Below are 189,892 nucleotides of genomic sequence, written 5' to 3' on the forward strand. Positions count from 1 at the left end.
TCGGCATGTCGTTCAGCGTGACGGCATCCGCGCCGAGCAATCGGGCGAAGGCCGCGTTCATGTCGACGACGCGCCCCTCGACGACGACGGCGAGGCCTTCGAAGGCGGCATCGCCGATGGCGGTCAGGCGTTCGGCCTCGCGCGTTCGCTGCCGCAGCGCCTCGTGATCGCGCCGGGCCATCTCCGAGTTTTCGAGTTCGTCGAGAAAGCCGTTGAAGAGGCGGGTGACCCGCTCGGCCTCGTCGCCGATCTCGACGGGAAGACGGTGGCTGAGGTCGATCGTGCCGGAGATGAAGCCGCCCAGCGCCGCTTCGACATTGCCGGTGCCGAGGACGGTATCGTGCTCGGAATGGTTGAGGCCGCGCTCCTCGTCCGCCGGGCTGACCCGGATCGGCTCGATCCGGTCGGCGAGCTTGAAGAACAGATAGGCGATCGGGAACGCCCAGATGAAATTGACGCCGGCGCCTGCCGCCTGGATGCCGAGCTGGGCGAGCCGGCTGCCGTCGACCAGCGCTTCGCTCGGGGCGAGGAGGGCGAGGCCGAGGGTTCCGGCGATGCCGGCAAAGCCGTGGCAGCCGATGGCGCCGACCGCGTCGTCGACGCGGCAGCGGGCGACGATGTCATTGCCGATGATGGCGGCCAGCCCGCCGACGAGACCGATCGCCATGGCGCCGAGACCGTCGAGGATGTGGCACCCGGCGGTGACGGCGACGAGGCCGCCGATCAGGCCGCAGATCGGCATCTCCGGCCGGGCGATGCCGTCCTTCCAGAGCCCGTAGACATAGCCTGCCGTGCCGCCGATCCCTGCCGCCAGCACGGTGTTGGCGATGATCCCGGCGATCGCCGGCGTCGCCCTGATGGTCGAGCCGCCGTTGAAGCCGATCCAGCCGACGAAGATGATCATCGCCCCGACCGTCGCCAGGACGGCGCTGTGGCCCTGGATGCGGCGTGGCGTGCCGTCGGGAGCGAAGCGGCCGATCCGCGGCCCGAGCACGATGCAGGCGGCGAGCGAGACCCAGGCGCCGGTCGAATGGACGACCGTCGATCCGGCGAAGTCGATGAAGCCCATATTGGCGAGGAAGGCCGATTGGCTGTGATGGAGCGCGTTGCCCCAGGCCCAATGGGTGAAGACCGGATAGATGAAGGCGGCGATGAGCAACGAGACGACGCCGTAGACGGCCAGCCGAAGACGCTCGGCGGCAGCGCCCGAGACGATGGTGGCGGAGGTGCCGCAGAACATCACCTGAAAGGCGAAGAAGGCGTGTTCGGCCGGCGTCAGGTCGCGCAGGAAGGCGAAGCGCTCTTCATGGCCGAAGCCGTAGCCGCTGTCTGCCCCGAAGGCGATCATGAAGCCGATGGCCGCAAAGGCGACGATCGACAGGAGCAGGTCGAGCAGGTTCTTCTGCGCCACGTTGATCGAGTTCTTCGACCGCACGAGACCGGCTTCGAGCATGAGGAAGCCGATCTGCATCAACAGCACCAGCCCGGCGGAGATCAGCACCCAGACATGGGCGTCGTCGTTCGGCTGGGGAACGGAGCCCGCCGCTTCGGTTGCGAAGGCGGCGTGGCCGGTGAGCAGGACGAGAACGACGACCGCGACGATAGACCGCATGACCAAACCGAGCCAATTGTGATAACGGCCGATGAGAGTCGAATTTTTGTTAAGTTAACCTGAATTTCGCCCTGGGTCCGACGATCGGGGGCGCAAATTTTTGCGGTGCACGCCGATGTGGTGCTGCCGATGTGCGTGAACCGTCGCCGTGGGCCGGCAGTTCGGGCTCGCCTGGGCCTCTCTCTTTTAGCGGTCGAGGCCTCCCGGTTCGTCTCATTCACGATCTTCGGCCGTGGCGGTCGATCACCTGCCGCATGGCCGCGACATGGGCGGGCTCCGCCCCGCAGCAGCCACCGAGAATGGTGGCTCCGCGCTCGATCGCCGCCTTCGCGAACCGCGCCATCGAGCCGGGCCCTTCCGGATGCACCGCATCTTCGCCGACGCTCCGGGGCAGGCCGCAATTCGGCTTTACCGCGAGACGGACGCCCGGCAGGCGTTCCATCGCGGCAGCGCAGGCGAGCGTCGTGTCCGGCCCCTCGCAGCAATTCGTGCCGATGGCGAGCGGGGCGACCTCCAGTCCCTCGAAGACAGCGGCGAACTGAGGCGCAGACAGGCCGGCCGGCGTCGTCCCGCCGGCGCCGAAGCTCGCGGTGGCGACGTAGGGAAGGCCGACCGAAATCGCGGCCCTTGCGGCTGCTCTCGCTTCTGCAGCCGACACCATGGTTTCGAGCCAGACGAAATCGATCCCGCCGGCCTTCAGTCCGGCGATCTGCTCGGCGAAGACCCCGACGGCCTCGTCCTCGGCCGACGCGTACCCCGACACCGCGTCCCGCCAGGTCGGCCCGACGGACCCGGCGACCAGGACCGGCCGCGATGCGCGCTCTACCGCCCGACGCGCCAGATCCGCGGCGAGGCGGTTCAGCTCGCGCGTTCGCATGGCGGCGCCCCACAAAGCGAGGCGAGGGGCATTCGCGCCGAAGGAGCAGGTCAGGACGACGTCCGATCCGGCTGCCACGAAGGCGTGGTGGAGCGCGGCGATCGCCTCCGGTCGTTCGGTCAGCCATCGTTCCGGCGCCACGCCGGCGGGAAGACCCGCCGCAAGAAGGTTCGTTCCCATCGCCCCATCGGCGAGGAGGACCGAATCGTCATCGAGGCGGCTAAAGGGGGAAACGATCATCGTCATTGCTGCCATTGCGATCGATACCTTCCATCCGGCCGCTTTTCGGCAGTTTCATGCCGAAGTCCCCAAGCTTCGGGTCAGCTTTGCGTGCTCAGGTCGATCGACCGCCAGGTTCGGATCCGCAGTCGCTCCTGCCGCCGACGACCCGGCCGATGAGGGGGACACGACCACCATGTATGAGCGCTCCGTCCGACGTCTCGAAGAACCCGAACTCGTCAGCGCGCTCGTCGGCGCGCTTCTCAAGGCCGGATATTCCCGCGATACCATCGAACGGGCGCTGATCCGTCAGGCGCCGGTCGATCTCGACGTTTTCTCCGAATGCTACAGGCAGCTGACGGAAGCCAGCGCCGCCCTGCACGGCACGACGGACGTTCGCCGAAAATCCGGCGTCCGGCAGGCGGCCTGACCATCCGGCTCCGCCCCGACCGTCCCGGTCGATCCATCCGACCGCGGGCTTGCGGACATCTGCCACTTAAGAACGATTGAACGGCTCCGCGGGCCGCTATATTGCATTGCACAAATCATCGTGACTCGATCTCCTCGGAGATCGGTGTTTCGCCGCGGTCCGGGCCGACGTCCGCCGACCCGGTCGCCGGACACGCGGAACGTCGCGCACCTTGGGAGATGCCTCTTGCCGAACGGCCACCATCCCCCCACCGCACTCTCTTCGACGATCGAACCGGTCGATCGCCGTGGCAGCGGAGCCGAACTGCCGGACCGCTCGGCGGAGGATTCTCTTTCCGCGCTGTTGGCTCTCGTCTACGGCGTGCCGCGCGTTCTGTGCCTGCGGATCCCGCGGCTGGTCGACGAGATCGCGATCTATTCGCCGTTCGAACGGACCGAAACCCGCCTCGCGATCACCGAAAAGTCCGGCGCCTTCCTCGAGGGGCTGGCGGCTGCGCAGGCCGCCACGGTGGTCGCCTGCCTGACGTTGCAGGCCGAAACGCTGAGCGGCCGGTGGATGCCGTGGCGGGTGATCGACGTGGTCGACGCGATCGTCGCGGCCGGTCTCGCCCCGAGCGTCCTGCGTCTGGAAGCGAACGACACGCGGCTGTCCTCCGACGGCTGATCGGTGGCGACTGGCCGCCTGCGCGCTGTCTCGGTGCCGTTCCCCGCGAAGGGCCGGGCAAAGATTTTCGGGTCGCCGGTCCCGAGTAAAGGGAACGGTAACCGCCTCCCAGTAGAACTGACGTCGACACCGGATGTCGTTGGCTTCGAAGAAGGTTCCGCGTATCGGAGCGCCACATCCGGTGTCTCTTCTCCATCCATCGCGAAGCTTCGACCGCGCGGCTCCATGAGGGTCGCGAACGTCGAAACCACGTCGATACTCGCGCGCCGAAGAAACGTGCGCGCAGATTACATCGCGCTGCTTGGCGACACCGGCCGGGCCCTGGGCGGTACGCTGCTGGCGGCGACCGGCCGTTGATGCCGAGAGGCAACGATCGTCTCGGACTTCGATCCGTTCGAGCCGCGCATGGGTCGGCACCCTTGTCCGCGCGGGAGGAGGTCGCTCGAAAGGGCCTGCCCCACGTTCGGCAGGCTTCATGGCGGGGAGCGATCGAAAGCGCGGCGGTGGCGGAACGGAGGGGAGGGATTGCGGGCCTCGGGAGATCCTGTCATCTCCACGGCCATGCGGACTTCGGTTCGTCGCGCGGCTTGCCGCAGCTTTGCCGCGCTCCCGAAAGGTCCCCGGAAAAGGAATGCGATCGATGCGAAACGGCGGCCAGCTACTCGTCGAATGTCTGTTGGCGCTGGGCGCCACCAAGAGCTTCGGCGTGCCGGGCGAGAGCTATCTGGCGGTGCTCGACGCGCTCTACGATACCAAGGGCCGGCTCGACTACGTGCTGTGCCGGCAGGAGGGCGGGGCCGCCTTCATGGCGGCGGCCTACGGCAAGCTGACCGGCAGCCCCGGCATCTGCATGGTGACGAGAGGTCCGGGCGCCACCAATGCATCGATCGGCGTTCACACCGCCATGCAGGACTCGGCGCCGATGATTCTCCTCGTCGGCCAGGTCGGCACCGACATGAAGGGCCGCGAGGCCTTTCAGGAACTCGATTACCCGGCGGTCTTCGGCACCATGGCGAAATGGGCCGTCGAGATCGACCAGGTCGAGCGCATTCCCGAAATCCTTTCCAAGGCATGGATCACCGCCACCACCGGCCGGCCCGGTCCGGTGGTGATCGCGCTGCCCGAGGACATGCTGACGGCGACGACCGACGTTGCCCCCCTGTCGGCCCGGACGGAGATCTTCGAGCCCGCGCCGCCGGCTGCGGCGATGACGCGCCTCGGCGAGATCCTCGGCGAGGCCGAGCGACCGCTGATCCTCTATGGCGGCTGCAACTGGCGGGAAGGCTCGGCTGCCAAACTCCAGACCTTCGCCGAGGCTGCCGACATCCCGGTCGTGTCGGTCTTCCGCTATCAGGACCAGTACGACAACTTCTCCCCGACCTTCTGCGGCGAAGCGGGGGTCGGCATGGCGCCGGCCATCAAGAAGCTCCTCGCCGAGGCCGACGTCATCCTCGCCGTCAACGTCCGCTTCGGCGAGAACTCGACCGACGGCTACAGGCTCTTCGACGTTCCCGAGGCGGCGCAGCGGATCGTCCACGTCCACGGCTCGGATCGCGAGATCGGCAAGGTCTACCGTCCGGCTCTCGGCGTCCATGCCGGGCCGAACGCCTTTGCCGATGCGCTGGGTGAGATGAAGCCCGTTTCGGGCAACTGGGCGGGATGGCGATCGGCCGCCCGCGCGGCCTACGAAGCCGGCTTCGACCTGCCCGACCTTCCCTCGCCCGTCGACATGGGCAAGGTGACGGCGCATCTGCGCGAGGTGTTGCCCGACGACGTGATTCTCGCCAACGGCGCCGGCAATTTCGCCGTCTGGCCGAACAAATTCTTCAAGTTCGGGCCGAAGGCGCGGCTGCTGGCACCGCAGGCCGGCGCCATGGGCTACGGCGTTCCGGCGGCAATCGCCGCCAAGGTCGTGCATCCCGAACGCACCGTCGTCTGCTTTGCCGGCGACGGAGACTTCCAGATGACCTCGCAGGAACTCGCCACCGCCAGGCAGGCCGGCGCCCAGCCGATCGTCCTCGTCCTCAACAACGGCATCTACGGCACGATCCGCGCCCATCAGGAGCGCCATTATCCGGCGCGGGTCTCGGGCACCGACATGAAGAGCCCGGACTTCGTCATGCTGGCGAAAGCCTACGGCTTTCACGGCGAGCGGGTGGAGCGGACGGAGGATTTCGCCGCCGCCTTCGAACGGGCGCTCGCCTCGCCGACCGGCGCCGTCCTCGATCTGGTGATCTCGCCCGAGGCGCTGACGCCGCGCCAGACGCTCAGCCAGATGCGCGACGCGGCGCTCTCGGCGGCAAGCCGCAAGGGGTGAGGCCGCAAGGCGCTTCGGTCATCGTCGGGCGGGCGCCACGGTGTCCTCGCCCGTCGGTCCGAGGCTGGGCGCGGAAGCCTCGTCGGCGCGCATCGCCCGGCGCGTCACTTCTTTTCGAGAAGCAGCGTGCCCTCTTTCTGCAGCTTGCCCTTCAGCTTGCCGGCGATCGAGGCGAGGAAGCCCGGCAGGTCGATCTCGACATGGACGTTGTCGTCGAGGACGTCGAGGCGGCCGGTGACGGTCTGGCCCATGACGCGGGCGCGAAAATCGAGATGGTCTCCGTCCCAGCTGTCCTCGAACTTCACCATGCCGCCGAGCATGTCCTGGCGCAGGCTCGCAAAGCCGCCCTCGATGCGGCCTCTCGCCGCCTCGCGGGTGAGCTTGTGGGGGATGTCGACCTTCACCGTCTCGGCCATCGCCGTCTCCTAACGTTCAACCTGCATGGGATATGGCGATCTGGCGCCCGTCGCGCAACGTCGTGCTGCGGAACGGGCGGGACGGCGTCCGAGCGTCGCGCCCCGCGCCGGAGCTGTAGCCGGTAATTCGCGCGGTGCCCCCTCGCCGAGCAAGAGGCGAAACATCACCGCCTCGTCATCCCGGGCTTGACCCGGGAACCATTCCAAATCGGTGACGACATCTCGCGCGCCCTTGCCAAGGCACTGTTTTTTCTGCAGCGAACTGCAAAATCGACGCAGAGGAGTGGATCCCGGCTCGGAGGCCGGGATGACGAAGGGTCCGGCTTTGCGGCGAATCCGCCACGCGGATCTCGCGTCTTTCGGGGGACGGCCAACGGCGTCGGACACGATGGGTCAATACAACGTGGATGACCGTGCGGATCGAAACACCGATCCTTCGACGCGCCGCATCCCAATGACGAAAAAAGAGCGCGGAGTTTCCCCCGCGCTCCGCTCTTCATTCGTGACTGCCTGGCGTCAGGCGCCGGCGACGGCCCGGCGCTGTCCGCCGCCACCGCTGCGCCGGCGACGGTTGCCGCCGGGCTTGTCCTGTCTGCGGTTCTCGCCGCCACCGGCATTGCGCGGCGCGCCCTGTCCGCCGTTGCCGCGGCGCTGCTGCTGGCCGTTGCGGCCCCGCGGCGATCGGGCGTCGCGTGCCGGGCGGTCGTCGACGTCGTTCGTCGCGCCTTCCGGCACGACGAAGTCGGTCTTCTGCGGCTCGAGGCTCTGGCCCGTCAGCCGGGCGATCGCCTTGAGCTTGGCGCGCTCTGACGGATCGATCAGCGAGATCGCGATACCGGAATGGCCGGCCCGCGCCGTGCGGCCGATGCGGTGGACGTAGCTCTCCGGCTCTTCCGGCAGATCGAAGTTCACCACATGGCTGATCTCGTCGACATGGATGCCGCGGGCGACGATGTCGGTCGCGACGAGAACCCGCGCCGAGCCGTGCTGGAAGGCGGCGAGCGCCTTTTGCCGGGCCGCCTGGCTCTTGTTGCCGTGGATCGCCAGCGCCGGGATGCCGGCCTTTTCGAGATCGCCGGCCAGCCGGTTGGCGCCATGCTTGGTGCGGGTGAAGATCACCACCTTGGCAAGGCTCTGATCCGACAGCCGGTCGATCAGCCAGTGCTTCTTGGCCTTCTGGGGAACGAGGAAGACGCTCTGGTCGATCTTCTCGACGGTCACGACTTCCGGCGTCACCTCGACGCGAACCGGCTTGGTCAGGATCTTGGCGGCGAGGTCGCCGATCGAGCGCGGCATCGTGGCCGAGAAGAGCAGCGACTGGCGCTCGGCGGGCAGCTTGGCGACGATCTTCATGACGTCGCGCACGAAGCCCATGTCGAGCATCCGGTCGGCCTCGTCGAGGACGACGTGCTCGACCGCCGAAAGGTCGATGGCGCGCTGGTTCATCAGGTCGAGCAGCCGGCCGGGCGTCGCGATGACGATGTCGACGCCGCGCTGAAGCGTGGCGATCTGCGGACGGATCGAGACGCCGCCGAAGACGGTGGTGTGGCTGATCTTGGTGCCGACGGTGTAGGACTTGACGTTGCCGGCGATCTGCGAGGCGAGCTCGCGGGTCGGCGTCAGGATCAGCACCTTCGTCTGCCTCGGCGCCGCACGGCCGCCCTTCTTCAGGAGGGCGTGGATGACGGGAAGCGAGAAGGCCGCGGTCTTGCCGGTGCCGGTCTGGGCGATGCCGAGAACGTCGCGGCCGGCCATGACGGCGGGAATCGCCTGGGACTGGATCGGCGTCGGCTCGGTGATGGAGAGTTGCGCAAGCGCGTTGAGAAGCGTGTCGGCAAGGCCGAACGCCTGGAAATTCTGAGAGGTCAAAGCATGCCTTTGGATGCATGCGGCCCGGTGTTTTCGGGGCCGCTGAAAGTGCCGACCGTCTTCGCGCGGGCGGACGGGTCGGCGGGCCGTGTCGGGCTGGCCGATGGCAGGAGCCAAAAGGCCGATCCGATTTCGCCGCATGCTTCCAAATTCAAGGATGAGCTTTGAAGAACGACGATCGCGCGATCACGGCGTGATGCCCGTCATATCGACGTTTTGCTGCGCCGCGTCAAGCGCAATCGCTCAGCCATGTGTCGCGCGCATGCCTCGGATCAGGGACGTCAGTCGGAGAGCGGAGCGGGCACCGAAGCCGGGGCGGGGGCGAACTGATCGGCGATCGTTCCGGCGATGCGCGAGAAGACGTTCGCCCGGGATACGCTTTCGGCGGCGAACAGCGGCACTTCGCGAAGAGTCTCGTCGCCGCGGGTGAACAGCGCCCAGCCGGCCCGCTGGCCTTTCGCGACCGGGGCGGGGATGGGGCCGTTGCCGACGATCTGGCGCGTCACGCCCGACAGGCTGCCGCGCGGCACCAGCACCGCCAGGTCCTGTCGTGCCACCAGCGCCACGGTGCGCGCCGCGCCGCCCGCGACCTCGGCCGCGCCCAGCGGTTCGCCGGCCTTAACCAGCGTCACCTCCTCGAAGTCCTGCAGGCCGAAATCCATCAGGCGCTTCGCCTCGCGGGCGCGCTCTTCGGCCGACGTCATGCCGGACATGGCGAGGACGATGCGCCGGCCGTCCTTCGTGGCGGACGCAACGAGGCCGTAGCCCGAGGCCGCCGTATGGCCGGTCTTCAGCCCGTCGGCGCCGAGCGCGAGGAGGGGATTGCGGTTCTTCTGGGTGATGCCGTTGAAGCGGAAGCTCTCTTCGGAAAACAGCGGATACTCCGCCGGGAAGGTCTTGATCAGATATTCGGCGAGGACGGCGAGATCGCGCATCGTCACCTGCTGGCCTTCCGCCGGCAGGCCGTGCGGATTGACGAAATGCGAGTGCGAGAGGCCGATCGCCTTGGCCTCGGCGTTCATCTTCTCGGCAAATTGCGGGACGCTTCCGGCCAGCCCCTCGGCGATCACGATCGCGGCGTCGTTGCCCGACTGGATGATCAGGCCTTTGATCAGGTCGCCGAGCGCGACCTCTCTGTGGACCGGCAGGAACATCGTCGAGCCGCCGGAATTGGCGCCGCCCTCGCGCCAGGCCTTTTCGGAGACCTCGAACGTATCCTCCTTCGAGGCTTCGCCCTTCCTGATCATGTCGAAGACGACGGCGGCGGTCATCAGCTTGGCGAGGCTCGCCGGCGGGATCGGGTCGTCAGCGTTCTTCTCGTAGAGAACGCGTCCCGTGCCGACGTCGAGAAGGATCGCCGTCGGCGCTTTGGTGTCGAAGGCCGCAGCCGGCGCGGCGCCGAGCGCGAGGACGATGAGGACGGCGAAGAGGCGGGCGAGGGCGCGATATGACGTCATGGGCAAGGCGTAGCCGCAGGTCGCCGGCGCTTCAAGCGCTTCACGGAAGTTTGCCGCGGTTTGACGGACGGTCAGTCGCACGCGTCGCGACGCTGTCGCTACGCTTCGATCTCCTCCGGGCGCCGGCCTGGAGGAAAGTCGTCTGGCCCGCACCGGGCGGATGACAGTCGCCCGGTTCTCTGCCACAAGCTCGGACATGCGCGCCTTTCGGCTGTTCCTCCGTGACAGATCCTCGGCGGCGGCCATCGCCGCCGTCCTCGTCCAGCTCATGCTGCTGCAGGCGGTCGCCGCGGGGCAGGCGTGCCTCGACGTGGCGTTCGCCGACGGGCCGCAGATCCTCTGTTCGGGGGCGCCGGCTCCGGTGGATTGGCGAGGAGCCGACGCGCCCGCTGGCGGCGGCTCGGGACACTGCCCCGACTGCGCCTGCGCGACGCTCTGCGGGGCGTCCGGGCCGCTTCCGGCGACGCTCGGCTCCGACGTTGCGCCGGTCATTTTCACCGATCCGGATACGGCCGCGCAGCTTCGTTTCGAGAGCAGCCGAAATTTCTCCAGACCGCTGCCGCGCGGCGAACTCCGCCAGCGCGGCCCGCCGGTTCTCTCCGCCTGAACCGTCCGACACTTCAATTCGCCGCAGCCCAAGGAGCGGCGCGGCCGATTCATCCGGAGACCTCTCATGCGTGTCACCCTCGCGGCAACCGCCCTTGCCGCCGCCATCGCCATCGTGACGACGGCCTACGCCCATTCCTACAAGCTCGGCGATCTGCAGATCGGACATCCCTGGAGCCGCGCGACGCTGCCCAACGCGCCGGTCGCCGGCGGCTACATGACCATCGAGAACACCGGAACGTCCGACGACACGCTTCTCGGCGGCTCGACGCCGGCGGCCGGCAAGGTCGAGATCCATCAGATGAAGATGGACGGCGACGTCATGACCATGCGCCCGGTCGAGAACGGTTTGGTCATACCCGCGGGCCAGACGGTCACACTGGAACCCGGCGGCTATCATCTGATGCTGGTGAAGCCCCAGAGGCCCTTCAAGGAGGGCGAGCGGGTTCCGCTGACGCTGAAGTTCGAGAAAGCCGGCGAGGTCGACGTCGAACTCGCCGTCGACAAGCCGAACGCCACTGGCAAGACCGATCACGCCGGCCATGGCGGGATGGGGGCCATGCAAACGCAATAGGCGGTCGGGCTGCCTTGCGGCGGTATTGGCGGCGGGATCGTCTCGCCGCCAGTCCCGGCGCGATCCGCCGGGACGTTTCCGGGCGATCCCCGCCGGCCCCGGCTATCCGGTCGAGAGCGCATCCCGGGCCGGCTCCGCAGGCGACGCGTCACGCCCCGGCGGCGGTGAACAGCGGGGGGAACCTCACCACGATTGTTTGGTGGGGGCCTCGTCCACCTCGATCCGCACGGCGTCCCTGTCGAAGGCGACGTAGCCGGCGATCTCCTTCACGCCTTCGTGCGGCGTTTCGTAGGACCATGCGCCGTTTTCGCCGGCGCGGCCCATCGCCGAGATCGTCCAGTAGCGCGCTTCGCCCTTGTGGGGGCAGGTGGTGCGCTTGTCGGTCTCTTCGAAATAGGCCATTTCGACCCGGTCGCGCGGAATGTAGTAGACCGGGTCGTAGCCCGTCTCCTCGAGCTTCAGCGCCTCCTTGGTCGAAGCGACCACGACGTCGTTGAAATAGACCGTCACCGGTTGCGGCTCTGGCGTGATGCGGATCCGTTCGCGGGTCTCTTCGAGGCTTGCCATGTCCGTCTCCCATGTTTGGTGGTTGCACCGTAAACTTCGCCGAACGGCATTCGATCCGCTCTCGCCGGCGCGATTTGGATGGCTGCGCGAGGAGACCGACGGCAGAAGGGAGTTGGCGTCCCCCCTCATCGGCCGATATGGAGGCCGGAACGCCGCGCCCCGTACCGCGACCGAGCAACCAGGAGACCCCCATGCGAGCCCAGCCCAAAGCCTCCCATTACGTCGGTGGCACCTATGCCGAGGACGAGGCGGGGGAGGCCTTCGAAAGCCTTTATCCGGCGACGGGTGAGACGCTCGCGACCCTCCATGCGGCCACGCCGGGGATGCTGGAACGGGCGATCGAGGCGGCAAGGCGCGGGCAGGCCGAATGGGCGGCGATGAGCGGTGCCGAGCGCTCGCGGATCCTGCGCCGTGCCGCCGCTCTGATGGGCGAGAAGAACGAGGAACTCAGCCAGCTCGAGACCCTCGACACCGGCAAGGCGATTCAGGAGACGCGCGTCGCCGACGCGGCCTCCGGCGCCGACTGCATCGAATATTTCGCGTCTCTCGCCGCCGACATGCGCGGCGCCCACATCGAGCTTCCCAACGGCTTCGCCTATACCCGCCACGAGCCGCTCGGCATCTGTGCCGGCATCGGCGCCTGGAACTATCCGATCCAGATCGCCTCGTGGAAGAGCGCGCCGGCGCTCGCCTGCGGCAATGCGATGATCTTCAAGCCCTCGGAAGTGACGCCGCTCTCGGCCCTGAAGCTCGCCGAGATCTACACCGAGGCGGGCCTGCCGGACGGCGTCTTCAACGTCCTGCAGGGCAAGGGCGAACTGGGCGCGGCGCTGTCGTCGCATCCCGCCATCGCCAAGGTCTCGGTCACCGGCTCGGTCGGCACCGGCGCGCGGGTCATGGGCGCTGCCTCGCAGACGGCGAAGCACGTCACGCTCGAGCTCGGCGGAAAGTCGCCGATCCTCGTCTTCGCCGATGCCGATCTCGACGCGGCGGTGTCCGGCGCGATCCTCGGCAATTTCTATTCGACCGGCCAGATCTGCTCCAACGGCACCCGCGTCTTCGTCGAGAGAAGCGTTCGCGCCGCCTTCGTCGAGAAGCTCGTCGAGCGCACGAAGGCGATCCGCCTCGGCAATCCGATGGATCCCGAGACCCATCTCGGCCCGCTCGTCTCCAAGGCGCAGTTCGACAAGGTTCTCTCCTACATGAAGGCCGGCCAGGAGGAAGGCGCGACGCTGGCCTGTGGCGGCGGTGCGGCCCGCGTCGCGGGCTTCGAGGAAGGCTGGTTCGTCGAACCGACGGTGTTCACCGACGTGACGGACGGCATGAAGATCGCCGGCGAGGAGATCTTCGGACCGGTGATGTGCGTCCTCGACTTCGCCGGCGAGGACGAGGTCGTCGCCAGAGCCAACGCCACCGATTTCGGCCTCGCCGCCGGCGTCTACACCCGCGATCTCGCGCGCGCCCATCGTGTCGCGGCGCGGGTCCAGGCCGGCACCGTCTGGGTCAACGCCTACAATCTGACGCCGGTGGAAATGCCGTTTGGCGGCGTCAAGCGCTCCGGGATCGGACGCGAGAACGGTCGCGAGGCGCTGCAGCACTACAGCCAGGTCAAATCGGTGTATGTTGCCACGGGACCGGAAGAGGCTCCCTACTGAGCCGCTTCTTCGCCGCGCGATCCGGTGTCGTCCGGCGTTGACAATCAGGCGTCGAACCTGTTTGCCACTGGTTCAGTGGGCGGAAGGCCCGGCGTATCGCGTGGGAGGTGCGTTTTTGCAGCCGGATCAGGGGCGGGCGGTGCTCGTCGGAATCATGGGGCGTCTCGCCGTCGGAGAGCAGGACGCGCTGGGGGAGCTTTATCAACGAACCTCGGCGAAGCTATTCGGTGTGTGCCTACGTATATTGAACGACCGCGAGGAAGCCGAGGACGTCCTCCAGGACGTCTATCTGACGGTCTGGCGGCGGGCAGACCGGTTCGATTCCGAGCGGGCGAGCCCGATCACCTGGCTGGCCACGATCGCCCGCAACCGGTCGATCGACCGGCTGCGCCAGATCGGCCGGCGGGGCGGCGAGCGGCCGATGGAAGCGGCCGCGGACGTCGCCGATGCCGGGCCGGACGCATTCGAGCTGATGGCCGCAAGCGACGACGGCCGCCGGCTCCGCGAATGCCTCGGGGCGCTCGACGCGCCGACGCAGACTTCGATCGCCTCCGCATTTTACGGCGGCATCACGTATGAGCAACTCGCCGAACGGCTGCGCGTGCCGCTCGGCACGATCAAGAGCCGCATCAGGCGCGGGCTGATCAAACTGAGGGAGTGCCTGGCGCAATGAGCGATCTGCGCAGCGAAGAGGTGGGAGAGGCCGATCGGGCCGCCGAGTACGTGCTCGGCGTCCTCGGTGGGGCCGAACGCCGCGCTGCCGAGCGGCAGATCGAGCGCGACCCGGTCTTCGCCCGCGCGGTGGATGGTTGGAACGCCCGCCTGGCGCCGTTCTACGAGGCGATCGAACCGGTCGAGCCGCCGGCCGGAGTCTGGCCGCGGATCGCGGAGGAACTCGCCCGCATGCGACGGCTGGAGCGCCCCGGCGTTTCGCCGGCAAAGCCGAAGGGTCGCCGGGTGTCGGGGATCTGGCAGTGGATCGGCCTGTCCGGCATGGGGCTTGCGGCCGCCAGCCTCGCGGCCCTCATCGTCGTCGCCGGCAATCTCACCGATCTCGGCGGCATGGGAGGCGAACAGGCGACACCCGCCGACTTCATCCTCGCCGGGACGCTGGCGAGCGACAACGGCCAGCCGCTCTTCACCGTCGTCTTCTACAGCGAGGACGATCACGACGTGGCGACGCTGATCCCGGTCGCCAGTCCCGCCGACGGCGGACGCGTTCCGGAGCTTTGGGTGGTCCCGCCGGACGGCGCTGCGCCCCGTTCGCTGGGGCTGCTCCATGCGTCCCAGCCGGTCGTCCTCGACGTCTCGAACCGTCAGGTGGTCGAGCCCGATGCCGCGCTCGCAGTCTCGATGGAGCCGGCGGGCGGCTCGCCGACGGGCCTGCCGACCGGCCCGGTCGTCGCCCATGGCGCGTTGCGGACGCCCTGATCGGAGCCCGTTTGCATTGACCAGCGGCAACCGGTTTCTGTCTTTGCCGCCGATGCTGTACGGCGATCGGCCATGAACAAGCTTTTCTCGCTGCTCTTCATTCTCCTCATGGGCGCCCATCTGGTGCGTCCGTTCGGCCTGCCGGGCCTGCGCAAGCGGGGCGACTTCTGGAAGATCGCCCTCGTCGCCCTGGTGGTTTTCGGCATCACCGTCCTGATCCGGCCGGAGTGAGGCGGGGGGCGCGTCGGGACCGGGCCTCTGTGGAGACCGCCTGACGGCGCTTTCCACCGTATACGTTGCGGTGCAAAAGCTTGCATTCCGCAACGAGATCGCCGCTCGACATCGGGCCTCTCGACGCGAATTTCAGGTGATCGCTCGGGTCTTCACACTCCCCTGTTGCACTCGGGCGAGGAAGCAGACAGTATGCCGCCAAGGAATACGCCGGGGGGAGGCGCGGATGGCATCAGTGACGTTCAAGGACGTCCGCAAGGCTTTCGGAACCGTGGAGGTACTGCACGGGGTTTCGATCGACATAGAGGAGGGGGAGTTCGTCGTTCTGGTCGGCCCGTCCGGCTGCGGCAAGTCGACGCTGCTCAGGATGCTGGCCGGGCTGGAGCACGTCTCCGCCGGCGAGATCTGGATCGGCGACCGGGTGGTCAACCAACTGCCGCCCAAGGAGCGGGACATCGCCATGGTGTTCCAGAACTATGCGCTCTATCCCCACATCACCGTCGCCGAGAACATGGGCTTCTCGCTGTCGCTGAAGGGGGTGAAGAAGGCCGAGATCGCCGAGCGCGTGCGCCCTGCCGCCGAAATCCTCGGCCTGTCGCATCTCCTCGACCGCTATCCGCGGCAGTTGTCCGGCGGCCAGCGCCAGCGCGTCGCCATGGGCCGGGCGATCGTGCGCGAGCCGCAGGTGTTTCTGTTCGACGAGCCGTTGTCCAACCTCGACGCCAAGCTCCGCGTGTCGATGCGCTCGGAGATGAAGAATCTCCACCAGCGGCTGAAGACCACGACGGTCTACGTCACGCACGACCAGATCGAAGCGATGACCATGGCCGACAAGATCGTCGTCATGCATGACGGCCGGGTCGCCCAGGTAGGCACGCCGCTCGATCTCTACGACAAGCCGGACAATCTTTTCGTCGCCGGCTTCATCGGCTCGCCGGCGATGAACTTCCTGACCGGCAGCGTCGAGGCGAACGACCGCCAGCGCTTTCTAACCGGCGACGCCATCCGTCTGCCCATCGACAAGCCCGGCACGGCGGAGGCCGGCCGGGAACTCGTCTACGGCGTCCGGCCGGAGAGCTTCCATCTCGGCGGCGATGTTCCGCTGACGGTCGACGTGGTCGAGCCGACCGGCTCGGAGACCCACGTCCTCGCGCGGCTCGGCGAGAGCCCGGTGACCTGCGTGTTCCGCGAGCGGATCTCGGCCCGTCCGGGCGAGGAGATCCGGGTCGGCGTCGATGCCGCGAGCGTCCACGTGTTCGACGCCAAGTCGGGAGAGCGGGTTTCGGCATGACGTGACGAGTTTGCGGCGACCTCGGGCGCAAAGGCGCCAAGCCGCAGCGCCCCGGCCGCAGGCCGGAGGAGAGGAGAGGTCGAATTGGGTCCGGCTCGTGAGGCCGGATCGGGATCGAGACAGACGAATCAGTTGTGACAGGGAGGAAACGTCATGGCCATCAATCGCAGAACCGTGCTGCAGGGCGCGGCCGGGCTCGCCGCTGGTGCGGCGCTCGGCAGTCCGTTCGGCGCCGGCCGGGCCTTCGCGCAGGGCACGATGCCGGAGTTCAAGCCGGAGGAGGGCGCTTCGCTTCGCCTGCTTCGCTGGGTGCCCTTCGTCGGCGGTGAGGAGGAAGCCTTCAACGCCAATACCAAGGCCTTTACCGAAGCGACCGGCGTCGAGGTCCGGATCGATCAGGAAAGCTGGGAGGACGTTCGTCCCAAGGCCGCCGTCGCCGCCAATGTCGGCTCCGGGCCGGACATGGTGATGAGCTGGTTCGACGATCCGTTCCAGTATCCCGACAAGCTCGTCGACGTCACCGATCTCGGCAACGCCCTCGGCGAGGCCTATGGCGGCTGGTACGATGGTCTCAAGGGCTATGCCACCACCACGGACGGCAAGTTCATCGCCATTCCGCTCTGCGCCATCGGCAACGCCATCTGCTACCGCGACAGCCACGTGAAGGCGGCCGGCTTCGATGAATTCCCCCAGGACACCGACGGCTTCCTGAAGCTCTGCCAGGCGATGAAGGACAAGGGCACCCCTGCCGGTTTCCCGCACGGCAAGGCCGTCGGCGACGGCAACAACTACGCCCACTGGCTGCTCTGGAGTCATGGCGGCAAGACCGTGGACGAGAACGGCGAGGTGGCGATCAACAGCCCCGAGACCAAGGCTGCGATCGAATATGCCAAGGCCCTCTACGCGACCTTCATCCCCGGCACCGAAAGCTGGCTCGACATCAACAACAACCGCGCCTTCCTGGCCGGCCAGGTGTCGCTGACGGCGAACGGCGTGTCGCTGTACTATGCGGCCAGGAAGGATCCGGCGATGGCCGAGATCGCCGAGGACATCCGCACCACCAACATGCCGATCGGCCCGGTCGGCAAGTCGGTCGAACTGCACCAGACGTCCACGATCAACGTCTTCAAGCACACCAAATATCCCGAGGCCGCCAAGGCCTGGATCGCCTTCATGTTCCAGCCGGAACGGTTCAATGCCTGGCTGGAAGGCGCCAGCGCCTATTGCTGCCAGCCTCTGAAGCAGTTCGCCGACAATCCGGTCTGGACCTCGAACCCGGTCCACGAGGCCTATGCGAATGCCTCGGCGAGCCTTCGCCCGAACGGCTATGCCGGCCCGCTCGGGCCGTCCTCGGCCGGCGTCATGGCCGACTACGTCCTCGTCGACATGTTCGCCGAGGCGGTCACCGGCCAGCGCTCGACCGAAGACGCCATCGCCAACGCCGAACGCCGGATCGCGCGGTATTACCGGTAAGTGGAGAGAGGCGGTGCGGCGCCTGCCGCCCGCCTCTGCAGCGCGGCGCCATGGGGCGAGGGCTGCGGCCGTTCTTCGTTGGCCGCAGGTGAACGGGTCGGCAGCGCCTTTCGCGTCGTCATCCTCGGGCTTGTCCCGAGGATCTACCGCCGCCACGCAAAGGGCGGACCGGTCGGCTCTTCCTGCGACGCTTCTGTGGCGTTGATGGCAGGAGATCCTCGGGACAAGCCCGAGGATGACGGCGCGTCCGGGATGTGTCGGTTACTGACGAGCGGGGTATCTGCGAGGAAGGGCGGCCGACCGAGGTTTAGGCGTCGTCATTCTCGGGCCCCGTCCCGAGAATCCAGGGGCGGTTCCCGCGGCATCAGCCACCGCCGCCTGACGGAGCTGAAGCCCTTTGTGCCCGAGGATCTCTGGATTCTCGGGACGGGGCCCGAGAATGACGATGCGTTGATGCTGTCGCCCTGTCGGGCGGCCTTCTTAAACCAGAATCGCATGCCCGTTTGTTTCGACGGGCTGAAAGCATCCCACGGAGCCTTTGCGGATGGCCACCATAGACACCACCGGATCGCGCGGGAGAAGCGACGCCGTCGCCCGCCCGAATGCGTTGCGCCGCTTCGTCGAAAGCCGCAACGGGCTCGGTCTCCTGTTCATGCTGCCGGCGGCGGTGTTCCTGCTCTGCTTCCTGACCTATCCGCTCGGCCTCGGCGTCTGGCTCGGCTTCACCGACACGACCATCGGCCGGAACGGCCAGTGGATCGGCTTCGAGAACTACACCTGGCTGTTCGACGATCCGGTGTTCTGGCTGTCGGTCTACAACACCATCCTCTATACCTTCGTCGCCTCGGTCGCGAAATTCGCCCTCGGCCTTTGGCTGGCGCTGATCCTCAACGAGCATCTGCCGTTCAAGACCTTCTTCCGGGCGATCATCCTCCTGCCCTGGGTGGTGCCGACGGTGTTGTCGGCGCTGGCCTTCTGGTGGATCTACGATTCGCAGTTCTCGATCATCTCCTGGGTGCTGATGCAGTGGGGCTGGATCGACGCGCCGATCAACTTCCTCGGCGATCCGAACAATGCGAGAGCCGCCGTCATCGCCGCCAATGTCTGGCGCGGCATTCCCTTCGTGGCGATCTCGCTGCTCGCCGGCCTGCAGACCATCCCGCAGTCGCTCAACGAAGCCGCGGCGCTCGACGGCGCAACCTCGTGGCAGCGCTTCACCAGAATCACCCTGCCGCTGCTGACGCCGATTATCGCCGTCGTCATGACCTTCTCGGTGCTGTTCACCTTCACCGACTTCCAGCTGATCTACGTTCTGACCCGCGGCGGTCCGGTCAATGCGACGCACCTCATGGCGACGCTGTCCTTCCAGCGGGCGATCCCCGGCGGCCAGCTCGGCGAGGGCGCAGCCATCGCCGTGGCGATGATCCCGTTCCTCCTTGCCGCGATCCTGTTCTCCTTCTTCGGTCTGCAGCGCCGCAAATGGCAGCAGGGCGGAAACGACTGAGGAAAGCCATCCGATGAGCCGACAGACGCTTCCCGCAAACCATGCCGCACTCCAGGACGATTCGGAGGGCATGGACCAGTTCAACACGCTGCCGCGGCGGATCTTCGTCGTCTACCTGCCGCTCGCCTGCTTCGTCTTCGTGCTGCTCTTCCCGTTCTACTGGATGGCGATCACCGCGGTGAAGCCCGACGCGCAGCTGACCAACTACACGGACTACAGCCCGTTCTGGGTGGTCTCGCCGACTCTCGAGCACATCCAGTACCTCCTGTTCGAGACCTCCTATCCGGGCTGGCTGTGGAACACGATGCTGGTCGCGATCGCCTCGACGGCGATCTCGCTCTTCGCCTCGGTCTTCGCCGCCTATGCGATCGAGCGCATCCGCTTCACCGGCGCGCGCACGACCGGGCTGATGATCTTCCTCGCCTATCTCGTGCCGCCGTCGATCCTGTTCATTCCGCTCGCCTTCATCGTCTTCCAGGTCGGCATCTTCGATTCGCGGCTGGCGCTGATCCTCACTTATCCGACCTTCCTCATTCCCTTCTGCACCTGGCTCCTGATGGGCTATTTCCGCACGATCCCCTTCGAACTGGAGGAATCGGCGCTGGTCGACGGGGCGACGCGCTGGCAGATCCTGACCAAGGTGGTCCTGCCGCTCGCGGTGCCCGGGCTGATCTCGGCGGGCATCTTCGCCTTCACCCTGTCGTGGAACGAGTTCATCTACGCGCTGACCTTCATCTCATCCTCGGAGAACAAGACGGTGCCGGTCGGCGTCCTGACGGAGCTCGTCCGGGGCGACATCTACGAATGGGGAGCCCTGATGTCCGGGGCGCTGCTCGGCTCCCTGCCGGTGGTGATCCTCTACTCCTTCTTCGTCGACTACTACGTCTCCTCGATGACCGGCGCGGTGAAGGAGTAGGCTCTCGCAGCCGGTCATGCCGCTTGCGGAACAAGGCGCAGGTGCTGCGACTTTGTGCAGCGCAAGCTTGACAGCTTGGCCGGCAGCCCTCATTGCCCACGCCACTTCGCAGTTGAGATGGCATTACGGAGCGAAACGATGACGCTGGCGCTGGTCTTTCCCGGGCAAGGTAGCCAGGCCGTCGGAATGGGGCGGTCGCTGAGCGAGGCCTATGCCGAGAGCCGGGCGGTGTTCGAGGAAGTCGACGAGGCGCTGGGGGAAAAGCTCTCGGGGCTGATCTTCGAGGGGCCCGAAGACGTTTTGACCCTGACCGAAAACGCCCAGCCCGCCTTGATGGCCGTGTCGCTCGCTGCGGTGCGGGCGCTTCAGGTCGAAGGCTTCGACGTTGCCGAGGCGAGCTACGTCGCCGGCCACTCGCTCGGCGAGTATTCGGCGCTTGCCGCCGCCGGCGCCTTTGAGATCGGCGCAGCCGCAAGGCTGCTGCGCCTCCGCGGCCAGGCCATGCAGGCGGCGGTGGCGCCGGGCGAGGGCGCCATGGCGGCGATCCTCGGTCTCGATGCGGCGAGCGTCGCCGATCTCTGCGTCCGGGCGGCGGAGGGCGAGGTCCTGTCGCCGGCCAACGACAATGGCGGCGGCCAGATCGTCGTTTCCGGTGCGGCTGCGGCCGTTGCGCGGGCGGTGGCGCTTGCCCCGGAACTCGGGGCGAAGCGTGCGATCCCGCTGACCGTCTCCGCGCCGTTTCATTGCAGCCTGATGGCGCCGGCCGCCGAAAAGATGGCCGAGGCGCTGCGGACCGTTTCGATCGCCACGCCGGTCGTGCCGCTGGTCGCGAACGTGACGGCAGCGCCGACCAGCGACCCGGAGGCGATCCGCGACCAGCTCGTGCGGCAGGTCACCGGCGAGGTCCGGTGGCGCGAGAGCATGGAGTATCTCGCCGGCGCCGGCATCACCGACATCGTCGAAATCGGCAGCGGCAAGGTCCTGAGCGGTCTCGCCAAGCGAATCGACAAGCGGCTCTCGGCCCAGGCGATCGGAACCGCGGAGGCGGTCAGGGCCTTCGCAGAGAGTCGCCGGTCCGCCTGACGCGAGCCTGCGGCGCGCCAGGGAGTTCGCGCGAGGAAACGACCCGAGGAAACGACCATGTTCGACTTGACCGGCCGCAAGGCCCTGATCACCGGTGCCACCGGCGGGATCGGCGAGGCCATCGCCAGGGCGCTGCATGCGCAAGGGGCGACGGTGGGGTTGCACGGCACCCGGCGCGAGAAGCTCGACGAGCTGGCATCCGCACTGGGCGACCGCTGTGCGGTGCTGCCGGCCAATCTCGCCGAGCGCGAGGGCCAGACGAAGCTCGCCGAAACCGCGATCGAGGCGCTGGGCGGCGTCGACATCCTGGTCAACAATGCCGGCATCACCAAGGACGGCCTGTTCGTGCGGATGTCCGACGCCGACTGGGACACCGTCCTCGAAATCGATCTCACAGCGGCGTTCCGGCTGACCCGCGAGCTGACCCATCCGATGATGCGCAAGCGCTTCGGGCGGATCATCAACGTCACGTCGGTCGTCGGCGTGACGGGAAATCCCGGCCAGGCCAACTACTGCGCGGCCAAGGCGGGGATGGTGGGCTTTTCGAAGTCGCTCGCGCAGGAGATCGCCACGCGGGGCGTGACCGTGAACTGCATCGCCCCCGGCTTCATTTCCAGCGCCATGACGGATAAGCTGAACGACAAGCAGCGGGAGACGATCCTCGCGATGATTCCGACGAAGCGCATGGGGAACGCCGCCGACATCGCCAGCGCGGCCGTCTATCTCGCGTCCGAAGAGGCCGGCTACGTCACGGGGCAGACCATTCACGTCAATGGCGGAATGGCGATGATCTGAACGGAGCAGGGATCTGTCCGAATCTTTTCCTTGCTGGGCCCGAATGAGACGTTCGGCGGGCGCGTCGGCCGGACGGGACGGCACCATTGGCGAGACCGGGAGAAGGTGCTAACGAGCCGCCCCATTGATTTTTCGGGGTGAACTTCATGGTGCGGCCGGCAAATCGGGACGCGCCGCTTGATAAAAGGCCGTCTCGCGTCTAACGAACGGCAAACGTCATCACAGCAGAGGAATGACAATGAGCGATACCGCCGAGCGAGTGAAGAAGATCGTCGTCGAACATCTGGGCGTCGAGCAGGAAAAGGTCACCGAGAACGCCAGCTTCATCGACGATCTCGGGGCGGACAGCCTCGACACGGTCGAGCTCGTGATGGCGTTCGAAGAGGAGTTCGGCGTCGAGATTCCCGACGATGCGGCCGAAACGATCCTCACGGTCGGCGACGCCGTCAAGTTCATCGAGAAGAATCAGGCCTGATCGGCCGACGATCCCGTTCCGGGCTTCTCGCCCTGTCGCCTGCCGGCGGCCGGCGGTTGCCGGAACGATTGAAACGCTCGCGTTTCATCGGTTCTGGCGGAGCTTTTCGGTTCAGCCATTCGGCTCCCCGGCAATGAGAGCCGGGGATCGGACGACCGGGGATCGATTGTCGGATCGGCTCCACGAAAGTCGGCCCGTCTTTCTGGCAAAAGAGCGGATATGAGACGAGTAGTCATCACCGGCGTCGGGATGGTCACACCCCTTGGCGCTGGCGCATCGGTCACCTGGAAGCGGCTTCTGGCCGGAGAGAGCGGCGCGGCGCGGATCGAGTCCTTCGAGGTCGCCGATCTGCCGTGCCAGATCGCCTGCCAGATCCCGCGCGGCGACGGCCACGACGGCACCTTCAATCCCGATCAGTGGATGGAGCCGAAGGAGCAGCGCAAGGTCGACGATTTCATCGTCTATGCCGTGGCTGCCGCGGCGGAGGCGCTCGACGATGCCGACTGGCATCCGGAGACCTACGAAGACCAGATCACCACGGGCGTCCTCATCGGCTCCGGCATCGGCGGCCTGAGAGGTATCGAGAAGACCTCGCTGATCCTCGCCGAAAAAGGGCCGCGCCGGGTCTCGCCCTTCTTCATCCCGGGCAGCCTGATCAATCTCGCCTCCGGTCACGTGTCGATCCGAAACGGTCTCAAGGGGCCGAACCATTCGGTCGTCACCGCCTGCTCGACCGGCGCCCACGCCATCGGTGACGCCAGCCGCCTGATCGCCCTCGGCGATGCCGAAGTCATGGTCGCCGGCGGTGCCGAATCGCCGGTCGGCCGCCTGTCGCTCGCCGGCTTTTCGGCCTGCAAGGCCTTGTCGACCCACTTCAACGACGACCCGAAGCGCGGCTCCAGGCCCTACGACCGGGACCGCGACGGCTTCGTCATGGGCGAGGGGGCCGGCGTCGTCGTGCTCGAAGAGCTCGAGCACGCCAAGGCCCGGGGCGCGCGCATCTATGCCGAGGTGATCGGCTACGGCATGTCGGGCGACGCCTATCACATCACCGCCCCGGCCGAGGACGGCGACGGCGCCTTCCGCTGCATGTCGGCGGCGCTGAAGCGGGCCGGCATCACCGCGGCCGATCTCGACTACGTCAACGCTCACGGCACCTCGACGCCGATGGGCGACGAGATCGAACTCAGAGCCTTCGAGCGGCTCGTCGGCGAATCGGCGTCCGAGACCACCATGTCCTCGACCAAGTCGGCGATCGGCCATCTTCTCGGGGCCGCCGGTTCCGTCGAGGCGATCTTCTCGGTGCTGGCGATCCGCGACAACGTCGCGCCGCCGACCCTCAATCTCGACAATCCGTCCGTCGAGACGGCGATCGACCTCGTGCCGCACAAGAAGAAGGAGAAGAAGATCGACACCGTTCTGTCGAACTCCTTCGGCTTCGGCGGCACCAACGCCTCGCTGGTCCTGCGGCGCTTCGCCGAGTAGGACGAGGCCTGGCGGCAGAGTTTCACGGGGCGGATGGTCATGGCGATCATCCGCCCCTCTTTCGTTGAGGGCGTGCCCGGGGGAGGGCCGCCCGCCCGCAGCCCGCAGTCTGGAGGAGATTTTTCGATGGCCCGCATGAAGCTCTTCTACGCGCCCGGCGCCTGTTCGCTCGCCTCGCACATCGCGCTGGAGGAGGCGGGTGCCGACTTCGAGGCCGTGCGGATCGATACCGCCGGCGGTCAGCAGCGTTCGCCGGACTATCTGAAGATCAATCCGAAGGGCCGCGTGCCGGCGCTCGCCGACGGCGACTTCGTCGTCACCGAGAACCCGGCGATCCTGCGCTACGTCGCGGTGACCCATCCGGAGGCGAGCCTCTGGCCCGCCGATCCGCATGGCGAGGCGCGCTGCGCCGAGTGGCTGGCCTTTCTCTCCTCCGGCGTTCATCCGAGCTACGCCCACATCCGCCGGGCCGAGCGCTATGCGACGACGGACGAGGGGCGCCGCGACGTCGTCGAGACCGGCAAGCGGGCGACGCGCGAGATCTACCGGATGGTCGAGGACAAGCTTTCGGCCGCCGGCGACGACTGGACGGCGGGCGAAAATTATTCGGTGGCCGATCCCTATCTCCTGGTGTTCTGGAGCTGGGGCAACGGGTCCTTCCTCGGCTACGACATGGCCGGCGATTTTCCGGCATGGACGGCCCATGCCCGCCGGATGATGGCGCGTCCGGCGGTGCGGGCGGCCTTCGAGCGTGAGGGCCTGAAGCTCCCCGCGTTCGGCGCCTGAGACGAGGCGGACTGCCCGAAGCCGGCGACGTTGCCGGCTTCCGCAGGGCGTAACATTTTTGCAACGATTGTTGCCGCCGCCTCTTCCGGCGTGGTTTCTCCGCTCCCATATCTGTCGCGGGCGGCTCGCCGATCGCGGGAGCCGGACTCCGGGAACGGCGCCGTGTGCCTTTGAAGAGGGCGCGGCGCAGAGAGGAGAGATCCATGAATCTGGAAAAATACACCGAGCGCGTCCGCGGTTTCATCCAGGCGGCGCAGACGGCGGCGGTTTCCGCCGACCACCAGCAGTTTTCCCCCGAGCACCTTCTGAAGGTCCTGATCGACGACGAGGAGGGACTTGCCGCGGGCCTGATCGAGAAGGCCGGCGGCCGGCCGCAGGAAGTGCGCCTCGCCGTCGAGGCGGCGCTGAAGGCGATGCCGAAGGTCACCGGCGGTGCGGGCCAGATGTATCTCGCCCAGCCGCTCGCCAAGGTCTTCGCCACCGCCGAGGAGATCGCCAAGAAGGCCGGCGACAGCTACGTCTCTGTCGAGCGGCTGCTGCTCGCGCTGGCCATCGAGAAGAGCGCCAAGACCGCCGACATGCTGAAGAAGGCGGGCGTCACGCCGGCCGGCCTCAACGAGGCGATCAACGACCTGCGCAAGGGCCGCACCGCCGACACTGCGTCTGCGGAATCGGGCTACGACGCCCTGAAGAAATACGCCCGCGATTTGACGGCGGCGGCGCGCGAGGGCAAGCTCGACCCGGTCATCGGCCGTGACGACGAGATCCGCCGAACCATCCAGGTCCTGTCCCGGCGCACCAAGAACAACCCGGTGCTGATCGGCGAACCCGGCGTCGGCAAGACCGCGATCGCCGAAGGTCTAGCGCTCAGGATCGTCAACGGCGACGTGCCGGAGAGCCTGCGCGACAAGCAGCTGATGGCGCTCGACATGGGCGCGCTCATCGCCGGCGCGAAATATCGCGGCGAGTTCGAGGAGCGCCTGAAGTCGGTCCTGTCGGAAATCTCGGCGGCGGCCGGCGGCGTCATCCTGTTCATCGACGAGATGCACACCCTCGTCGGCGCCGGCAAGGCGGACGGGGCGATGGATGCCTCCAACCTCCTGAAGCCGGCGCTCGCGAGAGGCGAACTCCACTGCATCGGCGCGACCACTCTCGACGAATACAGAAAGCACGTCGAGAAGGATCCGGCGCTCGCCCGGCGTTTCCAGCCGGTCTTCGTCTCCGAGCCGACGGTCGAGGACACGATCTCGATCCTGCGCGGCCTGAAGGAGAAATACGAGCAGCACCATCAGGTGCGCATCTCCGACTCGGCCCTCGTCGCCGCCGCGCAGCTGTCCAACCGCTACATCACCGACCGCTTCCTGCCCGACAAGGCGATCGATCTCGTGGACGAGGGCGCGGCCCGGCTGCGCATGCAGGTGGACTCCAAGCCCGAAGCCCTCGACGAGATCGACCGGCGCGTGATGCAGCTGAAGATCGAGCGCGAGGCGCTGAAGAAGGAGACCGACGACGCCTCGAAGGACAGGCTGGAACGGCTGGAAGGCGAACTCGCCAATCTGGAGGAAGAGTCCGACCGGATCACCCAGGCGTGGCAGGCGGAAAAATCCAAGCTCGGCCAGGCGGCAGACCTCAAGCGCCAGCTCGACGAAGCGCGCAACGAACTCGCCATCGCCCAGCGGCGCGGCGAATTCCAGCGGGCGGGCGAACTCGCCTATGGCGAGATCCCGAGGCTCGAGGCCGCGCTGAAGGAGGCCGAGGCGCACGACGGGGCGAAGTCCGGTACGATGGTCGAGGAGACCGTGACGGCCGATCACGTCGCCCAGGTCGTCTCGCGCTGGACCGGCATCCCGGTCGACCGCATGCTGGAAGGCGAGCGCGACAAGCTCTTGCGGATGGAAGACTCGCTGCAGAAGCGGGTCGTCGGCCAGGGCGAAGCGGTGCAGGCGGTCTCCCGGGCGGTCCGCCGGGCACGCGCGGGGCTTCAGGATCCGAACCGGCCGATCGGCTCGTTCATGTTCCTCGGGCCGACGGGCGTCGGCAAGACCGAGCTGACCAAGGCGCTGGCGCATTTCCTCTTCGACGACGAGGCGGCGATGGTGCGCATCGACATGTCGGAATACATGGAGAAGCATTCCGTCGCCCGGCTGATCGGCGCGCCTCCGGGCTATGTCGGCTATGAGGAAGGCGGCGCGCTCACCGAAGCGGTCCGTCGCAGGCCCTATCAGGTGATCCTGTTCGACGAGATCGAGAAGGCGCATCCGGACGTCTTCAATGTCCTCCTGCAAGTGCTCGACGACGGGCGGCTGACGGACGGGCAGGGGCGGACGGTCGACTTCCGCAACACGCTGATCATCATGACCTCCAATCTCGGTTCGGAGTTCCTGGTGGCGCTCGGCGAGGACGAGAACGCGGAAGCCGCGCGCGAGCAGGTGATGGCGGTGGTCCGGGCGTCGTTCCGGCCGGAGTTCCTCAACCGCGTCGACGACGTCATCCTGTTCCACCGGCTGCATCGCTCGGAGATGGGCGCCATCGTCGACATCCAGATGGCCCGGCTCGAAAAGCTGCTCACCGATCGCAAGATCGCCATCCAGCTCGACGAAACGGGGCGCGAATGGCTCGCCCAGAAGGGCTACGACCCCGCCTATGGCGCGCGCCCCCTGAAGCGCGTCATCCAGCGCGAGGTGCAGGATCCGCTCGCCGAGAAGATCCTGATGGGCCAGATCCGCGACGAATCGACGGTGAAGATCTCCGCCGGCTCCGACCGGCTGAACTTCTACGTCGTCGGCTCGAAGGCGCATGTCGAGGGCGAGCGCGTGGAGGCGTAAACCTCCGGCGCCATCGCTGAAACGAATGAACGGCGTGGTCCCGACGGGGCCGCGCCGTTACGTTTGAGCTCAACTCATCGGAAGGGGCTTGCGAATCAAATAAGTTTTCACTTATCTATTGGCCATGAACGACGACGACATCTTCCGCGCCCTCGGCGATCCGACCCGACGGGCGATCTTCGAAAAGCTCGCCACCGGCGCGATGAACGCCAGTGCCTTGCGGGAGGGCATGGCCATATCGCAGCCGGCGATGTCCCAGCATCTCGCCGTTCTGCGCAATGCCAATCTCGTGCGCGAGGAGAGGCAGGGCCGCTTCGTCAATTACGAGGTCGATCCGGATGGCTTGGCGCTGATCGCCGGCTGGCTGGCGAAATATCGCGCCTACTGGCCGGCGCGCATCGACGCTTTGAAGGATCTGTTGAAGGACATGGACCAATGACCCAGGAGACGGATCGTGAGCCCGAGGCGGGACTGACGCTCGAATACGTCCTCGACGCCGCGCCCGAAAAGGTCTGGCGAGCCCTGACGATCGGCGCTCTGCGGGAGAGATGGCTGTCTGCAGGAGCGACCGTCGACCCGGTCCCGCTCGCATCGATCGAAGGGGAGGAGGTGCGCTACCGCATGCGGGACGACATGCCGCCGTTTCTGGAAAGCGAGGTGACCTTCCAGCTCCGGCCCGACGAGGCGGGCGGTACGCGTTTGACCATCGTCCATACTCTGACCGACGTCCGGCTCGTCTCGGCACCCAAGCCGGCCAACGCCAACCGGCCGCCTCTCATGCGCGCCGCCTGACGCGCCGAGACAGTCCTGAGATTCGAACGGAAGGAGGTCGCCGATGCGCGACACGATGCAACTCGTCCCGATGGTGGTCGAGCAGTCCAGCCGGGGCGAGCGCTCCTTCGACATCTATTCGCGGCTTTTGCGCGAGCGGATCATCTTCCTGAACGGCGAGGTGAACGACACCTTGTCCGGGCTCGTCTGCGCCCAGCTTCTCTTCCTGGAAGCGGAAAGTCCCAAGCGGCCGATCCATCTCTACATCAACTCGCCGGGCGGCGTCGTCACCGCCGGCCTCGCGATGTACGACACCATGCGCTACATCTCCTCGCCGGTGCATACGCTCTGCATGGGCACCGCCCGCTCCATGGGCTCGTTCCTTCTGATGGCCGGCCAGCCGGGTGAGCGCGCCGCGCTGCCGAATGCCAGCCTGCACGTCCACCAACCGCTCGGCGGCTTCCAGGGGCAGGCCTCGGATATCGCCATCCATGCGGAGGAGATGCTGAAGGTGAAGCGGCGGATGATTCGGCTCTATGCCGAGCATTGCGGCCGCACGATCGAGGAGGTGGAGAAAACCCTCGACCGGGACCGCTTCATGAGCGCCGAGGAGGCCTTGGAATGGGGGCTGATCGACAGGATCCTTTCCGGACGCGACGTCGGGCCCCGCTGAGCGACGGCCCACCGACCGGTTAGAGCATGATCCCGAAAAGTGGGAACCGGTTTTCGGAAAAGATCATGCGCAAACAGAAAGATGGAGCGGGAGGATTGAGCGAAGCTCATTTCATCCCGCTCTAGTGACCGACCAGCCCGTACCGCTCCCGCCTGACATAGCGCCAGTTCATCATCACCGCCGCGGCCGCGAGCCCCGAGGCGAGGCCCCACCAGATGCCGGGGCCACCGAGGCCGAGCGGGAAGGCGAGGATATAGGCGACCGGCATGCCGACCAGCCAGTAGCTGATCAGGGCGATGATCATCGGCACGCGCGTGTCCTTCATGCCCCTGAGGACGCCGGCGCCGACCGCTTGCATGGCATCGGCGAGCTGGAACACCGCGGCGACGAGGAGGAGCGGCACGGCGGTTGCGAGGACGTCGGCCGAATTCGGATTGGCCCCGTCGAGATAGAGCCCGATCAGCCGTTCGGGCATCGTCCAGAACAGCGTCGCGGCGAGAAAGGCGATCGTCCCGCCGATGACGACCGCGACGGCGCCGGCGCGCCCGAGCGCGATCCTGTCCTGCCGCCCGAAGGCGAGGCCCACCCGCACCGTCGCGGCGCTGGCGAGCCCCAGCGGGATCATGAAGGAGATCGAGGCGATCTGCAGCGCGATGCCGTGGGCGGCGAGCGGCACCGTGCCGAGCCAGCCCATCATGATCGAGGAGGTGGCGAACAGCCCGACCTCGGCGATGATCGTCGCCGAGATCGGCAGGCCGAGCCGGACCACCTCGAAGAAGGCCGGCCAGTCGGGCCGCCAGGCCCGCGCATAGAGCTCGTAGCGCCGCAGCCCCGGCGCGAACACGGTGTAGCCGACGAGGAGCCCGGCCATCAGCGTGTTGGACAGGAGCGTCGCGACGGCCGCGCCGGCGACGCCCATCGCCGGCGCGCCGAGATGGCCGAAGATGAAGATCCAGTTGAACCCGGCATTGGCCAGCGCCCCGCAGACGATCACCGCGAGCATCAGATAGGCCCGGTTCACCACCGTCAGATAGGCCCTGAGGCTGAGGATCGTCAGCGCCGGGAACATAGACCACTGGCCGATGGCCATGTACTCGCCGGCGAGACGCGCGGTGTCCGGTTCCTGGTTGAGGGCGAGGAGGATCGGTTCCAGGACGGTCAGCGGAATCAGGGTGAGCGCCCCGTATAGCACGAGCACCCAGACGCTCATGCGGATCGAGCGGCGGACGCCGCGCGTGTCGCCGCGCCCCTCGGCCCCGGCGGCAAGGGGGATCGCCGCATGGGCAAAGCCCGAGCCGAAGATGAAGAACAGGAAGAAGGCCTGGGTCGCCAGCACCGTTGCGGCGAGTTCGGCGGCGCCGAGCCAGCCGACCATCACCGTGTCGGTGACGTTCATCGTCACCTGGGCGAGCTGCACGCCGATGAGCGGCAGAGCGAGATTGACCGTCGCGCCGGCATGGCCGAGCCAGCTCTCGGTGACGGGCGCCCGGCCGGCCACCGCCTCTTCGTTTCGCTCGCCCTGCCGCATCGTCCGCATCCTTTCGGCGCGGCTGTATCCTCTCACGGCCATGAAAGCCAATGCGAATCCGCGATGCGGCCGATCGCTTCAGTCGATGGGCTCATGGCGCCACGGCAGCCGTCCGCCGCATGGCGCTGCCCCGCCGACTTCGACGGTGCATCCGTGCGGCGAGATTTCGCCGCTGCCGCCGGGGCCGACCCCATTGCGGCACCATGGCACGGCGCGTTATGCCGCAAGGGCCGCCCGAAGATCCCGCCTTCATGCCTCAAGGAAAACCGCTCCATGGCCCGCCCGAACTTCCTCGTCATCATGGTCGATCAGGCGAACGGAACGCTGTTTCCGGACGGGCCGGCGGATTTTCTCCACATGCCGCATCTGAAAGCGCTGGCGGCGCGCTCGACGCGGTTCGAGAACGGCTATACGGCGAGCCCGCTCTGCGCGCCGGCGCGGGCCTCCTTCATGTCCGGCCAGCTGCCCTCGCGAACGAAGGTCTACGACAACGCCGCAGAGTTCCAGTCGGCGATCCCGACCTATGCCCATCATCTGCGCCGCGCCGGCTATCACACCTGCCTGTCGGGCAAGATGCACTTCGTCGGGCCCGACCAGCTGCACGGCTTCGAACAGCGGCTGACGACCGACGTCTACCCGGCCGATTTCGGCTGGACGCCGGACTATCGCAAGCCCGGCGAGCGGATCGACTGGTGGTATCACAATCTGGGTTCGGTGACCGGCGCGGGCGTCGCCGAGATCACCAACCAGATGGAATATGACGACGAGGTCGCCTTCTTCGCCGAGCAGAAGCTGTTCGACCTGTCGCGCGGCCACGACCGGCGGCCCTGGGCGCTGACGGTGTCCTTCACCCATCCGCACGACCCTTACGTCGCGCGCCGGAAGTTCTGGGACCTCTACGAGGGCTGTGCCCATCTCGACCCCGAGGTCGGCCCGATCCCGCTCGACGAGCAGGACGCCCATTCGAAGCGCCTCTACGCCGCCAACGACGCGGCGAAGTCCGAGATCACGCCCGAGAACGTGCGGCGGGCGCGGCGCGGCTATTTCGCCAATCTCTCCTATGTCGACGAGAAGATCGGCTCGCTGCTCGACGTCTTGAAGCGCACGCGCATGGAGGACGACACGATCGTCGTCTTCGTCTCCGACCATGGCGACATGCTGGGCGAGCGCGGCATGTGGTTCAAGATGAGCTTCTTCGAGGGATCGGCCCGCGTGCCGCTGATGATCGCCGCGCCCGGCCTCGACGCCAAGCGCGTCGCCGAGCCGGTTTCGACCATCGACCTGACCCCGACCCTCTGCGACCTCGCCGGCATCGACATGAGCGGCATCATGCCCTGGACCGACGGCCACTCGCTGGTGCCGATGGTCAACGGCGAAAAGCGCCCCGAACCGGTCTTCATGGAATATGCCGCCGAGGGCTCCTACGCGCCGCTGGTCTCGATCCGCGAGGGCAAATGGAAGTTCAATCACTGCGAGATCGACGCGCCGCAGCTCTTCGACCTCGAAGCCGACCCCAAGGAACTGACCAACCTCGCCGGCGATCCGGCCCATGCGAAGACCTTGATGGCCTTCGAGGAAAAGATGCGGGCGCAATGGGACATGGCCCGCTTCGACGCCGAGGTCCGCGAGAGCCAGGCGCGGCGCTGGATCGTCTACGAAGCGCTCAGGAACGGCGCCTACTACCCCTGGGACCACCAGCCGCTGCAGAAGGCCTCGGAGCGCTACATGCGCAACCACATGGACTTGAACGTGGTGGAGGAGAATGCGCGGTTCCCACGGGGGGAGTGAGGCGAAATCCGCTGCCTGTGAGGATGGTGAGAACCTGCGACTGATCCGGCGTGGCGACGACTATGCGGACAGTCGTACCCAAGGGTGATATCGCCCCCAGCCTCAAAATTCCTCCCAGCCGTCGACCTCCTGCGTCGCCCTCGGCTGTGCGGCCGCTGCCGCTGCGCCGCCGGAGCGGGCGGCAGGGCGGCGGGTCGGCGGGGCGTTCCACAGGACGGTGTCATCGTCGCTGTCGTCCGCCGGCACTTCGCCGATAGAGGCGGATCTTGCGGGCTGGCGCGAATGGGCGGACCGCTCGGCCTTGCGGGAGCCGCCACCCTTCGCCCCGACGAAATTGCGGATGAGCACGGCCAGCGTCTCGTTCTCGGTTTTCAACTGCTGGGCGGCGGCCGTCGTCTCCTCGACCATGGCGGCGTTCTGCTGGGTGGCCTTGTCCATCTGGTCGGCGGCGCTGGAGACTTCCCTGAGGTTCGCCGCCTGATCCTGGGCGCGCTTGGCGATCTCCGCGACGAGGCCGCTGACCTCGGCCACCGTGGCGACGATCGCCTCCAGCGACTTGCCCGAGGCGGTGACGAGCGACACGCCTTCCTTCACCTGGCCGTTAGAGGCGTTGATCAGCGCCTTGATCTCCTTCGCCGCGTCGGCCGAGCGCTGGGCGAGGCCGCGCACCTCCTGGGCGACGACGGCGAAGCCGCGGCCGGCCTCCCCCGCCCGTGCCGCCTCGACGCCGGCATTGAGGGCGAGAAGATTGGTCTGGAAGGCGATCTCGTCGATGACGCCGATGATCTTGACGATCTTCTGGGACGACTGGTCGATCGCCGACATGGCGCCGATCGCCTTGCCGACGATGGAGCCGCCTTCGCCGGCGGTGTCTCTGGCGGTCGCCGCGGCGCGCTCCGCCTGCCGTGCGCCCTCGGCCGTCTCGGCGACGGCGTTGGAGACGTCGCCGAGCGATGCGACGGTCTGTTCGAGATTGGCCGCCTGCTGCTCGGTGCGCCGGGCGAGGTCGTCGGTCGCGACGAAGATCTCCGAAAGACCGGTGGAGAGCGAGGCGTTGGCGATGTGGAGCGACGAGAAGGTCTGCTCGAGATTGACCGCCAGCCGGTCGAACCGCTGGCCGACATGGGGAACGGTCTGCAGCGCTTCGGAAATTCGCGTCGTCAGCTCGCCGTCCGCCAGCCGGTCGAGGCCGGAGGCGAGGATGTCGAGATCGGCGTCGATCCTGCCGCGTTCGGCCGCGAGCGCAGCGGTCGCATGGGCGAGTTTTTCGCTCTCCTCGCTCTGACGAAGCTGCGTGGAGGCCGCTGCCGCGGCGTCTTGGTCGCGGCTCCGTGCCTCGATCGCGATCACCGCCCGGGCGATGTCGCCGATCTCGCCCTTCAGCTCCGCCTGGGCGAGCGCCTCGGCCGTCGCGTCTTCGCTTCTTTCCTTGAGCGCGACCGTGAGGCCGGCGAGCGGCGCGGCGGTCCGGCGGGCGGCGACGAGGCCGCTCGCGAGGGCGACGAGCGCGATCAGCAGGCCGCCGGCGAGCGCCATCCGGCCATGCGACGGCAGCAGCGAGGCTGTCGCGGCGTCCGTCGCCTCGCCTCGGTCGTCGGTCTCGGCCTCGGCGGCGGCATTCGCCCCTGCGGCCGGCGTCACGTCCCGGATCGGCATGGGCGTGCTCGCGGCAGGGCGAAGCCTGGAGACGCTCTCGGCGACCTGTCGCGGCGCGCTGACGAGCAGGCCGGAGCGCAGGCTCCGCATCTTGGCCGCGAGATCCCGGGTGGCGGCGAGCTTCTCGCCATAGGCCTTCATCAGCGAGAGGGACTCGCGGGCCCGTTCGAGCTGCGCCGGATCGGTCATCAGCTTGGTCATCGCGGCGTGGCGGCCGACGGCCTCGTTCAGCTTCGACTGAGCGACGTCGAAGGCGGCGCGTTCGTCGGTGCGCAGGAAGCGCTCGGCCGAAACGAGGCTGGCATTCAGCGACTCGAAGGTCGCGGTCGCCTGATAGAGCGCTTCGATGTCGAAGGCCCGCCAGGCGAGCTTGATCACGTCGGACATGGCACCGACCGCCAACGGCCCGGCCTCGGCGACGGCCGCCGTCGCACTGCTTTCACCCTGCCGCAGGCCGTAATAGGTGTCGATCGCCGAGCGCCAGGAGGCGAGGTCGGTTTCGAGCCGCTTCCAGGCCGCGCCGCGCGCCGCGTCGGCCTCGACCAGCGTCCGGTCCGCCGGATCGAGATCGGCGAGCGCGCTCGCGGCCGTCTGAAAGCGGTCATAGCTCTCCTTGGCGCCGTCCTCGACATGATCGACGGCGGCGAGGCGCAGGCGTTCGAGATCCGCCGCCGCGCGATCGGCGAAGGTGCGGATCGCCGCCGATCCGTCGGTCGCGTCGGGACGCGCGAACGGTTCGGTGGAGGGAGCCGGAGCGGCGGCGACCGGGCGGGGCGCTTCGACCATCATGAAATCGGCGGCAAGGCCCAGCGCGACCGCGAGAAATGCGACCGGCAGGAATGCGGCGATGATCTTGGCTTTGATGCCCACGCTCGTCTGATCTCTTCTCGCACGTCGCGGAAACCCGGCGATTGCCGCCGACGGAGGCCTCGTCGCCTGCAGCTTCGCTCCGCTCGGCTTTTCATCCGGAGCGACGTTCCAGGACGAGCTTTACGCCGGGGAGATGGACTGACGCTTGCCATGCCGATGCCGTCGCGCAGCCGGAAGGCGCGAGTCGGCTGCATGGCAGCCATGCGAAAATTGAAGGTTATGTCGTCATTGTCGGGCAAGGTGTCCGGCGTTACAGTCGACGTCATCGACGAATACGGGAGAGACCGGCCTTCGAGGCCGGCGCCGAAGGAGCAACCGCCCCGGAAACTCTCAGGCAAAAGGGACCGTTTCGTCCAGAAAAGTCCGAAGAGTGGCGGCCCGGTTCGGGTCGTCCGCCGAAGGAGAAAGCCGCGCCGGAATTCTTCCGTGCGCGGTGAAGCTCTCAGGCTCATGACGGGAGGGGCAAGCACGGATCTCCGCGACAACGCGGAAGAAAGGCTCGTCATGACCTCCATCGCCGTCATCGGCGCCGGGATCACCGGCATCACCACCGCCTACAAGCTCCTCGCCCGCGGGTTCGACGTCACGGTCTTCGATCGCCAGCCCTATGCCGCGATGGAAACCTCCTTCGCCAACGGCGGCCAGTTGTCGGCCTCCAACGCCGAAGTGTGGAACCAACCGTCGACCTTCCTCAAGGGCATCAAGTGGATGCTGACCAAGGACGCGCCGCTGCTGGTCGATCCCAAGCCCTCCTGGCACAAGCTGTCCTGGATGGCCGAATTCGTGCTGGCGGCGCGCAACTACGAACAGAACACCATCGCGACGACGAAGCTCGCCATCCAGGCGCGCGAGCATCTTCTCGGCATGGCCGAGCGCGAGGGCTTCACCTTCGACGTCGAAAAGCGCGGCATTCTCCACGTCTATGAGGAAAAGAACGAACTCGCCCACGCCGCCAGGGTGAACGGGCTGCTGGCGAAGGGCGGCCTGAAGCGCGTCGCCGTCGGCCCGGAGGAGATCGCCGCGATCGAGCCGACCATCCGCGGCAACTTCGTCGGCGGCTTCTTCACCGAATCCGACTTCACCGGCGACATCCACAAATACACCCGCAACCTCGCCGAGGCCTGCCGCCGCCACGGCACGCGGCTGAGGTTTTCCGCCGACGTGACGCGGCTCGCCTCCCGCGGTGAAAGCGGCGTCGACGTTTTCTCGCGCCGGGTGGGATCCAAGGACGCATCGAGCCCGGAGCGCTTCGACGCGATCGTCGTCTGCGCCGGTGTCGCCAGCCGGAAATTCGCCCGCGATCTGGGCGACCGGGTCAACGTCTATCCGGTCAAGGGCTATTCGATCACCGTCAATCTCACCGACGAGGAGAGCCGCGCGGGCGCCCCGATGGTGAGCCTCCTCGACGACCACGCCAAGATCGTCACCTCGCGGCTCGGCGCCGACCGGCTGCGGATCGCCGGCACGGCGGAGTTCGCCGGCGAGAACCGCGACATCAAGGATGCGCGCATCCGCCCGCTCACCGAGTGGTGCCGCAAGCGCTTCCCCGCCGTTTCGACCTCCTCGGTCGTTCCCTGGGCCGGCCTGCGCCCGATGATGCCGAACATGATGCCGAAGGTCGGCCGTGGGCGGCAGGCCAACGTTTTCTACAACACCGGCCACGGCCATCTCGGCTGGACGCTGTCGGCGATCACCGCCGAGATGGTCGCCGGCGAAGTCGCCGCCGCAAAAGCCCGCCAGCCGCAGCGTGCCGCTCCGGAAGCGCAGGGAACGCTGGCGGCGCACGGAGCCTGAGGCGGCTGTCGAGAGGGCGGGTGGCCTGAAGCGCAGTTGCTCCCGTTGAGGCAGGACGCGCCCTTTCGGGCCACATCGGTGCCGAGGCACCCCCCCTCTGGCTTGCCAGCCATCTCCCCCGCAAGGGGGGAGATCAGGCGTTCGATCGTCGTGCACCGATTTACGACGTTCGGCAGGCGCTTCTTCCACCTTTGGGCAGGGCGTGTCGTCGCAAAGCTTGCGAGGCATCAGAGCGAGGTCGATCTCCCCCCTTGCGGGGGAGATGTCCGGCAGGACAGAGGGGGGTAAGGCCGCCGCAACCTTGCCGGATGAACCTGCCGGCCGAACGCGCCGATGCGGGGCGCTACGCCGGACCGTACCGCCGGATGCCGTTGTCTTCGAGATAAGCCAGGATCAGCCGGGCGGCCTCTTCCGGCTCGGGGCCGACATGAAGGTTCGCCCCGCCGCTCGCGGTGCCGGCCGTGCGCATCAGCTTCGGCCGGGCCCGGTGCGGGCGCTCCCCGGCAAGGGTGCCGGCTGCCGGCGCATCGGCGGCCGGGGCCGGATGGCGCCGAACCTCGCCCCGCCGCATTCGGCCGAAGGCGAAGGGCAGCGGTGGGGGCGCCAGCGGATGGACCGTGACGATCGCCGGCAGGCGGACGGTGATCCTGCGCCGGGCGCCCTTCGCCATCGCCTGATCGACGACGAGCGTTTCCGGCGCCTCGCCCGGCCGGATCGCCACGGCGTCGGCGAGGATCGGCAGGCCCAGCATCTCGGCCAGAAGATAGGGCACGAGGCCTGTTTCGAGCCCGCCTTCGCCGCGCCGGCCGCAGAGAATCAGAGCCGGCGGCGCGTCGCCCGCGAAAGCCCGTCTCAGAAAGGCGGACAGTGCCGGCAGCGGATCGTCGCCGGCGGGCGTCTCCACGACGTCGAGGCCGCCGAGACCATGGCCGAGGCCGGCGGCGACGCCTTCTTCGCTCGACCCGGCATGAAGGCCCTGCGGAGCTTCGTCGAGACCTGCCGCGAGGCCGATCGCCTGAGCTTCGAGCCGCGACGGCTGCTGCCGGCCGGAGACCGGATTCTTCGCCTCGGAGAGCAGCACGATCGTCTTCATGCTTCGCGCTCCTTCAGGAGGTTCAAGAGGGCCGGCATGACGAGCTGGGCGTCCTGGACGATGGCAAGGCCCGCGCGCTCGATCATCGCGGCATGGAGGTCGGTGTTGACGGCGATGACGTGCTCGCAGCCGGCAATGCCCTGCAGATGCTGCGGCGCGCCCGAAATGCCGAGCGCCAGATAGCAGTCGGCGGCGAGCACCGTCCCCGACGCGCCCACCTGGGCCTGCCGCGGCATCAGCCCGGCGTCGCAGACGACGCGGCTGGCGCCGGGCGTTCCCTTCATCGCGGCGGCGAGGTCGCGAAAGGCGCCGAAATCGCTGACGCCGTTGCCGGCGGAGACGACGAAATCGGTCTCGCTCAAGGCGAGCTTCGCCGGGTCGCCGGGGATGATCTCGACCGAAAGGATCGCCGGATCGGGCGAGGCGATTTCCCCCCCGCCTTCGATCTCCCGCGCCTCGCAGGGCACGTCTTCGTAGGGTCTGGCGCGGTCCTCGCCGAGGGTCATCAGCCGCGGCGGGGCAAGGCCGATTTCCGCGCCGGCGTTGCGGATGGCGCGCACGGCCTGGCGCGCCGTCAGATGCTCGACGTCGGGAAACAGCGGCTCGCCCAGCGCCACCGAAAGGCGCCGGGCGCAGTCGGCACTGTCTCCCTCTTCTGCAAAAAGAACGTGGCGCGGCGACAGTGCGTCGACCGCGGCCTTCAGCACCTCGGCGCGCTCCCTCTGCGTCGAAGCGCGGGGCATGACGACGAGGCGGTCGGCGCCCGCCTCGCCGAGCCCTTCGATGCTTTCCGCCGCGATCGCGACGACGGCGCCGCCGCCTTCGCCGGCATCCGCCAGGAGCCTCGCGCCGCCGAGCACCTGCCGGTCGAAGCGCGAGAGCCTGCCACCCGCCGCCGCGACGACCGCAAAGACCAGGAAGGCCGGTTCGTCGATCACCCGCAAGGCCGGTTGTCCGGGACTGACGTCGACGGCATCCAGCCCGTCGCGGGTTCGGGCGAAATGCGCCGCCTCGACGCGGTTCATCTGTCGCTGCGAGCGGTCGTAGCGCTTGCGCCCGTTGCCGGTGTCGCTCTCGCCCGCAAGGCTCGCAGCCCATTCCCGCCAAGGGTCGCGGCGCGGACGGCCGGAGGCCGGCCCTGCCTCGCGCCGCCCGAGGTCGAGGCGCGGGCGCCGCCCGGTCTCGCTCAGCGTCCTGGCGACGCGCTCGGCCCGCGGATCTTTCCGGACTCGGCTCATGCGGGTTGAAGCTCCCGCGCCGGCGCCGCGCCGGCGGGCGTCCTGCGGCCCGCCTCGACGGCCTCCCACAGAAGCTCGGCGACGTCCTTCACCTCGGCCCGATCGCCGGTGACGCCTTCGAGCATCGCCGTGCATTGCGGGCAGGCGACCGCCACCGTCTTCGCGCCGGTCTCCTTCACCTGGCCCATGCGGATGTCGGGAATGCGCGTGTCTCCGGGGATGTCGGCGGACGGCGCGCCGCCGCCGCCGCCGCAACACATCGAGCGCTTGCCGGAGCGCGCCATTTCGCGCCGTTCGAGGCCGAGGGCGTCGAGCAGCGCGCGCGGGGCTTCGACCTCGCCATTGTAGCGGCCGAGATAGCAGGGGTCGTGATAGGTGATTGCCCGGCCGGCGAGCGAGGCGGGCGCGAGGCGGCCGCTCTCGACCAGTTCGGCGAGGAAGGCGGTGTGATGCACGACGTCGTAGCTGCCGCCGAAGGCCGGATATTCGTTGCGGATGACGTGCAGCGCGTGCGGATCGGCGGTGAGGATGCGGGCGAAGCGGTAGCGCGACAGGGTCTCGACATTCGCCCGCGCCAGCCGCTGGAACGTCGCCTCGTCGCCGAGGCGGCGGGCGAGATCGCCGCAGTCGCGCTCCTGCCCGCCGAGCACGGCGAAATCGACGCCGGCGGAATTCAGTGTCTGGATCAGGGCTTTGAGCGTCCTTTGGCCGCGCAGGTCGTAGGCCGCCTGACCAAGCCAGAGCAGCACCTCCGCCTCGCCCTTCTCGACGATCCGGGGCAAGGACATGCCGGCGGCGAAATCCGTCCGCTCGAACAGCGGCCGCCCGTTCGGCTCGTCGCAGCCGCGCGAGTGGGCGAGCGGCTCTTCGGCCTTCATCGGGACGGCGCCGAGTTCCAGCGTCTGGAAGCGCCGGAGGTCGACGATGGCGTCGACGTGCTCGATCATCATCGGGCATTCCTCGACGCAGGCCCGGCAGGTGGTGCAGGACCACAGCGTATCCGGGTGGACGAGGCCTTCCGGCGAGACGATCGGCGCGTCGAGCCCCGCCGCGCCGCCGACCGCCCGCTCGTTCGGATAGGGCATGCCGGCATAGGGCCGGGCGTGGCCGCCGCCGGCCGCTGCCGCGAGATCGGCGATCAGATGCTTCGGGCTGAGCGGCTGGCCGGCGGCAAAGGCCGGGCAGGCGGCCTCGCAGCGGCCGCACTGGACGCAGGCGTCGAAGGCGAGGAGACGGTTCCAGGCGAAATCCGCCGGCGTTTCGGCGCCGAGCTTCTCCGCATCGAGGTCGAGCGGACGCAGCCCCGTCGCCTCGCCCTTCTGCGAGGCCGGATCGAAGCGTCTCGGCCGGGGATGGGCGACGAGGTGGGTGGCGCCGGCCAGCGCATGGCGCATCGGCCCGGTTCCCGCCGTGCCGGCGAGGGCGAGGCCGGCCGCCGCGGCGGCGAGGAAGGTGACGAAGGACAGCGCCGGCAGCGGATTTCCGAGCGCCGCCAAAAGGGCGGTGAGAAGGCCGCCGGCGGCGAAGACGCCGAGATGGACGGGCAGACGTTGCCATCTTCCGAGCGACAGCCGCGGCAGGGCGCGCGGATAACGCCGGCGGACTTCGAGGACGACGCCTGCGCCCATGACGAGAAAGGCGAGGGCGACGAACGCCCAGTAAACCCGCGAGGCGGCGAGGGCGGGTACGAGGCCAAGGACGAGAAGGCCGGATGCGAGGACGAGACCGCCGGCGGTCGGCACGTGCATGCGCGAGGCGGACTTGTCGCGGTCGACGACGTGATGGACGTCGACGAGATAGCGCCGCGGCAGGGCCTTCAGCCCGGCGAGCCAGTCGACGCGGGCGGTCTTGCCTGCCCGCCAGAGCATGACGCGCCGGCCGATCTGGACGGCCGCGACGAGGACCATCGCGACGATCAGCCAGGGGAGGAAGGCCGCGGCGGTCATGGCCGGCACCCATTCCCGCGGCGCCGTGCGGGGGTACCACCGCCTCGACCTTCCGGGCGAGCAGATGCCAGTCGGCGCGGCGCCCGAGAGTCAGGCCCCCGGGCACAGCTTTCCGATCGCGCCCCGCCCATCCTCAGAGATCCTTGCACAGGCGCAGCGCGTCGTAGATGGCGGCGTGGATGTTGCGGCCGGCGACGGCGTCGCCGATGCGGTAGAGGGTGTAGCCCTGCCCGGACGCGGCGCCGTTGATTTCGAAGGGCTGCGGCTCGCCGGCGACGATGGCGTGGTCGTCGGTCAGCCCCCTGTTTTTCGCCTTGTCCTTCAGGGCAAAGTGCAGGTCGTCCACCGGCAGGGTGCCGTAGTCCACGACGACCGCGTCGACCACCCGCTCTTCCTCGGCATCGGTCATGGTGTTGCGGATCGCCGCGATCAGCCGGTTGCCTTCCGGATAGATTTCGATCAGCTCGGAATTCGGCGTCATCAGCACGCCGAGCTTGTAGAGTTCGCGCAAGTGGACCGGCTGATTGGTCGGGCCGATCTCCTCGCCGATCATCCGGTCGTGGGTGACGAGTTCGACGAGGCAGCCCATCTTCGCCAGCACCTCGGCGGTGGAGGCGGCGTTGTGGCCGCCGATCTCGTCGTAGAGGAGCACCGTGCCCGAGGGCTGCGAGCGGCCCTCCAGCACGTCCCAGGTGGTCACCGCGTGCTCGAAGCCCTTGGCTTCGCCCTTCTGCGGCAGGCCGCCGGTGGCGACGATGACGATGTCCGGCGACAGGGCGGCGATCGCGGCCTCGTCCGCCTCCGTGTTGAGGCGGATGTCGACGCCGAGCTTCTGCAACTGGGAGACCAGCCAGCGCGGAATTCCGGAAAGCGCCTCGCGCCAGGTGGCCCTCGAAGCGACGTTGATCTGGCCGCCGAGGCGATCGGACTTTTCGAACAGGGTCACGGCGTGGCCGCGCTCGGCGAGCACGCGCGCCGCCTCCAGCCCGCCGACGCCGCCGCCGACGACGACCGCCGTCTTCCGGGTGGCGGCCTTGTCGATGACGTGCGGCATCGTCGCCTCGCGGCCGGTCGCGGCGTTCTGGATGCAGAGCGCGTCGCCGCCGACATAGATGCGGTCGATGCAGTAACCGGCGCCGACGCATTGGCGGATGTCGTCGGCCCGGCCTTCGGAAAGCTTCTTGACGAGATGCGGATCGGCGATGTGGGCCCGCGTCATCGCGATCATGTCGACATGGCCCTCGGCGACGGCGCGCGCGCCGGTGGCGAGGTCGGTCACCCGCTGGGCGTGGAAGATCGGCACGTCCACCTCGCGCTTGATCGCCGAGGGCAGCGACAGGAAGGGCGCGACCGGGAACGACATGTTCGGCAGCGAGATCGCATGGGCGATGTGGTCGCGCGCCTGGCCGCCGATGACGTTGAGGAAGTCGACGAGACCGCGGGAGGTGTATTCCGCCGCGATGGCGACGCAGTCCTCGTGGCTGAGTCCGCCCTTCAGCATCTCGTCGCCGGACATGCGCATGCCGATGACGTAGTCGTCGCCGACGGCCTCGCGCATGGCCGACAGCACCTCGATGCCGAAACGCATCCGGTTTTCCAGACTGCCGCCGTATTTGTCGGTGCGATGGTTGGAGTGCGGCGACCAGAACTGATCGACCAGATGGCCGTGGGCGGCGGAAATCTCGCAGCCGTCGAGCCCGCCCTCCTTGCAGCGCCGCGCGGCGGCGGCGAAGTCGGCGACGATGCGATCGATCTCTTCCTGTTCGAGGGCTTTCGCGATCGCCCGCGACGCCGGTTCGCGCGTCGCCGAGGCGGATTTCACCGGCAGCCAGTGCTCGGTGTCCCACTTGGTCCGCCGGCCCATATGGGTCAGCTGGATCATCAGCCTCGCCCCATGCCGGTGGATGCGCTCGGAGAACTCCCGGAAGAACGGCACGACCGAATCGTCCGCGACGGAGATCTGGTTCCACGGCGCCGCCGGACTGTCCATCGACACAGAGGACGAACCGCCGAACATCGTCAGGCCGATGCCACCCTTGGCCTTTTCCTCGTGATAGAGCTGATAGCGCTGCTGCGGCTTGCCGTCCTTGCCGTAGGACGGCGCATGGCTCGTCGACATCACCCGGTTGCGGATGGTCAGCCCCTTGATGGTCAGGGGCTTCAGGAGAGCTTCGGCATTGGCGATCATGATGGAGAGCCCTCCTGCGTCATAGTGGGTGCGATCCGATGGCGTTGCAGTAGCGGGGTTTCTGCTCGTGCGGTTTCTTCGTCCGCCCAAGCGCCGTTGCCGAGAAGGGCAAACACCGACCGATGGTGCCCGTCCGCCCCTGGATTCTCGGGACGGGGCCCGAGAATGACGAAGTTTCGGTGGCAGTGCCTGTCCTGCAGCGTCCGCGGCAGGCCCGACACTGCCGGAAAAAGCGCCGATCCTCTCATCCCGGTCGTCATTCTCGGGCCCCGTCCCGAGAATCCAGGGGATCGACGGGCTCCGGCGGCAATTTCCTCGAACGAACGGACGAAGGACGGCCGGAACGGATTATCCTCGTCCGAAAACCGATCGAATAAATCCAGCCACTGCGGGTTCAGCTCTTCGATCAGCCTGAGCTTCCAGGCCCGCCGGTAGCGCTTGATCGACGTCTCGCGTTGGATGGCGGATTCGATGTCGTCATGCCGCTCTTGCCACACCAGCGTCTTGCAGCCGTAGCGCGCGATGAACCCGCCGAGATCGCCTTCGCAATGTTCGAGGACGCGGCGGTGGAGGTCGGACGTCACGCCGACATAGAGCGTACCGTTCCGTCCCGACGCCATGATGTACACCCAGCCGCCCATCGTGTCCTACGCCTTCGGCTGACGGTCACAGGGCGGTGACGCTGCCCTGGATTCTCGGGACGGGGCCCGAGAATGACGAAGCGTGGGTGGCGGTGCCCATTCTGAAACGTCTGTGGCAGTCTCGACGCTGCCAATAAAGGCGGCCATCCCCCCATCCCGGTCGTCATTCTCGGGCCCCGTCCCGAGAACCCAGGGGAGCGTAGAGCGACGAGGACCGCGTCCTGCGGCAGCCAAGCCGGCCATGAGCACCGCCCCGATCACCGCTCGATCACCAGATCCGTCTTCGGCTTCGAGCAGCACAAAAGCGCCATGCCGGCGTCGATCTCCCGTTGGCGAATGCCGCCGCCGTGTTTCATCTCGACGGATCCCGAAGTCAGTTTCGACTTGCAGGTGCCGCAGAGACCCTTGGAGCAGGAGGAGGGCAGCCGCATGCCGGCGCGGCGGGCGGCCTCCAGCACCGTCATGCCTTCCGGGCATTCGATGGTGCGGCCGGTCTTGGTGAATTCGAGCTGAAAGACCTTGACCCCGGAATCGATCTCCTCGGTCGCTTCGGAGATCTGTTCCTGCGCTTCCTCGGTGAAGTCGTCGAAGTTGAAGCTCTCCTGATGGTAGCGGCTCATGTCGAAGCCGGCTGCCTGCAGCGTCGTCTTCACCGCCTTCATGAACGGCGCCGGGCCGCAGACGAAGACGGTTCGGTCGCGGAAATCCGGGCAGATCATCGCGAGCTTCGTCCCGTCGATGCGGCCGCGATGGCCGCTCCAGGTGTGAAGAGCGGCGTCGTCCTCGACGATGAAGGTCGGGCGGATCGAGCGGTTGCGCCTCGCCATGTAGTCGAGCTCGTCGCGGAAGACGATGTCGGCCGGCGAGCGTGCGGCATGGACGAAGGCGATGTCGGAGATCAGCGCCAGGTCGTAGGACGCCCGGGTCATCGACATCATCGGGGTGATGCCGGATCCGCCGGAGATGAAGAGATATTTCGTCGCCTGCATGCCCGACCAGGAGAACACGCCCATCGGCACGGTCGCCTTCAGCATCATGCCCGGCTGGAACTCGTCGTGCAGCCAGTTCGACACCGGCCCGCCGGGCACGCGCTTGACCGTGATCGAGACGGTGTCCGGCCGGGTCGGCGGCGAGGAAATCGTATAACAACGATGGATGATCTCGCCGCCGATCTCGAATTCGAAGGTCAGGAACTGGCCCGAGACGAACTCGAACTGCCGCTTGTGCCGCGGCGCGAAGACGAAGGTCTTGACGTCATGGGTCTCCTCGCGCACCGCGCGGCAGATCAGGACGTCGTCCTCCTCCGGCTCCCAGCGGTAGTAGCCGGTGGGCACGGGACCGACGGTGAGGTTTTTCGGGGCGGGAGCATCCATGGCGGCGAGCCCCTTCAGGCGACGGCGCGGGTCTCGGCGAGATGCGACAGCATCCGGCCGACATACCAGTTGATGAACTTCTCGACGAGCATCTCGGTGTGCGGCGAATAGGGGCCGGGCTCGTAGCCCTCCATCGCGACGCCCTCCTGGCAGTAGCCGACGAGATCGGAATCCTGCTGGTTGGTGGCCATCCACACGCCGATGAGGTTTTGCAGATCGTAGTCGACGCCCTCGACCGCGTCCTTGTGGACCAGCCACTTGGTGCGCAGCAGCGAGCGCTCGGCGTCGAGCGGCAGAACCGAGAAGACCACCGCATGGTCGCCCATGAAATGGTGCCAGGAATTCGGCTGGGTCCAGAAATGCAGGCCACCGGCCTTGGCGTTCGACAGGTCGCCCATCAGCTTCCTGCAGGCGCGCTTGGTGTCGATCGTGTGGCTCTCGCCGTCGCCGGCGAGCGGCAGGCGCTCGGTGCGGAAGCCCGTCACCATGTCGTCGAGCCGGTCGACCTCGCGCGACGGCAGGCCCGCGGCCTCCCAGTCGCGGTGGTTGTCGTTGAGCATGCAGGCATACTGCTCCGCATGCTCGCGCTCGGTCTCGTCGAGTTCCTCGGGCGCGAAGCCGAAACCGTAGGCGAAGAGCGGCACGGTCAGCTCGGGATGGTTCGCCCCGCAGTGATAGCACTCGCGGTTGTTCTCCATCGTCAGCTTCCAGTTGCCCGGCTCGATCAGGTCGTGTTGGTAGGCGACCTTCGTTTCCCGCAGGTTGTGCGGCGCCAGATAGGGCGCCATCACCCGCTCGAGTTCGTCGAAATCCTGCGGCGGGTTGTCGGCAAGGCAGATGAACAGCAGGCCCTCGAGCGAACGGATGTGCACCGGCTTCAGCCCGTGGCAGGACTTGTCGAAGTTCTCGCCCATGTGCTCGGCATGGATGAGCTGACCCGTGGTGTCGTAGACCCAGGAGTGATAGCGGCAGACGAGATTGCCGACCGTCGACTTCTCCTCGTGGACGAGGCGGGCGCCGCGATGGCGGCAGACGTTGTGGAAGGCGCGGACCTCGCCGTCGTCGTCGCGGACGATGGCGATGGAGTTCTTGCCGATGTCGACGACCATCACGTCGCCGGGCTCCGGCACGTCGGGCTCGACGCCGACGAACAGCCAGTGCCGGCCGAAGATCACCTCCATGTCGACGTCGAAAATGTCCTTGTCCGTATAGAAGGGCGCTTCGAGCGTGTATCCCTTCTTGCGGTGGGTCAGGCGGGCGACGAGGTCGTTCATCATCATGCTGCACCCTATCGGGGCCGGGAGAGCGGGCGCCGGCCGCGCCCCTGTTGATCGATCGATTTCCTTTCCGGCCCGCGTCGGGTCGGCGACTTTCAAGCTTCAGTGCGTGTCTTCGAAGCGGGCTCTATCGTCCGCCCCGATGTTTCGGATCGCCATGATCCGATCGGAGAACCGATGCTCCCCGATCATGCTCGCGTCGCTTCGACCAGGAATCCCTGGACGTATGGTGCGAAGGAGCGCCAGGTGGTCACCGTGAAGCGATCGGCTGCGAGGCGCTGCAGCACGATCTCGGCCTTGCCGAGAATGGTGCGGGTGGCCGAGCCGGCCGGGAAGGCCTTCACCGACAGGTCGATCGGGCAACCCGAATTGACGACGGCGTCGGCGCCCGGGCCCTCGACCGAAAAGCTGACGTCCCGGTGGGAGACGTCGACCAGCGAGTGCGCGACGCCGGAAAGGGCGGCCGAAATCGCCTCGCACCGCTCGTCCACCTCGTCGGCCGCGGTGATCAGCATCCATTCGTCCGGGCCGAGGCGAAGGGCCGTCCGCATGCCGGAGCCTTCCCCGGACGCCGTCCGCGAGTTGATGGAGCCGGAGAGGCCGAAACCGTCGACGGTTTCGCGCCCGGCCAGCGCCGCCGGCTTGATCCGGAAGGCGAGGCGGCCCTGCGGATCGAGCGGCGTCACGCTCACGCTGGATTGGGAGGCGAGCGGCGAAACCGTCGGCGCCCGGCGGGCGAGATTGCGCTCAAGCATCGGCGGTTTCTCCCTTCACGTCGTAGAACACCGCGTTCGAAATGACCGCCTCGGTGAAGCCGGCCGGCGTCGTCACGAACACCGTTTCGCCGATCCTCTCGCGCCCCGCCTCGATCATCGCCATGGCGATCGACCGGCCGCAGTTCGACGAGGCGTAGCTGGAGGTGACGTGGCCGATCATCTTCATCGGGATCGGCTGGGCCGGATCGTCCACGACCTGCGCGCCCTCGTCGAGCACTTCCTCCGGATTCTTCGTCAAGAGCCCGACGAGCTGGCGGCGGCCGGCGGCGACCATGTCCGGCCGGGAAAGCGAACGCTTGCCGACGAAGTCGGGCTTCACCTTGGAGACGAGGCCGGAAAGGCCGAGATCGTCCGGCGTCACGGTGCCGTCGGTCTCCTGGCCGACGACGACGTAGCCGACCTCGGCTCTGAGCACGTGCATCGCCTCGGTGCCGTAGGGGGTGATGCCGTGCTTCCGGCCCTCCTCGTAAAGCGCCGTCCAGACCGCCTCGCCGTAGTCGGCGGGAACGTTCACCTCGAAGCCGAGCTCGCCGGTGAAGGAGACGCGGAACAGCCGGCTGGGGACGCCGCAGACATAGCCGGTCTTCACGGTCATGTGCGGGAAGGCGGCCTCGGACAGGTCGATGTCGGTGACGAAGGGCTCCAGCACCTTGCGGGCGTTCGGACCCTGGAGGGCGATCACCGCCCACTGCTCGGTGATCGAGGTCAGGAACACGTCGAGATCGGGCCACTCGGTCTGGAGATAGTCTTCCATGTGGCGCATCACCCGCGGCGCGCCGCCGGTGGTGGTGGTGACGTGGAAGCGGTCTGCGGCGAGGCGCGCGACCACGCCGTCGTCATAGACGAAGCCGTCGTCGCGCAGCATCAGCCCGTAGCGGCAGCCGCCGGTCTTCAGCTTGGTCCAGGCATTGGTGTAGATGCGGTTCATGAACTCGGCCGCATCCGGCCCGGCCACCTCGATCTTGCCGAGCGTCGAGGCGTCGAAGATGCCGACATGCGTGCGCACCGCTTTCGTCTCGCGGGCGACGGCGGCATGCATGTCCTCGCCGGCCTTCGGGAAATACTTCGCCCGGCGCCACAGGGCGACCGGCTCGAACACCGCGCCGTTCCTTTCGGCCCAGGGGTCGATCGGCGTCTTGCGGACGGGATCGAACAGCTCGTCCCGGGCCGGGCCGATGAGGGCGCCGAAGGAAACGGGCGTATAGGGCGGCCGGAAGGTCGTGGTGCCGACGGCCGGCAGCGGCCGGTCGAGAATGCCGGCGACGAGGCCGAGCGCGTTCATGTTCGACGTCTTGCCCTGGTCGGTCGCCATGCCGGTCGTCGTATAGCGCTTGACGTGCTCGATCGACTCGAAGCCCTCGCGCACCGCGAGCTTGATGTCCTTGGCGGTGACGTCGTTCTGGAAGTCGACGAAGGCCTTGACCTTGGATGCATCGGCGTCGGTCGGCAGCACGCGGACCGGCTGGAAGCCGGTGAAGGAGGCGGTTGCTTCCGGTGCCGAGGCTCCGCCGCCGGCCCCCGAGCCACCGGCTTTCAGGCCGTCGGCAATGACCGCGGCGAGATCATAGACGCCGCGGCAGGCGCCGGCGGAACGCTCGGCCTGGGTGGAGGTGCCGGGCACGAAGGCGTCGAGTTCGCCGTCGAAGGAGAGCTTGCCGCGCGACTGGGAGAAGAGGTGGACGGAGGGTGTCCAGCCGCCGGACATGGCGACGCAGTCGCAGGCGAGCGTCGTCTTCTCGCCGATCGCGCCGTTTGTGCCGATCGGAGCGACGACGAGGCCGGCGACGCGCTTGCCGCCGAGGGCGCGGATGACGGTGTGGCCGGTTCGCACGGTGATGCCGGCGTCCTGCGCGGCCGTCAGTTCCGGCCCGCAGTCGGCCTCCAGGCGGATGTCGACGATCGACACCCGCATCCCGGCAGCCTTGGCATCGAGCGCGGTCCGGTAGGCCGAGGCCGAAGAGGTCGCGACGACCAGATCGTTACCCGGCAGGACGGCCCAGCGATTGACGAAGGCCCGCACGCTCTCGGCCAGCATGATGCCGGGCCGGTCGTTGTTTTCGAACACCAGCGGTCGCTCGTGGCTGCCGGTTGCGAGCACGACCTCGCCGGCCCGCACCTGCCACAGCCGCTCGCGGGCGAGGCCCTCCGGCGCGTCGGCGCGATGGTCGGAGACGCGCTCGACCATGCAGACGTGGTTGTGATTGTAATAGCCGAAGGCCGTCGTACGCGGCAGGATCACGACGTTTTCGCGGGCGTCGAGCGTCGCGACGCTCTCCACCACCCATTCCATCGCCGGCTTGCCGTCGATCGTGGAAGTGGCGTCGTTGAGCAGCGCGCCCCCCGGCTCGGCGCCCTCGTCGGCGAGGATGACGCGCTTTTCGCCATCGGCCGAGGCCGCGAGAGCGGCCGCGAAACCGGCCGGGCCGGCGCCGACCACGAGCACGTCGCAATGGGCGTGGCGGTTGGAATAGCGGTCGGCGTCCTTCACCTCGGGCGCCTCGCCGAGACCGGCCGCCCGGCGGATCACCGGCTCGTAGACCTTGTCCCAGAACTTCCGCGGCCACATGAAGGTCTTGTAGTAGAAGCCGGCGACGAAGATCGGCGACAACAGGTCGTTCACCGCGCCGACGTCGGTTTCCAGCGACGGCCAGTGGTTCTGGGTGTTTACCACCAGCCCGTCACGCGCCTCGACCACCGAAGCGCGGTTGTTCGGATCGCGGTAGCCGGCGCCGCGGTCGGCCCGCCAGTCGACCGAGAGGAGAGCGCTCGGCTCGTCCGAGCCGTGCGAGAGAATGCCGCGCGGCCGGTGATATTTGAACGAGCGGCCGGCAAGATGCTGGCCCGAGGCAATCAGCATCGAGGCGACGGTGTCGCCGGCGAAGCCTTCGAGCCGCTTGCCGTTGAAGCTGACGGAAAGCGGGCGGGTCCGGTCGATGCGGCCGCCGGAGGGGCGGCGAAAGGGCTGGCTCATGATGGCCCCGTTCAGGCGTTCGAGGAAGTTGAGGCGGCGGTGGCGTCACGGTCCGGCCGTGGCTTGCCCATCTCGTAGGTGGCGACGAAGGCGTCGCTCACCGTATCGCGCAGCGCGTTGAACCAGCGCCCGCAGCCGTGGCCGTGCAGCCAGCGCTCGGCGTGGAGACCCTTGGGATTGGTCCGGTAGTAGAGGAACGAGCCCCAGTCGGCGTCCTCCACGGCGGTCGGCGTCTCGGGCCGGGCGATATGCGCTTCGCCGCCGCAGTGGAACTCCACCTCGGGGCGCTTGCCGCAATAGGGACAGTCGATCAGGAGCATCAGCGTCACTCCGGGGAGACGAAAATGGTTAGTGTGCCACGGCCGCGGCGGCGGCTTCGTCGATCAGACGGCCGGTGCGGAACCGGTCGAGGCTGAAGGGCGCGTTGATCCGGTGCGGTTCGCCGGTCGCCAGCGTGTGGGCGAAGACGTGGCCGGAGCCGGGCGTCGCCTTGAAGCCGCCGGTGCCCCAGCCGCAATTGACGAAGAGGCCCGGGATCGGCGTCTTGCCGAGGATCGGCGAGCGGTCAGGCGTGACGTCGACGATGCCGCCCCAGGACCGCAGCATGCGCATGCGCCCGAACTGCGGGAAGAGCTCGCAGATCGCATCCAGCGTGTGGTTGATGATCTGGATGCCGCCCTGCTGCGAGTAGGAGACGTACTGGTCGGTGCCCGCGCCGATGACCAGCTCGCCCTTGTCGGACTGGGAGATGTAGGCGTGGACGGCGTTCGACATGACGACGCAGGGGAAGACCGGCTTGACCGGCTCCGAAACCAGCGCCTGGAGCGGCACGCTCTCGACCGGCATCCTCAGGCCGAAGCGGCCCATGACGACGCCGGTGTGGCCCGCGGCGACGACGCCGACGCGCTTCGCCCCGATCGTGCCGCGGCTCGTCTCGACCCCGGCGACAGAGCCGTCGGGATGGCGCTTCAGGCCGAGGACCTCGCAGTTCTGGATGATGTCGACGCCGCGGGCGTCGGCGCCTCGAGCGTAGCCCCAGGCGACGGCGTCGTGGCGCGCCGTGCCGCCGCGGCGCTGCAAGGCGCCGCCGAGGACCGGATAGCGGATGTCCGGCGAGATCGTCAGCGGCGGGCAGTAGGCCTTGCATTCTTCCGGCGAGAGCCACTCGTTGTCGATGCCGTTCAGCCGGTTGGCGTAGACGTGGCGCTTGAAGGAGATGACGTCGTGATGGTTGTGCGCCAGCATGAGCACGCCGCGCTGGGAGAACATCACGTTGTAGTTCAGCTCCTGGGACAGGCCCTCCCAGAGCTTCATCGCATGTTCGTAGAGCCCGGCCGATTCGTCGAAGAGGTAGTTCGAGCGGACGATCGTCGTGTTGCGGCCGGTGTTGCCGCCGCCGATCCAGCCCCGTTCGAGCACCGCGACGTTGGTCACGCCGTGGACGGTCGCGAGATAGTAGGCGGTCGCCAGCCCGTGGCCGCCGCCGCCGACGATGACGACGTCGTATTCCTTCTTCGGCTCCGGCGCGCGCCACTGGCGCTCCCAGCCCTGATGGCCGGAGGCGGCTTCCTGAAGGAGGCTTTTCAGTGAAAAACGGCGCATGTCTCGAACCCCGCTGACCTTGGCCGACAAATCGCAGAGTGACGGTTTCTTGACTAACTCAAAAGCGAAGTGGAACGCTTCAAAAGCGACATCGATGACAAAAGTTTTGCCGTGCCGCAAAATCCATCACCGCGGTGCAAAAAGTCTTTGCATGCAATGACTTGGACGAAGAGATCCGCGACGTCCCGGCCGATCGGCTCTCCGGGAAGGCACGGAGGCGGCAGGTTCGAGAGCGCGAGAACCGTCGCTGCCGCGACGCCGAACGGCGCTGCGGCTCACCTCGAAAGCGACGGCCGGGGGCCCCGTCGATCGGCTCCGGGGGATCGCCGAACCTGTCGCGGAGACGTTTGCGAGGCTTCCCATCGGGCGGTGAAACGGTCTAGGTCGTTGCCCGACCCATCGGACCGGATCCTGCGGCCACCTTTCCACGAACGCGACCATGTCCTCACGACCCACCACCCTGGCGCTCAACGGCTTCGGCCGGATCGGCCGGACCATTCTGAGGATTCTGGCGAAGGCCGGCAACGACGACCTGCGGCTCGTCCTGATCAACGACATCGAGCCGCTGGAATCCTGCGCCTATCTGTTCGAATACGATTCGGTCTTCGGGCCGTTTGCCGGACGCGTCGAGACGCGGCCGGGCGTATTGATCGTCGACGGCCGGGACATCCCGTTTCATTCCGTGCGCGACATCTCGGCGCTCGACCTTTCGGGCGTCGACGTCGTCCTCGAATGCACCGGCCACAACGACGACCGCGCGACGATCGAGCGCGGCCTTCGGGCAGGGGCGGGCGCCGTCCTGATCTCCGGGCCTTCGAAGGTCGCCGACGCCACCGTGGTGATCGGCGCCAACGAGAAACGACTCGGGGCGGAGCGCGTCGTCTCCAATGCCTCCTGCACGACCAACGCGCTGGCCCCGCTGCTGAAGCTGCTGGACGAAGCTTTCGGCGTCGTCTCTGGCCAGATGACCACCGTCCACTGCTACACCGGCAGCCAGCCGACGGTCGACAAGCCGCGCGGCGATCCGGCCCGGAGCCGGGCGGCGGCGCTCTCCATGGTGCCGACGACGACCAGCGCCGGCCGATTGATCGGCGCGGTGCTGCCCGAACTCGCGGGCCGCGTCGAGGCGCGGGCGATCCGCGTGCCAACCGCCAGCGTCTCGGCCATCGACCTGACAGTCTCGACTCGGCTGCCGGCGACCGTCGAGGCCGTCAACGCCTTGTTGCGGGAGAGGGCCGGGACCTCGCCGGTCTTCGGCTGGACCGACAGGCCGCTGGTCTCCGCCGATCTGAGGGCCCGGCCGGAGTCGATCGTCGTCGCCGGGCCCGAAACATCGCTTGCCGGCGGCCTTCTGAGAGTGTTCGGTTGGTATGACAACGAATGGGGCTTTTCGTGCAGAATGCTGGAAATGGCACGCATGATCGGCCAGCGAGACAATCAGGGAAGAGAGACGCCGCATGTCGAACGATGACGCCAAGCCCTTGTCGAAACGCCAGGAGGCGCTCGACTATCACGAGTTTCCAAGGCCCGGAAAACTGGAGATCCGCGCCACCAAGCCGATGACGACGGGCCGCGACCTCTCCAACGCCTATTCGCCGGGCGTCGCCGAGGCGTGCCTGGAAATCCAGAAGAACCTCGCCGACGCCGCCCGCTACACCGCCAAGGGCAATCTCGTCGCGGTCGTCTCCAACGGCACGGCCGTGCTCGGCCTCGGCAACATCGGCGCCCAGGCGTCGAAGCCGGTGATGGAGGGCAAGGCGGTCCTGTTCAAGAAGTTCGCCGGCGTCGACTGCTTCGACATCGAGGTGAACGAGACCGACCCCGAAAAACTCGCCGAGATCGTCGCCAGCCTCGAGCCGACCTTCGGCGCGGTCAATCTGGAGGACATCAAGGCGCCCGACTGCTTCGTCGTCGAGCGGCTGTGCCGGGAGAAGATGTCGATCCCGGTCTTCCACGACGACCAGCACGGCACCGCCATCGTCGCTTCGGCTGCGGCGGTGAACGCGCTGAAGGTCGCCAGGAAGGACATCGCCGACATCAGGATCGTCGCCCTCGGGGCGGGCGCGGCCGGCATCGCCTGCCTGAAGATGTTCCTGGTGATGGGGGCGAAGCGCGAAAACATCACCATGCTCGATTCCAAGGGCGTCGTGCATACGCTGCGCAACGACCTGTCGCCGGAAAAGGCCGAGTTCGCCCGCGAAACGGAGATGCGCACCACCCTCGACGCCATGGAAGGGGCCGACCTGTTCCTCGGCGTCTCCGGCCCGGGGCTCCTCACCAAGGAGATGGTCGGGCGGATGGCGGACAACCCGATCATCTTCGCGCTGGCCAATCCGACGCCGGAGATCATGCCCGAGGAGGCGCGCGAGGCCTCGCCGGGCGCGCTGATCGCGACGGGCCGGTCGGACTATGCGAACCAGGTCAACAACGTCCTCTGCTTCCCCTTCATCTTCCGCGGCGCGCTCGACGTCGGCGCGACGGAGATCAACGACCAGATGAAGCTCGCCTGCGTCGAGGCGATCGCCGGGCTCGCCCGCGAGACGGCGTCGGCCGAGGTCGGCCATGCCTATCGCGGCGAGCGCCTGACCTTCGGGCCGGACTATCTGATCCCGAAGCCCTTCGATCCGCGACTTCTGCCGACCATCGCCCATGCCGTCGCCAAGGCGGCGATGGAATCGGGCGTCGCGACGCGGCCGGTCGACCTCGAAGCCTACAGCGCCCGGCTGAACGCCCAGGTCTATCGCTCCTATTCGGTGATGCGCCGGGTGTTCGACGCCGCGCGCGCGTCGAGCCGGCGGATCGTCTTCGCCGAGGGCGAGGACGACAGGGTGCTGCGCACCGCCCAGGCGATGGTCGAGGAGACCCAGGACCGGCCGATCCTCATCGGCCGGCCGGACGTCGTCAACGCCCGGCTGGAGCGCGAGGGCCTGAAGATCCGCGCCGGCGAGGATTTCGAGATCGTCAATCCGGAGGACGATCCGCGCTATCGCGACTATTGGGGGACGTATTACGAGCAGATGCGCCGGCGCGGCGTCTCGCCCGATCTCGCCCGCGCGGTGATGCGCACCAACACGACGGCGATCGCCGCCGTCATGGTCCATCGCGGCGAGGCCGACAGCATGATCTGCGGCACCTTCGGCGAGTATCGCTGGCATCTCGGCCATCTCACCCAGATCCTCGCGACGGAGGAGTTGCACCCGGTCGCCGCGCTGTCGCTGATCATCCTCGATAGGGGGCCGCTGTTCATCGCCGACACCCACGTCCACATCACGCCGGACGCCGCCCAGGTCGCCGAAACGGTGATCGCCGCGGCGCGCCACGTGCGCCGCTTCGGCGTCGAGCCGAAGATCGCCCTGTGTTCGAGCTCGCAGTTCGGAAATCTCGACAACGAATCCGGCCGGGTGATGCGCGGCGCGCTGAAGATCCTCGACGAGAAACGCCTCGACTTCGCCTATGAGGGCGAGATGACCACCGACACGGCGCTCGACGACGAGCTGCGCGACCGGCTGTTTCCTGGCGGGCGGCTGGAGGGCCGGGCGAACGTCCTCGTCTACGCCAATTCCGACGCCGCCGGCGCGGTGCGCAACATCCTGAAATCGATCGCCGGCGGTCTCGAGGTCGGCCCGATCCTGATGGGCATGGGCAATCGCGCCCATATCGTCACGCCGGGCGTCACCGTGCGCGGGCTGCTGAACACGGCGGCGCTCGCCGGTTCGGCGGTGTCGAGCTACGGCTGAGGAGAAACGCGGCGGCGGTTTCTCACCCGAGGGAGCGCCGCCGCCGTTGCGGGTTCACGGCTACGTCGGTGCCGCCACCAGATGGCCGGCGCCGACGTCGACGAGCCGCACCCGGCGCGGCGGATCGCCCACCCGGCGCACCGGGCTGGGGATCTCGCTGACGGATCGCTCGAAGGCCGGGCGCCGGCGTGCCGGGTCGGGCTGCGGCACGGCGGCGATCAGACGCCTTGTATAGGGGTGCCTCGGATCGGCGAAGATCTGGTCGCGGGTGCCGGCTTCGACGATCTGGCCGAGATACATCACCGCCACCCGGTCGGAGACGTTTTCCACCACCGCCATGTCGTGGGAGATGAACAGATAGGCGATGCCGAACTCGGACTGGAGTTCGCGCAGGAGCCGCAGCACCCGCGCCTGGACCGAGACGTCGAGGGCCGAGACGCTCTCGTCGGCGATGATCAGTTTCGGCCGGAGCGCCAGCGCCCGGGCGATGCAGATGCGCTGGCGCTGGCCGCCGGAAAATTCGTGCGGATAGCGGTCCATCTGGTCGGGCGAAAGGCCCACCCGCTCGAACAGGCCGGCGACGCGCTGGCGGCGTTCCTCGCGCCCGGCGATGGCATGGATGACCATCGGCTCGGCGACGAGATCGCCGACCCGCATGCGCGGATCGAGCGAAGCGAAGGGATCCTGGAAGATCATCTGCACGTCGCGGCGCAGCGCCTTGGTCTCGGCGCCGGTGTGCCCGGCCATGTTGCTCCCGCCGACGAGGATGTCGCCGCGATAGGGCACGAGGCCGGCCAGAGCCTTGGCCGTCGTCGACTTGCCGCAGCCGCTCTCGCCGACGAGCGACAGGGTTTCGCCCGGCATGATCTGGAAGGACACGCCGGCGACGGCGTGGACATGCGCCTCGACCTTCGAGAGAAAGCCGCCCTTGACGTCGAACGTCACGTCGAGGCCGTCGACTTCGACGACGGGAACGGCACGGCCGCGGCTCATCGGCGCCCTGGTCCCGACGCGACCGTCGCCGCCGCCGATGCGCGGCACGGCGGCCAGAAGCTCCCGCGTATAGGCGTTCTTGGGGGCGGAGAAGATGTCGCCGACCGGCCCTTTTTCGACCATGCGCCCGTGCCGCATGACGATGACGCGGTCCGCCATCTCGGCGACGACGCCCATGTCGTGGGTGATCAGGATCAGCGCCGTGCCGAGTTCCTTCTGGAGGTCGCGCAGGAGTTCCAGCACCTCGCCCTGGACGGTCCCGTCGAGGGCCGTGGTCGGCTCGTCGGCGATCAGGACGTCGGGGCGAAGCGCGATCGCCATGGCGATCATCACCCTCTGGCGCATGCCGCCGGAGAGTTCGTGCGGATATTGCTTCAACCGGCCTTCGGCATCCGGGATGCGCACGGCCTGCAGCGCGTCGAGGGCCCGACGCTTCGCCTCGGCCCGGCCGATGCTCTCATGCGCCATGATCGCCTCGCCGAGCTGGCGACCGATGGAGAGCACCGGATTGAGCGAGGTCATCGGCTCCTGGAAGATCATCGCGATGCGGTTGCCGCGCACCCGGCGCATCTCGCCTTCCGACATCGCGGTCAGTTCGCTCTCGCCGAGCCGCACCGAGCCGCCGGCGACCCTGGCGCCCGGCTTCGGCAGGAGCCCCATGATCGCCAGCGAGGTCATCGACTTGCCGGAGCCGGATTCCCCCGCGATCGACAACGTCTCGCCGCGCTTCAGCGCGAAGGAGAGGTTCGAGACGACCGGGCGAGGGCCGTCCTCGCCGGCGACGACGACGGTCAGGCCCTCGACGGCGAGAACCACGTCGCTGCGGACGGCCGGAGGATGCCGGCGTTCGCTCGTCATGGTCGGAATGAGGCTCATCGGATCGTCGGACATCCTGCGTCCGTCTTTGACACCGCGACGGCGGCGCGGAGAGACGGGAGGCCTTCACTGACGACGTCGAGCCGTGTTCCAAAGCCGGCGCCGCGACCCCCCTCTGCCTTCCTGAGCCATCGTCGAAGGGCGGGCATCTCCCCCGCAAGGGGGGAGATCGGCTGGCTGCAGGCTGTAGCGCCTGCCCTCCACGCTGCAGAATCGGCACTGTCATCGACGCGCCTGATCTCCGCCCTTGCGGGGGAGATGGGCGGCAGCCCAGAGGGGGGTACCTCGCGCCGGCGCACGATCGGATTACGCGTTCCAGTCATTCGAAGACGCAACGCGGGAAGTAGAACGACACGACCCAATTAGGCATGTCGACGATCTCGGAAATCCTGAGGTCGCCGCAGGTCGAGACCAGCATGTAGGCGTCGACCGGATCCATCTGGTAGCGCCCGGCGAGAAGGTCGACCATCTGGGAGACCGCCGCTTTCGCGCCCTCCATCAGGTCCGGGCCGACGCCGGTGGTCACCTCGTAGCCCTTGGCGTCGAGATGGCGGGTCACCGGGCCTGGCGTCGTGAAGCGCGGCATCTTCAGCCTTGCGTCCTTGACGAGGTCGAGGGTCATGACCGTGTTCATCGGGCTCTCGATCGCCGTGCCGCAGACCTCGCCGTCGCCCTGCGCCGCATGGGTGTCGCCGACCGAGAAGAGGGCGCCCGCGACTTCGACCGGCAGGTAGAGCACCGTTCCCGCCGAAAGATCGCGGATGTCGAGATTGCCGCCGACCCGGCGGGGCGGGACGACCGAATGGTGGCCGGGCTCCGCCGGGGCGCAGCCGATCGTCCCGGCGAAGGGCTTCAGCGGCACGCGCCCGTTCTTGCCGAACAGGGCCGGCTCGAGCGTGTCGGGGTCATATTTCCAGATGGTGAGCGCCGGCTCCTTGAAGTCGTCGGCAAGGAGCCCGAAGCCGGGGATGTTCGCCGTCCAGCCGAAGCCCGAGGGCTTGAAGCTCTCGATGGTGATCTTCAGGGCATCGCCCGGCTCCGCCCCTTCGACGAAGATCGGCCCGGTGACAGGGTTGATCTTGCCGAAGTCGACGGTCTTCACGTCCTCGACGGTACTCTCCGGCGAGAACTGCCCGCCGGAGGAATCGAGGCACTCGAACTCGATGGTCGAGCCGGGGGCGACGCGTGCCGCCGGCTCGAACGCGTTGTCCCAGCCGAAATGATGCTGGTGGCGATGGATCGTATAGTCGCAGTTGGTGCACATTATTTCACGTAGACGTAGTCGTAGTTGATCGGGATGTGGACCGGATCGACATAGAGATCGTCGGCGCCACCCATGCGCGGCGACTTCATGGTGAAGCGCTGTTCGTTGAACACCGGCACCCACGGCGCGTCGGCCATCACCTTGCCGTAGATGTCGCTCCACATCGCGTCGCGCTCGTCCTTCTTCGCCGGATCGACGATCGAGTCCGCCTCGGCGGCCTCCTTGTCGAGATCCTCGTTGCAGTACCAGGACCAGTTCCAGCCGCCGGGCACCGCACCCGCGCAGCCGAGGATCGGCCCGTAGAAGTTCGACGGATCGGGGAAGTCGGCGATCCAGGCCATGCCGCCCGACCAGATCATCGGCGCCTGGTCCTTGGCGCCGCCGGCGGCGATGACGTTGGCCTGGGCGAGCGACTGGATGTCCGCCTTGATGCCGATCTGCGAAAGATCCTGCTGGATCGCCTGGGCGATGCGCGGGTTCGGATCGGTGTTCATGACGTAGAGTTCCGTCTCGAACCCGTCCGGGAAGCCGGCCTCGGCCAGCATCGCCTTGGCCCTCTCCGGGTCGTGGGGATAGCCCTTGAAGCTCTCGTCGTAGCCCGGCATCGAGGGCGGCAGCGGCTGGTTGGCCGGGATCGCCCGATTGTTGATCATCTGGACGATGCGGTCCTTGTCGATCGCCATGTTGACCGCCTCGCGCACTTCCTTCTTGTCGAAGGGCGGCATGGTGACGTTCATGGTGATGTAGCCGGTCTGCAACTGGCCGCCCTCGACGACGCGGGCCTTCTGCTCGGGATCGGCCATCACCTCCTGGAACTTCGCCGGCGGGATGCCGTCGCCGGGAATGTCGACCTCGCCCTTCTGCAGGCGCAAGAGGGCGACGATCGGCTCCTGGCCGATCTCGAAGGTGATCTGGTCGAGATAGGGAACGCCGTCGCGCCAGTAGTCCGCGTTCTTTTCGAACACCAGCTTCTGGCCGATCGTCCAGTCGGCCAGCTTGAAGGCGCCGGTGCCGACCGGGTGGTGGCCGAAATCAGCGCCGTATTCCTCGACCGCCTCCTGCGGCACGACGGAGGCGAAGTTCAGCGCCATCACGTGCAGGAAGGTTGCATCCGGCCGCGACAGGGTGATCTTCACGGTCTGCGGGTCGACGACTTCGACGCCGGAGAGGCCGTCGGCCGTGCCGGCGGCAACCTCCTCATAGCCCTTGATCGAGCCGAAGAAGCCGGCGCCCGGCGACTGGGTCTTCGGGTCGGTGACCCGGTCGAGGGAGTATTTGACGTCCTTGGCCGTCATCTCCCGGCCGTTGTGGAACTTGACGCCCGTCTTCAGATGGAAGGTGAAGACCGTGCCGTCCTCGGAGATCTCGTAGCTTTCCGCCAGAGCCGGGCGAAGCTCGGTCGTGCCCGGAACGTAGTCCATCATCGCATCGAACAGGCTCTTGATCATCGACCAGTTCTGCCAGTCGTAGCCGATCGCCGGATCGAGGGTGGAGACGTCGTCCTTGTAGGTGACGACGATGGAACCGCCTTCCTTGGCGCTCGGGTCGGGCTGGTACTCGGCGGTCTTGGCGCCGGCCCCGCCGCCGTCCTGGGCAAAAGCGGGGGCGGAGAGGCCGACGGCGAGGCCGAGCGCGAGGGCGGTGGACGACAGGAAGGCTTTCATGCGGCGGTCCTTTCCGGGGTCATTGGAGTTTGATGCGGGGGTCGATGAAGGGAGTGACGAGATCGGCGAGGAGATTGCCGAGGACGATGGCGCAGGCCGAGACGAGGGTGACGCCCATGATGATCGGGATGTCGACGCGCTGGATCGCCTGCCAGGCGAGCTGGCCGATGCCCGGCCAGCCGAAGACGCTTTCGACCACCACGATCCCCGACATGAAGATGCCGATGTCGATGCCGATCATCGCGATCACCGGCAGGATGGCGTTGGGCAGCGCGTGGCGCAGGATGATGGTCAGCCGCCTCAGGCCCTTGGCGCGGGCGGTGCGGATGTAGTCCTGGCGCAGCACGTCGACCATCGAGGAGCGCATCATCCGCGAGTACCAGCCCGCCCCGAGGATGCCGAGCGTGAGGGACGGCAGGACGAGGTGCGAGAAGGTGCCGTAGCCGCCGATCGGAAACCACGAAAGCCGGACGGCGAAGACGTAGAGAAGCAGGAGCCCGACGACGAATTGCGGCGCCGAGACGCCGACGAAGGATGAGACCATCAGCGCCTGGTCGGTCGCCGTGCCGCGCTTCAGCGCCGCGACGAGCCCCATGGTGAGGCCGAGGATCAGTTCGCAGACGATCGCCCCGGCCATGAGCAGCAGGCTCGCCGGCAGCCTTGCCGTGATCAGCTCGCTGACCTCGGTCCGCTGCAGATAGGAGCGGCCGAAATCGCCCTGTGCGAGGCCGAGCAGGTAGCGGCCGTACTGGACGACGAAGGGCTGGTCGAGGCCGAGCTGGCGGCGGATGTTCTCCACCGTCTGCGGCGTCGCCGAGCGCCCGGCGATCTGCCGGACGGGATCGGCCGGCAGGACGTAGAGAAGGGCGAAGGTGATCAGCGAGACGCCGAGGAGGATCAGGACGGACTGGACGAGCCGGCGGGCGACATAGGCGAGCATTCACATCCTCCCCGTCTGGGTCGGGTCGAGAATGTCGCGCAGCGCGTCGCCGACGAGGTTGAAGGCGAGGGCAAGCGCGAGGATCGCCGCTCCGGGAAAGAACACCAGCCAGGGGGCGGCCTGGAAGTAGGTCTGGTTCTCGAAGATGATGTTGCCCCAGGAGGGCGTCGGCGGCTGAACGCCGACGCCGAGATAGGAGAGCGTCGCTTCCAAAAGCACCGTCGTCGAGATGCCGAGGGTGCCCCAGACGATGATTGTCGGCAGAAGATGCGGCAGGATGTGGCGGAAGAGGATGCGCGGCGTGCCGGCGCCCATCGAGCGCTCGGCCTCGATGAACTCGCGGCGCGACAGCGACGAGGTCTCGGTATAGACCACGCGCGCCGTCTGCACCCAGTTGACCAGCGCGATCACCATGGCGACGATCCACAGGCTGGGTGAGAGGATCGCGGCGAGGCAGATGGCCAGAAGCAGCGCCGGAAAGGCCATCATCAGATCGGTAAAACGCATCAGGATGGTGCCGATCCAGCCGCGGTAGAAGCCTGCCGTCACGCCGATCAGCGTGCCGATGACGAGCGCGATGCCGTTGGCGACGACGCCGATGATCAGCGAGGTGCGGGCGCCGTAGAGGATGCGGGTGAGAAGGTCGCGGCCGAGGAGGTCGGTGCCGAGCAGGAATTTTTCGCCCGGCGGCATCGGTGCGCCCTCCAGCGTCAGGCCGTCGAACATCTGGTCGTCCGGCGTGAAAGCCGTCAGATAAGGCGCGAAGATCGCCCCGCCGACGGTGGCGAGGATGATGGCGATGCCGAGAACCGCCAGCGGCCGGCGGATCAGCCTCGCGAAGACGCCGCGCCGTGCCGGCCGGGCTGCCGGGGAGGCGGCCGGCCCGGTGGCGAGGGCCGCGTCACTTTGCGACGGGCTGCTCACGGCGCTCTCCCCGTTCGAGTTCGACGATGCGGCGGGCTGCCTCCTCGATCGTCACCTGCCAGGTCATGGCCAGCGCCCGAAGCTGGCCGTAGGCCCGCTCCTCGCCGACGCCGCCGGCCGACAGCGCGACGACGGCCTTGACGATGGTCTGGCGTTCGGAGACGCGGCTTCGAAGCGTCTCGACCTCCGCCGCAAGGGCCCGCCGCGCCTCGAAGCCGCGGCGGGCGATGAGGAGGGCGGCATAGATGCCGGAATTGCCGACCGGCTTGACCAGATGGCTGTCGGCGCCGGCGGCGAGCGCCCATTCGATTCGGCCCGGCGCTTCCGAACCGATCATGGCGATCAGCGGCATCGGCGCCTCGCCGGGCTTCCAGGGGAATTGATCGTCGAAGCCGAGATCGGCGTCGAAGAAGCAGAAATCCGCGCCGAGCGCTTCGGCCGGCAGCTCCGGCCAGACCTCGACGGCAACGAGCCCGATGGCGGTAAGCTGGCGCATCAGCGGCGCCGTCGCGGGGTGGGGCCGGTGCAGCACGTAGGCGGTCGCACCGCCGAGATTGGGAATGCGGGCGCGCCGGGTCACGAGACGGCTCTCAGACTGGGCCGGCCGAAGACGCGGGCGGGGTCGTAGCGCGACAGATAGGGGTCCGGCGAAACGACAGCGGGGCTCTCTTCGACCACCTCGAAGCGGCCGCCCCGCGCGCGGGCGATCTTCACCGGCAGGCTGGCATGCTGGTTCGCCGGGTCGATGGCGATGCGGCCATAGGGCGTCGCGAAGTGCCGGCCCGAAAAGGCCGGCCGCGGGGCCTCCGCCGCCGCGCCCGCCGCATCGAGAAGATCGGCGAGGACGATCACCGCGCTGTGGGCCGCGACGTAGAAGGAGGAGGCGGCGTTCTCCGGCGCACTGCCCCGGCCCGGTCCTATCGCCCGCTCCTTGCTCGCGGCGCCCGGTTCCGGCGCGAACCACGGGCCGACCGAAAGATGGCCTTCGGCCGCCGGGCCGATCGCCGGCAGCTCGATTTCGGTCAGGTTGCAGGACAGGATCGGGCAGCGCTCCGGCGTGAAGTGCCCATCCTCCTCGCCGAGCCGGCCATAGGCCTCGAAGAAGGCGTAGGAGGAGGGGCCGATGAGGTTGTTGAGGATGAAGTTCGGCCGGCTTGCCCGGATCTCGGCGATCAGCCGGCTCACATCCGTGTCGCCGAGCGGCAGGTAGCGCTCGCCGAGCACTTCGCCGCCCGCGTCGCCGATGACGTCCCGGGCGACGCGGTTGGTCTCCCAGCCCCAGATGTAGTTCGAGCCGAGGAGGAAGCCGTTGCGGCCGAAGCGGGGGATGACGTGGGCGAGCAGCGGCACGAGGTGCTGGTTCGGGCAGGCATGCATGTAGACGACCTGCTCGTTCGCCTCGAACCCCTCGTAGGGGCAGGGATACCAGAGCATGCCGCCGAATTTCTCCAGCACCGGGATCACCTCCTTGCGGCTCAAGGAGGTGGTGCAGCCGACGACGTGCCGTGCCGAGGAGTCGCGGAAGATCTCCGCGCAGAGCGGCGCGTAGCGATCGGTCTTGCCCTCCGGATCGCGGGCGACGGGTTGGAAAGCGACGGTGCGGCGATCGTCGGCGTTGACGGCGGCGATCCCGGCCTCGGCACCGGCCTTCGAGGCGGCCGAAAGCAGCTGGTAGTTGCCGGAGCAGGAAAACAGCAGACCGAGTTCGACGCGTCGCTTCAAGCGGGACCTCTCTCAAACGAAAGCCCCGCATGGCATCGGCGCGAAATTGCGCCGATGCCATGCGGGGCCTGAATGCCGCCGGCGCTTCACGCCGGTATGTCTGACGGAGACTACCAGCCGGGATCGCTCTGTCAATCCGTAATCAATTTCGCGCCTGCGCATTATTTGGGCAGACCCGATTGCGCTCCCGAGATCTCGACCGGGACGGTGGGCCGCGATGACAAGCCGGGCGCGACCGAAGAGACCGCGACCGGCCTTCGCGTCCCGATGCGCGCCCGCCCGGGGCCGGATCGGTCGCAAAAGAAAACGGGCGCCGTCCGGGGATGGACGACGCCCGCTGTCTCGTTGCTGGTCGCGAATGCGGGTCGGGCGTCAGCAGCCGGAGCCGGACAGGGCCGCGGCGTTGCCGGAGACCTGGTCGACCGTCACCGAGCAGCCGTTGCCGAGATCGACCGACTTGCCGGTCGCAACTTCCTTGCGGCCGACGCCGACGATGTAGAGGGTCGCGCCCTTGTCGGACACGGCGGAGACGAAGACCTTGTGGTCGCCAAAGGCCTTGGTCTGACCGGCGCTGATGCCGTCCGAGCCGAGCGAGGCCGTCTCAGCCGGCTGCTCGCTTGAACCGGAGGACTGATCGGCCGCGGGCTGCTGATCCTCAGCCGCCTCATTGCCCTCGGCGGCAACCGCGACGCCCTCGGGCTGCTGGCTCTCGTCCGCCGCCTGCTGCTGCGATGCCTGCTCGGACCCGGCCGCCTGATCGGACGAGCCGGAGGACGGGGCGGGCTGAGCGGACTGGTTCCCGGCGTCTTGTCCGGCGGCCTCGCCGGACTGCTGCGGCTGGGCCGCCTCGCCCGACTGCTGGCCGGACTGGCCGCCTTCGCAGCCATTTGCCGAGAGCGTTGCCTTGCCCTCGTTCACGGCGTCGAGGGTGACCGAGCAGCCATTGCCGATGTCGGCGCTCTGCCCGACATCGAGGCTCTTGCGGCCCCCGCCGCCGACGACGAAGAGCGTCGCCGCATTGTCCTGCACTGCCGAGACGAAGATCCGGTTCTCGCCGAACACCGCCGTCTGGCCGGCCCCGAAGCTGTCGCCGGAGGCCGACTGCTGGCTGCCCTGCGAAGACGAGCCGCCGGCTGCGGCGGCCTGCTGGCCGCCCTGCGAATCCGAGGATGCGCCGGACGCCGCCGCCTGCTGCTCGCTGCCCTCGGCCTGCTGGCCCGAGTTCTGTTGCGCTGCCTGCTGGCCGCTCTCGCTCTGCTGGGCGCTCTGCTCGCCGGACTGAGCGTTCTGGCCGGCCTGCTGCGCCCCGCCCTGGCTTGCATCGCCGCCTTCGCAGCCGCTGGCCGAGAGGGTCGCGGCGTTGTTCTCGGTGCTTTCCAGCGTGACGCTGCAGCCGTTGCCGGCGTCGAAGCTCGAGCCCGTCGCCACCTGCTGGCGCTTGCCGCCCACGACCATCAGCATAGCGCCGTCGTCGCTGATGCCCGAGACGAAGACCTTGGTGTCGCCGAAGGTCGCGACGCCGCCGACCGGAACCGGACCGCCGGAGCCGCCACCCTCGCCATTGCCGGAGCCTTGCCCGGACGACGCCGCCGCGGCCTGCTGACCGCCGCTCTGGCCCTGCTGGCCGCTCTGGCTCTGCTGGCCGCCCTGGCTCTGCTGGCCGCCGGCTTCGGAAGTGGCGGCAGCGGCGGCGGCACCCTGGCCCGAACCCTGGCCGCCCTGCTGGCCGTCTTGCGATGCCGCCTGTTGCTGGCCGCCCTCGGAGCTGCCGGAAGCCGCCTGGCCGGAGCCGCCTTCGCAACCTTCGGCCGACAGGAACGCCGCGCCGGCCGCGACGCCGGACAGGGTGACCGAGCAGCCTTCGCCGACATCCACCGATGCGCCGGCCTGCACGTCCTGCGGCTCGCCGTCGCCGGCGGCGAGTTTCGCCGAACCCTCGGAGACGTCCGAAAGCGTCAGGCGGCTGGAGCCGAAGATCGCCGACTGGCCGGGGACGAGGATCGCCCCGGTCGCGCCGACCGACTGCACGAGCCGGGCCATGTCGCCGCCCTGGCCGCCGGATGTGCCGCCGCCCTGCGACAGGCCCGCCACGCTCTCCTGCAGCGTGGCGATTTCGGATTTGAGATCGGCGAGACCCTGGCTGGTCTCATCCGCCGCCTGACCGGCCTTCGGCTGGACGGCCGTGGCAATCTCGTCGGTCTTGCTCTGAAGGGTCTGGCCGAGCTGGTCCATGTCGGTCTTCAGGCCGGCCACCGCGTCGGTGACGGCCTTGTTGGTCTCGTCCAGCTTGGCGCTGAGCGTATCGGAAACCGTCTGGACCCCGGTTCTCGTCTGGTCGATCGGCTCCTTCAGGGAGGCGATCTGTTCGTCGACGTTCTCGCTGACGTCGTCGACGTCGGGCCCGAGCAGCCAGCCGATGAACAGACCGACGATCAAGGCGACGACGATCGGAATGAATTTCGAACCGCCCATGCAATCTTCCTCCCGGGGGATTTCGTAGAGGCCCAGAGAGGAAGGGGGACCGGCCCGGAAGTCAACCATGGAAGGCGTCAAGGCAAGTTTTTTTGCGCGGCCTCTTGCCCGATCGCGGCGACGCAAAATCTTCGTGCCATCGGAGTTTGGAGGGGTTCGGGTCGCTGGTCCCGGCCTCTCTGACGGACGGCCTGGGCCCGTGCTGCCGGAAGAGCCGCGCGGCTCTGCCCGATGCGCGGGCTTGCGCCGGCGCCTGGATGGCGCGATGGAGCGTCCCGTCGGTCGTGGCCTTGCCGGCGAGACGGGGAAGGATGGGAAACATGACGGTCGAACTTTCGGTGAATCTCAATGCCGTCGCCATGCTGCGCAACCGCCGGGATCTGCCATGGCCGAGCGTCATCGGCCTCGGCCGCATCGCGCTCGCCGCCGGAGCCCACGGCCTGACGGTCCATCCGCGGCCCGACGAGCGGCACATCCGCTTTTCGGATCTGCCGGCGATCCGCGCGCTCATCGACGAGGAGTTTCCCGAAGCCGAATTCAACATCGAGGGCTATCCGTCGCAGGAATTTCTCGACCTCGTCTCGGCGGCGCGACCGGAACAGGTGACGCTCGTCCCCGACGATCCGTCGCAGCCGACCTCCGATCACGGCTGGGACTTTGGCGTGGAGGGCGCGTTTCTCGAACCGATCGTCGCCCGGCTGCGGGGCGAGGGCGCCCGGGTCTCGCTGTTCGCCGATGCCCACCCGGCGCAGATTCCCGCTGCGGCGGCGACGGGCTGCGACCGGATCGAACTCTACACCGGCCCTTATGGCGGGACCTATGCCGACGCGGCCGCCGCCGAGGTGGAGATCGAGCGGCTCGGACGGACCGCCGACGCGGCGCGCGGCCTCGGCCTCGCGGTCAATGCCGGCCATGATCTGACCATCGCCAACCTGCCGCCGCTGATCGCCCGGATCCCGGACCTCGCCGAGGTGTCGATCGGCCACGGCCTCACTGCCGACGCGCTGGAATTCGGCATGGCCGAGACGGTGCGGCGCTTCCGGCGGGCCTGCGGCCAGGCTGTGTGACGGTGGCGCTCGCCTGTCGCGGCGCCCGCTGATGAAGCCCCTGGAGATCGCCGTCGCCGGTGCCGGACCGGCGGGTCTCGCCGCGGCGCTGCTGCTCGGTCGCCAGGGTCACCGCGTCACCCTGTTCGAACGCTTCGCGGAGCCGCAGCCGATCGGCTCCGGCCTGATGCTGCAGCCGACCGGCCTGTCGGTCATGGCTGCGCTCGGGCTGCTCGAAACCGCCATCGCGCGTGGCCGCATCATCAGGCGGCTGGAGGGGCGTGATGCAAAGAGCCTGCGGCGTGTCCTCGACATTGCCTATGGCGACGGCGGCGCCGGCCGTTTCGGGCTGGCGATCCACCGGCACGCCCTGTTCGACATCCTGTTCGATGCTGCGAGGGCCGAGGGCCTATCGGTCGAGACGGATTTCGATTGCGACCGCACCGAATCCGCCGGCCCCGCGATCCGCCTCGTTTCATCGAGAGGCGTCCGCAGTGCCCGCTTCGATCTCGTCGTCGATGCGAGCGGCGCACGCTCGCGCCTCCGAGCGGCGATTGCGGGCGCGAGCGAGCCGCGCCCGCTGCCCTATGGCGCAATCTGGACGAGTGTCGCCTTTGCCGGCGAGACCGCGGGCGACACCCTCGTCCAGCGTTATCGGCGCGCGAGCACGATGATCGGCGTGTTGCCGCTCGGCCGGCCGTCGGGCGACGGCGAGGAGAAGGCGGCGCTCTTCTTCAGCCTGAAGCCCGGCGATAACGAGGCGCTGCGAGCCGCCGGCTATCCGGCCTTTTGCGAGCGGATCGCGGGGTCCTTTCCCGAGGCGGCGTCGCTGTTCGCCCGGGCGAAGGGTTTCGAGGCCTTCACGTTCGCCCGCTACGGCCACCATACGGTCGCTACGCCGGTCGGGGAGCGGCTCGTGCTGATCGGCGACGCGGCCCATTCGGCGAGCCCGCAGCTCGGGCAGGGGGCCAACATGGCGCTACTCGACGCCGCGGCGCTGGCGGCTGCTCTCGAGGTTGCAGCCGACCCGGCGACGGCGATCACCGACTACGCCGCCCGCCGTCGTCCGCATCTGCGGGTCTTTCAGGCGCTCTCGGCGCTGTTCACCCCGGTCTACCAGTCGGATTCGCGGGTGCTGCCGTTCCTGCGCGACAGTCTCGTCCCCGTTCTCGCCGGTATCCCGCCGCTGCCGACGCTGCTCGGTCAAATCGTCTGCGGCACGCTGGTCGATCCCTTTCCGAGAGCAGGGATCGTCGAACCGGATTGGCGCCGCAGGACGTAGATAGCGATCCGCGTTCTGCGGCGGCGACGGTCTGTGGCGCCCGATCAGAGCCGGCGACGGCCCGTAACCAGCTGATAGATCACGACGATGACGGCGATCACCAGGAGGAGATGGATCAGCCCGCCGGCGACATGGAACGCGAAGGCGCCCAGGAGCCAGAGGATGAGAAGAATGACGGCGATCGTCCACAACATGAGCTTCTTCCTTGCAGTTGGCCGGTTACCTACGGCTCACCAATGCGTGAACGGGCAAGGTTGCCGCCGCGTTCCGGCCGCGCCGCGATTTGCCCGGCTCCCGCGTCTTTTCCGAATGTCGCTGTCTGCTCCCGTTTCCGATCAAAGGCGCGCCGGCACAAGGATTGATCCGAATATGCTTTAAGCCTAAACTAATGCGAGGATGGTCGAGAGGAGCGGGCGATGCGCATCACGGTGATCGGCGGCGGCCCTGGCGGGCTCTATTTCGCACTGCTGACCAAGAAACGCCGTCCTGACTGGCAGATCGCCGTCTACGAGCAGAACCGGGCGGACGACACCTTCGGCTTCGGCGTCGTCTTCTCCGACGAGACGCTGCACGAGTTCCTGTCGCGCGATCCCAAATCCTTCGACCGCATCCGCGACGACTTCGCCTATTGGGACGACGTCGCGGTCCACAAGCACGGTGCCGAAATGCGCTGCGCCGGAAACGGCTTTGCCGGCATCTCGCGGATGAAGCTGCTCGCCATCCTGCAAGGGCGCTGCCGGGAGGAGGGCGTCGAGATGCATTTCGGCGTCTCGGTCCCGCCGGAGGAGATCGCCACCCGCTTTGCCGGCAGCGACGTCGTCGTCGCGGCGGACGGGGTGAATTCGCGCATCCGCGAGCATTTCCGCGAGAGCTTCCGGCCACAGGTGGCGATCCAGTCGAACCGCTTCTGCTGGATGGGCTCGACCCGGCCGATGGACGAATTCAACTACTTCTTCCGCGAGACCGAACACGGCATCATCTGCGCCCACACCTATCAGTACGAGGCTGGCCGCTCGACCTGGATCTTCGAGATGGACGAGGCCTGCTGGCGCGGCCACGGTTTCGACGGGCTCGACGAGGAGGGCTCGAAGGCAGTTCTCGAGGGCCTCTACGCAGAAGAGCTCGAAGGCCATCCGCTGCTTCTCAACCGCTCGAACTGGCGGCAGTTTCCGCGGATCTTCTGCGACAGGTGGTGGCACGAGAACATCGTCCTCCTCGGCGACGCCAAGGCCTCGGCCCATTACTCCATCGGCTCGGGCACCAAGCTCGCCATGGAATGCGCCATCTGGCTGTCGGACGCGGTCGTCGACCACGCCGAAACCAGCGCCGTGGAGGCCTTCGAGGCCTATGAAGCCGAGCGCCGCACGCCCTGCCAGATCATCCAGCACAATGCCGACGTGTCGCTCGCCTGGTTCGAGCACATGAACCGATCCTGGGACATGAGCCCGGAGCAGTTCGCCATGGTGGTGATGTGCCGGGCAAAATCGATCACCTACGACAATCTCATCGTCCGCGATCCGGCCTTCGTCGCAAAGGTCGACACCGCCTTCTACGAACAGCTTTACCGCGAGACCGGCGAGGACTACCGCAAGAGCCGGCCGACGCCGATGTTCACCCGGTTCAGGCTGCGCGACATGGTCGTCGAGAACCGCGTCGTGATGTCGCCGATGGCGCAATATTCCGCCGACGAGGACGGCAACCTCACCGACTGGCACTTCGTCCACTATACCTCCCACGCGCTCGGCGGCGCCGGCATGGTGTTCGTCGAGATGACCTGCCCCTCGGCCGATGCGCGGATCACGCCGGGCTGTCCGGGGCTGTGGACTGACGCGCAGGAGGCGGGATTCAAGCGCATCGTCGACTTCGTCCACACCCATTCGAAGACCAAGATGGTGATGCAGCTCGGCCATGCCGGCCGCAAGGGCTCGACCCAGCTCGGCTGGCAGAAGATGGACTGGCCGCTCGAAGAAAAGGCGAAGAACTGGCCGCTCTTCTCGGCCTCCGCGCTTCCCTACAGGGACGGCGTCAGCCAGGCGCCGAAGGCGATGGACCGGGCGGACATGGACCGGATCAAGGCCGATTTCGTGCAAGCCGCGGAGCGGGCCGAGCGCGCCGGCTTCGACATGCTCGAACTCCACTGCGCCCATGGATATCTGCTGGCGTCCTTCCTCTCGCCGCTGACCAACCGGCGCGAGGACGACTACGGGGGCTCGATCGGGAACCGGTTGCGCTACCCCCTCGAGGTGTTTTCGGCGATGCGCGCTGTGTGGCCGGCCCACAAACCCATGTCGGTCCGCATTTCGGCCACCGACTGGGCCGAGGGCGGCATCGACGAAGAGGCCACCTTCGCGATCTCCGAGGCCTTCGCCGAGGCGGGCTGCGACCTGATCGACGTTTCCGCCGGCCAGACGATCGCCGAGCAGAAGCCGCTCTATGGCCGGATGTTCCAGGTGAAGTTCGCCGAGGCGATCCGCAACGTCCCGAAGATGGCGGTCATGGCCGTCGGCGCGATCACCGAGGCGGCACAGGTGAACACCATCCTCCACACCCGCCGCGCCGATCTCGTGGCGCTCGGCCGCCCGCATATGTGGAATCCCTATTTCACCAGGGAGGCCGCCGCCTGGTACGACGCCCGCAACCAGCATTGGCCGAAGCAATATCTCTCGGGGCGAGACCAGGCCCATCGCGAACTGTCGAAAAAGCGCGAGCAGGAGATCGAGACGCGGCGCAAGGCACGGCCCCGGCCGCACGAGCCGACACTCGGTCTGCCGCAGAAGCGCGAGGCGGCGGAGTAGAGCATGAGCCCGGAAAATGAGAGCCGGTTTTCGAAAAAGGTCATGCTTCAAGAAGAAGATGGAGCGAGAGGCGAGCGAAGCTCGTCTCATCCCGCTCCAGTGTCGGGCGAGATCTTCGAAGTCCGCTACAAGCTGCGCTTCGGCCAGTGCGACCCGGCCGGCATCGCCTTTTTTCCGCGGCTGGTCGAGATGGTGAACTGGACCGTCGAGGACTGGTTCGACGGCGCCCTCGGCGCCACGTTCCACCAGATCCACATCGAGGAGAAGCGGGGCATGCCGGCGGCTTCGGTGTCCGTCGATTTTCGCGGTCCGGCGCGGCTCGGAGACATCGTCGTCTTCCGCCTCGCCGTTGCCGCGATCGGCCGCAGCTCGGTGACGCTCGACATCCGCGCCGATCACGAGGACGGGCGGAAGGTGCTGACCGCCCGCCACGTGATCGTCCATTGCGACCTGTCGGGCGAGGCGCCGAAGTCGCTGCCTTTGCCGGACGATCTGAGGCGGGCGATCGGGTGCTATCTGGTGGCGCAGACGACGGGCTGACGCGTTAGGGCGCCGTGCGTCCAATCGGACGCACAAAGGACGCTCTAAGCCATTGAATCTACGGATCGTGCTTTCCGAAAATCGATTCCGATTTTCGGGCCGATCCTGTAGAGCGGGATGAGATGAGCTTCGCGCGTCATCCTGCTCTATCTTCCAGTCTGCGCATGATCTTTTCCGAAAACCGGTTCCCACTTTTCGGGATCATGCTCTATTCCGCCGTCAGATAAGAGACGAGTTCGCTCGCCGGATCGATCAGATCGTCGACGACGTCGAAATGGTGGCGGCCGGAGATCTCGGCGGCGCGGGTCCTGCCGCCGAAGCCGTGCCAGACATTGGCGAGAAGCCCGTTCTGTCGGCGGAATTCGGCAAGCTCGGCGCCGCCGGCGACGCAGAAGAGGTCGATGCCTTGCCGCGGCTCGAGAAGCGCCGGGCTTTCCGCCCGCGCAGTCTGCGCGTCGAGGCGAAGGGCTTCGTTCATCCCGGTGAGCATGATCGGGCGCAGATCGTGGCAGCCGCTGATCGAGGCCGTGCGGTCGATGCGCGCCGCGGTTTCGGGCGCGATCGGTGCGTTGGTGCAGAGCATGCGGGTGACGAGATGGCCGCCGGCGGAATGGCCGGAGAGGCGGATCGGGCCAGGGACCTTCGTTGCCACCCGATCGAGGAAACGGCCGATCTCGCGGGTGATCTCGGGGATCGTCGCTTCGGGGCAGAGCGTATATTCCGGCAGAGTGACGGCAAAGCCTCGCGCCAGCGCACCGCCGGCGAAATGCGACCAGTTGCCGATCTCCTGCGCCTTCCAGTAGCCGCCATGGACGAAGACGACGAGACCCTTCGGCTCGCTCTCCGGCAGGTAGAGGTCGTAGTGCTGGCGCGGCCTCTCGCCGTAGGAAACGCGAAGCTCGGCGCGGCCGGTCGCCGTCAGGGCCTCGCGAAAGGCTCGCGCCTCGGCCTGCCATCGTGGGACGTAACTCGCGGCATCGGCGATCGAGCCGCCGTTGTCATAGGCTGCATCGTAGTCGGCGATCTCATCGCCGCCCGTCCAGATGTCGTCATAGGCCATGCGGCAGGGTTCCTCTCGAGGGGCGGCCGTGCTCGACGACGGGCCGGCGAGGGAGTGAATCGGTGTGACGGCTCGCAGGATGCGCTGGGCGTCCTCGCCCACTGCCGTCAATCCGGCAGGATCGCCGTCGCCTCGATCTCGACGAGGGCCTCCGGCTCGACGAGATCCGCAACCTCGACCAGCGCCATTGCCGGATAGTGCCGGCCCAGCACCCGGCGGTAGACGGGCCCGAGTTCGGCGAGCGAGGCCCGGTAGGTGGCAATGCTCTTCACGTACCAGGTGAGGCGGGCGATGTGTTCCGGCCGGCCGCCAGCTGCTGCGACCACGGCGACGACGTTCTTCAACGTCTGTTCCACCTGCGGGATGAAACCTGCGGCGAACACCTCGTTCGCGTCCCAGCCGATCAGCCCGCCGGTCAAGACCAGGCGGCCGCGGCCGGCCATGCCGTTGGCATAGCCCTTCGGCTTCTTCCAGCCCTCCGGCTGCACGACCTTCGGCCCGTCGTCCTCCATCCCCTCGGCGGACGTCTCCGTCTCGCCGCCGATCGACCGGCTGAAATTCACGCGTTTTCTCCCTGTCTTTGCGCCTCTTCCTCCGCCTGGCGGCGCAGGGCGAAGCGCTGCATCTTGCCCGATTGGGTCTTCGGCAGGCTGTCGACGAAGACGATCTGGCGCGGATATTTGTAGGGCGCCAGCTCGCGCTTCACATGATCCTGCAGCTCCTTGGCGAGCGTCGGGGTCTCTTCGAAGTCTTCGGCCAGAACCACATAGGCGCGCACGACCCTGCCGCGCTCGGGATCGGGCGCGCCGACCACCCCCGTCTCCATCACCGCCGGATGGGAGAGCAGCGCCGCCTCGACCTCCGGTCCGGCGATGTTGTAGCCGGCCGAGACGATCATGTCGTCGTTGCGCGCCTGGAACCAGAAATATCCGTCCTCGTCCTCGACATAGGTGTCGCCGGTGACGTTCCAGCCGTTCTCGACATAGACCCGCTGGCGTTCGTCGGCGAGGTAGCGGCAGCCGATCGGCCCGCGCACGGCGAGACGCCCCGGGGTGCCGCGCGGGACCTCCTTGCCGTCGTGATCGACGATCTTCGCCTCGTAGCCCGGCACCGGCCTTCCCGTCGCGCCGGGACGGATCTCGTCCTCCCGCGCGGCGATGAAGATGTGCAGCATCTCGGTCGCGCCGATCCCGTCCATCAGCTTGATGCCGGTCGCCTCGAGCCAGGCGTCGAAGGTCGGCTTCGGCAGCGTCTCCCCGGCCGAGACGCATTTGCGCAACGAGGAGAGGTCGTATTCGCCCAGCTTGGCGAGAATGGCGCGATAGGCCGTCGGAGCGGTGAAGGAGATCGTCGCCTTGTATTCGCCGATCGCCTTGGCGAGATCCGCCGGCCCGGCCCGTTCGAGCAGCACCGCCGACGCGCCGACGCGGAACGGGAAAAGCACGAGCCCGCCGAGGCCGAAGGTGAAGGCGAGCGGCGGCGAGCCGATGAAGACGTCGTCTTCGTGCGCCTGGAGGACCTCCCTGGCATAGCAGTCGCAGATGACGAGGAGGTCGCGCTGATAGTGGATCGTCGCCTTGGGAAGGCCGGTCGTGCCCGAGGTGAAGCCGAGGAGGCAGGGATCGTCGGCCCGCGTCGGCGCTGCCTCGAAGCGGTTGGACGCGCCTTCCAGGAGAGCGCCGAGCTCGCCGCTCGCCGTGCCCGACCATGTGACGATGCGCGGCCGCTCGGCGGCCAGCCTCGCGGCCTTCTCGATCTCCTCGCCGAGCGCCGCATCGGACAGGACGAGGCCGATCTTCGCCTTGTCGAGGATCTGCACGAGTTCGCGCGATCTGAGCAGCGGCATGGTCGCGACGACGACCCCGCCGGCCTTGATGATCGCCATGTAGAGCGCGACCTTGGTCGGATTGTTGGCCGAGCGCAAAAGGACGCGGGCGCCGCGAACGAGACCGAGCTTCTCGGTCAGGACGTTCGCCATCCGGTCGATCATCCGGGCGAGATCGCCATAGGTCCAGCGCACGCCGCCGGGCGCCAGGAGGGCAGGCCGGTCGCCGCGGCCCTCCGCGACGTGCCGGTCGACGAGTTCGACCGTCGCGTTCAGCATCTCCGGATAGCCGAGCCGGTCGAGGTTGACGAAGTCCGGCATGAGATCCGCCGGCGGCAGATTGTCGAGGACGAAGCGGTCGACATGGCATGAGGCGGACATGGCGGTTCTCCTCAGGAGGACAGGAGTTGGCGGGCGATGATCAGCTTCTGCACCTCGTTGGCGCCTTCGTAGATCCTGAGCGCCCGGATCTCGCGATAGAGCGTCTCCGGCACCGAGCCCGAGCGCACGCCTTCGCCGCCGTGAAGCTGCACGGCGCGGTCGATCACCGCTTGCGCGCTTTCCGTGGCGACCATCTTCGCCATCGCCGCCTCGCGGGTGATGCGCGGCGCACCGGCATCCCGGGTCCAGGCGGCGCGGTAGACGAGGAGGGCGGAGGTGTCGATCGCCGTCGCCATCTCGGCGAGCGCGGTCTGGGTCAGTTGCATGTCGGCGAGCGGCGCCCCGAAGAGCTTTCGCGTTCGTGCCCGATCGAGCGTCACGTCAAGCGCCCGCCGGGCGAAGCCGAGCGCCGCCGCGCCGACGGTGGAGCGGAAGACGTCGAGAGTCGCCATGGCGATCTTGAAGCCGGCCCCGGCCGCGCCGATCCGGTTCGCGGCCGGGATGCGGCAATCCGCGAATTTCAGCCGGGCGAGGGGATGCGGCGCGGTCGTCTCCAGCCGCTCTGCGATGGTGAGGCCCGGCGTGTCGGCAGGCACCGAGAAGGCCGAGAGGCCGCGGGCGCCCGGCGCCTCGCCGGTGCGGGCGAAGACGACGTAGTTCCCGGCGATGCCGCCATTGGAGATCCAGGTCTTCTCGCCGTCGAGCCGGATCGTGTCGTTGCCGACGGGTGTCGCGGCAAGGGCGATCTCGGCGACGTCGGAGCCGGCCTCCGGCTCGGTCAGGGCAAAGGCGGCGATGGTGGTGCCGGCACGCACGCCGGGCAGGACTTGCTCCTTCAGCGCCTCGCTGCCGGCGAGCGTCAGCGCGCCGGTGCCGAGGCCCTGCATGGCGAAGGCGAAGTCGGCGAGGCCGTCGTGCCGGGCAAAGGTCTCGCGCAGGATGCAGAGGCTGCGCACGTCGAAGCGGCCGTCTTCGGGGGCGGCGTGGGCGAGGAAGCCGGCAGCGCCCATGGCCGCGACGAGGCGCCTGCAACTGCCATCGACGTCGTGGTGGTCGACGAGCGACGCGACGTTCTCGCCGGCCCAGGCGTCGGCTTCCGCGGCCAGCGCGCGGTGGCGCTCGTCGAAGAACGGCCAGTCGAGGAAGCTTTTGTCCGCCACGGCCTCAGTTCCCCGCAAAGACCGGTTTCTGCTTGGCCGCGAAAGCCTCGAAGGCTCTCCGGAAATCGCCGGTCTTCATGCACAGCGCCTGAGCGATCGCCTCGGCGTCGATCGCCTCGTCGACGCCCATCGCCCATTCCATCTGCAGCATCTTCTTGGTGACGGAGTTGGCGTAGGTCGGCCCTTCGGTCAGCGCCGTCGCCATCTCCATCGCGGCGTCGAATGCGCCGCCCGTCTCGGTGAGGCGATTGAAGAAGCCCCAACGCTCGCCCTCTTCGGCGCCCATGAAGCGGCCGGTGTAGAGCAGCTCGGAAGCCCGGCCCTGGCCGATCAGCCGGGGCAGGATGGCGCAGGCGCCCATGTCGCAGCCGGCGAGGCCGACGCGGTTGAACAGGAAGGCGACCTTGGCGTCGGCAGCGCCCACCCGCATGTCGGAAGCCATGGCCATGATCGCGCCGGCGCCGGCGCAGACGCCCTCGACGGCGGCGACGACCGGCTGCGGGCAGGCGCGCATCTCCTTGACGAGGTCGCCGGTCATGGTCGTGAAGGCGTGGAGTTCGGCGGCTTCCATCTTCGTCAGCGGCTCGATGATCTCGAAGACGTCGCCGCCCGAGGAGAAGTTGCCGCCGGCCCCGGTGATCACCACCGCCTTGACGGCATCGTCGAAGCGCAGCGCGTGGAAGGTGTCGCGCAGCTCGGCATAGCTTTCGAAGGTGAGGGGGTTCTTCCTCTCCGGTCGGTTCAGCGTGATCGTGGCGATGCCGCCGTCGATCGCCAGCCGGAAATGCTCTGGCGCAAAATCTGCGAGCGGCGCGGCGATGGCGTTCTGGCGCTTCATCGGTCGTTCTCCGGTTCGGGTGCGTCCGCGGCGCCCTCGGTCGCCGTCCGCACGGAAAGTTTGAGATCGCCGAGCCGCGACCACAGCGCCTTCTGATCGTGAGCAGAGAGGCCGGCGAGAAGCTCGGCCACCCAGTCGCTGTGGGCCCTCGCCATCTTCGCGAAGACGGTGGCGCCGTGGTCGGTGAGCCGAACGAGCGCGGCTCGGCGGTCCCGCTCGGAGACCTGCCGCTCGATCAGCCCTTCCTGGACCAGCCGCTCGACGAGGCCGGTGACGTTGCCGTTCGAGACCATCATGCGGCGCGAGAGTTCCCCGAGGAGGATGCCGTCGGGGGCGCGTTCGAGCTGCGCCATCAGGTCGAAGCGGGGCAGGGTGGTGTCGAAATTCTCCCGCAGCCGCTTGCGGATCTCGGCCTCGATGAGGTTGGCGCAGGTGAGAAGCCGCAGCCACAGACGCAGCTCCACCCGGTGGTCCGCGGTGTCCTCGTCGAGCTTGGATTCGGCGTCGACATGCTCGCGCAGGCGGGTGGAGCTCACATCTCGCCTCCCGCCACCGCGATCGCCTGCCCGGTCACCGCGCCGGCGTTTCGCCCGGCCAGCCAGATCACGCAATCGGCGACTTCCTCCGGCGCAATCAGCCGGCCGAGCGGATTGACCTTGGTGAAGTCTTTCAGAAGATCCTCGCGCGAGCGGCCGGTCTTCGCTTCGAGCTTGTCGAGGCTGTCGCCGATCAGCGCCGTGTCGGTATAGCCGGGGCAGACGGCGTTGACCGTGATGCCGGTGCCGGCGAGTTCCTGGGCGAGCGCCCGGGTGAGGCCGACGACCGCATGCTTGGCGGCGGTGTAGGCGCCGACATAGGCGTATCCCTTCAGCCCCGCGGTCGAAGCGACGGTGACGATCCGCCCGCCGTCCATTTCCTTCATCGCTGGCACGACGGCCTTGATGGCGGTCAGCACCGGCTCGAGGTTGAGCGCCATCATCTGGCGAAGCTGATCGACGTCGAGGCGCGACAGGGGCGCCGTCGCGGCACCGCCGGCATTGTTGACGAGAACGTCGATCGGGCCGCCGACCTCCACGGCCGCCTCGATCGCCCGTCGCAGCGCCAGGGCATCGGTCACGTCCGCGGCAACCGCGCCGTGAGCGCCGAGATCGGCCATCGCCGCTTCGGCGCTCGTTGCCGTCCGGGCATGCACCGTCACCCGGTCGCCGGCCGCGACGAAGGCGCTGGCGATCGCCCGACCAATGCCCCGCGAGGAGCCGGTGACGAGGACGTGTCGGGGGTGATCGGTCTTCACGGTCGGATGTCCTGCGCGATTTCCTTTAACCTTAAACTAATTCGGCGCGAGCCGGCAACCGGCGGCCGCAACCGAACGAAATCAGCCGTTCGCCGCGCGGCGTTCGGTCCCCTGGCGGTCCGCCTCGGTGGCAAAGCCGGCCTTGCCGGCATAACCGCCGACGATCGCCTTCAGCTCGGCGCGGGGGATGACGTCCTCGACATTGGCGAAGCCCGCCGGCGCACGCTTCTCGACCTCGTCGATCACCCGCTCCGGCCCGCCCTTGCGGTTCATCCGGACGACCTCGGCCGTCACCGGCAGGCGCTCCTTCTCATAGGCGAAGAGGGCCTGGGCCGGGTGTTCGGCCCGGGCGAGATTGTCGGCGAGGCAGCGCGCGTCGAGGATTGCCTGGGAGGCACCGTTGGAGCCGACGGGATACATCGGATGGGCCGCATCACCGACGAGCGTCACTCGGCCGAAGGTCCAGCGGGGCAACGGGTCGCGGTCGCACATCGGATATTCGAACACCTGCGGCGTCGCCTCGACCAGCGCCTCGACGTCGAAGTCCGGGATCGCGAAGCGCTTCGCATAGGGCAGCACCAGCGAGCGCTGGGCGAGGCGCGACCAGCTCTCCTTGGGCGGCGGCGACTTCGCCGCGTCGGCCATCTTGATGTTGACCACCCAGTTCATCAGCTGCTTGCCGCCCTCGGCCTCGGCGATCGGATAGAGCACGAATTTCGCCCCCATGCCGCCGCCGATGGCCATGGTCCGCCCGTCCCGCCAGGGCGTCCATTCGGTGGCGCCGCGCCACATCAGGACGCCGTTCCAGGAGGGCGCGCCTTCGTCGGGATAGAACATCCGCCGTGCCGCCGAATGGATGCCGTCGGCGCAGATCAACACGTCGCCGCGCACCGTCGTGCCGGCGCCGCCCCTGATGCTGTCGGTGAAGTGGGCGGTCACCCCGCCCTCGTCCTGGATGCAGCCGGCAAAAGCGAGGCCGGTCTTCACCGACTGCGGCCCGAGCCGCTCGATCACGGCGTCGTGGATCAGCTTCTGCAGCCTGCCGCGATGGATCGAGAACTGCGGAACCGGGTGGCCGGCGTCGATGCCGCGCAGCTCGCGCCACACCTCCTGGCCCTGGCGGTTGTAGTAGTAGAGCTCGCGGGTGCGGATACCGGTCGCATCGAGTGCCGGCAGCAGGCCGATCTCGGCGAGTTCGCGGATGGCGTGGGGCAGGGTGTTGATGCCGACGCCGATTTCGCGCACGGCCGGCGACTGCTCGTAGACCTCGGCCTCGATGCCGCGCTTATGCAGCATCAGGGCGGTGGTGAGCCCGCCGATGCCGGCGCCGACGATGATGACCTTCATGGCAGTGTCTCCTTCACCACTTCACGCGCGCAGGCACGACACGCGTCCTCACGCCGCGTCGGGCGGCGGCAGGAAGTCCACCTCATGCCGGGCGGAGACGGCGACGACGTCGGCCGGGTCGGCTTTCGGCCCGAGATTGTGGAGAGCCCAGAAGAGATCGTAGAGCCGCTGCGCCGGTGCGACCCAGAACAGGCACTTCACGTCCGATTGGGTCTTGTTGAACAGGCCGTGGGGAATGCCCTTCGGCAGGCGCAGGAGATCGCCGGGCTCGGCAAAGCCTTCCTTGCCGTCGAGCAGGACGTCGAGCCGGCCCTCCAGCATGTAGACGAACTCGTCCTGGGTCGGATGGATGTGCGGCGGCACGAAGTTGCCGACGTGGAACGTCGCGTGCCAGGAGAAGGAGGCTTCCGAATGCTGCTTCGGCACGTAGGTCTGGCCGAGGATGTTCCAGCTGATGCCGTCCATCCCCTCGTTGGCCTTGGATACGCCGATGGTCATGACTGGCATGGGGTGGGCTCCTGGTTGGGGTGTCTATTGCATGCGCTGTCCTCGCCTCCGGCAAGGGAGGTGACCCGACGCGCTGCGCGGGATGCAGGATGCGAATGGTGGATGCCGGGTTCTGACCACTCCGCGCGGCCGTCCTGAGGCTCGCCCCATCGAGGCGTCTCGGAAGTCAGTCCGTGGCCGCAGCGTCCGGCTGCTTCCATGCAACGCTGCGCTGCCTGCAGCGAGCGGCGCTCTGCCTGCACCAGCAAGTGCCGAGCAGCCGAACCCATTGAAACTTCGTCATCCTCGGGCTTGTCCCGAGGATCTACCGTCGCCGCCGCACCAAAATCTCTACCGAACGCCCTTCCGCCTGCGGATGGTCCGACGATCCAGCCGCAGGAGATCCTCGGGACAAGCCCGAGGATGACGGCGCGTTGGGTGGCGGCGCGCTGGCTGGCGGCGCCGCGGTCCGCAGATCGCGCGGCGCACCGGTGTCGCAGAATAGGTGGAAGCACCACCGTTTCGTCATCCCGGCCCCCGAGCCGGGATCCATTCCAAGTCGTTGACGACGTCGTAGCCACGGGTCGCCGCGGGATTGTCCGTTCTGAAGCGAAAGGCCGCTTCGACGCAGAGGATTGGATCCCGGCTCGGGGGCCGGGATGACGAAGTTTCGAGCTTTGCGACCGTCTTTCCACGCCGATATTGTGTGGTGCGGGAGACTGCCGACGAGGCCGGACAGGATGCGCACATCGTGTGGGGACATGCGCGCGGAAAATCCCGCGTTGGATGACGGTGCCCTCATGAGGCCGGCCACCCGTCGAGCCTGTCATAGAGGGGGAACGGCGCATTTCACACATGCAGAAACCGCTCCTTCACCTCGGGCGTCGCCTTGAGCTCCGCCGTCGTGCCGACCCAGGCGACGCGGCCCTTTTCGATCACCACGTGGCGGTCGGCGAAGCGGGCGAGCGCGTCGACGTTCTTGTCGATGACGAGGATCGCCTCGCCGGCGTTCCTGATCTCGGTCAGGCAGGCCCAGATCTCCTCGCGGATCAAGGGGGCGAGGCCCTCGGTCGCCTCGTCGAGGACGACGAGGCGGGGATTGGTCATCAGCGCCCGGCCGATGGCGAGCATCTGCTGTTCGCCGCCCGACAACTGGTTGCCCATGTTGCGGCGGCGCTCCTTCAGTCGCGGAAACAGGGCGTAGACGCTGTCGAGCGTCCATTTCGGCGCGCCGGCGCCGCTCCGGCCGCTGACCGAGGTCCGGCGATGGGTGGCGACGAGATTTTCCTCGACCGACAGCGTCGGAAAGATCTGCCGCCCCTCCGGCACCAGCCCCAGCCCGCGCTTGGCGACGACGTGCGGCGGCCGGCCGGTGACGTCCTCGCCGTCGATCGACACCCGCCCGCCGCGCGGCTTCAACAGGCCGAAGACCGATTTGACCGTCGTCGTCTTGCCCATGCCGTTGCGGCCGAGCAGGGTGACGACCTCGCCGGCACCGACGAAGAGGTCGATGCCGAAGAGGATGCGGCTGTCGCCATAGGCGCTTTCGAGAGCTTCCACCTTCAGCATCAGGCGGCCTCCTCTTCGCCGAGATAGGCGGCGCGCACGTCCGGGTGGGTGCGGACCTCTTCCGGCGTGCCGGTCGCGATCAGCCGGCCGTAGACGAGGACGCTCACCCGATCGGCCAAAGCGAAGACGGCGTCCATGTCGTGCTCGATGAGGACGATCGTGTGGCTCTGCTTCAATTCCTGCATCAGCGCGACGAGGACGGCGGATTCCTCGTGCCCGGTGCCGGCCAGCGGTTCGTCGAGAAGCAGGAGCTTCGCGCCGGTCGCGAGCGCGATGGCGATCTCCAGCTGGCGCTTCTCGCCATGGGAGAGGCTGCCGGCGCGCCGATGCGCCCGGTCGTCGAGCTTGACGCGGGCCAGCGCCGCCATGGCCTCGTCGTTGAGCGCGGCTTCCTTCGAGGCGGGTCGGAGAAAGCGGAAGCTCGAGCCCGAGCGCGCCTGCACCGCCATGGCGGCGTTTTCGAGGACGGTGAAGCCGTCGAGGATCGAGGTGATCTGGAAGGAGCGGGCGAGGCCGCGGCGGACCCGCTCGACCATCGAGAGCCGTGTGACGTCCGCGCCGGTGAAACGCACCGTGCCGGCATCGCTCTTGAGAGCGCCCGAAAGCTGGTGGATCAGCGTCGTCTTGCCGGCGCCGTTCGGTCCGATGATGGCGTGAAGCTCGTTCGTCCTGACGTCGAAGCTCACTCCGTCCGTCACATGCAGTGCGCCGAAAGATTTACGCAGATCGGTGACGGCGAGGAGGGCTTCGCTCACGGCCGCGCCTTTCCGAACAGCCGCTCGACGCCGCCGGCGATGCCGCCACGCGTAAAGAGGACGAGAAGGACGAGCAGGACGCCGAGGCCGAGCTTCCAGTGTTCGGAGAACAGCGCCAGCCAGTCTTCGAGAAGCAGGAAGGCGATGGCGCCGCCGATCGGCCCGACGAGAGTGCCCATGCCGCCGAGGACCACCATGACGATGAGCTCGCCCGAGCGCTGCCAGCTCATATAGGCCGGCGAGACGAACTCGGCCTGATTGGCGAGGAGGACGCCGGCGAGGCCGGCGAGGGCGCCGGCGATGACGTATGCGGTCAGTTGAAAGGCGAAGGGGCGAAAGCCGATCGCCTGCATGCGGACGGGGTTCTCCTTGGTGCCGCGCAACACGCGGCCGAAGCGCGAGAGAGTGAGGGCGCGCAGGCCGAGGAAGGCGAGGGCGAGGACGGCGAGGCTCGCATAGAACAGCGGGATATCGCCGGCCAGCACCGGCAGGCCGAACAAGGTCGAGCGGGCGGACAGGGTGAGCCCGTCGTCGCCGCCATAGGCCGACAGCGAGACCATGAAGAAATACGCCATCTGCCCGAAGGCGAGCGTGATCATGATGAAGTAGACGCCCTTGGTCCTCAGCGAGATCGCCCCGGTGACGAGGGCAAAGAGCGCGCAGGCACCGATCGCCGCCAGCGCCTGGACGAGGACGTCGTCGATGCCGTGGGATGACAGGATCGCGACGGCATAGGCGCCGAGGCCGACGAAGGCGGCGTGGCCGAAGGAGACCATGGCGCCGTAGCCGAGCACGAGGTCGAGGGACAGGGCGGCGATGGCGAAGACGACGATCCGCGTCGCCGTGACGACGAGGAACGGATCGCCGATGGCGGAGGCGATCGGCGGCAGCACGGCGAGCGCGGCGAAAATCAGCGCCGCCGCCAGCGCCGATCCGCGGCCGGCAAGCACACCGCCCCGCCGCGGGGCGACGTCCGGCACGGCGCCGGAAATCGCCACGTCGGAGGTGCCCGCGCTCATGCCGCCGCTCCTTTCGCCGGGAACAGACCGGACGGACGGAAGAACAGGACGGCCGCCATCAGGATGTAGATCAGCATCGGCGCGAGGGTGCGCCCGGTCTGCGAGGCGGCGGAGGGGTCCATGACGGCCCTGAGCACGATCGGGCCGAAGGTCCGCCCCAGCGTGTCGACGAGGCCGACGAGGATCGCCGCGACGAAGGCGCCGCGCACCGAGCCGACCCCACCGATGACGATGACGACGAAGGTGAGGATGAGGACCCCGTCCCCCATGCCGGGCTCGACCGAAAGGATCGGTGCGACCATCGCGCCGGCAAAACCGGCGAGCATCGCGCCGAAGCCGAAGACCAGCATGAACAGCCGGCGGATGTCGACGCCGAGCGCCGAGACCATCGGCGCGTTGACCGCGCCGGCCCTGAGCAGCATGCCGACCCGCGTGTGGTTGACGAGGAGCCAGAGACCGACGGCCGTCGCCAGCCCGGCGGTGATGATGACGACGCGGTAAAACGGATACTGGAGCGGCCCGATCAGCGGGATCGATCCCGACAGCAGCTCTGGGATCGGCACGCTCATCGGCGCCGCGCCCCAGACGATCTTGACCCCCTCGTTGAGGATCAGGATCAGCCCGAAGGTCGCCAGCACCTGATCGAGATGGTCGCGCTCGTAGAGATGCCGGAAGATCAGGAATTCGAGGACGAGGCCGAAGAGGAGGGCGGCCGGCAGGGCGATGGCGAGGCCGAGGAGAAAGTCGCCGGTCAGCGCCGTGAAGGTCGCGGCGAAATAGGCCCCGACCATGTAGAGGACGCCGTGGGCGAGGTTGATCAGGTCCATGATGCCGAAGATCAGCGTCAGCCCCGCCGCGACGAGGAACAGCAGGATCCCGAACTGGACGCCGTTCAGCGCCTGAAGGAGGAAGAGGTTGAACATCGATCCTGCGTCGTTCTCATGCCCCGGAGCGTTCGCATGCGCACCCAAGCTCGTCGCCCTGACCGAGCGTTTGACGAGGGTGCGGGTGCAGCACCTGACGCCCCTCATCCTGAGGTGCGAGCAAAGCGAGCCTCGAAGGGCGAGGGGCGGGCGCCGCCCTCACAATGGACCCGCCGCAGCCTTACGGAAGGGCAGCGGGAGGGTCGCGCCAGGCGCCCCTCGCCCTTCGAGGCGCATCGTCGCCGACCCTCGCCGGACGGGGCGTCAATCATCCCCGCTTCGTCATCCCGGGCTTGACCCGGGATCCATGCCAAATCCTCGCCACCGCCAAGCCGCTTCAGAGTGAACCCGTGTCCCGCCGCAGATCCGATCCTATGAGACGGCTTGGAATGGATCCCGGGTCAAGCCCGGGATGACGAAGTGGAGGAGCCGTGGCCGACCCGAAAGGTCTTGGGGAAGCCGTATCCTCGCCAGTCAAACGGCTGGCGAAAATCCAGCTCGCCCAGCCTCACTTCATCTTGCAGTCCTTGGCGTAATTGTCGGCATAATCGTCGAAGATCTTCTTCTCGATCTCGGTCTGGTACTTGCCATCGTCGCGCTTGGCGACCTTGACGAGGTAGAAGTCCTGGATCGGATAGTGGTTCGGGCCGATCTTGAAGTCGCCGCGCAGCGAGGTGAAGTCGGCGGCTTCGAGGCCCTTGCGGATCGCGTCCTTGTCGCCGAGCTTGCCGCCGGCGGATTTGACCGCCGCGTCGATCATCTGGGCCGCGTCGTAGGCCTGCATGGCGTAGGTGCCGGGAACGCTGCCGTATTTCTTCTCATAGGCCGCGACGAAGGCCTTGGACTTCTCGTTGTCCATGTCCGGCGCCCAGTTGGCGCCGCCGAAGAAGCCGACGGCCGCGTCCTTTTGAGCGGGCAGCGTCGTCTCGTCGACGGTGAAGGCCGAGAGGAACGGGATCGTGTCGAGCCCGGCCTGGCGATACTGCTTGACGAGGTTCACGCCCATGCCGCCGGGCATGAAGGTGTAGACCGCGTCCGGCTGCATCGCGGCGATCTGCGCGAGCTCGCCGGAAAAGTCGAGCTGGCCGAGCGGCGTGTAGAGCTCGCCGACGACTTCACCCTCGTAGGAATGCTTGAAGCCGGCGAGTGCGTCCTTGCCGGCCTGATAGTTCGGCGCCATCAGGAAGACGCGGCCATAGCCTTCGTCCTGGGCGTATTTGCCGAGCACCTCGTGCACCTGGTCGTTCTGGTATGAGGCGACGAAGAGGTTCTCGTTGCACTCCGCGCCGGCGAAGTTCGACGTGCCGGCATTGGGGGAGATCACGAAGGCGCCGCCGTCGGTGACGGGCTTGGCGATGGCCTGGAAAATGTTGGAAAAGATCGGTCCGACGACGAAATCGGCGTCGTCGCGCTCGACGAGCTCCCGCGCCTTGTTGGCGGCGACGTCCGGCTTCAGTTCGTCGTCGACGGTCATGACCTCGGTATCGAGCCCGCCGAGCTTGCCGCCCATGTCCTCGACCGCCAGCATGAAACCGTCGCGGGCCTGCTCGCCGAGCACCGCTGCCGGGCCCGACAGCGTCAGCATCAGGCCGACTTTCAGCTTTTCGCCGGAGTTTTCCTGTGCGAAGGCCGAGCCGGCAAGGGCCGTCGCCGCAAGAAGGCCGATGGCGACGGTGCGGATACTTGTCATTCCTGCATCTCCCATGCGAAGTTCTTCGGCGGGCGGAATCGTTGCTCCTGCCCGGGCCGGCGTTACTCGGTCTCCACCCAGGAAGACGCCCGTCTCCCCGGCGAAAATTAGTTTACACATAAAATAATCCGCCGCAACGGCTCCGGCCACATTTTTGTGCGTGCCGCATTTTGCTGCACCGCGGCAGGTGGCGTAGGCGAAGCGGCTCTCGGAATCCGCAGGGACGGGCGTTTGGACCGAGCGAAGGCCGGGCGGACGGGCCGGCGCGGTCCTCGTTGCGCCGCCCTGCCACCGAGCCGGACGAGACGCCGCGCGCCCGCCGGCACACCCGGCGCGTCGCCCGCCCCTCCAAGCCGGGCGATACGGCTCTGGACATCGCGCCGAGGCTCTGTTTCAAACCGGACGACGCCCGCAAGGCAAGGGCCGTCCGAAGCCGGGCTCGGGGGCTGCCCTCGCAAGCCCCGCACCCTTGCCGTTTCGCCGAAGGACCAGACCGATTCCCACCGAGATCGAGATCATCCGCCCGGACGACTGGCATCTGCACCTTCGCGATGGTGCGATGCTGAAGGCCGTGGCTCCCGTCAGCGCCGCCCTCTTCGGCCGCGCCATCGTCATGCCGAACCTCGTGCCCCCGGTTCGCACGCTGGAAGATCTCAGAGCCTATCGCAGCCGGATCGCGGCGGCGCTGCCGGACGAGACCGGGTTCCGCCCGCTGATGACGCTCTATCTCACCGAGACGAGCGACCCGGCGGCGATCACCGAGGGTGCTGCCAGCGGCGATCTGGCGGCGGTCAAGCTCTATCCTGCCGGCGCGACGACCAATTCGGACGCCGGCGTCAAGGATTTCTCCCGCGTCCACGGGGTGCTGGAGGCGATGCAGACGGCCGGCGTGCCGCTGCTCGTCCATGGCGAGGTGACCGATCCCGAGGTCGACATTTTCGATCGCGAGGCGGTGTTCATCGAGCGGGTGCTCTCGCCGCTGCGCAAGGACTTTCCGGGCCTGCGCATCGTCATGGAGCACATCACGACGGAGGAGGGCGCCAGCTACGTCGGGGAGGCCGACGACACTCTGGCCGCGACCATCACCCCGCAGCATCTGATCATCAACCGCACCGACCTCTTCAAGGGCGGCATCCGCCCGCATTTCTACTGCCTGCCGATCGCCAAGCGCGAGAACCATCGCCAGGCGCTGCGCAAGGCCGCGACCTCGGGCAGCGCGAAGTTTTTCCTCGGCACCGATTCGGCCCCGCATCTCGTCTCGATGAAGGAATGCGCCTGCGGCTGCGCCGGCATCTTCAACGCGCCGGTCGCCGTCCCCTATGTCGCCCAGGTCTTCGACGAGGAGGGCGCGCTGGACAGGCTGGAGGCCTTCACCTCGCTGAACGGCCCGGCCTTCTACGGCCTGCCGGTGAACGAGGACAAGATCCGGCTGCGGCGCGCAGCGCCGGACCCGGCGATCTTCCGCAATGTCGACGCCGGCGCGGACGGCAGCGTCGTCGTGTTCCGGGCAGACCGGCCGCTGCAGTGGTCCGTGTTTGCGGGCTGATGGGCGAGCGGGGCATAGCGCCACCGCATTCATACATTGCAGAAAGCGCTCTTGGGAGAAGCGGCTTCCGGGAGCACTTCGGATTGCCGCCGGGCGCTACCCCCGACGGTTCGTTAATCTCGTCCCCCCGTCCCTACAGCATTCATACATCTCGCTGGGTCGCTCGATGCGGATGCCGACTTCAGCCCAATCGAACCGCTAAGACATGTTATTTCGCAGGCGCTTACACCATCGCGTCGTCATCCTCGGGCTTGTCCCGAGGATCTACTGCGGGTTGATTGTTGGGCACCTCGCTATTGAGGGTTATTCTGCGTGGATTCTGTCGTTGAGATGGCAGTAGATCCTTGGGACAAGCCCAAGGATGACGCAATTCGACGGTTTCGGCCAGTTTCAGTCGACCCCGCCCGTGCACGCGGCGTAGCCGCGACCGTCCGTTGTTCGAATGTGTGAATCTTGTAGGGACGCGGCATGAGAATGACGTAGCGTCGAACTTCGCGACGCCCGAAACTCGTCGTCAACCAGCCGCCTATTCCCCCGTCGGAGCAACCAGGATCAAGACGTGCAGGTCCTCCTTCGGGACGAAGTCCTTGTAGACGACCTCGAATTTCGTCGGCGCGATCTTCTTCACGCCGCTGGCGCAGAAGCTGACGAGGTTCTTCGGGGCGTCCTTGTCGACGATGAGCCGGAAGGTGCCGATGGGCCTGGCCCAGTTGGCGCCGGTCGTCAGCACGTAGTCGACGTAGCGGTCCTGATAGCTGCCGCCCTCGACGCCGGCCTTCGCCCCGGCGCGCTTGACGGCTGCGACGATGTCGTCCTCGACGCAGTAGCGGGCGCGGAACTGCCGCGCCTCTTCCGGGCTCTGATAGCCGGCGCCGACCTCGGTCGAGACGAAGCTGCCGACCGAGGGCTTGTAGCTGTGGGTGACCGAGACCGGCCTGCCGGGCGGAAAGGTCTGGTTCCAGTGATAGGCGAGGCGGAGCGACCAGTTCGGGGCGAGATGCCGCTCCCATCCCTTGCCGGCGTCGTATTCGTTCACCACCGCGATCTCGTCGGCAACGAGCGAGCGCTGGTCGGCCTCCGGCAGCGCGTCGAGGGCGGCGATGACGCCGTCGCCGAAGGGGGCGAGCGGCACGCCGAGCTTCGCGAGCCGCTCGGTGACGTTCCTGCCGTCGCGATAAGCGGTCCTGTCGATCGCCATTTGCACCGGCTTGCCGTCCACGGTCGTCTCGAACAGGAACGGATCGTCGGGATCGTCCGAAGGCAGATCGACATTGCCGGCGAAGGGATCGATCTCGATCTCCGGCAGCGGAAAGGCGACGGTCGTCGTCACCGGCTCGTCGGTGACGTTGACGAATTCGTATTCGACGCGGATCCGGTCGAGACCGATCGAAAGCTCCTCGCGGCGCATCTCGATCATGTCCGTCTTGGCGAGGACGAGACCGCCGGCGGCGAAATTGGCGGTGGAATCGTTGGCGAGCGCCGGGCCTGCCGCAGCGAGGAGAAAGACGGCGGAGAAGAATCCACGAAACGGCAAGATCGACTCCCAAAGCGGCCGGGATGGCTGCGACGCGTCGTCACTAAGCGTGAAATTGCCCTTGGGTCAATCAGGCCGCGTCCCGGCCGTTTGTCCTGTGCCTGCGGTTCCGGTTCCGGGCCAGCCCCGACGTGGCCGCGGCTCTCCGGCGTGGCCGGGACGTCAGTTGAAGGATGGCGGCTGCGACAGGTCGATGCCGCCCGGCGCTGCGTTTCCGCTGCCGCTCGCCGGCGGCTGCGACGTGCGTTGCGCCGGCTGCGCGGTGCCCGAGCCGTTGCCGTCCGGCTCGCTCGCTCCCGAGGGGGCTGCATTGCCGGAACCGGCGGCCGGCGCGGGCGTGCCGCCCGCCGCAGGGGGATTGCCGAGTTGCAGCGGCGGCAGGCCGAAGGCCGGGGCCTGTCCGGCACCACTTTGGCCGGCCGGGGCCGGCTGGGCGCTGCCCTGGCCGCCCGCGCCGCCCGTCTGCGGGGCCGGCTGGCTGCCCGGGAAGCTCAGCGGCGGCAGGCCGAAGCCGCCATTGCCGGAGGCGCCCGATCCGGCCGAACCGCCGGCACCCCCGCCGCTGCCGGACTGGCCGAAGGAGGGGCGACCGCCGAGCGGGGGCAGGCCGAAGCTCGGCGCGCCGCCGGTGCCGCCATTGCCGCTGCCGAAGCCCGGAACCTTGAAGTCCTGGGTGCTGGGGGGCGGCGCCTCGGCCTTGTAGCGCATGACCATGCCCGGAAAGGCGATGGTGAGGCCGACCATGACGATCTGGATGCAGACGAAGGGCACGGCGCCCCAATAGATCTGCCCGGTCGTCACCGGCTCCATGCGCTTGCCGGTGATGCGGTCGAGATAGGGAACGCGGGCCGCCACCGAGCGCAGATAGAACAGCGCGAAGCCGAAGGGCGGATGCATGAACGACGTCTGCATGTTGATGCCGAGCAGGACGCCGAACCAGATCAGGTCGATGCCGAGCTTGTCGGCCGCCGGGGCGAGCAGCGGGACGATGATGAAGGCGAGCTCGAAGAAGTCGAGGAAGAAGGCGAGGAAGAAGACCAGAATGTTGACGACGATGAGGAAGCCGGTCTCGCCGCCGGGCACCGAGGTCAGAAGCTCCTCGACCCAGACATGGCCGTTGACGCCGTAGAAGGTCAGCGAGAACACCCGCGCGCCGATCAGGATGAACAGGACGAAGGCCGACAGCTTGGTCGTCGCCTCCATCGCCTGGACCATCAGGGCGGTGTTGAGCTTGCGCTTGCCGAAGGCGAGGATCAGCGCGCCGACGGCGCCCATCGCGCCGCCCTCGGTCGGCGTCGCCACGCCGAGGAAGATCGTGCCGAGCACGAGAAAGATCAGCGCCAGCGGCGGGATCATGACGATGATCACCTGCTGGGTGAGATAGGAGAGGAGGGGGAGCTTCAGCGCCTTGTTGAGAACGGCGACGGTGTAGATCGCAACGACGCCGACGACGGCGCCCCAGATGCCGGCGCCCTGCTGCACCTCGCCCTCGAAATAGAGCGTCGCCGCATAGGATATGGCGAGCGCCGCGACGATGCTGAGGATGAGCGAGGTGACGCCGCCGCCGAGGGTGCGGGCCTCCGGCGGCAGGGCCGGCGCCGAGCGGGCGCGCAGCATCGTCATGCCGAAGATGTAGACGAGATAGAGCCCGGTCAGCACCAGCGCCGGCACCAGCGCGCCGGAATACATGTCGCCGACCGAGCGGCCGAGCTGGTCGGCGAGGACGATCAGGACCAGCGAGGGCGGGACGATCTGGGCGAGCGTGCCGGACGCCACGATGACGCCGGAGGCGAGCCGGCGGTCGTAGCCGTAGCGCAGCATGATCGGCAGCGATATCAGCCCCATGGCGATGACCGAGGCCGCGACGACCCCGGTGGTGGCAGCGAGCAGCGCGCCGACGAAGATGACGGCATAGGCGAGGCCGCCGCGCAGGGGGCCGAACAGCTGGCCGACGGTCTCGAGCAGATCCTCGGCCATGCCGGAGCGTTCCAGGATCAGCCCCATGAAGGTGAAGAAGGGGATCGCCAGAAGCGTGTCGTTCGACATCACCCCGCCGAAGAAGCGGTCCGGCAAAGCGCCGAGCAGCGGCCAGAACAGGTTGATGTCGTTCGACAGCGGCGCCAGCTCGACGCCGATGACGAAGAAGGCGAGGCCGATCGAGGCGAGCGCGAAGGCGACCGGATAGCCGAGCAGCAGTACCACCACCAGGGTGGCGAACATGATCGGCGCGAGGTTGTGGGCGATGAACTGGATCACCGGCGCGGCTCCCCCTGGGCGAGCGGACCCTTCGCGCCGGTCGGTCGTTCCGTGCCGCCCTGAGGCTCGTCCGGTGCGAGGGTCGCGAGTTCCGAGGCCTCCGCCGCGTGGCTCGCGCCCTGCGGCGTCTCGTCGGGATAGCCGGCGAAGAGCACGGCGCCGCGCTTGATCAGCTCGGACAGGCCCTGAAGAAAGAGCAGGACGAAGCCGGCGAGCAGCATCGCCTTGGCGGGCCAGATGATCAGACCGCCGGCATTGGGCGAATATTCGTTGATCCGGAACGAGTGGAGCACATAGGGCCACAAGAGCCAGATCATCAGCGCGGCGAAGGGAAGCAGGATGACGATGTGGCCGACGAAGTCGATCCAGTCGCGGGTGCGCTTCGACAGGGAATTGGAGACGATGTCGACGCGGATGTGTTCGTTGCGTTGCAGCGTCCAGGCGGCGGCGAGCATGAAGATCGCACCGAACAGATACCACTGAAGCTCCAGCCAGGCGTTCGACGAAATGTCGAAGACCTTGCGGATCACCGCATTGCCGGCGCTGACCAGAACCACGACGAGGACGAGCCACGAGACGCCTCGCCCGACGAGTGCCGTGACCCTGTCGATGCCGCGCGCAACGGCCATGAGAGCCGACATGCGGCATCCCCCCAAACCGGCGGGGATCGACGTTTTCGAGGCCCGCCTACGCCGGCTTCGCCGTCCACCGCTTCGTCTTTGTCGATCCGGCGGAGCCGCCGGTTGTCAGGAGGCGCGGTGACGAGGTCATCGCGCGAAAGTCCGGTTGCGTTAAGCAAAATCGCGCCATTGCGCAAGAGTGGCGATCATCCTGGCATGATAAGCGAAAATTACGGCTTGGAGGGTGATCGAGCGGCCGGGGAGAGGTGACTTTTGCCGCACCGCACCGCCTGTCTTCCGGCAGGAAGACGGACGCGGCGAAATCGGTCGCTGCGCCGGAAGATCGTATGGACAGGCGGCGGCGATCCGGGCCATGTCATCGGCCATGAGCGAGGAACCCGCCCCACATTGGCCGCGCTTCATGAGCGACAAGGAACTGAGGGCCTATTTCGGCCTCTCGGAGCGGGCGCTCAAGCGCTATCGCGGGCTGAAGGAATTCCCGCAGAAGGACGTCATCGCGGGAAAGACCGATTCGGCGGCCGTCGCTCGCTTCTTCGACTGGGTGGCGGGCATCGCCGGGCAGCCGCCACGCCCGAACAGCCGCTATCTGCCGTCGAGCGAGAAGGCGAAGGAGTGATGGACGTGGTCGCGACCCGTCCCGGGGGGCGGAGCGCAGGACCAGCCGTCGTGCCGACCCGACGATCGGCGACCGTCGGTATGATCGAGGCTGCGCCCCGTCCGAATCGCGGGGCGCAACGCTCCGACGGCAGCCTCGCCGCCGTGGCGGCGCTTAATTCGAGAAGTCGGCGTCGGATCCTGGCACCAGGATGATTGGACGCGTGTCGGCGGAATCCCGCTCCGCGTCCGATTGATCGGTGGCGCGGCGCGTCGCCGGGCGGGTGGAATAGCCGCGGGTCGAATCGGTGGTGACGGCATCGTCGCTGCGGGGCTTCGGAACGACCTTGACCTCGGGTGACGAGGTGAAGTCGGCGCCCGAGCCCGGCACCAAGCTGGCGGCGAGGGAGGCGGACGACGCCGCGAGGATCGCGCCGAGCGCAACCGCGATGGTCAGATGGGTCTTCATGGGTCTGTTCCTGTGCTGGTGGACTCATGGCCGCCAGACAGATTGTCGCAGCCAGTCCTGCTGGTGCTCTATCCGTGCAACACGAACTGCTGTAGAGGGCTGAATGGGACATCCTGTCCCATAGTTGGGACACACATGCGCGACCTGAATGACTTTCGCTATTTCGAGGCCGTGGTTCGCAACGGCGGTTTCAATGCGGGCTCGCGCGATCTCGGCGTCAGCAAATCGACGCTCTCCCGGCGCATCCTCGCGCTCGAACACGATCTCGGCGTCCGCCTGATCGAGCGCACCACCCACAGCTTCGCGGTGACGCCGGTCGGCCACGAGTTCTACGAAAAATGCCGCGTGGCGGTGACGGAGTTGGAAACCGCGGAGATGCTGGCGACGGCGATGAGCGCCGAGCCGCGCGGCCTCGTGTCGGTCGCCTGCCTGCCGGGAGCATGCGCCGCGACACTCGGCGCCGGCCTGCCCGAATTCCTCGACCAGTATCCGAAGGTCCGCGTCCGCATGGTCATCGGCCAGCGGCGGTTCGATCTGGCCGAGGAGCACATCGACGTGGCGATTCGCGGCGGTCGCCTGGATCAGCCCGGCGATGGCGATCTGGTGATCAAGCGGATCGCCGACGTCGCCTCGCGGCTCGTCGCCAGCCCCCAATATCTGGCGCAGGCTGGCTCGCCCGCCGTCCCGGAGGAGCTGTCGCAATTCGCAACGATCGCTCGTGACGCCGGAGAGGCCGGCGAAACGGAAATCTGGCGACTGGTTCATCGCAGCGGGGAAGCCCGGACCATCCGGATCGAGCCGCGAATCGTCTCGCATTCGCTCGCCGTGCATGCCCAGGCCGTCAAGAAGGGCGGCGGCATCGCCCTTCTGCCGGAACCTTTCACGGCCGGTATGATCCGTTCGGGAGAACTCGTCCGGGTGCTGCCCGACTGGGCCGGAGAGGGTGAGACGCTGCACATCGCCTTCACCTCACGCCGCGCCATGTTGCCTGCCGTGCGGGTGTTCATCGATTTCGCCCATGCGCAGCTGCGGGGGTTGCTGCGCGGCGCATGCGACAGCCTCGCCGATTTCGTCGATGCCGCATGAGGCGGGCGAGGCGAACGGCATGACGCAAGACCGCTGGGAGACGGGAGAGCCCGCCGAAAGCCAAGCGTCGGGGACCGAGGCAGTCAGGGATTCTCCTGGAGGCAGGACCCGATCGGCGACGCGATCGCCCGGCCTGAAGCCCGTCAGCGCCGACTGGCTGATGCGGGCGGCGGGCTACTATCTCGAACGCTATGCGAGTTCGACGGAAAACCTGCGTCGGGTGCTTCGGCGCAAGGTGAAGCGGCGGGCCGCGGCGGCCGGCGAGGATGCCGACCAGCACGAACCGCTGATCGAGGCGACGCTGGCGCGGTTTGCCGAACTCGGTTTCCTCGACGATCGCGCCTATGCCTCCGCCCGGCTTTCGAGCCTGCGCCGCAAGGGTACGTCGCGGACGATGGCGGCGGCGAAGCTGAAGGAGAAGGGGGTGCCGCGCGAGATCGTCGAGACGACCCTCGATGAGGACGAAACCGGCGAGGCCGACGCCGCCGCCGCCTATGCGCGACGCCGCCGCTTCGGTCCGCATCGCAGCCCCGGCCGTGGCGACCGCCGCGACAAGGAAATCGCCGCCATGCTGCGCGCCGGCTTTTCCTTCAGACTTGCCGTTGCTGCCATCGACGGGACGATCGCGGCCGAGGACGGTCTTTCGCAAAGGACAGATTGAATAACGGCACCAATGATTTGCCCGATTTTCGCCACGGAACCTCGGGCCGGTGCTGCCGTTGTCCTCACGAACAAGGAAAACGGGATCGCAGCGCCGGGCCGACACCGGAAGCCGTCGGCGAGCGACGCCGTGTCCTCAGCTTAAGGACAATCATCATGCCGAAGATTACCGAAGCGAAGATCGCCATTCTCGCCACCGACGGGTTCGAGCAGGTCGAATTGACCGAACCCTTGGACAAGCTGCGCGCAGCCGGCGCGACGGTGCACGTCGTTTCGCCGAAGGGCGGCGAGATCACCGGCTGGGATCAGGATCACTGGGACAAGAAGATCCCCGTCGACAAGGAGTTGTCGCAGGTCCGCACGGCCGATTACGACGCACTGGTTCTTCCCGGCGGGCAGATCAATCCGGACGTCCTGCGCGCCGATCCCAAGGTCGTCAGCTTCGTGCGCGAGTTCTTCAATTCCAAGAAACCGCTCGCGGCGATCTGCCATGCGCCCTGGCTGCTGATCGAGGCGGACGTCGTTCGTGGCCGCGACGTCACGTCGTACAAGTCGATCAGGACCGACGTCGTCAATGCCGGCGGCAACTGGCAGGACACGGAGGTGGTCGTCCATCAGGCGCTGATCACCTCGCGCAATCCCGGCGATCTGCCGGCCTTCATCGCGAAGATCATCGAGGAAGTCGAAGAAGGCCGCCACGAGGATCGCAAGGTCGCCTGAGCGTGACCTGCGATCGACGGTAGACTACTCGGCCGGCGGTGCCTCTTGCAGGTGCCGCCGGCTTCTTGCGTCGGCGAGATTGCGCTTGACGGCGAGGATGTCGTTCTGGAGACGGGCGATGTCCTCGTTGTAGATCGTCTGCTCGCGGTGGTCGGACGCGGCTTCGAGCCGGGCCTGCTCGGCGATCGTCCGCAGCTTTTCCCGCAGCGCCTCGCGCTCCGGTTTCGAGCGGACCGGCCGGGGCGTCTGGCCGGCGAGTGCGGCCACACCATTCGACGTTTCGATCTCTTCGGCGGCTACGGGGAGGGCTGTTGCGCCGGCGGAGCGCGACGGCGCCTCGAAGGTCTCGCTCAGCGCGGCCTCGGCCCGCGAGACGCGCTGCGACATGCCGTCGTCGTCGCGAAGGACGTCCGGCCGGACGTAGCGCCGGACCCGTTCCGGCGGCACGTGAACCGTCGGCCGGACCTGCGTCGCGAGGCTCGGTTCCTCGTCTCCGTCTTGCGCTCTCGCGACAAGCGGGTCGTCGTGGTCCTCCAGAGACGCCGGGCGATTGAGGACAGGATCGGCAAGGACCGGCGAGCCACGGTCGGCCCGGGCGGAGGCGCGGTCTCGCGACCCGCGAAGCGAGCGCCGCAGCACCTTGATGCAGGCGATCAGCCCGGCAAGGCCCAGCCCCAGCACGAACCCGCCCATCGTCGCCGCCACGACGGTGATCTTGCGGCTGGTGCTCGAAGGATCGAGGGGCGGATTGGCCGAGGAGATGACGCGCACGTTCGCCGTGTTGAGGCTTTCCTGCTCGCCGGTTTCCCGGGCGCGCAACAGGAAGGCCTCGTACACGGCACGAGAGGCGTCGACCTCGCGCTCCAGTTCCCGCAGACGAACGAAGGAGGCGCTGGTTTCCAGTTGCTTGTCCTTCAGGTCGTTGACCTGGGCGGTGAGTTCCCGGTCGGTCTGCTCGGCCCTGGCGAGTTCGGTCTGGGCGCCGGCGACGATGCGCTCCAGCTCCTGGCGGATCGCCTCGCGGATCGAGCGCAACGCATCCTCCGAAGCGATGCGCCGCGGATGGCGGGGGCCGAGCGTCGCGGCGAGCGTGGCGTTCTGCTGGGCGAGGTCGGAATAGGTGCTGCGCAGTCGCGACAGGCTGTCGGACGTCAGTTCCTCCGGCAGCGTTCCCTTGACGACGTCGTCGACGCTGGCTTTCCGCATCTGCTCCGCCCGAACGCGCAATGCCGTCATCTCTCCGCGGGCCTTGGCGAGCTGGTCGTTGATGCGCACGATGTAGTCGTCGTCGACGAGACGACCGCCGACCCCGACGAGCCGGTTCTCGCTCTTGTAGGCCTCGGCGGCGCGTTCGGCCTCGACGACCCGCTCGCGAAGCTCGGCAAGCCGCGACGAGAGCGCGTCGCTCGCCCGCCGGGCGGTGTCGGACTGGACCTTGCCCAACTGGTCGATGAAGGATTCGGCGACGAGATTGGCGAGTCTGGCCGATTTTTCCGGGTTGCGGGTGGTGACCGCCAGATTGATGACGAAGCTCTTCGGATCGCGGCTGACATGCAGCGCGTCGCGCAGCCCGGCGAGCGTCAACAGTTCGCGGCGGCGCTCGGTCTGCGGATCGTCCGGGCTGGAAAACAGCGACAGGCTCGGGAAGAGGCTATCGGCGGTGCCGTTGAATTCGGGATCGGCGGCGAGATCGGCCTTGTCGATCACCCGCTGCATGACCTCGTTCGAATAGACGACGGAGATCTGGCTTTCGATCAGCGCCAGCGTCGCGTCGCTCGGCAGGCCGTTCGGCGTCACCTCGTTCTGCACCACCTTGATGTCGCGCGGATCGATGAGGATCTCGGTGATGGCGGTGTATTTGTGCGGCGTGGCGAGCGCCAGCACGACGCCGCCGACGGCCCCGAGCAGCGTCAGGAGAATCACCAGCCAGCGCAGCGACCAGATCTCGCCGACGACCTGCAGGGGATCGAACAGCGGGCCGGCCTTCGGCTCTGCCGCAGACGGAGTGCGCGCCGGCGCCGCAGGCGTGACTTTCCGGTTCGGGCTGGTCTTGGAACCGGCTCTAGCAAACATCCGCGCCACCGCAGCGTGAGGGAATCCACATCATCGCCTGTAAAAATCGGCGATTATGCTGAATAAACTCTTAACGCCCGCCCTCGAAACGGCTTCTCCGCCTTGGCGATCCACGGCCGGCGCGAACGGTGGCGGCGCTCAGGCGACGGCGAGCCGTTCGCGGATGACGTCGAACCAGGGCTTCGGCCGCAGCTCGCGGTCGAAGGGCAGGGGGCGGCTCTCGATGCCGTCCGGGCGGGGCATGACGTCGTTGATCCAGCTGTAGCGGTCGGTCAGCCCCCAGGCGATCACCATTTCGGGCGGCTTGTGGGTGAACAGCGCGTCGAGGAAGCGCTTGACGAGTGCGCCCGCGGTCTTGTCCTGGGATTGCGGGGCGGGCTCCGATTTCCAGTCGATCACGTCGAGTTCGGTCACCAGGAGCTTCACGCCGAGCGCGTCGAGATCGCGGTGAAACCGGTCGATGGCGTCGACGTCGATGACCTTGTCGGCGTACAGGTGCCCCTGCATGCCGATGGCGTCGATCTTGACGTTGGCGTCCTGCAGCTGCCGGACGATCGACAGGACGATGGTGCGGCGTTCGTCGTAATGGGGACCCTCGTATTCGAGGTCGTATTCGTTGAGGGCGAGTTCGGCCTTCGGATCGGCATTCGCCGCCGCCTTGAAGGCGATCGGGATGTGGCGGGGGCCGAGGGTGCGCAGCCAGTAGGTGTCGCGGAGCGAGCGATTTTCGTAGATGGGATCGTTGGCCACCACCTCGTTGACGACGTCCCAGCCGAGAAGCTTGCCCTTGTAACGGTCGCCGACGCGCTCGATGTGCTCGACCAGCACCCGTTCGGCCTCGGAGGGACTTTCGATCGCCTCGACCCAGTCCGGTGTCGCGCCCCACCAGACATGACACGTCCCCCGACTTGTCTTGCCGTTCGAAAGGGCGAAGTCGACCACCTTGTCGGCCGGTTCGAAGTCCCAGATGTCCTGGGTCGGGCGCAGGAGATTGAACTTCAGGGCGTTCATCGGCATGACGAGATCGCAGTGCTCGACGAAGAGCTGGCGATAGGTCGGCCCGCCATTCATCAACTCGCTCTGGATCGCCGCGCCGAAGGGCACGCGCTGCGTCGCCGCCCGCGCCGGTCCGGCCGCGCCCCCCGGCAAGGCCGCGGCGAGCCCGGCCGCGGCGCCGCCGGCCAGAAGTGAACGACGCGTTAAGGTCCCCGTGCTAGTCCGTTCGCGGAGCGGTGTCCACGACGGAGCGGCCGCCCGTCCGTCCGTCGGGCCGGAAGTCCGGCGGTCTTCGATGTCGTCGGCATTCCTCATCGGGCGACGCCTTTCGTGGGAAACCTGCATGTCACGGCGACCATTCTTGATCGAAAGATTTAAGGATAACTTAGATCTACTGCGCGATTACGCCTCGCTGCTGGCAGGGTCCGGCGGACGCCTGGTGCTGTCGCTCGCCTATTTCGTGTCGGTCGCGAACGGTCTGTCCGTCGGCGACTTCGGCCTCTTCGCCACGGCCTCTGCGACGGGCATCGTCCTATCGCGGATCGCCGGCTTCGGCTTCGTCTCGCCGCTCTACCGCACCGCCACCCGCCGTCCGCAACTGATCGGCGCCTACACGGCGGGGTTCCTCGCCGCGCTTGCCCTGTCGCTGCCGCTGGTGGCGGTCGCCGCGCTCGGCTTCTTTCTCGTCTTCTTCGACGGCGAAATGGCGCCGGCGGCCTTCGTCGCCGTCGTCGTCGCCGAAGTCCTCTGCTGGCGTCTCCTGGAAGTCGTGGTCATCGTCAACAACGGCATGGGCCGGTTCTTCACCGGCGCCGTCATCGTCATCGCGGGCTCGGCTGTGCGCGCTCTCGCGGCGCTCGCCTTCCTCGGCCTCGGCGACGGCAGTCTCGTCGGCTGGTCGCTGTTCTATCTCGGCGCCAATCTCGCGGCGATGGTGGGAACGGTGGTCGCCTGCTATCCGCGGCAGCGCCTCAGATGGACACCGCGGCTCTATCTCGCCCGAATGAGCGACAGCCTCTCGGTCGCCGGCGCCGAAATCGTCTTCTACCTCCAGTCCGAACTCGACAAGCTGCTCGTCCTGTCCTTCGGCGGTCCCCACACGGCCGGCATCTACGCGATCCTGATGCGGCTCGTCGATCTCACGGCCCTGCCGATCCGCTCTTTCAACACGATGATCGTCCAGAAGCTGATGAAGACGCCCGGCCTCCTGTCGACCTGGCGGATCCGCTGGGGCCTCGAGGCAGGGATCGCCGCGGTCTCGGTCGCAGGAATCGCTTTTCTCGGCGGCGTCCTGCATTTCTTTCCGCGGGCGCTCGGCAACAACGTCGCGGACGCCGCGCCCTTCGTCCTCGTCGCGCTTCTCGTGCCGGCCTTCCGCAATCTCGTCGAATACGAGAGCGAGCTTCTCTATGCGCGCGGCAGGACGGCGACGCGCGCCATGATCCTGGCGCTCGTCGGGCTGATCAAGGCGGGGCTGTTGATCGCGCTCCTGGAGCGGTTTTCCGACGACACGGCCTGGATCGCCGGGCTGAACGGGGTCTTCCTGGCGCTGTGGATGGTCTCGGCGGCGGCGAGCTACACGGCGCTCGACTGGGACGTCCGGTCCCGGCGCCACGAGCCACGCTTCAGCGCAGCCCCGCAGCCCGGCGAATGAGGCCGGGATCGGTGGCGGTGAAGGACTGGATGCCGGCGGCGACCTGACCGGGCCCGAGATCCGCGACGAAGCGCGTCAGGCTCTCCTCGTCCATCGGCGCCCCGGACCAGTACATCCGGCAGAACGATTCGGAGATCGGAAGGTATTCGCCGGTCAGCCCCTCCACCTCGTCGACGAATCGGCCGTAGATCGTGCATTCCGACAGGATGCGGCTGCCGGCGAGCGTCGCCTGCCAACTGCGGCCGGACACCGCCTCGATCCGCTCGACCATGGCTTTCACGGCCCGGCTACGCCAGGGAATGAGGGTCGCGACATAGCCGGTGTCGGTGGTTTCGGGCGCCTCGATGCCGAGAAATTCGCCGGCCTTCTTCGACCATGCGCGATGCTCGTCGCGGTGTTCGGGCGTGACGTCGAGGATCGCATCCGGCCGGCGGAAGAACAGCGTCTTGCCGGCGGGCGAGAAGACCGAGGCGTCGAAGTCCTTCAGAAACACCACGTCGGAATCAATCGAGACCATCACCTCTTCGTCGAGGCTCGCCGCGAGCGCGATCCGACGCAGCTGCTGCACGTGCCAGCCGCGCAGCGGCCATCCGAAGGGCGACAGCCAGATCCGCCGCCGGCCGAAATTCGTCGGATCGGGAAAGGGGCGCAGCCAGCCCGGCAAAAGGTCGCGCTCGTCGACGATCTCGCGCTTCGGCCCGGCGAGTTGCCTGAACAAGGGCACGTCGGCGGCCTCGACGAGGATCAGATGCCGCGTGTGCCCCGTGACGCGGGCATCCATGCTCTCGCACAGTAGGCGGCAGCGTTCGAAGTCGCCGCGATAGCTGGCGGTGGCGATGGCCGTGGGCACGTCGGTCTCTCTCCGGGTTTGCTGCCCTGCAGCATAACCGCTCGGAGGCGATTGCAGTGTATCGAATTGTCGCAACATCATCTCGGCCGTCGTCGACCGGCGCCGCGCAGCCTGTCGAGGACAAGGTCCCGCAGAAACACCGGATTGCCGACGACATAGCGCCGGAACAGCCGCTTCGGTTCCAGCGCCAGGCGCCAGATCCATTCGGCTCGCAGCTTGCGGGCGAGCCGCGGGGCGCGCGGGACGTTGCCGGCGATGAAGTCGAACAGCGCCCCGACGGCGACGAAGACGGTGCCGTGGCGCTCGTCGAGATGATCGGCGATGAAGATCTCCTGGGCCGGCACCCCCAGGGCGACGAGGACGATGTCGGGGCGGAGTGCTTCCAGCCGCTCGAGGACCGCAGCCCGTCCGGCCGTCCCGAAATAGCCGTCCGAAACGGCGACGATCTCATGCTGCGGCACCACTCTCGCGAGGTTTTCCGCCGCCTGCTCGGCAATGCCCGGCGCCGCGCCCACGAGCGCGATCCTGGCGGGGCGCGAGAGCGCCATGACCAGCCGCGGGATGAAGTCCGTGCCGTTGAGGTTTTCTGCGAAGGCGCGGCCGTAGAGGAGCTTCGCGCCGATGTCGACGCCGACGCCGTCGGGCAGGAGAAGAAAATCCGCGATCGCCGCACGGTAGGCGGTGTTGCGCCGCGCGACGTTGACGCAATGGGCGTTGACGAAACCCACCCTGGTGATCCGGCGCGCCGACAGCGCGGCCTCGATGCGTTCGATCGCCTCTCTGCCCGAAATGTCCGCGATCGCCACGCTGCCGATCGCCATGTGCGGTGATCGGCGCGTTGCGCCCGCGGCGGATTGGCGTGCGGTGTCGAGGGCTTCCATCAGCATGAGATACGTTCCGCGACTTCGGATGGCGCGGGCGTGCGGGCGGAATCCGGCAACGTGGTTACCGAAGACTTGCAGGCCGCCGCAGCGAAGATGGCCAGCCCGCGGGTGATCCCGGCGTCGAGCGCGGCGCGCTGGCGTTCCGCAAACCTCGCCCCGTCGAGGCGAACAGCGCCGCCGGCGCGCTCGGCCGCGACCAGTTCGGCGATCCCGTCGGCAAAGGCCTGAGGCTCATACGCCACGCGCACGTTTTCCGGAACGGCGTCGATGCCGCGCAACGCCGCTGGCGTCGCGACGGCGGGAAGCCCTTCCTCGAAGGTCTCGATCGTCTTCAGCTGAACGCCCGTGCCCCCCTTCGTCGCCAGCGCGACGACGCGCGACGCGCGCACGAAGCCCTGCGCATCCGGTACCCGGCCGACGAAGCGGACGTTCGCCGGCACCTGCGGCGGCGGACCGTCCATCCGGCCGGCGATGGCGACCGTGACGTCGGCCGGCAGAAGCGGCACGACCGTTTCGAGAAACCAGTCGAGGCCGACGCGGTTCGGCGCCCAGCTCCACGTGCCGATCAGCCCGACGTCGTGCCGCCGCACGCCGTCGTCGGCAATTCCGCCGTCGCGGCCGATCGACAGCGCCAGCGGTACGGCGCGGCGGTCGGTTTCGAGCCCGAGGCCGGCGCGATCGTCGGCGCTCAGCGTGTGGACGACAGCCGCCTGCCGGCAGATCCGCGTCTCTTCGCGCCGCAGGATCCGCGCCTCGCGGCGGTACAGCAACCGGTTGAGGGGATCGTCGGCATTCGCCGCGTTCTCTTCGGCCGAGCGATGTTCGACGTTGTGGGCGACGAAGATCGCGGGTTTGTCGTTGGCGAGGAAGGGATAGGCGATCGGCATCTGCACCGAATTGAGCACGTAACCGTCGACGGGGTCTGCCTCCGCCAGCCGCCGCATCAGGCCGGAGCGCGAATGACGGGCGAGTTTCTCGGCCGAGACGGTCCGTCCGGACGACAAGGCGCCGAGGAGCCAGAGCGCCTTCTGCCGCGCCGTCGCCGCGGCGTTTTCGAGGACGATGGTGCCGAGGTCGATTTCGCCCTCCTGCGCCGGTCGCGCACCCTCGCGCCGAAAGCCGGCGATCGTCAGGCGGACGCCCTGCCGGCGATAGGCGGCGACGATCGCCGCATTGGCGATTTCGAAGCCGGTCGTGGCCACGCCATCGGGCAGCAGCGAAGAGAGGAAAAGAAGGTGCATTCGCTCAGCCCGATTGCCGGTCGATCGCTCGAAGGTAAGCGAGACATGTTTCGATCGGCCTAACTTCCGTGGCGGAATTCGGCCATTCGGCAATTTTGTCGCGAATTCGGAAGGGAGGGACGGCAGGCCGGCCGCAATTCGTGCCGGAGAGGCCAGACTTTCTTCATCAAGCCTCGTTTATCGTGCGGCAAAACCCCGAAGCGCTCGGAAACCGCCCATGTCGCAGACGATCACCGTTGAATGCGTGTCCCCCGGGCTCGACCACGCGGCGATCGACACGGTCGTGACGCTGCCGACCTTCCGGCGGCCGGAGCATCTTCTCCTGACACTGGCGAGCCTTTCGGCCCAGCGCGGGGCGCCCCGCTTCGCCGTGATCGTCATGGAGAACGACGCCGAGGGCCGGGCCGGGCTCGATGCGGCGCGGCCCCTGTTCGAGGCGGGCGAGATCGGGGGTCTCGTCCTCGTCGCCCAGGAGCGCGGCAACTGCTCGGCCTACAATGCCGGCTGGACGACGGCGCTGGAACGCTTTCCGGCGATGCGCAACCTTCTCGTCATCGACGACGACGAAGTCGCCGCGCAGGATTGGATCGCCCGGATGATCGCCACGGCCGACGACCTTCCGGCCGACATCGTCGGCGGGCCGCAGGTCGCGAGGTTCGAGGCGGGCGCACGGACGCGCTACGAAAACCACCCCGTCTTCACCCCGCACTATCGCACGACCGGCTCCGTCCCGATCCTGTTTTCCTCCGGCAACGTTCTGATCCGCCGCAACGTGCTCGAGACGATGGGGGCGCCCTTCCTCGACACCGCCTTCAACTTCATCGGCGGCGGCGACGCCGACTTCTATTCGCGCTGCCGCGAGCGCGGCTTCCGCTTCGGCTGGTGCGCCGAGGCGCCGGTGTTCGAAACCGTGCCGTCGCGCCGCACGGAGTTTTCCTGGCTGAACGCCCGGGGCCTGCGCAACGGCGCCATCTCGGCGATCATCGAGCGGCGCCGCGGCGGCAGGCACGGCGCGCCGAAGCGCATCGCCAAGAGCCTCGGCCTTCTCGCCGCCTCGCCCTGGCGCTCGCTGCGGCTCGGCCTCGGCACGGGTTCGGCGACGATCGGCCTCTATCACTGCCAGGTCGCCATCGGGCGGCTGATGGCCGAGTTCGGACGGGTCAATGAGCAATACCGCCAGGCTGAACGGAACTGACGCCGGTCCGGTCGCGCCGGCCGTCGACTGGATCGGCTTTGCCGGCCTCCTCGTCGCCGCGGCGGTGCTGACGGCGGTTCTCGTCACCTTCACGCCCTTCGCCGTCACCTTCGACGGCAACCAGAATTCCGGCGATCTCGCCAACCAGCTCGGCTATTCCGGCCTCGCCGCCGCTGTCCTCGCCGGTCATCTGATGCTGTCGGACCGCCACGTCGTCGTCTCGCTGCTGCGGCCGACATGGATTCTGATGGCCGCCTGGCTGTTCGCCAGCGCCTTGTGGGCGCCGAGCCCGGCAAATGCCGTCCGCTCCGCCCTGTTCACGCTGCTCGCCATGACGGCGGTGACTGGGGTCTACACCTTTCCGAAGGATGGCCGCGCCTTCCGCTTGGTGCTCGTCGTCGCGGCGATGGCGGTGCTCGGCCTGTCCTATTTCGGCGTCCTCTTCTGGCCGCATCTCGCCGTTCACGACGGCTCGGGGTCGGAACCGGAACATGCGGGCCTGTGGCGTGGCATCTATTCCCACAAGAACGTCGCCGGCTCGGTGATCGGCTCGCTGTTCTTCTTCGGCATCTATCTGATGCGCGCCCGGATGGTGTGGTGGGGCCTCGCGATCGCCGGACTGTCCGCCAACTTCGTGCTGCACACCGGCTCGAAGACGGCGACCGGACTCCTGCCGCTCGTCACGCTGATCGTCATCTTCGGCCGGCTCATCGGCGGGCGGGTGCTGCTGTCGGTCTGCGTCTTCGCCGCCATCGTGACGATGGCGCTTCTGACCCTCGGCACGATCTTCTCGCCGACCCTCGACGCCATCGTCCAGTGGGCTGCGCCCGGCACCACCTATACCGGCCGCATGGATCTCTGGCGCTTCGCCGTCGAGGTCTGGCATGGACACGAATGGACGGGCTTCGGGCTCAACGCCTTCTGGCAGACCCTCGTCGTCGCCGGCACCGAGAGGAACTTCGAGCTCTCCTGGGATCCGCGGGGCAGCCCCAACGCCCATAACGGCTATCTCGACATCGCCATCTCGATGGGCGTTCCGGGCCTCGTCCTGGCGGTGATCATGCTGGTGATCCTGCCGCTCGTCGACTATGCGCGCATCGACCGCGACCCCGAGAGCACGCAGCTCGGCGACTCGCTCCTGATGATCCTGTTCTATCTGCTCCTCAACTCGTTCCTCGAAAGCTTCCTCTTCGAGCGCGCCAATCCGGTGTGGATGATGGTGTGGTTCGCGGTGGTGGGGCTGCGGCTCCTGGCCCGCCACCGGGTGGAGGATGCGGGCGGGTGATCTGGCCGGCCACTTGGCCGATCGGCGCCATGCGGGGGGCGTTTCGCGCCGAGATCGGGTGGCGGCATTCACACATCTTGTCCGCTTCTTCGGCACTCTCATGCGAGGCGCATCGGCGCGGAAGGATGGTCGCGAAGATCGAGCTTCGTCATCCCGGCCCCCGAGCCGGAATCCATTCCAAATCATTGATCCCGCAGCGACGGATCCATCCGAAGCCGTTGAATCTTCTGGCCGGATCGGTTGGTTGCGAGGCAGAAGAATGGGTCCCGGGTCAAGCCCTGGATGACGAAGCTTTGATGTTCGGCCGGTTCTGCAATGTCGATGCGTGGCACCAGGAAGGCGGCCGTTCGTGTCCGAAAAGAAAATCGTGAAGTCTTGGGGTTTTCAGGCGGCGGCGGGCGACTTGACCGGTTCGCCAGACGTTCCGGCACGGTCGGGGCGTCCCACCAGCCGGCGGCCGAGCGCCATGCCGGGCTTCTCGACGAAGCGGTAGGTGAGGGCGCTGAAGACGATCGTTCCTAGGACGATGACGACAAGCGTGACCGTCCCTTGCCACGCCTGCGGCCCGATCAGCTCGTTGCGGGCGGGGGACCGGACGAAGAGGTCCGTGCCGGTCACCTTCGTGAGCACCGAGGCGACGTTGTGGACGCGGTCGATGACGAAGGCGTGGGTCATGTAGATCGAATAGGAGATCAGCCCGAGAAAGGCGAAGGGCCGGGTCTTCAGGGCACGGCTGAAGATGCCGCCCTCATGGGCGAAGACGTAGAGGGCTAGGCCGAAGACGAAGGGCGCAGCGAAGGCGAGGTCGGTTCCGCCCTGCCGCGACACGAAGATGCCGACGAGGAGGACGACCGCCAATTCCGCGAGGCTCCAGCTCGTCGGATGGCGCCTGGCCTGTGCTGCCGCCGCATCGCGCCAGAGCGTCCGGCGCAGGATCACGCCAACCGAAAATCCGGCGAGACAGCGCAGCCAGCCGAGATTGGACGAGGCGTCCATGTTGCCGATCGCCATGGCGATGACGGGAAGGCCGACGACGATCGCGAGCGCCGCGAGCGGAACCAGCAGGCGCGGCGCGGTGACGACGACGGCCGCGAAGGCGGCATAGGCGACGAGTTCGGCCGAGATCGACCAGCTCGGATAGTTCCAGGTCAAGGTGTCGAGGAAGCCGAAGGACTGCACCATGAAAAGATTCGCGATCAGCCCGTCGACCGACGTCCCGCCGGCGAACGTCTCGGCGGGTCCCTTCAGGGCGAGCCGGGCGCATTCGAAGGCGAGGGGCAGCAGCAGCATGGCGAGATGCAGGGGATAGACCCTGGCGAGCCGCAACAGGAAGAACCGAGAAAAGTCGCGGCTCTCCCGGAGGGTCCCGTAGAAGGCGTGGGTGATGACGAAGCCGGAGAGGACGAAGAAGAAGTCGACGAACAGGAAGGCGTTGCGCACGAGGCCGCTGGTCTCGGCAAACCCCGTGACCGGGGCGTGGAAGCAGACGACGAGGAGCGCGCAGACGCCGCGCCAGCCGTCGAGCGCCTGGAAGCGGGCGCCGTCGTTCCTGACTGCCGCGCGGCCCTCGATCATCGCGTCTGGCTCCAAATCGGGATGCGCCGTGACATGGCGGCCGAAGCGGATCGGCCGGGCGCAAGCCTCGCCATCCTCGCCGATGGCCCGATAAGGAAGTGCTAACGAAGCCCCCCGAATTTCCGATGCGTCATGCCGGTCTCTTCCCGGCAATCGCGCGAACGGCCGGGCTCGGAGGCCGGCGGCTTCCTTGCATGGCGGCGGTCGCAGCCTAAGTGACACGCCGCGACAGAGGCTCCCGAAAACGAGGTCACCAGTCAGTATGGACCAATTGCGCCTGCTTGCCGTCGATGCGGAGGACCTTGCGATCGTCTCGGCGCATTGTCAGGACGCCGTGATGCGGGTCGAGGAACTGCAGTATTCCCCGGCCGAGCGGAGGTTCGTGATGGAAATGAACCGCTTCGTATGGGAAAAGCTCGTCCCGCCGAAGAAGTTCAGCCTGTTTTCCCGCCCGGCCTATGAGCGCCGCCGGGCGATCCTGCATTTCGACAGGGTCACCGCCGCGGCCCGCCTCGGTTTCGACAATCTCGCGCCGGACGACGTGCTCGTCCTGCTTGCCATCAGGTTCGAGGAGAGCGAGGCGCCCTCGGGAGCGGTCGAACTTGTCTTTGCCGGCGGCTCCGCGATAAGGCTGGACGTCGAAGTGATCGAGGCGCAGCTGGCCGATGTCGGCGGCGCCTGGGGAACCCTGGCACGGCCGGACCATCGCGCCTGAAGAAGCGCGACGCGCCTTGCCCGGCAGCAGGCGGGGCTCGACGCCTCGAACGGCCGAGGCCGGCTCTCGACGCATATGATGCCCGAAGGGGCAAGACGGAGAGGACACTCACATTGCCCTGGCGCCTCGTTTCCACGGATGCGGATTTCGACGAGCGGTTTGCCGCGCTTCTCGGCGCCAAGCGGGAACAGGCGGCCGACGTGGACGCAGCGGTACGGACCATCGTGGCGCGGGTTCGCAGCGAGGGCGACGCGGCGCTGATCGCCCTGACCCGGCAGTTCGACCAGCTGGACCTCACCCCGGCGCGGATGCGGGTGAGCGAGGCCGAGATCGAGGCGGCTTTCGAACAGACCGCGCCGGAGACTCTGGCGGCGCTCCGTCTTGCACACGACCGCATCGCCGCCCATCACCGCCGCCAGATGCCGCAGGACGATCGCTACACCGATCCGATCGGCGTCGAACTCGGCAGCCGCTGGACGGCGATCGAGTCGGCCGGCCTCTACGTGCCGGGCGGCACGGCGAGCTATCCGTCATCGGTGCTGATGAACGCCGTTCCTGCCAAGGTGGCGGGGGTCGAACGCATCGCGATGGTCGTCCCGGCGATGCGCGGGGCGCTGAACCCGCTCGTCCTGGCCGCTGCCAGGATCGCCGGCGTCTCGGAAATCTACCGCATCGGCGGGGCCCAGGCGATCGCGGCGCTGGCTTACGGCACCGAGACCATCGCCCCGGTCGCCAAGATCGTCGGACCCGGCAACGCCTTCGTCGCCGCGGCCAAGCGCCAGGTCTTCGGCCATGTCGGCATCGACATGATCGCCGGGCCGTCGGAAGTCCTGGTGGTCGCCGACGGCGACAACGATCCGGACTGGATCGCTGCCGACCTTCTCGCCCAGGCCGAGCACGACACGGCCGCCCAGTCGATCCTGATCACCGAGGATGTCGCCTTCGCCGACGCCGTCGAGGTGGCGGTCGATCGCCAGCTGAAGACGTTGTCCCGCGCCGAGACGGCGGCCACGAGCTGGGCGACGCACGGCGCGATCATCGTCGTGCCGGATCTGGATGCCGCCGTTCCCCTGTCGGACCGCATCGCGCCCGAACATCTGGAAATCGCCGTCGCCGATCCCGAGGCGCTGTTCGCCAGGCTCCGCAACGCCGGCGCCGTCTTTCTCGGGCGCCATACGCCGGAAGTCGTCGGCGACTATGTCGGCGGCTCCAACCACGTCCTGCCCACCGCCCGCTCGGCGCGCTTTTCCTCCGGCCTCTCGGTGCTCGACTTCGTCAAGCGCACCTCGATCCTGAAGCTGGGCGCCGAGCAGCTGCGCGAACTCGGCCCGGCGGCGATCGAACTCGCCCGGGTCGAAGGTCTCGACGCCCACGGCCGGTCGGTGGCCGTCCGGCTCAACCTCTGAGGGTCGGGCGATGGCTGCGGAGACCAGCAAGTCCGGCCGGCTGATCGACGTCGAACTCGACGAGACGATCGGCCGCGCGACCCCCGACGTCGAGCACGAACGCAACGTGGCGATCTTCGACCTCGTCGAGGAGAACGTCTTCGATCCGGTCGGTGCGCCGGAGGGCGCGAAGTTCAAGCTGAAGCTTTCCCTCGTCGACAAGCGGCTCGTTTTCGACATTCGCGACGAGGCCGGCGAGACGCTGGTGACGCACATCCTGTCGCTCACCCCGTTCCGGAAGGTGATCCGCGACTATTTCATGATCTGCGACAGCTACTACGAGGCGATCCGCTCGGCGACGCCGCAGCAGATCGAGGCGATCGACATGGGCCGGCGCGGCATCCACAACGACGGCTCGCAGACGCTGATGGAGCGGCTGAAAGGCAAGATCGAAGTCGATCTCGACACCGCACGCCGGCTGTTCACCCTGATCTGCGTCCTCAACTGGCGGAGCTGAGGCGGCCATGACGGGGAAGGCGCTTCCAGCACGGTCGAACCGCCGCCTCGAGATGCCGGCGCCAGGGCTTTCGGCGGCGATCCCGGCCGCGCCCACGGCGATCTCGAATCGCCGGGTCGATCATGTCGACCGGATGTGCCGCGAGGCCGCCCTGTGAGCCGTCGGCCGGACGACGAACGTCCCGAAACGGGCGCGCCGGCCAGCGACGTCAGGCCGAAGATCTCGTCCGTCCTGTTCCTGTGCGGCATGAATTCGATCCGCTCGCCGATGGCGGAGGCCCTGGCGAGAGAGATCCTGCCCGCCACGGTCTACGTCGCCTCCGCCGGCGTAAGGCAGGGCCAGCGCGACCCCTTCGTGGACACCGTCCTCGCCGAGCGCGGCCTCTCCCTCGGCGACCGCCAGCCGCAGCGCTACGAGGACATGGAGGACGGCTATTTCGACCTGATCGTCACCATGGCCCCCGAAGCCCACCACGTCGCCCTCGACGCGACCGGCACCGCGTCGGTGGAGGTCGAATTCTGGCCGATGCCGGACCCCTCCGTCGTCACCGGCTCCCGCGAGCAGATCCTCGACGCCTATCGCGACGTGCTGAAGCGGATCGAGGAAAGGCTCGTCCGGCGCTTCGGGAACTGAGGCGAGACGAAGGTCGCCGCGACGTCCCCGCCAATCCGGAATTCGTTCACCCGGCCTATTCCGCGAGGGACAGGATGGCGCCGCGCAGCTCGTCGATGCCGCCGCCCTTTTCCGAGGAGGTGGCGATCAGGCTCGGAAAGGCGGCGGGGCGCTTCTTGGTGCGTTCCAGCGTCTCGGCGACGAGTCTCTCGACCGCCGGCGGCTTGATCTTGTCGGTCTTGGTCAGGACGATCTGATAGGACATCGCCGCCTTGTCGAGCAGCGACATGACCTCCTCGTCGTTCGCCTTGATGCCGTGCCGGGCGTCGATCAAGAGGAAGACGCGCTTCAGGCTCGGCCGGCCGCGCAGATAGTCGAAGACGAGGGCGGTCCAGGCATCGACCTGCTCCTTCGGCGCCTTGGCATAGCCATAGCCCGGCATGTCGACCAGCACGATCGGCGGCAGGCCCGCCTCGACGGTCCCGTAGCCGTCCGGCACGAAGAAGTTCAGCTCCTGGGTCCGGCCGGGCGTGTTCGACGTGCGGGCAAGACCCTTCTGGCCGAGCAGCGCGTTGATCAGCGAGGACTTGCCGACGTTGGAGCGTCCGGCGAAGGCGATTTCGGGCGGCCCTTCCGGCGGCAGGAACTTCAGTGCCGGAACGCCGCGCACGAACACCCAGGGCTTGGCGAAGAAGCGCCGGTCGGCCTCGCTCGTGGCCGTCCTCGTGTCTTCGCGATCGGTCATCGTGCCGCCTCCAGAAGGTCGATGTCGGCACCGCGGATGGCGCCGAGATTGCGGGTGATCTTGTCCACCGGCCAGTCCCACCAGGCGACGGCGAGGAGGCGGGCGACGGTCGCTTCGTCGAAGCGGCTCCTCACCACGCGTGCCGGATTGCCGCCGACGATCGCATAAGGCGGAACGTCCGAGACGACCGTCGAGCGCGTCCCGACGATGGCGCCGTCGCCGATGGTGACGCCCGGCATGACGAGGCTCTCCATGCCGAGCCAGACGTCGTTCCCGACCACCGTATCGCCGCGGCTCTGGCCCGTCCAGGACGAGACGTCGAAGCCCGCCTCCCAGCCGTTCTGGAAGATGTTGAACGGATAGGTCGAAAAGCCGCCCATCGCGTGATTGGCGCCGTTCATCACGAAACGGGTTCCCGCGGCGATCGCCACGAACCGTCCGATGATCAGGCGGTCGCCGTAGAACTCGAAGTGATGAAGGACGTTGCGCTCTTCGAAACGGTCGGCGCCGTCCGGGTCGTCGTAGTAGCTGTAGTCGCCGACGAGGACGTTCGGCCGGGTGACGACGTTCTTCAGGAAGACCGTGCGGGGAAATCCGGGAAGCGGATACAGCGTTTCAGGGGATGGCCCATGCATGTCCGGCTCCCTTCGCAAAAGCGGGGCCGGCGCAGGGTCGACCCCGGATTTCATGCGCGGCCGTTTCGCCTCGCGTGTTCAGCCTTCCGAGGGTTTTTCCCGTCTTCGAAAGGCGTTTTTGAGATTGTCCCACAGCTCGATCTTGGCGCCGTTGCGTTTCATGATCACGCTCTGCTGGATGATCGACAGGGTGTTGTTCCAGGTCCAGTAGATCACCAGGCCGGCCGGGAACGACGCCAGCATGAAGGTGAAGATCACCGGCATCCAGGTGAAGATCATCTGCTGCGTCGGATCCGGCGGCGTCGGATTGAGCCGCATCTGGATGAACATCGTGATGCCCATCAGGATCGGCCAGACGCCGACCATCAGAAGATGGGGCAGGGTGACCGGGATCACGCCGAAGAGGTTGAAGATCGAGGTCGGATCGGGCGCCGCGAGATCCTGGATCCAGCCGAAGAACGGCGCGTGACGCATCTCGATGGTGACGTACAGGACCTTATAGAGCGCGAAGAAGACGGGGATCTGGATGAGGATCGGCCAGCAGCCGGCTGCCGGGTTGATCTTCTCCTCCTTGTAGAGCCGCATCATCTCCTGCTGCTGCTTCTGCTTGTCGTCCTTGAAGCGCTCGCGCATCTCCATGATCTTCGGCTGGACGGTCTTCATCCGCGCCATCGACTTGTAGGACTTGTTGGCGAGGGGGAAGAAGAACAGCTTGAGGATGACCGTGACGATCAGGATCGCGACGCCGAAATTGCCGACCAGCTTGTAGAAGAAGTCGAGTGCATGGAACATCGGCCGGGTGATGAAGTAGAACCAGCCCCAGTCGATCAGCTGGCCGAACTGGCGGATGTTCAGCGTCTCCTCGTAGCCGTCGATGATGTCGACGACCTTGGCGCCGGCGAAGCTCCGGGTGGTCGCCGTGGCGCTTCCGCCCGCCGCGATGTCGATAGGGTCGGAGACGAACTCCGTCTGATAGTGAGGCCGCTGGCCGGCGAGATAGAGGAACTGGCTGTCGAAGCGCCGCGACCCCTCGGGGATCAGCGTGGTCGCCCAATATTTGTCGGTGATGCCGAGCCAGCCTCCGGCGGAAGAGGGCTGCCCCTCCTTCTTGTCGTCCTCGATCGCGGAGTATTTGACCTCTTTCAGGCCCTCGTCGCCGAACACGCCGAGAAGACCCTCGAACAGGACGTAGGCCGACGCGACCTCGGGCTTGGAGTAGCGCGCGACCCGCCCGTAAGGCTTGACGGTGACCGGCGCGGCGCCGGTGTTCTCGATCCTGTCCTCGATCGTGAACATGAAATTGTCGTCGACCGAGATGGTGCGATCGACCGTCATGCCGTCCGCCGTCGCGGTCAGAGTCACCGGCGAAGAGGGGGTGAGCTTCGCGCCCGGTTCGGCCTGCCAGGTGGTGGCGGCGCCGACGACGGGACCCTGGCCTGGGACGATCAGCCCGGTTTCCACGAAGTAGGCGTTCGGCAGCTGCTCGGGCGAGAGCAGGACGATCGTCGGCGAGGAGTCGTCGACGGTCTCGTGATATTCCTTCAGCCGCAGATCGTCGATGCGGGCTCCGGCGAGGTTGATCGAGCCGGTGAGCTGCGGCGTGTCGATCGGGATGCGGGAGCCGCTCGAAAGGACCGCCTCGCGGTCCTCGGACAGCGGCAGTTGCGGGCTGGTGATCACGCTTTCGCGGCCGGCGGGTGCCGCGGTCTGGGCCTGATCGGTACCGGCCGGCGTCTGCGGCGTCTGCAGCGAGCCCTGCTCGCCCTGCGCCGTCTCCGCCTGCTGGCGCTGGCTATCCATCCGCGGGCTGACGACGAAATATTGCCAGCCGACCAGGACGGCGATGGAAAGCGCCATCGCGATCAGGAAGTTGCGATTGTTTTCCATCACTTAAGACCTCGATCGGCGCTCGGTGCCGGCTTTGCCGCTTGGCGTCGTCTTTTCCGTCGGTGCGGCCATCCGGGAAAAGCGCCGTCGCAATTCCTCGGACAGGACCTCGAATGGCGCCGAGAGGACCTCGCGGCGCGCGACGATCACATAATCGATGCCGGACACCATGTCAGCCTCGGCACAGACACGGATCGCTTCGCGAAGCCGCCTGCGGATGCGATTGCGCTCCACGGCGTTGCCGATCTTCCGCGTCGCCGTCAAGCCAAAGCGCGGCGGCCCGGCGTCGCTCCGCTTCAGCGCCTCGACGAAGAAAAACGGGCCGTTCAGCCGACGGCCCCGCCGTGCGGCGAGGAACTCCGCGCGCTTCTTGAGTCTTTCGGCGGCCACTAGCGGAAAATTGAGCGGCGACGATTCGACATTTGCGCTCCTCATGCGACCAGCGCCGGGTCGAACCTCGAACTGCCGGGTCCCGATGGACCCGACGGGCATCGAATTGCCGGGCCCGGCGGACCCGACGGGTCGCGCATCATCCACCTGCCCGGCGCAGTCGCCCGCAGCCTCGAAGGCCCGCGCGGCGAATGCCGGCGCGAGATGGATCGCGACAACTGCCCGATTGCTCGGCCTCAGGCCGACAGGCGCTTGCGGCCGCGGGCGCGGCGCGCGGTGATGACCTTGCGGCCACCCTTCGTCGCCATGCGGGCACGGAAGCCGTGGCGGCGTTTGCGGACGAGCCGCGAAGGCTGGTAGGTACGCTTCATCGTCAAATCCCGCGCGGGTTCAGAACGCGGGCCCTTCAGTCGTGTTCAATCCGGGAAACCGGTGCGGCCATCCGAGCGCAAACACCCGTCGCGCGGAACGCCGCCCGCTCGCTGGGTCGCTTATTGGAAGACATGGCGGGAAAAGTCAATTCCCGTCTTGGCGAACGACAGGGCGAAGGTCGAGCCGTCAAGCGACGAACGGGCCGCGTCAGCCGGCCCGGGCAGGCGTCCCTCACCGGGGGCGAGAGCGGCGCCGGCAATGCAAATGCTTGTGAGCGTTGCAGTGGTTCGATAAACGTCAAGTCACCTTTTGGAAAAAATCCGCGGCACGAATTCTGCCGCCCGATCGAGCGGTCACATGCAGCGCAGAGCCCTTGGCATCCTCCTCTTCTGTCTCGTCCTCCTGGTCGCGATCATCGCCGGCTACTGGGACATGCTGGAATCGGAGAAATTGCGGATCGCCGAACGCGATGGCGACCGCCCGGCGGCCCGGGAAGGCGCGATCGAGCCGACGGGTTTCTCGAGCGGAAGCAAGCCGGCCGAGACCGCCTCCGGTGCGCAAGGCGAAAGCCGGGACGGACGTCCCGCCGAGGCCGGCGACGAGACTGCCAGGGAAGTCTCGGCTGCCGACGACGAGGCCAAGGACGATGCCTCGCGCGAGCCCGACCGTGCCGCGGCTTCTCCCTCCCGCGCTGCGCCGGAGCGATCGCAGGAGAACGCCGAAGCGACGGAGGCCGCCTCGTCGGAGGCCGGACGCCCCGGAGGCGGTGAGGGCGCTCCCTCGGACGCGGTGGCCGCGACCGATTCGGCAGGGGCGGACCGTCTCGCCGCAGGAAAGAGCGACCGTCGGTCGGGAAGCGAGGGGACGCCGTCGGATGATCATTCCCAGGGGGCGACATCCGAGGCGTCGGGCGCCGATCGTCCGGCTACGGCGGAGGCGGGGTCGCAGCCTCCTTCGGATCGCTCCGCGCCCCCTGCCGAGGCCAGCACTGCCGCCGGCAGCGAAGCCGCGCCCGAGCCGGTTGCGGGCGAGGTCGCTGAGCCCGGCCAGCCCGGCGCCGTGAACGATGGCGGCAGGACGGCCGGGAATGGTGGTGCCGAAGCCGCGAATGGAGCGGCCGAAGCAGGCGGTTCGTCGGAACCGGCTGGTGCCCCCGCGACGCAGACGAGCGACACGCAGGCAGTCGCCGCGCTCGATCGGCCGGTCGAGACGCCCGATGCCGCGGCGCCGCAATCGGCGAAGGGCACTCCCTCCGCGCCCGACGCGCCGCAGAAAGCCACGGAAGCGGCATCTTCGGAGACGGGTCGGGATAGGGATGAGGCGGCATCGGCAGATGGGGCCGGCCCTGGCTCGCCCTCGGACGCGGCCGGGGCGGGGGCAGCGCAGGCGGCGGCTGCCGATGCGCCGACCTTCGACGTTCTGCGCGTCGAACCGGACGGCTCGACGCTGGTCGCCGGCCGCTCGACGCCGAACAGCAAGGTAACCCTGCGCGACGGCGACGAGACTATCGGCAGCGACGAGGCGGGCCGGGACGGCGACTTCGTCATCGTCCTCGACCGGCCGCTCGCGCCCGGAGATCACGCGATCCAGATCGAGTCCGAAGACGAAGGGGGCGCCACCAGGACGTCCCGCGAGACCGCGGTGGTTTCCGTGCCGCAGGACGGGAGGTCGGAGGACCTCCTCGCGATGATCGAGGAGCCCGGCGCGCCATCGCGTCTGATCGACACGCCCGCCGCCCGGGCACCCGCGATCGCGGATGCCGGCCGGGACAAGGATGCGAGCCCGAACGGGGCGGAGACGGCCGCCGACGGAAGCACGGCCGACGCTTCGAACGGCGAGCTGGCCGGCGAGACGGCGCCGGGCACCGATGTCGGGGCTGTCGCAGAGGAGAATGGGTCTGCCGAAGAGGGCGCCCCCGCCAAGTCGCTCGAAGACGCCGGCTCGGGCGAAACGGACGTCGCTGCCGCACCGGCCTCGCAGGACACGGCGCCGCAGCGCTCCGCCGCGGGGTCTGGCGGAACAGCAGGCGATCCGGCCGTGGACAACTCCACCGAAGAGCGGCAGGCGTCGATTGCCGCGCCAGCTCCGGCCCCCGCCGAAACGACCTCCCCCTCCGCGGCCAGGGCGCCGCTGAGGGTCGAGGCGGTGGAGATCGACGACGGCAAGATCTTCATCGCCGGGTCGGCCGAGCCCGGAACGCGCTTCCGCGTCTATGTCGACAACGAGGCCTTCGCGGCGGGAACCGCCGATCGCGATGGCCGCTTCGTCGTTTCGAGCGATCAGCAGCTTTCGGTCGGCGACCACCTCATACGGGTCGACCAGCTGTCCGGTCCGAGCGAGGTTGCCGCCCGCGTCGAGGTGCCGTTCTTCCGGCCGGAAGGCGCATCCCTTGCGGCCGTCGCCGAGACGGGCGGCACGTCCGATCGGAAGCCAAAGGGCGTGAGTGCCGCGCCGCAGGCTCCCGAAAGCGAGGTGCCTGCCGCGGAGGTGGGGCAGGCCGCTCCGGAACGGGAGGCATCCCCGCCCGCCGCGCCGGTCAAACGGGCGGAGGCCGTCCCCGATCGCCGGGAGGAACCGGCGGCCGCGTCAAATCCGCCGGCCGAAGCGGCGGAAGCGCAGATCGCGGAGCGCCCGGCCGAGGCCGGCGAGGGATCGGCCGACGACGCGTCCGACCGCGCGGCACTCGACGGCAACCCCGCGACGGGTCTCGTCTCGCCGCCGGCCGGCGACGGGCGAAGCGACGGCGACACCCAGCTTGCGGCCCGGATGTCCGGTGACGCGGACGCGCCGGGATCCTCGACGGCACCGGCGGACGCGCCGGCACAGGCGGATGGGTCGAGCCTCGACCGCATCCCTGCCGCCGTCGGCAACGGCGACGAAGAGGATGCGGAAACCGCTTCATCCGAGGCTTCCGCGCCTGCCAATGCCAATGCCGGATCCGTGACCGCAGCAGATGTCGCGCCGCCTCTCGATCCGCTCGAAACGCTCGCTTCCGGCGCCGCAGAGGGCGTGACCGAAGGGCTCGCCGAAGCGGACGGTGAAACGACACGCGGGGGGCGTGTGGTCGCCAGCCGCGAGGAAGGCGGGGGTCGCGAGGAAGCTGGCAGCGCCGGACTGCCAGGGACGGGCGAGCGCGAGCCGACGGACGCGGGCCTGAACGCCGAGGGCGGCGATGCGGCCGCGTCCTCGTCGGGCGGCGAGGCGACGGCAGAGGCCGATGCATCGGAGCCCGGTGCCGACGTCGCGGGCGCCGTCATGCCCACGGCCGAAGCCGATCGTCCGGGCGACGTCGCGGCGGCCGGCAAGTCGGGGCGCGTTCCGGTCCTCCGCCAGCCGGCGCTGGCCGCTTCCAAATCCAGCCGGGTGATCATCCGCAAGGGCGACACGCTGTGGCGCATCTCGCGGGAGACCTATGGCGCCGGGCGCCGCTACACGGTGATCTATCTCGCCAATGGCGATCAGATCCGCAACCCGGACCTCATCTATCCGGGACAGGTCTTCCGCATGCCGGAGGAGCAGCGCAGCGAGGCGGGTGACGGACAGGCCGCTCCCAGCCGCGTCGAATAGTCGAAGGCCGGGACGGACGCCGACGCGTCCGCTTGCCGGCTTCGAACGAGCAGCCGTCGCGTCCGCCACCCTCGATCGCGCGACGGCGTCGATCGCTTCTGCACGGGCCGGCGACGGCTCGGTCCGGGCTAAATTCCCGCCCGGTGGTCGATCTTTCCCCGGACAAGGATTAGATCGGGTCCAAACTGCAATCCCATTTCAGGACGCGGCCGGCTTGCGGCCCGTGAAGGATCAGCTTGTCCGATAGCAGCACACCGCGCGTTTCCGGCGACAAGACGTTTTCGACGCTGAGAAATCTCTGGCCGTACATGTGGCCGAGCGAACGGCCGGACCTGAAGATGCGGGTGGTCTGGGCCTCGCTCTTCCTCGTTCTCGCCAAGCTTCTGACCGTCGGCGTTCCGTATTTCTACAAATGGGCGACGGATGCGCTCGACGGCTCGAGCGGCACTGTGACCGCCAGCCCCTCCGGCGACGAGACCGGCTGGCTGCCCATCGTCCTCGCCGGCGCGATCACTCTCGTCGTCTCCTACAACGTCGCGCGGGTCATCTCGGTCGGGCTGAACCAGTTGCGCGACGCGTTGTTCGCCCGCGTCGGCCAGCATGCGGTGCGCCGGCTCGCCTACCGCACCTTCGTCCACATGCACCGGCTGTCCCTTCGTTTTCATCTGGAGCGGCGCACCGGCGGCCTGTCGCGCATCATCGAGCGCGGCACCAAGGGCATCGAGGCGATCGTCCGCTTCACCATCCTCAACACCATCCCGACGATCCTCGAATTCGCCCTCGTCGCGATCATCTTCGGCTTCGCCTACGGTCTCTCCTACGTCGCGGTCATCGCCGTGACGATCTGGCTCTATGGCTGGTTCACCATCAAGGCGAGCGACTGGCGGATCAACATCCGCCGCGACATGAACGACAGCGACACCGACGCCAACACCAAGGCGATCGATTCGCTGCTCAACTTCGAGACGGTCAAGTATTTCGGCAACGAGGCGATGGAGGCCGAGCGTTTCGACCGCTCCATGGCCCGCTACGAGATCGCCGCGACCCGCATCTGGACCTCGCTCGGCTGGCTGAACTTCGGCCAGGGGGTGATCTTCGGCACCGGCATGGCGATCGTCATGGTGATGTCGGCGCTGGCCGTCCGGGACGGCACCCAGACCCTCGGCGACTTCGTCTTCGTCAACGCCATGCTGATGCAGCTGTCGATCCCGCTGAACTTCATCGGCTTCGTCTATCGCGAGATCCGCCAGGGCCTGACCGACATCGAGGAGATGTTCGCGCTGCTCGGCATCGAGGCCGAGGTCGTGGACCGGTCGGGGGCGAAACCGCTCGTCGTCAGCGACGGGGCGATCCGCTTCGACGACGTGCGCTTCGGCTACGATCCGGCCCGCGAGATCCTCAAGGGCGTCTCCTTCGAGGTGCCGCCGGGCAAGTCGGTGGCGATCGTCGGGCCGTCGGGGGCGGGCAAGTCGACCATCTCGCGGTTGCTGTTCCGCTTCTACGACGTCAAGGCCGGCCGGATCACCATCGACGGCCAGGACATTGCCGGGGTGACGCAGGAAAGCGTGCGGGCGGCGATCGGCATCGTCCCGCAGGACACGGTGCTGTTCAACGACACCATCGCCTACAACATCCGCTACGGCCGCACCGACGCCAGCGAGGAGGAGGTCGTGCGCGCCGCCGAACTCGCGCAGATCGCCGGCTTCATCGAGCAGCTTCCGGACGGCTTCTCCTCGATGGTGGGCGAGCGGGGGCTGAAGCTCTCCGGTGGCGAGAAGCAGCGCGTCGCCATCGCCCGGACGATCCTGAAAGCCCCGCCGATCCTCGTTCTCGACGAGGCGACGTCCGCCCTCGACACCCATACCGAACAGGAAATCCAGTCGGCGCTCGATCTCGTCTCGAAGAACCGCACGACGCTGACCATCGCCCACCGCCTCTCGACCATCATCAATTGCGACGAGATCCTCGTCCTCAAGGCTGGCGAGATCGTCGAGCGCGGCTCGCACCGCGAGCTGCTTGCGATGAACGGGCTCTATGCCGAGATGTGGGCGATGCAGCGCGAGGCGACGGAAGCCGAGGAAGCGCTGCGCCGGGCCCGCGAGAGCGACGAAATGGGCGTTCTCGAACGTCGGCGGACGCAGCCGGTGTGACGCCCTTCGCACGATCTGCGGGCTGCTCGCCCGGCCCCTCAGGGAACGGCCGGCTTGACGCAACGTTGGCTTTGCGGCGTCGCCACCGTGACCGGATCGTGATCCCGGCAGCCGGCGAAGAACACCGCAAGAGGTATCGCGAAGGGGCCGCATCGGCTAAATCCGCGGGGTATCGGGCGAAAAGAACAGGAAGAAGTCGAAGACCGTGCATATCCTCACCTCGATCCGCAACGTCCTCGTGCCCGTCCATCGGGCCGGCTATCCGTTCATCGCGGCGTTCTTCGGCGCGTCCGTCGTTTTCGGTCTCCTGTGGCAGCCGCTCTTCTGGCTCGGGCTGATCCTGACGGCCTGGTGCGCCTATTTCTTCCGCGATCCCGAGCGCATCACCCCGGTCGCCGACCACCTCGTGATCAGCCCGGCGGACGGACGCGTTTCCTTCGTCGGTCACGTCACCCCGCCGGTCGAGCTCGGCCTCGGCAGCGAACCGGTGCTGCGCGTCTCGGTCTTCATGACTGTCTTCGACTGTCACGTGAACCGCGCGCCGATGCGCGGTCGCATCCTGCGCAAACTCTACCGCGAGGGCGAGTTCAAGAATGCCGAGCTCGACAAGGCGAGCGCCGTCAACGAGCGGAACTCCGTGGTGATCGAAACGGCGCAGGGCGAGATCGGGGTGGTCCAGATCGCCGGCCTGATCGCCCGGCGGATCATCTGCTGGTCCGAGGTCGAGGACAGGATCGAGGCCGGCGAACGCTTCGGCCTCATCCGCTTCGGCTCGCGGCTCGACGTCTATCTGCCCGGCAGCGTCACGCCGCGGGTCGCCGAAGGTCAGACCGCGATCGCCGGCGAGACCGTCATCGCCGAATTCGGCGAGATGCTGAAATCCTGGCCGGCGAGGCGCGACTGATGTCGCTCGACAAATTGTTTCCGCCCTTCGATCCCGGCCATTCCGACGACGACGAGCGCCGGCCGCGGCGCATCCCGTTTCGCCGGATCGTGCCGAACCTCATCACCATCCTGGCGATCTGCGCCGGCATGACCGGCGTGCGTCTCGCCTTCGAGGGAAAGTTCGAGCTTGCCGTCGCGATGGTGCTCGGCGCCGCCGTCCTCGATGGCATCGACGGGCGGGTGGCGCGACTCCTCAAGGGGCAGAGCCGCTTCGGCGCCGAGATGGATTCGCTCGCCGACATCGTCAATTTCGGCCTCGCGCCGGGGCTTGTTCTCTACGCCTTCCTGCTCAACGAGGCCGGCGCCTTCGGCTGGACCGCGGCGCTGCTCTATACGACGGGCTGTGCCCTCAGGCTCGCCCGGTTCAACACCATGCTCGACGATCCGCACCGGCCGAAATGGCACTCGGCCTTCTTCGTCGGGGTTCCGGCGCCGGCGGGCGCGGCGCTCGCCATGCTGCCGATGTATGTCAGCTTCGCCGGCCTCAATCCGAACCTGCCGCAGGTGACGGCGGGCTTCGCCGCGGTCTATCTCGTCTTCGTCGGCCTGTTGATGGCGAGCCGCATCCCGACCTGGTCCGGCAAGGGCGCCGGCATCCGCGTGCCGCGCAGCTATGCCATCCCGATCATCATGCTGCTGGTTCTCTATGTCGCGATGCTGGTGAGCTATTTCTGGGAGACGCTCACCCTGACGATCGTCGCCTATTACGTCTCGATCCCGTTTTCCTGGCAGGCCTTTTCGCGGCGCTCCCGGCGCGAGGCGCATCCGGACGGCCGGTCGGCTGGATAGTTTCGCCCGACGCCCGCGAAGGCTGAGCCGAGCCGGCCTCCGAGCGGAGGTCGCATTTCCCGTGGCGAGGCAGTCCGCGGCCGGTCGACGACCTTGCCGAAACGACGAAGGACCGGCAGGCGGTCTGCCGGTCCTTCGATCTGCTGGTCGTCTTGGCGACGATGGTCGGGCGGCGGCCGCTTCCGCGTCCCAGCCCGCTTCGCCTCAGTGGAACTTGTACGAGAGCTTGGCCGTCACGGTGTGGAAGTCGAAGTCGTCGTCGGAGACGAAGTCGGTCGAGCCGCCGACGCCGCCGCCGAAAGGACCGCCCGAAAGGCGCGTATAGGAGTCGCCGCTGCCGAGATTGGTGTAGAGATATTCACCGGCGAAGGAGAGGTTGTCCGTGACCAAGACTTCCATGCCGGCACCGATCGTATAGCCGAAATCGTCCTCGTCTTCGTTGATGATGGCGCCGGGATTCGGCGCGACGACGGCCGGCGAATTGGTCGAGAAACCGTAGTCGACCTTGCCGTAGGCGAGACCGCCGGTCGCATAGGCGAGCGCCGTCGGGGTCACGAGGTAGCCTGCCCGCAGCCGCGCGGTGACCAGATAGTCGAGGTCGCGCGTCGCCGTGTAGAAGGCCGGCGTGCTCGAAAAGCCGCTGGCGGTCTGCGACACGTTCAGGGCGTTGATGTCGGCGAGCGCACCGAGGACGATGCTGCCCATCTGGTAGTCGTAGCCGATATGCGCGCCACCGGCGAAGCTCGAATCGAACGACGAATCGAAGTTGCTGCCGAAGGCGGTCTGGATGGCCGAGCCGCCGAAGGCAAAGCCGTTGGTGCGCAGGTCGACGTTATCCGGATCGCTCGGGTTGAAGGCGCCACCGCCCTGAACACCGACGTAAAGGCCCGTCCACCCCGAAGACACGGGAGCCATTTCCATCGGCGCCGGAGCCGGAGCCGGTTCGTAAATCGCATCTGCCGCAAATGCATGAGTGGCGAAAGTCGACACGGCAGCGGCCGTGATCAGTAGATGTCTCATCTGAAATGTATCCCCCATCTGAACTGCGAAAATGAACGGGCATTTTCGTCTCGACAAAGACGTCAAATTACGTTGGAGGGATCAACTCGCGTTTCTGTGATTTTGAAGTGATCAGGCTCGATGTTGTAAAAATATCGCGAAAACTGCGACAAAACTTCGCATAAGTAAAGAAAAGGCGCGGCGCGGATGTGACATCGCGTCGCGCCTTTGAAGTCGTTCGACGAGGACGTCGTCGTCATCTGCACATGGCGAAGAAAAACTCTGCACCCCTTCTCGGGGCGCCGAGCCGGTGGTTCAGCCCCAGACGGCGTGCGCCACCTCGACGCAACGCTCCAGCTTGCGCCACTGGTCGTCCTCGGTGAGGTCGTTGCCGTGGGCGGTGGAGGAGAAGCCGCACTGGTGCGACAAAGCGCATTGATCGAGGTCGACGAACTTCGCCGCCTCGTCGATGCGCTTCTTGACGAGATCGGCCGGCTCGACCTTGCCCGACTTCGACGACATCAGCCCGAGCACGACGGTCTTGCCCTTCGGCATGTGGCGCAGCGGCGCGAAGTCGCCCGAGCGCTCGTCGTCATATTCGAGGAAGAAGCCGTCGATCGCCATCTCGTTGAACAGGATCTCCGCGACCGGCTCGTAGCCGCCCGAGGCGACCCACGCGCTCTTGAAGTTGCCGCGGCACAGATGCACCGAGATCACCATGTCCGACGGGCGATCCTTGATCGCGTCGTTGACGAGCTTGCAGTAGAGCCGCGTCAGATCGTCCGGATCGTCGCCGCGCTTGGCGGTGCGCTCGCGGATCTCCGGGTCGCAGAGATAGGCGAGGTTGGTGTCGTCCATCTGCAGATAGCGGCAGCCCCTGTCGGCGAGATCCTTGATCTCCTCGCGATAGGCGGCGGTCAGATCGTCGTAGAAGCCTTCGAGATCGGGATAGACGCTCGACGAGATGGCGTCCCGCCCGCCGCGGAAATGCAGCATCGAGGGGGCTGGGATCGACACCTTCGGTGTCTTCGTGACCACGGATTTCAGGAAGTCGAAGTCGGCGCCCTGAATCGGTGTCGAATGGCCGACCTTGTCGTTGACGTGCATGGTCGGCGGCGCGAAGCCGACCTCCTCGCCGCTGTCCTTGCGGAAATGCGTCTTGAACTCGCCATAGGTCACGTCGACGCCGTCGAGCTTTTCGAGGAAATCGACGTGGAAATAGGTGCGCCGGAACTCGCCGTCGGTGATGCCCTGGAGCCCGACGCTTTCCTGGCTCTTGACCACCTGGGCGATGCACTCGTCCTCGACGGCGCGCAGCTCCTCGGCCGAGAGCTTGCCGTCGGCGAATGCGGCGCGGGCCTTCTGCAGCCGTTCGGGACGAAGGAAGCTGCCGACGTGGTCGGCCTTGAAGGGGGGTGTCGTCATCTCTGTCTCCTACCTGAAGCGCGGCACGCGCGCGTCCGCGGCTGCAACTGGCGCGGACCGGGCCGGCGGCCATCCCCGCGGCCGTGAAGCGACGCGCCTTTCTATCGATGATCCCCACATCGATAATACAGAGGTTATGAATTCCGCAGGGAAAGTTATTTCACCGACTGCCTCGTTCATATAATCGCTGTCTCGCCGCCGGAGAGGGTGTGCCGTGCCGTCTGCGCATTGCTTTGCGGCGGCATTTCGCTCAACCTGCTGCGGATGGCTGCTCGTCGTGCCGGCAGGAGGCGTGTCGGGCAGCGGCGAAACGGGAGGACTCATGTTCAAGACGACATTCAGGATAGCGCTCGCCGGCGCCATCGTCGCCGTGGCGACCGGTTATGCGGCAGCGCAGGACGTGACGCTGCGCATCCATCAGATGCTGCCGCCGCAGGCGACGATCCCGCACGGCGTGCTGGAGCCTTGGGGCAAGGCGGTCGAGGAGCAGTCGGGCGGCCGGATCGCCGTCCAGCACTATCCCTCGATGCAACTCGGCGGCACGCCGCCGGAGTTGTTCGACCAGGCGCGCGACGGCGTCGTCGACGTCATCTGGACGGTGCTCGGTTACACGCCCGGTCGCTTTCCCAAGGCCGAGACCTTCGAACTGCCTTTCATCATGACGGACGCGGTCTCGACCTCCCAGGCCTTCCAGGAGTTCGTCGAGAAGAACGACATGGATGAATTCTCCGACGTCCATCTCCTGGCGGTCCACGCCCACGGGCCCGGTCTCTTCCACACAAAGGACCCGATCACCAAGCTCGAGGACCTGAAGGGCATGAAGATCCGCGGCGGATCGCGGGTGATCAACGAGCTTCTGGAAAAGCTCGGCGCGACGCCGGTCGGCATGCCGGTTCCGGCCGTCTCCGAGTCGCTGTCCAAGGGCGTGATCGACGGCACCACCATCCCCTGGGAGGTGACCCTGCCGCTGCGCATCTCCGAACTCGTCGAAAACCACACCGGCTTTTCGGGCGAGAACGGCCTCTACACCCAGACCTTCGCCATCGTCATGAACAAGGACGTCTATGAAGGCCTGCCGGACGATCTGAAGAAGGTGATCGACGACAATTCCGGCATGAAGCTCGCGAAGATGGCCGGTGAGGCGATGGCGAGGCAGGACGCCGTCGGCGAGAAGAAGGCGAGGGATGCCGGCAACAATATCGTCACCCTCGACGAGGCCGAGACCCAGCGCTTCAAGGATGCCGCCGCTCAGGTGGTCGACGAATGGGTCGCCGCGGGCGAGGGCCGGCAGGCCCTGCTCGACGACGCCAGAGCGCTGATCGCCAAATACACCGAAGAGAACGCCGGAAGCGCCGAGGACGCCCAGACCACCGGGAAGGCCGAGGATGCAGACGGCATGACGAGCGCCATGCCGGCCGAGAAGACGTCCGGCCAGTGAGCGTTTCAAAGGCGTGATCGCGGGGGCGGGGCTGGCGCGGACGGTCCCGCCCGTCGAGCGGAGGGCGTCACCAGTCCCCGCCCGCTCGTGCCGACGCCGCTTCGTCGGGGCGACGGGTGATCGGAAGGGGAACGGACGTGCGAGGCGCGAGAGGGGGATCGATTGAGCGAAGCCGGGGAAATCGTCAGGGAGGAAGGCCGGATCGGCCGCGTCGTCGACGTCGCCGCATCGGCGCTCGCCTTCGTCGGTGGGCTGTTCCTGTTGTTCATCGTCGTCCTGACATGCGTCTCCATCGCCGGACGCGCGCTGCTCACCGTCGATTTGTGCTGTGGCCCCGTTCCGGGCGACGTCGAGATGATCGAGATCGCCTCGGGCGTCGCGGTGTTCTTCTTCCTGCCGTTCTGCCAGTTGAAGCGCGGCCACGTGACGGTCGACGTCTTTTCCGGGCTGATGGGGCCGCGCGGCGTCGCGGTGACGGATCTCCTCGGCAATCTTTTGATGACGGCGGCGGCCGTCGTCATCCTGTGGCGGCTGGAACTCGGCCTCGAGGACAAGCTGCGCAGCGGGGAGACGACCTTCATCCTCGCCTTGCCGCTGTGGTGGGGCTACGCCCTGTCGATGGTCGGGGCCGTGGCCTTTGCCCTCGTCAGCGCCTACACGCTGCTGCGCTCCTTCTTCGAAGTCGCCTCGGCCAAGGCTCCGGCCTCTCGGAATCACGGTTGAAGTGGCGTTTTCGGTAGCTCATGTCCAATCTCGAAATCGCCCTTCTGTCCTTCCCGGTCCTGCTCGTCCTGATCTTCGCACGCATGCCGATCGGCCTTGCGATGCTGATCTGCGGCTTCTTCGGCAACTGGCTGGTGCTCGGCCGGTTCACGCCGATCCTCGCGCAGTTGAAGACGCTCACCTTCACGACGTTCTCCAGCTATTCGCTGTCGATCATCCCGCTGTTCCTCCTGATGGGGCAGTTCGCCGCCAAGGGCGGCATGAGCCAGGCGCTGTTTCGCGCTGCCAACGGCTGGCTCGGCCATCGCAAGGGCGGCGTCGCCATGGCGGCGATCGGCGCCTGCGCCGGCTTCGGGGCAATCTGCGGCTCGTCGATCGCCACCGCGGCGACGATGGGCAAGGTGGCGTTGCCGGAGCTGAAGCGCTTCGGCTACGACGGGGGCCTCGCCACCGGCGCGCTCGCCGCCGGCGGCACGCTCGGAATCCTGATCCCGCCTTCGGTGATCCTCGTCATCTATGCGATCCTGACCGAGCAGAACATCGCCAAGCTGTTCCTCGCCGCGGTCGTTCCCGGCGTGCTCGCCATGCTCGGCTACATGGTGACGATCGCCATCTACGTCCGGATGAAGCCCGAGGCGAGCGGGCTGCGCGACAAGGCGCCGATGGCCGAGCGGCTGCAGCTGACCTTCGAGGTCTGGCCGGTGCTGCTGGTCTTCTTCCTCGTCGTCTTCGGCATCTATTTCGGCTGGTTCACGCCGACCGAGGGTGCCGCCATCGGTGCCGCCGGCACCGGGCTGATCGCGCTTCTGAACGGCGGGCTAAAGGACGGCGCGCTCGGCGAGAGCGTCCGCGAGACAGCCGTCGCGACCGGCATGATCTTCCTGATCATCCTGGGGGCAGGGGTCTACAACTCTTTCCTCGCCTTGAGCCAGCTCCCGCAGGAGGCCGCGAGCTGGGTCGTCGAGCAGGGCTTTTCGCCCTGGATGGTGCTGACGGTGATCCTCCTGACCTATCTCGCCTTCGGCTGCGTGATGGATTCCCTGTCGATGATCCTCCTCACCGTGCCGATCTTCTTCCCGATCGTCTCCGGCCTCGACTTCGGCCTGTCGCCGGACGAGTTCGCCATCTGGTTCGGGATCCTGATCCTGATCGTCGTCGAGGTCGGACTGATCACCCCGCCCGTCGGGCTCAATCTCTTCGTCATCAACTCGATGGCGAAGGACACGCCGATGATCCGCACCTTCAAGGGCGCCGCGCCCTTCGTCGCGTCGGACGTCGTCAGGACCGCGATCCTGGCGACGTTCCCGGTGATCACGCTGTTTCTGGTGCGCTGGCTTTATTGATGGGGCCGAGCGGCAGGGCGGACGACCCGAGGACGACCGCGGCTGCCCGAGGATGGGACCCGGAACCGCCGGCCGCTACTTCCCCGCCGGCTGCGCGAACGCCTCTTTCAGCTTGTTCGACAGATCCTTGAAGGGCTTGTCGGTGACCGGGTTGCCGGGATGCTGGACGAGATAGTCGTAGATGTGCGGCACGAGGTCGACGGCCTGGTCGAGGGTGGCGTCCGAGCCGCGCTGGTAGCCGCCGAGGAGACGGAGGTCGCGGGTGTCCTCGAAGCGCGCGATCATCGCCCGAAGCCGCGTCACCAGTTCGCGCTCCTGCGGATTCCAGGCGCGGTCGGCGAGGCGGGAGATCGATTTCAACACGTCGACGGCGGGGAACCGGCCCTGCTCGGCGATTGCCCGGTCGAGCACGATGTGGCCGTCGAGGGTGCCGCGGATGGCGTCGGCGATAGGATCGTTGTGGTCGTCGCCGTCGACGAGAACCGAGAAGACGCCGGTGATCGTGCCCGAGCCTTCGAGGCCGGGACCGGCCCGTTCGAGCAGCTGCGGCAGTTCGGAAAAGACGCTCGGCGGATAGCCCCTCGCCACCGGCGGCTCGCCGGCGGCGAGCGCGACGTCGCGGGCGGCGTGGGCGAGGCGCGTCACGCTGTCGATGATCAGGAGCACGTTCTCGCCCCGGTCGCGGAAATACTCGGCGATGGCCGTCGCGGTCTTCGGGGCGAGGCGGCGCATCATCGGGCTCTCGTCGCCCGTGGCGACGACGGTGACCAGCTTGTCGAGGCCGCCGGCCATGGTCTCCTCGAGGAACTCGCGCACCTCGCGGCCACGCTCGCCGACCAGCGCGACGACCGCCGTGTCGAAGCCCTGTGCCCGCGACAGCATGCCCATCAGCGTCGACTTGCCGACGCCGGAGCCGGCGAAGATGCCGATGCGCTGGCCTTTGACGAGGGGGGTGAAGATGTCGATCGTACGGATGCCGGTCTGCACCGGGTTGCCGATCCGGCCGCGCTTCAGGGCCGGGGGCGGCGAGCCGTCGGCGATGCGCTCGTCTTCGCCCTTGTCGAGCGGCCCGTGGCCGTCGACCGGCTGGCCGAAGGCGTTGACGACGCGGCCCTTCCACGCGGCGCTCGGGGCCACGGTATAGGGGCCGATGCGCCGGGCCGGGCTCTTGACGCCGAGGGTGGAGCGGATGCCGAAGGGCTTGACGGTCAGGCTGTCGGATTCGATCCGCACCACCTCGCCGATCTCCTCGCCGGCCGAGCCAGGGCAGGAGATGCAGTCGCCGAGGCGCACGAAGGGCGACAGGCCGGCGACGCGGAAGGCCTGCGGCCCGACGTCGACGATCCGGCCGGAAATCGCCACCCGCGGCATGTCGAGGGCCGAGAAGTCGGCCGTTCCCTCACGCGTCAGGCTCATTTGGCCCCTCCGAGCGTCTGGATGGCGTCGCCGAGGCTGCGCTCGTTCGACTGGATCATGTTGGCGGCGCTCTCGAAGGCGCGCTGGAGCTCGATTAGCCGCGTCATCTCGAGGATCGGATTGACGTTGGAGCCTTCGACGAAGCCCTGCATCACGCCGGCCCGCGAGAAGTCGAGCGCCGGCTGGGCGGCCTGGTCGGGGACGACGCCGGAGGTGTCGAAGCGGGTGAGCTTGGCGGTCGCCGGAATGGTGAACAGCCCGACGGCGCCGAACTGGCGGCCGTTCTGGGTGATCATCCCGTCGCGGGCGATGGTGACGGAACCGCCATTGGGATCGAGCTGGATCTGAGCCCCGCCGGCGTCGACCAGCGGATAGCCGGTCAAGGTTTCCATCGTCCCGGCCTGGTTGATCCGCATGCGGCCGTCGCGGGTGTAGACGACCCCGTTCGGCCCCTGGAAACCGAACCAGGCGTCGCCGGCGACGGCCATGTCGAGGGGATTGCCGGTCTGGGTGAGTTCGCCGTTCCGGGTCGAGAGGAAGCTCGCGCCCTCCGAGGCCATGCTGATCGGCTCGGCGCCGAAGCCGTCGCCCTTCTTGATCATCTCGTCGAACTTCACCTCCTCGGAGCGGAAGCCGACCGTTCTGACGTTGGCGAGGTTGTGGGCCAGGGTGTCGAGGCGGCGCTCGAGGGCGAGCTGTGCCGACAAGGCGACCGGAAGCGAAGCCTCCATGATCATCCTCTTTCATAAGGAGTTCGGGTTCCGACGCGGCATGGGACGGCGATCGGGCTCGGCGAGTGTCGGCCGGACAATGCCGCCGCAGGCTTGTCCCAGACTGAAAGGCCGGGCCCCCCGGATTTCAGGGGTCGGCAGGGCGGCGAGGTCAAGGCTCGCACAAGCGCTTGTGCCGTAGGCCAGGGACGGAACAACCGCGTATTCGAGGTTCAAATGGGAATTCTGATTGGTCTGGTCGTGGCGCTCGCCTGTCTTTTGGGCGGCTTCGTCGCGATGGGCGGGCATCTCGACGTGCTCGTCCAGCCCTTCGAATACGTCATCATTCTCGGCACCTCGCTCGGCACCTTCATCATCTCCAACTCCGGCAAGACGATCAAGGATACCGGCAAGGCGATGGGCGACGCGCTCAAGAACGCCGTGCCGAAGCAGAAGGATTACCTCGAGGTCCTCGGGCTCCTGCACAATCTGATGCGCGAGATGCGCTCGAAGTCGCGCTCCGAGGTCGAGGCCCATATCGACGACCCGAAGGAATCCTCGATCTTTCAGGCCTATCCGAACATCATCAAGGATACGCCGATGCTGAACTTCATCTGCGACTACGCGCGGCTGATCATCATCGGCAATGCCCGTCCGCACGAGATCGAGGCGTTGATGGAGGAGGAGATCCAGACCATCCACCACGATCTCCTGAAAGCCAAGCACGCGCTCCAGGACGTCGCCGACGGTCTGCCGGCCATCGGAATCGTCGCCGCCGTTCTCGGCGTCATCAAGGCGATGGGCGCGCTCGACCAGTCGCCGGAGGTCCTCGGCCACCTGATCGGCGCCGCCCTCGTCGGCACCTTCGCCGGCATCTTCTTCTCCTACGGCATGTTCGGTCCGATCGCCGCCAAGATCAAATATGTCCGCGAGAAGAAGGTGCGGATGTTCATCATCGTGAAGGCCACCCTCATTGCCTACATGAACGGCGCCATGCCGCAGGTGGCGCTGGAATACGGTCGCAAGGTGATCTCGGCCCACGATCGTCCGACCATCGACCAGGTCGAGAACGAGACCATCGGCGGCGGATCGGGTGCCTGATCCGATGAGCGAGGTCGCCTTTCAATCCGACCCGGCGGAAATCCGGGCTCGCCTCAAGAGCGCGAACGAACTCGATCCGGCCCGGCTGCCGCGGCTCGCGCATCTGTGCGGGGTCTGGAGCGAGGAACTGACCGCCCGGCTCAAGGAACTGACTTCGGGCAGCTTCGAGATCGTCTTCCAGCAGTGCGGCGTCGAGGCCGCGCCCGATCCGGAGGACCAGGAGCTCGCGACGACGCTGATCGCCCCGCTCCTGTCCAATCGCTTTGCCAGGCCGAGCTTCGTTCTTGCCGACCACACGCTCGTCGAGGTGGTGCTGGCGACCTTCCTCGGATGCCAGCCGTCGGCCGAACTCGCCAGGTCGCGCACGCCGAGCGCCTTCGATCAGCACTTCATCCGGCTGTTCTTCGCCAAGGTGATGGAGACCGCCACGAGGGCGTTCCAGCCGATGGCGAGCTTCGATCTCTCGCTCGGCAGCTTCGTCTCCGCCGCCGAACTGGCGGAGGTCCTCGGCGAGGAGCCGGAGAGTTATTTCGTCTTCCGCTTCGAAATCGAGGTCGCCGGCCTCACCGCGCCCTTCTCCCTGGCCTTGCCGAAGAGTTTTCTCTCGCCGCACCGGCGGTTTCTCAGCGGTACGCCCGAGCGGCCCGAGATCGGCGCGGACGAGGCGTGGAAGAAGGGAATCGAGGCGAGCTTCGCCCAGAGCGATCTCAAGATCGAAGCGGTGCTCTGCAAGAAGAAGATCCCGCTGTCGCAGGTCGCGCGCTTCAGGGTCGGCGCCACGATCGAACTGGACGTCGGCCTGACCAGTCTCATTCCGCTGGAATGCGAGGATCGGCCGATGTTCCGCGCCACGGTCGGGCGCTCGCGCGATTCCTACGTGGTGCGCGTCGAAGAGCGCGTCGATCCGGCTCAGGAGTTCATCGATGACATCCTATCTGATTGACGTGCTCCTCGTCGTCGCGCTGGTCGTCACCGCGCTTCGCTGCGGTCGCATGCACAAGGAACTGCGCGCCCTGCGGCAGACCGATCTCGCCGAGGCGCTGGTCGATGCGGAGGTCTCGCTGAACCGCGCGGCCGAAGCGATCGTGGCAGCGCGCCACGAAGGCGTCGACACCGTTCGCCAGCTCGAGCGACAGCTGGTCGAGGCCCGGCGCGTCACCGCCGAACTGAGCGGGCTCGTCGGCCGTGGCGAGGCGAGCCCCGCCGCCGAAGCTGGCGTCGACCCCTACCGGGACTTCTTCGCCGCAGCGCAAGACAGGCTCCACGCCAGTCTGGCCCGCTAGTCCGGTAGCGGCATCCGCCGCACCGGACCGGCTGCCGCATACCCATCCAGCCCTCGAAAGGCCGACCCATGAGCGACTCCGACCTCGACCTCGACCTCGAAGACTCCGACGACGCGGAAGCCGATCTGGGCGGCTTCGAGATGCCCGCAGGCTTCGATCCGACCGCTGCAATGGGTCAAATTGGCGCCCAGGCGGAAGACGACGAAGACGAAGAGGTGATCGAGGAACCCGCCGCCGATCATCTCGATCTCGACCTCGTCATGGACGTCCCCGTGACCATGGAAGTGGTTCTCGGCTCCTCCACCATGACCGTCGCCAACATCCTCAAGCTCGGTCGCGGGGCCGTCGTCAAGCTCGACACCAAGGTCGGCGATCCCGTCGACGTCGTCGTCAACGGCCGCATCGTCGCCCGCGGCGAGATCGTCGTGATCGACAAGGAGGAGCAGCGCTTCGGCATCACCCTGACCGACGTCGCGAAGCCCGGCTCAAAGCTGCAGGCTCGCAAGTCTCGCGCCGCCTGATAAGCCATGTCGATCATCGCCGCCTACAGCAACGAACCCGGTCTGCCCGACGACGGTAGGTCGCGCGCGGCCATCCTGCTGCTCGCGCTCGGATCGCAGGGGGCGGCGCGTCTTCTGAAGCATCTTTCTCCGGACGAGATTCGCCTCGTCCGCGAAAGCGCCGCGAAGCTGCCGACCGTCGGACCGGAGCATATCGACGAGGTGGTCGACGAGTTCCAGAGCTACTTCAAGAAGGGCGTGGCGCTGACCGGCCCGGCCAAGGAGATGGCCGAACTTCTCGAGAACGCCCTGTCGCGGGAAGAATACGTCGCGATCTTCGATCCGGACAGCCGTGATCCGGCGCTGGCCGACCTGGTCGACATGAGCCGCGAGGGCGACGTCTTCGAGGCGATCGCCGCGATGGAGCCGGCGGCTTTCGCCCAAAAACTGCTGCCCGAGCATCCCCAGCTGGTGGCGATCATCCTCGCCAGGGTCCCCCCCGAGATCGCCTCGGCGATGGTGCGCGAGTTTCCGCCGGCGATGCGCAACGACGTGATGCGGCGGATCCTGACGCTGAAGCCGCTGCAATACACGGTGCAGACGATTCTCGAAGGCCAGATCCGGCGCAACTTCCTCGCCGCCAGCGGCGACACGGAAGAGGGCGGAAGCCACGCCTTCCTCGCCGAGATCGTCAACCGCCTCGACAAGGAATCCTCCGAAGAGGTGCTGGAGTCCCTGCGCGCCACCCGTCCGAAGGACGCCGAGGCGCTGGAGAAGCTTCTCTTCGCCTTCGACGATCTGCCGGCTCTGCCGCTGCGGTCCCGCCTCACCCTGTTCGACGCGATCCCGTCCGACGTCATGGTCAAGGCGCTGCGCGGCGCCGCCGAGGAAATCGTCGAGCTGGTGCTCTCTTCGCTCGGCGCGAGAGCCAGGCGCATGGCCGAAGCCGAACTCAAGCAGGAGGTCAACCTCCCGAAAGCCGAGATCGACGGGGCTCGACGCCAGATCGCCAAGGAAGCGCTTCGCCTCGCCGGCGAGGGCAAGCTGGTGCTGCGCGAGCAGGCCGAAGACTGACGGCCCGGACCGCGTAACCATTGCGCAACCGTAAGCCCTGGAAGGCGACGGCGAATTCATCCAACGTCAACGGCTTGAGGGAGTAAATCGTTGGCGGACGAGGATCGATCGTCAAAGACAGAGCAGCCGACGGAGAAGAAGATCCGCGACACGATCGAGAAGGGCAACCTTCCGGTCTCGCGGGAAGCTCCGATCCTGACCTCTCTGCTGGCGGCGATGGCCTTCTTCATCTTTCAGGTGAAGGACGGCTCCGCACATCTGCTCCTCGCCCTGAAGTCGACGATGGAGAATCCGCTCCAGTGGGAGTTGGAGACGGGGGCCGATGCGTTACACGTGCTCGAAATGCTGGCGGTCGAGATGGGCCGCTTCCTCATGCCGGCGGTGCTCCTCTTCGCCGGCGCCGGCATCGTCGCCTCGGTTCTTCAAAATCCGCCGCAGATCAATTTCGAGCGGATCGCTCCGAAGGCCTCGAACGTTTCTCTGTCGTCCGGCTTCAGCCGAATATTCGGCCTCAAGGGCGTGACGGAGTTCGGCAAGTCCATGTTCAAGTTCGTTGCCATCGGTGTCGTCGTCGGCTCCATCCTCGTCGCGGGCTTCCCGACGATGATGAAGACGATGTATGCTGATCCGGTGCTTCTGCCGGAGCTCATCCTCGAAATGGCGATGAAGCTGTTGTCGGGCGTCTCGATCGCGACGATCGTCCTCGTCGCCGCCGACATCGGCCTGTCGCGCTTTCATTGGAACCGCGACCTGATGATGTCGAAGCAGGACATCAAGGACGAGAACAAGCAGATGGAGGGCGACCCGATGGTCAAGGCCCGCCAGCGCCAGATCGCCCGCGAGCGCACCAAGCGCCGGATGATGGCCGAGGTTCCGAAGGCGACCCTCGTCATCGCCAACCCGACCCACTACGCCATCGCGCTTCGCTACGTCCGCGAAGAAGGCGGCGCGCCGGTCGTCGTCGCCAAGGGGACCGACCTGCTCGCCCTGAAGATTCGTGAAATCGCCGAAGCGAACGACGTGCCGGTGATCGAAGACAAGCTCTTGGCAAGGTCGATGTACGACCATGTCGAAATCGATCAGATGATACCGCCTCAGTTCTTCAAGGCCGTCGCCGAGATCATCTACTATTTGTATGCCCGGTCCGGGGCCAAGATGGGGGTAGCCACGGCTTAGCCATGCTCGACATTCGAAAAAGATCGACGATGTCGCGGGAGCGGGCGCTCGCGGACGGCATCAAGGAGGTGGCCGCGGAGCTGAGGCTCGTCGAGGTCGTCGACTACATCGCCTTCCTGCGGCTGGAACGCTACGGCAATCTCGCCGATATCGTCACCTCCTCGTCGGAACTCTATCTGAAGCCCGGCGTCCTTCGCTTTGCCGATGGCGGCGAAGTGCGGCTGAAGTGGGGCGAGGTGCCGGTCGTCATTCTGGCGCTGGAGTTCCGCCACGCCGGGGTGACGGCCCATCTGCATCTCGAACTCGGCGCGACGACCGCCGCGGTCGACATCGTCCATGTCAGCTTCGACGATCGGCCGGCGACGGTGGACGAGGAACTCGTCATGCTGATGAACGCGATCGCCGACGCTCATCTCAAGACGCCCGACTGATCGCCCGGGCGATCCTTCCGGCGGACCATCTCCAGTCGGAGCGCGATCGGCCGGGTGCGGTCATGCTCCGCTTTTTTTCACGAGGCCCGGATCCTTAGCCCGGCCCCGAATCCCGTGCAGACCTGACCCTGAACGCCGGCACCACCGTCGTCGAGGACCCGTCCGTCGCTTCGACGCGCATCGGGGAATCGTCCAAGCCATCACCGATGGCCGCCGGCGGCACGCCAATTTCGACGATCGCCTTCCGCACGCGACGGCATCCGGGCATCGCGGGTCGGACGGTGCAGGCCATCCCGGGGCAGCGGTTGCGACGGTCCACCGATCGCCTCCGCCCCGCGGCGCGCTGAGCGCACGGCGCCGGGCCACCCATCCTCGCCATGAGCTTCCTCCTTCACGCCCGGACGCAAATGCGCCGGCGGCGCAACGGCGGTCCCTCCGACGCGTCGCGGCGGCGCCCGTTCGCGTGCTTTGCCGACAGTATTTTGCGCCGACGGCGCGGCAGCTTCCCTACAAGTTTCGGACAAGTGGTTGGGCATAGAACCGGGGCAGTCGAAGCAACGGAAGTTTCGCCATGGACAGTGCCTATCTCTTCGGCATCACCTCCCAGCGCAACGCCTGGCTCACCGCCCGCCAGGCGGTGGTCGCAGAGAATGTCGCCAATGCCGATACGCCCGATTACAAGACCAAGGACATCGCACCGTTCGAAGACGTCCTGAACCAGATCGGGATGAGTATGGTCGCCGACAACGAGGCGCACATCGCCATGGGCGACGGCTTCAGCGAGGGCGTCGCGCGCACCGGCCAGCAGGACTGGGTGGTCAACACGACCGACAAGGACGTCGCGATCGAGCAGGAGATGCTGAAGGCGGGCGAGGTCTCGCGCGCCTATTCGCTGAACACGTCGATCGTCAAAGCCTTCCACCGGATGCTTCTCAACACCGTGAAGGGCTGACGCCGATGATCGATCCCATTGTCTCTTCGCTGAAGATCGCCTCGAGCGGACTGTCGGCCCAGTCGACGCGCCTGCGCGTCGTCTCCGAGAACATTGCCAACGCCAATACCACCGGCGACGTCGCCGGCGCCGATCCCTATCAGCGCAAGACGGTGACCTTCGCTTCCGAACTCGATCGCCTGACCGGCGCCGATCTCGTCAAGGTGTCCGACGTCGGCCGCGACCAGACCGCTTTCGTCGTCGAGCACGATCCGGGCAATCCGGCTGCCAATGCCGACGGCTACGTCAAGATGCCGAACGTCAACATGCTGGTCGAGATGGCCGACATGCGCGAGGCCAACCGCTCCTACGAGGCCAATCTCCAGGTGGTGAAGCAGGCTCGCGAAATCATCAACATGACCATTGATCTCCTGAGGAGTTGACCATGATCCCAGCCATCGGATCGGCCCTTCCGCGGGTCGAGCTTTCCCCGAGCAACAACTTCGTCACCGGCGGTGTCGCCCAGGGCGGCGTGGAGGCCGGCAAGAGCTTCGGCGCCGTCCTGACCCAGCTCGCCTCCGACGCCGTGTCGACCGTGAAAACGGCGGAAGCGACCTCGATCAAGGGCGTCAACGGCGAATCTTCGACCCAGGCCGTCGTCGAGGCGGTGATGAACGCCGAACGCACCCTGCAGACGGCGATCGCCGTCCGCGACAAGGCCGTCGCCGCCTATCTCGAACTCTCGCGCATGTCGATCTGACGCCGGCGAGGGTGTCCGAAGGGCGCCGCCGGGAAGGGCTCCGGCCCGAGACTTGCGGCGAGGCAGCCGGCGTTCGTCCGGCCCCGTCATCGCCGATCCCGTGATCGCCGCCGGCTTCGCGGGCAATAACCAGAAACGGAGTATCCGATGCGCGCCCTAGCGATCGCCGCCACCGGCATGAACGCCCAGCAGACCAACGTCGAGGTCATCGCGAACAACATCGCGAACATCAACACCACCGGCTTCAAGCGGGCGCGGGCGGAGTTCACCGATCTGCTCTATCAGGTCGAGCGGATGCAGGGCGTGCCCAACCGGGGTGGCGAAGGCGTCGTTCCGGAAGGCGCGCAGCTCGGCCTCGGCGTCCGCCTCGCGGCGATCCGCACCGTGCATCTTCAGGGAACGCTGAACCAGACCGGCAACCGGCTCGACCTCGCCATCAACGGCAATGGCTGGTTTCAGGTGCAGGGCCCGGGCGGCGAGACGCTCTACACCCGCGACGGTGCCTTCAACACCAATGCCAACGGCCAGCTCGTCACTCTCGACGGTTTCGCCGTCGACCCGGGCATCACCGTCCCCGCCAACACCACCGAGGTGACGGTCAATGCCAGCGGCGAGGTCTACGCCACGCTCGACGGTCAGGTCGCCCCGCAGCTGCTCGGCCAGCTGACCATCTCGACCTTCCCGAACGACGCCGGCCTTGCCGCCCAGGGCGGCAACCTCTTCCGCGAGACCGTCGCCTCCGGCGCACCGGTGGCGGGCGTCGCGGGCGAGGAGGGATACGGCACGATCAACCAGGGCTATCTCGAAGACTCCAACGTCGATCCGGTCAAGGAGATCTCCGAGCTGATCTCCGCCCAGCGCGCCTACGAGATGAACTCCAAGGTGATCACCGCCGCCGACGAGATGTCGAGCGTCGTCTCCAAGGGCATGCGGTAACGTCATGACCTTCGGCTCCCGTTCGCTCTCACGCCTCGGTTCGAGGCTCGGCCGGATCGCGGGCCTCGGCCTGGCTATCTTCTTCGCCGGCCCCTCGGCTGCGGCCGAACTGACCCTGCCGGTGCCTTCGGCGATCGTCTATCCGGGACAGCCCATCGTCGAGCGGGGGCTCTCCACCGGCGACTTCATCGTCAAGGACGACAAGGTGGGTCTCTTCGTCCTCGAGGAGAAGATGCTGGAAGGCATGGTCGCCAAGCGAACGCTGCTGCCCGGCAACGCCATCCGCGTGACCGACATCTCGCTGCCCGATCTCGTCACCGCCGGGTCCCAGGTGACGCTGGTTTACCGCGAACAGGGCCTCTTCATCACCGGTCTCGGCACGGCCCTTCGCTCCGGCGCGCAGGGCGACGCCGTCACGGCCCGCAACATCGACAGCGGCATCGTCGTCTCGGGCGTCGTCGAGGCCGACGGAACGATCAGGATCGTGGAATGAGACCTCTGCGCGTCATCGGGCTCGTTCTTGCCCTTGCCGGCCTCGTTCCGCAGGCGCTCGCCGCGGACATGGTGGCGAGCCGCGGAATGCTTTCCGACCAGGGTCCCGGTGAACCCTTCCGTCCGGTCCGCGGCGATCCCGATTCGGCCGTCGGCACGGTGCGGATCAAGGACATCACCTCGGTCAGGGGCGTCAGGTCGAACCAGCTCGTCGGCTACGGCCTCGTCGTCGGCCTGCAGGGAACCGGCGATTCGATGCGCAATGCGCCCTTCACCGAGCAGTCGCTGCAGTCGATGCTCGACCGGATGGGCGTCAACATCCGCTCGCAGAGCCCGAGGGGCAAGAACGTCGCCGCGGTGACCGTGACGGCGGAGCTGCCGCCCTTCATCGGCACCGGACAGCGTATCGACGTGACGGTGTCCTCGCTGGGCGATTCCTCGTCGCTGATGGGCGGAACGCTGGTGATGACGCCGCTCTACGGCGCCGACGGCGAGATCTATGCCGTCGCGCAGGGGCCGGTCGCAGTCAGTGGCTTCACCTCCCAGGGCGACAGCGAAAAGCTGACCCAGGGCGTGCCGACGACGGGGCGGGTCGCCAACGGTGCTCTCGTCGAACGCGAGGTGCCCGGTTCCTTCAACGACGACGGCAAGCTCGCCTACGAACTCTTCAATCCCGACTTCAAGACGGCGATCCGCATCGTCGACGTCGTCAACGCCTATGCGGTCAAGCGCTGGGGCGTCGCCGTCGCCCAGGAGGAGGACCTTCGCACGGTGCATCTGCATCGGCCGAAGAAGGTCTCGGCTCCGCGGTTCCTCGCCGAACTCGGCGACCTCAGGGTCGCCCCGGACCAGCCGGCCCGCGTCGTCATCGACGAGCGCACCGGAACGGTGGTGATCGGCAAGGACGTCCAGATCTCAACCGTGGCGCTCACCCACGGCAATCTGACGGTCCGGGTCAGCGAGATGCCCTCGGTGTCCCAGCCGGCGCCGCTCTCGGACGGCCAGACGGTGGTGACGTCGGAGACCCTCGTCGAGGTCCAGCAGGACGGCGGCAACTTTGCCTATGTCGGCGGTGCCGATCTCGAAACGGTCGTTCGCGGCCTCAACCGCATCGGTCTGAAGCCGACGGGGATCATCGCGGTCCTCCAGGCTGTCAAGACGGCCGGTGCCCTTCAGGCGGAACTGGTGGTGCAATGATGCGACGCACGACGAAGACGATCGGATTGCGGGCGGTCCTGACCGCCGCCGTTCTTCTCCTCCCGGCAACGACCGCGATGGCGGAAGGCGGCGGCGCCAAGCCGGCCGAAAAGCCGGTGATCCCGCCGCAGGAAGTCCGGATCATCGACGAAAACGGCAATCCGGTCGCAGGTCCCGCCCCGGCGACGGAGGTTGAGAAATACTGCCTCAACATCGCCGACCGGGCGCAGGAGAAGCGCTATTCCCTGCAGCAGGCGAAGCTGAAGGAAATCGAGACCGAAGTCGGCAAGCAGATCGACGAGCTGGAGCGCCGGCGCGCCGACTACAAGGCGTGGCTCGCCGAGCGCCGGAAGTTCCTCGACAGCGCCTCCGGCGTCGTCGTCGACATCTATGCCAGCATGGACGCCAGCTCCGCCGCCGGACAGCTCGCCAAGCTCGATCGCGACGCCGCCGCCTCGGTCCTCGTCAAGCTCAAGGCGCGCCAGGCCAGCTCGATCCTCAGCGAGATGGACACCAATACCGCGGCGGAGATCGCCGGACGCATCGTGCAGAAGACCGCTGCCGGCACCAACGCGCCGCCGGCGTAGGAGAGGCGTAAGTGACGAAAAGTCTAGTTGCAGTCGTGGCGCTCGTTGCCCTTGCCGGATGTTCGACCACCAGGGAGGACGCCCTGCGCGAGCCCGGCCTGTCGCCGGTCGGCAGCGGGCTGTACGAATACCCGCCGGTGGCGATCCAGCCGGCGTTTCCGGCCGCGGGGCCGCGCACGCCGCATTCGCTATGGAGCGACGATCGTGCCACCTTCTACCAGGACCCGCGCGCTCTCGACGTCGGCGACATCGTCACGGTGAAGATCGAGATCAGCGACCAGGCCAAGCTCGACAACAATTCCAAGCGCTCGCGCACTTCCGACATCGGAGCCTCGCTCGGGCTCGGCGGTTTCCTCGGCACCTGGGTGCTGCCGGACGTCGACGCCTCGCTTTCGGCGGACGACAAGTCGGCGGCCGAGGGCAAGGGTGCGGTCGACCGGTCCGAGAAGATCAACCTCTCCGTTGCGGCCGTCGTCACCCAGAAGCTGCCGAACGGCAACCTCTTCATCGCCGGCCAGCAGGAAGTCCGGGTGAACTTCGAGGTCCGGGTGCTGTCGATCGCCGGCATCATCCGGCCGCGCGACATCCTGCCGAACAACACCATCGACTACGACAAGATCGCCGAAGCGCGCATCTCCTACGGTGGACGCGGCCGTCTGACGGAAGTGCAGCAGCCGGGCTGGGGCCAGCAGGTCTACGACATCGTCGCCCCCTACTGACGATCGTCAGGTCACTTCTTCGCGAAACCGCCGGCGGGATCTTCGTTCCGCCGGCGGTTTCGCGTCGCCTCGGCGCCCGCGGGCCGGTTCCGCAAGTCTCGCGATAGCGAGCCGGTTTATCGCAAGGTCGAGCGGTCGGGACGGCGGATCATGACGATGCCGAGGCGGACCGTGAGCGAGAGAAGGGCTTTGCTCGATGGCCGAGGCCGACATCCCCGAACTTGACGAGGGCGGCAAGAAGAAGGGCGGCATGATGCCGACCATCATCGCCGTCACGGTGGTGACGCTGATCGCAGCCGGCGCCGGCAGCGGGATCGGGATGATGCTGACGTCGGGCGCGCCGGCTCCGGCGGCCCCCGCTCCGGCACCCGAGGCCCAAGCGGACAAGAACGGCGAAGGCCACGGCGAGCCGAAATCCGACATCGCCGCCGCGCAGGAGGGCATGGTGCCGCTGCAGCTGATCGAGCTGAAGCCGGTCCTGACCAACATCTATTCGCCCGAGGACGCCTGGCTGCGCATCGAGGCCTCGCTCGTCGTCAAGCAGGACGGCACCCTCAATGGCGACGTTCTCGCCGCCGAGGTCGAGGCCGACACGCTCGCCTTTCTCCGGTCGGTCCAGCTGGCACAGGTGGAGGGCTCGCGCGGCCTCCTGCATCTTCGCGACGATCTGCGCGAACGGGCCAAGCTGCGCTCCACGGCGGTGGTCGACTACCTCATCCGCACCATGGTGGCGGAATGAAGCGCGGCCTCCTCGCTTTCGGCCTGGCCGGGGCCGTTCTTCTCCTTGCGGCCCATCCGAGCTTCGCACAGGCGTCCAACAACGTCGCCCAGACGCTCTCCGATCTCCTGCCGGAAGGCGATGCTTCGGTGTCCGGCCGGATCATCCAGCTCTTCGGCATCGTCACCGTCCTGTCGGTCGCGCCCGGCCTTCTGGTGATGGTGACGTCGTTCACCCGCATCGTCATCGCCCTGTCGATCCTCAGAAGCGGCCTCGGCCTGCAGACGACGCCGGCCAACCTCATCCTGATCTCGCTCGCTCTGTTCATGACCTTCTTCGTCATGGCGCCGACCTTCGACAAGGCGTGGCGCGACGGGCTGCAGCCGATGCTCGACAACCAGATCACCGAGGAGGAGGCGTTCTACCGCATCTCCGATCCGTTCAAGGAGTTCATGCTCACCCAGGTGAGGGCCTCGGACCTCGCGCTGTTCGACGATCTCGCCTCGACGAACAGCCGCGACCGGGTCGAACCGGAAGAGCAGGGGGCGGCCGACGAGCGCGACGTCGATCTGCGCATCCTCATACCCGCTTTCATGATCTCCGAACTGCGGCGGGGCTTCGAGATCGGGTTCCTGATCGTTCTTCCCTTTCTCGTCATCGACATGATCGTCGCGACACTGACGATGTCGATGGGCATGATGATGCTGCCGCCGACGATCATCTCGCTTCCTTTCAAGATCTTGTTCTTCGTCCTGATCGATGGCTGGAACATGCTTGTGGGATCGTTGGTACGATCGTTTTTCTGACGTAACAATACTCGTGTTGCTGCTTTAACCGGCGTTTAACGTTAACGACCTAGGTTAACACCATCGGCGCCGGCATGAAGCGAGGGCCTTTAGAGACGGCAGGATCCAATGAGCGGACGACTTGCCCGTAAAGGTTGATTAGTATGACGAGTATCATCACCAACGTCGCGGCAATGACGGCCCTGCAGACGCTTCAGCACACCAACATGATGCTGGAGGAAACGCAGAACAAGATCTCCACCGGCTACCGGGTATCGGAAGCCAAGGACAACGCGGCCTACTGGTCGATCGCGACCACCATGCGCTCCGACAACAGCGCCATGTCCGCGGTCGTCGATTCCCTCGGCATCGGTGCTGCGACCGTCGACACCGGCTATACCGCCTTGTCCTCGGCCAAGGACGTGATCTCCGAGATCAAGGCGAAGCTCACCACCGCCACCTCGGACGGCGTCGACCGCAAGAAGATCCAGGGCGAGATCGACGCCCTGCAGGAGCAGCTGAAGACCATCTCCGACTCGGCCTCCTTCTCGGGTCAGAACTGGCTTTCGAACACCGATGCGGTGGCTCCGGTCAAGCAGATCATCTCGTCGCTGTCGCGCGGCTCGGACGGGACGCTTTCGGTCGGCTCGATCTCGGTGGATACGAACAACATCCGCATGTACGCGGCCGGCAACGGGCTGATGGACAAAGCCATCGACATCGACAAGTTCGGCGCTGCCCTCGGCACGGCGACGGTCGAGACCACGGCGATCAACTTCGCCAACGCCGACGACAAGATCTCCTTCTCCGTGTCGCAGGCCGGTGAAGCCGCCCGCACGGTCGAGATCACCCAGGCCACCCTGACCGCGGCCGGTCTCAGCGACACGAAGATCCGCTCGAACGCCGATCTGAAGTCCGTCTATGAGCAGGCCCTGTCGGACGCCGGCATCACCGGCATCGACGTCACCGTCGGTGCGGCTGGCGAGTTGAGCTTCACCTCGCTCGAGGGATTCTCGGTGACCAACGCGGCGACGACCGGCACGTCCGCCATCGCGGTCGCCGACATGGGACTCGTCAACACCGACACCACGGCCGCGGCCACGGGCTCCTTCTCGATCAGTGTCGATGCCATCGACATCACCTCGGTCACGTCCGAGGCGATCCAGGCCTATATCAAGGTGGTCGACGAGGCGCTGTCGAAAGTCACCTCGGCTGCCGCCAGCCTGGGTGCGATCCAGAACCGCATCGAGCTGCAGCAGGAATTCGTCTCCAAGCTGATGGACACGATCGACCAGGGCGTCGGCACGCTGGTCGATGCCGACATGACCGAGGAATCCACCCGCCTCAAGGCGCTGCAGACCCAGCAGCAGCTCGGCGTCCAGGCGCTGTCGATCGCCAACTCCTCGAGCCAGGCGATCATGCAGCTCTTCCAGAACTGATCTCTCTGCAGTCAGCTTCGATCGACCGAAGGGCCGCCCGTCTGGGCGGCCCTTTTCTTTTGACCGCCGGGTCGTCGGGTCGTCGACCGTCGATCCACGGTCGGTGACGAAGGTTTAACCACGTCGCTTCGAAGCATATTAACCACACCGCTTTTACACAAATTAACCATAAGAAATCGTCTTACAAGCAAAAGCGAGATCGGCTCGCTGGATTAACCAGTCGGAAGGCATCGAGACTGCATCTTGCGGGCATAGCGAAGTGGCCGAAGCGAAATAGAAACGGCCACCGGCATGATGCCCTTTCGCTATCCCGGCCAATCCGGATTGTCCCAAAAACTTCGATGTACTTGCGTATGGGACGCTTATTCTTATGACCAGCATTATGACGAATGCCTCTGCGATGACGGCTCTGCAGAGCCTGCAGTCGATCAACTCTTCGCTCGACGAGACCCAGAGCCGCATCTCGACCGGCTACCGCGTCGCCGAAGCCAAGGACAATGCCGCCTACTGGTCGATCGCGACCACGATGCGCTCCGACAACCAGGCGATGTCCGCCGTCGTCGACTCTCTCGGCATCGGCGCCGCCACGGTCGACGCCGCCTACACCGGCCTCAACGCCGCCAAGGACGTTCTCTCCGAGATCAAGGCCAAGCTGACCACCGCCACCTCCGACGGCGTCGACAAGGGCAAGGTTCAGGAAGAGATCACGGCTCTCCAGAACCAGCTGAAGACGATCTCCGACTCGGCCTCGTTCTCCGGCCAGAACTGGCTGTCGAACACCGACGCCGATACCGACAAGCAGATCGTCTCGGCGATCTCGCGCGATGCCAGCAACAAGCTCTCGGTCGGCGCCATCGACGTCGACATCGACAGCTATCGCCTCTACTCCGCCGATGCCGGCATCCTCGACAAGGGCATCGACGTGTCGCAGTACTCCGGCGCGGTCGGCACGACGACGGTCGAGACCACGGCGATCACCTTCGGCGCCGACAACAAGATCTCGTTCTCGGTCTCGCAGAACGGTGAGCCGGCCCGTACGGTCGAGATCACCCAGCAGACCCTGACCGACGTCGGCCTCAACACCTTCACGATCCGCTCGGAAGCCGATCTGAAGGCCGTCTACGAGCAGGCGCTGTCCGATGCCGGCATCAAGGGCATCGACGTCGACATCACCGCGGGTGCGGTCAGCTTCAAGTCGCTCGAGACCTTCACGGTCACCAATGCGGCGACGAGCGGCACGACGCCTCCGGCGATCGCCGACATGGGCCTGTCCGCGACCGACGTCACGGCGACGGGCGGCACCTACACGACCAGCGTCGAAGACATCGACATCTCTTCTGCCGACTCGGACAAGATCCAGGCCTACATCAAGGTCGTCGACGAGGCGCTGTCGCAGGTCACCACCGCTGCCGCCAGCCTCGGCGCGATCCAGAACCGCATCGACTTGCAGACGGAATTCGTCTCCAAGCTGATGGACACGGTTTCGGAAGGCGTCGGCACGCTGGTCGATGCCGACATGACCGAGGAGTCCACCCGCCTCAAGGCGCTGCAGACCCAGCAGCAGCTCGGCGTCCAGGCGCTGTCGATCGCCAACAACTCCTCGCAGTCGCTGCTCTCGCTGTTCCGCTAAGCGGCAAGGGGAGGGGCCCCGCCCCTTCCTGAGCAATCCGACGGAAATGAAAGGCCCGGCCCTCCGCCGGGCCTTTTCGCGTTCTGGCGCCCCCTGCCTTGATCTCGGAGCAGCGGCCTGCAGCCCTGCCGGCGCGCAACCGCCGCGGATTGGCGTCGTTCCCCAGCCTTGAAGTCGCCCTTACGTTAAGCATGTCGGCAACAAATCTGCATCAAGTCGATCGATCAAAACTTCAAGGTTAATTGCCGTGATGAATCGATATCGTGAATCTATTTCGGCCTTTAACTAATCTCATTCGCCATCCGTTAGGCTAGAATCTCCGGATATTCCGAGCGATTTCTCGAATTAAGATTTTGGAGTGAGTCCGGTCGCCATGTTGTCGTCATAGCGAAGTGGCCAAACGGAAATAGAAGTGGCCATGGGCATGATGCCGTTTCGTTATCCCGGCCGACCCGGATTGTTCCTATCAGTATCTTGCGTATGGAACGCCAGTTATGACCAGCATCAACACCAACACGTCCGCAATGACGGCTCTGCAGAGCCTGCAGTCGATCAACTCTTCGCTCGACGAGACCCAGAGCCGCATCTCGACCGGCTACCGCGTCTCGGAAGCCCAGGACAATGCCGCCTACTGGTCGATCGCGACCACGATGCGTTCCGACAACCAGGCGATGTCGGCCGTCGTCGACTCGCTCGGCATCGGCGCCGCCACGGTCGACGCCGCCTATACCGGCCTCAATTCGGCCAAGGACGTTCTCTCCGAGATCAAGGCCAAGCTGACCACCGCCACGTCCGAGGGCGTCGACAAGGGCAAGGTTCAGGAAGAGATCGGTGCGCTCAAGGAGCAGCTGAAGACCATTTCCGACTCGGCCTCGTTCTCCGGCCAGAACTGGCTGTCGAACACCGACGGCACCACCACCAAGCAGATCGTCTCGTCGATCTCGCGCGATTCCGCCAACAAGCTCTCGGTCGGCGCCATCGACGTCGACATCGACAGCTATCGCCTCTACTCCGCCGATGCCGGCATCCTCGACAAGGAGATCGACGTTTCGCAGTTCTCCGGTGCGCTTGGCACGACGACGGTCGAGACCACGGCGATCACCTTCGGCGCCGACAACAAGATCTCGTTCTCGGTCTCGCAGAACGGTGAAGCGGCCCGCACGGTCGAGATCACCCAGCAGACCCTGACCGACGTCGGCCTCAACGGCAACACGATCCGGTCGGAAGCAGATCTGAAGGCCGTCTACGAAAAGGCGCTGTCCGATGCCGGTATCGATGGCATCGATGTCGACGTCACCGCGGGTGCGGTCAGCTTCAAGTCGCTGGAGACCTTCTCGGTCACCAATGCGGCCTCGACCGGCACCGGCACCCCGCCGACTGTCGCCGAGATGGGCCTGGGTGCGGGCGACGTAACGGCGAGCGGCACCACCGACAAGGTCAGCGTCGAGAACATCGACATCTCGTCTGCTGACTCAAGCAAAATCCAGGCCTACATCAAGGTCGTCGACGAGGCGCTGTCGCAGGTCACCACGGCCGCCGCCAGCCTCGGTGCGGTGCAGAACCGCATCGATCTGCAGACCGAATTCGTCTCCAAGATGATGGACACGGTTTCGAAGGGCGTCGGCTCGCTGGTCGATGCCGACATGACCGAGGAGTCCACCCGTCTCAAGGCGCTGCAGACCCAGCAGCAGCTCGGCGTCCAGGCGCTGTCGATCGCCAACTCCTCCTCGCAGTCGCTGCTCTCGCTGTTCCGCTAAGACCGGCAGGCAGCCTTTCGAGGCACAAGGCATGGAAGGGGCCGCCCGCAAGGGTGGCCCCTTTTTCATGGCGGACTCGTCTCGACACGCCAGTCGGGAGAGCCGCCGACACGGCAGCCGTTTCGTCCGAATGTCTTCAAGCCGCCGGCGCCGCACGGCACCCGGGCGACGGGAGCCGCCGGACGCGGTCGTCAGCCTTCGATCTCGGCCTTCAGCATTTCGAGCTCCAGCCATTCGTCCTCGGCCCTGGCAAGTGCGGCGCGCTTCTCTTCGATCGCCTTGGCGAGCTGCTTGAAGCGCTCGGGGCGCTTGGAAAACAACGCGGGATCGGCCATCTCCGCCTCCGCCTCGCCGATCTGCGATTCCAGCTCGGCGATGGTCTTCGGCAGGGCTTCGAGGGCGAATTTCTGCTTGTAGGAGAGTTTCGCCGCGCCGGCCCCCTTCGAGGCGGCCCCGGCCGCGCTGCCGGACGATCCGGATCCCTTGTCAGGCTTTGACGTTTGCGCCGGCCTTTGCGGCTTTCTCGTCGTCGCGGCCGTTTCCCGCCTCTGCGCGACCATGTCCGAATAGCCCCCGGCATATTCCAGCCAGACGCCGTCGCCGCTCGGCGAAATCACCCCCGTCACCGTCCGGTCGAGGAAGTCGCGGTCGTGGGAGACGAGCAGCACCGTCCCCGGATAACCGGCGATCAACTCTTCCAGAAGATCCAGCGTCTCCATGTCGAGATCGTTGGTCGGTTCGTCGAGGACGAGCAGATTGGCGGGCGTCGCCAGCGTCTTGGCGAGCAAGAGCCGCGCCCGCTCGCCGCCCGAAAGCTGGCCGACCGGGGTGCGGATCTGCTCGGGCTGGAAGAGGAAGTCCTTGAGATAGCCGGCGACGTGCCGCGGCTCGCCATTCACCATCACCTGGTCGCCGCGCCCGTCGGTCAGCGCCTCGGCGACGCCGACGTCGTCCTTCAGCGCCGCGCGCTTCTGGTCGAGAAAGGCGAGGTCGAGATTGGTGCCGAGGCGGATCCTACCGGCATCCGGGGCGAGTTCGCCGATCAGCATCTTCAGGAGCGTCGTCTTGCCGGCGCCGTTCGGCCCGACGAGGCCGACCCGGTCGCCCCTGGCGATGCGCGTCGAAAACTCCTTCACCAGCACCCGGCCGTCATAGGCCTTGCAGATGCCTTCCGCTTCAATCACCAGCTTGCCGCTCTCGCGGGTCTCGCCCGCCTGCATGCTGACCTGGCCGACGGCCCGGCGCGCGTCGCGTCGCTGCTGGCGCATCGCATGCAGTTCGCCGAGGCGGCGCATGTTGCGGGTGCGCCGGGCGGTGACGCCGTAACGCAGCCAATGCTCCTCGCGCACGATCTTGCGGTCGAGCTTCTGCAGGTCGCGCTCTTCTTCCTCCAGCACCTTGTCGCGCCAGCCTTCGAAGGCGCCGAACCCCTCGTCGATCCGCTTCACGCCGCCGCGGTCGAGCCAGACCGTCGCCCGCGTCACCGTCTCCAGAAACCTCCGGTCGTGGCTGATGACGACGAGGGCGCTCTTCATCGAGCGAATCTCGTCTTCAAGCCATTCGATGGTCGGAAGATCCAGATGGTTGGTCGGCTCGTCGAGGAGGACGACGTCCGGTTCGGGCGCCAGCGCCTTGGCCAGTGCCGCCCGCCGCGCCTCGCCGCCGGAAAGGTTGGCGGGCGAGATCTCCTCCGCAAGGCCGAGGGATTCGATCAGGAAGGTGACGCGGTAGTGGTCGTCGGCCGGGCCGAGGCCGTCGGCCACATAGTCGCCGACCGTCGCGAAATCGCCGAAGTCCGGCTCCTGGGCGAGATAGCGCAAGGTCGTGCCGGGCTTCAGGAAGACCTCGCCGCGGTCCGGCTCGACCTGGCCGGCGGCGATCTTCAAAAGCGTCGACTTGCCCGAGCCGTTGCGGCCGACCAGCGCGATCCGATCGCCCGGCAGGACGTTGAGTTCGACGCCGGAGAGCAGCGGCGTGCCGCCGAAAGTGAGCGCGACGCCATCGAGGCGCAGGAGGGGAGGGGGTGCCATGGGGCGCTTCTAATGATTTGCGGGGCAGGAGGGAATGGGGTGCGGTACCCTGAACGCTGCGGGGCGGGAACTGCGGCGAACGTATCGGGCGCATTCCATCATCGCCCTGTCATCCTTGGCCTTGTGCCGAGGATCTATTGCCGTCGAAGCGTTGGATCCTTGGCGATTGGCTATTTTCGATCGACTCTGGTGCCGATATCCCAGTAGATCCTCGGCACAAGGCCGAGGATGACGGCCTGAACGGGCCGACGGCGACTGCAGCCGCAGCCGAGCTGTGTCCTCCTCACTCCGCCGGCGCCGGATGCCCGCCATGGCCTCCGCCTCGTTCGTCCTCCTCGTCTTCCTCCAATGCATGGCGCCGTTCCGCCGCCGCGACATCGCGATGGAGTTCGGCCGTCCGCTCGGAGACCGGCGATGAAAACCGGCCGAGGATCAGATAGGCGACCGGCGTGACGTAGAGGGTCGAGAAGGTGGCGAGGCCGAGGCCGCCGACGATGACGTAGCCGAGCGCCACGCGGGCCTCCGCCCCGGCGCCGGATGCGAGCACAAGCGGCACGCCGCCGACGACGGTCGCCACCATAGTCATCATCACCGGTCTCAGTCGGATGAGGCAGGCCTGCTCCACCGCCTCGCGCAGCGGCATCCCTCTTTCCCGCAACTGATTGGCGAATTCGACGATCAGGATGCCGTTCTTGGCCATGATGCCGACCAGGAGCACGAGGCCGATCTGGCTGTAGAGATTGAGGCTCATTCCGAAGAAGGAGAGGGCGAAGATCGCGCAGGCTATGCCCAGCGGCACCGTGGCGATGATGATGAAGGCCGAGACGAAGCTTTCGAACTGGGCGGCGAGGACGAGGACGATGATGACGAGGGCGAAGCCGAAGACGAGGGCAAGGCCGTTGTTGGTCTCGCTCAGCGTCGCCGCCTCGGCCAGCGGGATCAGGCGCTGGGTCTGCGGCAGCATGTCCTCGGAAAAGCGCTGGACGTCGGTCCAGGCATCCTGGATGGCGTAGCCGTCCGGGATCGATGCGGTGATGGCCACCGCGCGGCTGCGGTTCTCGCGTTCGAGCGAGGGCGCGATCGGCTTTTCCTCGATCGTCGCGACGGTCGACATCGGCACGATCCGCCCGTCGGAGGCCTTGAGGAAGACGTTGCGGAGGTCGCCGGGGTCGTTGACGGGATCGCTGGTGGTGATCAGCCGGATCGGAACTTCCTTGTCGGCGATGTAGGTCTGGCCGATCTCGCGCCCGTCGAGCAGCGCCTGCATGGCGGTGGCGAGGCCGTCGATGTCGATGCCGAGGTCGGATGCGCGTGCCCGGTCGATGACGACGGAAAGCTGCGGCTGGGTGGCGTCGTTGGAAAGCCGCACCGTGCCCCAGCGGCCGTCCTTCTGCATCGCCTCGACGAGCGTGTCGGCACTTTGGGAGAGTTCGTCGAAGTTCTGGCCGGCGATGGCGAATTGCAGCCCCTGGCCGCCGCCGCGGATGCCGAGCGAGTTCGGCTGGATGGCGAAGGCTCTGACGCCGGCGATGTTCCTCAGCTTGCCGTTGATCTCGGCGACGATCTCCTGCTGGGTGCGGTCGCGATCGGACCAGTCGGCGAGGCTGACGACCATGAAGGCCTGATTGGCGCCGCCGCGGCCGGTGATGGCGAAAACGTTCTTCGCCTCGCCCGAATCGACATAGGGCATCAAGATGTCTTCCACCCGCCGCACCTGGGCGTTGGTATAGTCGAGGCTGGCTCCCTGCGGCCCGCTGACGCGCATCAGCACGACGGCGCGGTCCTCAGACGGGGTCAGTTCCTGCGGCATCGTCGTGAAGACGGTGTAGGCGCTGAAGGAGAACAGCGCCGCGGCCGCGACGACGACCACGGGAAAGGCGAGGCAAAAGCGCAGCGTGACCGCGTAGAAGCCGGCGAGACGGGCTCCGACCCAGCGGATCCCCCGGGCGAAGAAACCCGGCTTCGCCTCGTCCTCGCGGGCCTTCAGGAACGTCGCCGCCAGCATCGGGCAAAGGGTGAGGGCGATGAAGGAGGAAATCACCACGGCGGCGGCGAGGACGTAGCCGAACTCCTTGAACAGGCCGCCCGCCTGGCCGGGCAGGAAGGAGATCGGCACGAAGACGGCGGCGAGCGTCGCGGTGGTCGAGACGACGGCGAAGAACATCTCGCGAGCGCCGATGACCGCCGCAGCGCGCGGCTTGGCGCCCATGTCGCGCCAGCGGACGATGTTTTCGAGGACGATGATGGCGTCGTCGACCACGAGGCCGGTCGCCAGAACGAGGGCGAGGAGGGTCAGGATGTTGACCGAAAAGCCCATGACGTAAATGAAGCTGACGACGCCGACGAGGGCGATCGGCATCGTCACGGCGGGAATGAAGGTCGCGCGGAAGTTCAACAGGAACAGGAAGATCACCGCGACGACGATGACGACGGCGAGGCCTATGGCGAGTTCGACCTCGTGCAGCGCGCCGTTGATGAAGGTCGCGTCGTCGCTCGTCACCTCGACGTGGACGCCGTCGGGAACGGTGCGGTTGAGATTGGCGACTTCGCGGCGAACGCCTTCGGAAATGTCGAGCGTGGAAGAGCCGGCCTGGCGGACGACGCCGAGGCCGATGCCGGTCTCGCCGTTGCGCCTTAGCTGCGAGGCGGCCTCGTCCGGGCCGAACCGCACCGAGGCGACGTCGCCGAGCTGGGTCCTGTCGTCGAGATAGATCGCTTCGAAGGCTTCCGGCGAATTGACGTTGGCGTCCGCCCGGACGATCAGCTGCTGACTCGGCGAGGCCAGCGAGCCGGCGGGAACGTCCATCGCGGCGTTCTGCAGCGCGGTCGCGACGTTGCCGAGGGTGAGGCCCCGGGTCGCCAGCTTGTCCGGATCGATGTCGACGTAGATCAGCTTCTCGCGTTCGCCGTAGACCTGGAGGTCCGCGACGCCGTCGACGGCGGCGAGCTGGTCGGCGATGCGGTCCTCGACGAGGGTCGTCAGATCCTCGATCTTCATGGTCTTGGCGGTGACGGCAAGGCGCATGATCGCCTGGGCGTCGGCATCGGCCTTGACGATGCGCGGCTCGTCGGCGCCTTCGGGAAGCTGGTTCGAGATCCGGCTGACGGCATCGCGCACGTCGCTCGCCGCGACGTTGAGGTCGGTGGCGTCGGAAAACTCGATGGTCACCCGCGCGTCGCCGAATTCCGACTGGGACGAGATCGACTCGATGCCGGTCACCCGGGCGACCGCGCTCTCGATCTGGCTGGTGACCTGACGGTCGATCGTTTCCGGGCTCGCTCCGTCGAAATCCAGCGAGACGGTGATGACGGGCCGGTCGACATTCGGCAGCTCGCGGATCTCCACGGCGTTGAGGGCGGCGAGGCCGGCGACGACGATCAGGAGATTGAGGACGATGGTGAAAACCGGCCGACGGATGAACAGGCTGGTGAAGGCGGTCAGGCCGTCGATCGGCGCCTCGGGCTTCACCGGCCGCTCTCCTCGCCGCGCGGGGCTTCCCCGGATTGAGAGGCTCGGCCTCGCGCCGCCGGCCTTTCGAGCGAGGCCGGGGGCGGCGCCGGCATTTCCTGCGCGACGGCCGAGCGCACGAAGCCAGACGGGCGGAGGGCCGCGCTATCGGCGGCCGACCGTCGCTCCCCCGCCTGGCGGGCCGCGCTCGTGTCCGCGCCAGGGGATGTGCCCCCGGCGACCGGCGAGGCACGATCCTCCGAACCGGTGCGGACTTCGATCCCGGGCCGCATCGCCTGAAGCCCTTCGACCACCACGTCGTCGTCGGCGTCGAGTTCACTCGAGGAGACGAGGACCCGGTCGATGTTGCGCTCGACGATCGAGATCGGCGCCTTGACGGCCTTGCCGTCGACGATCTTCCAGACGATCGGGCCGGTCCGCTCCCAGACCACCGACAGCGGATCGACCGACAGATATTCCTCGCCGTCGAGGGAAAGCGAGACCGCGAAGGACATGCCGGGACGCAACGTGTCGTTCTCGTTGTCGACCAGCGCCTCGGTGCGGAGCGTTCGGCTGGCCTCGTCGAGGCGGCTGTCGATGGCGCTGATGTGGCCCTTGAACACCGCATCCGGCTGGGCGGTCGGCACCGCATGCACCGGCGCATCCCTTTTCAGTTCGGAAACGAAGCTTTCCGGCGTGTAGAAGACCACCTTCAGTTCCTTGCGGTCGTCGACCGTGGCGATCGCCGTCTGGGCGCCGACGAGATCGCCCGTATCCACGGAGACGATGCCGATCCGGCCGGCGATCGGCGCCCGCACCGTGCGCTTTTCGAGGGCGATCTCGGCCGAGCGGAGATCCAGCCGCGCATTGTCGCGTTCGCGGATCACGTCGTTCACCTCGACGCTGGAAATGGTCCGCGACTGTTGCAGCCGTTGATAGCGGGTGAGCTTTTCCTCGGCCGCGTCGACGGCGATGCGGGCCCTCGCGACGGCGAGTTCTTCCGAGGAATGCTCCAGGAGGACGAGCGGGTCGCCGGCCTCGACTTCGTCGCCCGAGCGCACCGATACGGTTTCGATCACGCCGGTCGTGTTGTCGGGATAGACCGTCACCGACCGCGCCGCTTCGCCGGTGCCGATGGCGCGCATCTGGGTCCGGGTGCGCCCGGTTTCGACGGGATTGACGACGACGAGCTGGGGCCCACCGCCCCGCGAGCGCCCGACCGTCGCCTTGGCCGTCGGCGCCTCGCCTCCCGGCGGGGCGAGCCATGCGATCGCCTCGCGCAGCGGTGTCGGCATCGGCAGATCGGAAGCGAGCAACGCCCGTCCGGCGGAGGGCTCGAGCTTGACGTAGGCGGCTCCCATCAACACCAGCACGACGAGGGTGACGAGGATTTGCCGGATCATGGCCATGCGCGGCGGTTCTCCGAAATCGGTTGGGCGGAAGGCTCGCGAACCTTCTCAGGAGCATATCCGACAATCCGGCAGATTTACTTGCAACACGTAACGAATTGTAATTCGGCTCGGTTTCGCGCGATCGGCTGGGACGCCGGTGCCCCCGTTCTCGCAAAAAAGGGCCCGCCATGCAGCGGGCCCTCCAATCATTTTGTCGTGCGAAAGATTTGCTCGCGTCAGTTCGCCGGCTGGGCGGTCCCCTGCGCCGGCTGGCCCGACATCGTTGCGTCGGAGTCGGCACCATTGCCTTCGAGACGCATGGAGTCCCGGTTATCGGCGTAGGTGTCCTTGTTGTACTCCGGCGCGTTGTTCAGCTGATCCTCGGTGAACTGGGTGTAGAGGTACAGCGTCCCGTTCTGGTCGCGCATGAAGTTCAGATTGTCCATGCCGAGTGCCACCGGCTTCTCGCCGATGCCGAGGAAGCCGCCGACGTCGACGATGACGGCGTCGACCTGGCCGTCGGCGTTCAGCGCGATGTCGCCGATGTCGCCGACGCTCTCGTCGTTCGGACCATAGACCGTCGTGCCCATCAGGTCGTCGGCGGAGAGGGTCGAGTCGTTCTCGACCGCGGTCATGCCCTGGCGCTGGCTGCCACCGGTCGAAGCCGTGGTGGTCGCGTCGCCCTGGGTATTCATGGTGTTCTGCGCCGACTGCTGCGTGTTGTCGGCTGCATTGTCCATGCTCTGACCAGCGTTCTGGGCCGTCTGTTCCGCATTGTCCCCGGCATTGTCCATCGCCTGCCCGGCATTGTTCGCCGTCTGCTCGGTCTGGTCGCCGGCGTTCGACATGGCCGACCCCGCCGCGGCGCCGGTCGCAGCGCCTGTGGTCGTCGCGGCCATCTGGTCGTTGGACTGCGCCTGGTCGGTCTCGTTCGCGGCCATCTGGTCGGACGACTTGTCGTCGTCGAACTCCGGCGCCTGCGTCAGCGCTTCCTTGTCGAGGGCAGCGGTGATGCGGGGCTCGTCGTTCTCGGCGCGCGCCATGGAGAGCTGGTCGAACGGAACCGCAACGTCCTTCTCGCCGATGCCGAGGAAGCCGCCGACGCCGACGACCGCCGCCTCGACCTGACCGGACGACGCGAGAACGAGATCGTTGATCGCACCGATCTCGTCGGCGTCGTCACCCGGGCCGGAATAGATGTCGCTGCCGATGAGGTTCTCGGTCAGGTACTGATCGGACCCGACGGTCGCAGGATAATCCGTCGCGCCTGCGTCGCTCGTGGCCGCCTGACGATCGGTCTTGCCGGCAGCCATGTTGCCGCTGTCGTTTGCGGCCATCGACTGCTCGCTGGAACCGTCGGCCGGCTGCATCGCACCGTCGGACGGCTGAGCAGCCATCTGGTCACCGGAGGCCGGCGCGTTGCCCGTGGCCATGCTGGAACCACCGGCCGGCTGGGCGGTGTTCGTGGCGGCCTGCTCCTGCGCGGCCTGCTGCTCCTCGCGGGTCTGGAAGGTCGGGGCGCTCGCAAGATCGTTCATGTCGGCCTTGAGGACGGCCCGGGGCTCGTTGTCCTGACCCATCGTCCAGCCGATCTGCTGGAACGGGATGGCGACGACCTTCGATTCGTCGTTGACCGTGGCGTCGACGATCGCCGCTACGACCTTGCCGTCGCTGCCGACGAGGAAGTTCTGGATGTCGCCGACGGATTGTGCGTCTTCGCCTTCGCCGTCATAGAGCGTCTTGCCGTTCAGATTGGACGCAAGATACTGGTCGTCGGAAAGCTTGGTCAGGTAGTTGCCCGAGGCGGCGGCCTGGGTGTCGCCGGACATCGCCGTGCCGCTCGACGACGCGTCGCCGGTCGTCTGGGAAGCTGCGGGCTGCTGCTGGCCGGTGTTGGCCGCGTCCTGTGCCAGGGCCGGGGCGGTCAGAAAGGCGGCGATTGCCGTCGTTGCGAGTAGCTTGCGGATCATGATGGAAACCTTCGTCTATATTAGAGATAGACAAGCGCGAATGACGCTCTTCGCAAAGAGCGATCCTGCGCCGTGTGATGGCTGAGTAACTTGCGACCCGGCAAACGGTTCCCAAAAATCCGCCGTTTCCGGCGGATCTCTCCCATGGCACGTGGCAATTCGATCAGGCGACGATGATGACGCCGAACAGTAGCAGCAGCAATAGACCGGCAAGCACGATGAAGATCAGGATCTTCGCAATTCCCGCAGATACACCAGCGATGCCGCGGAAACCGAGAAGACTGGCAATCGCGGCGACGATCAGCAGAATGATAATCCACTCGACCATTTCGAACTCCTTGGTAATCTCTCCAGCGAGGAACGACGTCGGTCGCCCTCGAACGCCCATCTAGGGTCGATTGCGGCGATGAGGATGGAAGATGCCCGGCAGGAGGCCGAATTGCCGGTCGGCAGCGAAGACACCGGGCGACATGTCGCGGCGCTGGCAGGATGGAGAACGAAGTTTCGATCGCACATGCCTGCTGCCGTCGACATTCCCGGAAAAACACCTAGCTCAGGGTCCCGGACCGCCGCACGAGCGGCGACCGCAGCAAGATGGTTTCATTGGCAATGCGAATATTGGCGCTTCTGAATGGCGACGGCGGCACTCTGAAGACGACGGACCTCGATTGGCTGTCCGCGTTGATCAAGGACGAGTTCGCCGTTCACGGCCATGAGATCACGGTGGAAATCGTTGCGGGAAAAGACGTCGTCCCTGCCATCGAACAGGCTGCCGAGCGCAAGGACGTGGACGTCCTTCTCGTCGGCGGCGGCGACGGAACCGTGTCGGCGGCGGCGGCGGCCGTGTTCGAGACCGATACGGCGCTGGCCATTCTCCCGGCCGGGACGATGAACCTCTTCGCGCGGACGCTGCAGATCCCGCTGGGCCTCGAGGCGGCGGTCAAGGCGCTGGCCGGCGGCACGATCACCAAGGTCGACGTCGCGACCGTCAACGGCAAGCCCTTCGTCCATCAGTTCGCAGCCGGGCTGCATGCGCGGATGGTGCGGTTTCGGGAGAGGATCACTTATCGCTCCCGGCTGGGGAAGATCTGGGCGACGACGCGGGCCATCACCCTCGCTGTTCGCAAGCTGCCCAAGGTCGAACTCCTGATCAACGTCGACGGCCGCACCGAGCGACTCCTGTGCTCGGCGATCGCCATCTCGAACAATCTCTACGGGCTGGGGCACGTTCCCTTCGCCGACAATCCGAAGGGCGGGGTGCTCGGCGTCTACATATGCACCGAGCGAAATATCAGTCGGGTCGCCAAATTGACCCTCGACATCTTCACCGGTCAGTGGCGGAGCAATCCGTCGCTGCTGGTCAAGACCGCCAAGCACGTCCAGCTGTCCCATCGCGGCAAACCGCGGTCGAATCGGGCCGTCAGGGACGGGGAACTCGAACTCCTCGACGATCTGTCCGAGGTCGAACTCCACCCGCTCGGCCTGAGCGTCCTCGTGCCGGCGGATGCGAGCTATCTGGAAGAGGCGACACCAGCCGACCAAAGCGCAGTGCCGGCGCCGGGCGCGGCCTCGTCTACGCCCTGAGCCCGCCGGGGCGAGGCGGGCTTCCCACCATCGGTCGCGACCGGACGGCGGGCAAGGCGGCGCGCGCCACCGCAATACGTTCGCGCACGCGCCTACTCAGTGGGCCCGAAGCGCCTTGACGAGAGCGTCCTTGGACATGTCCGAACGCCCGTCGATGCCGATCTCCTTGGCGCGGTCGTAAAGTTCGTCCTTCGTCCACTCTTCGTAAGGCGGCGATTTTCCGCCCGCCTTCGAGGGGTGCATGTCCGGATTGGCCTTGGCGTTGGAAATCCGCGCCGCCTTCTCCTTCGAATTCCCCTGATCCCGCAATTCCTCGTAGAGTTCGGGATCCTTCAATTGCGGGGTCGACCCGGTATTGGGTTGCTTTGCCATCGTCCGTCTCCGCTCGAAGATGTCAGGTTCCCAATTTCTGGCCTCGCGCTCGGCGACCCGTTTTCCTCGCGCCGGGGGAAGCCCGGGGCGCGCGAGACCCAATCGCCGGCGCTCAAGGGCGATCACTGTGCGTTGTCCGCGCCGCCTGCCGTCCCGCCTGCGTCGGGAGAAACCACCGTCGCGTCGTTCGTGTTCGCTTCGCTTTGGGCCGGTGCTGCCCCCGACTGCTCGGCATTCTCCAATGCGGAATCGGGTGCGTTGGCGTTGTAGATCTGGAACCCGACGAACAGGACTGCGCAGAGTGCGAGTGCGACGATGAGGATCATGAGGACGGGGGTGCCGCGGCGGCCTTGTCTGGCGCGTTCTTCGTCCAGCTTGGTCATGGGATGTATCCTTCGGGTTCCTCGGCGAGGACGGCAATGGCCCATTACGCCTGGTTGGATCGACCGGTCCTCCGACGTGCTCCCGCCCGAGCATTGCGTGTCACGCGCAATGCCCGGTCGCCGGAGCGCTGCCGGAGGGAAGCGGCGATTGGTTGAGGGAAAAACGCCCTGGGAAAGAAGCCGTTCCAACAGGAGCGGCAGGCCGCGCCGGTTCTTTCCGGTCGCGACTGACCACGCCGCGCGGCCTGTCAGACGTCGCTGCGTCCGCGTGTCCGCCAGGATTCGATCGCGCGCCACATCGCCCAGCCGACCGCACCTGCGACGGGCACGAAGAGCAGCTTCTTGTTGCGCTTCGCCGATTGGAACAGCAGCGGGGCGTTGGAAAGGGCAGCGACGCCGGCGATCGAGGCTATGTCACGCTGCAGCCGGTCGTCGGCACGCTTGCGGGGCGGCCGCCGGACGATCACCGTGGCTATCCAGGTGAGAAGAATGAGGACGAAAAACACCGCCGCGAAGCCGAGCGCTGCGGCGAGCGGGCCGTAGAGGGCCGCTATCCAGACATAGAGCGCCGTCATGAGATAGGCGATCATCAACAGCGCGAAGACCGCCATTGCGAGGTAAAGAACGATCAGCCTGCGAAGGCGGGCGACGTAGACGCCCGCTTCGCCGGTCACCAACTTGGCGACGAGTTGCCAGACCATCGCGCCTTACCGGAAGAGACGGGCGTAGAGATAGCCGATGCCCGCGGCGATCAGCACGCTCTTGATCGGCTCGGCCCTGATCCGTTCGCTGACGTCCTCTTCGAGATCGGAAGCGGCATCCTGCGCCTGCCGGAGGTAGGCTTCGCCCCGCTGGCGAACGTCGTCGCGCAGGGCGGAAGCCTGCCGGCGAACGTCCTCCGCGCCGTGGGTGGCGAGGTTCCTCACGGAATCCGACAGCGACGATACGTCTTCCCGCAGGCGGCTCAGTTGTTCCTCGACGCTCGCCCGGTCGGCCTGCGTCTTCGGATCCTGTCCCGGCGTCCGTGCACCCGAGGTCGCCCCCGATGCGCCGGCCGAGCCGCCACCCGGAATGTTGGGATTGTTCGCCATGTTCTCGCTCATCGATCGGTCCGTTCGTCTTTTCTGGATTGCGTGTTGGCTCTGGATTGCGTGTTGGCCGAGCCGGCCTTGAGGTCGATTGGGCAAGCCCGTCCGTGCCCTGGCAGTAACCCCGGCGCCGGCCGCCGGTTCCTTCGTCGCAAGCGCCTCAGGCGGCGGGCGCCACCCCGATGATCTGCGACGAAATCGAATCCGGGCCGTAGTCCCCGTCACCCTCAACGCCGAGGATTTCGGCGATCCGCGTCCGTGCCCGTGAAACGCGACTCTTGATCGTTCCGACGGCGCATTTGCAGATTTCGGCCGCCTCTTCGTAGGAGAAGCCGGAGGCGCCTATCAGGATCAGCGCTTCGCGCTGGTCGTCCGGCAGCATCTCGAGGGCCTTGCGGAAGTCCTGGAGGTCGAGGTGACCCTGTTGTTCGGGGTGACCGGCGAGCTGCATCGCATGGATGCCGTCCACGTCCTGCACCTCGCGACCCTTCTTGCGCATCTGCGTGTAGAACTCGTTGCGCAGAATGGTGAACAACCACGCCTTCATGTTGGTGCCCGGTTGAAAGGTATGCTGCTTGTCCCACGCCTTGACGAGCGTTTCCTGCACGAGATCGTCGGCTCGGTCGAAAGAACCGGTCAACGAGGTCGCGAAAGCCCTCAGATTGGGGATGATCGTGATGAGTTCCTTGCGGAAATCGAACTGCGCACTCATGGGCGGACTCACTCCCGATCGTTCTTCTTCGACGCCGTTTCCGCCTCGTCCAGCGCATCGAGCAGGCTCAGGAATCGGTCGGGAACGGGTTCGCTCGCCACGTCGTCGTAATAGGCTTTCAACTGCTTGCCGATCGCCGTGTTGATGCCGAATCCTGACGACTGCTGCGATCTCTGGGTCTGTCCCGTCTGCAATTTCTTGTCCTCAGCTTCGCGATCGCTCATCGACCGTTCCGATAGTTGGTGTTGCCGCCCGGGTAGCGACGTCTGTGGATGCAAAGGCTCATCTCGAATCCGCGTTTGTCGACGACTTCCGCAAAAGAGATAAAACGACGACGCCATCCCGCAAGCCGCAGTCGTGCCGCCATGGCCAATTTTCGGCCGGGTCTTCACAGCGCGCGCCGACTGTCCCATTTAGACGAGAACTCGCGGCGGGCGCGCTTGTTCCTTGGTGGAGTCGCCTTTGCCGCAGAGTCCGTCACCACATAGTCGTCTTGTCCAAGGGACAGGAGGGGAGCCTAAATGTCGATGTCATCCCGCATAGCGCCGCACATTCCCTACCTGCGCCGCTATTCTCGGGCGCTTACCGGGTCGCAGTCGAGCGGCGATGCCTATGTCGCAGCGGTGCTCGAAACACTGATCGCCGATCCGTCGCTGTTTCCGGAAGATCAGTCCCCTCGAATTTCCCTGTACAAATTGTTTTCTTCGCTCTGGCAATCGCTCGATGTGAACGTCCGCGAGGACGCTCCGACCTCCGCATGGGAGGAGCGTGCGGCGAAGAACCTCAAGGCGATCGCCCCGCTTCCCCGCCAGGCCTTTCTGCTCGTCGCCGTCGAGGGCTTCACCAGCGAGGAAGCAGCGCTGATCCTGAGCGTCGACCAGACTCGTTTTTCCGAGATGATCGATCAGGCGAGTTCGGACATCGGGCGGCAGGTTTCGACCGACATCATGATCATCGAGGACGAGCCGCTGATCGCGATGGACATCGAGCAGATGGTCGAGAGCCTCGGGCACACGGTGACGGGCATCGCGCGGACCCACAAGGAAGCGATGGCGCTCTTCGAGAATCAAAACCCCGGAATGGTTCTCGCCGACATTCAGCTCGCCGACGGGAGTTCCGGCATCGATGCCGTGAACGAGATCCTGTCGAAGGTCTCGGTTCCGGTGATCTTCATCACCGCCTTCCCGGAGCGGCTGCTGACGGGCGAAAGACCCGAGCCGACCTTCCTGGTGACCAAGCCGTTCAACCCCGACATGGTCAAGGCGCTGATCAGTCAGGCCTTGTTCTTCGAGAGCGACAGCCGGGCGGCGGCCTAGGTCGATTTCGGGGCGGGCGGCGGCATGCCGCCCGCGGTTTCCGGCCCCTGCCGCGAAAAATTCTGGTTGCTTGGCGGGAACATGGTTGGCGCGAACGGGTTGATCCCCGCCTGGCGATGATGACTTGGTCGCGGCTACGGAACCTTTTCCGTGCAACGTCATTCACTTTCACGTCCAGGTGGGCTTCGGCGGACGAAAGACTTGGAAAATCTATCGGTTTAGCTCTGATCGTCTGTCGGGCGATCACTGCGGGCGGACTGACGGCGGGTGGTGGTCTCTGTTGACGTTGGGACAGAAAATCTTGCGAGCGATCGAAAATACGGAAATGTCCGTATTCGCCCAAGATTTGGATCTGCGTTATTCTTGGGTGTCGAATGCCGGACGGTCGTGGCTCGCGAGCGCGAAGACCGGGCTGGGTGACGAGGACATCCTGGGCGGCGCCGCGGCCACCCGGTCCATGGAAATGAAGCGGGAAGTCCTGGCCAGCGGCAAGGCGGTCCGTTACGAGATGTCGATCGTCCACGGCACTCAGACCCGCTGGTACGACATTTCCGTCGACGTCGATCGCGACGACGCGGGCGAGGCCTGCGGTATCATCGGCACCTCCTTCGACATCACCGACCAGAAGCGCCGTGAAGAGACCTTGAAGACGCTCCTGCGCGAGCTGTCGCATCGCTCGAAGAACCTCCTCGCGATCATCCAGAGCCTCGCCAGCCAGACGGCGCGCCATTCTCTCACGGTTCCGGAATTCCTGGTTCGGTTTCGCGGGCGTATCCAGTCGCTGTCCTACTCCCAGGACATCGTTACCGACGCGGACTGGCGAGGGGCGGATCTCGAGAGCCTCGTGACGACCCAGGTCGAGCGGTACGCCCCGGACGGCATGGACCAGATCGAGTTCCGTCCGCTCGCCGTCTATCTGTCTCCGACCGCATCCCTTCATGTCGGCCTCGCCTTGCATGAACTCGCCGTCAATGCCGCCTCGTACGGATCGCTGTCGGTGCCGGGCGGTAAGGTGACGATCAAGGCCAGCGTCGAGGATGTCGGCGACGAGGCGGCGCTCGTCGTCGTCTGGCAGGAGCGCGGCGGGCCCCGGGTCCGGCCCGAGCGCGACGCCCGGTTCGGCACCTCGACCCTGGAGCGCATCGTGCCGAACGCCGTCGGTGGCGAGGCACGACTCGAATATCTTCCCGAGGGAATCCGCTACACGCTGACCATCCCCGAGGCGCAGTTCGAGGCCATGCCGTCCAATCGGGCCGGCTAGACGCTCAGATCCCAAAGGCGGTCGTCCCGAATTCGAGGCCGCGCCGACTGATGTCGCGTCGACGGCGTCGCCACGACTATCGGTGGCGTGAGCGGCAAGCGCGCGCCGTTTCGGCTCCACCCCTCGCCCGGCTCTCGCCCTTCTTTCGAACGGGTTCCGAACGTCCGTGACGAGCGGCGCCACGGGCTCGTCTTACCGTCCTGCAAGCGATCTGCCATTTCCACTGTCGGGGAAACGAACCTGGCCCGATCGCCCGGTGTTCCGCAGCAGACCGATCCGGTTTCCGCGAAAGGCCCCTCGGCAAGGGTCTCACGCGAACGTGACATGATCACGGGCATGTAGGCGGAACCGAAACCGTGGCCGAGCTATTATGCTTCCCAAAGGAGAGGTGGTCATGGAACACGTCGCTGCGTTCATGTTGTTGGTCGGATGCTCTGGCGATATGTCTGTCTGCAAAGAAATTCCCGTCCCCGTGCCGGCTTACGAGACGGTTGCGGAGTGCCGTCAGGAATTGCCGCTGCAGATCCGCTTGAGTGGCGCGGGGGACAAACGCGTCCTCGCGGCTTGCAAGGAAGTGTCGGAAGAGGTTTTCCAGCAGTCCGCAACGGTCGACTGGACGGTCTCGCGCGATGGCCGTCTGGCGATCAGCTTCGATGCCGAGCCGAGCCTCGTGGCTTCGCGCTGATTTCGGCGTGATACGGCCCCAGCACCATGGTTCCGTTTTGGGCAATGGTGCTTGGGGAAGGCGTAAATCCCTGGCGCAATTGCGCAATCCCCATTTTCACAGGCTGAAACGGATCCCGCGGCAAGGCGTTTGACGTAATCTGTTGCGATCGGTTGCAACGGGACGTGCCGCATTCGCTGTCAAGAATCCGTGTTTACCGTCGGAGCACAAATTTCCGCTTCGTTGCTCTGGTCTCGGTGGTGACGAAAGCGGCAAGTCGCCTATAACATCACCGACTGGGGACGTCACAGTGAAACCTGAGAGATTTGTCATGTACCGAAAGATTACCCTCGCAGCCGTCGCCGTCGCCGCGATGCTCGCAGCCGGCTGCACGACCGAGGACAGATATACCGGTGGCGGCGCGCTCGCCGGCGGCGCGGTCGGCGCTCTCGCCGGACAGGCGATCGGCCGCGATACGGGGTCGACCCTCGCGGGTGCCGCGATCGGCGCCGGCGTCGGCGCGGTTGCCGGCAATGTGATCGGTCGCTCGCAATCCAACCCGGGCTATTGCCGCTATTCCGACGGCAACGTCTACCGCTGCCCACGCGGGTACTGACCGAGATGCGCCGCGGTCGCTCTTTGCGAGCGACCGGCTGCCGACCGCAACCTGACCCCGCCTTCATGGCGGGGTTTTTGCGCAGGACGACGGGAAGAATGGCGGTTATGACGACGAACGGGAAGGGCGCGATCCACGACGCAGAGACGTCTCGCGTCGGCTGGGGGCCCGGCTCCGGACGGTTCGAGCCGTGTCCTCGGCCCGGGCGGACGTATCGTGCCGGGTTTGCCGCCCTGTCGCTCCTGTTGCTGGCGGGCTGCGTGAATAGCGACGGATCGCTGCCGCCGGTCTTCGGCGCCGTATTCGGCCTCGAAAACGCCGAAAGCACACCCTTTCGCTCCGGCAAGATCCCTGTGACCGCCCCGGCACCCGGTGACACGGTTCTCGGTCTTGCCGCCAACGCGCCCGGCCAGTGCGTCTATCGTCGGGCCGGCGGCAACCGCCGCTTCATCGCCGATTGCCCCGAGGGCTACGACGTCTGAGGCGTTGCGGCGAAGAGGACGGGCGCTGGGCCGAACCGCCGGTTTCCACCGGGGACCGTTCCGTGGCGAGCGAGGAGCGGTGGCTGCCGCTTCTCATCGCTTGAGGAGTTCGACGAACGCCTTCCTGTAGCCGCCTTCGCCCGCGGGGTCGGAGCGGAACTCTATCCGGATCGTCCGATCCTTCCGGACGAGTTCGAAGCCGCGGCGATCGACCGTCGCGATGCGCCAGCCGGAGCCGTCCTCGCCGCTCTTTGCCGCCAAAGCGTCCACCGCGTCACCATGATCTTCGTTCATGTGGTCGCGGGCGCGCGTCGCCGCCGCCGGAAGGACGGCGTCCGCCTCGTCGAGAAGGTCCGACGCGGCGAGGTCGAAAGCCTGGCCGAAGCCGCCATTGAGCGAGGCTCCCGCGGGGACGAGGCGAAAGAACCGGAAGTCCGGAAAGTCGACGTAGAGTTCCGCTTTCGGGTGGCGGCTCAAAAAGCGCTCGCGGACCGCATCGGCCTCGCTCTCGTCCAGAGGACGCGCTTTGGCGAACACCGTCATGCGCGGATGGGCGAGGGGATCGCCCTTGCCCACGCGCCCGACGAGCAGCGAGCAGCGGCCGTCGGCGGCGAGCGCCGCGGCATGAAGCGACAGGCTGGAAACGAGAATGACGGGCCGCCCGACGAAATCCGTCGCGACCAGCGTGCGGCTGGCGGCGGGCCATCCGTCGCCGGGCCGCAGCACGGCGAGCGAGGCGTCCCGCGCGGCACGCAGCAGGCTCCGGGCGAGCTGCCGGGCTTCGTCGTCGACGGGGCGAAGCACGCCGGTCGGGGGCGATGTTGCGGGCTCGGCTGCCTTTTCGTTACGCTCTTCCATGGTCCTGCCGGCACTCCACGTCTTTCCTGGTCGCGCGGCGCCGTCCCGTCGGGATCGCCGTCGCCTGCGACAGGCGGCAATGTAGCCGGCCGGCAGGAAAAGCCAATTCGCTTCGATCGCGGACCGCCGGGCGTTTTTCTTGGACGACCGTGCCACGCCGCGATATCTGGGCGGAAACGTTCGACAGTCTTGGAGTTTTCAGGTTTTGACCGATGATCCGAAGGGGCGCATCCTCGACCTCCTGCGCCAGATGACGCCGCCGGACGGCGGGGCCGACGTCGTGTCGCGCGGCCTCGTTTCCGATATCTTCATTGCCGACGGCAAGGCCTTCTTCTCGCTCACCGTCCCCGCGGCGGAAGCCCAGCGCTTCGAACCGTTCTGCCGGGCGATCGAGGCGGCGGTCGGGAAGATCGACGGCGTCTCGAAGGCGATGGTGGCGTTGACCGCGGAAAAGGCCGCCGGCGCCGCTTCGCCCCGCAATTCCGCGCCGCCGCAGCCGCCGCGAGCCGCGCCGGCGGGGCGTCCCGCTCCGGCCGGGCGTCCGCCTGCCGCCAAGCCTGGAATCCCCGGCGTCGACAGGATCGTCGCCGTCGCGTCGGGCAAGGGTGGCGTCGGCAAATCGACCACGGCAGTCAATCTCGCCCTCGGACTTTCCGCTCTGGGGCTGAAGGTCGGGATCCTCGACGCCGACGTCTACGGACCGTCCGTCCCGCGGCTCCTCGGCCTCAAGGACAAGCCGAAGACGAGCGGCGGCCGGACCATGCTTCCGCTCGAGGCCTTCGGGCTGAAGGCGATGTCCATGGGCCTGATGGTCGACGAGGAGACGCCGATGATCTGGCGCGGGCCGATGGTCATGTCGGCGCTCACCCAGATGATGCGCGAGGTCGAGTGGGGCGAACTCGACGTGCTCGTCGTCGACATGCCGCCCGGTACCGGCGACGCCCAGTTGACGATGGCCCAGCAGGTGCCGCTCGCCGGCGCCGTCATCGTCTCGACGCCGCAGGATCTGGCGCTGATCGACGCGCGCAAGGGGCTTGCGATGTTCCAGAAGGTCGACGTCCGCGTTCTCGGCATCGTCGAGAACATGAGCTATTTCGTCGCGCCCGACACCGGCAAGCGCTACGACATCTTCGGCCATGGCGGCGCGAAGAACGAGGCCGCGCGGCTCGGCGTCCCGTTCCTCGGCGAGGTGCCGATCGAGATGGCGATCCGGGAAAGCTCCGATTCGGGCCGGCCCGTGGTCGCCACCGATCCCGATGGGCCGCATGCCGCCGCCTATCGCGACATCGCGGCGAAGGTCCTTGCCGAGCTCGAGGAATCGCGACCAAAGTCACGGGGACCGAGCATCGTTTTTGAATGAATGGTCAAAAACCGGCTTGCCTTCGACAATCAAAAGCTGTCGGATGAGAGTCAGTGAGCGGACGAAAAGATCCGCCCGATCCTGACAGGAGGCATGCTGAATGAATTCCCTGACCCGGCTTCTCGCCGCGACGGCCCTGACTCTGGCCCTCGGGTCGGCGGCGTCGGCAAAGACGCTCGTCTATTGTTCCGAGGCGTCGCCGGAAGGCTTCGACCCGGCACTCTACACGGCCGGCACGACCTTCGATGCGGCTTCGCGCACGGTCTACAACCGTCTGGTGGAGTTCAAGCACGGCTCGACGGAAATCGAGCCGGGCCTTGCCGAATCCTGGGAGATTTCCGAGGACGGCACGGAATACACCTTCAAGCTCCGCCCCGACGTGAAGTTCCAGACGACCGACTTCTTCACGCCGACCCGCACGCTCAACGCCGATGACGTGATCTTTTCCTTCGAGCGGCAGCTGAAGAGCGACAATCCCTGGAACCAGTATGTCGCCGGCGCCAGCTGGGAATATTCCAGCGGCATGGGCTTTCCGGATCTGATCAAGTCGATCGAGAAGGTCGACGACCTGACGGTCAGGTTCACGCTGAACCGGCCGGAAGCGCCGTTCCTCGCCGATCTCGCGATGGATTTCGCCTCGATCATGTCGAAGGAATATGCCGACCAGCTGAAGGAGGCCGGCAACGAGTCGACGCTGAACCAGCAGCCTCTCGGCACCGGGCCGTTCCAGTTCGTCGCCTACCAGCCGGACGCGGTGATCCGCTACAAGGCCAATCCGGATTATTTCAAGGGCAAGCAGCCGATCGACGACCTGATCTTCGCCATCACCACCGATGCCTCGGTGCGGGCCCAGAAGCTCAAGGCCAACGAGTGCCAGATCTTCCCCTATCCGAACGCCGCCGACGTCGAATCGCTGAAGAGCGATCCGAACCTCGAGGTGCCGAGCCAGGAGGGCCTCAACGTCGCCTACATGGCCTACAACACCACCCAGGCGCCGTTCGACAAGGTCGAGGTCCGCAAGGCCCTCAACATGGCCATCAACAAGCAGGCGATCATCGACGCGGTGTTCCAGGGCGCGGCGGTGCCGGCGAAGAACCCCATCCCGCCGACGATGTGGTCCTATAACGACGCCGTGGAGGACGATCCCTACGACCCGGAAAAAGCCAAGCAGATGCTGAAGGACGCCGGCGTCGAGAACCTCTCGATGAAGATCTGGGCGATGCCCGTGTCGCGGCCCTACATGCTCAATGCCCGCCGGGCGGCCGAGCTGATGCAGGCCGATCTCCAGAAGGTCGGCGTCTCGGCCGAGATCGTCTCCTACGAGTGGGGCGAATATCTGGAAAAGTCCAAGGCCAAGGACCGCGACGGCGCGGCCATGCTCGGCTGGACCGGCGACAACGGCGATCCGGACAACTTCCTCGATACGCTGCTCGGCTGCGACGCCGTCGGCGGCAACAACCGCGCCCAGTGGTGCGACGAGGAGTTCGACGCGCTGGTCAAGAAGGCCAAGACGACCTCGGATCAGGCCGAACGCGCCAAGCTCTACGAGCAGGCCCAGATGGTCTTCAAGGAAAAGGCGCCCTGGCTGACCATCGATCATTCGACGGTGTTCATGCCGATGCAGAAGTCGGTGAAGAACTTCCACCAGGATCCGCTCGGCTATCACCGCTTCGACGACGTCGACATCGCGGAATAAGCCCGGCCACCGTTCTTTGAACAGGCGAAGGGCGGCTCCGGCCGCCCTTTGCGACGTTGAGGCGAAGCGCTGATGCCTGCGACCCATCCCTTTCACTCCCGCATCCTCCTGGCCTTCGACTTCGACTGGACGCTCGGGGAGGATTCGTTCGAGCGGCTCGTCGCCGTGATGGGCTTCGAGGTGGACGAGTGGAAGGAGCGCTTCTACCGGCCGCTCGGCGACGCCGGCTGGGACGACATCCTGGCGAAGTTCGAAGGGCTCCGCAGGATGTGCGAGAAAGGCGGAAAGCGGTTTGCCGTCGAGGACGCCCGCGAGGCCGGTCGGACGACCAGGGGATTCGACGACGCCGCGACGATGCCGCGGCGGCTCCGCGAGATCGCCGAACGCATCGACCCGCAGGTGCGGCTGGAATTTGCCATCGTCTCCTCCGGCTATCTCGACGTCTTCGGCGCGCATCCGATCGCCGACGCCTTCGACCGCAAGTATGGCTCGGCCTTCGAGGTCGGCGACGACGGGCGCTTGCGCGGCGTCAAGAAGATGATCTCGCACCCGGAAAAGGTGCGCTACATCCAGGCGCTGGCCAAGGGGATCGATCTCGGCGGCTCCAACGCACCGTCGCAGACCGAGGCGGACCTTGCGGAGGAGGAGCAGCGCGTCGCCTTCGATCAGCTGATCTATGTCGGCGACGGCGCATCGGATTTGCAGGCCTTCGGCTTCGTGCGCGAAATGGGCGGCTTCGCCATCGCGGTCTCGCGCGGCGGCGAGTTTTCCGCAAAGAGCGAGATGCTGAAGGCCCAGCGTCCCGACGCGCTGGCGCCTCCGAGCTACCGGGATGGTGCGCCGCTGTTCGAGATTCTCGCCCATGCCGTGCGGTCCCATGCCTCGCGGATCGCGCTGCGCAGGCTCGGCCGCGACGGGTGAGATCATTCTTCGGCCGGGTCAGCCCGGCCGCGTAGACGACAACAAAATCGACCTGACTTTAGGGGCACCATGCAGCGCTTTCTGATATCGCGCGTCGCCGTCCTGATCCCGACCTTCATCGGTGTCTCGATCATCGCCTTCGCCTTCATCCGGCTCCTGCCCGGTGATCCGGTGCAGATGCTCGCCGGCGAGCGGGTGGTCTCGCCCGAGCGCCATGCCGCGATCATGCACCAGCTCGGCTTCGACCGGCCGCTGGTGATGCAGTATCTGTCCTATCTCTGGGGACTGCTGCAGGGGGATTTCGGCACCTCGATCGTCACCAAGCGCGGGGTGCTCCAGGAGTTCTTCACGCTGTTTCCGGCAACGCTCGAACTGTCTTTCTGCGCCATCGTCATCGCCGTCTGCCTCGGCGTGCCGGCGGGCGTCTTCGCGGCGGTCAAGCGCGGTTCCTGGTTCGACCAGTCGGTGATGGGCGCAGCCCTCGTCGGCTATTCCATGCCGATCTTCTGGTGGGGCCTCCTCCTGATCATCCTGTTTTCCGGCGTCTTGCAGTGGACGCCGGTCTCCGGGCGAATCTCGCTTCTTTACTATTTCCCCCAGGCGACCGGCTTCATGCTGATCGACTCGCTGATGTCCGACCAGAAGGGCGCCTTCCTCTCGGCGCTGTCGCATCTGATCCTGCCGTCCATCGTGCTCGCGACCATCCCGCTCGCCGTCATCGCCCGCCAGACCCGCTCGGCCATGCTCGAGGTCCTCGGCGAGGACTATGTCCGCACCGCCAAGGCGAAGGGGCTGTCCCGCGGCCGCGTCGTCGGCGTCCATGCGCTGCGCAACGCCCTCATCCCCGTCGTCACGACGATCGGCCTGCAGGTCGGCGTCCTGATGGCCGGCGCGATCCTCACCGAATCGATCTTCTCCTGGCCGGGCATCGGCAAGTGGATGGTCGACAGCGTCTTTCGCCGCGACTACCCGGTCGTGCAGGGCGGTCTGCTTCTGATCGCGATGATCATCATGTTCGTCAATCTCGTCGTCGACATCCTTTACGGCGTGATCAACCCGCGCGTCCGGGCAGGGTAGGGGGAGCCACCATGAGCCATATCAGCGCGCAGGAAGCCGAAGAGGGCGTCGGCACCGACCTTCCCGACCACCGCCCGAGAAAGAGCGTCCGCCGGCAGATGCTGGAGGAGTTCTGGTTCTATTTCTCCGAAAACAAGGGGGCGGTGCTCGGCCTCGTCGTCTTCGTTCTCATCGTCCTCACGGCGTTCGCCGCGCCGCTGATTGCGCCGCACTCGCCGACCTTGACCAACAGCCAGGCCCAGCTCGTGCCGCCGGTCTGGCAGGCGGGCGGCAGCTGGGACTACCTCCTCGGCACCGATGCGATCGGCCGCGACATGCTCTCGCGGCTGCTTTTCGGCGCGCAGTATTCGCTGTTCATCGGCGTCGTCGTCGTCGTCGTGGCGGTGACGGTGGGCATCGCCGTCGGCCTTATCGCCGGCTATTTCGGCGGCTGGCTCGACACCGTCATCATGAGGGTGATGGACGTCATCCTCGCCTTCCCGTCGCTGCTGCTCGCCCTCGTCCTCGTGGCGGTGCTCGGTCCCGGCCTCACCAATGCGATGATCGCCATCGCCCTCGTCCTGCAGCCGCATTTCGTCCGGCTGACCCGGGCCTCGGTGATGGCGGAGAAGCGACGCGAATACGTCACCGCGGCGAAGGTCGTCGGCGCGAGCCCGTTCCGCCTGATGGTGGTGACGATCCTGCCGAACTGCCTCGGCCCGCTGATCGTCCAGGCGACGCTCTCCTTCTCCAACGCGATCCTCGACGCGGCGGCCCTCGGCTTCCTCGGCATGGGCGCCCAGCCGCCGACGCCGGAATGGGGCACCATGCTTGCCGAGGCTCGTGAGTTCATCCTGCGCGCCTGGTGGGTGGTGACCTTCCCGGGCCTCGCCATCCTCGTTACGGTGCTCGCCATCAACCTCGTCGGCGACGGTCTCCGCGACGCGCTCGATCCGAAGATGAAGCGGAGCTGAGATGGATGGGAAGTTGGCTCGGCCCGGCGGTCACCGCTGCGTTCATCTCATCGCTGATCGCGGCGCTGGGCTGGTATGTCAGCTTCAGGACGGCGAGGGGCGCCGAAAGCCGCAGGCGCGACGAGCGGGTGCGCGACGTCCAGACCGCCATTCTCGCCGAGATCCGCTCCGCCGTGCATCACCTGCGGCAATACGAAAGGTCGGAGATCCTCGAGGGGGTCCGTCGGCGGACGCAGGAATCGCCGACCTACGTACCGTTCATCGCAACGGAACCGAGCTCGCCGCTCTATCGCTCGATCGCCGGCGAGATTTCGATCCTGCCGAATGCGGTGATCGACGCGGTCGTCCTGTTCTACCGGCAACAGGAAGTGATCGCCTATTTCGCGGATGATCTCAGAGGCGACCGTTTCGCGGCGATGCCCGGAGAGGAAAAGATCAGGATGATCGAGGACTATCTCGCGCTGCGCGACTACGCCGCCGCACTCGGCCAGGACGCGGTCCAGGCGCTCGAAACGTCGCTGGGGCAGGGCGTCAGTAGACCGGGCGAGGACCGGTCGGGCCGGAAATCGGCTTCGGACGAGGCTTGGAGGCAGACATGACGATCTCCTTCGCTCCATCATCTATACCACATGACCCGGTTTTGTAAGACCATGCCCCTTCTCTCCCTGCGCAATCTATCCGTCACCTTCGACACCGCCTCCGGCCCGTTCAAGGCCGTCGACGGCGTCGACATCACCGTCGAGCCCGGCGAAGTGCTCGGCATCGTCGGTGAATCCGGCTCCGGCAAGTCTGTGGCGATGCTCGGTCTGATGGGGCTCCTGCCGCCGTCGGCCACGGTCACCGCCGACGAGATCGCCTTCGAGGGCCGCGACATGCGAAAGATGTCCGGTCGCGAGCGCCGCAAGATCATCGGCAACGAGATCGCCATGATCTTCCAGGAGCCGATGTCGAGCCTCAATCCCTGCTTCACCGTCGGCTACCAGATCAAGGAGGCGCTCAAGGCCCACACCGATCTCGACCGCAAGGGCCGCCAGACGCGGGCGATCGAGCTGATGAACGCCGTCGGCATTCCCGAGCCGGAGCGCCGCCTCTCGGCCTTTCCGCACCAGATGTCCGGCGGCATGAGCCAACGCGTGATGATCGCCATGGCGACCGCCTGCCGGCCGAAGCTCCTCATCGCCGACGAGCCGACGACGGCCCTCGACGTGACGATCCAGGCGCAGATCCTCGATCTCCTGCTCGATCTCCAGAAGGAGCGCGGCATGGCGATGATCCTGATCACCCACGACATGGGGGTGATCGCCGAGACCGCCGAGCGCGTCGTCGTCCAATATGCCGGCCAGCAGGTGGAGCGCCAGCCGGTCTCGACCCTGTTCGACCAGCCGCACCACCCCTATACCTCGGCGCTGCTCGCCGCGATCCCGGAGCGCTCGACGGGCGCGCGGCTGCCCACCATCCCCGGCGTCGTGCCGGGGCAGGGGGACCGGCCGGACGGCTGCCTGTTCAATCCCCGCTGCCCCAGGGCCGACGACAAATGCCGCACCGTCGTGCCGCCGCGCCAGCCGGCGAGCCTCGGCGAGGCGCTCTGCCACTATCCGCTGAACCACCCCGCAAGCGCGAGTGCCGCCTGATGGACGCTTCGACCCCCACTCCGGCGCACGTGCCCACCGACGCCAAGGCCATCGTCACGGCCACCGGCGTCAGCCAGGTCTACGAGGTCCGCCGCGGCCTCTTCGCCAAGCCTCTCGGCCTCAAGGCCGTCAAGGATGCGAGCTTCGTCGTTACGGAGGGCGAGACGCTGGCGATCGTCGGCGAGAGCGGCTGCGGCAAGTCGACGCTCGCCCGCATGCTGACGATGATCGAGACGCCGTCGGACGGGGCGCTCACCATCGACGGCGTCACCATCACCGGCGAAAACGCAGGCGACGTCGGGAAGCTGCGCTCCACCGTGCAGATCGTCTTCCAGAACCCATATGGCGCCCTCAACCCGCGCCAGAAGGTCGGATCGATCATCGAGGAGCCGTTGAAGATCAACACCAGACTGTCGGCAAGCGAGCGCCGCAAGAAGGCGGAAGCCGCCCTTGCCGAAGTCGGCCTTCGCCCGGAGCATTACGGCCGCTATCCCCACATGTTCTCCGGCGGTCAGCGCCAGCGCATCGCGATTGCCCGCGCGATCATCCTCGAGCCGAAGATCCTGGTCCTCGACGAACCCGTCTCGGCGCTCGACGTCTCGATCCAGGCGCAGATCCTCAACCTCCTCGCCGACCTGCAGGAGCGCCTCGGCCTCACCTACATCTTCATCAGCCACGACCTGTCGGTGGTGAAGCACGTCGCCGACCGGGTGATGGTGATGTATCTGGGACGGCCGGTGGAGATCGCCCCGGTGGACGCGCTCTACGCGACGCCCCTCCACCCCTATACCCGCGCCCTTCTCTCCGCGACGCCCGCCACCGACCCCGCTTCCAAAGGCCAACGCATCCGCCTCACCGGCGAGCTCCCCTCGCCGATCAGCCCGCCGCCGGGCTGCTCGTTCAACCCGCGGTGCCCGTATGCGAACGAGCGGTGCCGGACCGAGCGACCGGAACTGACGCAGCATGGGGCAACGCGCGTGGCGTGCTTTGCGGTGGAGGAGGGGCGGATCGAGATGACCGCCTGATCTAGCGTGAAATCGTGGCATGAATAGCAAAACGCCTCGACGCCGTCAGCGAAGCTGATCTTTTGCGATCATCGCCTCTTATCTCACTTGTTGGCCGAGAAAGGAGTTTCTTCGGAACGAAACCGCCGCGGCATTTCTTGCATCTACTGAACGATGCGCTTCCCTCGGGATGAGGGGGAGCGCGCTTGAAGAGATAGACAGGAAGGACGCGCCAATATGAGACATCTTTATCTTGCAGCTACCGCGGCCATGGCTCTCACGCTGTCGGCTTGCGGCGATGACAATGCGGCGAGGGTCACCGAGTTGGAAGGCCAGCTGCAGACCACGCAGAGCGAGAACGAGGCGCTGCAGGGTCAGATCCGTGATCTCGAAGCGGCGCAGGAGGCGGCGTCCGGACAGATCGATCCGACGACCCTCCGCGAGCCGCTGACAACCGCCTTCACCGCAATGGGCGAGACCGAGCAGCAGCTCGACCGTTTCGCCGAGACGCTGCAGCGGGAGGGATACGACAACGTCTCCCTCGATCCGCTCCGCAACAATATCCGCGACGCCAGTCAGGCCGTCGCGGGAGCGGCTCGGGATGTCGGCGTCGACGTCGACGCAATTTTGGCAGAAGCGAGATCCGCCGTCGAAAACACGTCGTCTTCGAACGCGCCTGACGTCGTACAGCCGGGCGCAGTTTCCGCTGGTGGCGAGGCCGAGGCTTCCAGCGAAGAGCAGGATGCCGCGGCGACGCAGCCTGCCGAATAGGCCAGGCGGGGCCCGGAGAGCCACGGCCGGGCCGGTCGTTCCCGGGCCGCCGGCCCGGCCGGCCATGGCTCGGCGGACGACGAGATAAGGGCTTCGAATGAAGCAGAGTAGAAGGCCCGAAGCGGAGGCCGCGTCTTTTCGGCCGGTACCGCGAGGGCAGCGTGGAAACCAAGGTTGCGATGACCGACGCTGACGGCCGCTTCCGGACCGCGTTGGCCGCTCTGCCGGCCGGCTACACGGTCGGGCACCATGAAGGCAGGCCCTACGGACTGACGGTCAAGGCCTCCGTCGACCGCTGCCGGCTCTGGCTTTATGCCGAGGAACTCGGCGGCCCCGATTTCGTCAGCGCCAACGTCTTCTTCCTCGGCGATGGCCGGCTTCTGCTGAAGCCCTGCGAGATGCCGGAGGAAAAGGTCGTCGACTTCGTCCTCGGCTTCCGGTCAAGGACGTGACGACGTCGCTCGGGCCAGAAGACGTCATCGGATTGGGGAGGCGGGTGGCATCGGAGACGACGCCGGAAAGGGCAACCCCACACCGTCCTCCTCGGCCCCGTGCCGAGGTTCTGCCGCCATCGCCGGGACAGAACCGGTGGAGACTGGCCATTCGCCAACGGTTCATCGCTTCGGCGGCGGTAGATCCTCGCCACGAGGGCGAGGATGACGGCGCGTCGGGGAGGGATCTGGTTTCAAGGGAGAGCGCCCGGCCGTCGGGCGTGGCCGAGGATGGCGACGCGATGGGCTTCGCGCCGCGAGACCGAAGAACGGGCCTATTTCCCTGCGTCGCCTTGCTGGACGATCTCGCGGGTCGCGTCGAAGGCGATGTCCTTGTGGCGGTTCATGATGTAGCGCAGGTCCCAGTCGTCCTTGCACAGATAGACCGGCCAGCCGTCGCGGTCCCGCACGACGTTCATGGTGTTCTCGCGGATGAACTCCTTCAGCGCCTGTTCGCTGTCGGCCCGGATCCACCGCGCGACGTTGTACTGCACCGGCTCGAAGGAGACGTCCGCCTTGTATTCGCCGGCGATGCGCGAGGCGAGAACGTCGAGCTGCAGCGGTCCGACGACGCCGACGATCCAGTCCGAGCCGATGGTGGGACGGAAGACCTGGACGAGGCCTTCCTGGGCGAGGTCCTCGAGGCCCCGGCGCAGCTGCTTCAGCTTCATGGAATCTTCCAGCCGCACCCGGCGCAGCACCTCCGGCGCGAAGGCCGGCAGGCCGGTGAAGCGGAAGCTCTCGCCCTCGGTCAGCGTGTCGCCGACCTGCAGCGTGCCGTGGTTCGGGATGCCGATGACGTCGCCGGCATAGGCCTCCTCGGTCAGCGAACGTTCCTGGGCGACGAAATAGATCGGGTTGGAAACGGCGAGCGCCTTGCCGGAACGCACGTGATCGAGCTTCATGCCGCGTTTGAAATGGCCCGAGCAGAAGCGGACGAAGGCGACCCGGTCGCGGTGCTTGGGGTCCATATTGGCCTGGACCTTGAAGACGAAGCCGGAGACCTTGTCCTCGGACGGGGCGACCGGCCCGCGGTCGGAGGGCTGGGGCCGGGGCTCGGGCGCATGTTCGGCGATGAAGTCCATCAGCCGGTCGACGGCGAAGTTCTGCAGCGCGGAGCCGAAGACGACCGGGGTGAGGTGGCCCTGGCGATAGGCGGCGGGGTCGAAGTCCGCATAGCCTTCCGCCGCGAGTTCCGCCGCGTCCCGGAAGCCCGCATAGGCGCTCTCGCCGAGCGCCGCTTGCAGCGCCGGATCGTCGAGCCCGCCGGCATAATGCTGCGTCCGGTCGTTGCCGGCGAAGAGGAAGTCGTTCTTGGCGAGGTCGTAGCAGCCCTTGAACAGGCCGCCCTGGCCGACCGGCCAGACCATCGGCGCGACGGAGAGCGCCAGCTCCGCCTCGATCTCGTCGAGGATCTCGAACGGGTCGCGGCCCTCGCGGTCGATCTTGTTGACGAAGGTGACGATCGGGATGTCCCGCAGGCGGCAGATCTCGAACAGCTTCTTGGTCTGCGCCTCGATGCCCTTGGCCGCGTCGATCACCATGATCGCCGAGTCGACGGCGGTGAGGGTGCGATAGGTGTCCTCGGAAAAGTCCGAGTGGCCGGGCGTGTCGAGGAGGTTGAAGTTGATGCCGTCCTTCTCGAAGGTCATCACCGAGGAGGTGACCGAGATGCCGCGGTTCTTCTCGATCTCCATCCAGTCGGACTTCGCCCGCCGTCCGTTGCCCTTGGAGCGCACGGCGCCGGCCATCTCGATGGCGCCGCCGGACAGAAGCAGCTTTTCGGTCAGCGTCGTCTTGCCGGCGTCCGGGTGGGAAATGATCGCGAAGGTGCGCCGCGTCTCGTAGGGGCGCCGTGCGCCCGGCCGGGTCGACGCTGCGTCGCTTCCCGTTGCGGCGTCGCTTGCGAGGGTGCTCATGGGGTCACTTTCCGGTGCGTCTTCCGGCGGTCGGCGTCGGCGGACATGGCGCGCGTCACCTTCTACGGCCGGCTGGTTTGCTCGCCATCTACAGCATCGCGCCGGAAATCGGAACGGTCTTCGGAAAAAGGCCGGGATCCCGACGTCGGACGGAACCCCGGCCGGACCTCACGCCTCGGCCTGATGCCTCTGCAGGGCATCGACGATTTCCTGCGGACCGATCTGGCCGAGGATCTTGCCGTTCTGGCTGACGACGACCGAGCCCCGGGCGCCGCTGACCGATTCCATGACGCGCTTCAGCGGCGTCGAGGGATCGGCCATGGCGGCGACGTTGGCGGGGGCGGCGTCGTGGCGGTCGACGGGCTTCATCACGTCGCCGGCGGTCAGGACGTTGAGGGGGTTCATGTGGGCGACGAAATCGGAGACGTAGTCGTCGGCGGGGCGCAGCACGATGTCCTGCGCCGTGCCGATCTGGACGATCCGGCCACCCTCCATGATGGCGATCCGATTGCCGATCTTGAAGGCCTCGTCGAGATCGTGGCTGACGAAGATGATGGTCTTCTTCAATTTCTGCTGGAGATCGATCATCTCGTCCTGGAGCCGGGTGCGGATCAACGGGTCGAGGGCGGAGAACGGCTCGTCCATCAGCAGGATCGGCGCGTCGGTGGCGAAGGCGCGGGCGAGCCCGACCCGCTGCTGCATGCCGCCGGAGAGCTCGGAGACGCGCGAATGGGCCCAGTCCGCAAGGCCGACGAGTTCCAACTGATCGAGCGCGCGCTTGCGCCGAGCCGATTTCGATTCGCCGGCGAATTCCAGGCCGAGCGCGACGTTGTCGACCACCGAACGCCAGGGCAGCAGCGCGAACTGCTGGAACACCATCGCGACCTCGTGGCGGCGAAGCTCGCGCAGGCGCGCCGCGCCGCAGTCCTTCGGATCCACCGGATTGCGGCCCGTATCGATGACGACCCGGCCGCGGGCGACCGGGGCGAGCCCGTTGACGGCGCGGATGAGGGTCGACTTGCCCGATCCGGACAGGCCCATCAGGACGGCGATCTCGCCCTCCTTGACGTCGAGGGTGGCGTTGGTGACGCCGAGCGTTGCGCCGGTCTCCTCGCGGATTTCTCCCCGGTTCTTGCCGGCGTCGGCAAGGGCGAGCGCCTTGTCGCGGTTCCTGCCGAAGATGATCGAGACGTTTTCGAAGGCAACGACGGTCTTGCTCATCGACCCTTCTCCTCGATCCGGAAGAAGCGATCGAGGATGATCGCCAGAAGCACGATGGCAAGGCCGGATTCGAAGCCGTTGCCGACGTTGATGGCGTTCAGCGCCCGAAGGACCGGGACGCCGAGACCGGGCGCGCCGACGAGGGCGGCGATGACCACCATGGAGAGGGACAGCATGATCGTCTGGGTGAGCCCGGCCATGATCTGCGGCAGGGCATAGGGAATCTCGACCTTGAACAGGCGCTGCATCGGCGTCGCGCCGAAGGCGTCACCGGCCTCGAGAAGCTGGGTCGGCGTCGAGGCGATGCCGAGCCGCGTCAGGCGGATCGAGGCGGGCAGCGAGAAGATCACCGTCGCGACGAGCCCGGGCACCATGCCGAGGCCGAAGAGGATCAGCGCCGGGATCAGATAGACGAAGGTCGGGATCGTCTGCATCAGATCGAGGATCGGGCGCAGGATCACGTAGACCCAATCGCGCCGCGCGGCGGCGATGCCGAGCGGCACGCCGATGATCATGCAGGTCGCCGTCGCCGCGATGACCAGCGCCAGCGTCTGGGTGGTGGCCTGCCAGAAGCCGAGATTGATGATGAGCAGGAAGCCGAGCAGCGTGAAGAGCACCGGGAAGATCGAGCGCCGGGCGAACCAGGCGATCAGGCAGAACGCGGCGATGACGACGAAGGGATGCGGCCAGGTCAGAACGAACAGGATGGCGTCGATCACCGCCTGGAGAAACGCGGTCAGCCCGTCGAAGACGGGGGTGAAATTCGCCGTCAGCCAGTCGACGAAATCCTCGGCGACGTCGCCGATCGGCAAGGGGTGGGCTTCAAGCCATTCCACGGACTACGACTTCCTCTCGAACTTACAGGGAGAAGGGGAGCGACGCCGGGGCGTCGACGGGGACCGGCCGCCGGCCGGCCCCTTGCTTGGTCGTGACCGGCCGAACGGCCGGCGATGTCAGGACGAGATGCCGAGCGATTCCTTGACCGCCGGCTCGGCCGGCTTGCCGTCCATCGTCTCGACGCCGTCGAGCCACTTCGTCAGCCGGTCCGGATTGGCCTTCAGCCATTCTGTGGCGGCTTCCTCGGGCTCCTTGCCGTCGTCCAGGATCTTGCCCATGATCTTGTTTTCCATGTCGAGATCGAAGGTCAGGTTCTGCAGGAGCTTGCCGACGTTCGGGCAGTCCTCGCCGTAGCCCTTGCGGGTGACGGTGTAGACGGTGGCGCCGCCGTAGTTCGGACCGAAGGTGTCGTCGCCGCCGGTGAGATATTCGAGGTCGTAGTTGGTGTTCATCGGGTGGGGCGCCCAGCCGAGGAAGACGATCGGCTTCTTCGAGCGCGTGGCACGGGCGACCTGGGACAGCATGCCCTGCTCGGAGGAGGCGACGAGTTCGAAGCCCTTGAGGTCGAACTGGTTCTTTTCGATCATGCCGATGACGAGGGCGTTGCCGTCGTTGCCCGGCTCGATGCCGTAGATCTTGCCGTTCAGCTGGTCGGCGAACTTGTGGATGTCGGCAAAGTCGTGCAGCCCCTCGTCATAGAGGTATTTCGGCACGGCGAGGGTGTATTTGGCGCCTTCGAGATTGGTCTGGACGCGCTCGATCGTCCCGGCGTCGACGTATTTCTTGATCGGCTCGGACTGCGCCGGCATCCAGTTGCCGAGGAAGACGTCGAGATTGTCGTCGGCGAGCGAGGCGAAGGTGACCGGCACCGAGAGGATCTTCACGTTCGGATCGTAGCCCATGCCGGCGAGCAGCTTGGACATCACCGCCGTTGTCGAGGTGATGTCGGTCCAGCCGACGTCGGAAAGGCGAACGGTCTTGCAGCTTTCCGCATCGGCTGCCGCGGCGTTCGAGGCGAAGGCAGGCAGCATCGTGAAAGAAGCTCCGACGATGAGGCCGAGAGCCTTCAGATTCCGTGTCATACGGTTCTCCTGTGTTGCTTGAAAGGATGGGTGGGCACCGGCGGCCGGCGCGATGAAGACGGGGGAATATCACTCCGCAAGCGGTCGACGCGCAACAGCGGAAACCGCATTCGCCGCAAATAATTCATTTGGGATGATCTAACCCTCGGTCCGAGGCCGGGGCCGCCCAGCCGTCGGGAAGCTCGGGATTGCGCGCATAGCCGGGTCCGATGGTGAGGGGTTGCAGCGGAACGACGCCATCGGAGATCTGCGAGGTCACGGTGAACTCGTCGTCGAAGAGGACGGTCCCGTCGCCGTTCTGGATGAGCCGGACCGAGACGTGATAGGGGCGCTGGGCCTCGATCCCGCGAAGCGGAGGCGATCGCAATCCGTAGCGCTTCGATCGCGGGGTCAGCTTCCGGGTGACGACGTGTGGCGGACCGCCGGAAGGATCCTCGAAGCGCGCCTCGATCCTCGAATAGTTCTTCACCGGCTTCTGAACGAGAGCGGTGAAGCCGTAATAGGCGTCCGCCACGCGGTAATTGAAGATGAATCCCGATCCGGCGATCTTCAGATAGGGTTTGTCGGCGACCTCCTCGCGCGTCAAAAGGCCGACCGCGAAAAGCACACCGGCCAGCGAGACGAGCCCGAAGACCACATTCTTGAAGCTGACATCACGCAGTCGAAAAACCATGGCCGCCACGGGCAACGAAGTTGCCTGAAGATTGCACAGACACGATCGAAGCGCAATCGGTAGCCAGCGGGCGGGAAAGAGGCGGCCGGTCGTCGCGGCGGTCAGAAGTTCCAGCTCGAGGACAGGCGCAGGGTCTTCGGCCGGCCGTCGGCGATCGGTCGCGATTCCACGTCGACATCGAGCGCCCATTCGTCGAACAGCTTGACGCTCGTTCCGACGTCGAAGAGCAGGGTCTTCCCGGTCGAAACCGTTTCCGCGACAGCTTCCGCCGTGCCGCTGCCGGCGGGCGCGACCAAGGCAGCGGTGCGGTGATCGAGCGCGTAACCGATCTCGACGCCGGCCTTGGGTTCGACCGAGATCCAGTCGGGCAGCCGCCGCAGCGGCATCGACGCGTCGACACCGATCGTGCCGTTGAGGCGCGTGGCATATCGGGAGGCGATCCGATAGTCGGCCTCTCCGATCCGCTGCCGGGTTTCCGAGAGCCGGACGATCTGACCCGTGGCCTTCAGAAAGGGCGAAACCTTCAGGCCACCGAGCCGCTCCAGGCGGCCGACCGAGACGGTGGCGAAGCCGCCGAGGCCGTCATGGCCCGTCGAGCCGGATAGGCTGCCGGAAGCGCCGACGACGCGGTCCGTGACGTTCAGCCTGGCGAGGCCGACCGCCGCCTCGGTGAAGGACGATTCGCTCGGATGGTAGGAAGCGTAGGCGGAGATGGAGCCCAGCGCCGCACGACCGCGGGTCCGTCCTTCGGATTCGATCGTGTCGCCGTTGGAGCCGCCGATCGCGACGCCCAGCGCCAGATCTGCGGCCATCCGGGCATCGAGGCCGGCGGAAAGATTGGTCTCGACCCGTTCGAAGTCCCGCCCCGAGGCGTCGGGGGCGTCTGTCGCCAGCGTCAACGCGCCGCCGGTCCAGGCGCGGCCGGCATTGGCGCATCGGTCGCTCTTCGGCGTCGTCTGCAGCGTCTTCGAGCGGGAAGCAGCCTCGTCTTCCGCCAACATCAGGCGCTGCCACGCCTCGGTCGCGTCGGTCTGTCCGAGCGAAAGACGGACCGCCATCGGCCCGCAGGCATCACCCCGCAGGCCTTCCAGATGGGTCTTCAGATTGTCCGTCTGGCCGCCGGTCAGGCGCAGGGCCAGGTCGCTCTGCCGGGAGAGAGAGGCGACGGCGAAAGACCGCACGTCGGCATCGAGACCGTCGGCGTCGGCCCGATGGACGCCGAGAAGAGCGAGGGCGAGAAGGGCCGCGCCCGGCGGCAGGCGGAGGCCTCTGGCGCAGCGCCGGGCGTGCCTGCCGAGATTTTCGGTCGCGCGTTTCTGCAGGACGGTGTCAGGCTGCATGGTCCGCTCGTCTTCGCAGTTGCGATAGCAATCGCCCCGAAGGATACCTGCCAAGGTAAACGAGAGGTTAATTTCGCTGCCGCTCACGCAGTCGTGCCCTCGTTTCGAGAGGGCGTTTTTCCGGGACATGCAGGCCGCAGCGGTCGGCAAGGCCCTTGTATCAGGGGGCTTCGGAGCCTCCGCCTGGACGGAGCAGAGCAATTTCGGCGCCCCGGAATTCGCGCCGATTGGGTTTGCTGCGGTGCATCGGTGTCACGCCGGTCGCACGGCATTCCTGCCTGCCACCGCGTCACGGCTGCCGCGGCGCGCGGCCTTGCCGGCTCAGTCGAAGAGGCTGGAAACCGACTCCTCCGACGCCGTGCGGGCGATCGCTTCGCCGAGCAGGTTGGCCGTCGTCACGACCCGGATGTTCTCGGCCTCTTCGATCGCCCTGGTCGGCTGGATCGAATCGGTGATCACCAGTTCCTTCAGGCTGGAGGCGGCGATGCGCCGCACCGCGCCACCCGACAGGACGCCATGGGTGATGTAGGCCGAAGCGCTGGTGGCGCCCGCCTTCATCAGCGCATCGGCAGCGTTGCAGAGCGTGCCGCCGGAATCGATGATGTCGTCGATGAGGATGCAGTTGCGGCCGGTGACGTCGCCGATGATGTTCATCACCTCGGACTCGCCGGGCCGGTCGCGGCGCTTGTCGACGATGGCGAGCGGGGCGTCGAGCCGCTTGGCGAGGGCCCGTGCCCGGACCACGCCGCCGACGTCCGGCGAGACCACCATCAGGTTTTCGAGGTCCTGATGCTCCTTGATGTCGCGGGCGAGCAGCGGCACGGCGAAGAGATTGTCGGTGGGAATGTCGAAGAAGCCCTGGATCTGGCCGGCATGGAGATCGAGGGTCATCACCCGGTCGGCACCCGCCTCGGTGATCAGATTGGCCACCAGCTTCGCGGAGATCGGCGTGCGGCCGCCGGCCTTCCGGTCCTGCCGGGCATAGCCGAAATAGGGGAGCACCGCGGTGATGCGCCTCGCCGAAGCCCTGCGCATGGCGTCGATGATGATGAGGAGTTCCATCAGGTGGTCGTTGGCGGGAAACGACGTCGACTGGATGACGAAGACGTCCTCGCCGCGCACGTTCTCCTGGATCTCGACGAAGATCTCCTGATCGGCGAAGCGGCGAACCATCGCCTGGCCGAGCGGCAGTTCGAGATAGTCGCCGATCGATTCCGCCAGGGCGCGATTGGAGTTGCCGCTGAAGAGCTTCATCGCCCTCTTTCCGTTCGATCGCGAGGCGGAGAAATCTTTTTTGCGCAAGCTGCCATTCCTTCCGGGCCAGATCGCAGGCAAGCTGGTCGCCAACGCTTCGAGCGCCGCTCCCGCCTGCGGTCACGGACGCCGCCGAACTCGAATTTCGCGCTGCGCCGGCTTCGGCGAAGGGCGCGAACCTCAGGTCGGAATGGCGGGGCCGTCGCCGGATCCATCATCGCCCGATCTGCGGAAGGACGCTCTAGCACCCTTCGCCAAAACTTCAACCCGACTCGTGTGCGCTGCCGCATGATGGTGAACGAAGCGCGACGGTCGGCGTCGTTTTCCCTCGGCGCCTTTCGGGCCAGCGGATGCCGGGCCTCGGACGGCGTTTCGCGAGACGCATCACCGGGTTCGCGTCAGCCGACGTCGGCGTCCAGGCTGGCGGCCTGCCGGAACGTCTCCCGTGCGACCTTGCGGAGCGCGTCGAGATCGACCTGCGACCATGGGTCCGAATTCGTCCCGGCGACGCGCTCCTGCCCCTGGATGCGGCGGATGCGCTGGTCGTTTTCGTCCAGCACGTCCCAGACATAGACCAGCACGGTCTCGCCGCCATCGGTGAAGGCGGAGAAATAGCCCTTGAGGCGCAGCGGCGCGACCGGCCCGCTCGCCGGCCGAATCCGGACGCCGGCCTGCTGGGATTCCTCGGAGAGGGCGCGGGCGAGCAGTTCGGCCTCCCTTTGCGGCGCGCCGACGACGGGGAGGAACTGGACTTCGGTGCGGCCCGAGGCCGCCGATGGCTGGCGGGGGGCGCCGAGCGAGGCCTGCTGCCGCGGCGCCTCGTCGGCGACCGGGGAGGGCGGGGTCTCGTCCAGAGGCGCAACGGCCGATCCGTCGTCCACCGGCTCCGGCAGCGACGCGACCTCGGACTGCGCCGAAGGGGGCGGTGTATCCCGGGGAGAGCTTCGCGCCGGATAGCCGACCGGTTGCGGCCCGGTGTTCCAGCGCAGATTGGAGGACGAACTGGCAGTCGCCAACCGCTGCGAGGGCGGCGCCAGCGGGCTTCCCCGAACCGGGGAGGCGGGCGGCAGCGGCGCGGCTGCGACGTTTCCGGAGGGAGCCGCGGCGACCGGCGCCGCGTCGGCCAAGGCCGACGCGGAGGCGGGCGGTGCGCCGAGCGTCGACGTCGAGCCGATGTCGGCGGGCGGGATCGGGCCGTTCGGTCCCATGGCGATCGACAGGTCGGTGCCCGTGCAGCCCGACAGGGCGATGCCCATGCCCGCGGTCAACAGGGTGCCGCAGTGCAAGAGTCTTTCCGTCACCGGTTTCGTTGCCACGGGCGATCTCCTTCCGGCCGTGTTTCGGCATCGAAGCAGAGTCGACAATGCCGCCCGGGTCGGAAGAAAACGTTAAAGTCGTCGCTTTTCGCCGCGCCGCATCACGATGCCGGTTCCCGCGGTGATCTCAGGCGACCACCGAGAGGTCGAGCGACAGTCGGGAAAGCGGCTCGGGCTCGGTCTCGGTGGTGAGGTAGGTGCGGCCGAGGGTCATCGCCGTGCCGGTGTCGGAATCCATGATGATCATGTGGGCGAACAGCGTCATGTTCGGCTGGATCACCGCCGGGCTGCCGACATGGAACATCGGCGGATCCATCCATGACGGGGCGTAGCGGGCGCCGAGAGAATATCCGCAGGCCGAAAGCCGGTGGCGTGTCAGCTCATGCGCTTCCATCACCCCGGCATGGGCGTCGAAGACGTCGCCGAACGTATGGTCCGGCCGCATCACCGCCTCGACGGCGGCAAGCGCCTCGCGGGCTGCTGCATGCAGCTCGACATGCCGCTGGCTCGGCTCGCCGACGACGACGGTGCGCATCAGCGCCGCATGGTACTGCGCCTTCACGCCCGCCCATTCGAGGGTGAGCTGGTCGCTGGCCTCGAGCCTGCGGCGGCCGGACTTGTAGCGGCAGAGCAGGGCGTCGCGTCCCGAACCGACGATGAAGGGATTGGCCGGATAGTCGCCGCCCCGCCTCAGGACGTGGCCCTGCATGGCCGCCAGGATCTCCGCCTCGTCTGCGCCCGGCACGATCAGCGGGAGAGCCTCCTCGAAGGCCTCGTCGGCCAGGAGCGCGGCTTCGCGCACATGGGCGATCTCGGCCTCGCTCTTGACCGCACGCAGCATCGGCACGAGGTCGGAGGCGTCTTTCAAAGAGGCGAAGGAGCCGAGCCGCTCGTTGACGCCGAGGCCGGCCATGCCGGTCAGACCGTGGGTCAGCCACTCGACGCCGACGCGCATGCCGAGAAGACCCATGTCGTCGAGCATGTTGCGCAGTTCGATGACCGGATCGGCATTGCCGCGGTCGCGCCAGATGACGATCGCCTCGAGGATCGAGGTATGTCGGGCCTGCCTGAGATCGGCCGAGCGGGTCAGAAGCTGCATCTGGCCGTCGGCCGTCAGCACCAGGCATTGGAAGAAGCAGAAACCGAAGCTGTCGTAGCCGGTCAGCCAGTACATCGACTCCTGCGAGAACAGCAGCATGGCGTCGAGCTTGCGGTTCGCCATTTCCGCGAGCGTGCGCTCGCGGCGCGTGTCGAATTCGGCGCGTTCGAAGTGGAGCATGTCGGTTCAGTCCCGCAATGCGATCGCCGCGAGCTGCCGTCCGTAATCGGGCTCGCCGCGATGGGTGGTGCGGCGGAAGGAATAGAAGTTGTCCGGCTCGCCATAGGTGCAGCGGCCGACGAGGCCGGCCTTTACACCCGCTGTTTCGAGACGCCGGACGATGAAGCCGGGAAGGTCGAACTGCCGCTTGTCCGGAGCCTTTCCCGGCTGGAAGAAGCGCTCGCGCTCCGGGTCGTCTTCGACGAAGGCGGCGACCATCTCGAGGCCGACCTCGTAGTTCGGCTGGGTGATGGTCGGGCCGAGGATCGCGGTGATCGAGCCGCGTCTGGCGCCCGCCTTTTCCATCGCGGCGATCGTCGCTTCCAGGACGCCGCCGAGCGCTCCGCGCCAGCCCGCATGGGCGGCCGCGACGACGCCGTGGTCATGATCGGCGAAGAGCACCGGCCCGCAATCGGCGGTGACGACACCGACGCAAAGGCCGGGGGTGGCCGTGACGATGCCGTCGACGCGCGGACGCTCGCCGGAAAAGGGTGCCTCGACGATCACCGCCTCGGCGGAATGCACCTGCCAGGGCGTCGCCAGCCGGTCGGGCGCAAGGCCGAGCGTCGCCGTCGCCCGCGCCCGGTTCTCGGCAACGTGGGACGCCTCGTCCTTCGATCCGGCGCCGGCGTTGAGGCCGTCGTACAGCCCGGTCGAAACGCCGCCGCGGCGCGTGAAGAAGCCATGCGCGACCCTCTCGCCCGAAAGCTCGGGCGCGCGGATCACGTCGTCGTCCTTCAGCGCTCGGGCGCGTGTGGTGCTATCGGCCATGGGCGCGGATCGTGGTGGAGCTTCGAGGCGAAGTCAATCTGACGCTGCGGCAAAGAACGGGGGAAGAGGGACCGGTGCCGTCGCCACGGCGAGGACCTTGAACAGCGCGCCCATCTCTCCCGCGCCGCGCCCCGCCAGCCGGGCGACGGCCCGTTCGATGTCGGCTCGCCCCTTGGCGTCGAGCGGCGCGCCGAGCCTGCCCGCCCGCTCCAGGAGACCGAGGGCGAGGAGGAAGTCACCCTGCTCGACGACCGGCGAAACGGCGAGCCCACGGCTGGAAAAGATCTGCGACAGGCCGGCGAAATCCACGTGACTGGTCAGATCGGCCTCGCCCGGCCGGTCGAGCGGATCGGCATGGGCGTGGGCGCGCACTGCCTGCAGCGTATCCCCGAACGCGCTCGTCGCATGGCCGTAGTCGATGAAGAGGCCCGCCCCGGTCTCCGTGGCGAAGCGGTCGGCGAGGGCTGCGGCGAGGGCGGCCCGCTCCGGCGAGACTTCGAAGACGGCGCCTGCGGCCGGCGGATGGGGCATGGCTTCGTCCGGCAGCGGCGGGTGCGGGCGGGCGCAAAGCACGAATTCCAGCCGTCCCGCCTCCGACAGGCCGACGCAGCGTTCTCGAAAGGTCTCGCCGTCGAAGACGAACTGGCGGATGGCGAGCGCGTCGAAGAGTTCGTTGGTGACGATCACGGCCGGGCCGGGGGGGAGTTCGGCGATGCGCCGATGGCGCCGGACCGGCAGGTCGAAGCGCGAAAGCGTCTCCGCCTGGATCGCCGCCAGCGTCTCGCTGGTCTCGACGAGATGAATGCTCGCGCTGGCGAGGCAGGCGGGCGCCGCGCGGCGCAGGGTCCTCAGCATGTCGGCCATCAGCGTGCCGCGCCCCGGGCCGATCTCGACGAGCCGAAACGGCCGCGGCTGGCCGAGCGATGCCCAGACGCCGGCGACCCAGGCGCCGATCAGCTCGCCGAACATCTGGCTGATCTCCGGCGCGGTCACGAAGTCGCCGGCCCGGCCGAGCGGGTTCTTCGTGGCGTAATAGCCGGCGGAGCGGTCGAACAGCGCGAGGTTCCAGAACCGGTCGATGCCGATCGGCCCCTCGCGGCGAATGAGATCGGCGATCCTGTGGGCGAGGTCGTTCAAGGGCGGGCGGTGTCCTCTGCCTTGGCGCCGGCATGCTCGCCGTCTTTCGGCTCGTAGGCGACGGGTTTTGCGGTGGCGATCGCCCAGAGGCCGACGAGAATCATCGGGAAGGAGAGGACCATCCCCATGGTCAGCCAGCCGCCATAGAGATAGCCGAGCTGTTCGTCCGGCATGCGGAAGAAGGCTTCGACGATGGTCCGGAAGATGCCGTAGAACAGAATGAAGATGCCGCCCGTCAGCCGCGGCCTGCCGAGCGTCTTGAACGCGTGGGTGGCGACGAGAAGGATGAGGAAGAGGACGATGCCTTCGAGCGCGGCCTCGTAAAGCTGGCTCGGATGGCGCGGCTCGGGACCGCCGGTCGGAAACACCATCGCCCACGGAACGTTCGACGGCGAGCCCCAGAGCTCGCTGTTGATGAAGTTGGCGAGACGGCCGAAGAACAGGCCGAAGGGCACCGAAGCCGCGACGACGTCGATCAGGCTGAACAAAGGCACCTTGTACTGCCGGCAGAACAGGATCAGCGCCAGGGTCACGCCGACCAGACCGCCGTGAAACGCCATGCCGCCGTCCCAGACGGAAAAGACGGTGAGCGGATCGGCGAGATATTGCAGCGGATTGTAGAACAGGACGTAGCCGAGCCGGCCGCCGAGGACGATGCCGAGGACGAGATAGAGGATCATGTCGTCGATCTGCAGCTTGGTGATCGGCGAGACGCCGTTCGGCCAGAGCCGGGTGTCGGCCACGAGATAACGCCCGTAGAGCCAGCCGCACAGAATGCCGGCGACATAGGCGAGGCCGTACCAGTGGAGCGCGATCGGCCCGATCTGCAGGAACACCGGATCGATGTTCGGATAGGCCAGCACGCCGAAGGTCTGGAGAGAGAGCATGGTCGAAGCGGGCCTCGTCGCGCGTGGTCATGGACGCCCTGCCGTCGGTGCGGCCGCGTCGCAGCCCTCATAAGGCCAAGCGGCGACGCTTTGAAGACCGGCCGGGGGGGGGGGGGGGGGGGGCGCGGGCGCGGGGCGCCCGGCGCGCGGGGGCCGGCCCCCGCGGGGGGCCCCCG

At 67.1% G+C, this 189,892-nt stretch carries 169 protein-coding genes, 1 pseudogene and 2 riboswitches (1 of these 172 running past the window's edge); of the genes and pseudogenes, 85 read left to right on the forward strand and 85 right to left on the reverse strand.

The annotated features are described in order from the left end of the window. Both LZD57_RS01140 and LZD57_RS01145 read right to left on the reverse strand, forming a co-directional pair. Positions 1 to 1,612 carry the 5' portion of an EAL domain-containing protein gene (locus LZD57_RS01140; protein ID WP_233717274.1) on the reverse strand. It extends 1,553 nt beyond the left edge of the window, so only the first 1,612 of its 3,165 coding nucleotides appear in the window; its start codon is at positions 1,610 to 1,612; the stop codon falls past the left edge of the window. A 217-nt stretch (positions 1,613 to 1,829) separates the two neighbouring features. Beyond that, complete coding sequence (locus tag LZD57_RS01145) at positions 1,830 to 2,744, reverse strand: homocysteine S-methyltransferase family protein (protein ID WP_233717275.1); 915 nt, start codon at positions 2,742 to 2,744, stop codon at positions 1,830 to 1,832. A 160-nt stretch (positions 2,745 to 2,904) separates the two neighbouring features. Here LZD57_RS01145 and LZD57_RS01150 point away from each other — a divergent pair, with 160 nt between their 5' ends. The 3 genes from LZD57_RS01150 to LZD57_RS01160 all read left to right on the forward strand — a co-directional run bounded on the left by LZD57_RS01150 (position 2,905) and on the right by LZD57_RS01160 (position 6,118). After that, positions 2,905 to 3,138 (forward strand): hypothetical protein, encoded by a 234-nt coding sequence (locus LZD57_RS01150; RefSeq protein WP_233717276.1) that lies wholly within the window; start codon positions 2,905 to 2,907, stop codon positions 3,136 to 3,138. Positions 3,139 to 3,363: 225 nt separating this feature from the next. Then, entirely contained in the window at positions 3,364 to 3,801 is a 438-nt protein-coding gene (locus tag LZD57_RS01155; RefSeq protein ID WP_233717277.1) for a hypothetical protein, read from the forward strand. Between the two features lie 640 nt (positions 3,802 to 4,441). After that, the gene (locus tag LZD57_RS01160) at positions 4,442 to 6,118 is read left to right on the forward strand and encodes a thiamine pyrophosphate-binding protein (RefSeq protein ID WP_233717278.1); all 1,677 of its coding nucleotides are present in this window, start codon (positions 4,442 to 4,444) and stop codon (positions 6,116 to 6,118) included. 104 nt (positions 6,119 to 6,222) lie between these two features. Here the strand turns inward: LZD57_RS01160 and LZD57_RS01165 are convergent, their stop codons facing one another. The 3 genes from LZD57_RS01165 to LZD57_RS01175 form a co-directional block, all read right to left on the reverse strand. Next, complete coding sequence (locus tag LZD57_RS01165) at positions 6,223 to 6,534, reverse strand: polyhydroxyalkanoic acid system family protein (protein WP_233717279.1); 312 nt, start codon at positions 6,532 to 6,534, stop codon at positions 6,223 to 6,225. A 516-nt stretch (positions 6,535 to 7,050) separates the two neighbouring features. Beyond that, positions 7,051 to 8,403 carry a DEAD/DEAH box helicase gene (locus LZD57_RS01170; protein WP_233717280.1) on the reverse strand — a complete coding sequence of 451 codons (1,353 nt, stop codon included), beginning with the start codon at positions 8,401 to 8,403 and terminating at the stop codon, positions 7,051 to 7,053. Positions 8,404 to 8,684: 281 nt separating this feature from the next. Then, a complete protein-coding gene (locus tag LZD57_RS01175; RefSeq protein WP_233717281.1) occupies positions 8,685 to 9,860 on the reverse strand; it encodes a D-alanyl-D-alanine carboxypeptidase family protein in 1,176 nt (391 codons plus the stop codon). 196 nt (positions 9,861 to 10,056) lie between these two features. Here LZD57_RS01175 and LZD57_RS01180 point away from each other — a divergent pair, with 196 nt between their 5' ends. Beyond that, positions 10,057 to 10,467 (forward strand): hypothetical protein, encoded by a 411-nt coding sequence (locus tag LZD57_RS01180; RefSeq protein WP_233717282.1) that lies wholly within the window; start codon positions 10,057 to 10,059, stop codon positions 10,465 to 10,467. Between the two features lie 66 nt (positions 10,468 to 10,533). Beyond that, positions 10,534 to 11,040 carry a copper chaperone PCu(A)C gene (locus LZD57_RS01185; RefSeq protein WP_233717283.1) on the forward strand — a complete coding sequence of 169 codons (507 nt, stop codon included), beginning with the start codon at positions 10,534 to 10,536 and terminating at the stop codon, positions 11,038 to 11,040. A 183-nt stretch (positions 11,041 to 11,223) separates the two neighbouring features. On the opposite strand, the gene LZD57_RS01190 is transcribed toward LZD57_RS01185, so the two are convergent. Further along, positions 11,224 to 11,607, reverse strand: a complete 384-nt coding sequence (locus LZD57_RS01190; RefSeq protein WP_233717284.1) for a DUF427 domain-containing protein — start codon at positions 11,605 to 11,607, stop codon at positions 11,224 to 11,226. Between the two features lie 191 nt (positions 11,608 to 11,798). Between LZD57_RS01190 and betB the strand changes: the two genes are divergently transcribed. The 17 genes from betB to LZD57_RS01275 all read left to right on the forward strand — a co-directional run bounded on the left by betB (position 11,799) and on the right by LZD57_RS01275 (position 29,001). Further along, positions 11,799 to 13,262 carry a betaine-aldehyde dehydrogenase gene (gene betB / locus LZD57_RS01195; protein WP_233717285.1) on the forward strand — a complete coding sequence of 488 codons (1,464 nt, stop codon included), beginning with the start codon at positions 11,799 to 11,801 and terminating at the stop codon, positions 13,260 to 13,262. A gap of 115 nt (positions 13,263 to 13,377) precedes the next feature. After that, entirely contained in the window at positions 13,378 to 13,935 is a 558-nt protein-coding gene (locus tag LZD57_RS01200) for a sigma-70 family RNA polymerase sigma factor (RefSeq protein ID WP_233717286.1), read from the forward strand. Continuing rightward, on the forward strand, positions 13,932 to 14,693 hold the full coding sequence (locus LZD57_RS01205) for an anti-sigma factor (protein WP_233717287.1): 762 nt from the start codon (positions 13,932 to 13,934) through the stop codon (positions 14,691 to 14,693). The genes LZD57_RS01200 and LZD57_RS01205 overlap by 4 nt, the downstream gene beginning before the upstream one ends. 72 nt (positions 14,694 to 14,765) lie before the next feature. Continuing rightward, positions 14,766 to 14,924, forward strand: a complete 159-nt coding sequence (locus LZD57_RS01210) for a hypothetical protein (RefSeq protein ID WP_233717288.1) — start codon at positions 14,766 to 14,768, stop codon at positions 14,922 to 14,924. A 226-nt stretch (positions 14,925 to 15,150) separates the two neighbouring features. Continuing rightward, a complete protein-coding gene (locus LZD57_RS01215) occupies positions 15,151 to 16,215 on the forward strand; it encodes an ABC transporter ATP-binding protein (RefSeq protein WP_233717289.1) in 1,065 nt (354 codons plus the stop codon). 153 nt (positions 16,216 to 16,368) lie between these two features. Next, positions 16,369 to 17,688 (forward strand): ABC transporter substrate-binding protein, encoded by a 1,320-nt coding sequence (locus LZD57_RS01220; RefSeq protein ID WP_233717290.1) that lies wholly within the window; start codon positions 16,369 to 16,371, stop codon positions 17,686 to 17,688. Positions 17,689 to 18,340: 652 nt separating this feature from the next. Beyond that, on the forward strand, positions 18,341 to 19,192 hold the full coding sequence (locus tag LZD57_RS01225) for a carbohydrate ABC transporter permease (protein ID WP_420844718.1): 852 nt from the start codon (positions 18,341 to 18,343) through the stop codon (positions 19,190 to 19,192). A gap of 13 nt (positions 19,193 to 19,205) precedes the next feature. Further along, positions 19,206 to 20,108, forward strand: a complete 903-nt coding sequence (locus LZD57_RS01230) for a carbohydrate ABC transporter permease (protein WP_233717292.1) — start codon at positions 19,206 to 19,208, stop codon at positions 20,106 to 20,108. 138 nt (positions 20,109 to 20,246) lie between these two features. Beyond that, positions 20,247 to 21,191, forward strand: a complete 945-nt coding sequence (gene fabD, locus LZD57_RS01235; RefSeq protein WP_233717293.1) for an ACP S-malonyltransferase — start codon at positions 20,247 to 20,249, stop codon at positions 21,189 to 21,191. A gap of 57 nt (positions 21,192 to 21,248) precedes the next feature. Next, entirely contained in the window at positions 21,249 to 21,986 is a 738-nt protein-coding gene (gene fabG / locus LZD57_RS01240) for a 3-oxoacyl-[acyl-carrier-protein] reductase (protein ID WP_233717294.1), read from the forward strand. Positions 21,987 to 22,224: 238 nt separating this feature from the next. Then, positions 22,225 to 22,461: an acyl carrier protein gene (locus tag LZD57_RS01245; RefSeq protein WP_026358398.1), complete on the forward strand. Its 237-nt coding sequence runs from the start codon at positions 22,225 to 22,227 to the stop codon at positions 22,459 to 22,461. A 219-nt stretch (positions 22,462 to 22,680) separates the two neighbouring features. After that, positions 22,681 to 23,946 (forward strand): beta-ketoacyl-ACP synthase II, encoded by a 1,266-nt coding sequence (gene fabF / locus LZD57_RS01250; protein WP_233717295.1) that lies wholly within the window; start codon positions 22,681 to 22,683, stop codon positions 23,944 to 23,946. A 126-nt stretch (positions 23,947 to 24,072) separates the two neighbouring features. Next, the gene (locus tag LZD57_RS01255; protein ID WP_233717296.1) at positions 24,073 to 24,732 is read left to right on the forward strand and encodes a glutathione S-transferase family protein; all 660 of its coding nucleotides are present in this window, start codon (positions 24,073 to 24,075) and stop codon (positions 24,730 to 24,732) included. Between the two features lie 203 nt (positions 24,733 to 24,935). Then, positions 24,936 to 27,557, forward strand: a complete 2,622-nt coding sequence (clpB, locus tag LZD57_RS01260; protein WP_233717297.1) for an ATP-dependent chaperone ClpB — start codon at positions 24,936 to 24,938, stop codon at positions 27,555 to 27,557. 124 nt (positions 27,558 to 27,681) lie between these two features. Beyond that, positions 27,682 to 27,996, forward strand: coding sequence for an ArsR/SmtB family transcription factor (locus LZD57_RS01265; protein ID WP_233717298.1), 315 nt, complete (start codon positions 27,682 to 27,684; stop codon positions 27,994 to 27,996). After that, positions 27,993 to 28,349, forward strand: coding sequence for an SRPBCC family protein (locus tag LZD57_RS01270; RefSeq protein WP_233717299.1), 357 nt, complete (start codon positions 27,993 to 27,995; stop codon positions 28,347 to 28,349). The genes LZD57_RS01265 and LZD57_RS01270 overlap by 4 nt, the downstream gene beginning before the upstream one ends. Before the next feature lie 43 nt (positions 28,350 to 28,392). Next, the gene (locus tag LZD57_RS01275) at positions 28,393 to 29,001 is read left to right on the forward strand and encodes an ATP-dependent Clp protease proteolytic subunit (RefSeq protein ID WP_233717300.1); all 609 of its coding nucleotides are present in this window, start codon (positions 28,393 to 28,395) and stop codon (positions 28,999 to 29,001) included. A gap of 121 nt (positions 29,002 to 29,122) precedes the next feature. On the opposite strand, the gene LZD57_RS01280 is transcribed toward LZD57_RS01275, so the two are convergent. Further along, the gene (locus tag LZD57_RS01280) at positions 29,123 to 30,529 is read right to left on the reverse strand and encodes an MATE family efflux transporter (protein ID WP_233717301.1); all 1,407 of its coding nucleotides are present in this window, start codon (positions 30,527 to 30,529) and stop codon (positions 29,123 to 29,125) included. Between the two features lie 273 nt (positions 30,530 to 30,802). On the opposite strand from LZD57_RS01280, the gene betC reads away from it, so the two are divergent. Beyond that, positions 30,803 to 32,317, forward strand: coding sequence for a choline-sulfatase (gene betC / locus LZD57_RS01285; RefSeq protein WP_233717302.1), 1,515 nt, complete (start codon positions 30,803 to 30,805; stop codon positions 32,315 to 32,317). Positions 32,318 to 32,419: 102 nt separating this feature from the next. Here the strand turns inward: betC and LZD57_RS24110 are convergent, their stop codons facing one another. Next, the gene (locus tag LZD57_RS24110) at positions 32,420 to 34,843 is read right to left on the reverse strand and encodes a methyl-accepting chemotaxis protein (RefSeq protein WP_233717303.1); all 2,424 of its coding nucleotides are present in this window, start codon (positions 34,841 to 34,843) and stop codon (positions 32,420 to 32,422) included. 265 nt (positions 34,844 to 35,108) lie between these two features. Further along, positions 35,109 to 35,200, forward strand: a riboswitch (glycine riboswitch). Beyond that, a riboswitch (glycine riboswitch) is annotated at positions 35,201 to 35,310 on the forward strand. A 37-nt stretch (positions 35,311 to 35,347) separates the two neighbouring features. Between LZD57_RS24110 and LZD57_RS01295 the strand changes: the two genes are divergently transcribed. Further along, entirely contained in the window at positions 35,348 to 36,637 is a 1,290-nt protein-coding gene (locus tag LZD57_RS01295; protein WP_233717304.1) for a D-amino acid dehydrogenase, read from the forward strand. A gap of 343 nt (positions 36,638 to 36,980) precedes the next feature. Here LZD57_RS01295 and LZD57_RS01300 read toward each other — a convergent pair whose 3' ends face one another. From LZD57_RS01300 to LZD57_RS01350, 11 genes and pseudogenes are all read right to left on the reverse strand, one after another. Next, entirely contained in the window at positions 36,981 to 37,730 is a 750-nt protein-coding gene (locus LZD57_RS01300) for an electron transfer flavoprotein subunit beta (protein ID WP_233717305.1), read from the reverse strand. Further along, positions 37,727 to 38,968: an electron transfer flavoprotein subunit alpha/FixB family protein gene (locus tag LZD57_RS01305; protein ID WP_233717306.1), complete on the reverse strand. Its 1,242-nt coding sequence runs from the start codon at positions 38,966 to 38,968 to the stop codon at positions 37,727 to 37,729. The genes LZD57_RS01300 and LZD57_RS01305 overlap by 4 nt, the downstream gene beginning before the upstream one ends. After that, a complete protein-coding gene (locus LZD57_RS01310; protein WP_233717307.1) occupies positions 38,965 to 40,914 on the reverse strand; it encodes a DUF3483 domain-containing protein in 1,950 nt (649 codons plus the stop codon). The genes LZD57_RS01305 and LZD57_RS01310 overlap by 4 nt, the downstream gene beginning before the upstream one ends. Before the next feature lie 133 nt (positions 40,915 to 41,047). Next, entirely contained in the window at positions 41,048 to 43,102 is a 2,055-nt protein-coding gene (locus LZD57_RS01315) for an NADH:flavin oxidoreductase (protein ID WP_233717308.1), read from the reverse strand. 371 nt (positions 43,103 to 43,473) lie between these two features. Continuing rightward, positions 43,474 to 43,743 (reverse strand): annotated as a pseudogene (locus LZD57_RS01320) (GIY-YIG nuclease family protein); the annotation flags it as partial. 257 nt (positions 43,744 to 44,000) lie between these two features. After that, on the reverse strand, positions 44,001 to 45,116 hold the full coding sequence (locus tag LZD57_RS01325) for an FAD-binding oxidoreductase (protein WP_233717309.1): 1,116 nt from the start codon (positions 45,114 to 45,116) through the stop codon (positions 44,001 to 44,003). Between the two features lie 14 nt (positions 45,117 to 45,130). After that, on the reverse strand, positions 45,131 to 46,390 hold the full coding sequence (locus LZD57_RS01330) for an aromatic ring-hydroxylating oxygenase subunit alpha (RefSeq protein WP_420844719.1): 1,260 nt from the start codon (positions 46,388 to 46,390) through the stop codon (positions 45,131 to 45,133). Between the two features lie 191 nt (positions 46,391 to 46,581). Next, positions 46,582 to 47,148 carry a sarcosine oxidase subunit gamma gene (locus LZD57_RS01335; RefSeq protein WP_233717310.1) on the reverse strand — a complete coding sequence of 189 codons (567 nt, stop codon included), beginning with the start codon at positions 47,146 to 47,148 and terminating at the stop codon, positions 46,582 to 46,584. Next, positions 47,141 to 50,140, reverse strand: coding sequence for a sarcosine oxidase subunit alpha family protein (locus LZD57_RS01340; protein WP_233717311.1), 3,000 nt, complete (start codon positions 50,138 to 50,140; stop codon positions 47,141 to 47,143). Before LZD57_RS01340 ends, LZD57_RS01335 begins: the two co-directional genes overlap by 8 nt. 11 nt (positions 50,141 to 50,151) lie before the next feature. Continuing rightward, on the reverse strand, positions 50,152 to 50,460 hold the full coding sequence (locus tag LZD57_RS01345; RefSeq protein WP_233717312.1) for a sarcosine oxidase subunit delta: 309 nt from the start codon (positions 50,458 to 50,460) through the stop codon (positions 50,152 to 50,154). 28 nt (positions 50,461 to 50,488) lie between these two features. Further along, entirely contained in the window at positions 50,489 to 51,742 is a 1,254-nt protein-coding gene (locus LZD57_RS01350) for a sarcosine oxidase subunit beta family protein (protein WP_233717313.1), read from the reverse strand. Between the two features lie 439 nt (positions 51,743 to 52,181). Here LZD57_RS01350 and LZD57_RS01355 point away from each other — a divergent pair, with 439 nt between their 5' ends. Both LZD57_RS01355 and LZD57_RS01360 read left to right on the forward strand, forming a co-directional pair. Further along, positions 52,182 to 53,213, forward strand: a complete 1,032-nt coding sequence (locus tag LZD57_RS01355) for a type I glyceraldehyde-3-phosphate dehydrogenase (RefSeq protein ID WP_233717314.1) — start codon at positions 52,182 to 52,184, stop codon at positions 53,211 to 53,213. Next, positions 53,200 to 55,479 (forward strand): NADP-dependent malic enzyme, encoded by a 2,280-nt coding sequence (locus LZD57_RS01360; protein ID WP_233717315.1) that lies wholly within the window; start codon positions 53,200 to 53,202, stop codon positions 55,477 to 55,479. The genes LZD57_RS01355 and LZD57_RS01360 overlap by 14 nt, the downstream gene beginning before the upstream one ends. Positions 55,480 to 55,539: 60 nt before the next feature. On the opposite strand, the gene LZD57_RS01365 is transcribed toward LZD57_RS01360, so the two are convergent. From LZD57_RS01365 to LZD57_RS01400, 8 genes are all read right to left on the reverse strand, one after another. Beyond that, on the reverse strand, positions 55,540 to 57,330 hold the full coding sequence (locus LZD57_RS01365) for an ABC transporter ATP-binding protein (protein ID WP_233717444.1): 1,791 nt from the start codon (positions 57,328 to 57,330) through the stop codon (positions 55,540 to 55,542). Between the two features lie 337 nt (positions 57,331 to 57,667). Beyond that, positions 57,668 to 58,612, reverse strand: coding sequence for an acetamidase/formamidase family protein (locus LZD57_RS01370; protein WP_233717316.1), 945 nt, complete (start codon positions 58,610 to 58,612; stop codon positions 57,668 to 57,670). Continuing rightward, on the reverse strand, positions 58,612 to 60,276 hold the full coding sequence (locus LZD57_RS01375; protein ID WP_233717317.1) for an ABC transporter substrate-binding protein: 1,665 nt from the start codon (positions 60,274 to 60,276) through the stop codon (positions 58,612 to 58,614). The genes LZD57_RS01370 and LZD57_RS01375 overlap by 1 nt, the downstream gene beginning before the upstream one ends. A 19-nt stretch (positions 60,277 to 60,295) precedes the next feature. Continuing rightward, entirely contained in the window at positions 60,296 to 61,216 is a 921-nt protein-coding gene (locus LZD57_RS01380; RefSeq protein WP_233717318.1) for an ABC transporter permease, read from the reverse strand. Continuing rightward, positions 61,217 to 62,047 carry an ABC transporter permease gene (locus LZD57_RS01385; RefSeq protein ID WP_233717445.1) on the reverse strand — a complete coding sequence of 277 codons (831 nt, stop codon included), beginning with the start codon at positions 62,045 to 62,047 and terminating at the stop codon, positions 61,217 to 61,219. It lies immediately after the preceding gene. Between the two features lie 70 nt (positions 62,048 to 62,117). Next, positions 62,118 to 62,720, reverse strand: coding sequence for an ANTAR domain-containing response regulator (locus LZD57_RS01390; RefSeq protein ID WP_233717319.1), 603 nt, complete (start codon positions 62,718 to 62,720; stop codon positions 62,118 to 62,120). After that, positions 62,717 to 63,862, reverse strand: coding sequence for a transporter substrate-binding protein (locus LZD57_RS01395; protein ID WP_233717320.1), 1,146 nt, complete (start codon positions 63,860 to 63,862; stop codon positions 62,717 to 62,719). Before LZD57_RS01395 ends, LZD57_RS01390 begins: the two co-directional genes overlap by 4 nt. A 372-nt stretch (positions 63,863 to 64,234) precedes the next feature. Further along, the gene (locus LZD57_RS01400; protein WP_233717321.1) at positions 64,235 to 66,334 is read right to left on the reverse strand and encodes a prolipoprotein diacylglyceryl transferase; all 2,100 of its coding nucleotides are present in this window, start codon (positions 66,332 to 66,334) and stop codon (positions 64,235 to 64,237) included. Between the two features lie 320 nt (positions 66,335 to 66,654). Between LZD57_RS01400 and LZD57_RS01405 the strand changes: the two genes are divergently transcribed. After that, on the forward strand, positions 66,655 to 67,401 hold the full coding sequence (locus LZD57_RS01405) for a pyridoxine 5'-phosphate synthase (RefSeq protein ID WP_233717322.1): 747 nt from the start codon (positions 66,655 to 66,657) through the stop codon (positions 67,399 to 67,401). A 31-nt stretch (positions 67,402 to 67,432) separates the two neighbouring features. Further along, complete coding sequence (locus LZD57_RS01410; RefSeq protein ID WP_233717323.1) at positions 67,433 to 68,662, forward strand: FAD-dependent oxidoreductase; 1,230 nt, start codon at positions 67,433 to 67,435, stop codon at positions 68,660 to 68,662. 44 nt (positions 68,663 to 68,706) lie between these two features. Here the strand turns inward: LZD57_RS01410 and LZD57_RS01415 are convergent, their stop codons facing one another. Beyond that, a complete protein-coding gene (locus tag LZD57_RS01415) occupies positions 68,707 to 68,856 on the reverse strand; it encodes a lmo0937 family membrane protein (protein ID WP_233717324.1) in 150 nt (49 codons plus the stop codon). Positions 68,857 to 69,078: 222 nt separating this feature from the next. Between LZD57_RS01415 and LZD57_RS01420 the strand changes: the two genes are divergently transcribed. Both LZD57_RS01420 and LZD57_RS01425 read left to right on the forward strand, forming a co-directional pair. Then, positions 69,079 to 71,457: an oxidoreductase gene (locus LZD57_RS01420; protein WP_233717325.1), complete on the forward strand. Its 2,379-nt coding sequence runs from the start codon at positions 69,079 to 69,081 to the stop codon at positions 71,455 to 71,457. A 42-nt stretch (positions 71,458 to 71,499) separates the two neighbouring features. After that, positions 71,500 to 71,997 carry an acyl-CoA thioesterase gene (locus tag LZD57_RS01425; protein WP_233717326.1) on the forward strand — a complete coding sequence of 166 codons (498 nt, stop codon included), beginning with the start codon at positions 71,500 to 71,502 and terminating at the stop codon, positions 71,995 to 71,997. A gap of 208 nt (positions 71,998 to 72,205) precedes the next feature. Here the strand turns inward: LZD57_RS01425 and LZD57_RS01430 are convergent, their stop codons facing one another. The 14 genes from LZD57_RS01430 to LZD57_RS01495 all read right to left on the reverse strand — a co-directional run bounded on the left by LZD57_RS01430 (position 72,206) and on the right by LZD57_RS01495 (position 86,344). Next, positions 72,206 to 73,057: an alpha/beta hydrolase gene (locus tag LZD57_RS01430; RefSeq protein WP_233717327.1), complete on the reverse strand. Its 852-nt coding sequence runs from the start codon at positions 73,055 to 73,057 to the stop codon at positions 72,206 to 72,208. Positions 73,058 to 73,164: 107 nt separating this feature from the next. Further along, positions 73,165 to 73,569 carry a RidA family protein gene (locus LZD57_RS01435; protein WP_233717446.1) on the reverse strand — a complete coding sequence of 135 codons (405 nt, stop codon included), beginning with the start codon at positions 73,567 to 73,569 and terminating at the stop codon, positions 73,165 to 73,167. A 47-nt stretch (positions 73,570 to 73,616) separates the two neighbouring features. Continuing rightward, the gene (locus LZD57_RS01440; RefSeq protein ID WP_233717328.1) at positions 73,617 to 75,263 is read right to left on the reverse strand and encodes an AMP-binding protein; all 1,647 of its coding nucleotides are present in this window, start codon (positions 75,261 to 75,263) and stop codon (positions 73,617 to 73,619) included. A gap of 11 nt (positions 75,264 to 75,274) precedes the next feature. Then, on the reverse strand, positions 75,275 to 76,423 hold the full coding sequence (locus tag LZD57_RS01445) for an acyl-CoA dehydrogenase family protein (protein WP_233717329.1): 1,149 nt from the start codon (positions 76,421 to 76,423) through the stop codon (positions 75,275 to 75,277). A 4-nt stretch (positions 76,424 to 76,427) separates the two neighbouring features. After that, positions 76,428 to 77,261 carry an enoyl-CoA hydratase family protein gene (locus tag LZD57_RS01450; RefSeq protein WP_233717330.1) on the reverse strand — a complete coding sequence of 278 codons (834 nt, stop codon included), beginning with the start codon at positions 77,259 to 77,261 and terminating at the stop codon, positions 76,428 to 76,430. Beyond that, positions 77,258 to 77,797: a MarR family winged helix-turn-helix transcriptional regulator gene (locus LZD57_RS01455; RefSeq protein WP_233717331.1), complete on the reverse strand. Its 540-nt coding sequence runs from the start codon at positions 77,795 to 77,797 to the stop codon at positions 77,258 to 77,260. The genes LZD57_RS01450 and LZD57_RS01455 overlap by 4 nt, the downstream gene beginning before the upstream one ends. Continuing rightward, positions 77,794 to 78,555, reverse strand: coding sequence for an SDR family NAD(P)-dependent oxidoreductase (locus LZD57_RS01460; RefSeq protein ID WP_233717332.1), 762 nt, complete (start codon positions 78,553 to 78,555; stop codon positions 77,794 to 77,796). The genes LZD57_RS01455 and LZD57_RS01460 overlap by 4 nt, the downstream gene beginning before the upstream one ends. An 81-nt stretch (positions 78,556 to 78,636) precedes the next feature. Further along, entirely contained in the window at positions 78,637 to 79,902 is a 1,266-nt protein-coding gene (locus LZD57_RS01465) for a flavin-dependent oxidoreductase (RefSeq protein ID WP_233717333.1), read from the reverse strand. A gap of 48 nt (positions 79,903 to 79,950) precedes the next feature. Further along, positions 79,951 to 80,409, reverse strand: a complete 459-nt coding sequence (locus LZD57_RS01470; RefSeq protein WP_233717334.1) for a cupin domain-containing protein — start codon at positions 80,407 to 80,409, stop codon at positions 79,951 to 79,953. Positions 80,410 to 81,237: 828 nt separating this feature from the next. After that, entirely contained in the window at positions 81,238 to 81,957 is a 720-nt protein-coding gene (locus tag LZD57_RS01475) for an ABC transporter ATP-binding protein (protein ID WP_233717335.1), read from the reverse strand. Further along, positions 81,957 to 82,712 carry an ABC transporter ATP-binding protein gene (locus tag LZD57_RS01480; RefSeq protein ID WP_233717336.1) on the reverse strand — a complete coding sequence of 252 codons (756 nt, stop codon included), beginning with the start codon at positions 82,710 to 82,712 and terminating at the stop codon, positions 81,957 to 81,959. The genes LZD57_RS01475 and LZD57_RS01480 overlap by 1 nt, the downstream gene beginning before the upstream one ends. Continuing rightward, positions 82,709 to 83,731, reverse strand: a complete 1,023-nt coding sequence (locus tag LZD57_RS01485; protein ID WP_233717337.1) for a branched-chain amino acid ABC transporter permease — start codon at positions 83,729 to 83,731, stop codon at positions 82,709 to 82,711. The genes LZD57_RS01480 and LZD57_RS01485 overlap by 4 nt, the downstream gene beginning before the upstream one ends. Beyond that, complete coding sequence (locus LZD57_RS01490) at positions 83,728 to 84,654, reverse strand: branched-chain amino acid ABC transporter permease (RefSeq protein WP_233717338.1); 927 nt, start codon at positions 84,652 to 84,654, stop codon at positions 83,728 to 83,730. The genes LZD57_RS01485 and LZD57_RS01490 overlap by 4 nt, the downstream gene beginning before the upstream one ends. 508 nt (positions 84,655 to 85,162) lie before the next feature. Further along, positions 85,163 to 86,344, reverse strand: a complete 1,182-nt coding sequence (locus LZD57_RS01495; protein ID WP_233717339.1) for an ABC transporter substrate-binding protein — start codon at positions 86,342 to 86,344, stop codon at positions 85,163 to 85,165. Positions 86,345 to 86,840: 496 nt separating this feature from the next. Between LZD57_RS01495 and pyrC the strand changes: the two genes are divergently transcribed. Continuing rightward, complete coding sequence (pyrC, locus tag LZD57_RS01500; protein ID WP_338034669.1) at positions 86,841 to 87,890, forward strand: dihydroorotase; 1,050 nt, start codon at positions 86,841 to 86,843, stop codon at positions 87,888 to 87,890. 526 nt (positions 87,891 to 88,416) lie between these two features. Here pyrC and LZD57_RS01505 read toward each other — a convergent pair. The 3 genes from LZD57_RS01505 to LZD57_RS01515 all read right to left on the reverse strand — a co-directional run bounded on the left by LZD57_RS01505 (position 88,417) and on the right by LZD57_RS01515 (position 92,321). Beyond that, on the reverse strand, positions 88,417 to 89,424 hold the full coding sequence (locus LZD57_RS01505; RefSeq protein WP_233717341.1) for a DUF4424 domain-containing protein: 1,008 nt from the start codon (positions 89,422 to 89,424) through the stop codon (positions 88,417 to 88,419). 162 nt (positions 89,425 to 89,586) lie between these two features. Further along, complete coding sequence (locus LZD57_RS01510) at positions 89,587 to 91,680, reverse strand: TRAP transporter large permease (RefSeq protein WP_233717342.1); 2,094 nt, start codon at positions 91,678 to 91,680, stop codon at positions 89,587 to 89,589. Continuing rightward, positions 91,677 to 92,321, reverse strand: coding sequence for a TRAP transporter small permease subunit (locus LZD57_RS01515; RefSeq protein ID WP_233717343.1), 645 nt, complete (start codon positions 92,319 to 92,321; stop codon positions 91,677 to 91,679). The genes LZD57_RS01510 and LZD57_RS01515 overlap by 4 nt, the downstream gene beginning before the upstream one ends. Before the next feature lie 352 nt (positions 92,322 to 92,673). Here LZD57_RS01515 and LZD57_RS01520 point away from each other — a divergent pair, with 352 nt between their 5' ends. Beyond that, positions 92,674 to 92,937, forward strand: a complete 264-nt coding sequence (locus tag LZD57_RS01520) for a hypothetical protein (protein ID WP_233717344.1) — start codon at positions 92,674 to 92,676, stop codon at positions 92,935 to 92,937. 153 nt (positions 92,938 to 93,090) lie between these two features. Here LZD57_RS01520 and LZD57_RS01525 read toward each other — a convergent pair whose 3' ends face one another. Continuing rightward, positions 93,091 to 93,384, reverse strand: a complete 294-nt coding sequence (locus LZD57_RS01525; protein WP_233717345.1) for a hypothetical protein — start codon at positions 93,382 to 93,384, stop codon at positions 93,091 to 93,093. A gap of 135 nt (positions 93,385 to 93,519) precedes the next feature. Between LZD57_RS01525 and LZD57_RS01530 the strand changes: the two genes are divergently transcribed. The 3 genes from LZD57_RS01530 (at position 93,520) to LZD57_RS01540 (ending at position 95,850) form a co-directional block, all read left to right on the forward strand. Then, positions 93,520 to 94,470, forward strand: a complete 951-nt coding sequence (locus tag LZD57_RS01530) for a LysR substrate-binding domain-containing protein (RefSeq protein ID WP_233717346.1) — start codon at positions 93,520 to 93,522, stop codon at positions 94,468 to 94,470. A 19-nt stretch (positions 94,471 to 94,489) separates the two neighbouring features. Next, entirely contained in the window at positions 94,490 to 95,131 is a 642-nt protein-coding gene (locus LZD57_RS01535) for a regulatory protein RecX (RefSeq protein WP_233717347.1), read from the forward strand. 155 nt (positions 95,132 to 95,286) lie between these two features. After that, on the forward strand, positions 95,287 to 95,850 hold the full coding sequence (locus LZD57_RS01540; protein WP_233717348.1) for a type 1 glutamine amidotransferase domain-containing protein: 564 nt from the start codon (positions 95,287 to 95,289) through the stop codon (positions 95,848 to 95,850). A gap of 24 nt (positions 95,851 to 95,874) precedes the next feature. Here LZD57_RS01540 and LZD57_RS01545 read toward each other — a convergent pair whose 3' ends face one another. Both LZD57_RS01545 and LZD57_RS01550 read right to left on the reverse strand, forming a co-directional pair. Further along, positions 95,875 to 97,923 carry a GumC family protein gene (locus tag LZD57_RS01545; protein WP_233717349.1) on the reverse strand — a complete coding sequence of 683 codons (2,049 nt, stop codon included), beginning with the start codon at positions 97,921 to 97,923 and terminating at the stop codon, positions 95,875 to 95,877. A 138-nt stretch (positions 97,924 to 98,061) separates the two neighbouring features. Next, complete coding sequence (locus LZD57_RS01550) at positions 98,062 to 99,072, reverse strand: endo-1,4-beta-xylanase (RefSeq protein WP_233717350.1); 1,011 nt, start codon at positions 99,070 to 99,072, stop codon at positions 98,062 to 98,064. A 208-nt stretch (positions 99,073 to 99,280) separates the two neighbouring features. Between LZD57_RS01550 and LZD57_RS01555 the strand changes: the two genes are divergently transcribed. Then, positions 99,281 to 100,573: a lipopolysaccharide biosynthesis protein gene (locus LZD57_RS01555; RefSeq protein ID WP_420844714.1), complete on the forward strand. Its 1,293-nt coding sequence runs from the start codon at positions 99,281 to 99,283 to the stop codon at positions 100,571 to 100,573. On the opposite strand, the gene LZD57_RS01560 is transcribed toward LZD57_RS01555, so the two are convergent. From LZD57_RS01560 to LZD57_RS01570, 3 genes are all read right to left on the reverse strand, one after another. After that, positions 100,545 to 101,423: a DUF6492 family protein gene (locus tag LZD57_RS01560; protein WP_233717352.1), complete on the reverse strand. Its 879-nt coding sequence runs from the start codon at positions 101,421 to 101,423 to the stop codon at positions 100,545 to 100,547. The two genes, LZD57_RS01555 and LZD57_RS01560, sit on opposite strands and share 29 nt — an antisense overlap. 77 nt (positions 101,424 to 101,500) lie before the next feature. Further along, entirely contained in the window at positions 101,501 to 102,244 is a 744-nt protein-coding gene (locus LZD57_RS01565; RefSeq protein ID WP_233717353.1) for a WecB/TagA/CpsF family glycosyltransferase, read from the reverse strand. A gap of 59 nt (positions 102,245 to 102,303) precedes the next feature. After that, positions 102,304 to 103,548 carry a glycosyltransferase gene (locus LZD57_RS01570; protein WP_233717354.1) on the reverse strand — a complete coding sequence of 415 codons (1,245 nt, stop codon included), beginning with the start codon at positions 103,546 to 103,548 and terminating at the stop codon, positions 102,304 to 102,306. Between the two features lie 217 nt (positions 103,549 to 103,765). Here LZD57_RS01570 and LZD57_RS01575 point away from each other — a divergent pair, with 217 nt between their 5' ends. Continuing rightward, positions 103,766 to 104,743: a glycosyltransferase gene (locus LZD57_RS01575; RefSeq protein ID WP_233717355.1), complete on the forward strand. Its 978-nt coding sequence runs from the start codon at positions 103,766 to 103,768 to the stop codon at positions 104,741 to 104,743. Next, positions 104,712 to 106,028: an O-antigen ligase family protein gene (locus tag LZD57_RS01580; protein ID WP_233717356.1), complete on the forward strand. Its 1,317-nt coding sequence runs from the start codon at positions 104,712 to 104,714 to the stop codon at positions 106,026 to 106,028. The genes LZD57_RS01575 and LZD57_RS01580 overlap by 32 nt, the downstream gene beginning before the upstream one ends. 384 nt (positions 106,029 to 106,412) lie before the next feature. Here the strand turns inward: LZD57_RS01580 and LZD57_RS01585 are convergent, their stop codons facing one another. Continuing rightward, a complete protein-coding gene (locus tag LZD57_RS01585) occupies positions 106,413 to 107,603 on the reverse strand; it encodes an acyltransferase family protein (protein ID WP_233717357.1) in 1,191 nt (396 codons plus the stop codon). 262 nt (positions 107,604 to 107,865) lie between these two features. On the opposite strand from LZD57_RS01585, the gene LZD57_RS01590 reads away from it, so the two are divergent. From LZD57_RS01590 to LZD57_RS01605, 4 genes are all read left to right on the forward strand, one after another. Next, positions 107,866 to 108,318 carry a DUF2948 family protein gene (locus LZD57_RS01590; protein WP_233717358.1) on the forward strand — a complete coding sequence of 151 codons (453 nt, stop codon included), beginning with the start codon at positions 107,866 to 107,868 and terminating at the stop codon, positions 108,316 to 108,318. Positions 108,319 to 108,431: 113 nt separating this feature from the next. After that, positions 108,432 to 109,724 (forward strand): histidinol dehydrogenase, encoded by a 1,293-nt coding sequence (gene hisD, locus LZD57_RS01595; RefSeq protein WP_233717359.1) that lies wholly within the window; start codon positions 108,432 to 108,434, stop codon positions 109,722 to 109,724. 10 nt (positions 109,725 to 109,734) lie between these two features. After that, positions 109,735 to 110,220: a UPF0262 family protein gene (locus tag LZD57_RS01600; protein ID WP_233717360.1), complete on the forward strand. Its 486-nt coding sequence runs from the start codon at positions 109,735 to 109,737 to the stop codon at positions 110,218 to 110,220. Positions 110,221 to 110,373: 153 nt separating this feature from the next. Continuing rightward, positions 110,374 to 110,853, forward strand: a complete 480-nt coding sequence (locus LZD57_RS01605; protein ID WP_420844715.1) for an arsenate-mycothiol transferase ArsC — start codon at positions 110,374 to 110,376, stop codon at positions 110,851 to 110,853. A gap of 55 nt (positions 110,854 to 110,908) precedes the next feature. Here LZD57_RS01605 and yihA read toward each other — a convergent pair whose 3' ends face one another. The 5 genes from yihA to rpmH all read right to left on the reverse strand — a co-directional run bounded on the left by yihA (position 110,909) and on the right by rpmH (position 114,860). Next, positions 110,909 to 111,577, reverse strand: coding sequence for a ribosome biogenesis GTP-binding protein YihA/YsxC (gene yihA, locus LZD57_RS01610; protein WP_233717361.1), 669 nt, complete (start codon positions 111,575 to 111,577; stop codon positions 110,909 to 110,911). Then, entirely contained in the window at positions 111,574 to 112,212 is a 639-nt protein-coding gene (locus tag LZD57_RS01615; RefSeq protein ID WP_233717362.1) for a CatB-related O-acetyltransferase, read from the reverse strand. Before LZD57_RS01615 ends, yihA begins: the two co-directional genes overlap by 4 nt. A gap of 78 nt (positions 112,213 to 112,290) precedes the next feature. Continuing rightward, positions 112,291 to 114,099, reverse strand: a complete 1,809-nt coding sequence (yidC, locus tag LZD57_RS01620; protein ID WP_233717363.1) for a membrane protein insertase YidC — start codon at positions 114,097 to 114,099, stop codon at positions 112,291 to 112,293. 3 nt (positions 114,100 to 114,102) lie between these two features. Continuing rightward, positions 114,103 to 114,534, reverse strand: a complete 432-nt coding sequence (rnpA, locus tag LZD57_RS01625) for a ribonuclease P protein component (protein ID WP_233717364.1) — start codon at positions 114,532 to 114,534, stop codon at positions 114,103 to 114,105. A gap of 191 nt (positions 114,535 to 114,725) precedes the next feature. Next, positions 114,726 to 114,860, reverse strand: a complete 135-nt coding sequence (gene rpmH / locus LZD57_RS01630; RefSeq protein WP_163465494.1) for a 50S ribosomal protein L34 — start codon at positions 114,858 to 114,860, stop codon at positions 114,726 to 114,728. Between the two features lie 358 nt (positions 114,861 to 115,218). Between rpmH and LZD57_RS01635 the strand changes: the two genes are divergently transcribed. From LZD57_RS01635 to LZD57_RS01650, 4 genes are all read left to right on the forward strand, one after another. Beyond that, positions 115,219 to 118,428 (forward strand): LysM peptidoglycan-binding domain-containing protein, encoded by a 3,210-nt coding sequence (locus tag LZD57_RS01635; RefSeq protein ID WP_233717365.1) that lies wholly within the window; start codon positions 115,219 to 115,221, stop codon positions 118,426 to 118,428. A gap of 308 nt (positions 118,429 to 118,736) precedes the next feature. Beyond that, positions 118,737 to 120,578: an ABCB family ABC transporter ATP-binding protein/permease gene (locus tag LZD57_RS01640; RefSeq protein WP_233717448.1), complete on the forward strand. Its 1,842-nt coding sequence runs from the start codon at positions 118,737 to 118,739 to the stop codon at positions 120,576 to 120,578. A 205-nt stretch (positions 120,579 to 120,783) separates the two neighbouring features. After that, positions 120,784 to 121,482, forward strand: a complete 699-nt coding sequence (locus LZD57_RS01645; RefSeq protein WP_233717366.1) for a phosphatidylserine decarboxylase — start codon at positions 120,784 to 120,786, stop codon at positions 121,480 to 121,482. After that, positions 121,482 to 122,312, forward strand: a complete 831-nt coding sequence (locus tag LZD57_RS01650) for a CDP-alcohol phosphatidyltransferase family protein (protein WP_233717367.1) — start codon at positions 121,482 to 121,484, stop codon at positions 122,310 to 122,312. Before LZD57_RS01645 ends, LZD57_RS01650 begins: the two co-directional genes overlap by 1 nt. A 204-nt stretch (positions 122,313 to 122,516) precedes the next feature. On the opposite strand, the gene LZD57_RS01655 is transcribed toward LZD57_RS01650, so the two are convergent. Together LZD57_RS01655 and LZD57_RS01660 are read right to left on the reverse strand one after the other, a co-directional pair. Then, entirely contained in the window at positions 122,517 to 123,350 is an 834-nt protein-coding gene (locus LZD57_RS01655) for an outer membrane protein (RefSeq protein ID WP_338034667.1), read from the reverse strand. A gap of 276 nt (positions 123,351 to 123,626) precedes the next feature. Then, positions 123,627 to 124,736, reverse strand: coding sequence for a 5-methyltetrahydropteroyltriglutamate--homocysteine S-methyltransferase (locus LZD57_RS01660; RefSeq protein WP_233717369.1), 1,110 nt, complete (start codon positions 124,734 to 124,736; stop codon positions 123,627 to 123,629). A gap of 322 nt (positions 124,737 to 125,058) precedes the next feature. On the opposite strand from LZD57_RS01660, the gene LZD57_RS01665 reads away from it, so the two are divergent. The 3 genes from LZD57_RS01665 (at position 125,059) to LZD57_RS01675 (ending at position 128,240) form a co-directional block, all read left to right on the forward strand. Continuing rightward, positions 125,059 to 126,174, forward strand: coding sequence for a TRAP transporter substrate-binding protein (locus LZD57_RS01665; protein WP_233717370.1), 1,116 nt, complete (start codon positions 125,059 to 125,061; stop codon positions 126,172 to 126,174). Between the two features lie 162 nt (positions 126,175 to 126,336). After that, the gene (locus LZD57_RS01670; protein WP_233717371.1) at positions 126,337 to 126,897 is read left to right on the forward strand and encodes a TRAP transporter small permease; all 561 of its coding nucleotides are present in this window, start codon (positions 126,337 to 126,339) and stop codon (positions 126,895 to 126,897) included. 20 nt (positions 126,898 to 126,917) lie between these two features. Continuing rightward, complete coding sequence (locus LZD57_RS01675) at positions 126,918 to 128,240, forward strand: TRAP transporter large permease (protein WP_233717372.1); 1,323 nt, start codon at positions 126,918 to 126,920, stop codon at positions 128,238 to 128,240. A gap of 75 nt (positions 128,241 to 128,315) precedes the next feature. On the opposite strand, the gene fliI is transcribed toward LZD57_RS01675, so the two are convergent. Together fliI and flgF are read right to left on the reverse strand one after the other, a co-directional pair. Next, positions 128,316 to 129,656: a flagellar protein export ATPase FliI gene (fliI, locus tag LZD57_RS01680; protein ID WP_233717373.1), complete on the reverse strand. Its 1,341-nt coding sequence runs from the start codon at positions 129,654 to 129,656 to the stop codon at positions 128,316 to 128,318. After that, complete coding sequence (gene flgF, locus LZD57_RS01685; RefSeq protein WP_233717374.1) at positions 129,653 to 130,387, reverse strand: flagellar basal-body rod protein FlgF; 735 nt, start codon at positions 130,385 to 130,387, stop codon at positions 129,653 to 129,655. The genes fliI and flgF overlap by 4 nt, the downstream gene beginning before the upstream one ends. A 216-nt stretch (positions 130,388 to 130,603) precedes the next feature. On the opposite strand from flgF, the gene motA reads away from it, so the two are divergent. The 20 genes from motA (at position 130,604) to LZD57_RS01790 (ending at position 147,882) form a co-directional block, all read left to right on the forward strand. Further along, on the forward strand, positions 130,604 to 131,467 hold the full coding sequence (gene motA, locus LZD57_RS01690; protein ID WP_233717375.1) for a flagellar motor stator protein MotA: 864 nt from the start codon (positions 130,604 to 130,606) through the stop codon (positions 131,465 to 131,467). A gap of 4 nt (positions 131,468 to 131,471) precedes the next feature. After that, positions 131,472 to 132,410, forward strand: coding sequence for a FliM/FliN family flagellar motor switch protein (locus tag LZD57_RS01695; protein ID WP_233717376.1), 939 nt, complete (start codon positions 131,472 to 131,474; stop codon positions 132,408 to 132,410). After that, complete coding sequence (locus tag LZD57_RS01700; RefSeq protein WP_233717377.1) at positions 132,391 to 132,750, forward strand: hypothetical protein; 360 nt, start codon at positions 132,391 to 132,393, stop codon at positions 132,748 to 132,750. Before LZD57_RS01695 ends, LZD57_RS01700 begins: the two co-directional genes overlap by 20 nt. 68 nt (positions 132,751 to 132,818) lie before the next feature. Beyond that, positions 132,819 to 133,271, forward strand: coding sequence for a flagellar motor switch protein FliN (gene fliN / locus LZD57_RS01705; protein WP_233717378.1), 453 nt, complete (start codon positions 132,819 to 132,821; stop codon positions 133,269 to 133,271). Positions 133,272 to 133,277: 6 nt separating this feature from the next. Further along, positions 133,278 to 134,324, forward strand: a complete 1,047-nt coding sequence (locus LZD57_RS01710) for a FliG C-terminal domain-containing protein (RefSeq protein WP_233717379.1) — start codon at positions 133,278 to 133,280, stop codon at positions 134,322 to 134,324. 90 nt (positions 134,325 to 134,414) lie between these two features. Then, the gene (locus LZD57_RS01715; RefSeq protein ID WP_233717380.1) at positions 134,415 to 135,500 is read left to right on the forward strand and encodes an EscU/YscU/HrcU family type III secretion system export apparatus switch protein; all 1,086 of its coding nucleotides are present in this window, start codon (positions 134,415 to 134,417) and stop codon (positions 135,498 to 135,500) included. A gap of 29 nt (positions 135,501 to 135,529) precedes the next feature. Next, positions 135,530 to 135,931, forward strand: a complete 402-nt coding sequence (locus LZD57_RS01720; RefSeq protein WP_233717381.1) for a hypothetical protein — start codon at positions 135,530 to 135,532, stop codon at positions 135,929 to 135,931. Positions 135,932 to 136,502: 571 nt separating this feature from the next. Then, positions 136,503 to 136,883 (forward strand): flagellar basal body protein, encoded by a 381-nt coding sequence (locus tag LZD57_RS01725; protein ID WP_233717382.1) that lies wholly within the window; start codon positions 136,503 to 136,505, stop codon positions 136,881 to 136,883. A gap of 5 nt (positions 136,884 to 136,888) precedes the next feature. Continuing rightward, positions 136,889 to 137,305 (forward strand): flagellar basal body rod protein FlgC, encoded by a 417-nt coding sequence (flgC, locus tag LZD57_RS01730; protein WP_233717383.1) that lies wholly within the window; start codon positions 136,889 to 136,891, stop codon positions 137,303 to 137,305. Between the two features lie 2 nt (positions 137,306 to 137,307). Beyond that, positions 137,308 to 137,622: a flagellar hook-basal body complex protein FliE gene (gene fliE / locus LZD57_RS01735; RefSeq protein ID WP_233717384.1), complete on the forward strand. Its 315-nt coding sequence runs from the start codon at positions 137,308 to 137,310 to the stop codon at positions 137,620 to 137,622. Positions 137,623 to 137,769: 147 nt separating this feature from the next. Beyond that, on the forward strand, positions 137,770 to 138,558 hold the full coding sequence (gene flgG / locus LZD57_RS01740) for a flagellar basal-body rod protein FlgG (RefSeq protein ID WP_233717385.1): 789 nt from the start codon (positions 137,770 to 137,772) through the stop codon (positions 138,556 to 138,558). Positions 138,559 to 138,562: 4 nt separating this feature from the next. Then, positions 138,563 to 139,051: a flagellar basal body P-ring formation chaperone FlgA gene (flgA, locus tag LZD57_RS01745; protein ID WP_233717386.1), complete on the forward strand. Its 489-nt coding sequence runs from the start codon at positions 138,563 to 138,565 to the stop codon at positions 139,049 to 139,051. After that, positions 139,048 to 140,247, forward strand: coding sequence for a flagellar basal body P-ring protein FlgI (gene flgI, locus LZD57_RS01750; protein ID WP_233717387.1), 1,200 nt, complete (start codon positions 139,048 to 139,050; stop codon positions 140,245 to 140,247). Before flgA ends, flgI begins: the two co-directional genes overlap by 4 nt. Then, positions 140,244 to 140,834: a MotE family protein gene (locus tag LZD57_RS01755; protein WP_233717388.1), complete on the forward strand. Its 591-nt coding sequence runs from the start codon at positions 140,244 to 140,246 to the stop codon at positions 140,832 to 140,834. The genes flgI and LZD57_RS01755 overlap by 4 nt, the downstream gene beginning before the upstream one ends. Positions 140,835 to 140,845: 11 nt before the next feature. Continuing rightward, positions 140,846 to 141,553: a flagellar basal body L-ring protein FlgH gene (gene flgH, locus LZD57_RS01760; RefSeq protein WP_233717389.1), complete on the forward strand. Its 708-nt coding sequence runs from the start codon at positions 140,846 to 140,848 to the stop codon at positions 141,551 to 141,553. A 196-nt stretch (positions 141,554 to 141,749) separates the two neighbouring features. Next, positions 141,750 to 142,292 (forward strand): flagellar basal body-associated FliL family protein, encoded by a 543-nt coding sequence (locus tag LZD57_RS01765; protein WP_233717390.1) that lies wholly within the window; start codon positions 141,750 to 141,752, stop codon positions 142,290 to 142,292. Next, positions 142,289 to 143,077, forward strand: coding sequence for a flagellar type III secretion system pore protein FliP (gene fliP / locus LZD57_RS01770; RefSeq protein WP_233717391.1), 789 nt, complete (start codon positions 142,289 to 142,291; stop codon positions 143,075 to 143,077). The genes LZD57_RS01765 and fliP overlap by 4 nt, the downstream gene beginning before the upstream one ends. Before the next feature lie 143 nt (positions 143,078 to 143,220). Beyond that, positions 143,221 to 144,495 (forward strand): flagellin N-terminal helical domain-containing protein, encoded by a 1,275-nt coding sequence (locus LZD57_RS01775; RefSeq protein WP_233717392.1) that lies wholly within the window; start codon positions 143,221 to 143,223, stop codon positions 144,493 to 144,495. A 382-nt stretch (positions 144,496 to 144,877) separates the two neighbouring features. Then, on the forward strand, positions 144,878 to 146,125 hold the full coding sequence (locus LZD57_RS24085; RefSeq protein WP_338034668.1) for a flagellin N-terminal helical domain-containing protein: 1,248 nt from the start codon (positions 144,878 to 144,880) through the stop codon (positions 146,123 to 146,125). Positions 146,126 to 146,619: 494 nt separating this feature from the next. Continuing rightward, complete coding sequence (locus tag LZD57_RS01790; RefSeq protein ID WP_233717393.1) at positions 146,620 to 147,882, forward strand: flagellin N-terminal helical domain-containing protein; 1,263 nt, start codon at positions 146,620 to 146,622, stop codon at positions 147,880 to 147,882. A 191-nt stretch (positions 147,883 to 148,073) separates the two neighbouring features. Here the strand turns inward: LZD57_RS01790 and LZD57_RS01795 are convergent, their stop codons facing one another. The 5 genes from LZD57_RS01795 to LZD57_RS01815 form a co-directional block, all read right to left on the reverse strand. After that, complete coding sequence (locus tag LZD57_RS01795; RefSeq protein WP_233717394.1) at positions 148,074 to 149,912, reverse strand: ATP-binding cassette domain-containing protein; 1,839 nt, start codon at positions 149,910 to 149,912, stop codon at positions 148,074 to 148,076. A gap of 283 nt (positions 149,913 to 150,195) precedes the next feature. Beyond that, positions 150,196 to 153,381, reverse strand: coding sequence for an efflux RND transporter permease subunit (locus LZD57_RS01800; RefSeq protein ID WP_233717395.1), 3,186 nt, complete (start codon positions 153,379 to 153,381; stop codon positions 150,196 to 150,198). Then, positions 153,378 to 154,769: an efflux RND transporter periplasmic adaptor subunit gene (locus LZD57_RS01805; protein WP_233717396.1), complete on the reverse strand. Its 1,392-nt coding sequence runs from the start codon at positions 154,767 to 154,769 to the stop codon at positions 153,378 to 153,380. Before LZD57_RS01805 ends, LZD57_RS01800 begins: the two co-directional genes overlap by 4 nt. 218 nt (positions 154,770 to 154,987) lie before the next feature. Then, positions 154,988 to 156,721, reverse strand: coding sequence for a PRC-barrel domain-containing protein (locus LZD57_RS01810; RefSeq protein ID WP_233717397.1), 1,734 nt, complete (start codon positions 156,719 to 156,721; stop codon positions 154,988 to 154,990). A gap of 163 nt (positions 156,722 to 156,884) precedes the next feature. Next, a complete protein-coding gene (locus LZD57_RS01815) occupies positions 156,885 to 157,049 on the reverse strand; it encodes a DUF1328 family protein (RefSeq protein WP_233717398.1) in 165 nt (54 codons plus the stop codon). Positions 157,050 to 157,315: 266 nt separating this feature from the next. On the opposite strand from LZD57_RS01815, the gene LZD57_RS01820 reads away from it, so the two are divergent. After that, positions 157,316 to 158,305 (forward strand): diacylglycerol/lipid kinase family protein, encoded by a 990-nt coding sequence (locus LZD57_RS01820; protein ID WP_233717399.1) that lies wholly within the window; start codon positions 157,316 to 157,318, stop codon positions 158,303 to 158,305. A 96-nt stretch (positions 158,306 to 158,401) separates the two neighbouring features. Here LZD57_RS01820 and LZD57_RS01825 read toward each other — a convergent pair whose 3' ends face one another. The 6 genes from LZD57_RS01825 to LZD57_RS01850 all read right to left on the reverse strand — a co-directional run bounded on the left by LZD57_RS01825 (position 158,402) and on the right by LZD57_RS01850 (position 161,084). Next, positions 158,402 to 158,677, reverse strand: coding sequence for a DUF7218 family protein (locus tag LZD57_RS01825; RefSeq protein ID WP_233717400.1), 276 nt, complete (start codon positions 158,675 to 158,677; stop codon positions 158,402 to 158,404). A 122-nt stretch (positions 158,678 to 158,799) separates the two neighbouring features. Beyond that, positions 158,800 to 159,060, reverse strand: coding sequence for a hypothetical protein (locus tag LZD57_RS01830; protein WP_233717401.1), 261 nt, complete (start codon positions 159,058 to 159,060; stop codon positions 158,800 to 158,802). Positions 159,061 to 159,308: 248 nt separating this feature from the next. Next, positions 159,309 to 159,761, reverse strand: coding sequence for a hypothetical protein (locus LZD57_RS01835; protein ID WP_233717402.1), 453 nt, complete (start codon positions 159,759 to 159,761; stop codon positions 159,309 to 159,311). A gap of 6 nt (positions 159,762 to 159,767) precedes the next feature. After that, positions 159,768 to 160,163: an ElaB/YgaM/YqjD family protein gene (locus tag LZD57_RS01840; protein ID WP_233717403.1), complete on the reverse strand. Its 396-nt coding sequence runs from the start codon at positions 160,161 to 160,163 to the stop codon at positions 159,768 to 159,770. A 145-nt stretch (positions 160,164 to 160,308) separates the two neighbouring features. Then, positions 160,309 to 160,860 (reverse strand): sigma-70 family RNA polymerase sigma factor, encoded by a 552-nt coding sequence (locus LZD57_RS01845; RefSeq protein ID WP_233717404.1) that lies wholly within the window; start codon positions 160,858 to 160,860, stop codon positions 160,309 to 160,311. Between the two features lie 8 nt (positions 160,861 to 160,868). Beyond that, positions 160,869 to 161,084, reverse strand: coding sequence for a NepR family anti-sigma factor (locus LZD57_RS01850; protein WP_233717405.1), 216 nt, complete (start codon positions 161,082 to 161,084; stop codon positions 160,869 to 160,871). Between the two features lie 297 nt (positions 161,085 to 161,381). On the opposite strand from LZD57_RS01850, the gene LZD57_RS01855 reads away from it, so the two are divergent. The 5 genes from LZD57_RS01855 to LZD57_RS01875 all read left to right on the forward strand — a co-directional run bounded on the left by LZD57_RS01855 (position 161,382) and on the right by LZD57_RS01875 (position 165,199). Then, positions 161,382 to 162,176 (forward strand): response regulator, encoded by a 795-nt coding sequence (locus LZD57_RS01855; RefSeq protein ID WP_233717406.1) that lies wholly within the window; start codon positions 161,382 to 161,384, stop codon positions 162,174 to 162,176. A gap of 178 nt (positions 162,177 to 162,354) precedes the next feature. Next, positions 162,355 to 163,437, forward strand: a complete 1,083-nt coding sequence (locus tag LZD57_RS01860; RefSeq protein WP_233717407.1) for a sensor histidine kinase — start codon at positions 162,355 to 162,357, stop codon at positions 163,435 to 163,437. A gap of 394 nt (positions 163,438 to 163,831) precedes the next feature. Next, positions 163,832 to 164,122 (forward strand): hypothetical protein, encoded by a 291-nt coding sequence (locus tag LZD57_RS01865; protein WP_233717408.1) that lies wholly within the window; start codon positions 163,832 to 163,834, stop codon positions 164,120 to 164,122. A gap of 310 nt (positions 164,123 to 164,432) precedes the next feature. Continuing rightward, a complete protein-coding gene (locus LZD57_RS01870) occupies positions 164,433 to 164,717 on the forward strand; it encodes a YMGG-like glycine zipper-containing protein (protein ID WP_233717409.1) in 285 nt (94 codons plus the stop codon). Between the two features lie 260 nt (positions 164,718 to 164,977). Next, on the forward strand, positions 164,978 to 165,199 hold the full coding sequence (locus LZD57_RS01875; RefSeq protein ID WP_233717410.1) for a hypothetical protein: 222 nt from the start codon (positions 164,978 to 164,980) through the stop codon (positions 165,197 to 165,199). A 93-nt stretch (positions 165,200 to 165,292) separates the two neighbouring features. On the opposite strand, the gene LZD57_RS01880 is transcribed toward LZD57_RS01875, so the two are convergent. After that, positions 165,293 to 166,057 (reverse strand): HugZ family pyridoxamine 5'-phosphate oxidase, encoded by a 765-nt coding sequence (locus LZD57_RS01880; RefSeq protein WP_233717411.1) that lies wholly within the window; start codon positions 166,055 to 166,057, stop codon positions 165,293 to 165,295. A gap of 205 nt (positions 166,058 to 166,262) precedes the next feature. Here LZD57_RS01880 and LZD57_RS01885 point away from each other — a divergent pair, with 205 nt between their 5' ends. From LZD57_RS01885 to LZD57_RS01930, 10 genes are all read left to right on the forward strand, one after another. Then, a complete protein-coding gene (locus LZD57_RS01885) occupies positions 166,263 to 167,417 on the forward strand; it encodes an Mrp/NBP35 family ATP-binding protein (protein ID WP_255699712.1) in 1,155 nt (384 codons plus the stop codon). Positions 167,418 to 167,517: 100 nt separating this feature from the next. Then, positions 167,518 to 169,113: an ABC transporter substrate-binding protein gene (locus LZD57_RS01890; RefSeq protein WP_233717412.1), complete on the forward strand. Its 1,596-nt coding sequence runs from the start codon at positions 167,518 to 167,520 to the stop codon at positions 169,111 to 169,113. Positions 169,114 to 169,185: 72 nt separating this feature from the next. Beyond that, positions 169,186 to 170,034: an HAD family hydrolase gene (locus LZD57_RS01895; protein WP_233717413.1), complete on the forward strand. Its 849-nt coding sequence runs from the start codon at positions 169,186 to 169,188 to the stop codon at positions 170,032 to 170,034. A gap of 69 nt (positions 170,035 to 170,103) precedes the next feature. Then, the gene (locus LZD57_RS01900) at positions 170,104 to 171,111 is read left to right on the forward strand and encodes an ABC transporter permease subunit (protein ID WP_233717414.1); all 1,008 of its coding nucleotides are present in this window, start codon (positions 170,104 to 170,106) and stop codon (positions 171,109 to 171,111) included. Positions 171,112 to 171,209: 98 nt separating this feature from the next. Beyond that, complete coding sequence (locus tag LZD57_RS01905) at positions 171,210 to 172,064, forward strand: ABC transporter permease subunit (RefSeq protein ID WP_233717451.1); 855 nt, start codon at positions 171,210 to 171,212, stop codon at positions 172,062 to 172,064. A gap of 5 nt (positions 172,065 to 172,069) precedes the next feature. Continuing rightward, a complete protein-coding gene (locus LZD57_RS01910) occupies positions 172,070 to 172,663 on the forward strand; it encodes a hypothetical protein (protein ID WP_233717415.1) in 594 nt (197 codons plus the stop codon). A gap of 51 nt (positions 172,664 to 172,714) precedes the next feature. Next, on the forward strand, positions 172,715 to 173,695 hold the full coding sequence (locus LZD57_RS01915) for an ABC transporter ATP-binding protein (RefSeq protein WP_233717416.1): 981 nt from the start codon (positions 172,715 to 172,717) through the stop codon (positions 173,693 to 173,695). After that, complete coding sequence (locus tag LZD57_RS01920) at positions 173,695 to 174,720, forward strand: ABC transporter ATP-binding protein (protein WP_233717417.1); 1,026 nt, start codon at positions 173,695 to 173,697, stop codon at positions 174,718 to 174,720. Before LZD57_RS01915 ends, LZD57_RS01920 begins: the two co-directional genes overlap by 1 nt. A 216-nt stretch (positions 174,721 to 174,936) precedes the next feature. After that, positions 174,937 to 175,470, forward strand: coding sequence for a hypothetical protein (locus tag LZD57_RS01925; protein ID WP_233717418.1), 534 nt, complete (start codon positions 174,937 to 174,939; stop codon positions 175,468 to 175,470). A 179-nt stretch (positions 175,471 to 175,649) separates the two neighbouring features. Then, entirely contained in the window at positions 175,650 to 175,922 is a 273-nt protein-coding gene (locus LZD57_RS01930) for a hypothetical protein (RefSeq protein WP_233717419.1), read from the forward strand. Between the two features lie 314 nt (positions 175,923 to 176,236). On the opposite strand, the gene LZD57_RS01935 is transcribed toward LZD57_RS01930, so the two are convergent. The 12 genes from LZD57_RS01935 to lgt all read right to left on the reverse strand — a co-directional run bounded on the left by LZD57_RS01935 (position 176,237) and on the right by lgt (position 189,716). After that, positions 176,237 to 177,880, reverse strand: a complete 1,644-nt coding sequence (locus LZD57_RS01935; protein WP_233717420.1) for a peptide chain release factor 3 — start codon at positions 177,878 to 177,880, stop codon at positions 176,237 to 176,239. 168 nt (positions 177,881 to 178,048) lie between these two features. After that, the gene (gene choV, locus LZD57_RS01940) at positions 178,049 to 179,101 is read right to left on the reverse strand and encodes a choline ABC transporter ATP-binding protein (RefSeq protein ID WP_233717421.1); all 1,053 of its coding nucleotides are present in this window, start codon (positions 179,099 to 179,101) and stop codon (positions 178,049 to 178,051) included. Next, entirely contained in the window at positions 179,098 to 179,937 is an 840-nt protein-coding gene (gene choW / locus LZD57_RS01945) for a choline ABC transporter permease subunit (protein ID WP_233717422.1), read from the reverse strand. Before choW ends, choV begins: the two co-directional genes overlap by 4 nt. 117 nt (positions 179,938 to 180,054) lie before the next feature. Then, complete coding sequence (locus LZD57_RS01950; RefSeq protein WP_420844717.1) at positions 180,055 to 181,020, reverse strand: choline ABC transporter substrate-binding protein; 966 nt, start codon at positions 181,018 to 181,020, stop codon at positions 180,055 to 180,057. A 124-nt stretch (positions 181,021 to 181,144) separates the two neighbouring features. Further along, complete coding sequence (locus LZD57_RS01955; RefSeq protein ID WP_233717423.1) at positions 181,145 to 181,693, reverse strand: hypothetical protein; 549 nt, start codon at positions 181,691 to 181,693, stop codon at positions 181,145 to 181,147. 101 nt (positions 181,694 to 181,794) lie between these two features. Continuing rightward, the gene (locus LZD57_RS01960) at positions 181,795 to 183,033 is read right to left on the reverse strand and encodes an autotransporter outer membrane beta-barrel domain-containing protein (protein ID WP_233717424.1); all 1,239 of its coding nucleotides are present in this window, start codon (positions 183,031 to 183,033) and stop codon (positions 181,795 to 181,797) included. Positions 183,034 to 183,354: 321 nt separating this feature from the next. After that, positions 183,355 to 184,287, reverse strand: a complete 933-nt coding sequence (locus LZD57_RS01965; RefSeq protein ID WP_233717425.1) for a ribose-phosphate pyrophosphokinase — start codon at positions 184,285 to 184,287, stop codon at positions 183,355 to 183,357. Positions 184,288 to 184,685: 398 nt separating this feature from the next. Next, positions 184,686 to 185,603 carry a hypothetical protein gene (locus tag LZD57_RS01970; protein WP_233717426.1) on the reverse strand — a complete coding sequence of 306 codons (918 nt, stop codon included), beginning with the start codon at positions 185,601 to 185,603 and terminating at the stop codon, positions 184,686 to 184,688. A gap of 127 nt (positions 185,604 to 185,730) precedes the next feature. Then, positions 185,731 to 186,882, reverse strand: a complete 1,152-nt coding sequence (locus LZD57_RS01975) for a M24 family metallopeptidase (protein WP_233717427.1) — start codon at positions 186,880 to 186,882, stop codon at positions 185,731 to 185,733. Positions 186,883 to 186,888: 6 nt separating this feature from the next. After that, positions 186,889 to 187,692: a peptidoglycan editing factor PgeF gene (pgeF, locus tag LZD57_RS01980; RefSeq protein ID WP_233717428.1), complete on the reverse strand. Its 804-nt coding sequence runs from the start codon at positions 187,690 to 187,692 to the stop codon at positions 186,889 to 186,891. Between the two features lie 33 nt (positions 187,693 to 187,725). Further along, on the reverse strand, positions 187,726 to 188,829 hold the full coding sequence (locus LZD57_RS01985) for a class I SAM-dependent methyltransferase (RefSeq protein WP_233717429.1): 1,104 nt from the start codon (positions 188,827 to 188,829) through the stop codon (positions 187,726 to 187,728). Then, positions 188,826 to 189,716 carry a prolipoprotein diacylglyceryl transferase gene (gene lgt / locus LZD57_RS01990; RefSeq protein ID WP_233717430.1) on the reverse strand — a complete coding sequence of 297 codons (891 nt, stop codon included), beginning with the start codon at positions 189,714 to 189,716 and terminating at the stop codon, positions 188,826 to 188,828. The genes LZD57_RS01985 and lgt overlap by 4 nt, the downstream gene beginning before the upstream one ends. Between the last annotated feature and the right edge of the window lie 176 nt (positions 189,717 to 189,892).

This window comes from Jiella avicenniae, assembly GCF_021390325.1.
GTDB lineage: Bacteria > Pseudomonadota > Alphaproteobacteria > Rhizobiales > Rhizobiaceae > Jiella > Jiella avicenniae.

Coding starts and splice junctions, on each gene's coding strand:
- LZD57_RS01935 (WP_233717420.1), bottom strand. CDS start 177,880: ATGAGCACCCTCGCAAGCGACGCCGCAACGGGAAGCGACGCAGCGTCG.
- LZD57_RS01205 (WP_233717287.1), top strand. CDS start 13,932: ATGAGCGATCTGCGCAGCGAAGAGGTGGGAGAGGCCGATCGGGCCGCC.
- LZD57_RS01230 (WP_233717292.1), top strand. CDS start 19,206: ATGAGCCGACAGACGCTTCCCGCAAACCATGCCGCACTCCAGGACGAT.
- LZD57_RS01675 (WP_233717372.1), top strand. CDS start 126,918: ATGTCCAATCTCGAAATCGCCCTTCTGTCCTTCCCGGTCCTGCTCGTC.
- LZD57_RS01650 (WP_233717367.1), top strand. CDS start 121,482: ATGTCGCTCGACAAATTGTTTCCGCCCTTCGATCCCGGCCATTCCGAC.
- LZD57_RS01255 (WP_233717296.1), top strand. CDS start 24,073: ATGGCCCGCATGAAGCTCTTCTACGCGCCCGGCGCCTGTTCGCTCGCC.
- LZD57_RS01295 (WP_233717304.1), top strand. CDS start 35,348: ATGACCTCCATCGCCGTCATCGGCGCCGGGATCACCGGCATCACCACC.
- LZD57_RS01150 (WP_233717276.1), top strand. CDS start 2,905: ATGTATGAGCGCTCCGTCCGACGTCTCGAAGAACCCGAACTCGTCAGC.
- LZD57_RS01525 (WP_233717345.1), bottom strand. CDS start 93,384: ATGAAGACCCATCTGACCATCGCGGTTGCGCTCGGCGCGATCCTCGCG.
- LZD57_RS01310 (WP_233717307.1), bottom strand. CDS start 40,914: ATGACCGCCGCGGCCTTCCTCCCCTGGCTGATCGTCGCGATGGTCCTC.
- motA (WP_233717375.1), top strand. CDS start 130,604: ATGGGAATTCTGATTGGTCTGGTCGTGGCGCTCGCCTGTCTTTTGGGC.
- LZD57_RS01920 (WP_233717417.1), top strand. CDS start 173,695: ATGGACGCTTCGACCCCCACTCCGGCGCACGTGCCCACCGACGCCAAG.
- LZD57_RS01925 (WP_233717418.1), top strand. CDS start 174,937: ATGAGACATCTTTATCTTGCAGCTACCGCGGCCATGGCTCTCACGCTG.
- LZD57_RS01145 (WP_233717275.1), bottom strand. CDS start 2,744: ATGGCAGCAATGACGATGATCGTTTCCCCCTTTAGCCGCCTCGATGAC.
- LZD57_RS01160 (WP_233717278.1), top strand. CDS start 4,442: ATGCGAAACGGCGGCCAGCTACTCGTCGAATGTCTGTTGGCGCTGGGC.
- LZD57_RS01755 (WP_233717388.1), top strand. CDS start 140,244: ATGATGCGACGCACGACGAAGACGATCGGATTGCGGGCGGTCCTGACC.
- flgC (WP_233717383.1), top strand. CDS start 136,889: ATGATCGATCCCATTGTCTCTTCGCTGAAGATCGCCTCGAGCGGACTG.
- fliP (WP_233717391.1), top strand. CDS start 142,289: ATGAAGCGCGGCCTCCTCGCTTTCGGCCTGGCCGGGGCCGTTCTTCTC.
- fliN (WP_233717378.1), top strand. CDS start 132,819: ATGAGCGACTCCGACCTCGACCTCGACCTCGAAGACTCCGACGACGCG.
- LZD57_RS01520 (WP_233717344.1), top strand. CDS start 92,674: ATGTCATCGGCCATGAGCGAGGAACCCGCCCCACATTGGCCGCGCTTC.
- LZD57_RS01570 (WP_233717354.1), bottom strand. CDS start 103,548: ATGCACCTTCTTTTCCTCTCTTCGCTGCTGCCCGATGGCGTGGCCACG.
- LZD57_RS01380 (WP_233717318.1), bottom strand. CDS start 61,216: ATGCTCGCCTATGTCGCCCGCCGGCTCGTCCAGTCCGTCCTGATCCTC.
- LZD57_RS01415 (WP_233717324.1), bottom strand. CDS start 68,856: ATGTTGTGGACGATCGCCGTCATTCTTCTCATCCTCTGGCTCCTGGGC.
- LZD57_RS01790 (WP_233717393.1), top strand. CDS start 146,620: ATGACCAGCATCAACACCAACACGTCCGCAATGACGGCTCTGCAGAGC.
- LZD57_RS01490 (WP_233717338.1), bottom strand. CDS start 84,654: ATGTTCAACCTCTTCCTCCTTCAGGCGCTGAACGGCGTCCAGTTCGGG.
- LZD57_RS01535 (WP_233717347.1), top strand. CDS start 94,490: ATGACGCAAGACCGCTGGGAGACGGGAGAGCCCGCCGAAAGCCAAGCG.
- fliI (WP_233717373.1), bottom strand. CDS start 129,656: ATGAGCCTGACGCGTGAGGGAACGGCCGACTTCTCGGCCCTCGACATG.
- LZD57_RS01840 (WP_233717403.1), bottom strand. CDS start 160,163: ATGAGCGAGAACATGGCGAACAATCCCAACATTCCGGGTGGCGGCTCG.
- fabF (WP_233717295.1), top strand. CDS start 22,681: ATGAGACGAGTAGTCATCACCGGCGTCGGGATGGTCACACCCCTTGGC.
- LZD57_RS01225 (WP_420844718.1), top strand. CDS start 18,341: ATGCTGCCGGCGGCGGTGTTCCTGCTCTGCTTCCTGACCTATCCGCTC.
- fabD (WP_233717293.1), top strand. CDS start 20,247: ATGACGCTGGCGCTGGTCTTTCCCGGGCAAGGTAGCCAGGCCGTCGGA.
- LZD57_RS01855 (WP_233717406.1), top strand. CDS start 161,382: ATGTCGATGTCATCCCGCATAGCGCCGCACATTCCCTACCTGCGCCGC.
- LZD57_RS01210 (WP_233717288.1), top strand. CDS start 14,766: ATGAACAAGCTTTTCTCGCTGCTCTTCATTCTCCTCATGGGCGCCCAT.
- LZD57_RS01795 (WP_233717394.1), bottom strand. CDS start 149,912: ATGGCACCCCCTCCCCTCCTGCGCCTCGATGGCGTCGCGCTCACTTTC.
- rnpA (WP_233717364.1), bottom strand. CDS start 114,534: ATGAGGAGCGCAAATGTCGAATCGTCGCCGCTCAATTTTCCGCTAGTG.
- LZD57_RS01400 (WP_233717321.1), bottom strand. CDS start 66,334: ATGGGCGGTTCGAAATTCATTCCGATCGTCGTCGCCTTGATCGTCGGT.
- LZD57_RS01825 (WP_233717400.1), bottom strand. CDS start 158,677: ATGGCAAAGCAACCCAATACCGGGTCGACCCCGCAATTGAAGGATCCC.
- LZD57_RS01590 (WP_233717358.1), top strand. CDS start 107,866: ATGGACCAATTGCGCCTGCTTGCCGTCGATGCGGAGGACCTTGCGATC.
- LZD57_RS01360 (WP_233717315.1), top strand. CDS start 53,200: ATGTCGAACGATGACGCCAAGCCCTTGTCGAAACGCCAGGAGGCGCTC.
- LZD57_RS01805 (WP_233717396.1), bottom strand. CDS start 154,769: ATGGCCATGATCCGGCAAATCCTCGTCACCCTCGTCGTGCTGGTGTTG.
- LZD57_RS01955 (WP_233717423.1), bottom strand. CDS start 181,693: ATGGTTTTTCGACTGCGTGATGTCAGCTTCAAGAATGTGGTCTTCGGG.
- LZD57_RS01915 (WP_233717416.1), top strand. CDS start 172,715: ATGCCCCTTCTCTCCCTGCGCAATCTATCCGTCACCTTCGACACCGCC.
- LZD57_RS01585 (WP_233717357.1), bottom strand. CDS start 107,603: ATGATCGAGGGCCGCGCGGCAGTCAGGAACGACGGCGCCCGCTTCCAG.
- LZD57_RS01330 (WP_420844719.1), bottom strand. CDS start 46,390: ATGAACGACCTCGTCGCCCGCCTGACCCACCGCAAGAAGGGATACACG.
- LZD57_RS01185 (WP_233717283.1), top strand. CDS start 10,534: ATGCGTGTCACCCTCGCGGCAACCGCCCTTGCCGCCGCCATCGCCATC.
- LZD57_RS01810 (WP_233717397.1), bottom strand. CDS start 156,721: ATGATCCGCAAGCTACTCGCAACGACGGCAATCGCCGCCTTTCTGACC.
- LZD57_RS01315 (WP_233717308.1), bottom strand. CDS start 43,102: ATGATCGCCAATGCCGAAGCTCTCCTGAAGCCCCTGACCATCAAGGGG.
- LZD57_RS01580 (WP_233717356.1), top strand. CDS start 104,712: ATGAGCAATACCGCCAGGCTGAACGGAACTGACGCCGGTCCGGTCGCG.
- LZD57_RS01905 (WP_233717451.1), top strand. CDS start 171,210: ATGCTGGAGGAGTTCTGGTTCTATTTCTCCGAAAACAAGGGGGCGGTG.
- fabG (WP_233717294.1), top strand. CDS start 21,249: ATGTTCGACTTGACCGGCCGCAAGGCCCTGATCACCGGTGCCACCGGC.
- LZD57_RS01775 (WP_233717392.1), top strand. CDS start 143,221: ATGACGAGTATCATCACCAACGTCGCGGCAATGACGGCCCTGCAGACG.
- yidC (WP_233717363.1), bottom strand. CDS start 114,099: ATGGAAAACAATCGCAACTTCCTGATCGCGATGGCGCTTTCCATCGCC.
- LZD57_RS01280 (WP_233717301.1), bottom strand. CDS start 30,529: ATGCGGCAGGGCGAGCGAAACGAAGAGGCGGTGGCCGGCCGGGCGCCC.
- LZD57_RS01305 (WP_233717306.1), bottom strand. CDS start 38,968: ATGAGCCGAGTCCGGAAAGATCCGCGGGCCGAGCGCGTCGCCAGGACG.
- LZD57_RS01470 (WP_233717334.1), bottom strand. CDS start 80,409: ATGCCAGTCATGACCATCGGCGTATCCAAGGCCAACGAGGGGATGGAC.
- LZD57_RS01900 (WP_233717414.1), top strand. CDS start 170,104: ATGCAGCGCTTTCTGATATCGCGCGTCGCCGTCCTGATCCCGACCTTC.
- LZD57_RS01895 (WP_233717413.1), top strand. CDS start 169,186: ATGCCTGCGACCCATCCCTTTCACTCCCGCATCCTCCTGGCCTTCGAC.
- LZD57_RS01655 (WP_338034667.1), bottom strand. CDS start 123,350: ATGGGGGATACATTTCAGATGAGACATCTACTGATCACGGCCGCTGCC.
- flgA (WP_233717386.1), top strand. CDS start 138,563: ATGACCTTCGGCTCCCGTTCGCTCTCACGCCTCGGTTCGAGGCTCGGC.
- LZD57_RS01165 (WP_233717279.1), bottom strand. CDS start 6,534: ATGGCCGAGACGGTGAAGGTCGACATCCCCCACAAGCTCACCCGCGAG.
- LZD57_RS01180 (WP_233717282.1), top strand. CDS start 10,057: ATGCGCGCCTTTCGGCTGTTCCTCCGTGACAGATCCTCGGCGGCGGCC.
- LZD57_RS24085 (WP_338034668.1), top strand. CDS start 144,878: ATGACGAATGCCTCTGCGATGACGGCTCTGCAGAGCCTGCAGTCGATC.
- LZD57_RS01765 (WP_233717390.1), top strand. CDS start 141,750: ATGGCCGAGGCCGACATCCCCGAACTTGACGAGGGCGGCAAGAAGAAG.
- LZD57_RS01635 (WP_233717365.1), top strand. CDS start 115,219: ATGCAGCGCAGAGCCCTTGGCATCCTCCTCTTCTGTCTCGTCCTCCTG.
- LZD57_RS01545 (WP_233717349.1), bottom strand. CDS start 97,923: ATGTTTGCTAGAGCCGGTTCCAAGACCAGCCCGAACCGGAAAGTCACG.
- LZD57_RS01350 (WP_233717313.1), bottom strand. CDS start 51,742: ATGCGCCGTTTTTCACTGAAAAGCCTCCTTCAGGAAGCCGCCTCCGGC.
- LZD57_RS01615 (WP_233717362.1), bottom strand. CDS start 112,212: ATGCATGGGCCATCCCCTGAAACGCTGTATCCGCTTCCCGGATTTCCC.
- LZD57_RS01175 (WP_233717281.1), bottom strand. CDS start 9,860: ATGACGTCATATCGCGCCCTCGCCCGCCTCTTCGCCGTCCTCATCGTC.
- LZD57_RS01575 (WP_233717355.1), top strand. CDS start 103,766: ATGTCGCAGACGATCACCGTTGAATGCGTGTCCCCCGGGCTCGACCAC.
- betB (WP_233717285.1), top strand. CDS start 11,799: ATGCGAGCCCAGCCCAAAGCCTCCCATTACGTCGGTGGCACCTATGCC.
- LZD57_RS01300 (WP_233717305.1), bottom strand. CDS start 37,730: ATGAAGACGATCGTGCTGCTCTCCGAGGCGAAGAATCCGGTCTCCGGC.
- LZD57_RS01835 (WP_233717402.1), bottom strand. CDS start 159,761: ATGGTCTGGCAACTCGTCGCCAAGTTGGTGACCGGCGAAGCGGGCGTC.
- LZD57_RS01910 (WP_233717415.1), top strand. CDS start 172,070: ATGGGAAGTTGGCTCGGCCCGGCGGTCACCGCTGCGTTCATCTCATCG.
- LZD57_RS01565 (WP_233717353.1), bottom strand. CDS start 102,244: ATGGCGATCGGCAGCGTGGCGATCGCGGACATTTCGGGCAGAGAGGCG.
- LZD57_RS01345 (WP_233717312.1), bottom strand. CDS start 50,460: ATGCTCCTGATCGACTGTCCCTATTGCGGCAAGCGCCCCGAGGTGGAG.
- LZD57_RS01830 (WP_233717401.1), bottom strand. CDS start 159,060: ATGACCAAGCTGGACGAAGAACGCGCCAGACAAGGCCGCCGCGGCACC.
- flgF (WP_233717374.1), bottom strand. CDS start 130,387: ATGGAGGCTTCGCTTCCGGTCGCCTTGTCGGCACAGCTCGCCCTCGAG.
- LZD57_RS01515 (WP_233717343.1), bottom strand. CDS start 92,321: ATGTCGGCTCTCATGGCCGTTGCGCGCGGCATCGACAGGGTCACGGCA.
- pgeF (WP_233717428.1), bottom strand. CDS start 187,692: ATGGCCGATAGCACCACACGCGCCCGAGCGCTGAAGGACGACGACGTG.
- LZD57_RS01880 (WP_233717411.1), bottom strand. CDS start 166,057: ATGGAAGAGCGTAACGAAAAGGCAGCCGAGCCCGCAACATCGCCCCCG.
- LZD57_RS01410 (WP_233717323.1), top strand. CDS start 67,433: ATGAAGCCCCTGGAGATCGCCGTCGCCGGTGCCGGACCGGCGGGTCTC.
- LZD57_RS01215 (WP_233717289.1), top strand. CDS start 15,151: ATGGCATCAGTGACGTTCAAGGACGTCCGCAAGGCTTTCGGAACCGTG.
- yihA (WP_233717361.1), bottom strand. CDS start 111,577: ATGACCGATCGCGAAGACACGAGGACGGCCACGAGCGAGGCCGACCGG.
- LZD57_RS01540 (WP_233717348.1), top strand. CDS start 95,287: ATGCCGAAGATTACCGAAGCGAAGATCGCCATTCTCGCCACCGACGGG.
- lgt (WP_233717430.1), bottom strand. CDS start 189,716: ATGCTCTCTCTCCAGACCTTCGGCGTGCTGGCCTATCCGAACATCGAT.
- LZD57_RS01820 (WP_233717399.1), top strand. CDS start 157,316: ATGGTTTCATTGGCAATGCGAATATTGGCGCTTCTGAATGGCGACGGC.
- flgI (WP_233717387.1), top strand. CDS start 139,048: ATGAGACCTCTGCGCGTCATCGGGCTCGTTCTTGCCCTTGCCGGCCTC.
- LZD57_RS01335 (WP_233717310.1), bottom strand. CDS start 47,148: ATGCTTGAGCGCAATCTCGCCCGCCGGGCGCCGACGGTTTCGCCGCTC.
- LZD57_RS01700 (WP_233717377.1), top strand. CDS start 132,391: ATGACATCCTATCTGATTGACGTGCTCCTCGTCGTCGCGCTGGTCGTC.
- LZD57_RS01660 (WP_233717369.1), bottom strand. CDS start 124,736: ATGACGACACCCCCCTTCAAGGCCGACCACGTCGGCAGCTTCCTTCGT.
- LZD57_RS01190 (WP_233717284.1), bottom strand. CDS start 11,607: ATGGCAAGCCTCGAAGAGACCCGCGAACGGATCCGCATCACGCCAGAG.
- LZD57_RS01270 (WP_233717299.1), top strand. CDS start 27,993: ATGACCCAGGAGACGGATCGTGAGCCCGAGGCGGGACTGACGCTCGAA.
- LZD57_RS01220 (WP_233717290.1), top strand. CDS start 16,369: ATGGCCATCAATCGCAGAACCGTGCTGCAGGGCGCGGCCGGGCTCGCC.
- clpB (WP_233717297.1), top strand. CDS start 24,936: ATGAATCTGGAAAAATACACCGAGCGCGTCCGCGGTTTCATCCAGGCG.
- LZD57_RS01890 (WP_233717412.1), top strand. CDS start 167,518: ATGAATTCCCTGACCCGGCTTCTCGCCGCGACGGCCCTGACTCTGGCC.
- LZD57_RS01695 (WP_233717376.1), top strand. CDS start 131,472: ATGAGCGAGGTCGCCTTTCAATCCGACCCGGCGGAAATCCGGGCTCGC.
- LZD57_RS01475 (WP_233717335.1), bottom strand. CDS start 81,957: ATGCTGAAGGTGGAAGCTCTCGAAAGCGCCTATGGCGACAGCCGCATC.
- LZD57_RS01720 (WP_233717381.1), top strand. CDS start 135,530: ATGTCGCGGGAGCGGGCGCTCGCGGACGGCATCAAGGAGGTGGCCGCG.
- LZD57_RS01430 (WP_233717327.1), bottom strand. CDS start 73,057: ATGGCCTATGACGACATCTGGACGGGCGGCGATGAGATCGCCGACTAC.
- LZD57_RS01930 (WP_233717419.1), top strand. CDS start 175,650: ATGACCGACGCTGACGGCCGCTTCCGGACCGCGTTGGCCGCTCTGCCG.
- LZD57_RS01725 (WP_233717382.1), top strand. CDS start 136,503: ATGGACAGTGCCTATCTCTTCGGCATCACCTCCCAGCGCAACGCCTGG.
- LZD57_RS01870 (WP_233717409.1), top strand. CDS start 164,433: ATGTACCGAAAGATTACCCTCGCAGCCGTCGCCGTCGCCGCGATGCTC.
- LZD57_RS01710 (WP_233717379.1), top strand. CDS start 133,278: ATGTCGATCATCGCCGCCTACAGCAACGAACCCGGTCTGCCCGACGAC.
- LZD57_RS01425 (WP_233717326.1), top strand. CDS start 71,500: ATGCTTCAAGAAGAAGATGGAGCGAGAGGCGAGCGAAGCTCGTCTCAT.
- LZD57_RS01965 (WP_233717425.1), bottom strand. CDS start 184,287: ATGAAGCTCTTCAGCGGCAACTCCAATCGCGCCCTGGCGGAATCGATC.
- LZD57_RS01465 (WP_233717333.1), bottom strand. CDS start 79,902: ATGAAGGTCATCATCGTCGGCGCCGGCATCGGCGGGCTCACCACCGCC.
- LZD57_RS01950 (WP_420844717.1), bottom strand. CDS start 181,020: ATGACACGGAATCTGAAGGCTCTCGGCCTCATCGTCGGAGCTTCTTTC.
- LZD57_RS01325 (WP_233717309.1), bottom strand. CDS start 45,116: ATGGATGCTCCCGCCCCGAAAAACCTCACCGTCGGTCCCGTGCCCACC.
- LZD57_RS01975 (WP_233717427.1), bottom strand. CDS start 186,882: ATGCTCCACTTCGAACGCGCCGAATTCGACACGCGCCGCGAGCGCACG.
- betC (WP_233717302.1), top strand. CDS start 30,803: ATGGCCCGCCCGAACTTCCTCGTCATCATGGTCGATCAGGCGAACGGA.
- LZD57_RS01340 (WP_233717311.1), bottom strand. CDS start 50,140: ATGAGCCAGCCCTTTCGCCGCCCCTCCGGCGGCCGCATCGACCGGACC.
- LZD57_RS01495 (WP_233717339.1), bottom strand. CDS start 86,344: ATGACAAGTATCCGCACCGTCGCCATCGGCCTTCTTGCGGCGACGGCC.
- LZD57_RS01665 (WP_233717370.1), top strand. CDS start 125,059: ATGTTCAAGACGACATTCAGGATAGCGCTCGCCGGCGCCATCGTCGCC.
- LZD57_RS01440 (WP_233717328.1), bottom strand. CDS start 75,263: ATGTCCGCCTCATGCCATGTCGACCGCTTCGTCCTCGACAATCTGCCG.
- LZD57_RS01485 (WP_233717337.1), bottom strand. CDS start 83,731: ATGAGCGCGGGCACCTCCGACGTGGCGATTTCCGGCGCCGTGCCGGAC.
- LZD57_RS01275 (WP_233717300.1), top strand. CDS start 28,393: ATGCGCGACACGATGCAACTCGTCCCGATGGTGGTCGAGCAGTCCAGC.
- LZD57_RS01865 (WP_233717408.1), top strand. CDS start 163,832: ATGGAACACGTCGCTGCGTTCATGTTGTTGGTCGGATGCTCTGGCGAT.
- LZD57_RS01355 (WP_233717314.1), top strand. CDS start 52,182: ATGTCCTCACGACCCACCACCCTGGCGCTCAACGGCTTCGGCCGGATC.
- LZD57_RS01450 (WP_233717330.1), bottom strand. CDS start 77,261: ATGAAGCGCCAGAACGCCATCGCCGCGCCGCTCGCAGATTTTGCGCCA.
- rpmH (WP_163465494.1), bottom strand. CDS start 114,860: ATGAAGCGTACCTACCAGCCTTCGCGGCTCGTCCGCAAACGCCGCCAC.
- LZD57_RS01845 (WP_233717404.1), bottom strand. CDS start 160,860: ATGAGTGCGCAGTTCGATTTCCGCAAGGAACTCATCACGATCATCCCC.
- LZD57_RS01640 (WP_233717448.1), top strand. CDS start 118,737: ATGTGGCCGAGCGAACGGCCGGACCTGAAGATGCGGGTGGTCTGGGCC.
- flgG (WP_233717385.1), top strand. CDS start 137,770: ATGCGCGCCCTAGCGATCGCCGCCACCGGCATGAACGCCCAGCAGACC.
- LZD57_RS01815 (WP_233717398.1), bottom strand. CDS start 157,049: ATGGTCGAGTGGATTATCATTCTGCTGATCGTCGCCGCGATTGCCAGT.
- LZD57_RS01420 (WP_233717325.1), top strand. CDS start 69,079: ATGCGCATCACGGTGATCGGCGGCGGCCCTGGCGGGCTCTATTTCGCA.
- LZD57_RS01265 (WP_233717298.1), top strand. CDS start 27,682: ATGAACGACGACGACATCTTCCGCGCCCTCGGCGATCCGACCCGACGG.
- LZD57_RS01435 (WP_233717446.1), bottom strand. CDS start 73,569: ATGGAGGACGACGGGCCGAAGGTCGTGCAGCCGGAGGGCTGGAAGAAG.
- LZD57_RS01365 (WP_233717444.1), bottom strand. CDS start 57,330: ATGACGAGCGAACGCCGGCATCCTCCGGCCGTCCGCAGCGACGTGGTT.
- LZD57_RS01530 (WP_233717346.1), top strand. CDS start 93,520: ATGCGCGACCTGAATGACTTTCGCTATTTCGAGGCCGTGGTTCGCAAC.
- LZD57_RS01600 (WP_233717360.1), top strand. CDS start 109,735: ATGGCTGCGGAGACCAGCAAGTCCGGCCGGCTGATCGACGTCGAACTC.
- LZD57_RS01245 (WP_026358398.1), top strand. CDS start 22,225: ATGAGCGATACCGCCGAGCGAGTGAAGAAGATCGTCGTCGAACATCTG.
- choV (WP_233717421.1), bottom strand. CDS start 179,101: ATGAGCAAGACCGTCGTTGCCTTCGAAAACGTCTCGATCATCTTCGGC.
- LZD57_RS01370 (WP_233717316.1), bottom strand. CDS start 58,612: ATGTGCACCAACTGCGACTATACGATCCATCGCCACCAGCATCATTTC.
- LZD57_RS01850 (WP_233717405.1), bottom strand. CDS start 161,084: ATGAGCGATCGCGAAGCTGAGGACAAGAAATTGCAGACGGGACAGACC.
- LZD57_RS01405 (WP_233717322.1), top strand. CDS start 66,655: ATGACGGTCGAACTTTCGGTGAATCTCAATGCCGTCGCCATGCTGCGC.
- LZD57_RS01960 (WP_233717424.1), bottom strand. CDS start 183,033: ATGCAGCCTGACACCGTCCTGCAGAAACGCGCGACCGAAAATCTCGGC.
- LZD57_RS01375 (WP_233717317.1), bottom strand. CDS start 60,276: ATGAAAGCCTTCCTGTCGTCCACCGCCCTCGCGCTCGGCCTCGCCGTC.
- fliE (WP_233717384.1), top strand. CDS start 137,308: ATGATCCCAGCCATCGGATCGGCCCTTCCGCGGGTCGAGCTTTCCCCG.